The 229359-nt window shown below is 58.5% G+C and carries 199 protein-coding genes, 7 tRNA genes and 2 pseudogenes; 154 read left to right on the top strand and 54 right to left on the bottom strand.

Features of this window, described 5'->3' with window-relative positions:
• The first annotated feature begins 643 nt into the window (after positions 1–643).
• Both H6B15_RS01045 and H6B15_RS01040 read left to right on the top strand, forming a co-directional pair.
• Positions 644–9358, top strand: coding sequence for an InlB B-repeat-containing protein (locus H6B15_RS01045; RefSeq protein ID WP_204645169.1), 8715 nt, complete (start codon positions 644–646; stop codon positions 9356–9358).
• 673 nt (positions 9359–10031) lie between these two features.
• Positions 10032–11588: a recombinase family protein gene (locus tag H6B15_RS01040; RefSeq protein ID WP_204645168.1), complete on the top strand. Its 1557-nt coding sequence runs from the start codon at positions 10032–10034 to the stop codon at positions 11586–11588.
• A 155-nt stretch (positions 11589–11743) separates the two neighbouring features.
• On the opposite strand, the gene H6B15_RS01035 is transcribed toward H6B15_RS01040, so the two are convergent.
• Complete coding sequence (locus tag H6B15_RS01035) at positions 11744–12364, bottom strand: class I SAM-dependent methyltransferase (protein WP_204645167.1); 621 nt, start codon at positions 12362–12364, stop codon at positions 11744–11746.
• Positions 12365–12397: 33 nt separating this feature from the next.
• Entirely contained in the window at positions 12398–13105 is a 708-nt protein-coding gene (locus tag H6B15_RS01030) for a FadR/GntR family transcriptional regulator (RefSeq protein ID WP_204645165.1), read from the bottom strand.
• Between the two features lie 230 nt (positions 13106–13335).
• Between H6B15_RS01030 and hypB the strand changes: the two genes are divergently transcribed.
• The 7 genes from hypB to H6B15_RS00995 all read left to right on the top strand — a co-directional run bounded on the left by hypB (position 13336) and on the right by H6B15_RS00995 (position 20286).
• On the top strand, positions 13336–14016 hold the full coding sequence (gene hypB, locus H6B15_RS01025; RefSeq protein WP_204645187.1) for a hydrogenase nickel incorporation protein HypB: 681 nt from the start codon (positions 13336–13338) through the stop codon (positions 14014–14016).
• 30 nt (positions 14017–14046) lie between these two features.
• Positions 14047–16815, top strand: a complete 2769-nt coding sequence (locus H6B15_RS01020) for an FAD-dependent oxidoreductase (protein ID WP_204645163.1) — start codon at positions 14047–14049, stop codon at positions 16813–16815.
• Position 16816: 1 nt separating this feature from the next.
• Complete coding sequence (locus tag H6B15_RS01015; protein ID WP_204645161.1) at positions 16817–17209, top strand: hydrogenase maturation nickel metallochaperone HypA; 393 nt, start codon at positions 16817–16819, stop codon at positions 17207–17209.
• A 29-nt stretch (positions 17210–17238) separates the two neighbouring features.
• Positions 17239–18276 (top strand): DUF5692 family protein, encoded by a 1038-nt coding sequence (locus H6B15_RS01010; protein ID WP_204645159.1) that lies wholly within the window; start codon positions 17239–17241, stop codon positions 18274–18276.
• Between the two features lie 128 nt (positions 18277–18404).
• Positions 18405–18614: a 4Fe-4S dicluster domain-containing protein gene (locus tag H6B15_RS01005; protein WP_204645157.1), complete on the top strand. Its 210-nt coding sequence runs from the start codon at positions 18405–18407 to the stop codon at positions 18612–18614.
• Positions 18611–19189: a 4Fe-4S binding protein gene (locus H6B15_RS01000; protein ID WP_204645155.1), complete on the top strand. Its 579-nt coding sequence runs from the start codon at positions 18611–18613 to the stop codon at positions 19187–19189. Before H6B15_RS01005 ends, H6B15_RS01000 begins: the two co-directional genes overlap by 4 nt.
• 356 nt (positions 19190–19545) lie before the next feature.
• Positions 19546–20286: a penicillin-binding transpeptidase domain-containing protein gene (locus H6B15_RS00995; protein WP_204645153.1), complete on the top strand. Its 741-nt coding sequence runs from the start codon at positions 19546–19548 to the stop codon at positions 20284–20286.
• Positions 20287–20330: 44 nt separating this feature from the next.
• Here H6B15_RS00995 and H6B15_RS00990 read toward each other — a convergent pair whose 3' ends face one another.
• Positions 20331–21212 (bottom strand): LysR family transcriptional regulator, encoded by an 882-nt coding sequence (locus H6B15_RS00990; protein WP_204645151.1) that lies wholly within the window; start codon positions 21210–21212, stop codon positions 20331–20333.
• A gap of 184 nt (positions 21213–21396) precedes the next feature.
• Between H6B15_RS00990 and H6B15_RS00985 the strand changes: the two genes are divergently transcribed.
• From H6B15_RS00985 to H6B15_RS00890, 19 genes are all read left to right on the top strand, one after another.
• Positions 21397–21651, top strand: a complete 255-nt coding sequence (locus H6B15_RS00985; RefSeq protein WP_204645149.1) for a hypothetical protein — start codon at positions 21397–21399, stop codon at positions 21649–21651.
• Between the two features lie 7 nt (positions 21652–21658).
• Positions 21659–22525 carry a DUF3737 family protein gene (locus H6B15_RS00980; RefSeq protein WP_204645141.1) on the top strand — a complete coding sequence of 289 codons (867 nt, stop codon included), beginning with the start codon at positions 21659–21661 and terminating at the stop codon, positions 22523–22525.
• Between the two features lie 28 nt (positions 22526–22553).
• Positions 22554–23720, top strand: coding sequence for an iron-containing alcohol dehydrogenase (locus H6B15_RS00975; protein ID WP_204645139.1), 1167 nt, complete (start codon positions 22554–22556; stop codon positions 23718–23720).
• Between the two features lie 20 nt (positions 23721–23740).
• Positions 23741–24247: a cyclophilin-like fold protein gene (locus tag H6B15_RS00970; protein ID WP_204645137.1), complete on the top strand. Its 507-nt coding sequence runs from the start codon at positions 23741–23743 to the stop codon at positions 24245–24247.
• A gap of 226 nt (positions 24248–24473) precedes the next feature.
• Positions 24474–25361, top strand: coding sequence for a DUF368 domain-containing protein (locus tag H6B15_RS00965; RefSeq protein WP_204645134.1), 888 nt, complete (start codon positions 24474–24476; stop codon positions 25359–25361).
• Positions 25362–25556: 195 nt separating this feature from the next.
• Positions 25557–26267, top strand: coding sequence for an ABC transporter ATP-binding protein (locus tag H6B15_RS00960; protein ID WP_204645132.1), 711 nt, complete (start codon positions 25557–25559; stop codon positions 26265–26267).
• Positions 26268–26303: 36 nt separating this feature from the next.
• A complete protein-coding gene (locus H6B15_RS00955; protein ID WP_204645130.1) occupies positions 26304–30260 on the top strand; it encodes an FtsX-like permease family protein in 3957 nt (1318 codons plus the stop codon).
• 261 nt (positions 30261–30521) lie between these two features.
• Positions 30522–30980: a MarR family winged helix-turn-helix transcriptional regulator gene (locus H6B15_RS00950; protein WP_204645128.1), complete on the top strand. Its 459-nt coding sequence runs from the start codon at positions 30522–30524 to the stop codon at positions 30978–30980.
• A gap of 28 nt (positions 30981–31008) precedes the next feature.
• Positions 31009–32766, top strand: coding sequence for an ABC transporter ATP-binding protein (locus H6B15_RS00945; protein ID WP_204645126.1), 1758 nt, complete (start codon positions 31009–31011; stop codon positions 32764–32766).
• Positions 32766–34694 carry an ABC transporter ATP-binding protein gene (locus tag H6B15_RS00940; protein ID WP_204645124.1) on the top strand — a complete coding sequence of 643 codons (1929 nt, stop codon included), beginning with the start codon at positions 32766–32768 and terminating at the stop codon, positions 34692–34694. Before H6B15_RS00945 ends, H6B15_RS00940 begins: the two co-directional genes overlap by 1 nt.
• A 244-nt stretch (positions 34695–34938) precedes the next feature.
• A complete protein-coding gene (locus H6B15_RS00935) occupies positions 34939–35691 on the top strand; it encodes an RICIN domain-containing protein (protein ID WP_204645122.1) in 753 nt (250 codons plus the stop codon).
• A gap of 146 nt (positions 35692–35837) precedes the next feature.
• Positions 35838–36659, top strand: coding sequence for a Cof-type HAD-IIB family hydrolase (locus H6B15_RS00930; protein ID WP_204645120.1), 822 nt, complete (start codon positions 35838–35840; stop codon positions 36657–36659).
• 2 nt (positions 36660–36661) lie between these two features.
• On the top strand, positions 36662–37645 hold the full coding sequence (locus H6B15_RS00925; RefSeq protein ID WP_204645118.1) for an exonuclease domain-containing protein: 984 nt from the start codon (positions 36662–36664) through the stop codon (positions 37643–37645).
• Between the two features lie 15 nt (positions 37646–37660).
• Entirely contained in the window at positions 37661–39274 is a 1614-nt protein-coding gene (locus H6B15_RS15375) for a response regulator (RefSeq protein WP_243424210.1), read from the top strand.
• Positions 39271–40986 carry a sensor histidine kinase gene (locus tag H6B15_RS00910; RefSeq protein WP_204645117.1) on the top strand — a complete coding sequence of 572 codons (1716 nt, stop codon included), beginning with the start codon at positions 39271–39273 and terminating at the stop codon, positions 40984–40986. Before H6B15_RS15375 ends, H6B15_RS00910 begins: the two co-directional genes overlap by 4 nt.
• Complete coding sequence (locus H6B15_RS00905) at positions 40973–41959, top strand: substrate-binding domain-containing protein (protein ID WP_243424209.1); 987 nt, start codon at positions 40973–40975, stop codon at positions 41957–41959. The genes H6B15_RS00910 and H6B15_RS00905 overlap by 14 nt, the downstream gene beginning before the upstream one ends.
• A 221-nt stretch (positions 41960–42180) precedes the next feature.
• On the top strand, positions 42181–43497 hold the full coding sequence (locus tag H6B15_RS00900) for a substrate-binding domain-containing protein (RefSeq protein ID WP_204645116.1): 1317 nt from the start codon (positions 42181–42183) through the stop codon (positions 43495–43497).
• 167 nt (positions 43498–43664) lie between these two features.
• Positions 43665–45173 (top strand): sugar ABC transporter ATP-binding protein, encoded by a 1509-nt coding sequence (locus H6B15_RS00895; protein ID WP_204645115.1) that lies wholly within the window; start codon positions 43665–43667, stop codon positions 45171–45173.
• A 16-nt stretch (positions 45174–45189) separates the two neighbouring features.
• Positions 45190–46845, top strand: a complete 1656-nt coding sequence (locus H6B15_RS00890; RefSeq protein WP_204645114.1) for an ABC transporter permease subunit — start codon at positions 45190–45192, stop codon at positions 46843–46845.
• A gap of 146 nt (positions 46846–46991) precedes the next feature.
• Here H6B15_RS00890 and H6B15_RS00885 read toward each other — a convergent pair whose 3' ends face one another.
• From H6B15_RS00885 to H6B15_RS00875, 3 genes are read right to left on the bottom strand one after another with little or no spacing between them, the layout of a single operon-like run.
• Positions 46992–47567 (bottom strand): flavin reductase family protein, encoded by a 576-nt coding sequence (locus H6B15_RS00885; RefSeq protein ID WP_204645112.1) that lies wholly within the window; start codon positions 47565–47567, stop codon positions 46992–46994.
• The gene (locus H6B15_RS00880) at positions 47564–48538 is read right to left on the bottom strand and encodes a glycosyltransferase family 2 protein (RefSeq protein ID WP_204645110.1); all 975 of its coding nucleotides are present in this window, start codon (positions 48536–48538) and stop codon (positions 47564–47566) included. Before H6B15_RS00880 ends, H6B15_RS00885 begins: the two co-directional genes overlap by 4 nt.
• Before the next feature lie 7 nt (positions 48539–48545).
• Entirely contained in the window at positions 48546–49319 is a 774-nt protein-coding gene (locus H6B15_RS00875) for a Crp/Fnr family transcriptional regulator (RefSeq protein WP_204645108.1), read from the bottom strand.
• A gap of 105 nt (positions 49320–49424) precedes the next feature.
• On the opposite strand from H6B15_RS00875, the gene H6B15_RS00870 reads away from it, so the two are divergent.
• Genes H6B15_RS00870 through H6B15_RS00860 form a run of 3 tightly spaced genes read left to right on the top strand, consistent with a single transcriptional unit; the run spans position 49425 to position 51833 of the window.
• On the top strand, positions 49425–50486 hold the full coding sequence (locus tag H6B15_RS00870) for an MqnA/MqnD/SBP family protein (RefSeq protein WP_204645106.1): 1062 nt from the start codon (positions 49425–49427) through the stop codon (positions 50484–50486).
• Positions 50476–51264, top strand: coding sequence for an ABC transporter permease (locus H6B15_RS00865; protein ID WP_204645103.1), 789 nt, complete (start codon positions 50476–50478; stop codon positions 51262–51264). Before H6B15_RS00870 ends, H6B15_RS00865 begins: the two co-directional genes overlap by 11 nt.
• Positions 51261–51833, top strand: coding sequence for an ATP-binding cassette domain-containing protein (locus H6B15_RS00860; protein ID WP_204645101.1), 573 nt, complete (start codon positions 51261–51263; stop codon positions 51831–51833). The genes H6B15_RS00865 and H6B15_RS00860 overlap by 4 nt, the downstream gene beginning before the upstream one ends.
• 45 nt (positions 51834–51878) lie before the next feature.
• On the opposite strand, the gene hemW is transcribed toward H6B15_RS00860, so the two are convergent.
• Complete coding sequence (hemW, locus tag H6B15_RS00855; protein WP_204645099.1) at positions 51879–52958, bottom strand: radical SAM family heme chaperone HemW; 1080 nt, start codon at positions 52956–52958, stop codon at positions 51879–51881.
• 113 nt (positions 52959–53071) lie between these two features.
• On the opposite strand from hemW, the gene H6B15_RS00850 reads away from it, so the two are divergent.
• Positions 53072–53791 (top strand): Bax inhibitor-1/YccA family protein, encoded by a 720-nt coding sequence (locus H6B15_RS00850; protein ID WP_204645090.1) that lies wholly within the window; start codon positions 53072–53074, stop codon positions 53789–53791.
• 17 nt (positions 53792–53808) lie between these two features.
• Positions 53809–54360 (top strand): hypothetical protein, encoded by a 552-nt coding sequence (locus H6B15_RS00845; protein WP_204645089.1) that lies wholly within the window; start codon positions 53809–53811, stop codon positions 54358–54360.
• An 83-nt stretch (positions 54361–54443) separates the two neighbouring features.
• Here H6B15_RS00845 and H6B15_RS00840 read toward each other — a convergent pair whose 3' ends face one another.
• From H6B15_RS00840 to H6B15_RS00825, 4 genes are read right to left on the bottom strand one after another with little or no spacing between them, the layout of a single operon-like run.
• Positions 54444–54656, bottom strand: coding sequence for a zinc ribbon domain-containing protein (locus tag H6B15_RS00840; protein ID WP_204645087.1), 213 nt, complete (start codon positions 54654–54656; stop codon positions 54444–54446).
• Positions 54657–54673: 17 nt separating this feature from the next.
• Positions 54674–55492: a hypothetical protein gene (locus H6B15_RS00835; RefSeq protein WP_204645085.1), complete on the bottom strand. Its 819-nt coding sequence runs from the start codon at positions 55490–55492 to the stop codon at positions 54674–54676.
• Positions 55493–55518: 26 nt separating this feature from the next.
• On the bottom strand, positions 55519–56217 hold the full coding sequence (locus tag H6B15_RS00830; RefSeq protein WP_204645183.1) for an ABC transporter ATP-binding protein: 699 nt from the start codon (positions 56215–56217) through the stop codon (positions 55519–55521).
• On the bottom strand, positions 56217–56588 hold the full coding sequence (locus H6B15_RS00825; RefSeq protein WP_204645084.1) for a GntR family transcriptional regulator: 372 nt from the start codon (positions 56586–56588) through the stop codon (positions 56217–56219). The genes H6B15_RS00830 and H6B15_RS00825 overlap by 1 nt, the downstream gene beginning before the upstream one ends.
• 137 nt (positions 56589–56725) lie before the next feature.
• On the opposite strand from H6B15_RS00825, the gene H6B15_RS00820 reads away from it, so the two are divergent.
• The 11 genes from H6B15_RS00820 to H6B15_RS00770 all read left to right on the top strand — a co-directional run bounded on the left by H6B15_RS00820 (position 56726) and on the right by H6B15_RS00770 (position 67215).
• Positions 56726–57394, top strand: a complete 669-nt coding sequence (locus tag H6B15_RS00820) for a response regulator transcription factor (protein WP_204645083.1) — start codon at positions 56726–56728, stop codon at positions 57392–57394.
• 91 nt (positions 57395–57485) lie between these two features.
• Positions 57486–58400, top strand: a complete 915-nt coding sequence (locus H6B15_RS00815; RefSeq protein WP_204645081.1) for an ABC transporter ATP-binding protein — start codon at positions 57486–57488, stop codon at positions 58398–58400.
• A complete protein-coding gene (locus H6B15_RS00810) occupies positions 58393–59202 on the top strand; it encodes a hypothetical protein (RefSeq protein WP_204645080.1) in 810 nt (269 codons plus the stop codon). Before H6B15_RS00815 ends, H6B15_RS00810 begins: the two co-directional genes overlap by 8 nt.
• 29 nt (positions 59203–59231) lie before the next feature.
• Positions 59232–60128, top strand: coding sequence for a sensor histidine kinase (locus H6B15_RS00805; RefSeq protein WP_204645078.1), 897 nt, complete (start codon positions 59232–59234; stop codon positions 60126–60128).
• A 337-nt stretch (positions 60129–60465) separates the two neighbouring features.
• Positions 60466–61512, top strand: a complete 1047-nt coding sequence (gene potA, locus H6B15_RS00800) for a spermidine/putrescine ABC transporter ATP-binding protein (protein WP_204645076.1) — start codon at positions 60466–60468, stop codon at positions 61510–61512.
• Positions 61513–61518: 6 nt separating this feature from the next.
• Positions 61519–62340: an ABC transporter permease gene (locus tag H6B15_RS00795; protein ID WP_204645074.1), complete on the top strand. Its 822-nt coding sequence runs from the start codon at positions 61519–61521 to the stop codon at positions 62338–62340.
• On the top strand, positions 62340–63182 hold the full coding sequence (locus H6B15_RS00790; RefSeq protein ID WP_204645072.1) for an ABC transporter permease: 843 nt from the start codon (positions 62340–62342) through the stop codon (positions 63180–63182). Before H6B15_RS00795 ends, H6B15_RS00790 begins: the two co-directional genes overlap by 1 nt.
• A 14-nt stretch (positions 63183–63196) precedes the next feature.
• A complete protein-coding gene (locus tag H6B15_RS00785; RefSeq protein WP_204645071.1) occupies positions 63197–64438 on the top strand; it encodes an ABC transporter substrate-binding protein in 1242 nt (413 codons plus the stop codon).
• Between the two features lie 148 nt (positions 64439–64586).
• Positions 64587–65327, top strand: a complete 741-nt coding sequence (locus H6B15_RS00780) for an acyl-[acyl-carrier-protein] thioesterase (RefSeq protein ID WP_204645070.1) — start codon at positions 64587–64589, stop codon at positions 65325–65327.
• A 320-nt stretch (positions 65328–65647) separates the two neighbouring features.
• A complete protein-coding gene (locus tag H6B15_RS00775; protein ID WP_204645069.1) occupies positions 65648–65968 on the top strand; it encodes a PadR family transcriptional regulator in 321 nt (106 codons plus the stop codon).
• Positions 65965–67215 carry an HAAS signaling domain-containing protein gene (locus H6B15_RS00770; RefSeq protein WP_204645068.1) on the top strand — a complete coding sequence of 417 codons (1251 nt, stop codon included), beginning with the start codon at positions 65965–65967 and terminating at the stop codon, positions 67213–67215. Before H6B15_RS00775 ends, H6B15_RS00770 begins: the two co-directional genes overlap by 4 nt.
• Before the next feature lie 79 nt (positions 67216–67294).
• On the opposite strand, the gene H6B15_RS00765 is transcribed toward H6B15_RS00770, so the two are convergent.
• Positions 67295–68797: an IMP dehydrogenase gene (locus H6B15_RS00765; protein WP_204645067.1), complete on the bottom strand. Its 1503-nt coding sequence runs from the start codon at positions 68795–68797 to the stop codon at positions 67295–67297.
• 300 nt (positions 68798–69097) lie between these two features.
• On the opposite strand from H6B15_RS00765, the pseudogene trxA reads away from it, so the two are divergent.
• Positions 69098–69415: pseudogene (trxA, locus tag H6B15_RS00760) on the top strand (thioredoxin); the annotation flags it as partial.
• Between the two features lie 51 nt (positions 69416–69466).
• On the opposite strand, the gene H6B15_RS00755 reads toward trxA, so the two are convergent.
• Entirely contained in the window at positions 69467–70129 is a 663-nt protein-coding gene (locus H6B15_RS00755; RefSeq protein WP_204645065.1) for a Crp/Fnr family transcriptional regulator, read from the bottom strand.
• An 84-nt stretch (positions 70130–70213) separates the two neighbouring features.
• Between H6B15_RS00755 and H6B15_RS00750 the strand changes: the two genes are divergently transcribed.
• The 8 genes from H6B15_RS00750 to H6B15_RS00715 all read left to right on the top strand — a co-directional run bounded on the left by H6B15_RS00750 (position 70214) and on the right by H6B15_RS00715 (position 78877).
• Positions 70214–70876: a cytochrome c biogenesis CcdA family protein gene (locus H6B15_RS00750; RefSeq protein WP_204645063.1), complete on the top strand. Its 663-nt coding sequence runs from the start codon at positions 70214–70216 to the stop codon at positions 70874–70876.
• 13 nt (positions 70877–70889) lie between these two features.
• A complete protein-coding gene (locus H6B15_RS00745; protein ID WP_243424208.1) occupies positions 70890–71522 on the top strand; it encodes a TlpA family protein disulfide reductase in 633 nt (210 codons plus the stop codon).
• A 375-nt stretch (positions 71523–71897) separates the two neighbouring features.
• A complete protein-coding gene (locus H6B15_RS00740) occupies positions 71898–73850 on the top strand; it encodes a peptide ABC transporter substrate-binding protein (protein WP_204645059.1) in 1953 nt (650 codons plus the stop codon).
• A gap of 173 nt (positions 73851–74023) precedes the next feature.
• Complete coding sequence (locus H6B15_RS00735) at positions 74024–74962, top strand: ABC transporter permease (RefSeq protein WP_345941901.1); 939 nt, start codon at positions 74024–74026, stop codon at positions 74960–74962.
• Positions 74962–75990, top strand: a complete 1029-nt coding sequence (locus H6B15_RS00730; protein ID WP_204645056.1) for an ABC transporter permease — start codon at positions 74962–74964, stop codon at positions 75988–75990. Before H6B15_RS00735 ends, H6B15_RS00730 begins: the two co-directional genes overlap by 1 nt.
• A gap of 13 nt (positions 75991–76003) precedes the next feature.
• Complete coding sequence (locus H6B15_RS00725; protein WP_204645055.1) at positions 76004–77077, top strand: ABC transporter ATP-binding protein; 1074 nt, start codon at positions 76004–76006, stop codon at positions 77075–77077.
• Positions 77070–78014 (top strand): ATP-binding cassette domain-containing protein, encoded by a 945-nt coding sequence (locus tag H6B15_RS00720; protein WP_204645054.1) that lies wholly within the window; start codon positions 77070–77072, stop codon positions 78012–78014. Before H6B15_RS00725 ends, H6B15_RS00720 begins: the two co-directional genes overlap by 8 nt.
• Before the next feature lie 23 nt (positions 78015–78037).
• Positions 78038–78877, top strand: coding sequence for an SH3 domain-containing C40 family peptidase (locus H6B15_RS00715; RefSeq protein WP_204645049.1), 840 nt, complete (start codon positions 78038–78040; stop codon positions 78875–78877).
• Between the two features lie 105 nt (positions 78878–78982).
• Here the strand turns inward: H6B15_RS00715 and H6B15_RS00710 are convergent, their stop codons facing one another.
• The 5 genes from H6B15_RS00710 to H6B15_RS00690 all read right to left on the bottom strand — a co-directional run bounded on the left by H6B15_RS00710 (position 78983) and on the right by H6B15_RS00690 (position 84830).
• Positions 78983–81130, bottom strand: coding sequence for a polyribonucleotide nucleotidyltransferase (locus H6B15_RS00710; protein WP_204645048.1), 2148 nt, complete (start codon positions 81128–81130; stop codon positions 78983–78985).
• Between the two features lie 201 nt (positions 81131–81331).
• On the bottom strand, positions 81332–81604 hold the full coding sequence (gene rpsO / locus H6B15_RS00705; protein WP_113998887.1) for a 30S ribosomal protein S15: 273 nt from the start codon (positions 81602–81604) through the stop codon (positions 81332–81334).
• A 175-nt stretch (positions 81605–81779) separates the two neighbouring features.
• Entirely contained in the window at positions 81780–82577 is a 798-nt protein-coding gene (locus tag H6B15_RS00700) for a glycosyltransferase (protein ID WP_204645046.1), read from the bottom strand.
• Positions 82574–83521, bottom strand: a complete 948-nt coding sequence (gene metA, locus H6B15_RS00695) for a homoserine O-acetyltransferase MetA (protein WP_204645044.1) — start codon at positions 83519–83521, stop codon at positions 82574–82576. Before metA ends, H6B15_RS00700 begins: the two co-directional genes overlap by 4 nt.
• Before the next feature lie 19 nt (positions 83522–83540).
• The gene (locus H6B15_RS00690; RefSeq protein WP_204645042.1) at positions 83541–84830 is read right to left on the bottom strand and encodes an O-acetylhomoserine aminocarboxypropyltransferase/cysteine synthase family protein; all 1290 of its coding nucleotides are present in this window, start codon (positions 84828–84830) and stop codon (positions 83541–83543) included.
• A gap of 351 nt (positions 84831–85181) precedes the next feature.
• On the opposite strand from H6B15_RS00690, the gene clpB reads away from it, so the two are divergent.
• Complete coding sequence (gene clpB, locus H6B15_RS00685) at positions 85182–87791, top strand: ATP-dependent chaperone ClpB (protein ID WP_204645040.1); 2610 nt, start codon at positions 85182–85184, stop codon at positions 87789–87791.
• Between the two features lie 80 nt (positions 87792–87871).
• Here the strand turns inward: clpB and H6B15_RS00680 are convergent, their stop codons facing one another.
• The 5 genes from H6B15_RS00680 to H6B15_RS00660 form a co-directional block, all read right to left on the bottom strand.
• Entirely contained in the window at positions 87872–89470 is a 1599-nt protein-coding gene (locus tag H6B15_RS00680) for a hypothetical protein (RefSeq protein WP_204645038.1), read from the bottom strand.
• The gene (locus H6B15_RS00675; RefSeq protein WP_204645036.1) at positions 89424–90176 is read right to left on the bottom strand and encodes an ABC transporter ATP-binding protein; all 753 of its coding nucleotides are present in this window, start codon (positions 90174–90176) and stop codon (positions 89424–89426) included. The genes H6B15_RS00680 and H6B15_RS00675 overlap by 47 nt, the downstream gene beginning before the upstream one ends.
• Before the next feature lie 10 nt (positions 90177–90186).
• Positions 90187–90852, bottom strand: coding sequence for an SdpI family protein (locus H6B15_RS00670; RefSeq protein WP_204645034.1), 666 nt, complete (start codon positions 90850–90852; stop codon positions 90187–90189).
• Positions 90839–91123, bottom strand: a complete 285-nt coding sequence (locus H6B15_RS00665) for an autorepressor SdpR family transcription factor (RefSeq protein ID WP_204645026.1) — start codon at positions 91121–91123, stop codon at positions 90839–90841. Before H6B15_RS00665 ends, H6B15_RS00670 begins: the two co-directional genes overlap by 14 nt.
• Before the next feature lie 160 nt (positions 91124–91283).
• Positions 91284–92450, bottom strand: coding sequence for a trigger factor (locus H6B15_RS00660; protein WP_204645024.1), 1167 nt, complete (start codon positions 92448–92450; stop codon positions 91284–91286).
• Positions 92451–92598: 148 nt separating this feature from the next.
• Between H6B15_RS00660 and H6B15_RS00655 the strand changes: the two genes are divergently transcribed.
• From H6B15_RS00655 to H6B15_RS00615, 9 genes are all read left to right on the top strand, one after another.
• Positions 92599–92823 carry a DUF896 domain-containing protein gene (locus H6B15_RS00655; protein ID WP_204645022.1) on the top strand — a complete coding sequence of 75 codons (225 nt, stop codon included), beginning with the start codon at positions 92599–92601 and terminating at the stop codon, positions 92821–92823.
• Positions 92810–94483 (top strand): hypothetical protein, encoded by a 1674-nt coding sequence (locus tag H6B15_RS00650; RefSeq protein ID WP_204645020.1) that lies wholly within the window; start codon positions 92810–92812, stop codon positions 94481–94483. The genes H6B15_RS00655 and H6B15_RS00650 overlap by 14 nt, the downstream gene beginning before the upstream one ends.
• A gap of 176 nt (positions 94484–94659) precedes the next feature.
• Complete coding sequence (locus H6B15_RS00645; protein ID WP_204645019.1) at positions 94660–95952, top strand: adenylosuccinate synthase; 1293 nt, start codon at positions 94660–94662, stop codon at positions 95950–95952.
• Between the two features lie 146 nt (positions 95953–96098).
• The gene (locus H6B15_RS00640; protein WP_204645018.1) at positions 96099–97310 is read left to right on the top strand and encodes a cation diffusion facilitator family transporter; all 1212 of its coding nucleotides are present in this window, start codon (positions 96099–96101) and stop codon (positions 97308–97310) included.
• A 55-nt stretch (positions 97311–97365) separates the two neighbouring features.
• A complete protein-coding gene (locus H6B15_RS00635) occupies positions 97366–98541 on the top strand; it encodes an NAD(P)-dependent malic enzyme (protein ID WP_204645017.1) in 1176 nt (391 codons plus the stop codon).
• A 2-nt stretch (positions 98542–98543) separates the two neighbouring features.
• Positions 98544–99386, top strand: a complete 843-nt coding sequence (locus tag H6B15_RS00630) for a fumarate hydratase (protein WP_204645181.1) — start codon at positions 98544–98546, stop codon at positions 99384–99386.
• A gap of 28 nt (positions 99387–99414) precedes the next feature.
• The gene (locus H6B15_RS00625; RefSeq protein ID WP_204645016.1) at positions 99415–99615 is read left to right on the top strand and encodes a hypothetical protein; all 201 of its coding nucleotides are present in this window, start codon (positions 99415–99417) and stop codon (positions 99613–99615) included.
• Positions 99616–99620: 5 nt separating this feature from the next.
• Positions 99621–100184, top strand: coding sequence for a Fe-S-containing hydro-lyase (locus H6B15_RS00620; RefSeq protein WP_204645015.1), 564 nt, complete (start codon positions 99621–99623; stop codon positions 100182–100184).
• A 37-nt stretch (positions 100185–100221) separates the two neighbouring features.
• Positions 100222–100305 (top strand) — tRNA-Leu (locus tag H6B15_RS00615).
• Between the two features lie 46 nt (positions 100306–100351).
• Here H6B15_RS00615 and H6B15_RS00610 read toward each other — a convergent pair.
• Positions 100352–101707 carry an MATE family efflux transporter gene (locus tag H6B15_RS00610; RefSeq protein ID WP_204645013.1) on the bottom strand — a complete coding sequence of 452 codons (1356 nt, stop codon included), beginning with the start codon at positions 101705–101707 and terminating at the stop codon, positions 100352–100354.
• Positions 101708–101816: 109 nt separating this feature from the next.
• Positions 101817–101900: transfer RNA gene (locus tag H6B15_RS00605), tRNA-Leu, on the bottom strand.
• A gap of 276 nt (positions 101901–102176) precedes the next feature.
• On the opposite strand from H6B15_RS00605, the gene trkA reads away from it, so the two are divergent.
• The 32 genes from trkA (at position 102177) to H6B15_RS00445 (ending at position 134468) form a co-directional block, all read left to right on the top strand.
• A complete protein-coding gene (gene trkA, locus H6B15_RS00600; protein WP_204645006.1) occupies positions 102177–103538 on the top strand; it encodes a Trk system potassium transporter TrkA in 1362 nt (453 codons plus the stop codon).
• Between the two features lie 12 nt (positions 103539–103550).
• A complete protein-coding gene (locus tag H6B15_RS00595) occupies positions 103551–105023 on the top strand; it encodes a TrkH family potassium uptake protein (RefSeq protein WP_204645004.1) in 1473 nt (490 codons plus the stop codon).
• 108 nt (positions 105024–105131) lie between these two features.
• A complete protein-coding gene (locus H6B15_RS00590) occupies positions 105132–105926 on the top strand; it encodes a polysaccharide deacetylase family protein (protein ID WP_243424207.1) in 795 nt (264 codons plus the stop codon).
• 90 nt (positions 105927–106016) lie between these two features.
• Positions 106017–106553 (top strand): hypothetical protein, encoded by a 537-nt coding sequence (locus H6B15_RS00585; RefSeq protein WP_204645002.1) that lies wholly within the window; start codon positions 106017–106019, stop codon positions 106551–106553.
• 35 nt (positions 106554–106588) lie between these two features.
• A complete protein-coding gene (locus tag H6B15_RS00580; protein WP_204645001.1) occupies positions 106589–107896 on the top strand; it encodes an alpha-amylase family glycosyl hydrolase in 1308 nt (435 codons plus the stop codon).
• Between the two features lie 56 nt (positions 107897–107952).
• Positions 107953–108813, top strand: a complete 861-nt coding sequence (locus H6B15_RS00575) for an EamA family transporter (RefSeq protein ID WP_204645000.1) — start codon at positions 107953–107955, stop codon at positions 108811–108813.
• A gap of 100 nt (positions 108814–108913) precedes the next feature.
• Positions 108914–110158, top strand: a complete 1245-nt coding sequence (gene spoIVB / locus H6B15_RS00570; protein ID WP_243424206.1) for a SpoIVB peptidase — start codon at positions 108914–108916, stop codon at positions 110156–110158.
• An 80-nt stretch (positions 110159–110238) separates the two neighbouring features.
• Positions 110239–110661, top strand: coding sequence for a hypothetical protein (locus tag H6B15_RS00565; RefSeq protein ID WP_204644998.1), 423 nt, complete (start codon positions 110239–110241; stop codon positions 110659–110661).
• A 278-nt stretch (positions 110662–110939) separates the two neighbouring features.
• Positions 110940–111698, top strand: a complete 759-nt coding sequence (gene spo0A / locus H6B15_RS00560; RefSeq protein ID WP_204644997.1) for a sporulation transcription factor Spo0A — start codon at positions 110940–110942, stop codon at positions 111696–111698.
• Between the two features lie 194 nt (positions 111699–111892).
• Positions 111893–113020 carry a 2-C-methyl-D-erythritol 2,4-cyclodiphosphate synthase gene (gene ispF, locus H6B15_RS15640; protein ID WP_204644995.1) on the top strand — a complete coding sequence of 376 codons (1128 nt, stop codon included), beginning with the start codon at positions 111893–111895 and terminating at the stop codon, positions 113018–113020.
• A gap of 97 nt (positions 113021–113117) precedes the next feature.
• Positions 113118–114023, top strand: a complete 906-nt coding sequence (cdaA, locus tag H6B15_RS00550; RefSeq protein ID WP_204644994.1) for a diadenylate cyclase CdaA — start codon at positions 113118–113120, stop codon at positions 114021–114023.
• Complete coding sequence (locus H6B15_RS00545) at positions 113998–115317, top strand: CdaR family protein (protein ID WP_204644993.1); 1320 nt, start codon at positions 113998–114000, stop codon at positions 115315–115317. The genes cdaA and H6B15_RS00545 overlap by 26 nt, the downstream gene beginning before the upstream one ends.
• A 25-nt stretch (positions 115318–115342) precedes the next feature.
• A complete protein-coding gene (locus H6B15_RS00540) occupies positions 115343–116947 on the top strand; it encodes an FAD-dependent protein (RefSeq protein WP_204644992.1) in 1605 nt (534 codons plus the stop codon).
• Between the two features lie 28 nt (positions 116948–116975).
• On the top strand, positions 116976–118148 hold the full coding sequence (locus H6B15_RS00535) for a hypothetical protein (RefSeq protein ID WP_204644991.1): 1173 nt from the start codon (positions 116976–116978) through the stop codon (positions 118146–118148).
• Positions 118149–118168: 20 nt separating this feature from the next.
• Complete coding sequence (gene recJ / locus H6B15_RS00530) at positions 118169–120211, top strand: single-stranded-DNA-specific exonuclease RecJ (protein WP_204644990.1); 2043 nt, start codon at positions 118169–118171, stop codon at positions 120209–120211.
• Positions 120212–120267: 56 nt separating this feature from the next.
• Positions 120268–122436: a RelA/SpoT family protein gene (locus H6B15_RS00525; RefSeq protein ID WP_204644989.1), complete on the top strand. Its 2169-nt coding sequence runs from the start codon at positions 120268–120270 to the stop codon at positions 122434–122436.
• A gap of 35 nt (positions 122437–122471) precedes the next feature.
• Positions 122472–124169 carry a DUF6311 domain-containing protein gene (locus H6B15_RS00520; RefSeq protein ID WP_204644988.1) on the top strand — a complete coding sequence of 566 codons (1698 nt, stop codon included), beginning with the start codon at positions 122472–122474 and terminating at the stop codon, positions 124167–124169.
• Between the two features lie 25 nt (positions 124170–124194).
• Complete coding sequence (dtd, locus tag H6B15_RS00515; RefSeq protein ID WP_204644987.1) at positions 124195–124650, top strand: D-aminoacyl-tRNA deacylase; 456 nt, start codon at positions 124195–124197, stop codon at positions 124648–124650.
• 10 nt (positions 124651–124660) lie between these two features.
• On the top strand, positions 124661–125266 hold the full coding sequence (locus H6B15_RS00510; RefSeq protein ID WP_204644986.1) for an MBL fold metallo-hydrolase: 606 nt from the start codon (positions 124661–124663) through the stop codon (positions 125264–125266).
• A gap of 17 nt (positions 125267–125283) precedes the next feature.
• The gene (hemZ, locus tag H6B15_RS00505) at positions 125284–126777 is read left to right on the top strand and encodes a coproporphyrinogen dehydrogenase HemZ (RefSeq protein WP_204644985.1); all 1494 of its coding nucleotides are present in this window, start codon (positions 125284–125286) and stop codon (positions 126775–126777) included.
• Positions 126728–127657: a uridine kinase family protein gene (locus tag H6B15_RS00500; RefSeq protein WP_204644984.1), complete on the top strand. Its 930-nt coding sequence runs from the start codon at positions 126728–126730 to the stop codon at positions 127655–127657. The genes hemZ and H6B15_RS00500 overlap by 50 nt, the downstream gene beginning before the upstream one ends.
• A 161-nt stretch (positions 127658–127818) precedes the next feature.
• Entirely contained in the window at positions 127819–128298 is a 480-nt protein-coding gene (locus H6B15_RS00495) for a zinc ribbon domain-containing protein (RefSeq protein WP_204644983.1), read from the top strand.
• Positions 128299–128369: 71 nt separating this feature from the next.
• On the top strand, positions 128370–129056 hold the full coding sequence (gene mazG / locus H6B15_RS00490) for a nucleoside triphosphate pyrophosphohydrolase (RefSeq protein ID WP_204644982.1): 687 nt from the start codon (positions 128370–128372) through the stop codon (positions 129054–129056).
• 48 nt (positions 129057–129104) lie between these two features.
• Complete coding sequence (locus H6B15_RS00485) at positions 129105–129392, top strand: HU family DNA-binding protein (protein ID WP_275950942.1); 288 nt, start codon at positions 129105–129107, stop codon at positions 129390–129392.
• 87 nt (positions 129393–129479) lie between these two features.
• Positions 129480–129725, top strand: coding sequence for an RNA-binding S4 domain-containing protein (locus tag H6B15_RS00480; RefSeq protein ID WP_204644980.1), 246 nt, complete (start codon positions 129480–129482; stop codon positions 129723–129725).
• Positions 129726–129814: 89 nt separating this feature from the next.
• Positions 129815–130126, top strand: a complete 312-nt coding sequence (locus tag H6B15_RS00475) for a YabP/YqfC family sporulation protein (protein ID WP_243424205.1) — start codon at positions 129815–129817, stop codon at positions 130124–130126.
• Positions 130126–130611 (top strand): hypothetical protein, encoded by a 486-nt coding sequence (locus H6B15_RS00470; protein ID WP_204644978.1) that lies wholly within the window; start codon positions 130126–130128, stop codon positions 130609–130611. The genes H6B15_RS00475 and H6B15_RS00470 overlap by 1 nt, the downstream gene beginning before the upstream one ends.
• A 50-nt stretch (positions 130612–130661) precedes the next feature.
• Positions 130662–130943, top strand: a complete 282-nt coding sequence (locus tag H6B15_RS00465) for an FtsB family cell division protein (RefSeq protein ID WP_204644977.1) — start codon at positions 130662–130664, stop codon at positions 130941–130943.
• A gap of 93 nt (positions 130944–131036) precedes the next feature.
• Positions 131037–131504 (top strand): S1 RNA-binding domain-containing protein, encoded by a 468-nt coding sequence (locus tag H6B15_RS00460; protein WP_204644976.1) that lies wholly within the window; start codon positions 131037–131039, stop codon positions 131502–131504.
• Positions 131505–131636: 132 nt separating this feature from the next.
• Positions 131637–132764 (top strand): THUMP domain-containing class I SAM-dependent RNA methyltransferase, encoded by a 1128-nt coding sequence (locus H6B15_RS00455; RefSeq protein ID WP_204644975.1) that lies wholly within the window; start codon positions 131637–131639, stop codon positions 132762–132764.
• A 12-nt stretch (positions 132765–132776) separates the two neighbouring features.
• On the top strand, positions 132777–133634 hold the full coding sequence (locus H6B15_RS00450; RefSeq protein WP_204644974.1) for an NYN domain-containing protein: 858 nt from the start codon (positions 132777–132779) through the stop codon (positions 133632–133634).
• 39 nt (positions 133635–133673) lie between these two features.
• Complete coding sequence (locus H6B15_RS00445) at positions 133674–134468, top strand: GNAT family N-acetyltransferase (protein ID WP_204644973.1); 795 nt, start codon at positions 133674–133676, stop codon at positions 134466–134468.
• A 47-nt stretch (positions 134469–134515) separates the two neighbouring features.
• Here H6B15_RS00445 and H6B15_RS00440 read toward each other — a convergent pair whose 3' ends face one another.
• Positions 134516–136399, bottom strand: a complete 1884-nt coding sequence (locus tag H6B15_RS00440) for a hypothetical protein (RefSeq protein WP_204644971.1) — start codon at positions 136397–136399, stop codon at positions 134516–134518.
• A complete protein-coding gene (locus H6B15_RS00435) occupies positions 136399–137316 on the bottom strand; it encodes a radical SAM protein (RefSeq protein ID WP_204644969.1) in 918 nt (305 codons plus the stop codon). Before H6B15_RS00435 ends, H6B15_RS00440 begins: the two co-directional genes overlap by 1 nt.
• 148 nt (positions 137317–137464) lie before the next feature.
• On the opposite strand from H6B15_RS00435, the gene deoD reads away from it, so the two are divergent.
• From deoD to H6B15_RS00395, 8 genes are all read left to right on the top strand, one after another.
• Complete coding sequence (gene deoD / locus H6B15_RS00430; protein WP_204644961.1) at positions 137465–138184, top strand: purine-nucleoside phosphorylase; 720 nt, start codon at positions 137465–137467, stop codon at positions 138182–138184.
• Entirely contained in the window at positions 138181–138624 is a 444-nt protein-coding gene (locus H6B15_RS00425; RefSeq protein ID WP_204644959.1) for a cytidine deaminase, read from the top strand. The genes deoD and H6B15_RS00425 overlap by 4 nt, the downstream gene beginning before the upstream one ends.
• A gap of 18 nt (positions 138625–138642) precedes the next feature.
• Positions 138643–139830, top strand: coding sequence for a BMP family lipoprotein (locus tag H6B15_RS00420; protein WP_204644957.1), 1188 nt, complete (start codon positions 138643–138645; stop codon positions 139828–139830).
• 166 nt (positions 139831–139996) lie between these two features.
• Positions 139997–141166, top strand: coding sequence for a BMP family lipoprotein (locus H6B15_RS00415; RefSeq protein ID WP_243424204.1), 1170 nt, complete (start codon positions 139997–139999; stop codon positions 141164–141166).
• A gap of 209 nt (positions 141167–141375) precedes the next feature.
• A complete protein-coding gene (locus H6B15_RS00410; RefSeq protein WP_204645173.1) occupies positions 141376–142890 on the top strand; it encodes an ABC transporter ATP-binding protein in 1515 nt (504 codons plus the stop codon).
• Between the two features lie 3 nt (positions 142891–142893).
• Positions 142894–144048: an ABC transporter permease gene (locus H6B15_RS00405; RefSeq protein ID WP_243424203.1), complete on the top strand. Its 1155-nt coding sequence runs from the start codon at positions 142894–142896 to the stop codon at positions 144046–144048.
• 1 nt (position 144049) lies between these two features.
• Positions 144050–144967: an ABC transporter permease gene (locus tag H6B15_RS00400; RefSeq protein ID WP_204644950.1), complete on the top strand. Its 918-nt coding sequence runs from the start codon at positions 144050–144052 to the stop codon at positions 144965–144967.
• Between the two features lie 88 nt (positions 144968–145055).
• Positions 145056–146378 carry a pyrimidine-nucleoside phosphorylase gene (locus H6B15_RS00395; protein WP_204644949.1) on the top strand — a complete coding sequence of 441 codons (1323 nt, stop codon included), beginning with the start codon at positions 145056–145058 and terminating at the stop codon, positions 146376–146378.
• 76 nt (positions 146379–146454) lie between these two features.
• Here H6B15_RS00395 and H6B15_RS00390 read toward each other — a convergent pair whose 3' ends face one another.
• The 6 genes from H6B15_RS00390 to H6B15_RS00365 form a co-directional block, all read right to left on the bottom strand.
• Positions 146455–147144 (bottom strand): zf-HC2 domain-containing protein, encoded by a 690-nt coding sequence (locus tag H6B15_RS00390; protein WP_204644946.1) that lies wholly within the window; start codon positions 147142–147144, stop codon positions 146455–146457.
• Positions 147141–147638 (bottom strand): sigma-70 family RNA polymerase sigma factor, encoded by a 498-nt coding sequence (locus H6B15_RS00385; protein ID WP_204644945.1) that lies wholly within the window; start codon positions 147636–147638, stop codon positions 147141–147143. Before H6B15_RS00385 ends, H6B15_RS00390 begins: the two co-directional genes overlap by 4 nt.
• A gap of 125 nt (positions 147639–147763) precedes the next feature.
• The gene (locus tag H6B15_RS00380; protein ID WP_204644944.1) at positions 147764–148156 is read right to left on the bottom strand and encodes a hypothetical protein; all 393 of its coding nucleotides are present in this window, start codon (positions 148154–148156) and stop codon (positions 147764–147766) included.
• Positions 148157–148228: 72 nt separating this feature from the next.
• Positions 148229–148966 (bottom strand): ABC transporter permease, encoded by a 738-nt coding sequence (locus H6B15_RS00375; RefSeq protein ID WP_204644943.1) that lies wholly within the window; start codon positions 148964–148966, stop codon positions 148229–148231.
• 3 nt (positions 148967–148969) lie between these two features.
• Positions 148970–149716 (bottom strand): ABC transporter permease, encoded by a 747-nt coding sequence (locus tag H6B15_RS00370; RefSeq protein WP_204644942.1) that lies wholly within the window; start codon positions 149714–149716, stop codon positions 148970–148972.
• Positions 149717–150640, bottom strand: coding sequence for an ABC transporter ATP-binding protein (locus H6B15_RS00365; RefSeq protein ID WP_204644941.1), 924 nt, complete (start codon positions 150638–150640; stop codon positions 149717–149719).
• Between the two features lie 190 nt (positions 150641–150830).
• On the opposite strand from H6B15_RS00365, the gene H6B15_RS00360 reads away from it, so the two are divergent.
• The gene (locus H6B15_RS00360; protein ID WP_204644939.1) at positions 150831–151544 is read left to right on the top strand and encodes a response regulator transcription factor; all 714 of its coding nucleotides are present in this window, start codon (positions 150831–150833) and stop codon (positions 151542–151544) included.
• Positions 151545–151546: 2 nt separating this feature from the next.
• On the top strand, positions 151547–152926 hold the full coding sequence (locus H6B15_RS00355; RefSeq protein ID WP_204644937.1) for a sensor histidine kinase: 1380 nt from the start codon (positions 151547–151549) through the stop codon (positions 152924–152926).
• A 91-nt stretch (positions 152927–153017) separates the two neighbouring features.
• On the opposite strand, the gene htpG is transcribed toward H6B15_RS00355, so the two are convergent.
• Positions 153018–154922 carry a molecular chaperone HtpG gene (gene htpG, locus H6B15_RS00350; RefSeq protein ID WP_204644934.1) on the bottom strand — a complete coding sequence of 635 codons (1905 nt, stop codon included), beginning with the start codon at positions 154920–154922 and terminating at the stop codon, positions 153018–153020.
• Positions 154923–155165: 243 nt separating this feature from the next.
• Here htpG and H6B15_RS00345 point away from each other — a divergent pair, with 243 nt between their 5' ends.
• Genes H6B15_RS00345 through H6B15_RS00330 form a run of 4 tightly spaced genes read left to right on the top strand, consistent with a single transcriptional unit; the run spans position 155166 to position 158151 of the window.
• Complete coding sequence (locus H6B15_RS00345; RefSeq protein WP_204644932.1) at positions 155166–155630, top strand: C-GCAxxG-C-C family protein; 465 nt, start codon at positions 155166–155168, stop codon at positions 155628–155630.
• 17 nt (positions 155631–155647) lie between these two features.
• Positions 155648–156454, top strand: a complete 807-nt coding sequence (locus H6B15_RS00340) for an alpha/beta hydrolase (RefSeq protein WP_204644930.1) — start codon at positions 155648–155650, stop codon at positions 156452–156454.
• Between the two features lie 18 nt (positions 156455–156472).
• Entirely contained in the window at positions 156473–157459 is a 987-nt protein-coding gene (locus H6B15_RS00335) for a D-isomer specific 2-hydroxyacid dehydrogenase family protein (protein WP_204644928.1), read from the top strand.
• The gene (locus tag H6B15_RS00330; protein WP_204644926.1) at positions 157456–158151 is read left to right on the top strand and encodes a YkgJ family cysteine cluster protein; all 696 of its coding nucleotides are present in this window, start codon (positions 157456–157458) and stop codon (positions 158149–158151) included. Before H6B15_RS00335 ends, H6B15_RS00330 begins: the two co-directional genes overlap by 4 nt.
• Positions 158152–158217: 66 nt before the next feature.
• Here the strand turns inward: H6B15_RS00330 and H6B15_RS00325 are convergent, their stop codons facing one another.
• From H6B15_RS00325 to H6B15_RS00305, 5 genes are all read right to left on the bottom strand, one after another.
• On the bottom strand, positions 158218–158943 hold the full coding sequence (locus H6B15_RS00325) for a J domain-containing protein (protein ID WP_204644925.1): 726 nt from the start codon (positions 158941–158943) through the stop codon (positions 158218–158220).
• Complete coding sequence (locus H6B15_RS00320) at positions 158940–159818, bottom strand: DUF5685 family protein (RefSeq protein ID WP_204644917.1); 879 nt, start codon at positions 159816–159818, stop codon at positions 158940–158942. Before H6B15_RS00320 ends, H6B15_RS00325 begins: the two co-directional genes overlap by 4 nt.
• A gap of 31 nt (positions 159819–159849) precedes the next feature.
• Positions 159850–160254 carry a hypothetical protein gene (locus tag H6B15_RS00315; protein WP_204644915.1) on the bottom strand — a complete coding sequence of 135 codons (405 nt, stop codon included), beginning with the start codon at positions 160252–160254 and terminating at the stop codon, positions 159850–159852.
• A gap of 136 nt (positions 160255–160390) precedes the next feature.
• On the bottom strand, positions 160391–161776 hold the full coding sequence (rlmD, locus tag H6B15_RS00310) for a 23S rRNA (uracil(1939)-C(5))-methyltransferase RlmD (protein WP_207751450.1): 1386 nt from the start codon (positions 161774–161776) through the stop codon (positions 160391–160393).
• An 84-nt stretch (positions 161777–161860) separates the two neighbouring features.
• Entirely contained in the window at positions 161861–162706 is an 846-nt protein-coding gene (locus H6B15_RS00305; protein WP_204644913.1) for an AraC family transcriptional regulator, read from the bottom strand.
• A 226-nt stretch (positions 162707–162932) separates the two neighbouring features.
• Here H6B15_RS00305 and H6B15_RS00300 point away from each other — a divergent pair, with 226 nt between their 5' ends.
• Entirely contained in the window at positions 162933–164240 is a 1308-nt protein-coding gene (locus H6B15_RS00300; protein WP_204644911.1) for a galactokinase, read from the top strand.
• A 104-nt stretch (positions 164241–164344) separates the two neighbouring features.
• On the opposite strand, the gene H6B15_RS00295 is transcribed toward H6B15_RS00300, so the two are convergent.
• Positions 164345–164938, bottom strand: a complete 594-nt coding sequence (locus H6B15_RS00295) for a sugar O-acetyltransferase (protein WP_204644903.1) — start codon at positions 164936–164938, stop codon at positions 164345–164347.
• A 62-nt stretch (positions 164939–165000) separates the two neighbouring features.
• Positions 165001–165076, bottom strand: a tRNA-Ala gene (locus H6B15_RS00290).
• Between the two features lie 470 nt (positions 165077–165546).
• On the opposite strand from H6B15_RS00290, the gene H6B15_RS00285 reads away from it, so the two are divergent.
• The 18 genes from H6B15_RS00285 to H6B15_RS00200 all read left to right on the top strand — a co-directional run bounded on the left by H6B15_RS00285 (position 165547) and on the right by H6B15_RS00200 (position 186421).
• Positions 165547–165825: a hypothetical protein gene (locus H6B15_RS00285; RefSeq protein WP_204644902.1), complete on the top strand. Its 279-nt coding sequence runs from the start codon at positions 165547–165549 to the stop codon at positions 165823–165825.
• 47 nt (positions 165826–165872) lie between these two features.
• The gene (locus H6B15_RS00280; protein WP_204644901.1) at positions 165873–166637 is read left to right on the top strand and encodes a response regulator; all 765 of its coding nucleotides are present in this window, start codon (positions 165873–165875) and stop codon (positions 166635–166637) included.
• 41 nt (positions 166638–166678) lie between these two features.
• Positions 166679–167503, top strand: coding sequence for an ATP-binding protein (locus tag H6B15_RS00275; RefSeq protein ID WP_204644900.1), 825 nt, complete (start codon positions 166679–166681; stop codon positions 167501–167503).
• A gap of 136 nt (positions 167504–167639) precedes the next feature.
• Positions 167640–168347 carry a UMP kinase gene (gene pyrH, locus H6B15_RS00270; protein WP_204644895.1) on the top strand — a complete coding sequence of 236 codons (708 nt, stop codon included), beginning with the start codon at positions 167640–167642 and terminating at the stop codon, positions 168345–168347.
• A 63-nt stretch (positions 168348–168410) separates the two neighbouring features.
• Positions 168411–168965, top strand: a complete 555-nt coding sequence (gene frr, locus H6B15_RS00265) for a ribosome recycling factor (RefSeq protein WP_204644893.1) — start codon at positions 168411–168413, stop codon at positions 168963–168965.
• Positions 168966–169104: 139 nt separating this feature from the next.
• Positions 169105–169971, top strand: coding sequence for a phosphatidate cytidylyltransferase (locus tag H6B15_RS00260; RefSeq protein ID WP_204644891.1), 867 nt, complete (start codon positions 169105–169107; stop codon positions 169969–169971).
• A 19-nt stretch (positions 169972–169990) separates the two neighbouring features.
• Positions 169991–171142: a 1-deoxy-D-xylulose-5-phosphate reductoisomerase gene (locus H6B15_RS00255; protein WP_204644883.1), complete on the top strand. Its 1152-nt coding sequence runs from the start codon at positions 169991–169993 to the stop codon at positions 171140–171142.
• A gap of 58 nt (positions 171143–171200) precedes the next feature.
• Positions 171201–172322, top strand: coding sequence for a M50 family metallopeptidase (locus tag H6B15_RS00250; protein WP_204644881.1), 1122 nt, complete (start codon positions 171201–171203; stop codon positions 172320–172322).
• A 13-nt stretch (positions 172323–172335) separates the two neighbouring features.
• Positions 172336–173385 (top strand): flavodoxin-dependent (E)-4-hydroxy-3-methylbut-2-enyl-diphosphate synthase, encoded by a 1050-nt coding sequence (gene ispG, locus H6B15_RS00245; protein WP_204644879.1) that lies wholly within the window; start codon positions 172336–172338, stop codon positions 173383–173385.
• A gap of 24 nt (positions 173386–173409) precedes the next feature.
• Positions 173410–173652 (top strand): hypothetical protein, encoded by a 243-nt coding sequence (locus H6B15_RS00240; protein ID WP_204644876.1) that lies wholly within the window; start codon positions 173410–173412, stop codon positions 173650–173652.
• Between the two features lie 264 nt (positions 173653–173916).
• Positions 173917–178011, top strand: a complete 4095-nt coding sequence (locus H6B15_RS00235; protein ID WP_430661819.1) for a PolC-type DNA polymerase III — start codon at positions 173917–173919, stop codon at positions 178009–178011.
• A 163-nt stretch (positions 178012–178174) separates the two neighbouring features.
• Positions 178175–178384, top strand: coding sequence for a helix-turn-helix transcriptional regulator (locus H6B15_RS00230; RefSeq protein ID WP_204645171.1), 210 nt, complete (start codon positions 178175–178177; stop codon positions 178382–178384).
• 16 nt (positions 178385–178400) lie between these two features.
• Entirely contained in the window at positions 178401–178826 is a 426-nt protein-coding gene (locus H6B15_RS00225; protein WP_204644866.1) for a hypothetical protein, read from the top strand.
• A 135-nt stretch (positions 178827–178961) separates the two neighbouring features.
• Complete coding sequence (locus H6B15_RS00220) at positions 178962–179357, top strand: hypothetical protein (RefSeq protein ID WP_204644865.1); 396 nt, start codon at positions 178962–178964, stop codon at positions 179355–179357.
• Between the two features lie 196 nt (positions 179358–179553).
• Complete coding sequence (locus H6B15_RS00215; protein ID WP_204644864.1) at positions 179554–181530, top strand: DNA gyrase/topoisomerase IV subunit B; 1977 nt, start codon at positions 179554–179556, stop codon at positions 181528–181530.
• 14 nt (positions 181531–181544) lie between these two features.
• Positions 181545–183800, top strand: coding sequence for a DNA gyrase/topoisomerase IV subunit A (locus H6B15_RS00210; protein ID WP_204644863.1), 2256 nt, complete (start codon positions 181545–181547; stop codon positions 183798–183800).
• A 107-nt stretch (positions 183801–183907) separates the two neighbouring features.
• Entirely contained in the window at positions 183908–184153 is a 246-nt protein-coding gene (gene secG / locus H6B15_RS00205; protein WP_204644862.1) for a preprotein translocase subunit SecG, read from the top strand.
• A 144-nt stretch (positions 184154–184297) separates the two neighbouring features.
• The gene (locus tag H6B15_RS00200; RefSeq protein WP_204644857.1) at positions 184298–186421 is read left to right on the top strand and encodes a ribonuclease R family protein; all 2124 of its coding nucleotides are present in this window, start codon (positions 184298–184300) and stop codon (positions 186419–186421) included.
• A 116-nt stretch (positions 186422–186537) separates the two neighbouring features.
• On the opposite strand, the gene H6B15_RS00195 is transcribed toward H6B15_RS00200, so the two are convergent.
• Together H6B15_RS00195 and H6B15_RS00190 are read right to left on the bottom strand one after the other, a co-directional pair.
• Positions 186538–186629: transfer RNA gene (locus H6B15_RS00195), tRNA-Ser, on the bottom strand.
• Between the two features lie 91 nt (positions 186630–186720).
• Positions 186721–187425 (bottom strand): DUF975 family protein, encoded by a 705-nt coding sequence (locus H6B15_RS00190; RefSeq protein ID WP_204644855.1) that lies wholly within the window; start codon positions 187423–187425, stop codon positions 186721–186723.
• 319 nt (positions 187426–187744) lie between these two features.
• Here H6B15_RS00190 and H6B15_RS00185 point away from each other — a divergent pair.
• The 3 genes from H6B15_RS00185 to H6B15_RS00175 all read left to right on the top strand — a co-directional run bounded on the left by H6B15_RS00185 (position 187745) and on the right by H6B15_RS00175 (position 188892).
• Positions 187745–187831, top strand: a tRNA-Leu gene (locus H6B15_RS00185).
• 156 nt (positions 187832–187987) lie between these two features.
• Positions 187988–188074 (top strand) — tRNA-Leu (locus H6B15_RS00180).
• Positions 188075–188214: 140 nt separating this feature from the next.
• Positions 188215–188892, top strand: coding sequence for a hypothetical protein (locus H6B15_RS00175; protein ID WP_204644853.1), 678 nt, complete (start codon positions 188215–188217; stop codon positions 188890–188892).
• 63 nt (positions 188893–188955) lie between these two features.
• On the opposite strand, the gene H6B15_RS00170 is transcribed toward H6B15_RS00175, so the two are convergent.
• Positions 188956–190389 (bottom strand): DUF3329 domain-containing protein, encoded by a 1434-nt coding sequence (locus tag H6B15_RS00170; protein ID WP_204644851.1) that lies wholly within the window; start codon positions 190387–190389, stop codon positions 188956–188958.
• Here H6B15_RS00170 and H6B15_RS00165 point away from each other — a divergent pair.
• Positions 190388–190810, top strand: a complete 423-nt coding sequence (locus tag H6B15_RS00165) for a hypothetical protein (RefSeq protein WP_204644849.1) — start codon at positions 190388–190390, stop codon at positions 190808–190810. The two genes, H6B15_RS00170 and H6B15_RS00165, sit on opposite strands and share 2 nt — an antisense overlap.
• Before the next feature lie 211 nt (positions 190811–191021).
• Here the strand turns inward: H6B15_RS00165 and H6B15_RS00160 are convergent, their stop codons facing one another.
• The 6 genes from H6B15_RS00160 to H6B15_RS00135 form a co-directional block, all read right to left on the bottom strand.
• Positions 191022–191267 (bottom strand): DUF3795 domain-containing protein, encoded by a 246-nt coding sequence (locus H6B15_RS00160; RefSeq protein ID WP_345941900.1) that lies wholly within the window; start codon positions 191265–191267, stop codon positions 191022–191024.
• A 381-nt stretch (positions 191268–191648) separates the two neighbouring features.
• Positions 191649–191722: transfer RNA gene (locus H6B15_RS00155), tRNA-Arg, on the bottom strand.
• A gap of 289 nt (positions 191723–192011) precedes the next feature.
• On the bottom strand, positions 192012–192947 hold the full coding sequence (locus tag H6B15_RS00150) for a glycoside hydrolase family 25 protein (protein ID WP_204644846.1): 936 nt from the start codon (positions 192945–192947) through the stop codon (positions 192012–192014).
• Positions 192948–192999: 52 nt separating this feature from the next.
• On the bottom strand, positions 193000–193755 hold the full coding sequence (gene ymfI, locus H6B15_RS00145) for an elongation factor P 5-aminopentanone reductase (RefSeq protein WP_204644844.1): 756 nt from the start codon (positions 193753–193755) through the stop codon (positions 193000–193002).
• The gene (locus tag H6B15_RS00140; protein ID WP_204644842.1) at positions 193739–194245 is read right to left on the bottom strand and encodes a nucleoside deaminase; all 507 of its coding nucleotides are present in this window, start codon (positions 194243–194245) and stop codon (positions 193739–193741) included. Before H6B15_RS00140 ends, ymfI begins: the two co-directional genes overlap by 17 nt.
• A gap of 6 nt (positions 194246–194251) precedes the next feature.
• Positions 194252–195178: a CPBP family intramembrane glutamic endopeptidase gene (locus tag H6B15_RS00135; protein WP_204644840.1), complete on the bottom strand. Its 927-nt coding sequence runs from the start codon at positions 195176–195178 to the stop codon at positions 194252–194254.
• A 317-nt stretch (positions 195179–195495) separates the two neighbouring features.
• On the opposite strand from H6B15_RS00135, the gene H6B15_RS00130 reads away from it, so the two are divergent.
• The 14 genes from H6B15_RS00130 (at position 195496) to guaA (ending at position 218009) form a co-directional block, all read left to right on the top strand.
• Complete coding sequence (locus H6B15_RS00130; RefSeq protein WP_204644838.1) at positions 195496–196377, top strand: LysR family transcriptional regulator; 882 nt, start codon at positions 195496–195498, stop codon at positions 196375–196377.
• 180 nt (positions 196378–196557) lie between these two features.
• On the top strand, positions 196558–196764 hold the full coding sequence (gene rpmE, locus H6B15_RS00125) for a 50S ribosomal protein L31 (protein ID WP_204644836.1): 207 nt from the start codon (positions 196558–196560) through the stop codon (positions 196762–196764).
• 51 nt (positions 196765–196815) lie between these two features.
• Complete coding sequence (locus tag H6B15_RS00120; RefSeq protein ID WP_243424202.1) at positions 196816–197460, top strand: IMPACT family protein; 645 nt, start codon at positions 196816–196818, stop codon at positions 197458–197460.
• A gap of 138 nt (positions 197461–197598) precedes the next feature.
• The gene (locus H6B15_RS00115) at positions 197599–198600 is read left to right on the top strand and encodes a deoxyguanosinetriphosphate triphosphohydrolase (RefSeq protein WP_204644834.1); all 1002 of its coding nucleotides are present in this window, start codon (positions 197599–197601) and stop codon (positions 198598–198600) included.
• Positions 198601–198640: 40 nt separating this feature from the next.
• Positions 198641–200425 (top strand): DNA primase, encoded by a 1785-nt coding sequence (gene dnaG, locus H6B15_RS00110; RefSeq protein ID WP_204644826.1) that lies wholly within the window; start codon positions 198641–198643, stop codon positions 200423–200425.
• A 107-nt stretch (positions 200426–200532) separates the two neighbouring features.
• Positions 200533–201630, top strand: a complete 1098-nt coding sequence (gene rpoD, locus H6B15_RS00105) for an RNA polymerase sigma factor RpoD (protein ID WP_204644824.1) — start codon at positions 200533–200535, stop codon at positions 201628–201630.
• A gap of 467 nt (positions 201631–202097) precedes the next feature.
• On the top strand, positions 202098–205928 hold the full coding sequence (rpoB, locus tag H6B15_RS00100; RefSeq protein WP_204644823.1) for a DNA-directed RNA polymerase subunit beta: 3831 nt from the start codon (positions 202098–202100) through the stop codon (positions 205926–205928).
• A gap of 57 nt (positions 205929–205985) precedes the next feature.
• Positions 205986–209558 (top strand): DNA-directed RNA polymerase subunit beta', encoded by a 3573-nt coding sequence (gene rpoC, locus H6B15_RS00095; protein ID WP_204644821.1) that lies wholly within the window; start codon positions 205986–205988, stop codon positions 209556–209558.
• Positions 209559–209738: 180 nt separating this feature from the next.
• Positions 209739–211544, top strand: coding sequence for an oligoendopeptidase F (gene pepF, locus H6B15_RS00090; protein ID WP_204644819.1), 1806 nt, complete (start codon positions 209739–209741; stop codon positions 211542–211544).
• A 154-nt stretch (positions 211545–211698) separates the two neighbouring features.
• Positions 211699–212124 carry a 30S ribosomal protein S12 gene (rpsL, locus tag H6B15_RS00085; RefSeq protein ID WP_204644816.1) on the top strand — a complete coding sequence of 142 codons (426 nt, stop codon included), beginning with the start codon at positions 211699–211701 and terminating at the stop codon, positions 212122–212124.
• 109 nt (positions 212125–212233) lie between these two features.
• Positions 212234–212704, top strand: coding sequence for a 30S ribosomal protein S7 (gene rpsG, locus H6B15_RS00080; protein ID WP_204644814.1), 471 nt, complete (start codon positions 212234–212236; stop codon positions 212702–212704).
• Positions 212705–212735: 31 nt separating this feature from the next.
• Positions 212736–214862, top strand: coding sequence for an elongation factor G (gene fusA / locus H6B15_RS00075; RefSeq protein WP_204644807.1), 2127 nt, complete (start codon positions 212736–212738; stop codon positions 214860–214862).
• Between the two features lie 115 nt (positions 214863–214977).
• Positions 214978–216183 carry an elongation factor Tu gene (gene tuf, locus H6B15_RS00070; protein WP_204644805.1) on the top strand — a complete coding sequence of 402 codons (1206 nt, stop codon included), beginning with the start codon at positions 214978–214980 and terminating at the stop codon, positions 216181–216183.
• A gap of 281 nt (positions 216184–216464) precedes the next feature.
• Complete coding sequence (guaA, locus tag H6B15_RS00065; protein WP_204644803.1) at positions 216465–218009, top strand: glutamine-hydrolyzing GMP synthase; 1545 nt, start codon at positions 216465–216467, stop codon at positions 218007–218009.
• Positions 218010–218205: 196 nt separating this feature from the next.
• Here the strand turns inward: guaA and H6B15_RS00060 are convergent, their stop codons facing one another.
• A complete protein-coding gene (locus tag H6B15_RS00060) occupies positions 218206–218694 on the bottom strand; it encodes a helix-turn-helix domain-containing protein (protein ID WP_204644800.1) in 489 nt (162 codons plus the stop codon).
• 247 nt (positions 218695–218941) lie between these two features.
• Between H6B15_RS00060 and H6B15_RS00055 the strand changes: the two are divergent.
• The 3 genes and pseudogenes from H6B15_RS00055 to rhaM all read left to right on the top strand — a co-directional run.
• Positions 218942–219431, top strand: a pseudogene (locus H6B15_RS00055) (SDR family oxidoreductase); the annotation flags it as partial.
• 88 nt (positions 219432–219519) lie between these two features.
• A complete protein-coding gene (locus H6B15_RS00050; RefSeq protein ID WP_204644798.1) occupies positions 219520–220344 on the top strand; it encodes a sugar phosphate isomerase/epimerase family protein in 825 nt (274 codons plus the stop codon).
• 42 nt (positions 220345–220386) lie between these two features.
• Entirely contained in the window at positions 220387–220701 is a 315-nt protein-coding gene (gene rhaM, locus H6B15_RS00045; RefSeq protein ID WP_204644796.1) for an L-rhamnose mutarotase, read from the top strand.
• A gap of 75 nt (positions 220702–220776) precedes the next feature.
• On the opposite strand, the gene H6B15_RS00040 is transcribed toward rhaM, so the two are convergent.
• Together H6B15_RS00040 and H6B15_RS00035 are read right to left on the bottom strand one after the other, a co-directional pair.
• The gene (locus tag H6B15_RS00040; protein WP_204644793.1) at positions 220777–223125 is read right to left on the bottom strand and encodes a glycosyl hydrolase family 95 catalytic domain-containing protein; all 2349 of its coding nucleotides are present in this window, start codon (positions 223123–223125) and stop codon (positions 220777–220779) included.
• A gap of 217 nt (positions 223126–223342) precedes the next feature.
• Entirely contained in the window at positions 223343–224200 is an 858-nt protein-coding gene (locus H6B15_RS00035; protein ID WP_204644791.1) for an AraC family transcriptional regulator, read from the bottom strand.
• Between the two features lie 238 nt (positions 224201–224438).
• Between H6B15_RS00035 and H6B15_RS00030 the strand changes: the two genes are divergently transcribed.
• The 4 genes from H6B15_RS00030 to H6B15_RS00015 all read left to right on the top strand — a co-directional run bounded on the left by H6B15_RS00030 (position 224439) and on the right by H6B15_RS00015 (position 227319).
• On the top strand, positions 224439–224876 hold the full coding sequence (locus tag H6B15_RS00030) for a hypothetical protein (protein WP_204644789.1): 438 nt from the start codon (positions 224439–224441) through the stop codon (positions 224874–224876).
• 249 nt (positions 224877–225125) lie between these two features.
• On the top strand, positions 225126–225806 hold the full coding sequence (locus H6B15_RS00025) for a response regulator transcription factor (RefSeq protein ID WP_204644787.1): 681 nt from the start codon (positions 225126–225128) through the stop codon (positions 225804–225806).
• Entirely contained in the window at positions 225806–226657 is an 852-nt protein-coding gene (locus H6B15_RS00020) for a sensor histidine kinase (protein WP_204644785.1), read from the top strand. The genes H6B15_RS00025 and H6B15_RS00020 overlap by 1 nt, the downstream gene beginning before the upstream one ends.
• Positions 226642–227319, top strand: a complete 678-nt coding sequence (locus H6B15_RS00015; RefSeq protein WP_204644783.1) for a hypothetical protein — start codon at positions 226642–226644, stop codon at positions 227317–227319. The genes H6B15_RS00020 and H6B15_RS00015 overlap by 16 nt, the downstream gene beginning before the upstream one ends.
• A 154-nt stretch (positions 227320–227473) precedes the next feature.
• Here H6B15_RS00015 and H6B15_RS00010 read toward each other — a convergent pair whose 3' ends face one another.
• Positions 227474–228652, bottom strand: coding sequence for an MFS transporter (locus H6B15_RS00010; protein ID WP_204644781.1), 1179 nt, complete (start codon positions 228650–228652; stop codon positions 227474–227476).
• Between the two features lie 141 nt (positions 228653–228793).
• Here H6B15_RS00010 and H6B15_RS00005 point away from each other — a divergent pair, with 141 nt between their 5' ends.
• A complete protein-coding gene (locus tag H6B15_RS00005; RefSeq protein ID WP_204644779.1) occupies positions 228794–229228 on the top strand; it encodes a MarR family winged helix-turn-helix transcriptional regulator in 435 nt (144 codons plus the stop codon).
• Positions 229229–229359 lie beyond the last annotated feature (131 nt).

Below are 229359 nucleotides of genomic sequence, written 5' to 3'. Positions count from 1 at the left end.
CAGGGGAGAACGCAAAGAAGGCATAAAAAATGCCCCCGAGTAGGGGGCGGCCCGTGGTAAAAGTGTGGTTGCCAGACTTTTCGGGGCCCCCTTTAGGGAGCGACCACAGGAGATAGGCCCTTATAGGGTCTGTTCAAACCACCCGTTCAACGGGTGGTTTGATTGGCGCCGAATAGTCATCATCAAGATCCGGAAAATTCCAGATGGAACCGTAAAGAAACGTCCCGTCTTCTTTTTCCTCCTGCCGACATATTTTTGGCCGTCTTTTCGACTGTATAGAGCAAGCTAAAAAATTGTAACTTTAAAAGACGAGAATGTTGTACGTGCTGGTTTTAACACTTGATTGGATACAGATTAAGATACTTTATAATCCCAATACATTTTATTTACACCAGTGTATAAGCAAACATGAATTGAAGACTTATAAAAGGGATTGAGTGCAGGGGAAAATGTAAAATATAAAGATTAAATGTAAAACCTTGATGGGATTATCACAATTGTGTGAAAAAATGCAGGAAAAACTTGGAAATTTGCATGTTGATGAAAAATGGCATTTTCTATAATAATTTTGTGTCGTTGGCTCAATTTTGGTTCAAGTTGAAAAATTGGGCAAAAAAAGCACAAGGAAGGAGAATGTTTCAAGATGAGAAAAGCCAAGCCATCCGGTAAGCGGATCCTGGCGTCCATTCTGGCTGTCGGTATGATAGCCGGTCTGGTGCCCGGCAGCGCTCTGGCCGACGACGCGGCGCCGACTTCGACACAACAGTCGGCAGTCGTCCAAAGCGAGGAACAGGAAACGCCGACGGAGGACGAGGGCACAGTGTCCGATCCGGCACAGGAAGCGACCCCCGCTCCCACCGCCGAATCGGAGCCCGAGCCCACCCCGACGGCCACGACGGAAGGGGAGGAGGGCACCTCTGATCAGCAGGAGGCCTCCACCGATTCCGCCACCCCGGTACCCGCCCCGCAGCCGGAAGAAACCCCCGCCGAGCAGGCGCCGGCCAATGAGGTGGCCACACTGGCAAACCAGACCACCCACATTGCCACCTATGCGGGCCAGGTGCCCGCGGGCATTACCTGGGCCGACGGTGTGACCGGCGAGACCTTTGCCACGGCCTATGAGACTGTCACCGCCCAGGCAGCCGACGGTACCACCTACACCGTGGAAGTGGTGCCCGAAAACCTGGTCTACTTTGTGGACACCACGGCAGCCAATGGCAATCCCGACATCAACTCTGTGGGTAGCACCGAACCTTACGATGCCGTCAAGGCTCTGGTGGGGGATGCCCTTCTGAACGGCACCTACGACCGCTTCTCCCCGGACGAAAATTCCTGGGGCCTGGTGGACAACGGTGTCTCCACCAAGGGCTTCAGCGCCACCAACGATAAATACGTGACCGGCGTGTACGGCAGCGGTTATACCGGCACGGTGGAATACCGCTTTACCCTGGAACCCGGCGTCTACACCATCACTTCCGGCCATCATGACTGGTGGGATAACCAGAACCGTTCCATGAAGGCAACGGTCACGGTGGACGGCAAGACCCTGGATGCCGGCACCATCGCGGCGCTGGCCAAGAACCAGTCCGCCAGCCACAGCTATTCCTTCACCGTCAAGACGGCCCAGACCGTCACCTACACCCTGACCCCCACCGGCTCCAATGCGGCGGCCGTCTGCTGGGTGGGTGTGGAGCGCACCGGCGATGCGCCCCAGGATCCGGACACCCAGCCGACCAAGCCCACCTTGCCGGAGGGCTTCGGCGGTGCTCTGGAGGAAAACGGCGGCCTGACCTACGCCACCGGCGCGGTGACCAAGAAGGTTTCCGGCATGGATACCGTCTTCACCAACAACGTCCAGTGGAACAACGCCAATTCCTACCATGCTTCCGTCAGCGATGTGAGCGCGCTGAAATCCACCGCGTTCACCGTCCTGTTTGACGTGATGCCCACCTCTCCCAGCGGAGACACCAACGTGTCCACCCAGCGCACCGCCTTCACGGTGGGCGATGGCTCCAACAGCCTGCATGTGCTGACCTGGGACGGCAAGTTCGGCTACGGCCCGGACAACGGCGGCATCAACACCAACAGCATCCAGCTGACCGGCGCGGTCCAGAACGACTGGAACTCGGTGGCGTTTGTCTACCATGAGGATAACGGCGCCAACGGTGCGGTGGAAATCTACATCAACGGTGCCCTGGCCGGCAGCGTGGCCGATGTGGGCTTCAAGCTCAGCACCATGGATGACCTGTCCGCCATGCTGGCCCGCAGCTTCAACACCAACTACCTGATGGAAGGCTCCTTCGACAACATCGTCATCGGCAGTGTGGCGCTGGATTCCGCCACTGCCATGGCCGAGACTGCCTATCGCGCCTACCAGAAGGACCACCTGCCCACGGTGAACACCGCCGAGCTGGAAGCCGCCGTTGCCAAGGCCAAGGCCCTGGTGGAAGGCGGCCTGACCAGCGATCGCCTGGAAGCGGCCCTGGCAGCCGGCGAGGAACTGCTGGCCAATGACCAGCTCACTGCCGACGACCAGACCCGCATCGACGAGGCGGCGGCCGAACTGAACGCAGCCATCTCCGAAGTCAACCCCACCGAGGTCACCCTGACCAAGGAAGCGGTGGACGAAGCCGCCGCCAACGAGAACGGCCTGACCTGGAAGGGCTGGGGCATGCTCAACGGCAACTCCACCAGCAACCTGCTGCTGGACTACAAGGCCGAAGACCCCGAAGCCTACTGGGAAATGATGGAATACCTCTTCGGTGGCAAGTATCCGCTGTTCACCCATATCAAGATGGAGATGGGCAACGACGGCAACAACTCCACCGGCGCCGAAGCCTGCACCATGCGGTATGAGGATGAGGAAGCCGACGCTTCCCGCTCTCCCGGCTTTGTCATGGCGGCCGACGCCAAGAAGATCAACCCCGAAGTCAAGGTCAGCATCCTGCGTTGGGGCATGCCGGACTGGGTAGCCCAGAAGTGGAACGGTTCCAACAAGACCACCGAAGGCTATGAAGCCATGTACAAGTGGTACAGCGAGACCATCTTTGACGCCTACGAAAAGTTCGGCTATGTCATCGACATGATCGACCCGGATACCAACGAAACCAGCAACCCCGATGAAGATTTCATCAAGTGGTTCGCCAACCGGATCGAGACCGAGACCAACTTCCCCGAATACTTTGACCAGGCGGCCATCGACGCCTATCACAGCATCCGCATCATCGCTTCGGACGAGAACAAGGGTCTGCAGATCGTTCCTTCCATGCGGGCGGATGAGGACCTGTACAATGCGGTGGACGTCATCGGCTTCCACTACCGCACCAACGCCACCGACGACTATGTGACCATGGCCGACGTGGACGACAAGGAAGTGTGGTACAGCGAAGGCTGCGCCACCTTCGGCTACACCGAACTGCAGGAAAACAAGAACAGCGAATACGGCTATGAGAGCATCGGCGGCTACCAGAGCCCCCTGGCCCTGATGGACAGCATCCCCAACGCCTTCATGGCTTCCCGCCGTTCTCACTACGTGTTCCAGCCGGCCATCGGCAGCTTCTATGAAGGCATCCAGTATGGCCACAAGGAACTTCTCAGTGCCCGCGATCCCTGGAGCGGCTACATCCACTACGATCCCGCTCTGCAGATGCTGGCCCACTTCTCCCGCTTTGCCGTCACCGGCTGGGAGAACAGCGATCCCACCCAGAACGAAATCTGGCGCATGATCTCCAGCGCCAGCCACGGCTCCTTCGGCGGCAGTGACAACGAGCACCAGACCGCCGGCATCGACGGCGATGCCAGCTATCTGACTCTGGCTGCCCCCAACGGGGAAGACTTCTCGGTGGTGTTCGTCAACAACACCCAGAACGCCAAGACCTTCATGGTCAATGTGGAAGACCTGCCTGCGGCTGCTGCCAAGGACCTGCAGGTCTGGACCACCGAGACAGACAGCTACCTCAAGCACACCGGCACGGTGAAGGCTTCCGACGGCAGCTGGATCATCAGCGTTCCCGCCTACAGCATTGTGACCGCCACCACCCTGAACGACAGCTCCGAAGAGGAACTGGCCATGCCGTCCGAGGGCATCAACACCCCGGACCGCACCGTGCTGGATACCGATTCCACCGGCCGCAACGCTGACACCACCGATACCTACCTCTATGCGGACGACTTCACCTATGACGAAGAGCCCGACATGGAGCAGTACAACGTTCTCACCGGCACCACCACCGTGGATTACATGACAGCCCGCGGCGACGAACCGCGCTACATGCTGGATACCCACGGTGCTTGGATCGTGGAGGACGGTCGCCTGACCCAGGAACTGAGCACCAGCGTCAGCCAGTGGAACGGCGGCGACCCCGCCACCATCGTGGGTGACTTCCGCTGGATGAACTACATGGCCAGCGTGGATGTCCAGATTCCCGACGCCGCTTCCGGCGTGTGGACCGGACTGGGCGTGCGTTCCCAGACCGGCATGAACTGGAACCAGGATGGCTATACCCTGCGCATCTACGGCAACGGCGCCTGGGAATTCTACCGCGGCGGCAGCAAGCTGGGCAGCGGCAGCGTCACGGCCAGCGCCGACGGCAGCTACAAGCTGCAGGTGGCCGCCAACGGCAGCACCATCACCGCCCTCATCGACGGCAATGTGGTGTACAGCTACGAAGATTCCAACCCCATGGATGCGGGCCGCGTCAAGCTCAGCTCCTCCTGGAACAAGGTCTACTTCGACAACCTGGAAATCACCACCATCCCCGGTACCATCCCCTACGCCACCAGCATGGTGGACGGCCAGGATGACTCGGTCAGCTACGAAGGCAGCTGGGATATCTCCCAGCCCGGCGGCGGCAGTGCCGATAACTGGTACCGTACCCTGAGCACCAGCCAGGCAGCCGGCAGCAGCTTCTCCTTCACCTTCGCGGTGGAAGGCACCGGCTTTGCCATCGTCGGACCCAACGACGGCGGTGCGGACCTGTCCATCTACGTGGACGGCGCCCAGGAAGCCATCCAGGGCACCACCACGGCCAGCGGCACCCGCTTTGAAACCTACACCCTCACCGGCCTGGATTACGCCAAGCATACTGTCAAAGTTGTGGTGAACAGCGGCACGCTGAAGATCGACGCCCTGTACACCCTGGGCCAGGCCCTGGAAGCGGAGAAGGACGTCCTTGTCTCCGTGGAAACCGACCTGCCCGACCTGCTGGCGGTGAAAGCCGGCCAGACCGTTGAAAACCTGCCCGAAACGGTGGAGGTGAAGACCGGCAGCGGGGAAGTGAAGACCCTGCCCATCACCTGGAACAACACTGCCGACCGCTTCACCGAAGCCTACGGCACCGGCAGCGTGACCGGCACCGTGGAAGGCGGCACCACCGCCATCGGTGTCCCGCTCACCGTCACCATCCCGGTGGAGATCGTCCCCGCCAACACCGTCTACTACATCGACGTGGTGGAAGCCGACCCCGCCAAGCTCACTTCCACCGAACCCTATGACGCGGTCAAGGCCCTGCTGGGCAGCCAGCTGCTCAACCAGAGCTATGACCAGATCATCGGCAACGGCACCTGGGGCCGCGTGGATACCGACGCGGGCGCCAAGGGCTACTCCTCCACCACCGACAAGACCGATACCGGCATCTACGGCCATGACAACGCCGCGGGCGAGACCCTGACCTATCAGCTCACCCTGCCGGCCGGTACCTACGTTCTCACTTCCGCCCACCGCGAATGGTGGAACATGACCCGTCCCATGGATGTCACCCTGACGGCGGAGGACGGCACCATGCTGGCTTCCGGCAGCATCAGCCTGAGCAGCAGCAACCTGAACGCCGTCAACACCTTCTCCTTCACCCTGGACCAGAAGCAGAAGGTCAGCTACACCATCACCGCCACCGGCACCCAGGCTCCCGTCATCAGCTGGCTGGCTGTGGAAGAAAAGACCGCCGATGATCTGAAGGCGGAACTGCAGGCTCTGGTGGAAACCATCCAGACCAACGTGGCCAACGACCAGGCCAACGGCGTGGTGTATGCCGAAACGGCTCTGGAAGCCTGGCAGTACACCGGCTCCGGCGCCACCGCACAGAAGGACAGCCTGTCCGACCTGCAGAGCGCCTATGACCTGGCTGCCCAGCTCATTGCGGATGACGCCGCCACCACCGGCGACCTGTCTGCCTGCATGAACGAGCTGCAGTCCATCTACGACAACCTGCGCACCGTGGCCGAAACCTACTCCAGCATCCCCGGCACCACCGGTTCTGTGATCAAGGCCGACACCGGTCTGGATATGCAGGCCCATGGCGGCTCGGTGCTGACCATGGTGGAAGGCACCTCCGAGGGCTGCGTCAACTATGACCTGGACGGCGACGGCGAAGTCACCGAGGGCAAGACCGTTTACCTGTGGTACGGCGAGGACAAGACCAACGACACCCGTCCCGTGGACGGCGTGCGCTGCTATGTCTCCACCGACCTGTACAACTGGTCCGACCGCGGCACCGTGCTGTACACCCAGGATTCCATCCTGCCCGTGGAGGATTCCGGCAAAGCGGCTGTGACCTCCAACGTGGGCTCCGACGGCGAGGGCACCACCCAGAACTACAACGCCATGCAGGTCTCTCTGAGTAACCTGGATACGCTGAAGGAAGTGGGCACCTGGTCCGAACCCCAGAACGGCATGTCCGAATCCGATTTCATCGAGATCAAGAACTTCCTGCGCGCCTACGTCGCCGAATTTGAGGTGGCTCCCACCGACGATCACGACGTAAGCTGGGTGGCCAAGTCCTACGATGAGACCGAAATCACCGCTTCCAGCTTCCTGTATCCCGACAGCCAGACCGAAGGCACCCAGACGACCACCTCTTTGCAGCTGGCCTTTGAGGGTCTGTACGGCGGCTACTGCATCACCGAACGTCCCAAGGTCGTGTACAACGAAACCAGCGGCCAGTATGTCATGGTCTTCCATGCCGACGGCCCGCTGTACAACAGTGCCGACCTGAACAGCTGGGTGGCCGGCGGCTGCCAGGGCGATTGCCCGGCCAGCCGTTACAGCCGCGCCATGGTGGGCTTCGCCGTCAGCGATACCCCCTTCGGCCCCTTCAAGCTGGTCAACATCACCCGCATGAACTACGACCTCGACCTGAACAGCGACCGTCTGGGCGAAGCCCGTGACATGACCGTGTTCGTGGACAAGGGCGTGGACAGCAACGGCGACGGCGTGGATGATGCCTACGTCATCTACTCCAGCGAGATGAACTCCAAGCTGTATGTCTCGCTGCTCAACGCCGACTACACCGGCCCCGTGGCCGAAGGCGATACCGCCGAAGCCGGCACCCAGTATGCTTCCCGCATCCTCAGCGACGACAACCGCGAAGCCCCGGCCATGTTCAAGTATGACGGCTGGTATTACCTCATCACCAGCGGCACCGACGGCTGGAACAGCACCGAGCATGTCTACTATCGCAGCCAGAACATCCTCTCCGGCTGGGAAAAGGTGGGCAACCCGGCGGTGAACGACACCGGCAAGTGCTTCAATACCCAGGTCACCTACGTGATCCCGGTGGATGCCGAAAACGGCAAGTTCATCTTCATGGCCGACCGCTGGAACGGCAATGACCTCAGCGACAGCCGCACCGTCTGGCTGCCCCTGCAGGTCAACGACGACCACACCATCGGCGTTCTGAACGAGACCAACTGGGTCACCGCACGTCTGGACCAGCTGGCGCCCGTCATCATCAATTCCGAACTGCCCGCGGTGGTTTACGCCGACGGCAGCAACCTGCCTGATGCCCTCAACGTGACCTGGCAGGGCAAGACGCTGGACACCCGCGTCACCTGGTCCGGTTACGACAACATGGGCTACACCACCCTGACCGCCACCCTGGAAGATTGTGAAGGCGTCACCAAGCGGGTCACCGCGCTGGTTATGCCGGAAGATCTGCTCTACTTCGCCAACCCCACCAGCGGTGAGGTCAGCGCCGACTACACCGCCATCGTGGAAGCCAGCGCCGACACCCTCAAGCAGGATCCCACCGTCAACGACGGTGCCTACAGCGAGGAATCCGGCTTCGGTTACACCGGCGACGGCTACTCGGTGCGGGAAAACACCACCGACATCTACCAGAGCCTGCGTTACGGCAACAGCAAGACCGCGTCCATCAACTACCGCTTTGACCTGCCCGAAGGGGAATACGAGGTCTATGTGGGCATGTATGACCCGGCAAGCTGGTCCAACTGGAGCCCGAAGCGTAGCGCCGACATCCAGATCAACGGTACCGTTGTGGAGGAAGGCTATTCCTACTACAACAACTGCAACAACACCAACGATACCCTGCACTATCAGGCAACGGTGGGTGAGGACGGTCAGCTCAATGTGACCGTGGCCCCCAACGCCTCCACCGACTCTGCCATCCAGGTGAGCTTCATCATGGTGGCCGGCAAACCGGCGGAAAAGGCAACCGTCCGCTTTGAATCCAACGGCGGCAACATGATCGCATCCCAGAACGTGGTGATCGGTCAGACTGCCACCCAGCCCGCCGATCCCACCCGGGATCTGTACCAGTTCACCGGCTGGTATACCGATGAAGCCCTGACCGCGCTGTATGATTTCAGCACCCCGGTCACCGGCAACATCACCTTGTATGCTGGCTGGAAGCAGGTCATGGTGCAGGATATCGAAGATTTGACCGAGGTTCCCGCCGATCTGCAGAACACCTACGCCACCGTGGACGAGATGAAGCAGGCCATGCTCCTGAAGGCCGAGGCGTCTCTCCAGATGAATGCGGAAGGCAGCGCTTACTATGATGTGAAGCTGTACTACGTGGACGACGCGGGCAACAAGACCCCCGTGGAGGACGGCAAGTTCCCCGCGGAAGGTGTCAACGTGACCTTCGCCTATCCCGACGGCACCAACCGTGACGACTATGTGTTCTCCATCGTGCATCAGTGCCTGAACGGCGACCTGGAGACCTTCTCCGAGTCCGACATCACCTTCACCGATGCGGGTCTGACGGTCCACGTGAACTCCCTGTCTCCCTTCGTGGTGGCATGGCGTGAACGTTCCGCCGAGCCCACTCCCGAAAATCCGGATGAAGGCGGAACCACCCCGCCCACTCAGGGCGGCTCCGGCAACCAGAGCGGTTCCGGCAGCCAGAGCGGCAGCACCGGCGGTTCTTCCGACCAGGGCAGCAGCTCCACCGCCTCTTCCGATCAGAACAGCTCTTCCCAGACCTCCGGCAACACCGTCCTGAGCGGCATCCTGCCCCAGACCGGTGACCCGGCCGCCCTGGGCGTGCTGGCTGTCATCGTGGTGCTGGCCGCAGCCGCCATTGTGGTGCTGCAGATCCTGCGCCGCCGCAAAGGCAAGTAATCCCTATACACGCTTCGGGCCAGGGGGCTGACCCCGCCTGAATCCAACAAGTGAGCCCGCAAGGGTTGTGCCCTGTACCGTTAAAAACGGACAAATAGAGCAAATACCCCCTGATGTAGGAAAATGTAAGTACTACATCAGGGGGTATTGCTATATAGTCCTATGGGTAAATTGACATCAGAGATCAAGACAATGTAGACAGCGGAAAATCGTGGGCCTTTTCTGGTGGTGCGTTTAAGCGGTGAAATCCGAAATTCTGTATACAATATCGCCTGATTCTTCTGTGGGCTGGCTGTAGCAAAACAGGGTGAGATGGGAGGAAAGAAAAATCAAAAACAAGAGCCTGCAGATTGCTGGGAGGTTACACAATTTCAAATTACTCCGCGCAGGATGAAGGTTCTGTGGACAATTGCTTGGAAATTACAGGCGCCCGCCAACAGGTACCGGCAATTACCCGTGTACCCGCGGCAAACCAAAATATGTGGGATGCAGGCTGCATATGATTTCCTAAGCAAAAACAAAGCGCTGCGATGCCCTGTGTAAGGAGGTCCCTGTATGGCAACCTATTCTGTAACCTATCGCTTTTCTACAGAGGAAAACGCACAGACGCTAACAAAATGTCTGGAGCAGCTTGTGCGCAATCTGAGCCTGGAGCCAGAGGAGGAAGCCTGAGATGCAAAAACGTTCCGGTTCCGATTCTCTTCAAGCTAGTACAGAAGCAGCTATTTACCTGCGGTTGTCTGCTGCCGACGGTCCAGCAGCAGAGTCGGATTCCATCCAAAACCAAAGAGCCTACCTGACCAACTGGGCGCAGGACAACGGGATCGTTATCACGCAGGAATTTGTGGATGATGGACACACGGGTACGGACTTTGATCGGCCTGGATTTCAGAAATTGAACGCCTGTCTGATGGATGGTAGCGTGCGCTGCGTCATCGTCAAGGATCTGTCCCGCTTAGGTCGCAACTATGCCGAGACCGGCCGCTATCTGGAACAGATATTTCCCCGTTTGGGGGTTCGTTTCGTGGCGGTCAACGATCAGTACGACTCGGCCTGCAACACAGACACCGTACAGCAGATAGCCGTGTTCAAAAATGTCTTTAACGATTTCTACGCGGCGGATGCCAGTTCAAAGGTGCGGACATCCCTAGGAATCCTCAAGCGGCAAGGTAAGTTTTTGGGTCGCCAGGCCCCCTACGGATACCGCATCGACCCTAAAGACAAATACCACCTGCTTCCTGATGAAGAAACCGCCCCCGTGGTGCAGCGCATCTTTGCACTGTTCCTGGGCGGAAGCAGCCGGGGTTCCATCGCCAAAATGCTGAACCGAGAGAAAGTCCCTTCCCCAGCGGTGCAGAAAGGCATGACTGACAAAAGCCGGACCTTTACCGGACTGTGGAACGCCGAAACCGTTCGCCGGCTTTTATCACATCCGGTGTACCAGGGAGACATGGCCCAGCAGTTTACCCGGACCATCAATTACAAGGTACATAAACGCCGACGGATGGAACCGAAAGACTGGGTGGTGGTACCTGATACCCATGAACCGCTGGTCAGCCAGGACGACTTTGCACTGGCCCAGCAGATGCTGCGTGTGCGTACTTACGAAACCACCGACCACGTCCATCTGCTCTCGGGGATCGTGTACTGTGCCGATTGCGGCAGTCCTATGTATGCTAAAAAGCGGGGAAAATACTGGTACCTGAACTGTTACGGGTATTATCGTGATCCAACTGCTCATCAGTGTACCTCCCACAGCATACGGGAAGATTTGGTACTGCAAACGGTGCTTGACGCGTTGCAAAATCTGGCCAGAGGAAGAATCGACCCCAAAGCAGAGGCCGGCCGACGACTGGAGAGCCGGTCCTATGCTTCTGATACGGGAACCCGCTGCCGCAAGCTGGAAAAGCAGATGGAAACTGCCCGGCGCGCCCGGCTGAACGCCTACAAGGACAAAGCCGCCGGGACCTTGAATGAAGAAGAATTTGCCTATATTTCTCATGAGTTGCGCCGGGAGGAAGAACGCTGTATCAGTTGGCTCCATCAACTGCAGCAGAAGAAAGAGGTACCAGAGGAGCGATCAAGACTAGAGGAAAAAATCAAGAATTTTATGCAGTTTCGCACTCTGAATAAAGTACAACTGCGTTCTCTGGTGTGCCGCGTGGAGGTGGACAATCAAAAGAACATTACGGTGGAATTTACCTTTAAAGAACCCACAGAGTTTGAGTAAGACTTATAGGAGAGGGCATAGACTATATTTTTCTGTGCCGTGAAGTAATAACAAATGAAGGCGTAAAGGTAAAAGAGCAGAATTTATAAAAGTTTACTATCATTGAGAATAATCCATTGCAACTGCAAGATGATGCCTTTTATAAACAGCGTCTTTTACCCCTTCTTCCTCCCCGAAACAATATACTTCCCCTCATCCGAAACCACCGTGTCCACCTCAAACCACTGCCCGAAAGTCTCGGCCAGATCCTCCGCAGGCAGCATCCCTAGGGACACTTTGGCGGCACGACCAGAATGATGCCGGTTCAGCTGTTCCAGGCTCATGCTGTGGGCTACGGTCAGCCGACCGTCCGGCTTGAGCCAGGCCGCCAGATGCTGCACCAGCCCCGCCGGGTCAGGAAAATGGGGGAGGGCGTTGTACACCACACAGCAGTCAAAGTCGCCAGTGCCGGACATGGACTCAATATCGCCGCAGACCACCCGGACAGGGGAGGGGACTTTCCCGGCGGCGATCTTCACCATTTCCGGCGAGATGTCCACCGCCAGCACTTCCTTTACCTGCCGCCGGGCATAAAAGGGAAACAACACCCCGGTCCCGCAGGCCACATCCAGCACACGCACACCGGGTTTGACCCCGGCGGCATCCAGAATCCCGTTGATTTTGTCCTCATCCACCACCAGGTCCTGGTCCCAGCCGGAAGCCAGCGCATCAAAAAATTCCACCACATTCTTTTTGTCAATGCCCGCACAGTGGTGGTCAAGACATTGGATATTCATTGGAGTCTCCCTCTTTCTGTTCATATCCCGACTTCATTCGGTATAAATCTGCTGGTCGCCCGAGATGGCCTGTCCCAGATACTCGTCAATCCACCGGGAGGCGCCTTCCCGGTCCCGGGCCCGGATGAAATCATACAATTTCTCGGTGTTCCGGCACAGCGCCCCAATGCCGTACAGCCGGCAGAACCGTGTCCACAGGGTAATGACCGGCGGCTTGAAGGAATAGTAAATCAACGGCAAAATGCTGTTGCCGCTCACCAGGGCCAGTTCGTGCTGGTATAACCAGGCCGCTTCGGCCGCCTGGGCGGGAGTATCGCATTCCGCAATGGCGGCCAGCAATCTGCCCAGCCGGTCCAGGTCTTCGTCCGAGGCCCGGTCAATGGCGTTGCTCACCGCCAGATGCTCCAGTGCCAGGCGTACCTCCAGGATGGACTGTACTTCCTCCTTGCCCAGGATACCGCCCTGGTATTCCATGATGGCGATGAGGGTGCTCAGGTTGCCCCGGCGCCGGTAGTCCGCCACCACCGCGCCCTGGCGGGGCCGCACCTCCACAAAGCCCTGCTTGGCCAGCTCGGCCATGCCGCCGTTGACCACCGCACGGCTTACCTGCATCTGTTGAGCCAGCTCCCGCTCAGGGGGCAGCTGGGTACCCACGGCCAACTCGCCGGACAAGATCATCCGCTGCAACTGCTGGATGAACAGATCTTTCAGACTGGGGGCGGAAAGTTTCTCAAACTCCATACCGGCACTCCTTTCTGGGCTGTGGCTATACCACATACCATACCACGATTTTATCATACATTTTGCCAAATAAAAAGCCTTGCTTTCTATCTATTTACTGAAATAATCCGGCCTGGTTGACCAATCTTTCAAAGGGCGTTAAACTATTCACAAAAGGAAATATTTCGCAATACCCGCCGTGGTACCGGCGTGTGGCATAACCACAAAGCAGGGGAGAAAGGATGATCACCATGGACAATGTCAAGATTCTGGAAATCAAGCAGAGCGTGTTTGCTTCCAATGACCGGGAGGCCGACGAGGTGCGGCAGCAGCTGAAAGAAAAAGGGGTGTTTCTGCTCAACCTCATGTCTTCTCCGGGGTCGGGCAAAACCACCACTCTGCGCCGCACCATCGAGGCGCTGAAGGATGAGATGCGCATCGGCGTCATGGAGGCGGACATCGACTCCGACGTGGACGCCAAGGCCATTGCCGAGACCGGCGCCAAGGCCATCCAGCTGCACACCGGCGGCATGTGCCATCTGGATGCCGGCATGACCCGCCAGGGTCTGGAAGGGCTGGGGCTGGAAGATGTGGACTTGGCCATTCTGGAAAACGTAGGCAATCTGGTCTGCCCAGCGGAGTTCGACACCGGTGCCGTGAAGAACGCCATGATTCTCTCGGTGCCGGAAGGCCACGACAAGCCGCTGAAGTATCCGCTGATGTTCACCGTCTGCGATGTGGTGCTGGTGAACAAGATCGACGTGATGCCCTACTTTGATTTCGATATGGAAAAATGCAAGGAATACATCCGCATGCGCAACCCCAATGCCCAGGTCATTCCCATCTGCGCCCGCACCGGCGAGGGTATTGACCAGTGGGCCGACTGGCTGCGCACCCAGGTAGCCGCCTGGAAAAATCCGGACAAGCAGTAAGATGCCACACCATACAGAAAGGAACCGACCATGAGCCAGACCCATTTTCCTCTGGACGAGAGCAAACTTCCCTTCAAGATTCCCAAGGACGAAAAGCCCCGGGAAAAGATTCTGAAACTGGGCCAGAAGATCACTGACCGCATCCCGGCCAAACTGCGTCCCCTCACCGCCGAAGACCCGGAATACTGGGGCCTGGCGGGGCTGATTACCGACGAGATGGCGGATGTGGCCCTGAAGATGAAGGTCCGCAAACCCATGACCCTGCCGGAACTGGTCAAGGTCACCGGCAAATCTGCCGAGGAGCTGGAACCCCTTCTGTACCAGATGAGCTATGTGGGATTGTTGGAATACAACTGGGAGAACGAGCGGCACGAGAAGCAGTATGTGCTGCCCATGTTCGTGCCGGGCAGTGCCGAGTTCTTCAACATGCAGAAGAGCCAGATCGAGAACAACCCGGAAGTCACCGCCTTCTTTGAGCGGATGACCTTCCTGCCGCTGGAACACATCACCGCCATGGTGCCTCCCGGAGGCGCCGGCATCGGCATGCATGTCATCCCGGTGGAAAAGGCCATCGAGACCGAGAACCAGTCGGTGGACATTGAGCACATCTCCCACTGGCTGAAAAAGTACGACGGCAAGTACGCCGCCAGCCCCTGCTCCTGCCGTATGTCCCGGGCCCGCATGGGCGAAGGCTGCGGCGACGACCCGGAAGACTGGTGCATCGGCGTGGGCGATATGGCCGACTACCTGGTGGAGACCAAGAAGGGCCACTATGTGGACTATGACGAGGTCATGCGCATCCTGAAACGGGCCGAGGACAACGGCTTCGTGCACCAGATCACCAACATCGACGGCGAAAACAAGATTTTCGCCATCTGCAACTGCAACGTGAACATCTGCAACGCCCTGCGTACCAGCCAGCTGTTCAACACCCCCAACATGAGCCGTTCCGCCTATGTGGCCCACGTCACGCCGGAAAACTGCGTGGCCTGCGGCCGCTGTGTGGAGTATTGCCCCGCCGGTGCGGTCAAGCTGGGCCAGAAGCTCTGCACCAGCCACGGCCCGGTGGAGTATCCCCGCCAGGAACTGCCCGACAATGTGAAGTGGGGCCCGGAAAAGTGGGACATCGACTACCGGGACAAGAACCGCATCAACTGCTATGACACCGGCACCGCTCCCTGCAAGACGGCCTGCCCCGCCCACATTGCGGTGCAGGGCTACCTGAAGATGGCCGCCCAGGGCCGGTACACCGAAGCCCTGGCCCTGATCAAGCGGGAAAATCCCTTCCCGGCGGTGTGCGGCCGCGTCTGCAACCGCCGCTGCGAGGACGCCTGCACCCGCGGCACCGTGGACCAGGCCGTGGCCATTGATGAAGTGAAGAAGTTCATTGCCCAGAAGGACCTGGAAGCGGAAACCCGGTACATTCCGCCCATCAATCCGCCCTCCAACCGGGGCGGCTTCAGCGAGAAGGTGGCCATCATCGGCGCCGGTCCGGCGGGCCTTTCCTGCGCCTACTACCTGGCGGAAAAGGGCTATCACCCCACCGTGTTTGAGAAGAACCAGAAGCCCGGTGGTATGCTGACCTACGGCATCCCGTCCTACAAGCTGGAGAAGGACGTGGTGGAAGCCGAGATCGACGTCATCCGCCAGATGGGCGTGGAGATCCGCTGCGGTGTGGAAGTGGGCAAGGATGTGACCCTGGACGAACTGCGTGCCCAGGGCTACAAGGCCTTCTATCTGGCCATCGGCTGCCAGGGCGGACGTATGGCCGGCATTCCCGGCGAGGACGCCTCCAACGTGACCACCGCCGTGGATTTCCTGCACCGTGTGAACGAAGGGGAGAAGATCAACCTCAACGGCCGCATTGTGGTGGTCGGCGGCGGCAACGTGGCCATCGACGTGGTGCGTTCCGGCCTGCGCTGCGGCGCCACCGGTGCGGACATGTTCTGCTTGGAAGCCCGCGACCAGATGCCCGCCACCCCCGGCGAGATCGCCGAGGCGGAGGAGGAGGGAGCCAAGGTCCATTGCGGCTGGGGCCCCAAGGAAATCCTCACCGAGAACGGCAAGGCGGTGGCCGTGGTGTTCAAGCGCTGCGTGTCGGTGTTTGACGCCGAAGGCCGCTTCAATCCCACCTATGACGAGAACGACACCGTCACGGTGGAATGTGACCATGTGTTCATGAGCATCGGCCAGAGCATCCAGTGGGGCGGCCTGCTGGAAGGCTCCCGGGTGGAGCTGGGCCGCGGCGGCCGTGCCGTGGCCGACACCCTGACCTACCAGACCGCCCAGCCCGATGTGTTTGTAGGCGGCGACGTGTACACCGGTCCCAAGTTTGCCATCGACGCCATCGCCGCGGGCAAGGAGGGCGCCGTCTCCATCCACCGGTTTGTGCAGCCCAACACCAGCATGACCATCGGCCGCAACCGCCGGGACTTCATCGAGCTGGACAAGACCGACCTGGCGCTGGAAAGCTACGACACCACTGCCCGTCAGGTGGCAGGCATGGCCCAGGATATCGACTACCACCATTCCTTCCGGGACGGCCACAAGACCTTCTCCGAAGAGCAGGTGAAGAAGGAAACCGCCCGTTGCCTGGGCTGCGGTGCCTCGGTGGTGGACCCCAACAAGTGCATCGGCTGCGGCGTCTGCACCACCAAGTGCGAGTTCGACGCCATCCATCTGTACCGCGAACGTCCCGAATGCAGCACCATGGTCCGCAGCGAGGACAAGTTCAAGGCCACCCTGCCCTACATGATCAAGCGGGAAATCAAAATCCGGTTCGGCAAGAAGGAAGACTGAGATGCACGAACTGGGAATTGTCTTTCACATCATCCGCAGCGTGGAGGATGTGGCCCGCCAGAACAACGTCCGGCGTGTGACTGCGGTGACGCTGGAGCTGGGCGAAGTCTCCGGTGTGCTGGAGGATTACCTTCAGGATTGCTGGAACTGGGCGGTGTCCAAATCGGACCTGATGCGGGGGGCCAGACTGCAGGTGGCGGTGATCCCTGCCAAAACCCTGTGCGAGGATTGCGGCATGGTGTATCCCACCGTGGCCCACGGACGTACCTGCCCCGGATGCGGCAGCGGACACACGCATCTGATTCAGGGCAACGAAACCATGATCCGGGATATTACGGTGCCCCAGGAGGAAGAGCCGGAACCGACGGACTCTTCCGCCCCGGGCGAACCGTAACAAGCATAAAGTAAACGGAGGAATTTTGTATGTTGTTTCAAATCTACGGCGAAAACGCCGGCTGGCAACTGTTCGGTTGGTTGCTGGTATTCGTTGGGCTGATTCTGGTCAATGAGCTGGCCCGCCGCACCAAGCAGGGAGGCATCTTCTGCTTCCTGATTCTGCCCGCAGGCCTGACGGTCTACTTCATCGCGGTGGCTGTGGGGGCTTCCATGGGCGCAGAATGGGCGCTGAACAACCCCACCTACCTGTACATGAACAGCTGGTTCCATTACGCCAAGCTGTATGCGGCCACCATCGGCTGCATCGGCTTCATGATGCTCAAATACAAGTGGGGCATCGGCAAGACCCACTGGTTCAAGGCCTTCCCCTTTGTGATCGTGGGCATCAACATCCTAATCGCCGTGGCCAGCGACTTCGAGTCCGGCATCCGCGGCGCCATGGCCCTGGCCGAAACCGGCAGCCGCTGGTGGCTGTCCAGCGAGAACGTCTGGGTCTACGGCGGCTGGTGGAACTGGGTCAACGGCATTGCAGGTATCCTGAACATCCTGTGTATGACCGGCTGGTGGGGCATTTACTCCTCCAAGAAGCAGCAGGACATGCTGTGGCCGGATATGACCATCTTCTACATCGTGGCTTACGACCTGTGGAACTTTGAATACACCTACAACAACCTGCCCACCCATGCTTGGTACTGCGGCCTGGCCCTGCTGCTGGCACCCACCTTTGCCAATGCCTTCTGGAACAAGGGCGGCTGGATTCAGAACCGCGCCAACACCCTGGCTCTGTGGTGCATGTTTGCCCAGGTCTTCCCGCTGTTCCAGGATCAGGGTGTCTTTGCCACCATCCCCGTGCTGTATGTGGACGGCGTGATGGATGCCGCCACCCATCCCACGGCGGCCGATCCCACCATGCAGGGTGTCATCGCCTTGGCAGCGCTGGCGGCCAACGTCATTGTGCTGGCCATCATCATCAAGCGGTCGGTGGAACAGAAGAAGAACCCCTACACCAACGAGATCTTCACCGATACCAAGGACTTCCAGCTGGCCATGGCCCGCGCGGAGTAACAAACCCAAACAAAAGGACCGGCTGCCCGTCAAAAGGCAGCCGGCCTTTTTTCATTCGTGACCTCATCACGGAAGAATAACCCCTCTTTGCGGTATACTGGGCCCACTGAAATGCGGGAGGGGTTATCATGAAAACCGGAATCAAACGCCGCAAGGCCCAGGTGGACCGGGCCGACTGTGTGGCCTGCGGCTGCTGTGTGAAGGTCTGCCCGGTGCAGGCCATCGAGATCGTCCGGGGCGTCACGGCCCGGGTCAACCAGGACAAGTGCGTGGGCTGCGGCAGATGTGCCGCCGAATGCCCGGCCAGCGTCATCCAGATTCGGGAGGTGGGCGCATGAAAAAGAAGTGGTATGATTATCTTTGGATTGCCTCGCTCCTTTACCTGATACTGGGCTTTTTCAACATCCTGTTTGCCTGGCTGGGACTGCTCTGCTTCTGCATCCCGCTGCTTTTTGCGGTGGTGGGCGGCAACAAAGGCTACTGTAACCGCTACTGCGGCCGGGGCCAGCTGTTCGGCATGCTGGGCGGCCGGTTCGGCCTGTCCCGCAAAAAGGACATTCCCAACTGGATGAAGAGCAAGGTTTTCCGGTACGGATTCCTGACCTTCTTCTTCGCCATGTTCTTCCTGATGCTCTGGAACACCTGGCTGGTCTTTGCCGGGGCCCGGGACCTCAAACAGGTGGTCACCCTGCTGTGGACCTTCAAGCTGCCCTGGAACTGGGCCTACCACGGTACCCTGTTCCACCCCGGCGTGGCCCAGTTTGCCTTCGGCTTTTACAGCGTGATGCTCACCTCCACCGTGCTGGGCCTGATCACCATGGTGCTCTTCAAGCCCCGCAGCTGGTGCGTCTACTGCCCCATGGGCACCATGACCCAGCTGATCTGCAAGGCCAAAAACGGCCGGAACGTATAAAATATCATAGGGAACAACACCCGTGCAGCTGTGATGCCGCACGGGTGTTTTGTGTGTTGCCGAATAGGCATGATAAAATCCCCCAGTTCAACTGGGGGCAATAAAAATGCTTTATTAAATGGAATAAGTTCCAGCATCAGCTGGAACCTAAAGTAAAGAAATATAACTTTGAATAATGCGAAGATTGTTTAATGTAGCCCCGTGTAAGGGGCTTGTAGTGCAAAAAAGTGTGATTGAAAAATGGTTCAGTGCCCTCTTTAGAGGGCTACCAAAAGAGATAAGCTCTTATAGGGCCTGCTCAAACCATCCGTTGAACGGGTTGTTTTGATTTGGTGTCTTTTCCATGGTCCAAAATCATGTACCGGACGGGGCCGGTGGAACTGGCCAGCTGTTCCTTCGGGCAAAGCAGCAAGGTCAGTTATCTGCAGATGATCACCGCAGTAGCGGCCATTGTCAACGGGGGCAAACTCATGCAGCCCTATGTGGTGCAGACCATCACCGACGCAGACGGCCAGGTCATTCATGAAACCGAACCCACTGTCAAACGGCAGGTAATTTCGGAAGAAACCTCAGCCACCATGCGTACCCTGATGGAAGGCGTCGTCACCGACGGCACCGGCAAAAACGGGGCGGTAACGGGGTATCGGGTGGGCGGCAAGACCGGTACCAGCCAGAAACTGGACAGCGAGGACTCTTCGGCCCGCATTGCCAGTTTTGTGGCGGTGGCACCCATCGACGACCCCAAAATTGCGGTGCTGGTCTGCCTGGACGAACCCCACAGCTGGACCACCAGCGGTGGTGCCTTATCCGGGCCGGTGTGTGCCGAGGTGCTGGAGCAGGCGCTGCCCTATCTGGGGGTGGAACCGAGCTATACCGAGGAGGAGCTGGAAAAATATTTTACGACCGTACCGGATGTGTCCGGATGGAGGGCGACCGCCGCCCGGCAGAAGCTGGCCGAATATGGTCTGGAAGCCGCCGTTGTGGGAGATGGCGAACGGGTGACCGGTTTGTATCCGGAAGCAGGCACCTCGGCCCGGCGGGGATCTACCATTACGCTGGATACCACCGGGAGCTACGATGCGGCAGCCGATGCCTGAAAAACAAAACAAAGCGGGAAAGCCTGACTGTGCCTTGTGCGCCGTCAGGCTTCTTCTGTGTCCCGCAGAATCTCCAGAAACCGTTCCGCTGCCCGGGAAAAAATCTGATACTTTTTCCACACAATGCACATGCCGGCTTCCTGCCGGGGGGCCAGTGGGCGAAAACAAAGGGAGCTGGACTCGCTTACGTTGATGATGTTGTCCAGGCAGATGGCGTACCCCATCCCATCTTCCACCATCAGTGAGCCGTTGTATACCAGGCTGTAAGTACCGTTGATCTGCAACTGTCCGGCAGCTTCCCCGAACCATTCCTGCAGACGGTTGTTTTTCAGCACTTGACGGGACAAAATCAAGGGCTTGCCCACAAGGTCAGCGAAGGACACGGTTTCTTTGGCAGCCATAGGGCTGTCCTGGCGCATCAGCACACCCCAGGTATCCCGGTAAGAAAGGGGAATGACGTTATATTTCGTCATGTCGATGGGGGCGAAAAGTAACCCGAAATCAATCAGCCCTTTGTCCAGTTCCTCCCGCACATCGGTGGCATCTCCGCTGGAAATATGGAAATGGACCTGCGGATATTGCTCCTGCAGGCGATGGGCGGCGCGGGTAAGATAGTGTACTCCCATCGTCTCTCCGGCACCGATATACACCTCTCCGGAAAGTTGTTCCTCTGTCTGGGCGAATTCCTGTTCGGTCTTCTGTACCAGGTCGATGATCTCCTCGGCGCGTTTGCGCAGCAGCATTCCTTCCGGCGTCAGGGTCACGCTGTGGCTGTTGCGCACAAAAAGAGGCTGCCCCAGCTCCTCCTCCAGATCACGGATCTGACGGGACAGTGTGGGCTGTGTGACATGCAAGGCGTTGGCTGCGTTGGTGATGCTGCCTTCCCGGGCGATGGTCAGAAAGTAGCGCAAGACACGAAGTTCCATCAGGCATTCCTCCCGAAACCAAGTTTTTCTTTTATGGTACCAGAAAAACAAGATGCTTACAAGGCATATCATATTATAAAATATAAGTATTTGCTATTTGATTGCGAAAGGGCTACACTGAAATCAGTCGGTGTGGACGGCAGCCAATTGGCCGTCCGCAGCGGTAGAACGGAGGCAAGATGGAATGAAGGACCAGGAATTGTCAAGGGAAGATGTGTGCCAGAATCTGCGGGATGCAGGCTTTGCGCCGGAAGCGGTTGCCGGTTTCCTGGATTGCTGGTCCAGGGGCAAGCGATGCGAACAGATGCGTATTCTGTCCAGACAGCGGCAGTACCTGTTGGATCGTATCCATTGCCGGGAAAAGCAGATCAGCTGTCTGGATTATCTGTCCTACCAACTCAGCCGACAGGAAGAAATCAAAAAAGATAACGGGAGATGACCAAGGTATGAAATTCATTTCCGACCAGACTTTTGACCAGGAACGTGCCCTGTACGGGCAGAAGGATATCTGCGTGACAAACTGCCGTTTTGACGGCCCGGCGGATGGGGAAAGCGCCTTCAAGGAGGGTACAAACATCACAGCGGAAGATTGCTTTTTCAATCTGCGGTATCCGTTCTGGCATGACACCGGCCTGACCATCCGCAACGGCGAGATGACCGAACTGTGCCGGGCGGCGCTGTGGTATTCCCGCAACGTGACCATCACCGATACCAAGCTTCACGGCATCAAGGCACTGCGGGAATGTGACAACGTGACCATGCATGGCTGTGACATCCGGTCCCCGGAGTTCGGCTGGTCGGTCCGGGGAATCACCATGGAAGACTGCACCGCCGAAAGCGAATATTTCATGATGCGGTCGGATCACCTGCACTTTACCAATGTGACGCTGAAGGGCAAGTATTCCTTCCAGTACATCCAGGACGCCACCTTCGAAAACTGCCGTTTTGACACCAAGGATGCCTTCTGGCATGCCAAACATGTGATGGTGCGGAACTGTGTGGTCAAAGGGGAATATCTGGCCTGGTACTGTGAAAATGTGACGTTTGAAAACTGCAAGATCATCGGCACCCAGCCGCTGTGCTACTGCAAAGGGCTGCGCCTGATCAACTGTGAGATGATCGACACCGACCTGTCCTTCGAAAAGAGCGAGGTTCATGCCACCCTCACCACCCCGGTGCTCAGCATCAAGAATCCCCGTTCCGGTCGCATCGAACTGCCCTCGGTGGGAGAGGTGATCCGGGACGATCCGGAAGCCCGGGGCGAAGTAATCTGCACCCGCGTGTCCGACAGAAAAGCCGGCGGCTGCGCCTGATTGATTTCTTCAGGAAGGAGACTGTTTTATGTTAGGCAATTTTACCTACTGCAATCCCACCCGCGTCCACTTTGGTCAGGATGCCCTGGACAAACTGGGTGGTGAACTGGCAAACTATGGCAGCAAGGTGCTGCTGACCTATGGAGGCGGTTCGATCAAGCGTTCCGGACTGTATGATCAGATCGTGGCCATCCTGCAGGACTGCGGCAAGCAGGTGTTTGAAATGCCCGGGGTCATGCCCAATCCCACGGTGGAAAAACTGTACGAAGGCTGCAAGGTGGCCAGAGAGCAGAATGTGGACCTGATTTTGGCCGTGGGCGGCGGTTCTGTCTGCGATTACGCCAAAGCGGTGTCCGTCTCCGCCTGGTGCGAGGAGGATCCCTGGGAAAAATACTACCTGCGGATGGAAGAGGTGGACAACCCCATCATTCCCGTGGGCTGTGTGCTGACCATGGTGGGCACCGGTTCCGAGATGAATGGCGGGTCGGTCATCACCAACCATACCCAGAAGCGGAAAATCGGCCATGTGTTCGGCAGCAACGTTATGCCCCGGTTTACCATCCTGAACCCCACCTATACCTACACCGTGCCCATGCGGCAGATGGTGGCCGGCATTTACGATGCCTTCAACCATATCTGTGAGCAGTATTTTTCCGGCACCGACGACAACACCACCGACTACATTGCCGAAGGGCTGATGAAATCATTGGTGCACAGCTCCCGCGAAGCGCTGGCGGATCCGCACAACTACGAGGCACGCAGCAACATCATGTGGGCCGCTACCTGGGCGCTGAACACTTTGCTGGCCATGGGCAAGACCACCGACTGGGAGGTCCACATGATCGGACAGTCCATCGGCGCGTACACCGACGCCACCCACGGCATGACCCTGTCGGCAGTGTCCCTGGCCTATTACCGGTTCATCATGCCCTACGGTCTGGCCAAGTTTGCCCGCTTTGCCACCAACGTCTGGGGCATTGACCCGGCGGGCAAGACCGAGAAAGAACTGGCGGAAGCCGGTCTGGACGCCATGGAAGCCTGGATGAAGGAACTGGGTGTGGCCATGAACATCCGGGAGCTGGGTGTGACCGAAGACATGATCGAAGGCATTGCCGACGGTACCTTCCTGATGACTGGCGGGTATAAGGTACTCACCCGGGAGGATGTCATCGCCATCCTGCGGGCCAGCCTGTGAGCGGCCCGAAAACGGTGCGGATGGTTGCCTGCATTGCAGCACTGGCGGTTCTGGCTGTCTTGCCCGGCTGCCGTGGTGCAGCCAGGGAGCCTGCCGCCACACCGCAGCCCACAACCGTACCGTCAGCAACGGCTGCCCCGGCCACGCCGGAGCAGGCGCAACAGACCAAGGAGGAAACCATGCTGTATATCCAGATCGGCGATACCACATTGACGGCAACACCTGCCCAGAATGAGGCGGGGGACGCTCTGCTGCGGATGTTGGAGGACGGCCCCCTGACCGTTCAAGTAGAAAATTTCGGTGGATTCGAGAAGGTGGGCAGTTTGCCCCAAAACCTGCCCCAACAGGACACCCGCATCACCACCCAACCAGGGGATATCATGCTGTATCAGGGCAATTCCATCGCCTTTTTCTACGGTTCCAACACCTGGGCATACACCAGGCTGGGCACCATTCAGAATGCCACACAGGAAGAGCTGGAAAAGGCTTTCGGCGGTTCCGAAACCACGCTCCTGCTGACAAAATAACCTGTACCAGGCGGCCGCATTTCTGCGGCCGCCTTTCTTGATTGCCGCCGAACGGGGAAATGTAGGTCAGAAAAGGACAAAATCTCACCGTCAAACAGGGAAAAATTACGGTTTTCCCCTTGCGCCAAATGGCCGGATGCGCTATTATAAAACACTATGAGTCCGCATGTGTGGCGGGCGCTATCTACGAGAAGGAACAAGACAATCGCAGAGAAAGGAACATAGAATGAACGCTGTACTGAATATCCTGCGCGGTATCGTCATCGGTATCGCCAACGTCATTCCCGGCGTATCCGGCGGCACAATGGCCGTTTCCATGGGCATTTACGACAAACTGATCAGCGCCGTCACCGGCCTGTTCAAGCATTTCAAAAAGAGCATGAAACTGCTGATCCCCCTGGGTGTGGGCATGGTCATCGGCATTGTGGGCTTCGGCTTTTTGCTGGAGTATCTGCTCAACAATTTTGTGCTGGCCACCTGCCTGACCTTCGTGGGCCTGATTCTGGGCGGTCTGCCCATCCTGTGGATGAACCTGCGCAAGAACATCGAAAAGAAACCGTCCGGTCGTATCGGCGCCGGCGAAGTTGTCAGCTTTCTGGTGCTGCTGGCCATCGGCGTGGGCCTGCCCCTGGTGCAGGGGGCCGAGGGCGCCATCAAGACCCTGACCCTTGATCCCGTCACCATTGTGATTCTCTTCCTGCTGGGCCTGATCGCCAGCGCCACCATGGTGATTCCCGGCGTGTCCGGCAGTATGGTGCTCATGGTTCTGGGGTACTACAGCACCATCCTTTCCCTGGTTACCGGCACCGTGACCATGCTCAAGGACGGCGACCTTGGCGGCGTGATCCATAACTGCCTGCTGCTGGTTCCCTTCGGCATCGGGGTGGTGCTGGGCATCTTCCTCATCGCCAAGATCATCGAATACCTGTTCCGGCGTTTCCCCAGCCAGACCTTTGCGGCCATTATCGGCCTGATTCTTTCTTCCCCCTTCGCCATCTTGTATTCCGCCGATGCCTTCGGCGCCTTCTCGGTGGTGGAACTGCTCGTCGGCCTGGTGCTGGCGGCCCTGGGTGCTTGGGTGACCTGGCTCATGGGCAATAAGGAAGAAGCCTGATTGATTCCTGTTTCAGCAAGAGCCCGCCTCCGTGTTAAGGATGCGGGCTCTTTGCGTATCCGAAAAAGCGGACACAATCAACTTTTTTGTGCAAATTACAACCTTTTTTCAATCTTTGTTTATTGTTTGTTTGCAATTTCATGCTATACTAAACACATGTTCAGATCGTATGCAATGCAGACAAAGGAGCCGTTTATGGCAAAGCAGGCATTTGTTCAGTTCAAGGATGTTTGTAAATATTATCAGATGGGGGATACCCGTATCGCAGCGGCCGATCACGTGACCTTCGAGATTGAAAAAGGGGAGTTCTGTGTCATTCTGGGGCCTTCCGGCGCCGGCAAGACCACCGTGCTGAACATGCTGGGCGGCATGGACACCTGCGACGAAGGCACCATCATACTGGACGGCGAGACGGTCAGCTCTTTTGACCAGAAACGGCTGACCCGGTATCGCCGCTATGACGTGGGGTTCGTGTTCCAGTTTTATAACCTGGTGCAGAACCTGACCGCCCGGGAAAATGTGGAGCTGGCCTCCGAAATCTGCCGGGATCCTTTGGATGCGGACCTGGTCCTGGAAGAAGTGGGGCTTTTGCAGCGGCGCAACAATTTTCCGGCCCAGCTTTCGGGCGGGGAACAGCAGCGTGTGTCCATCGCCAGGGCCCTGGCCAAAAATCCCAAGATTCTTCTGTGTGACGAACCCACCGGTGCGCTGGACTACAAAACCGGCAAGCAGGTCTTGGCTCTTTTGCAGGCCACCTGCCGGCAGAAAGGCCGGACTGTCATCGTTATCACCCACAACAGTGCATTGGCAGCTATGGCGGACCGTGTTATCCGCATCAACAGCGGCCGTGTGATCGATATGCAGTGCAACCCGGCGCCGACCCCGGTCGAAAGGATCGAGTGGTAAATGAACAGGACGTATCGAAAAAATATACGCCGCACGTTGGCCAGCACCCGCAGCCGGTTTCTGGCCATTTTTTCCATTGTGGCATTGGGGGTCGGCTTTCTGGCCGGTCTTGTATCCACCACGCCCGATATGCGGGATTCGGTGGAGCAATACCTGGACGATGCCAATTTGTATGACCTGCGGGTCATAGGCACCCTTGGCCTGACCGATGCCGATGTGCAGGCGCTGGAAGCGGTGGAAGGCGTGCAGGAGGTCCGGGGCGCCTGGTCGGCGGATGTCCTGGTCAAGACCCCCGCTTCGGACCAGGCAGTGGCCCGGGTACACAGTCTGCCCACTGACACCGACGGCAACCCGGAAGGGGCCGATGTAATCAACCGTCTGGTGCTGGAACAGGGCCGTTGGCCCGAAACTTCCGGCGAATGCGTGGTGGAAGCCGGGTCGGGTGACCTGGCGAGCCGTGGGGTCAACATCGGGGATACCATCCAGGTGCCCGCCGATGACAACGAGGACCTGGAAGACACCCTGGCCACCACCCAATATACCGTGGTGGGTGTGGTGCACGACGCCACCTACTTCTCCTTTGAGCGGGAGCCCGCCAGCGTGGGCAGCGGCGCGGTGGAAACCATCTTTTACATACTGCCCCAGGATTTCGCCTATGATACCTACACAGAAATCTATCTGACCGTGGACGGTGGGCTGTCCATGAACAGCATGGGCGATGCCTACGACGATGCGGTGCAGACGGTGAGTGACCGGGTGGAGAGTATCTCCGACGCCCGCTGTGAGGCTCGTCTGACCGAGGTCAAGGCGGATGCCCAGCAGGAAATCGATGATGCCTGGGACGAGTACAACGACGCCGCCGCCGAAGCAGACCAGGAATTGTCCGACGCGGCGCAGGAACTGCAGGACGGCCGGGATGCTTTGGCCGACGGTGAGCGGGAAGTGGCCGACGGCGAGCGGGACTATCAGGATGGTCTGGCCGAACTGGCCGACTACGAACAGCAGCTGAAGGACGGCGAAGCCGCCCTGAATGCGGGCCGGGACGAACTGATTGCCGGGGAAGCCCAGTGGAAGGAAAACTGGCAGAAGGTACTGGACGGCGAGACGGCCCTGTCTGAAGGCAAACAGCAGCTGGAAGAAGCCCAGCGCCTGTATGAGGAGGGCAAGGCTGCCTATGATGCGGCCCTGGCACAGATTGAAGCCGGCGAACAGGAACTGGCCGCCAGCAAGGCCACGCTGGAAACCGCTCAGGCGCAGTATGACCAGCTGGTGGAATTCAGCGAGGGGAAAACCCAGTATGCGGAGGGACTGACCCAGTTCACCGCCGGCGTAAACCAGGCGCTGCAGATGTTCCCGGGCACGGGAATGACGCTGACCGAAGCCCAGGCAGAAAGGTTGCTGGATGAGCTGGCCCAGTTGCCCCAGGACCAGCGCCCGTCCGATGATACCACCCTTTTGCTGTGGATGGTCCGGCAGATGATGACGCCGCCGGACCCCGGCCAGGGAGGCATCCAGACCCCGGAGACGGCCGCAGCGCTCCCGGCGGAACCGGAGACACAAAACGACAATCCGACAGGGGAGCAAGCCCTGTCCGACGCAGCGCAGGCGGAAGAGCCGGTAGAACAGACGGCCGAACCCGAGATAGCCACCGCAGAAACCGCCCGCAGTGGCAAAGCCAATCCCACACCCGCCCAGACCAGCACCCAGCTGTGCAAAGGCGCGGAAGAGCTGATTGCCGCAAAACAGAAGATCGAAGAGGGAACAAAGCAGCTCATAGCCGCCTATGCGGCCATGGGGCAGACCCTGACCGAAGAACAGGTGGACCAGATGCTCACCCAGGAGTATCTGGATGGCCTGAAAGCCCAGCTGGAGGAAGGTTGGGATCTGTATGAAGCCGGTGCGGCCCAGCTGGCCGACGGCCGTGCCCAGCTGGAAGCCAACGAGCAGACCCTCCTCGACGGCAAGGCGCAGCTGGATGCGGGATGGGCGCAGTATGAAGCCCAGGGCACCGAGCTGTATGACGGCAAGAACCAGCTGCAGTCTGCCAGGACCACCCTGGACGAGAGCTGGGACCTGCTGGTGGACAAGCAGCTGGAACTGGACGATGCCCGCAAGGAGATTGAGGACGCCCGGGTTCAGCTGGCTGACGCGGCCGCCGAGCTGGAGGACGCCCGCCGGACCATCGCCGAAAAGACCCAGGAACTGCGGGACGGCGAAATCGAATACGCCGACGCCAAGGCGGAGGCTGACAAGGAGCTGGCCGATGCCCGCCAGGAAATTGAGGACGCCGAAGCCAAACTCAATGACATTGAGGAAGGCGAGTGGTACGTCTGGGACCGCGGACGCAACGTCAGCTTTGCCTCCTTTGATTCCAACTCCACCAAACTGGCTGCGCTGGCCAAGGTGTTCCCGGTGTTCTTCTTCCTGGTGGCGGCGCTGGTGGTGTCCACCACCATGACCCGCATGGTGGAAGAGGAGCGCTTGCAGATCGGCACCATGAAAGCCCTGGGCTATACCCCCGGTGCCATCATGCAGAAGTACCTGCTGTATGCCTTGTCGGCCGCAGCGGCCGGTGCGGTGTTCGGGCTGGTGCTCGGATTCTTTGTGTTCCCGCGGGTGATCTGGACCGCCTACCAGATGATGTATTACACCCCGGTCTTTCTGTCCCCCTGGCGCTGGGACGTGGGGCTGCTGGCCGGCGGTTCCCTCATCGCCATCGCCATGGCCGCTACCTGGTCCGCCTGCCGCACCACCCTGCACGAATATCCCGCCGCCCTCATGCGGCCCCGGGCGCCCAAGGCGGGCAAACGTATCCTGCTGGAGCGGGTCACCTTCCTGTGGCGCCGCCTGCCTTTTACCTATAAAGTGACCTGCCGGAATCTGCTGCGGTATAAAAAGCGGTTCTGGATGACGGTCATCGGGGTGGCGGGCTGTACCGCCCTGCTGGTCACCGGTTTCGGCATTTCGGATTCCCTGAACAGCATCGTCACCAAGCAGTTCGGAGAAATTTACCATTACGATCTTCTCACCGCCGTGACCAGTGCCGAGGATACCCGGGAGGGCCCGGCCCATGACTACTTGTACAACAGTGATGTCTTCACCAGTTCCCTCACCGTCTTCACCCAGCAGGTGGAGCAGGAGCTGGAGGACGGCAGCACGGTGGACTACTATTACATGATTCCCGAAGATGTGGACGCCTTTGCCGGGTTTGCCGACCTGCATAACCGCCAGACCGGCGAGCCCACCCCCCTGGAGCAGGAAGGGGTTGTGCTGACCGAAAAGCTGGCCAGCACCCTGAACGTGAAGCCGGGGGACACCGTGACCCTGGAGGATGCGGACGGAAACGAAGCTCAATTCACCGTGACCGGCGTGTGCGAACACTACGTATATAATTATGTATATATGAGCGCCGCCAGCTATGCCGTAGGCTTCGGCCAGGAGCCGGACTGGAACGCGGTCATGAGCCAGATGGCGGACAATTCCCAGCAGGGGAGAGACACCGTATCCGCCGAGCTGCTGGCCATGGATGAGGTTGCCAGCCTCAACTTCACCGCCGACAGCATGGCCATGGTGCTGAACATGCTGGAATCCATCGACGCCGTGGTGGTGCTGATCATCGTCTGTGCGGCCTGCCTGGCTTTTGTGGTTCTGTACAACCTGACCAACATCAACATCGCCGAGCGAGTCAAGGAGATCGCCACCATCAAGGTGCTGGGCTTCTATGACCGGGAGGTGGATGCCTACGTGAACCGGGAAAGCGTCATTCTCACCCTGATCGGTGCCCTCTTCGGCCTGGCGGGCGGCGTGGCGCTGCACAAGTTCGTCATCCTCACCGTAGAGGTGGATGCGGTCATGTTTGGCCGGGATATCCAGCCTATGAGTTTTGTCTACGCCCTGGCCCTGACCTTCCTGTTCAGCCTGTTTGTCAACCTGTTCATGGGGCGCAAGCTCAAACAGATTTCCATGGTGGAAAGCATGAAAGCCCCCGAATAAAACATCCTCAGAAAATTGCCGCCGGGCATCGCAGCCCGGCGGATTTTCTATGTTCGTCCGCCATCCGGGTACACTCAAAGTTTTTTTGTGCAGAAAATGTGATTTTTGATTTTGAGCCATTGACAGGCCCACTGTTTTTGTTTATAATTACGAACTGTACGTAATCAAACAGTTAGAACATGAACAATTAATTTGCGGCACGCGTTGCGGCCGCCAAGTGAGGTGATTTCCACGCAGGAAAATCAGACCGCAAACCCTGATATGCGGCGGGTTGGCCGGGCGCTGACCCACACATCCCACCAGATCAACCGGGCTTTGGACGCCTGCATCGGTGAGACGGTCAGCCAGGAACTGACCGGTATGCGGGGCATGGTTCTGGGTTACATCGTGCGTACCACCCGGTCGGGCCGACCGGTGTACCAGCGGGACCTGGAACACTGTTTCCGTGTGCAGCGCTCCAGCATCACCACCCTGCTCAAGGGCATCGAAAGCGCCGGCTTCATCACCCGCACGGCCGTAGAGCAGGACGCCCGCCTGAAAAGCCTGACCGCCACCGAAAAGGGCCTGGCCTGTTACGACCAGCTGGAACACTGCATCAGCGCTTTTGAGGCGCGGCTGCAGCAGGGCGTGACCGAAGAGGAGCTGGCCGGGCTGGAAACCGTGCTGGACAAACTGCTGCAGAACGCCAAGGCTGTGCAGAGCGACCCGCATATCGAATAAGAAAGGAATAGGAGAAAGTACACACACTATGTTCAAGACACTGTACAAAGAGATCGACGGCTTCAAGCTGGTCTCGTTGCTCACACCGGTGTGCATGATCGGCGAAGTTGTCATGGAAATGATCGTGCCGCGTCTGATGGCCTCCATCATTGACGATGGTGTCACCGCCGGCAACATGCAGCACATCTACCGTGTGGGCGGCTGGATGATCGTGGCCGCCATCATCGGTCTGGTGTTCGGTGTGCTGGGTGCCGTCTTCGGCTCCCGCGCCGCCACCGGCTTTGCCCGCAACCTGCGCCGGTCCATGTACCGCAACATCCAGACCTTCAGCTTTTCCAACATCGACAAGTACTCCACCGCCGGTCTGGTCACCCGTATGACCACCGACGTCACCAACATCCAGAACGCTTACCAGATGATTCTGCGTATGTTTGTGCGTGCCCCGGCCAGCATGGTCATCGCCATGGTCATGTCCTTCTCCATCAACCGGGAACTGGCCAGCGTGTACCTGGTGGCGGTCATCCTGCTGGGCGCCGCCCTGGTGTTCATCATGACCCGCGCCACCCGCTATTTCGGCGAAGCTTTCCGCAAGTACGACGACCTGAACGAGAGCGTGCAGGAAAACGTCTCGGCCATCCGCGTGGTCAAGGCCTATGTGCGTGAGAAGTTCGAGGGCGAAAAGTTCCAGAAAGCCAGCGGCAACGTGCAGAAGCTGCTGCTGCGCGCCGAAATGATCCTGTCCTGGAACGCCCCGCTGATGCAGCTCACCGTGTACACCTGCATCCTGCTCATTTCCTGGCTGGGCGCCCGGATGATCGTGTCCAGCGGTGCCACCGCCCTGACCACCGGCGAACTCATGAGCATGCTGACCTACTGCATGAACATCCTCATGAGTCTGATGATGCTGTCCATGGTTTTCGTCATGATCACCATGTCTGCCGCTTCCGCCCGCCGTGTGTCTGAAGTGCTGAACGAAAAGTCCGACCTGACCAACCCTGAAAACCCGGTCATGGAAGTGAAGAACGGTTCCGTCCAGTTCGAGCATGTGGCCTTCCGCTACAAGCGTGACGGCCGCGAAGTGCTCTCCGACATCGACCTGAACATCCGTTCCGGTGAGACTGTGGGCATCATCGGCGGCACCGGCAGCGCCAAAACCAGCCTGGTGCAGCTGCTGCCCCGTCTGTATGATGTCAGCGCCGGCACCGTGCGCGTGGGCGGCGTGGACGTGCGGAAGTACGACCTGGAAACCCTGCGTGACAGCGTGGCCATGGTTCTGCAGAAGAACGAGCTGTTCTCCGGCACCATCGCCGAAAACCTGCGCTGGGGCAATGCCAACGCCACCGACGAGGAGATCGCCGAAGCCTGCCGCCAGGCCTGCGCCGACGAATTCATCGAACGGTTCCCCGATAAGTACGAAACCCACATCGAGCAGGGCGGCACCAACGTGTCCGGCGGCCAGAAGCAGCGTCTGTGCATTGCCCGCGCGCTGCTGAAGAAGCCTAAGATCCTGATTCTGGACGACTCCACCTCCGCCGTGGACACTGCTACCGATGCCAAGATCCGCCACAGCTTCGCGGAGAAGATCCCCGGCACCACCGTGTTCATCATTGCCCAGCGTATCTCCAGCATTGAGCATGCCGACCATGTCCTGGTTCTGGACGGCGGCCGCATCCAGGGCTGGGGCACCCCGCAGGAACTGCTGGAAACCAACAAGATCTACCAGGAAGTCTACCGCAGCCAGACCAAGGGTGGCGGCGACTTTGACGAGAAGGGAGGCGACGAATAATGGCACAGCAAGAGCGCGTGAAAGAGGTGCGGGCCGGCCGTGGTCCCCATGGTCCCCGTCCCAAGGTTCAGAACCCCGGCAAGATCCTCAAGCGGATCATGGGCTATGTGCTGCACGTTTACCGTGTGCCGTATCTCATCGCCATTGCCTGCATCGTGGTTTCGGTGCTGGCCAACATCCAGGGAACTCTGTTCATGCAGACCCTGATCGACTCCTACATTCTGCCCCTGCTCACCGAAAAGAGCAACGACTTCACCGGTCTGCTCTTTGCCATCCTGCGCACCGGTCTGTTCTACGCCATTGGCGTGGCGGCCACCTTTACCCAGACCCGACTGATGGCCATCATCACCCAGGGCACTCTGAAAAAGCTGCGTGACGAACTGTTCACCCACATGCAGACCCTGCCCATCAAGTACTTCGACACCCATGCCCACGGCGACATCATGTCGGTGTACACCAACGATATCGATACCCTGCGCCAGATGATCAGCCAGAGCATTCCACAGATGCTCAACAGCGGCATCACCATCATCGGCGTGCTCTTCTCCATGATCTTCCTCAGCATCCCCCTGACCCTGGTCACCCTGGTCATGGTGGGCGTCATGCTTCTGGTCACCCGCTACCTCACCGGCAATTCCGGCCGCTACTTTGTGGCGCAGCAGCGGGAACTGGGCAAGGTCAACGGCTTCATCGAAGAGATGATGAACGGCCAGAAGGTCGTCAAGGTCTTCTGCCATGAGGAAAAGGCCATTGAGGACTTCAACATCCTCAACGACGAACTGTTCGAAAGCGCCAACAAGGCCAACACCTACTCTCTGGTGGCCATGCCCTTCAACGGTCAGCTGGGCAACCTGAGCTACGTTCTGTGCGCCATCATCGGCGGCGCCCTGGCTCTGTCCGGTGCCACCGGCCTGACCCTGGGCAAGCTGGCCAGCTTCCTGACCTTCAACCGCAGCTTCAACATGCCCATCAACCAGGTGTCCATGCAGTTCAACTCCATCGTCATGGCTCTGGCCGGCGGTCAGCGTATCTTTGACCTGCTGGACGAACCCTCCGAGGTGGACGAAGGCCACATCACCCTGGTCAACGCCAAGCGTCTGGCCGATGATTCGGTCACCGAAGCCCAGACCCGCACCGGTCTGTGGGCCTGGAAGGTTCCTCAGGCTGACGGCACCAACAAGTATGTGGAACTCAAGGGCGATATTGTCTTTAAGGACGTGGACTTCGGCTATGTGCCCGAGAAGATCGTCCTGCATGACATCAACCTCTACGGCCGTCCGGGCCAGAAGATCGCCTTCGTTGGTTCCACCGGCGCCGGCAAGACCACCATCACCAACCTGATCAACCGCTTCTACGACATCCAGAAGGGCCAGATCCTCTATGATGGTCTGGATATCACCTCCATCAAAAAGGATGACCTGCGCTCCTCCCTGGGCATCGTGCTGCAGGATACCCACCTGTTCACCGGCACCGTCATGGAGAACATCCGTTACGGCCGGCTGGATGCCACCGATGAGGAATGCCGTGCCGCGGCCCGCCTGGCCAACGCCGAGCTCTTCATCCGTCATCTGCCCAACGGTTTCGACACCATGCTGACCGGCGACGGTACCAACCTGAGCCAGGGCCAGCGTCAGCTGCTGGCCATTGCCCGCGCCGCTGTGGCCGACCCGCCGGTGCTGATCCTGGACGAAGCCACTTCCTCCATCGATACCCGCACCGAAACCCTGGTACAGCAGGGCATGGACGGCCTGATGTATGGCCGCACCACCTTCGTCATTGCCCACCGTCTGTCCACCGTGCGCAACTCCGACTGCATCATGGTTCTGGAGCAGGGCCGCATCATCGAACGTGGTACCCACGACGAACTGATTGCCCAGAAGGGCCGTTATTATCGGCTTTACACCGGTAATTTCGCGGAAAATTCGTAAGAAAAACCGAAAAAATGCCGGGATGTCGCTGGACATTCCGGCATTTTTTGTACAACTTGCCGTTAGAACGCCAAAAACTTGACTCGCTGGAAAAGTTTGGCTATAATAATCACATAGGAACGGCGTTTGCCGTTTTGTTGTCGCTGCCGGAGGGAAAGAAAGCGCACTGATTTTGCGCGGGCGGCGGCCTGCCAAAGAACAGAATGATCAAGAATACAACAAACCTTATAGGAGGGGTATCAACATGGCAGTCAGCAAGAAGGTCGAACAGACCGTGATCAAAGAGGATAAGTTCTACACCATCAGCGCCGCCAACGGCAAGGTTGTGGAAGTCGCCGATTACAACACCGACAACGGCGCCCGCATCCAGCTGTGGGACAATGCCAACGCCGAATGGCAGCAGTGGAGCTTTGAGCGTGTGGGCGAAGGCGTCTACCGTATCAAGAACCGTTTCACCCAGAAGGTGCTGGACCTGTACCAGGGTGGTGTCGGCGACGGCACTGCCGTGCATCAGTGGGAAAATGCCTTCGCCAGCAGCCAGCTGTGGGTGGTGGATCCCGGCAATGACGGCCGCGTCAAGATCAAGTCCAGCGTTTCCGGCAAGTGCCTGGACGTGGTGGGCATGAGCACCGAAAACGGCGCCGGCCTGCAGATCTGGGCCGATGTGAACGGCGACAACCAGCGCTGGGTCATTACCGAGGTCACCCGCAAGCCCAAGGCTGCCAAAGCGGCTGCCAAGGCCAAGGTGGAGACCGAGCCCAAGGCTGCGGAGGAAGTGAAGCCCGCTGCCAAGAAGGCTCCCGCTGCCAAGAAAGCCCCGGCCAAGAAGGCCGAGCCCAAGACTGAGGCGAAGACCGAGGTCAAGGCCGCTGCCGAGACCAAGCCTGTGGCCGAAAAGAAGGCTCCCGCTGCCAAGGCTGCCGAAAAGCCTGCCGCGAAGAAGGCGCCTGCTGCCAAGAAGACCGCTGCCAAGAAGACCACCAAGGCCGCCAAGTAAGTATCACAATCATCTGCACTGCCCCGACCGCCCAGCCCGGCCGGGGCAGTTTTTGTTTTGATTGGGGGGGCCGGGGCCCGCCCTTGCGCAATATCGGGCTTTGGGGTACAATGTAAAAGAATAATAACCGGCAAGGAGCAGCAAACATGACGCAGTATAAAGTTTTGGCCCTGGATCTGGACGGTACGCTGACCAACAGCGAAAAGGTGGTCACGCCGCGTACCGCGGCCGCCTTGCGGCAAGCCGCAGAGCAGGGAGTCCGTATCGTACTGGCCAGTGGCCGTCCCACGGCGGGAATTCGCGCGCTGGCCAGGGAACTGGGGCTGGAACAAAACGGCGGGTATATCCTCAGTTACAACGGCGGCAAGATCATCGACTGTGCCACGGGGGAAGAACTGGTACAGCACCCCTTCCCGGCGGACCTTATTCCCACCGTGTGCACCTTTGCACGCTACTGGAACGTGGTGCCCCTGACCTATGACAACGAGGGCATTGTCACCGAGGTCCCCGACCATCCGTATGTGCTGGAGGAAGCCCGCATCAACAAACTTCCGGTGCGCCAGGTCCCGGACCTGCCCGCCGAAGTGACCTATCCCATCAACAAGCTGTTGCTGGTGGGGGATCCGGTGGATATGCCCCACGTGGAAGAGCTGATGCAGCAGGAATTTGCGGGCAAACTGTCCATCTATCGTTCGGCGCCCTTTTTCATTGAGACCATGCCTTTGGGGGTGGAGAAAGCCGCTTCCCTGGGAATGCTGCTGGAACGGCTGGGCCTGACCCCCGCCGAGCTCATGGCCTGCGGTGACGGCTGGAACGACCTGCCCATGATCCGGTTTGCCGGCCTGGGGGTGGCCATGGGCAACGCGGTGCCGCCGGTGAAGGCTGCGGCCGGTTTTGTCAGCGCCGATAACGACCACGACGGCGTGGGCGTGGCGGTGGAACGCTTTATTCTGGGCCGGGAGGTATAAACGTGGGCAGAAATCTGATTGTATTTGACCTGGAATGGAACATCGGCTATCAGCCCAAGACCTTCCGCTACCATGATACCGAACTCACCCTGCGGGGGGAGATCATCCAGATCGGCGCTGTGCGCATCAGCGAAACCGCCGAAGTTCTGGATACCTTTGAGATCACCCTGCGGCCGCGGATCTTCCGCAAGCTGCAGCGCCATATTGCCAAGGTCACCGGCATGAGCCAGGGCGACCTGGACGCCGGGGTGCCCATCGCCGAAGGCCTGGCGCGCTTTGTGGAGTGGGCCGGTCCGGACGCCGAATTTGCCGAGTGGGGCCTGGATGACGTACCGGTGCTCAAACAGAACCTGTTCCTGTGCGGCCTGGACGAAAGCTGGCCGGCCCGCTGGTATGATCTGCAGCGCATCTTCCTGCAGGCCTATCCCCGCAAGGAAGGGGAGGGCATGACCCTGGAAAGCGTGGTGGACCGCCTGGGCATCGAAAAGCAGGACCCCTTCCACAACGCGCTGGATGATGCCCTGTACACCGTCAAGGTCTGCCGCAAGCTGCCTCTGGCGGCGGGCCTGGCCGCCTACCCCGACGAGGAGGCCCAGCTGCGGGAAGCACTGCTCACCGATCCGGAAGCGGAATACCGGGATGTGCAGACCTGGTTCGGCCTGATGGAGCACGATGCCTACAAGACCGACCCGGCATTGTGCCGGGTGGCATGCCCGGAATGCGGCGAACCCCTGGCTTTGGGAGACATCTGGCTCAAGCGCGGCAACACCGGCTATTATACCGAGGCCACCTGCCCCCGGCACGGGTCTTGGTTTGTGCGGTTCAAGCTGTCTCGCCGGGACGGCCTGCACTGGAATTTTGCCCGCTGCACCGAGGTTGTTCGACCCGACACCTACGCCCGCTGGAAACGGCAGGAGGCTGCCCAGCGGGAACGGATGCGCCGCAAGGCGGAAAAAGCCCAGGCCGAAGCCGAGGGCGACCGGTAAAGGAGAGGAATCCCCATGGCTGACCAAACCATATATACCGTCGTGGTAGCGGACGATGAGGATGAACTGCGCCAGGCCGTTTGTACCATGATTCCGTGGGAGGATCTGGGCTTTCGCCTGGTGGGGGATGCCAGCAATGGGCTGGACGCCCTGGAACTGGTTGAAAAGCTGGAACCCGACCTGCTTTTGACCGATATCCGCATGCCGTTCATCTCGGGCATCGAACTGGCCCGGCAGGTGCGGGAAATCCGCCCGGCCATGCACATTGCCTTCCTGAGTGGATACGATGATTTTGAGTACGCCAAGCAGGCGATTCAATACAACATCATCAGCTATATGCTCAAACCCCTGACCATGGACGGTCTGGCGGCGGAACTGCGGGGCATCCATGAAAAGATTGACCGTCAGTTCGCCGCCTTCCAGCAGCAGCTCAATGCGGCGGCGGCCCAGACAGGTCGGGACGAATTTCTGGTCCCGCTGGTGCTGGACAGTCACGCCGAGCTGCCGCCCCATGATACGGAATTCCGCCTGCGGACCGACGCCTGCCGCTGCGGGCTGCTGCGCGGTGCCGATGACCGTCCGCTGTACGTGGTCATCACCACGGCTCTGTATGACGATCAGGGGGACAACTGTACCCCGCCCACTTTTGTCCACGTGATCGAAACCCTGGCCGGCAAGTATCTGCGCCATGCGGTGTTCTGCACCCCGGGCAAGGTGGTGGCGGTGCTCATGGGCAATGCCTCGGATTTTGAGGAGTATCTGCACATTCTGGCGGAAGAAATCCTGCAAACGGCCCACCGCGTGCTGGGCCGGCGGGGCAGTGTGGGGGTCAGCCGCCGCACCGATCGCCTGAGCGGCCTGCACGCCGCATACCGGGAAGCGGCGGAAGCTGCCAGCCTTACCCCGTCGGAGGAAGGCGGGGTCCAGTACATCACCGACGTGCGCCGGGGGACTCCTGCCGCAGTGGAGGAAGTGACCGCCTGCCTGGAAGAGGTGAAGACGGCATTCCGCGCCGGTGACCGGGATGCGGTATGTGCGGGTCTGGCCCGTATGTGCAGCCAGCAGCCCGGTGAGAACTGCGGTCCTTGGCTGGATGCGGTGGCGGTGCAGTTGATGGCGGAGGTCTACCGTCTGCTGGAAGCCGGCGCCGGACCGGAAGCCCTGGAGGAACTGGACCGGCGGGGCCTTTTGCCCGACTTGTCTCTGCGGTACCGCAACACCCATGAACTGCGTCAGGCGCTGCAGGATCTCTGCCTGGGGGCGATGGACCAGCTCAGCACCCAGCAGAAGAAGGGCGGCAGCCTGCTTTGTCAGAAAGCTTTGGCCGCCATTGACGAGCATTACATGGACAAGGATCTGTCCCTTGTCTCCCTCAGCGCCATGCTGGACGTCAGCCCCAACCATCTCAGCGCCTGCATCAAGAAATATGCGGGGGAGACCTTCATCAATATCCTCATCGGCAAGCGCATGGCCGCGGCGCGGGAACTGCTCATGACCACCCCGCTCAAAATCCAGCAGATTGCCGCGCGCTGCGGATATACCGATCAGCATTATTTCAGCTATTGCTTCAAAAAATATTGCGGTACTTCGCCCAATGCGCTGCGCCGGCAGCAGGGAGCCAAATCATGAGCCCCGCCCGCCGTCGGCGCTTGCCCCGCCTTTGGGTCATGCTGGTGGGCATGGTGGCCGGGGTAACCGCTGTGGTCCTGTTTGCCGTCAGCACCTTTTTCATCGCACAGTACCGGGCGGGCATGATCCAGAGCGCCCGCACCGCCAGCGCCCAGGCCTGCAACCAGGTGGCGGTCACGGTGGCGCGGTATGTGCGGGATATGAACGAGGTCATGGATCTGGTTCAGACTTCCATGGAATACGAAGGGGCCGACCGGGATGAGTTCCTGCGGGATCTGCTCCGGGTGCGTTCGGATGTGGTGGCGGTAACTACCTACACCGAAAACGGCGACCTGGTGGACTGCTGGTCTCTGGACCACGAACCCAGAGACCAGATCTTGCAGAATCTTTCCTTTGATGCCGAGAGTGCGGCTTCCGCCGACAGCTATGTGACCCCGCCACACGTGGAAACCATCTTTGAAAGCTACTATCCCTGGGTGGTGACCATGGCCAACCGGCTGCCGGGAAAGGAAACAGCCGCCTGGGTCTCGCTGGACCTGAGCTTTTCCACCATCTCGGAGTACATTTCCAACGTGGGCATCGGCGCCCACGGGTATTGCTTTTTGATGGACCGGGACGGCAACGTGGTCTATCATCCCCAGCAACAGCTGATCTACTCCGGCCTGAAAAGTGAGGACACCGCCCATCTGGCCGAACTGCCGGACGGCGTCTGGACCGAAAAAACCGTCATTTATTCCATCACCGGCATTGAGGACAGCACCTGGCGGGTGGTGGGCGTCAGTTATGTGGATGAGCTGGTGGACCTCAGCGTCAAGGCCATGCTGCGTATCTGCCTGGGGGTGGCGGCCACGGTGCTGGCCGCGGCCCTGGGCACCGGGTGGGTGCTGTCCCGCATTCTGTCCCGCCCGCTGGCGGCATTGGCCTCCGCCATGGAACGCTTTGAGCAGGACGCCGACCACTTTGCCTATGAGCCGGTGTCCGGTACCCGGGAGGTGGAGGAACTTTCCGATTCTTTCGGACATATGGTGCATCGCATCCAGCATCTGATGGCCACCGTCCGGGAGGAGGAAGTCAACCTGCGCAAAACCGAACTGAAGGCGCTGCAGGCCCAGATCAACCCCCATTTCCTGTACAACACCCTGGATTCTATTGCCTGGATGTGTGAACAGGGACGCAACGCCGACGCCGTCAACATGGTGCATGCGCTGGCCCGGCTGTTCCGCATCAGCATCAGCAAAGGCCACGAACTGATCCCCATCCGCAAGGAGCTGGAACACGCCGAAAGCTATCTGCAGATCCAGAAATACCGTTACAAGAACCAATTCACCTATGATTTCAAGGTGGACGAGAGCTGCCTGGATTGTCTGTGCAACAAGATCACCCTGCAGCCCATCCTGGAAAACGCCATCGCCCATGGTCTGGACCTGATGGTGGAACCGGGCCATATTGATGTGGAAGTCTGCCGGGACGGCAAGGATATCCTGTTCCGGGTGCAGGACGACGGTGTGGGTATGGATGAAGAGCAGGTGCGGCACATTCTGCACAGCGAGCCGGGGGACCGCACCGGCATCGGCATCAAGAATGTCAATGATCGGCTGCGCATTTATTTCGGCGAGGGCTACGGTCTGCGCATCGAGAGCGAACCGGATGAAGGTACCTGTGTGGAGATTCGCATGCCCCAGGTACGGGAGGGTGAGTATGAAACAAAATAACACCCGAACGCGCATGGCTGCGGTGTTGCTGGGCGCGGTCCTGGCCGGCAGTCTGCTGCTCACCGGCTGCATGGCGCCCACCACCGCCGGCAGTCCCCATAAGGTGGCCCTGGTGGTCAAATCCAGCGAAACTCAGTTTTTCCTGTCCATGTTTGCGGGAGCAGAAGCTGCAGCAACGGAATACAACATCGACCTGACCATCACGGCCCCCGACTCGGAGGAGGATTATGAGGCCCAGAACCTTCTGGTGGAACAGGCGGTCAGCGATGGCGCCGAGGTCATCGTCTTTTCGGCCACCGACTACGAGAACACCGCTTCGGCCATCGATGCGGCGGCACAGAAGGGAATCGGGATTATTGCCATCGACTCGGATGTGGATTCCAAAGAGGTGGCCACCTATATCGGCACGGACAACTATGCCGCAGGCTGTATGGCCGCCCAGGCTGCGCTGGAACGGGCGCAGGGCCAGCTGAACGTGGGGATCATCAACTATGGCCTGAACAGTGCCAACGGGCAGGAGCGGGAACGCGGCGCCCGGGATACGCTGGAGCAGAGCGGGCGCGCCCAGGTGGTGCAGGTGGTCCATACCAAGGCAGAGGCCCAGGCCGCCAAGGCAGATACCCTCGCTTTATTGCAGGAACATCCCGAAATCAATGTACTGCTGGCATTCAATGAGCCTACCAGCGTGGGCGCGGCGGAAGCCGTGCGGGAACTGGATGCGGCGGACACGGTATTTCTGGTGGGATTCGACACCAACGTGGAAACGGTGGACGATCTGCAGACCGGAGAGGTGGACGCGCTGATTGTGCAGAATCCCTATGCCATGGGGTATCTGGGGGTGGAAAGTGCCTATAAATGGCTTACGGGACGCGCCGGGGAACTGGAGCCTACCGTGGATACGGCCACCCGCATTGTGGATCGGGAAAATCTTTTCGCAATGGACAGTCAAAAGGCCCTTTTTGCGTTCAATTAACGGAATAAAATTCCGTTATTTCCTGTCGAAATATGCAAAACGAACAAAAAAACTCGGTAAAAGGGATGCAAATCAGCCAAATAGAATAAAAAAACACCCTGTATTTCGGTGAAATTTCACCTTGAAAACAGGGTGTTTTTCCTTTACCATAAATATTGTCAGGCGGGACTGCGAGAGGAACTGTCCCGCAAAAAAATATCATAGTTAGAAGGAGAAATACTATGAAAAAAGCGCTTGCATTGACCCTGGCAGCCGCCATGGCACTGAGCCTGGCAGCCTGCTCCGGCGGCGACACCACCACTTCCGAATCCACTGCTTCCACCGGCACTTCTGAGGCTGCGACCAGCGACGCGGCTGCCACCACCACTTCCGGCGAAGTTGCCAACAAGGACAAGCCCCTCGTGTGGTTTAACCGTCAGCCCTCCAACAGCTCCACCGGTGAGCTGGACAAGGCTGCTTTGACCTTCAACGAGAATACTTACTACGTCGGTTTCGACGCCAACCAGGGCGCCGAACTGCAGGGCCAGATGGTTCTGGATTACATCACCGCGAATATCGATACCATCGATCAGAACGGCGACGGCATCATCGGCTACGTTCTGGCCATCGGCGATATCGGCCACAATGACTCTATCGCCCGTACCCGCGGCGTCCGTTCCGCTCTGGGCACCGCCGTTGAGGTTGACGGCGCCATCAACAGCGATCCTGTCGGCACCAACACCGACGGCACCGCCACTGCCGTTCAGGATGGCACTCTGGAAGTCAACGGCAAGAGCTACGTCGTCCGTGAGCTGGCTTCTCAGGAAATGAAGAACTCCGCCGGCGCCACTTGGGACGCTGCCACCGCCGGTAACGCCATCGGCACCTGGGCCGCTTCTTTCGGTGACTCCATCGACGTGGTCGTTTCCAACAACGACGGCATGGGCATGTCCATGTTCAACGCCTGGTCCAAGGAGAAGGGCATCCCCACCTTCGGTTACGACGCCAACGCTGACGCCGTTGCTGCTATCGGCGAAGGCTACGGCGGCACCATCAGCCAGCACGCCGACGTTCAGGCTTACCTGACCCTGCGCGTGATCCGCAACGCTCTGGACGGCGTGGATATCGACACCGGTATCGGCACTGCCGATGAAGCCGGCAACGTGCTGAGCGACGACGTTTACAAGTATGTGGAAGACGAGCGCTCCTACTACGCTCTGAACGTGGCTGTCACCAAGGACAACTATCAGGACTTCATGGACTCCACCAAGGTTTACGAGCCCGTTTCCAACCAGCTGGACGCCACCACCCATCCCACCAAGAAGGTTTGGCTGGACATCTACAACTCCGCCGATAACTTCCTGGGCTCCACCTATCAGCCCCTGCTGCAGAACTATGACGATCTGCTGAACCTGGAAGTCGAATACATCGCCGGCGACGGCCAGACCGAGGCCAACATCACCAACCGTCTGAGCAACCCCAGCCAGTATGATGCCTTCGCCATCAACATGGTTAAGACGGACAACGGCGCTTCCTACACGGCTCTGCTGAGCCAGTGATTCCCACCGCGTGTGCGGTGAACCGATTGATTAACAGGTAACACCCACTTGCTATTAGGGAGTTGATATGCGAAGCAGCTTCTCCCTAATAGCGTTTTTTGATGAAACTACGGCAAAAACGGCCTTTGGCCGCAGATGCTGAATTTGCAGATACGGGAGTAACTAGAATGGCAGATGCGAAAGACGATATCGTCTTGTCAATTCGTGGTATGTGCAAGTCCTTCGGCCGCAACCGGGTTCTTGACCATATCAACCTCGACGTGAAGCGCGGAACTGTCATGGGGCTTATGGGCGAAAACGGCGCCGGTAAGTCCACGATGATGAAGTGCCTGTTCGGCACCTACCAGAAGGACGAAGGCAAGATCTACCTCAACGGCAAGGAAATCAACTTTTCCGGCCCGAAGGATGCCCTGGAAAACGGCATTGCCATGGTCCACCAGGAACTGAACCAGTGCCTGGAACGCAACGTCATCGATAACCTGTTCCTTGGCCGGTATCCGGTCAATTCCGTCGGTGTTGTTGACGAGACGCGAATGAAAAAGAAGGCCTCCGAGCTGTTCCGCAAGCTCGGCATGACCGTGAACCTGACCCAACCCATGCGGAACATGTCCGTTTCCCAGCGTCAGATGTGCGAGATCGCGAAAGCCATCTCCTACAATTCTCAGGTCATTGTTCTGGACGAGCCCACTTCCTCACTGACCGTGCAGGAGGTCGACAAGCTCTTCGAGATGATGCGCATGCTGAAGGCACAGGGAATCTCTCTGATTTACATCTCTCACAAGATGGACGAAATCTTCGAGATCTGCGACCAGATCTCGGTGTTGCGTGACGGCAACCTGGTCATGACCAAGGACACCGCCGACACCAACATGAACGAACTGATCTCCGCCATGGTCGGCCGTTCGTTGGAAAGCCGCTTCCCGCCGGTGGACAACACCCCCGGCGAACCGATCCTCTCGGTGCAGCATCTTTCCACCAAGTACGCGCCGCACCTGCAGGATATCTCCTTTGATGTGCGGGAAGGCGAAATCTTCGGCCTGTACGGTCTGGTGGGTGCCGGGCGTACCGAACTGCTGGAAACCATCTTCGGCGTTCGGACCCGCGCAGCCGGGCGTGTGTACTTCAAAGGCCGCATGATGAACTTCAACAACGCCAAGGAAGCCATCGAGCACGGGTTTGCCATGATTACCGAGGAACGCAAGGCCAACGGCCTGTTCCTCAAGTGTGACCTGACCTTCAACACCACCATTGCCAACCTGAACCAATACAAGGCCGGCGTGGCGCTGTCCAACCCCAAGATGGTCAAGGCCACCAACAAGGAAATCAAGATCATGCACACCAAGTGCATGGGCCCGGATGATATGATCACAAGCCTTTCCGGCGGCAACCAGCAGAAAGTCATCTTCGGCAAGTGGCTCGAACGCGAACCGCAGGTCTTCATGATGGACGAGCCGACCCGCGGTATCGACGTCGGCGCCAAGTACGAGATTTATGAGCTGATCATCAACATGGCAAAACAGGGAAAGACAATCATCGTCGTTTCCTCCGAAATGCCTGAGATTCTGGGCATCACAAACCGTATCGGCGTCATGTCCAACGGTCACCTTTCCGGCATCGTGAATACCAAGGAGACCAACCAGGAAGAGCTGCTGAGACTCAGTGCGAAATACCTGTAAGTGGGGGATATTACTTATGGTGACAGAAAAAACAAAAGTCCTGACGGCTGAACAGGAAGCGGCCCTTCTCCAGCCCATCGACGAACACGTCGGTGCCATTCAGGAAAAGATCAATGCCCTGCGTGTGGACGGTACCGACCGGGTCATTGATATTCAGAACAACATTGACAACCTCAAGCGCGACCGCATTTATACCGAAGCGGAAAAGCAGACCAAGATCACCCAGCAGAAAGCGGCCCTGGAAAAAGCCAAGGCTGTGGAAGCCAAGAACAAGGACGCTGTGGCCAAGCTGATTGCGGAAGCCGAAAGCTACCTGAAAGCCCACTATGACAGCGAATACTACCAGGCTGTGGTGGCCAGCTGCAAAGTGGAAAAGGAAATGGCCCAGGAAAAGTACAAGGCGGCCGTGGCCCAGCTGGAGAAGGAGCACCAGGCAACCCTGGCCAAGCTCAGCGACGCCCACGAGATCAAGGACGAAAAGTACGTTCATAAGAACCGTCTGTTCGACGCCAAGATGCAGCTGGACAAGGACCTGCAGGCTGTCAAGGACCGCCAGCATGCCGCCTTCGACTACAAGTACCACCTGATCGACATGCTGCGCATGTCCAAGTTCACGGTAGGGGAGTCCCTGACCCAGAAATGGGAAAACTACAAGTACACCTTCAACCGTCGTGACTTCCTGCTGCGCAACGGTCTGTACATCGCCATTATCGTGATCTTCATCGCCCTGTGCATCATCACGCCCATCGTCAAGAACGTGCAGCTGCTCACCGTCAACAACGTGCTGAACATCCTGCAGCAGGCTTCGCCCCGTATGTTCCTGGCTTTGGGTGTTGCGGGCCTGATCCTGCTGGCCGGCACTGACCTGTCCATCGGCCGTATGGTCGGTATGGGCATGACCGCCGCCACCATCGTGATGCACTCCGGCCCCAACACCGGCTCCGTGTTCGGTCATGTCTTTGACTTCACCGGCCTGCCGGTCATCGCCCGCGTGCTGCTGGCTCTGGTGGTCTGCATCGTGCTGTGCACCATCTTTACCACCATCGCCGGTTTCTTCACGGCCAAGTTCAAGATGCATCCCTTCATCTCCACCATGGCCAACATGCTGGTCATCTTCGGTCTGGTTACCTACTCCACCAAGGGTGTGTCCTTCGGTGCCATCGAATCCAACATTCCCAGCATGATCATCCCCAAGATCAACGGCTTCCCCACCATCATCCTGTGGGCTGTGGCAGCCGTGATCATCGTCTGGTTCATCTGGAACAAGACCACCTTCGGCAAGAATCTGTTCGCTGTTGGCGGCAACCCCGAAGCGGCTTCCGTTTCCGGTATCTCCGTCTTCGGCGTCACCGTGGGCGCTTTCATCCTGGCCGGCATCCTGTACGGTTTCGGCTCCTGGCTTGAATGCATCCGCATGGTGGGTTCCGGCTCCGCCGCTTACGGCCAGGGCTGGGAAATGGACGCCATCGCGGCCTGCGTTGTGGGCGGCATCTCTTTCACCGGCGGTATCGGTAAGATTTCCGGCGTTGTGGTCGGCGTCTTCATCTTCACCGCGCTGACCTACTCCCTGACGACTCTGGGCATCGACACCAACCTGCAGTTCGTCTTCTCCGGCATCATCATTCTGGTTGCCGTTATGCTCGACTGCCTGAAGTACGTCCAGAAAAAGTAATTCGCCTTTCGCATCAACCTTTTTTGCGGCCCGCCGCACGGGAAAACCGTTCCCCGTGCGGCGGGTTCCTTTTTTACGTCGGACAGGTTTCATACAAAAAAGCCGGAGGCCTAAAACCGCCTCCGGCGTTGCTCTTTTTCCAATTGTTATTTACGGCGCCCGGCCTTCTTGCGCACACTGTACCCGAAGGTCCCCAGCCGACGCCCCAGAGCCAGATATTCTCCGTGGGAATAGACGATCAGCTTGGCTTTTTCCAGGCACAACTTTCCGTTTTCGTCCAGCAGGCTTTCGTCCACGTCCACCGCCACCACCTCGGCCAGGAAAAGATCGTGGCTGCCCAACGGAATGCGCTGGGTGACCTTGCATTCCAGGTTCAGGGGGCTTTCCTCCAACAGCACGGTGCCCACCTTGGCCGCCGGGGCCGCATGCAATCCCATGGCGGCAAACTTGTCCACATCCCGACCGCTCTTCACACCGCACCAGTCCACCGCCCGGGTCAGGCGTTCGGTGGGCAGATTCACCACAAATTCACCGCTGTCCTTGATCAGATCGTAGCTGTACCGCTCGGGTCGCACGCTGATGGACAGCATGGACGGCTGGGTGCAGATGGTGCCGCACCAGCCCACCGTGATCAGGTTGGGCTTTTCGGGGCTGCCGCAGCTGACCAGCACCGGCGGTTCGGGATTGAGCAGGGTAGAACCCTTCCATACTTGGCGGCTCATTCGTCGTCCTCCTTGTCCCAGGTACGTTCGCTGATGATATACCGCGGCCGCGCCTTGGTTTCCATGTAGATTTTTCCGATATACTCACCGATCACACCCAGGCAGATCAGCTGTACACCGGACACAAAGCAGATGATACAGGTGGTGGAAGCCCAGCCGGATACGGTGGCTCCCATGGCGGCTTCCGCCATGGCCCAGATCACGCCGATAAAGGAGATCAGTGCCACCAGCACACCGAAGCCGGTAATAAACCGGATGGGTTTGACCGAAAGGCTGGTGATGCCGTCAAAGGCCAGACTGAGCATCTTGGACAGGGGATAGTGGCTTTCCCCCGCAATGCGCTCGTGGCGCTCGTAGGTGACGGCGGTGCTCTTGAAGCCCACCAGAGGGACCATCCCCCGCAGGAAAAGATTCACTTCCTTGAAATTGGCGAATTCCTGCAGCACCCGGGCGCTCATCAGACGGTAATCGGCGTGGTTGAACACTACCTCGGCGCCCATGGCATTGAGCAATTTGTAGAAGCTTTCGGCGGTAAAACGCTTGAAGAAGGTGTCGGTGTCCCGCTTGGAACGCACCCCGTACACCACCTCGCAGCCGTCGTGATAGGCGTCCACCATGTCATCCATGGCATTGATGTCGTCCTGGCCGTCACAGTCGATGGAAATGGTGATGTCGCAGCGGTCCTTGGCCTCCATCAGACCGGCCAGTACGGCATTCTGGTGGCCGCGGTTGCGGCTCTGGCAGATGCCCAGATAGTGCGGGTCACCGGCGGCCAGATCACGGATGATCTGCCAGGTGTTGTCCTTGGAACCGTCGTTGACGAACAACACCCGGCTGTCCGGACTGATCTTGCCTGCGGCGGCCAGGTCGTTGATCTTCTGCAGGAACAGGGGCGCCGTGATGGGCAGCACTTCCTGCTCGTTGTAGCAGGGGATGACAATGTACAAAACAGGGGTCTGACGGTGGCTCATGATTACCTCATTCCTGGCACTGGTGACGCAGGCCTTCTTTGTCCAAAATCTTGAAGCTTCCGCGGAAAGTCTCAATCAATCCTTCCCGCTGCATGCGGCCCAGCTCCCGGCTCAGAGCACTGCGGTCGCAGTTCAGGTACTCGGCCAGACCGGCGCGGGTCAGGGGCACCGCAAAGGTGTCCTGACCGGCTTCGTCCGCCTGTTCCAGCAACCACAGACTGATACGGACCCGCAGACTTTTGCAGATCAGCAGTTCCACCCGGCGGTCCAGGGCAAAGTACTTGTTGGAAATGGTCAGCACCAGATTTTGCAACAGCTGCAGGTGGCTTTCATGCAGGTGGGCACAAGGGTGAATAATCTTCTCATAAGGAAGGTAAACGGCCAGGCAATCGGTCTGCGCCATGACGCTGACCGGACTTTTGGTGCTGGAACCGGAAAGTACATCCCCGAACAGCCCGCCGGTGCTCATCTCGGTAATGGCCACGCTGCTGCCGTCCGGTGTGTTTTTCAGGGCGGTGATGGACCCTTCCAGCAGAATGCCGACCTCGTTGGTCTCATAGCCGGCCAGCATCAGGAATTCTCCTTTTTGGTAGCGGCGCACGCGCGGGGCAAAGCAATCCAGCATCTTGTCCAGCTCATCATCACGCATACCGCGCAGCAGGGAAGTGCTGCGCAAAACAGGATAATACGGCCGCAGGTTCATCGCAAAGGTCCTTTCATGCAGAAATCGGCGGCGCCTCGTCCTGGTCAGGAAAGACACCGCAAAATGTTGCCCGGGCAAAACTGTTGCACCGGCAATCGACATTCTTGCTTTATTATAGTATAGTAATGCGGCAAAAGCAAATGGAATTCTGGCCGCGAACAGCGGCAATGGGAGGAAATCATTGTGAAATTCAAACGCGTTCTCGCTGCTTTCAGCGCGCTGGCCCTGGCTGTATCCCTGGCGGCCTGCGGTGCGCCGTCCTCGGCCTCCACCCAGGAAACTGCGGCTCCTGCGGCAACCGCTGCCCCCACCGCGACCCCCGCGGCCGAAACTCCGGAAACCGCCGAAGCCACCGGCTTCCGCGTGGCCGGTTTGAAGGGCCCCACCACCATGGGCCTGGTAAACCTGGTGGATGATGTGGACAAGGGCGAAAGCGACCTGGACCTTGATTTCACCATGTACGGCGCGGCGGACGAGATTGTCCCGCTGCTGGTCAAGGGCGATCTGGATGCAGCGGCCATTCCCGCCAACCTGGCAGCCACCCTGTACCAGAAGACCAACGGCGCCGTGGAAGTGGCGGCCATCAACACCCTGGGTGTGCTGTACATCGTGGAAAACTCCGATGCCCAGTATACCGGCATTGCGGACCTGAAGGGCAAGACCATCCTGACCACCGGCAAGGGCACAACCCCCGAGTATGTGCTGCGCTACGTGCTCAGCGAAAACGGCCTGGACCCCGACAAGGATGTGACCATCGAATATTTCAGCGAATCCACCGAAGTGGTGGCCCAGATGACCGCCCGCGGTGAGGGCACTATTGCCATGCTGCCCCAGCCTTTCGTGACCAGCGCCCTGTCCCAGGTGGAAGGCCTGAGCGTCAAGTTTGATATGAGCGAAGAGTGGGAGAAGGTGGCCGGTTCCCAGTTGGTTACCGGTGTTCTGGTGGCCCGCAAGGATGCCGTGGAAGCCGATCCCGAAGCCTTTGATGCGTTCCTGAGCGCCTACCAGGCCAGCACTGAGGCGGCCAACACCGATCTGGAAGGCACTGCCGCCCTGTGCGAAAGCTACGGCATCGTGGCCAAGGCTGCTCTGGCTCAGAAGGCCCTGCCCGAGTGCAACATCGTTTTCATCACCGGCGAGGAGATGCGCACCGCCCTGGAAACCTACTTCCAGGTGCTGTACGACGCCGATCCCACCAGCGTGGGCGGCCAGCTGCCGGCTGACGACTTCTACTATGGCGTCTGATTCCTGCCCGGCGGTCCATCGTGACCGCTGGCACACCGCTGCGGCGGTGGTCTTTTGGGTCATTGTGTGGCAGTTGGTCGCCATGGCCCTGGGGCATGGCGGGTTGTTCCTGTCCACCCCACTGCAGACGCTGCGGGCATTGGCCGTACAGCTGCCGACCCTGGATTTCTGGCACCGCATCGGATTCAGTACCCTGCGCATTCTGACCGGCTTTTTGCTGGCCGTGGTCTGCGGTGTGGTGCTGGGGGCGGCAGGGGCGCGCTGGCACACAGTGCGGGTGCTGCTGGGACCGCCCATGCAGCTGATCCGTGCCATGCCGGTGGCCAGCTTTGTAATTCTGGCTCTTTTGTGGGTCAGCAGCGCCAACCTTTCGGTGGTGGTCAGCTTCACCCATGTGCTGCCGGTGATTTACGCCGGCGTCATGGGCGGCATTGCCGACACCGATGCCCAGCTGCTGGAAATGGCCCGCGTCTATCGGCTGCCTCTGGTCAAGCGGCTGCGGTATATCTGGCTGCCGGGCGTCTTTCCGTCTTTGAGCGAAAGCTGCATTGCCGCTATGGGCATGTGCTGGAAAAGCGGTGTCTCCGCCGAGGTCATCGGTCTGCCTGATAACTGCGTGGGAGATGCTCTCTACCGTGCGAAAATCACCCTGTCCACCCCGGACGTCTTCGCCTGGACCCTGGTCATTGTGCTGCTGTCCGCCTTGCTTTCGGCGGTGGCGGCCCGGGGCCTGCGCCGGCTCAAAGCCCGGCTTTGCGGGGAGGTGAGGGCGGTATGAGCATTGCGGTGGAACACCTGGAAAAGCGGTTCGGGACCCGCACGGTGCTCCGGGATTTTACCCTGCACACCTCCGGCCCGCTGGTGCTGATGGGGCCTTCCGGCTGCGGAAAAACGACCCTGCTGCGGATTCTTATGGGCCTGGAAACGCCGGACAAAGGCACCATAACGGGCATCGGCCGGGTGGGCGCGGTGTTTCAGGAAAACCGCCTGTGCCCACAGCTTACCGCCGTGGGCAACATTGTACTCACCGGCGGAGCGCCGGACGCAGCGGAACGGGAGTTGCGCACCCTGGGCTTTGTGGATAAGGATCTGGCCCTTCCCAGTGAACGGCTTTCCGGGGGACAAAAACGCCGGACGGCCCTGCTGCGGGCGCTGCTGTGTCCCCAGGCGCAGACACTGCTTCTGGACGAGCCCTTTACCGGCATGGACGCCGAGCTGGTGGCCCAGGCGGCGGCTTCGGTCTGTCGCCTGGCGGCGGGACGGGATACGATTCTCGTCACCCACGACGCTGCCGCGGCGGCCCTGCTGGGCTGGCCGGTGGTGCAGATGCACCCCCACAGCGACTGACACAAACACAAAAGGCAAGGTTCCCAAAAAGGAACCTTGCCTTTTTTACATCAGTTCTTCCAGTATGGCGTTCTGTACCACCATCCCCGCAGGGGTCAGGCGAAGGGTCCGGCCGTCAAACTCCGCATAGCCGTGGCCCACACACTGGCGGAGAAAAGCCTTCCGCCGGGCATCCAACGGGGTGCCGCCCCGGTGTACGTATTCGTCCCAGTCCAGCCCGGCGGTCAGGCGCAGCTGCATGAGCAGAAAATCTTCGGCATCGCAGATGCCTTCCTCCTGCTCTGTCAGGGTACCCGCCACAAAGGCGTCGGTATCATCCGGCCAGAACCGGCGTACATTGCCCAGACAGCTGTGGGCTGAGGGGCCCACCCCCCAGTAATCCCGGCAGTTCCAGTACAGCAGATTGTGCCGCCCTTCGTGACCGGGCCGGGCAAAGTTGCTGATCTCATACTGGCGGTATCCGGCGGCTTCCAGCTGCTTCACAGCGTAGAGGTAAAAGTCTGCCGCGGCGTCCGGGTCGGGCAGATTGGCCGGGCGATGCCGGGCAAAGGCAGTGCCCGGTTCAATCTTGAGCAGATAGGCCGAAATGTGGGTGCAGCCGCCGGTTTGCAAAAGGTCCAGGGTGGCGTCGAATTCAGCGTTGGTGTAGTTCGGCAAAGCCAGCATGATGTCACCGCACAGGTCGTCGAACCCGGCCTGCCGTGCCCAGGCCAGAGCCAGGGCGGCACCGTCGGCGGTGTGGGTGCGGCCCAGGGTGCGCAGCTGGGGGTCCGAAGCGCTCTGCACCCCAAAGCTCAGCCGGTTCACTCCCGCTTCCCGGAACCCTGCCAGGGATTGTTGGCTGACCACGTCCGGGTTGGCCTCCAGGGTGATTTCGGCCCCGGGCAGCGGCGCGGCGGCCTCAATCAGGCTGCGCACCTGTGTAGGGGAGAGCAGCGCCGGGGTGCCGCCGCCGAAGTACAAGGTATCCGGCCGGCGGTGGTTGTTGCGCAGTTCCCGCAGCAGAGCATCCACGAAAGGCTGGGGCACCTCCCGGGTACCGGGGGCGGAATAAAAGTCACAATACCGGCATTTGGCGCGGCAGAAGGGAATATGCAGATAAATCCCGAAACGGTCCTGGACCAAAGATTTCACCTCTTAACAAAAAAATATCCAATGATTCATATATCGTTTACACATTTTCCGACAGATAGAGTATATAATAGGGATACGTAAAAAGAAAGGGGTCCTAGTGAACTATGGACGAAAAATATTATACCATTTCGTATGCCGAAAGTCCGTTCGGTACCCTCAATCAATATATGACCCGCACCTTTGTCTGGATGTTTGCCGGCCTGCTTGTCACCTTTGCGGTGGGCATTGGCACTCTGTACAGCCCGCTGGCTTATCTTTTGTTCAACAGCGGCCTGTATCTGATCCTGTGCATTGCGGAACTGGCCATGGTGGTGGTTTTGTCCGCCCGCATCGATAAGCTGCGCCCGTCCACAGCCACCAGTTTGTTCTTCGGGTACGCGGTGCTCAACGGCATCAATCTCAGCATTGTCTTTGCGGCTTACGCGTTCAGCACCCTGGTGCTGGCCTTCCTGGTCGGCGCGCTGTACTTCGGCATCATGGCCCTGTACGGTGCCCGCACTCAGCGAGACCTGAGTTCCTGGGGAACGCTGCTTTCCGGTGCGCTGATCACCCTGATTGTGGTGGGGCTGCTGGGCGGCCTGCTCATGTTCTTCATCCCGGGTGCCTTCAGCACCTTTGACCTGATTCTGTGCGCAGTCAGCCTGGTGGTCTTCATGGCCTTCACCGCTTACGACGTGCAGAAACTGAAATACTATTACTCCTACTTTGGCGGCGACGCAGCCATGCTGCACAAGTCTTCCATCATCGGTGCGCTGAGCCTGTACCTGGATTATATCAACATCTTCCTGTACGTGCTGCGCATCCTGGGCCGTCATCGTGACTGATCAAGGTGGTACCTGTTATGACCAAACTTCAGGAATTTGTTTCGCTCCTGTCGGGCGAATTTGACAACGCGGCCCAGCATGCCGAACTGACGGCGGCAGGCCAGGCGGATTTTCCCTTTGCCGAACACCGCAACACCCCCTGCAACGATAAAATCCGGGGATTGCCTTCCGATTTTGCCGGAGTCTTTCTGGTGGAGGAAAGCTACTACACGGTGGCCGGACGCACCCATGCGTCACCCCATCTGTTCCTGTTCACCCAGGAAGGGGACAATATCCGGCTGACCTCCTACGACACGCCGGAAGGATACGACAAGAACAGCTTCACCGCAGCCCAGCTGAAAGATGTGGAATATGCATCCCTTCGGCCCTCCCAAAAGTTTACCCCTGCGCTGTACACCTGCAAGGACGGTGTGTGGGAAGGCGGCAGCGTCAGCATGTTTACCCCGGTGCTCAAGTTCACCCTGTTTGAGCGGTTCTCTTCCGATTGCCTGGAGGTGACCGAACAGATGGAGATGAATGGCAAGCGCACCTTCGGCTACGATGTGCCGATCCTTTACAAACGCAAATAAGCGGCGCTCGACCAGGCACCGCAGCAAAAAGGGACGAACCCCCACGGGGTTCGTCCCTTTTGTCATGTTTCGGGTGGAAAAAATCAGTTGCCGATGAGGAAGTCCAGCACATCCCAGCCGTCGCCGCCCACTTCCCGGTACAGCTCGGTGTAGCCGCATTGGCAGCAACTGACAGTGGTAAACTTTTTGTTCTGGATATCAAACAGCTTGGCAAAATTGCCGCCGGTGGCCTGAAGCCGGTCGGCCACATATTCCTGGCAGCCGCACTTCGGGCAGACATATTGGTGTTTTTCCATAAGATGCCTCCTTTGAGTCAGGGAAGGTTCAAGTTTTTGCTGATCAGACGATGGGTTACTGCCCACAGAATACCATCTGCCAGCGCAAAAAGCAAGAGCACGCTGCCGGCCATGATGCCGGCGACCATCTCGCCGTGAAGGCTCATTTCCAGAAAGAAGCGGGTCCAACCATCCAATACGGATTGCGGCAGATGGGTCATTGCGATGGCGGCCAATGCAAACAGCAGCACAAACGCCATCTGAAGGGCAAAGCCCAGCACAAAATAGGTGACAATGCTGGCCAGCATCCTCTGCTGGGGCCAGCGGGAGCCGATGGCCATGCACAGATACAGGTACAGATAGGCGGAGATCATGGCCAGCACCATCTGCACGACCAGAAACACCGTGCCTATGCTGCTTTGCAGGGAAAACTGCTGCGAAACCGTCTGGGCGGCTTCCGCCTCGCCGTCTGCGTTGGCCATCCAGGTACAGCCAATGCAGATTAGAATGGAAGCAATGGTGGAGCCGCAGGCACACAGCAGCTTGGCGGCCATGTGCTGCCAGGGCGCCGCGGGCAGACTGAACATCAGATATCCCTGGTCACCCAGCAATTTGTAGAAGCGCTGAATGTTCAGCACCACACAGGCGGCAATGGTGGCAAAGAGAAACAGGGCGGTGAGAATCTGAAAAAAAGATTCCAGAACGGCCGACACCGGTGTTCCCACCGTTCCGGATAAGACGCTGTCCAACCGCCCGATCATCGCGGCCAGCAAGGCGAATACCGCCGTGCCGGCCCAGATGGGCACCAGAATCCGTCCCACGGCCAGACATTCATATTTCAAAAGCTTGTTCATCATGGCAAAATCCCTCTTTTCCCTTCAGATCAGACGCGGAAGGTTGTGCGGAAATATTCGTCCAGGCTCATGCCGCTTTCCTCCCGCAGTTCGTCCACGGGGCGGTGGGTCAGCAGTTGCCCTTCTTTCAGAATCAGCACTTCATCCAGCATTCGCTCCACATCCTCCACCAGATGGGTGGAGATGACCACGGCAGCGTCCTCGTTGTAGTTGCGCAGGATGGTATTCAGGATGTACTCCCGGGCTGCCGGATCCACGCCGCCCAAAGGTTCATCCAGCAAATACAACTTGGCGGCCCGGCTCATGGCCAGGCAGAGCTCCATCTTTTCCTGGGTGCCTTTGCTCATGGTGCCGATGCGCTGCCGCGGATCCAGTTTCAGATCGGCCAGCATCCGGGACGCCTTCGGCATGTCAAAGTCCGCATAGAAATCCGCGAACAGGGCAACCACATCGTCCACCCGCATTTCCACCGGCAGGGCCATGCGATCGGGCAGGTAGGAGGTGATGGCTTTGGTGGCCACCCCGGGAACCTGGCCGCCGATGAGTATCTGCCCGGCATTGGGGCTCAATAGTCCGGCGGAAAGTTTCAGCAAGGTGGTTTTGCCGCTGCCGTTGGGGCCCAGCAACCCCACCAGGCGTCCGGGAAGAATTTCAAAGTTCACATTATCCAGGGCCGTTTTGTGGCCATAGCGTTTGCACAGCCCCTTGGCCTGATAGATTACTTGCATCATATCGTCTCCTTTTCGGCAGCCGCGCACAGTAGCGCGGCGGTTTCTTCGGCATTGATGCCCAGCGCCTGCATCTGTTTCCAGAACTCCTCAGCCAGGGCCTTGGCCCGCTGGCGACGGATTTCGTCCAGCTGTTCGGTTCCGGCAGATACGGTGCGCCCGGCGGTGCGATGGGTTTGCATCAGCCCTCGGCTTTCCAGTTCCTGCAACGCCCTCTGCATGGTGTTGGGGTTGACCCCCGCCTGGGCTGCCAGTTCCCGCACCGGCGGCACCTTGGACCCGGCAGGCATGGCGCCGGTCACGATGGCCAGCTCCAGCTGTTCAACCAGCTGCAGGTACACCGGTCGGCCGGATTCGATGTTCCATTCCATCGCGGCACCTCCTTTGTATTATTGTATTAACCATCTAATACAATAATACATCGGGCCCGGAAATTGTCAACCCCTTTGCAGAAGAATCTTTTTGCGGTATGATAACAGCAGTACCGCTGCATACAGGGGGAGATACCATGCCGCATATCCTGATCATTGAGGATGATACCGATATCAACAACGCTGTGACCGAATACATTGCCGCCCGCGGCTGCCGCTGTACCCAGGCATTTTCCGGCACCGAAGGCCGACTGTACTGGCAGCAGGGCGGGGTGGACCTGATCATCGCCGACCTGATGCTGCCGGGCCTGACCGGGCAGCAGCTTCTGGCCGAAATCCGCGCCAAAAGCAGCGTGCCGGTCATTGTGCTGTCCGCCCGCACGGCCTTGCAGGACAAGGTGGAGTTGCTGGAACTGGGGGCCGACGATTACCTCACCAAGCCCTTTTCCTTGCAGGAACTGTGGCTGCGGGTGGGGGTACAGCTGCGCCATGCGGGAGCAGCGCCCCAATCTTCCGTATTGGAATATAAGGAATGGCGCATCGACCCGGAAGCCCGCACCCTGACAGTGCAGGGCAACCAGATTCCCCTGACCCTGCACGAATACGAGATTGTGGCCCTGTTGGCGGCCCGCCCCAAAAAAGTTTTCACCCGGCAGGAAATATACGAGGCTGTCTGGCAGGAACAGGCCTTTGTGGAAGACAAGACCATCAACGTGCACATCTCCAACATTCGGGCCAAGCTGCGCCCCACCGGTACCGATACCTATATCAAGACGGTGTGGGGCATCGGGTTCCGGCTGGAATAAGGCAAACTTTATTCTTTCTTTATATTTCCTTTGCGATTGTTTGGCCTTTGCCCGGTACAATGAAGGCATACCAAACAAAGGAGAGGGTCAAATGCAAATCGCTGTTCGTACCCGGGGACTCTGTAAGCGGTATCATGGCAAAGCTGCCGCGGACCATCTGGATATGCAGGTCCCCCAGGGGGAAATCTATGGCTTTATCGGCGCCAACGGGGCCGGCAAGTCCACCACCTTCAAACTGCTGGCAGGGTTGGCCAACCCGACGGCCGGACAGATTGAAATTTTCGGGCAGCCGCTGCACCAAGGCGGCTGTGGCCGTCGGGTGGGCATCCTCATTGAGGACGCCGGTCTGTACGGATCGCTGTCTGCAGCAGACAACTGCCTTCTGCAGGCCAAACTTCTGGGCCTGGATGATGAAAAGACTGCAGTCGGTCGGGTGCTGGCCCAGACCGGTCTGGAACATATGGGCAGAAAAGCGGCCAAACACTTTTCCATGGGTCAGCGTCGACGCCTGGGACTGGCCCTGGCCCTGCTGGGCAGCCCCGACCTGTTGCTGCTGGACGAACCCACCAACGGTCTGGACCCGGAGGGCATCCGGGACGTGCGCCTGCTGTTGCAGCAGCTGCAAGCCGAGCATGGTGTGACCATTGTGGTCAGCAGCCACATTCTGGGCGAGCTGGAAAAATTCGCCACCTGCTACGGCATCATCCGGGACGGCCGGATGGTGCAGGAAATCACGGCGGCGGAGCTTTCCAGCCGGTGCCGGGCGTATATCGCCCTGCAAACTCCGGACCCCCACCGTGCAGCAGCCTTGCTGGAAGACAAGCTCCACCTGCACGACTACACCGTGCGCCCGGAAGGGGAGCTGCGTATCTATGATCCAGCCGACCCGGCCCGCATCAACGCTGTCCTGCTGGACGGCGGGGTGGCGGTGCAGTCCATCGGTACCCACCGCCAGGAACTGGAAGATTACTTTTTGCAGATGATGGGGGTGGAAAATCATGTTTGAAGTGCTTCGGATGGACTGGTACCGGCTGCGTCGTCAGAAATACCTGCTGACCGGGCTTCTTTTGGGGCTGGGAATGATCGCTTTGTCCTATGCGTTTATCACTCTGCTTTCGGACCCGGAAACCGTCAATGCTATGCAGGCCCAGGGGGCCGAGATCACGGCCGAGGATATAGCCGATGGTGCGGCGCTGGCGGGATATACTCTGCAGAGGTACATGCACCAGATGCTGTTTGAAGGCGGATTCTGGATTTCCCTGATTGCGGTGTTCACCGGCGTTTACTGCGCGGAGGACTATACGGGAGGGGCCGTCAAGAATATTTTTCCTGCCCTGGGGTGCCGCTGGCCCTATGTGGTGGGGCGGGCCCTGTGTCTGCTGGTATACAATGCGGTGCTTATGGCAGCCTACTTGCTGGTACCGCTGGCCTTGTACCCGCTGCTGGTGTTCGGCGCGGTGGGCGGCACCTGGCTGGACTGGCTGCAGATGTACCTGGCGGCCTGCCTGGTGGGCTGGGCCATTTCTATGTGTGCCTTTTTCCTGTCCACGCTGATCCGCCGGGAAGGCTGGATGGCGCTGGTCGCCCTATGCGTGGGGACAGGGCTGCCGGCTTTGGTGCTGGGCTTTGCTTGTCAGATACTGCACCTGCCGGATTTGACCCGGTTTACCATTTGTATCTGTGGCCGGATGATTACGCCTGACTTCCGGTCTGAACAGTACCTGCACATCGCGGTAACATGCCTGGCCTGGGTGGTGGTGTATGGCCTTCTCACCGACCTGTCTTTGCGCAGGCGGGACCAGGCCTGAAAATTTCGGACAGGAAAGAGGTGTTTTGTATGCTTGCTGCCGTGCTTGTGCTTGGCTGCGCGGTTGTGGCGCTGGTTGTGCTGGTCCTGCGCTTGCTGCATCAGTTTTCCGCCTGGGCCAGCTGGCTGGAGAACACCCCGCCGGATTCCAACACAAGCCTGCCGGTGTCGGTGCGGCTGGGCCCGGTGGTGCGTGCGGCCCGGGCCATCAACGGTCGGCTGGACCGGACCCGGCAGCAGACCCTGGAGGCGAAAAAGGCCGGACAGGAGCTGCAAAATACCATGGCGGCCCTCAGCCACGATATCCGCACACCTTTGGCAGCCGCCTGCGGGCATCTGGAATTGCTGCGCACCGAAACCGATCCGGGAATCCGGGCCCGGCGGCTGGATACGGTGGAGCAGCGCCTGCAGGACCTGGAAGGATTGCTGGACGAAATGTTTCTGTATACCCGCCTGCAAGCGGGGGAAACTATGCCCATGGACCTGCACCCGGTGGCGTTGTGGCCGGCGGTGTGTGAATCCCTGGCTGCCCTGGTCCCCCAGCTGGAATCCGCTGGGCTGGAGCCACAGCTGGATTTCCCTGATCAGGCAGCCACGGTTCTGGCCGATACCGAAGCACTGGACCGTGTGCTGCGCAATCTCGTCACCAACGGCATCCACCATGCCGCCGGCAGATTTTCCATAGCCCAGACGCCGGAAGGCCTTGTCTTTTCCAACCCGGTGGCCGACCCGGCGGCCATCGACCCGGAACATCTCTTCGACCGGTTCTGGCGGGCAGATACCGCCCGACGCAGCGGTCACGGCGGGGCGGGGCTGGGCCTGTCCATTGTCCGGCAGCTGACCGAGGCCATGGGCGGACGGGTGAACGCAGCGCTGGAAGGCGATGTGCTGCGCATCTGTCTCTGGCTGCCGCCCGCCAAAATGTAACCGTACAGCCCGTGCCGGAGTCCGGTGCGGGCTGTTTTCGCATGGGGACAGACACTTGAACATTTCGACGTAAAATGTCACTTTGCACGCTTTTTCCCTATATTTATACAAAAATTGATTGACAGCCCCCGGGAACACGGTATAATGAAACTTGTGTTTTGCATCTATTGAACACAGAACAAGCGTTGTATGTGCCACTGTAGCCGCGGTCCGAACCCAACCGAACCGACGGTGTAACAAACCTTTTGCGGGGTGGTATCATGGGCGCTGACCGGCAGGTATCCGCATGGAGCCGGAGCCGCCGGCACAGATTCCGCAAAGGGGGATGCAGTATAAAATGAATGATTCGCTGATCGTATCGCTCAAGAACATTGTTGTTGACTTTGACGGGGAAAAGGTTTTGAACGGCCTTTCGCTGGACATTCACGACAAAGAGTTCGTCACCTTTCTGGGCCCTTCGGGCTGCGGCAAGACGACCACTCTGCGCGTGATTGCCGGTTTTATCACCCCGCAGTCCGGCAATGTTCTTTTTGATGGCAAGGACATCACCGGCCTGCCGCCCTACAAGCGTCAGGTCAACACGGTGTTCCAGAAGTATGCACTGTTCCCGCATCTCAATGTGTTTGAGAATGTGGCCTTCGGTCTGCGTCTGAAAAAGATGCCCGAAGAACAGCTGCGGCCGAAGGTGCTGGAAATGCTGGAGATCGTGGGCCTGAAAGGCTTCGAGCGCCGCAGCATCCACCAGCTGTCCGGCGGCCAGCAGCAGCGCGTGGCCATTGCCCGCAGCCTGGTCAACCAGCCCCGGGTTCTGCTTTTGGACGAGCCTCTGGGTGCATTGGACCTGAAACTGCGCAAGGAGATGCAGCTGGAACTCAAGCGTCTGCAGCGGGAGATGAACATCACCTTCGTGTATGTTACCCACGACCAGGAAGAAGCCCTGACCATGTCCGACACGGTGGTGGTCATGAACAAGGGCAACATCCAGCAGATCGGCAGCCCCCAGGATATCTACAACGAACCCCAGAACGCCTTTATCGCCAACTTCATCGGCGATTCCAATATTGTGGAAGGCATCATGCTCAAGGACTTCCTGGTCAGCTTCTGCGGCCATGATTTCTCCTGCGTGGACCGCGGCTTCGGCGTCAACGAGCCGGTGCAGGTGGTGGTCCGCCCCGAGGACGTGGCCATTGTGCCCCCGTCCACCGGTATGCTCACCGGCCTGGTGAAGGAAGTCATCTTCAAGGGCGTGCATTTTGAGATGCATGTGGATGTGGAAGGCAAGGAATGGCTGATTCATTCCACCCAGGCCAGCCAGCCCGGCGAGATCATCGGCATGAACATCGGCCCGGACGAGATTCACATCATGTCGCGGGAAGGGGTGTGACGCCGCATGCTTCGTTCCAAAGCTTCCCGTTGGGCAGCGGCACCTTATCTGTTGTGGATGTCCATCTTCATCGTGGTGCCCCTGTTCATTGTTATCTGGTATGCGCTGACCGATTCCGCAGGCACCTTCACCCTGCAGAACCTTTCCGAAATCGGCCGGTATTCCTCGGTGTTCGCCCGCAGCCTGCTGCTGGCGGCCGAAGCCACCATCATCTGCCTGGTGCTGGCCTTCCCGGTGGGGTATTTTCTGTCCCGCCTGCGGGCCAACAAGCAGCACATCATGCTCATGCTGATCATGCTGCCCATGTGGATGAACTTTTTGCTGCGCACCTACGCCTGGATGACCCTGCTGGAGAAAAACGGTCTGATCAACAAGCTGCTGGGCCTGGTGGGCCTGGGCCCGCTGAACATGATCAACACTTCCGGTGCGGTGGTGCTGGGCATGGTGTACAACTACCTGCCCTATATGATTCTGCCGCTGTACACCGCCATGACCAAGATTGATGATTCCATCATCGAGGCGGCCCAGGACCTGGGGTGCAACACCTTCCAGACCCTGCTGCGGGTGCTGATTCCCTTGTCCAAGCCGGGCATTGCCACCGGCATCACCATGGTGTTTGTGCCGGCGGTGTCCACCTTTATCATCAGCCGCATGCTGGGCGGCGGTTCCAACCTGCTCATCGGCGACCTGATCGAACTGCAGTTCCTGGGCAACTCCTACAACCTGAACCTGGGTTCTGCCATGAGCCTGGCCCTGATGGTCATTGTGCTTTTGTGCATGAGCTTCACATCCAGCTTTGACGAAGAGGAAATGGAGGGGGTCATGTAATGAAAACACAACACAAACGCCTGCTCCAGCGCGCCTACATCGTGATGATCTTCGGGTTCATGTACCTGCCCATTGCGGTGCTCATCGCCTACAGCTTCAATGAAAACAAGAGCCGTACCGTCTTTTCCGGCTTTACCCTGGACTGGTACCGCAGCCTGTTCCACAACGAGATGATCCTGTCCGCTCTGGGGTTGTCGGTTGTGCTGGCTTTGGTGTCTTCGGTGCTGGCCACCGTGCTGGGCACCCTGGCCACCATCGGCATCAATTCCATGTCCCGCCGCACCCAGCTGATTGTCAACAACATCAGCTATGTGCCGGTGGTCAACCCCGAAATCATCACCGGTGTTTCCCTCATGCTGCTCTTTGTGCTGCTTCAGCAGGCAGGCATCGGGGGAGAGGGCGGCATCTTCGGCTGGGCAACCCTGCTCATCGCCCACATCACCTTCAACGTGCCCTACGTGATCTTCAACGTGGGTCCCAAACTGCGCCAGCTGGACCCCAGCCTGTACAATGCGGCGCTGGACCTGGGCTGTACGCCGCGGCAGGCTTTCTTCAAGGTCATTCTGCCCCAGCTTACCCCGGCCATCCTGTCGGCGTTCCTGATCTGCCTGACCTACTCCATTGATGATTTCATGATCTCCTACTTCAACTGCGGCACCATGCAGACCTTGCCCATCGCCATCTACAGCATGACCCGCAAGAAGGTCAGCCCCGAGATCAACGCTCTGTCGGCCATCATCTTCCTGGTCATTCTGGCCATCATCCTGATTTCCAACCATATGGATTCCCGCGCCTACCGCCGCAACCAGGCGGCCATCCGCAAGGGCGCGGCCGAAGTGTGAAGGGGAGGGGCAAGATGAAGCTGAAACGTTTTTGCGCTTTGGGCGCTGCCCTGATGCTGCTGCTGCCCGCCGTTGCCACCCCCGCCTTTGCCGCGGAAGAAATCGTGATCAACGAGGACATCTCGGTTTCCGGGGATTACGACTGGACCCGCTTTGCCGACGACAACATCACCCTGAATGTCTACAACTGGGGCCTGTATATCTCCGACGGCTCGGACGACAGCGTGGACGTGGTCTCCGCCTTTGAGGAACTCACCGGCATCAAGGTCAACTACACCACCTTTGATTCCAACGAGAGCCTGTATGCCAAGATGAAGTCCGGCGGCGCCAGCTATGATGTGATTTTTCCCTCCGACTACATGGTGGGCAAACTCATCGCCGAAGGAATGCTGGCTCCCCTGGACTACGACAACATTCCCAACATTGCCGCCATCGGGGACGAATACCTGGGCTGGGATTTTGACCCGGACAACGCCTACAGCGTGCCCTACATGTGGGGTACCACCGGCCTGATCTACAACACCACCATGGTGGACGAGGCCCCCACCAGCTGGTCCGCTTTGTGGGACGTGCAGTATGCCGGCAACGTGCTCATGTTCAACAACTCCCGGGATGCCTACGCCATTGCGGCCAAGCGGGCGGGTCTGTCCCTGAACCCTTCCTCGGTGGAGGAGGTGAATCAGGTCATGAAAGACCTGCAGGACCAGAAATCCATCGTGCAGGCCTATGTCATGGACGAGATCTTCGATAAGATGGAGGGCGGCGAGGCCGCCATGGCCCCGTATTATGCGGGCGACGCCCTGACCATGATCGAGGACAACCCCGACCTGGCCTTTGTCCACCCGGAAGAGGGCGTGAACTTCTTTGTGGACAGCATGTGCATTCCGGCCACCAGCAAGAACAAGGAAGCCGCCGAAATGTTCATCAACTATATGTGTGAAACGTCGGTGGGCTACGCCAACTGCGACTACATTGGCTATTCCACCCCCATCACGGCGGTGTGGGAGATGCTGGACGATGACCTGAAGTACAGCCCCATCGCCTATCCCGGGGAGGACGTTATGTCCAAGGCGGAGGTGTTCGTCACCCTGCCGGATGAGATCAACGCCGAGATGGACAGCCAGTGGAGCCAGATGAAGAGCTACGACGAGAGCGGCGGCAGCTGGATGGTGGTCATCTTCCTGCTGGGCGCGGTGGCCCTGTCCGGCTTCAATATCTGGCGCAAACTGTGCAAGAAGATGCGGGACAATTACTGATTGCAAAATGCCCTTTCCGGCCCACGGAAAGGGTGTTTTTGTTGGGCAAAGCGGGTATTTTGTCCCGGAAATGCTGGCGCGGCAGCCTGCACCGTGCTATAATAAACAAATCGAATCAGAAAAGGAGATGCCGCCCATGTCTTTGGACATGACAGAATATACCGAATCCTTCCAGGTGTACCGCCACGACGGTGACTGTTTTGGTTATGTGCAGCCGGCGTCGGTGCTGCGCTATGCCCAGCAGATCGCCGGGGAACACGCCATCGCCCTGGGCCTGACCGACGAAGTCTACGCCAAGACCCACACCGCCTACGTGCTTGCCAAACAGGCGCTGCACTTTGACCGTGTTCCCCATGTGGATGAGCACCTGACCCTGATCACCAAGCCGGAAGCTATGAAGCGGGCGGTGAACAAGCGCATCACTGTGGTGCAGGACGCCGAAGGCAAACCGGTGGCGCTGGTGGACAGCCGCTGGGTGGTGATCGACACCGACCGCCGCATGATTCTGCGCAAGCATCCGGAAGAATTCACCACCGCCCACTGGGCCGTGGAGGTGCCGGAAGAACTGCCCATGAAGATGCACAAGGCTTCGCTGGAAGACTGCGAGATTGTGGGCAGACACGTGGCCGCCTACAGCCAGTGTGATATGAACGGGCATATGAACAACGCCCGGTATGTGGATGTGATCTGTGACGCACTGCCCATGGAGACATTGGAATCCAACTTTGTGCAGGATCTGATCATCTATTACCATAAGGAAGTGCGCCGTGGCGGGGCTTTCACGCTGTACCGTCATCAGATGGAAAACGGTAAATGGTATTTTGCCGGAATTCTGCCGGATGGCAAATCCAGTTTTGAAGCCACCATGACCCTGGCCCCCCGCGGCTGAAACGAACAAACAAGGGGAGAACACCCGAAAAGGTAACAAAAGAATGAAAATAGTTACAAAACCTTAACAAATAGGCATTGACAATTGGTTGCAAAAGGGTTACAATTTACTTGCAAGCAAAGCTAAAACAAACTTTTTCATGTGTTCTTCTCCTCCTTTCTTTTGGACCCCCGCCTTTCCCTCAGGCGGGGGTTTCCTTTTTGTCTGCCGCGGAATTTTTCCGCGGCAAATTTTTTTTGCACACAGGGGGATAAAGCTATTGCATTGTACTATATTATATGATATATAATATATAAAGACATATAAGAAGGGAGAATACCATGACCTTTGTATCCAGTGCGGCCTTGTTGGACGCCGTTGTGCTGGCCGTGGTTTCCCAGCAGGAGGACGGTTCCTACGGATACCGCATCACCCAGCAGATCAAAGAGGTGCTGGACGTGTCGGAATCTTCTTTGTATCCGGTGCTGCGCCGCCTGCAAAAGGACCAGTGCCTGACCGTACACGACGAAACCGCCAACGGCCGCAACCGACGCTATTATCGCATCACTGACCTGGGGCGTGTTCGCCTGCAGGGCTATCAGGGCGAATGGCGAACCTACACACAAAAAATCGACACATTGTTTTGGGGGGAAACACCATGACCAAGTATGAATATCTTGCCAAGTTGGAGCAGCTTCTGGCCGCCATGCCGCCGCAGGAGCGCCGGGATGCGCTGGACTATTATTCCGAATACTTTGATGCAGCCGGGCCCGATCATGAGGCCGAGACCGCCGAGAAACTGGGTGACCCCGAAACGGTGGCCCGCAAAATTCTGGAAGGGGCGGGCCTGAACGGGGCAGGAGAGGCGGACCAAACCGTCCAGGCGCCGCAACCCGCCTCCGGCAATCCCTACAAAGAAAACCCCGCCGCCGAACCCATCACCCGCACAGGTCTGCACGGCCCGGGACTGCTGGTTCTCTTTATTGTGATTCTGCTGTTGGTGGCGCTGGCCCTGGTGATGTCCGCCGCTGCCACCGGATTCCGCGGCTTTGGCCGTGACAGCGCCACGTCGGTGGTTGCGCAAACACCGATCATGGCCGAAAAGTCCTCTTCCACAGCTGCTCAGTTACCGGATGCAGCTACCCCGGCACCGGCCGATTCGGCGGCGCCGGCGGCCACTTCTGCGGATTCGGCGGCCAACACCCAGGCCGCGTCCGACTGGGAGACCACCTATTCCATGAACCTCACCGAGGTGGATCTGGAGCTGTCTCAGGTCAACCTGACGGTTATGGTGGATGAGTCTGTCAGCGCCGTCATCCTGCGGGGCAGCGGTGTGGGCAACGACGCACTGGTGGTGGACCAGAAAGAGCTGGACCGGGATGCCAAGCTGGATGCCCGGCTTTCCGCCAACGGAGCCGCCAATGCCAGCCTGACCCTGGTGCTGCCTGTCGACAACCAGCCCCGTCGTATGGAATTCAAGCTTACCGGCGGCAGTGCGGTCTTGCCGGACCTGACTCTGGACGAACTGGAAGTGGATTCTATGGGCGCCCAGGTTACGGTGGGCAACATCACCGCCCGCAAGGTGGATCTGACGGAAGAAGCAGACGGCGCTGTGTCGGCAGCCACCCTCACGGCCGACGAGATCTCTCTGGATGCGGCCCGCGGTGCGGTTTCGTCCACGCAGGTTGTCGTCAGCCGCCAGCTGGATGTGGAAGCGGAGAGCGGCCGTGTGTCCGCCACCCTGCAGGGCCAGGCTGCTGACTACCGCCTGGAAGCCGAGAACAAGGGCGGTACCCTGACCGTGAACGGGGAGCAGATCAACGGGGAAGTCCATCGTCAGGGGAACACGAACGTTTCCATCGAAGCGGAATGCCGTTCCGGCAGCATTGAATTGGGCTTTGCCGGCTGACAAAAATACAAGAACAAAAAGGGAGCCCCGCTCCGGTCATCGACCGGAGCGGGGCTCCTCTTTGTCAGAATGGGGAAGATCAGTTGTTGGGGCTGTTCTTCAGGATGACGTCGTGGCTGCCGCCTTCCACAATGGAAGTGGAGGAAACCACGGTCAGACGGGCCTTCTGCTGCAGCTCGTGGATGTTCAGGGCGCCGCAGTTGCACATGGTGGAGCGCACCTTGTACAGGGTGGTCTGCACGCCGTCGGCCAGGGGACCGGCGTAGGGAACGTAGCTGTCCACGCCTTCCTCAAAGTTCAGCTTCTGGGCGCCGCCCAGATCGTAGCGCTGCCAGTTGCGGGCGCGGTTGGAACCTTCGCCCCAGTACTCCTTGACGTAGTTGCCGTTGATGCGCAGGCGGTTCGTCGGGCTTTCATCAAAGCGGGCGAAGTAACGGCCCAGCATGACGAAGTCAGCGCCCATGGCCAGAGCCAGGGTGATGTGGTAGTCGTGGACAATGCCGCCGTCAGAGCAGATGGGAATGTAGATGCCGGTCTGCTCATAGTATTCGTCGCGGGCCTTGGCAACCTCGATGACAGCGGTAGCCTGACCGCGGCCGATGCCCTTGGTCTCACGGGTGATGCAGATGGAACCGCCGCCGATGCCGATCTTGACGAAGTCAGCGCCCGCCTTGGCCAGGAACAGGAAGCCGTCGCGGTCCACCACGTTGCCGGCGCCCACCTTGACGCTGTCGCCGTAGTGCTCACGGATCCAGGTGATGGTGCGGGACTGCCATTCGCTGAAGCCCTCGGACGAGTCGATGCACAGCACGTCCACACCGGCGTCGATCAGAGCGGGAACACGTTCGGCGTAGTCGCGGGTGTTGATACCGGCGCCCACCACATAGCTCTTGTTCTTGTCCAGCAGCTCGTTGACGTTTTCCTTGTGGCTGTCGTAATCCTTGCGGAAAACCATGTACTGCAGATGGCCTTCCTCGTCGATCAGGGGCAGGGAATTGATCTTGTTGTCCCAGATGATGTCGTTGCAGTCATGCAGGCTGGTGGTGGCGGGGGCGGTGACCAGCTTTTCCAGCGGGGTCATGAATTCGGTGACCTTCAGGTCGGTGGACATGCGGGACAGGCGATAGTCGCGGGAAGCTACAATGCCCAGCAGCTTGCCGTGGGGGGTGCCGTCCGCGGTGATGGCCACGGTGGAATGGCCGGTGCGGACCTTCAGGTCCAGCACATCGGCCAGGGTGGCCTCGGGAGGCAGGTTGGAATCGCTGGTCACAAAGCCCTTCTTGTAGGCCTTTACGCGGCGGACCATGTCGGCCTCTTCCTTAATGGTCTGAGAACCGTAGATGAAGGAAACGCCGCCCTGCTTGGCCAGCGCGATGGCCAGCTTTTCGCCGGAGACAGACTGCATGATGGCGGACACCATCGGGATGTTCATTTCCAGCGGGCACTCTTCCTGACCCTTGCGGTATTTGACCAGCGGGGTACGCAGACTTACCGCGTCGGGCACACATTCAGAAGAGGAATACCCCGGCACCAGCAGATATTCACCAAATGTGCGGGACGGTTCAGAAAAATAGTACGCCATAAACACTCTCCTTACAGTTCACAAAACCAATATACTTTCTGTCCGGAATTCGCACCGACAGGCGCGGCACCGGGCGGTTCTATGCTTATTTTTGATTGTACCATATCCGTGGACAAAATACAAAATTTTGCCACAAAAATCTTTTTGGGTGCCCCGGTAAAAAACTTGTGAAATTTGCCGGGGAAACAACGGGCAAGGTATGACTTTTTCCTTTGGTGACATAGTTACGGAAGAATTGCAAAAAAGCGGGTATAGTAGTACCATACTCAAAGGGGAAACCCAAAACCAAACAACAAACGGAGGTTATCGACCATGTCTGTTCTTCATATTACGACCGCTACTTTTGAAAACGAAGTGCTTCACAGCGACAAGCCCGTTCTGCTGGACTTCTGGGCCAGCTGGTGCGGTCCCTGCCGTATGGTGGGCCCCATCCTGGATGAGATTGCTGCCGAGTGCAGCGACATCAAGGTCTGCAAGATCAATGTGGACGAACAGCCGGCCCTGGCCACGCAGTTCGGCGTTATGAGCATTCCCACCCTGGTGGTCATCAAGAACGGCCAGGAAGTGAACCGCTCGGTGGGCGCCCTGCCCAAGGCCCGCATCCTCGCCCTGCTGTAACAGAGCCCGCAAAAGCACGTTCCGCTTCGGCGGGGCGTGCTTTCTGCGTTTTCAGTCGTCCCCGCGAAGGGCCCGCAGTTTGTCAGGGGCGGTCAGTTCCACCGTCCCACGGGACAGCTTGACCATCCCTTCGCTCTGGAAATACCGTAGCATCCGGGTCACCACCTCCCGGGCGGTGCCCAGGTGGTTGGCAATCTTTTCGTGGGTGAGCTTGAGCACGGTGGTACCGTCCAGCTCACTTTCCTCCAGCAGAAACCCGGCCAGCCGCCGGTCAAAGCTGCGGAACATCACCTGTTCCATCAGCCACATCACGTCCGAAAGCCGGGTGCTCATGACCTCGTTGGTGTAGTTGGCCACGGCGGCCGACTCCTTCATCACCGATTTATACACGTCCGGGGGGACGATGTACATTTCGCTGTCCTTCTCCGCTTCGATGGTCACATCGAACTGGATGCTGGGCATCATGCAGGAAGCCGCCAACAGGCAGGCATCCCGCTCAAACAGGCGGTACAGGGTGATCTCCCGCCCTTCTTCCGAAAGATAATACGCCCGCAGCTGTCCGCTGCGCACCAGCAGATACCCCAGGCAATCCGCCGATCCGTCATGCACGATGGTGCCCTGGGGCACCTTGCGCAGCACGGCGGAATTCCGCAGCGTCTGCTGCTGGGCGGGCGTCAGCTGGTCCCATACGGGAAACAAGGTTTCAAACGGCAAGGCCGTCACCTCCTTATACCGCCAGTATAGCCAAAAACCATCGCCCCGTCAAATCCCACCCGACCGCAGAAAGGAACTCTTCTCATGCAGTATCTGATCTCCTTCCTGGAAGGTATCATCACCTTCGTTTCGCCCTGCCTTTTGCCCATGCTGCCCATCTACGTGTCCTACTTCGCCGGGGGTCAGCGCAGCATGCGCAAGACTCTTACCGGCGCTTTGGGTTTTGTCCTCGGTTTCACCCTGGTCTTTGTGGCCATGGGTGCTCTGGCCGGCACGGTGGGCGGCTTCCTCAAATCCCACCAGACCGTGGTCAACCTGGTTTCCGGCGTGGTGGTTATCCTCTTCGGCCTCAACTTTCTGGGGGTGCTGCGGGTGCAGCTGTTCCGCGGCGGCATGGCCGGCGGCACCGCCGTGCGCACGCCGGGGTTCTTCTCCTCGTTGCTGTTCGGGCTGATCTTCTCCCTGGGCTGGACCCCCTGCGTGGGTGCCTTCCTGGGCTCGGCCCTCTTGCTGGCTTCCCAACAGGGGAGCGTCTGGACCGGTGTCTGGATGCTGCTGGCCTATTCCCTGGGCCTGGGCGTGCCCTTTGTGGCCAGCGCCCTGCTTATCGATGAACTCAAGTCCGCCTTTGACTGGATCAAACGCCACTATACCGTGATCAACCGCATCAGCGGCGGCTTCCTTGTGCTGGTGGGCGTGCTGATGGCCACCGGACTTCTGGGCCGTTGGCTGACCTTGCTGAGCTGAAAGGAGAAAGATGATGAACAAAAAGATTGTATTGCTGGCGGGTGTGGCGGCCTTTGCGCTTCTGATCACCGGTGCTTCGATGTTGTATAAAGACCTAAGTGCAGGTCGCACGCCCGACGATTTGCAGGTCAGCCAGGCCACCCCGGCACCGGAAACCACCCCGGCAGCCGGCGAGGAACAGGCGGCCGATGGGGGCGGGGAAGAAACATCTGCCCAGGCGGCTCCGGATTTCACCGTCTATGACGCCGACGGCAATGCTGTGAAGCTTTCTGACTTTACAGGCAAGGCGGTGGTGGTCAACTTCTGGGCCAGCTGGTGCGGTCCCTGCCAGAGCGAAATGGCGGATTTCCAGCAGGCGTATGAGGAGCTGGGAGAAGATGTGCAGTTCCTGATGGTCAACATGACCGACGGGGCCCGGGAAACCTTGAGCGATGCCCAGGAATTTGTGGCCGAGAAAGGCTATACATTCCCGGTGTATTTTGACACAGACCAGGATGCCGCCCTGACCTATTCGGTCTACTCGCTGCCCTCCACCTATTTCATCGACCCGGAGGGCAATGCCGTGGCCCGGGCGGTGGGAGCCATTGACCGGGACACCCTGCAGACCGGGATTGACATGATCTTCCCCCAGGGGACTGACGAATAACATAAAGATGCCCGGAAGCCCGGCGGCGTCCTGCCGTCCGGTTTCCGGGCATTTGTCTGCAGACGGCAGAAAAGGCCCAGGGGAAGGGGATGTACAGAACCGGAAATGCTGTGTATTTTTATGCAAAATATACGGCGGCAAGCGGGACGGAAGGTTGACATTCGGCTACCTTTTTGGTATACTGGGACCAATCAATTTTCCGCAAAGACGCGCCGAGGGTCGACGGGCCCGAGGCTTTTTTCAAGGGCAAACAGTGTCCACATGGGTGTGGGCTTGTTTGCTTTTTGTCTTTTTTGGGGAAAATCAGGCACAAAACCCTGTGCGCCGGTTATTACGGCCCTTCGGGACCGAGAGAAGGAAAGTGAGTGAGTCCAAATGAACACGACGAAAAAGCTGATCAGCCTGGCGCTTTCCGGTGCCATGTGTGTATCGCTGGCGGCCTGCGGCGCCGGCAGTGAAAGCACCACCGCCGAGGGGGCGACCGTTTACCGGACGCTGTACTCCAGCGAAGTGACCACACTGAACTACCTGACCACCAGCCTGACCAATGAATACGCCATCGGCGCCAACGTGGTGGACTGCCTGGTGGAGTACGACTCCTACGGCAACATCATCCCGTCCCTGGCCGAAAGCTGGGAGAGCAACGACGACATGACCGAGTGGACCTTCCACATCCGCCAGGGCGTCAAGTGGGTGGACAAGGACGGCAACGAGGTGGCCGATGTGACCGCCAATGACTGGGTATCCACCGCACAGTATGTCAACGATGCCCGCAATGCCGCCGACAACCAGTATATGTACTCCACCGGCGCTGTGGTGAAAAACGCCCAGGCCTACTACGATTACACCGCCTATCTGCTGACCCTGGAAACCCTGGGCCTGGCCACCGGCGAGAACGCCGTGGATGATGCCGGCGATCCCATCGAGGTTGTGGACCCGGTGGATGCCGACAGCATCGGCGTCAAGGCCGTGGATGACTACACCTTGGTGTATACCCTGGACCAGCCCTGCCCCTTCTTCCTCAGCGTGCTGTCCTACACCTCCTACATGCCGGTGTACGGCCCCTTCCTGGAGGAGTGCGGCGACCAGTTTGGCCTGGACAACGAAAACCTGCTGTACAACGGCGCCTACATCCTGTCCAGCTACCTGCCCCAGCAGGAGCGCGTGCTGACCAAGAACCAGTCTTACTGGGATAAGGACAACGTCTTCATCGACGAGATCCGCCAGACCTACAACGCCGAAGCCACCAACGTCAGCGTTTCCATGTATCAGTCGGATGAGGTCGATTACGCGGCCGTGCCTTCCGACCTGCTGGACGCCATGCTGGCGGATGAAAGCACCGCCAACCTGGTTCACGGTTCCCGTCCGGACGTCTCCTTCAGCTATTTCTACAGCTTCAACTTCGACCCGCAGTTCGACGAACAGTATGAACCGGAAAACTGGAAGCTGGCCGTCAACAACGAAAACTTCCGCAAAGCCATCATGGCGGCTCTGGACCGCGTCAAGGCCCTGACCGTCAGCGAGCCCTACAATCCCTCCGACCTGCTGAACAACACCATCACCCCGGCCAACTTCGCCGTGGGCGGCGGCAAGGATTATACCCAGTATGACGCGCTGCTGTCCTATACCCAGGGAGACAGCTTCGATGAGGCCAAGGCCATCGAATACCGGGATGCCGCCAAGGCAGAGCTGACCGCCGAGGGGGCCACCTTCCCCGTCAAGGTGCTCATGCCCTACAACCCCAGCACCACCAACTGGGACAAGGAATGCCAGGTCGTGGAACAGCAGATCGAAGGCCTGCTGGGCTCCGACTTCATCGACATCATTGTGCAGGCCGGTCCCGAAACCGGTTTCCTGTCTGCGGTGCGCCGCGGCGGCGACTACGCCCTGATGAAGTGCAACTGGGGCGCCGACTACGCCGACCCGCAGACCTGGACCGAGCCTTTCGTGGCCGACAACAGCTACGGCTTCTGGGATCTGAGCGAAGACCCCGAGACCCAGGCTCTGTTTGCAGAGTACAGCGCCAAGGTGGACGAGGCGAAAGCCATCTACGATGACGATGCCGCCCGCTACACCGCCTTTGCCGAGGCCGAGGCCATGATCATCGAACATGCCATTGCCATTCCCTTCAGCGTTTCCGCCGGTGATGGGTACATCATCAGTGACCTGAACCCCATGGAAGGGGAGTACGCGCCTTATGGCGTGGCCCTGCAGCGCTACAAGTACCAGCATCTGTCTGATACTTCCGTGAGCATGGAAGAATTCGAGACCGCTTACAAAGAGTGGGAAGAAGCCCGTGCCCAGGCCATTGCCTCCACGGAAGAATAAACCATAGTTTCAAAACCGCCATATCCGCCGCGCCGGCACGTTTTGTGCCGGCGCGGCGTGTGCGGTTTTGCGGCGGGGCCCGTGTCCAGCCACGGACCCCGCCGCAAGGCCGTAAAAAGCCGGGTTATAAGGATATCAAAAAGGGAAAGGGGAAGGACCCATTGGCCAAGTACATGCTCAAACGTGTGCTGCACGCGCTGGTGACCTTGTGTATTGTCATTGTCATCGTGTTTGTGCTGCTGCGTCAGATGCCGATTGAGGGCTACTTCAACAATTTTGACAAACTCAGCGACGCGCAGATCAAAGCCGGTCTGCAGCAGCTGGGCTTGACCCAACCGCTGCCCAAGCAGGTGCTGAACTACTTTGTCCAGATCCTGCACGGGGACCTGGGGGTCTCCAACAAATACCGGGAAGGCTATTCCATCGCCAAGATCATTGCCCAGAAAGCCCCCATCTCCATCGAGATCGGCCTGATCAGCTTTGTGGTATCGCTGGTGATCGGTATGCCGCTGGGCATCCTCATGGCCCGGTCCACCCGCACCCGTCTGAAGGTGTGGGATAAGCTGGGCACCGTGCTCATCGTCATTGTGCAGGCCGTCCCTTCCGCCGTGTACCACCTGCTGATCCAATTGTACGGCAGCGAACTGCTGGGCGTTTCCATGCTGTTCAACATGCGCAGTCTGGAAACCTGGATTCTGCCCATCTTCTCCCTTTCCATCGGCAACATTGCCTACTACGCCATGTGGCTGCGCCGCTACATGGTGGACGAGGCCAACAAGGACTATATCCGCCTGGCCCGGGCCAAGGGCGTGCCGGCGGCCCGGATCAGCCGCAACCATGTGTTCCGCAACGCGGTGGTGCCGCTGGTGCAGTACATACCCAACTCCATCCTGTTCACCCTCATGGGGTCTTTGTATGTGGAAAGCCTGTACTCCATCCCGGGCATGGGTGGTCTGCTGGTGCAGGTCATCAAACTGCAGGACAACACCATGGTCCAGGCGCTGGTTCTGATTTACGCCGCCGTGTCGGTATTGGGTCTGCTCTTCGGTGATATTCTTATGGCCCTGGTTGACCCGCGGATCAGTTTCACCGGAAAGGAGGGAGCACGCTGATGACATTCCGCAGAATGAAAGCCGAGCAGCTGGAAACGGCGCTGAACAAGGACCTGCAAAAGCAGGCCGATCCCACCGTCGCCTACGCAGACCTGCCGGAAGATGAGCTGTTTACCCTCGCCGATTTCGATCATTCCCGCGCCGAGCGCGGCGGCTACTCCAATTACTCCTACTGGGGAGCCACCCTGCGCGCCTTCTTCAAGAACAAGGTGGCGGTGTTCTTCCTCTGCGTCATTGCGGTGGTGCTTCTGTTTACCTTCATCCAGCCGCTGCTGCCCAACCAGCACGACCCCAAGACCATCAACAACGACCCCGCCACCGGCGTGCAGATCATCAACCGCGCCCCGGACTCGGAATTCTGGTTCGGCACCAACTCCATCGGGCAGGACCTGTGGGCCCGTACCTGGGCCGGTACCCGCACGTCTCTGGGCATTGGTCTGGCCGTGGCCTGTTTCGAAGCGCTCTTCGGCACCCTCATCGGTGTGTTGTGGGGCTATGTGCGCAAACTGGATACCTTCTTTACGGAACTCTACAACATCTTTGACAACATACCCCAGACCCTGGTGCTGATTCTGGTCTCCTACATCATGAACCCCGGCGTGGGCACCATCATCTTTGCGCTGTGCCTCACCGGCTGGCTGGACATGGCCCGGTTCATCCGCAACCAGATCGTCATCATCCGTGACCGGGATTACAACCTGGCCTCCCGCTGCCTGGGCACCACCACCGGCCGCATCGTCACCAAAAACCTGCTGCCTTACCTGGTGTCGGTCATTGCCTTGCGCATGTCCCTGGCCATTCCCTCGGCCATCGGCAACGAGGTCTTTGTCACCTACATCGGTATCGGCCTGCCCACCGACATCCCCTCCCTGGGCAACCTGGTCCAGGCCGGCCGCCTGCTGATGAGCCAGGCCAGTTTGCGGTATCAGCTGCTGTTCCCCACGGCGGTGCTGGCCATCATCACCATCAGCCTGTATGTGGTGGGCAACGCCTTTGCCGACGCCGCCGACCCCAAAAACCATGTGTAAGGAGGAGACGCTCATGCAGAAAAATGATTCGGCCCTCCTCTCCATTCAGGACCTGAATTTCAAATTCACCCTGCGGGGACAGGTGCTGCACGCCATCCGGGGCATCTCGCTGGATGTGTACAAGGGCGAAAGCCTGGCCATCGTGGGCGAGTCCGGTTCCGGCAAGAGCGTTCTGGTCAAGACCCTCATGGGCCTGAACGACCAGAACGGGTATATTGAGAGCGGTCATATCCTGTATAACGGCCAGGATCTGGCAACCTTTACCGACGACAAACAGTGGCAGACCATCCGCGGCCGGGAGATCGCCATGGTGCTGCAGGACCCCATGACCAGCCTGAATCCGCTGAAGACCATCGGCTGGCAGATCAAGGAAGCTCTGGAACTGCACCAGAATCTGCGTGGCGCCGCTGCGGACGCCGCCGTGAATGAGCTGCTGGCCGAGGTGGGCATCCCCGACCCCCAGCGCCGGGCCAAGCAGTATCCCCATGAATTTTCCGGTGGTATGCGCCAGCGGGTGGTCATTGCCATCGCCATGGCCTGCCGCCCCAAAATCCTCATCTGTGACGAGCCTACTACGGCTCTGGACGTGACCATCCAGGCCCAGATTCTGGGACTGATCAAGCAGATGCAGAAGAAATACGACCTGACCACCATCTACATCACCCACGACCTGGGCGTGGTGGCCAACGTGGCCGACCGTATCGCCGTCATGTACGCCGGCGACATCGTGGAGGTGGGCAGCTGCGCCGAGGTCTTCTATGATCCCCGTCACCCCTATACCTGGGCGCTTCTTTCCAGCCTGCCCCAGCTGGGAGTGAAGGGCGAACCCCTCTATTCCATCGAGGGCACTCCGCCCAACCTCTTCCACGAGGTGCATGGCGATGCCTTTGCCCCTCGCAATCCCCGGGCGCTCAAGATCGACTTCGTCAAGCGCCCGCCCATGTTTGCGGTCAGCCCCACCCACTCGGCCCGCACCTGGCTGTTGGACCCCCGGGCACCCAAGGTGGACCCGCCGGAGCACATCCGGGTCCTGCGGGAAAAGGGCCGCGCATTGAAACTGACCGGGGAGGGGACCGCCAATGGCTGATACACGGAAAAAACTGCTGGAACTGGACCACGTGCGGGTGCAGTTCGGCAAAAAGCGCCGCCCTTTTGTGGCGGTAAAGGATGTTTCCTTTGATATTTATCAGGGCGAAACCTTCGGCCTGGTGGGGGAATCCGGTTCCGGCAAAACCACCATCGGCCGGGCTATCATCCGGGCCAATCCGGTGGCGGCGGGGGAAATCCGCTTTGACGGGCACCGGATTTCCGGCAAACTGACGCCCCAGGAGGACCGCCAGGTCACCCGGGATATCCAGATGATCTTCCAGGACCCCATGAGCTCGCTGAACGAGCGCGCCAAGGTGGGCTATATCGTGGCTGAAGGTCTGTACGCTCCCGGCCATCACCTCACCGAGGACCAGCGCCGGGAAAAGGTGGCCAAAGCTCTTTCGGATGTGGGACTGCTGCCGGAGTTTGCCTCCCGCTTTCCTCACGAATTCTCCGGCGGTCAGCGCCAGCGCATCGGCATTGCCCGGGCGCTGATCATGGAACCCCGGTTCATTGTGGCCGACGAGCCCATCTCCGCTCTGGACGTGTCCATCCGTGCCCAGGTGCTGAACCTGCTGTCCGCTTTGCAGAAGGAGCGGGGGCTGACCTATCTGTTCATCGCCCACGATCTTTCGGTGGTGCGGTTTATCTGCGATCGCATCGCCGTCATCCACAAGGGGGATATTGTGGAGCTGGCCGAGAGCGAACAGCTCTTTGCCCATCCGCTGCACCCGTACACCCGGGCCCTGTTGTCGGCCATTCCCCAGCCGGACCCTATTGCGGAGCGCAGCAAGAAACTGTTGGTATATGACCCGGCTTGTCATGACTATACCCAGGACAAGCCGGTTTGGTGTGAGATTGAACCCGGCCATTTCGTGCTGGGCAACCAAAAGGAACTGGACGGCTACCGGGAAACCCTGGCCAAGGCCGACTGAAGCTCGCAGACAAGGAGTGTGCCATGCAAGCCATTATCAATCGTTCTATCTGCCCTCTGTATGAGGAGGCGGACACCTGCGCCGCCACCCCCCAGGAAGCCTGTGTCACCGACGAAGCCCTGCTGGGCATGCCGGTGGAGATCACCGGGGATGCGGACGCCCTGGGCCGCCTGCCCGTCAAAACCTTTTACGGTTATACCGGCCGGGTGGAGGCGGAAGCCCTGGTACAGGGGGATGCCGCCCGGGCGTTTATGGAACTGCCCCAGAAGATTGTGCTGCACAAGAACTTTGTGGATGTGCTGTCCCAACCCAAGGTCCAGGGTGCCTATGTGATGACCGGCGTGCCCCGGGGCGGCCGGCTGGCCGTCTGCGGGAAACCCGAGGACGGCTGGCAGAAGGTCCAGCTGCCCGACAGCCGCCAGGGATATGTCTGCGCCAGCGCTCTGGACACCCTGTGGCAGACGCCCTGTGCCCAGACCCATCGGGAACTGCGCAAGGCCCTGACCGCTGCTGCCCGCTTGTATGCGGGCACCCAGTACCGCTGGGGCGGCAAGACGCCCATGGGCATTGATTGCTCGGGCCTTTGCAGCATGGCGTATCTGCTGTGCGGCATCGTCATCTGGCGGGACGCCCAGATCAAGGAAGGATATCCCATCCACGAGATTCCCCTTTCCGAAATCCGGGCAGGGGACCTGCTCTATTTCCCGGGACATGTGGCCATGTATCTGGGCGGCGGTGAGTACATCCACTCCACCGGTCGGGCAGGGGACAACGGGGTGACCATCAACAGCCTGTATCCCGAAGCCCCCAACTACCGGGCCGATCTGCCCGGACAGATCACCGCTGTGGGCAGCTATTTCTGAAATCACGACTTTTCCTGACCTGCAAACATAGAAAAACGCACTCCCGCGCAGCACATCGCTGTACGGGGGTGCGTTTTGTTTTGTCAGAAGGGGTTTACAGCAAAATTACTGCTGCTTCTGCTGCTCGGCACGCTTCTTGGCAATGGCAGCCACGGCGTCCTTGCGGGACAGGTTGATGCGGCCCTGCTGGTCGATGTCGGTGACCATGACGTAGATGGGATCACCCACGGCCACAACGTCCTCCACGTGTTCCACGCGGTGGTCGTCCAGCTTGGAGATGTGGACCAGACCTTCCTTGCCCGGGGCGATCTCAACGAAAGCGCCGAAATTCATCAGACGGGTCACGCGGCCCTTGTAGATAGCGCCCACTTCGGGATCTTCCACAATGGTCTTGATGGTGGAGATGGCGCGCTTGGCGTCGTCCAGATCCACGGCGGAGATGAAGACGTGGCCGTCCTCCTCAATGTCGATCTTGCAGTTGAAGTTGGCGCACATTTCCTGAATGACCTTGCCGCCCTTGCCGATGACGTCCTTGATCTTGTCCACGGGAATCTGCATGCTGAACATCTTGGGAGCGTACTTGGACAGCTCCTTGCGGGGTTCGGCAATGCAGGGCTTGATGATCTCGTCCAGAATATACAGACGGCCCTTGCGGCACTTCTCCAGAGCCTCTTCCACGATTTCGTAGGTCAGACCGTCGATCTTGATGTCCATCTGGATGGCGGTGATGCCGCGGCGGGTGCCGCCCACCTTGAAGTCCATGTCGCCGTGGAAGTCTTCCACGCCCTGAATGTCCAGCATGGTCATCCAGCGGTCGCCCTCGGTGATCAGGCCGCAGGAGATGCCGGCCACAGGGGCCTTGATGGGCACGCCGGCGTCCATCAGGGCCAGGGTGGAACCGCAGATGGAAGCCTGGGAGGTGGAACCGTTGGAGGACATAATCTCGGACACGCAGCGGATGGTGTAAGGGAACTCCTCCATAGAGGGCAGAACGGGGATCAGAGCGCGTTCCGCCAGAGCGCCGTGGCCGATCTCGCGGCGGCCGGGGCTGCGGGGAGCGCGGGCCTCACCGGTGGAGTACGGCGGCATGTTGTAGTGATGGATGTAGCGCTTGGTGGGGGTGTCACCCAGGTCGTCCATGGTCTGGGCGTCGCGGGTGGAACCCAGGGTGCAGATGGTCAGGCTCTGGGTCTGGCCGCGGGTGAACAGGCCGGAACCATGCACACGGGGCAGAATGCCCACTTCGGCGGCCAGGGGACGGATCTCGTTGATGCCGCGGCCGTCCACGCGCTTGCCTTCGTCCAGCAGCCAGCGACGCACCACGTACTTCTGCATCTTGTAGCTGATCAGGTCCAGGGTGGAGGTGTCCAGATCGGGATGCTCCTCGGCAATCTTGTCCATGATGGGCAGCAGGGCGGCGTCGCGGACGTTCTTGTCGTCGGTGTCCATGGCGGCCTTGAACTCGTCCAGATGGGCGGCGCTGATCTCCTTCAGCAGGTCGTAGTCCAGCTCCACGGGGGTGAACTCGATCTTCGGCTTGCCGATTTCAGCCACAATGCTGTTGATGAAGGTCAGCATCTTCTTGATTTCGGCATGGCCGGTCTTGATGGCTTCCATCATGGTGGCTTCGTCCACCTCGTTGGCGCCGGCTTCGATCATGACGATCTTGTCCATGCTGGCGGCCAGGGTCAGGGACAGGTCGCTGACCTCACGCTGGGCCTTGGTGGGGTTGAGCACGATCTGGCCGTCCACCAGACCCACGGCTACGCCGGCGATGGGGCCCTTCCAGGGAATGTCGGACATGGCGATGGCCAGGGAAGCACCGTTCATGCCGGCAATCTCGGCGGAGTTGTCGGGATCCAGGCTCATGACGGTCATGGTCACGCAGACGTCGTTGCGCATCTCCTTGGGGAACAGGGGACGGATGGGGCGGTCCACCACGCGGCTGGACAGGATGGCGTGCTCGCCGGGACGGCCCTCACGGCGCATGAAGCTGCCGGGGATGCGGCCGGCGGCGTACAGCTTCTCCTCAAACTCCACGCTCAGGGGGAAAAAGTCGATGCCGTCACGGGGCTTTTCGCTCATGGTGACATTGCACAGCACGCAGGTTTCGCCGTAGCGGATCATGGCGCTGCCGTTGGCCAGGCCGCACAGCTTGCCGGTTTCGACCACGAACGGGCGTCCCGCAAAAGTGGTCTCAAACTTGCGGTAGTTGGGGAAGGTCTCTTTGCGGGAAGAAAATTCCAATGCCATAGTGTTTTCTCCTTCATGGATATATTTCCAAGGCGCCTGTGCTTTGAGCAATAAATCCAGTGTCGCGCCGGTGGGGCGCGGCGTTCGATTTACTGCACAAACCACGGTGTGCCCAAGTCCTGGGGAAACGAAAAGGGAAGGAACCAGAGAATAAAAAAAGGCAAGGCGCATCGAAATGCGCCCTGCCCGTTTTGCCAAGAATTACTTGCGCAGGCCCAGTTCAGCGATCAGGGCGCGGTAACGGTTGATGTCCTTCTTCTGCAGATAGGCCAGCAGGTTACGGCGGCGGCCGACCATCTTGAACAGACCACGACGGCTGTGATTGTCGTTCTTGTTGGTCTTCAGGTGCTCAGTCAGGTGGTTGATGCGCGCGGTCAGCAGCGCGACCTGAACTTCCGGAGAACCGGTGTCACCCTCGTGGATGGCGGCTTTGGCGATGATGGGCTGCTTTTCAATGGCAGACTTCTGGCTCATGGGAAAATACCTCTCTTTCAATAATTGGCCGTCGGCACAGCAGCGGGCAACAAGGCGTCCCCGAATACGGGGCATACACCCGGAACCGAACCGCGGTAACGTTAGTAATTATACCATACGGTGCCAACCTTGGCAAGCGCTTTTTGGGCTGCTCCACGGCAAAAGAAAAAATCTTTCACACCTTGCCCCGGCCGCAGCCCCATTTGCGGAAATACCGGCCCATGCTCACCAGCTGCATCTTGAACTTGCCCGCGTCCCGCATGGGGGCCCGGTGCCAGGCGTGGATCGCCTTGAATTGGGGCAGCAGGTAGACTTGCCCGCATTGCAGAGCTTTCTGGGTCAGGTCGGCGTCCTCCACATACATAAAGTATTCGGGGTCAAAACCGCCGATTTTTTTGAACACATCGGTGCGCATGGCGGAAAAGCTGCCGGTGCAGAACTCAATAGGGCGGGGAACGCTCAGATCCTCATCCTGCATGGTATAGTGCTTGTCCGCCTTGGCAAAGGGACTGTCCGGCATCCGGTCGGCCAGCTGGCGGGCCAGCAGCAGCCAGGGAGTGGGCTTGCGCCGGGGCAGATGCTGGATGCGCCCGTCCGGAAAATACAGCTGCGGGGTAGCCATGACCACCCCGGGGTGGTCCAGCAGCCAGGCGGCCATGCCGGTGAGCACATCCTCCTGCAGCAGCACATCCGGGTTCAGGATAAAATGCACATCGCTGTCCAGTTCCTCCATCACCGAATTATGCCCCCGGCCAAACCCCACGTTTTCCGGCAGACAGCGAACGGCCACCCGGCTATCGCCGAAATCTTCGGCGGCCAGACGCTGGCCGCAGCCGTCGGGGCTGGCGTTGTCCACCACAAACAACCGGAGATCCGGGGCAGGGGTGTGGGCAAGAACGCTGCGCACGGCGGCACACACTTCTTCATAGTCGCAGTACGCCACAATGCAGGCGCTGATTCTGGGCGCGCTCATGCATGGTCCGCCCGGCAGTCGCCCAGCGCCTCCAGATTGCCCAGGTCATAGGGGGTGTTCTGGTATACGTAGTAGTTCAGCCAGTTGGTGTACAGAAGATACCCATGGGCCCGCCAGCGGAAGATGGGGTCACGGCTGGGGTCATCGTCGGGATAGTAATTCACCGGCACATGAATCTTGCGTCCGGCGGCCACGTCCCGGCGATACTCGGCGTCCAGGGTGTACTTGTCATATTCCGGATGGCCGATCACGAAGATCTGCCGTCCCGATTCGGTGGAAAGGAGCATGGGACCGGCCACGTCGCTTTCGGCCAGGATGCGCAGATCGGGGCAGGCGTCGATGTCCTCCCGGTTCAGCCCGGCCCAGCGGCTGTGCGGGGCATAAAACACCTCGTCAAAGCCGCGCACCAGCGGATTGGAAGGCCGGGTCACGTGATGCTCGAACACGCCGAACATCTTTTCCGGCAGATGTACCTTGCGCACGCCGAAATGGTAGTACAGTCCGGCCAGCGCCCCCCAACACAGGTGCACCGTGGAAAAGACGTTTTCCTTGCTGTAGTCCATGATCTGGCACAGCTCGTCCCAGTAATCCACCTGGGTATAGTCCATGTCCTCCAGAGGCGCACCGGTGATGATCAGCCCGTCAAAGCGCTGATCCCGGATCTCGTCAAAGGTCTTGTAAAAGGCCTGCATGTGCTCCTGGGGGGTGTGGGTGGTGTTGTGGGTGGCCGTCTGCAAGAAGGTCAGCTGCACCTGCAGGGGGCTGTTGGCCAGCAGACGGGCCAGCTGGGTTTCGGTGACGATCTTGGTGGGCATCAGGTTCAGGATCAGGATGCGCAAAGGCCGGATATCCTGCCCGCGGGCGCGTTCCTTGTGCATCACAAAGACGTTCTCTTTGGACAATTCTGCGTAGGCGGGCAGATCCTGTGGAATGATAAGCGGCATGGGGCCAAACTCCCTTTACTCAGATTTTGTCCAGGGCCTGGGCAATGTCGGCGATCAGATCGGCCTTGTCCTCCAGGCCGCAGCTCATGCGCACCAGGTCGGGACGCACGCCGGCGGCGGCCAGCTGCTCGTCGTTCATCTGGCGGTGGGTGGTGCTCGCGGGGTGCAGGCAGCAGGTGCGGGCGTCGGCCACGTGGGTTTCGATGGCGGCGATCTTCAGATGGCCCATGAAGGCCGCGGCGGCGTCACGGCCGCCCTTGATGCCGAAGCTGACCACGCCGCAGGAACCGTTGGGCAGGTACTTCTGGGCGCGCTCGTAGTACTTGTTGCCGGGCAGGCCGCAGTAATCCACATAGGCCACCTTCGGATGGTTGGCCAGGAACTCGGCCACAGCCTGGCCGTTTTCGCAGTGGCGGGCAATGCGCACATGCAGGCTCTCCAGCCCCAGGTTCAGCATGTAGGCGTTGATGGGGCTCTGCACACAGCCGAAGTCACGCATGAGCTGGGCGGTGGCCTTGGTGATGAAGGCACCCTCCTTGCCGAAGCGCTCGGCATAGGTGATGCCGTGATAGCTCTCATCGGGGGTGGTCAGACCGGGGAACTTGTCGGCATGGGCCATCCAGTCGAACTTGCCGCTGTCCACCACGGCGCCGCCCACGCAGCCGCCGTGGCCGTCCATGTACTTGGTGGTGGAGTGGGTCACGATGTCGGCACCCCACTCGATGGGACGGCAGTTGATGGGGGTGGGGAAGGTGTTGTCCACAATCAGGGGCACGCCGTGGGCGTGGGCCGCCTTGGCGAAGCGCTCAATGTCCAGCACGGTCAGGGCGGGGTTGGCGATGGTCTCGCCAAAGACTGCCTTGGTGTTGGGGCGGAAGGCGGCTTCCAGCTCTTCATTGGTGCAGTCCGGGTCCACGAAGGTGGCCTCAATGCCCATCTTGGCCATGGTGACCGAGATCAGGTTGAAGGTGCCGCCGTAGATGGAGCTGGAAGCCACGATGTGGTCGCCGGCGTTGCAGATGTTGAACAGCGCAAAGAAGTTGGCGGCCTGGCCGGAGCTGGTCAGCATGGCGGCGGTGCCGCCCTCCAGCTCGGCAATCTTGGCGGCCACATGGTCGCAGGTGGGGTTCTGCAAACGGGAATAGAAGTAGCCGCTGGCCTCCAGGTCGAACAGCTTGCCCATCTCATCCGAAGTATCATACTTGAAGGTTGTGCTCTGGATGATGGGGATCTGGCGGGGTTCGCCGTTGCCCGGCGTGTAACCGCCCTGAACGCAGATGGTATTGATGGAACGTTTTTCCTTTTCCATAATATAAGGTAGCCTCCCTCTATGCCGGCGCTGTTGGCGCTGTGCAAATTCTTTGCTTTTTATTGTACCGTGTTGTGCCCGGTTTTGCAAGGTTTGTACCCCCTTATGCCGGGGTGATGTTCACAAATAATTTTCAATTTACCCCGTTGACATTACGACAGGATGTGCTACAATATTAGCAGTCGATAGGCGAGAGTGCTAATCCAACCCCGAAACCCAGCTGCCCGGCTCATTCCAAAGGGGAAAGTAGAGGGAAAAACAAACCGTAGCCCGGTCGGACTGGTTCGGACAGCACTCAAAGCTGTCGTTTGCTAATATAGATACACGCAAGCTGTGAAGGAGGTTTGCCGTATGAACATTAACCAATGTACCCAAAAGACCGTTCAGGCCATCCAGGCCGCGCAGCGTCTGGCGGTGGAATATCAGAACCAGGCCATCGAGCAGGAACATCTGCTGGTTGCGCTGTGCCAGCAGGACGACGGCCTGATCCCTCAGCTGCTGACCAAGATGGGGGTGGAGCCGGGCAATTTCCTGGCTGCCGCCACCGAGAAGGTCGCCGCCCTGCCCCATGTGACCGGCAGCGGCCGTGACCCCGAAAAGGTATATATCTCCAATGACCTGGACCGTGCCTTCAACGCGGCCGAGGATCAGGCCAAGCAGATGAAGGATGAATATATCAGCGTGGAGCATATCTTCTTGGGTATCCTCCAGCGCCCGGGGCGTGCCGCGTCGGACCTGTTCCGGCAGTTCGGCATCACCCAGGAAAAGTTTATGACCCAGCTGTCCACCGTGCGCGGCAACCAGCGGGTCACCAGTGATGACCCCGAATCCACCTACAACGCCCTGCAGAAATACGGCCAGGACCTGGTGGATATGGCCCGCAAGAACAAGCTGGACCCGGTCATCGGCCGTGATACCGAAATCCGCAACGTCATCCGGATTCTGTCCCGTAAGCGCAAGAATAACCCTGTGCTGATCGGTGAAGCCGGCGTGGGCAAGACCGCTATCGCCGAAGGTCTGGCCCAGCGTATCGTGCGGGGGGATGTGCCCGAAAACCTGAAGGACCGCACCATCTTCAGCCTGGACATGGGCGCTCTGGTGGCCGGTGCCAAGTACCGCGGCGAGTTTGAGGAACGTCTGAAGAGCGTTCTGAACGAAGTCAAGAAATCCGAAGGCAAGATCATCCTGTTCATCGATGAGCTGCACACCATCGTGGGTGCCGGCAAGACCGACGGCGCCATGGATGCGGGCAACCTGCTCAAGCCCATGCTGGCCCGGGGCGAGCTGCACTGCATCGGCGCCACAACGCTGGATGAATACCGGGAATATATCGAGAAGGACCCCGCCCTGGAACGTCGTTTCCAGCCTGTCATGGTGGAAGAACCCACGGTGGAGGACACCATCTCCATCCTGCGTGGCCTGAAGGAACGGTACGAAGTGTACCACGGCGTCAAGATTCAGGACGCCGCCCTCATCGCCGCCGCCACCCTGTCCGACCGGTATATCAGCGACCGTTTCCTGCCCGATAAGGCCATCGACCTGGTGGATGAAGCCTGCGCCATGGTCAAGACCGAGCTGGATTCCATGCCGGCGGAGCTGGATGATCTGCAGCACCATATTACCCAGCTGCAGATCGAGGAGGCCAGCCTGAAGAAGGAGACCGACGACCTGTCCCGCCAGCGGCTGGAAAACCTGGAAAAGGAGCTGGCCGAACTGCGTGACAGCTTCAATTCCAAGAAAGCCCAGTGGGAGAACGAGAAGAACGCCATCAACAAGGTGCAGAGCCTGCGTGCCGAGGTGGAGTCGGTGAAAGCCGACATCGAGAAGGCCACCCGCCAGGGCGACTACGCCAAGGCCGGCGAACTGCAGTATGGCAAGCTGCCGCAGCTGCAGCGTGACCTGGAAAGCGAAGAAAAGATTGCCGCCGAGAAGAAGGAACAGAGCCTGCTGCGGGACCGTGTCACCGATGAGGAGATTGCCCGTATTGTGGCCCGCTGGACCGGTATCCCGGTGGAAAAACTGGTGGAAGGCGAGCGGGAGAAGCTGCTTCGCCTGCCCGAAGTGCTCCATCAGCGGGTCATTGGCCAGGACGAAGCGGTGCAGAAGGTGTCGGACGCTATCCTGCGTTCCCGTGCCGGCATCGCCAACCCGGGCCGTCCCATCGGCAGCTTCCTCTTCCTGGGTCCCACGGGCGTCGGCAAGACCGAGCTGGCCAAGGCGCTGGCCCAGGCCTTGTTTGACGATGAGAAAAACCTCATCCGTATCGACATGACCGAATATATGGAGAAGTTCAGCGTATCCCGCCTGATCGGCGCTCCTCCGGGATACGTGGGCTATGAGGAAGGCGGTCAGCTGACCGAGGCCGTCCGCCGTCATCCCTACAGCGTGGTGCTGTTCGATGAGGTGGAAAAGGCCCACCCGGATGTGTTCAACATCCTGCTGCAGGTGCTGGATGACGGCCGTATCACCGACAGCCAGGGCCGCACCGTGGACTTCAAGAACACCATCCTGATTCTGACCTCCAACCTGGGCTCCGATATCATTCTGGAAGACCTGGAACAGGGCCGTGCCCAGGGCCGCAACGAAATTTCCGCCGAAGCCCGGGAGAAGATCGACGCCCTGCTCAAGCGGCAGTTCCGCCCCGAATTCCTCAACCGGCTGGACGATACGGTCATCTACAAGAGCCTGACCAAGCAGGAAATCGGCGGCATCGTGGACCTGATGTTGAACGACCTGCGCAAGCGTCTGGCCGACAAACAGCTGAACCTGAAGGTCACCGATGCGGCCAAGGATGCCATCATCGACGGCGGCTACGACCCGATTTACGGTGCCCGTCCGCTGAAACGGTATATCCAGTCCCATGTGGAGACCATGCTGGCCAAGCAGATCATCGGCGGTGCCAATCAGGCCGGCGATACCATCACCGTGGATGCCGAGAACGGCAACCTGGTGCTGCGCTGATCCCAGCCTGACGGGTCAGGCCCGATACAAATATCAGACCCCCGACTTGCCGTACACGGCAGGCCGGGGGCCTTTTTGCTTTATTGGATTTTCTGTAAGTCCACGCGCAGGCATCCGCGCCACAGCAGCAGGGTGAGGGTAACCAGCAAGCAGGAGAGAACCGCGTACACGATGGTTTCCGGAAAAAACAGCAGACATAGCCCGGGGATACCGGCGGCGGCAAACCCGGCCAGCATGGCCAGCAGAGAGGAAGTACTTTGTTTGACCACCTGGGTTTCGGTCTGCCAGTGCAGCCGGGGAAAGGCCAGATTGATGCGCAAAGCTGCCACCGCGCCGAACAGGCAGTACAGCCCCGGTACCAGAAACAGCCACAGAGCTGCCGTACCCCGGGGCCATACCGCCAGCAATCCCCCCACAGCGGCCACGGCCCAGCAGGGCAGGGCAACGGTCAGGTTCAGCAGAATTTTGGCCAGCAACAGATTCCGGTTGCTCACCGGCAAGGTGCGCACCAGCGGCCACTGGGAACCTTCCAGAGAAACGGAACAGGCGGTCACCGGCATGAGCACCGCCAGCAGGCCCAGAATCACCGGAAGATACCGCCCGGCCGCTTCGGGGGTCAGTTCCAGGCTTTCCATGACCCGGCTGCCGCCGAACAGAAGCAGCAGGGGGAAGGCGGCCATCAACAGATACCCCACCACCGTGTTGGCCAGCCAGCTGGCACAGGCGGTGTACCGCCGGGCTTCCCGCAGATACAACGCTGTCAGGGGAGAATGCACGCCTGCCTCCCGGGCGGCACGGCGCCGCCCGGCGGGGGAATGCAGGGCGGCACATAAGGACGTATAGTTTGCCGTCACCACACCTGCCGCCAAAACGGCAGGCAGCAGGGAAACCAGGCTCAGCCATCCCAGTGCCGCCAGACTGCCGGGGCCGCCGGACAACATCCGCCCGAACCAGTGCGCGGGAGGATAGCCGGATGCAGCGGCAGTCAGAGCGGGTCTGAGCATGGCCATCAGGTCGGCACCGTCGGTGTCGGCGGGCAGGGTGGTCAGGCTCATGGACCAGGCCAGCACCGCCATGGTAAAGGCCACCAGCAGCAACCCGGAAATCAGATTTTTGTGCCGCATTCCCCGCACCAGAAAGGCAGTCATGGCACCCAGCAGACAGGCCAGCGCCATAGGAAGCAGTGGCGCCAGAAGCAGACCCCACAGCGCCGTGGCCCAGTATCCGGTGCCAACGTCGGTGTGGGCCATGGAATAGATCACCAGCCCCGGGCCAAGCAGCAGCGCACACAGCGCCAGATCACACAGATACAGTTCCAGCAACCGGCTCAGGGGCAGGGCGGCTGAGGGCATCGGCAGGGGAGCGGTCCCGTCCCGGAAGTCGGCACTGAACAGAAAGGTCCCAGCCCGTAGAGTCTCAAAAACCAGCAGGGCCACCGCGGCACCGGTGTACAGGCAGCCGGGCAGAAGATCCGCCAACCCATAAGCGGCCATGCCCATGGCCATCATGACCAGGTAAAAGACTGCCATGGCCAGCAAAAACAACCACAAAAAGGCCAGGCCCAACCAGCGCCGGCGTGTTTTGGGGTCCCGGCTGTGGACAAACTCGTTCCACCCGCCCAGACGGTGCAGGTCAAGTTTCAGCAGCCGGGTTATGGCCCGCAGGGTCTGCTTCGCCATGATGCACCACCTCCATAAAGGTCTCCTCCAGGGTTTTGCCGCCGGTCAGTGCGGCAGTCTCACCGGCAGCCACCAGCCGGCCCTGCCGGATGATGGCCACCTTGCGGCACAACCGTTCGGCCACGTCCAGTACATGGGTGGAAAAGAAAACCGCGCCGCCCCGGCGGCATAACTCTCCCATGATCCCTTTTAAGGCCACCACCGCTTCCGGGTCCAGCCCCACAAAGGGCTCGTCCAGAATCAGCAGCCGCGGGGCATGGATCAACGCGCCCAGAATGGCCAGTTTCTGCTTCATCCCGTGGGAGTAGGAGGAAGTCAGGTCACCCAGAGCGTCGTTGAGCCCGAAGGTTTGGGCCAACTCTTCGGTGCGCCGGGTGCGGTCCGCGCGGGAAACCTCAAACACATCCGCCATAAAATCCAGATATTGCTGCCCGGTCAGATAAGGGTACAGCAGGGGATCGTCGGGGATGTAGGCAAACATCCGTTTGCAGGCCAGCGGGTCTTCCCGGATGGAGATGCCCCCGATGCGGATATCTCCCGCCTCAAAGGGCAAAAGCCCCACCGCCGCCATGATGGTGGTGGTTTTGCCTGCGCCGTTGTGGCCGATGAATCCGTAGATGTCCCCGGACTCCACATGCAGGCTCAGGTCCCGTACGGCGGTCTTGCCGCCGGGATAGGTCTTGGTCAGATGTTCGATGGTCAGCATGGCAGGTTCCTCACTTCATCAGTCCCTTGAATACCAGAAAGGAATACAGATAGATCCACACACAGCCCAGCAGGGTGGTACCCATCAGCACAAAGAGTGTGCCGGAAAATCCCAGAGCCCCCGCAAACACCCCGGAAATCAGGCAGGCAGTCCCGATGACGATAAAGATGAACCCGCCCATGCGCTGGGTGCGGTTCCAGTTGTGTTCATCCGCCAGGGCCCAGGGTGTACGGCACCCAAAGGTATAGTTCTGCTTGATGCGGGGCATGTAATTGCCCAGCAAGATGAACAAAATGCCCAGTCCGCCGCCCACCAGCAGCCCGGAAGCGCCGCTGCCGTCCTTGACGACACCGAAAACGGCCAGCTCGCTCAGCCAGCCGACGGCGCAGCCAAACAGGACCATGGCCAGGACAACCCCGTTCCAGATGGGACGGAACTTGGCAAAATTCTCTCCCTTGGGGTCGATGCGCGGCAGCGCCATGGCCAGCAGGAGCAGCCCCACCGGCAGCAACCCCAGGGCCAGGGAACTCCATTTTGGCCCGAACCCATCGGCCACACCGGCCCAGTTCCAGTGAATAGGCACCTGATCCGGCATCATGGGCAGGCACAGGGCGTGGCCCAGCAGGTTCACCAGGCACACGCCTCCCAGTATCCAATATAGTTTATTGCTCTTCATGTTCGGACTCTCCCTTCATGAATCCAAAGTCGTAAAACCACTTTACCACTTCCTGAAACACCGTCAGGTTCAGGCAGTATACAATGTTTTGCCCGTGCCGCTCGTCGGTGACCAGCCCGGCGGCCTTCAGGATGTTCAGATGATGGCTGACCGATGGCTTGGCCATGTCGAAATGGGCCGCAATCTCTCCGGCGGTCATCTCTCCCTGAGAAAGCAGTTCCAGAATCTTGCGTCTGGTGGGGTCGGCCAACGCCTTGAAGGCATCTCCCATCCTAGGCACCTCCTTTTTTGCAATAAGATATTTAGAAAAACATCTAATAGTCGCCTTTGGGCACAGTATAGCACCCTGCATGCAGGCTGTCAATAGGGCCTGCGCACAAAAGAAAAAGCCCCCGGCGCGGGTGCGTCGGAGGCGTTGTTGCGGGGTAAGATCAGGCGTTGACTTCCTCCACCAGGTGTTCCATCACCAGGTCGTTGAGGATGCTCATCTTCAGATAGTTTTCGCCGTAGTAGTTCACATAGCTGGAAGTATCGGCGCTGCCGAAGTACTGCTGGAACTGGTCTTCCAGGGTTTCGGTGGTACAGGTGATGCCGTACTTTTCGGCCAGAGCCTGCAGAATCAGGGTCTGCTGAATGGCGCCGTCGATGTAGGTGCGGGAGCTTTCCAGGTAGGCGGCGGCACTGTCGTAGCCGTTGGCCTGCATGAATTCATCCAGGCTGACGCCGTACATCTGGGCATACAGGTAGGGGCTTTCCAGATAGTAATCCTCGAAATACTTGGTCAGCTCGGCGGGAACTTCGCCCTGCACGCTCAGGGTGTCGCTCAGCTGGCTGTACAGTTCGTTGGTCTGCTGGCTGAACAGCAGCATGTCGGAAATGTAGGCGTTCAGCGAAGCCACATCGCTCAGACCCAGGCTTTCGTTCAGGTTCTCCTTCACGAAGTCGTCGGTCAGCTCGGGAGTCACCGTCTCGGAAATGTAGTTCAGAGTGGTGGAGAACACGGCATCCTTGCCGGCCAGATCGGTGGCCGGGTAATCCTCGGGGAAGGTGACGTTGACATCGAAGGTTTCGCCGGGCATGTGGCCCACGATCTGCTCTTCAAAGCCGTCGATGAAGGTGCCGCTGCCCAGGGTCAGGTCATATCCTTCGGAGGAGCCGCCGTCAAATTCTTCTCCGTCCACGGAACCCACAAAGTCGATGTTCACCGAGTCACCGTCGGCGGCAGCGCGGTCGGTCACCTGGTTGGTCTCGGTGTAGTTCACCAGAATGTTGTTGTTGATGTAGTCGCTGATGTCCGCGTCGGAGACGGTGTTGGCCTTATCCGACAGGGTCAGACCCAGGTCGTCCGGCAGGGTGATGTAATCCGAAGCGGTCACGCCGGACACATATCCGTTCTCATCAAAGATGGAGCTGTAATCAAAGTCGGCCAGATAGGCGTAAGGATCGGCGGCGGTTTCCTCGGTGGAAGCGGTCTCCGGGGAAGCAGTCTCGGCAGAGCTGGCGGCTTCGGCTTCCTGTTTGCCGCAGCCGGCCAGGCCCAGGGTCAGCGCGGCGGCGGTCAGAACAGCCACCGGGCGGGTCATGTTGGTCAGTTTCATGGGATTTCTCCTGTCTTTTGTAAAGTGATGCTTTTCCATTATACATCATTTTCGCAAAATGTACAGTACAACATTCCAATTTTCCTCCGGACATGGTATACTGAACAGGAATCTTACCGGCCGTGCCGGAACTTTATGGGGGAAGACCATGCAGAAACATGAAATTGACCGTATCAACGAACTGGCCCACAAGGCTAAAACCGTCGGCCTGACCGAGGCGGAAATCGCCGAGCGGGCGGAGCTGCGCCGGAGGTATGTGGCGGACGTGCGGGCGGCCTTGCAGGACCAGCTGAATCATACCGTGGTGCAGGAACCCGACGGGACCCGCCATCCGCTTCTGAAGCAGAAGGAATCCCACCGTGTCCGCAGTTAAAACGAAGCCCGGAATCCGGCGGCGGATCGGCGCGGTGCTGCCGTGGGTCTGGCTGGCGGGAGCCTGGCTGTTCGGTGTCCTGTTCATGCGCCTGTACGGGCGTTCCCTGCTGGACAGCGACATGGCCTCCGAGATGGTACTGGCCGCCCAGCTCAACCGGGAAGGCTCGCTTCTTTCCGCCAACTGGTACTACTCCACCGAGCTGCGCGTTTTCTGCGAACAGCTGCTTTTCAAACTGGGGCTGGCGGTTTTCCCGCAGGACTGGCACGCCGCCCGTACCCTGGCCCAGGGCCTTCTGTCGGCCCTGGTGGCGGTGTCGGCGCTGTACTTTGCCTATGGCGCCCGCCTGCGCAAAAGTGCGCCCTGGATCGCGGGGGCGCTGCTGTGTCCCTTCGGGTTCTGGCAGCTGTTCCATGGGGTGTTCGGCGGCTTCTATTATGTACATATGGTGTTCGTCATGCTCAGCATGGGGCTGGTGCTCCGCCTGGCCGGCCGGAAAGCCTCGGTCCGCCGCACGGTTCTGCGGGCGGCTGTTCTGGCGGCGCTGGCCTTTGCCGCGGGACTCAACGGCGTGCGCATCCTGATGAACCTGTACGCGCCCTTGCTGGCGGCATCTCTGGTTCTGCTGGCCGTGCGGTGGAACCGCAATCGCCCGACCCAGCCTCTGGCACTTCCGCAGCTTCGCCTGACCCTGGCGGCTCTGGGCACGGTTCTGTGCTCGGCGGTGGGATACGCCGTCAATGCCAAGGTGCTGGCGGCGGAGTATACTTTTTCCGATCAGGGGCAGCGCGGCTGGACAGCGCTGGATCTGAGCAAACTTCTCACCGCCTGGGGCGACTTCCTGGCGCTGTTCGGGTATCCGGGGGACCGCGGCGTCCTGGATTACAGCGACCCTGTGCCTCTGTTCAGCGTGGCGGGACTGCTGGGGGCGGTCAGTCTCCTGATTGCGGGGGCGATGGTGGTGTCGGCAGTACACCTTGTGCTGCGCCGCCGGGAACTCTGCTTTGAGCACCGGGCTCTTCTGGCGGTGTTTCTCTCCTGCCTTCTCGTCGACGGCATGGTGTTTGCCTTCCTCAACGATATGATCGGCATCAACGGCAGCTACTGGCTGCCCGTGGTACCGCTGGCCTTCGGGGTGCTGGCGGCGGAAGGACAGACCCTCCCGCTGCGGGAAGGCATTTCCCGGGCCTGGCTGGCGGCTGCCTTTGCGGCGGCGCTGGTCTGCGTCAGCGTTTCCACCACCCTGCATTTTGTGCAGGACCCGCCCCGGGGCGATGCCCACCTGGAATCCGTCAGCGACTGGCTGGTGGAAAACGGCTACACCCGGGGGTATGCCACCTTCTGGTATGCCAACGTGCTCACCGAGCTGTCCGACGGCGCCCTGGATGTGTGGACCGTGGACGACATGACCCGGATGAACCTGCACGAATGGCTGCAGAGCATGGATCACCGGCAGGCACCTGAAGGGAAGGTCTTTCTTCTCATCGACCCCACCGTGGCCCGGGAAAACCTGGCCTACACAAAGGCGCCCCAGGTGGTGTATGAGGACGATTACGGATACATGATTCTGGAAGCCCCGGACGCAGTTTCTCAGGTGGAGGCGTCCCAGGCGGCGGAACAGGCCCGCATTGCCCAACGGAATGACGAAGACAATCCATAATGAAGTGAATTCGCGCCCCGCAAGTTTTGTAGGAACCTGCGGGGCGTGCCTTGTATTTTGGGTCAATCTCTGGTATAATCATATCCGGCGGCGTATCCCGGTTTGAACAAATCGGCCCCCTAGGGGACCGGGCGGAAAAGGCTGTACATTGAACCAAAAAAGAGAGGTTGCAAAACATGCTTACTGCAATTACCGGCATCAACTGGGGCGATGAGGGGAAAGGCCGTATGGTCGACCTTCTCAGCCAGGATTACGACATCGTCGCACGGTACCAGGGCGGTGACAACGCCGGCCATACCGTCAAGAACGAGCGCGGCAAGTTCGTGCTGAACCTGATTCCCTCCGGCATTCTGCGTCCCAACGTGGTCTGCGTCATGGGCGGCGGCATGGTCATCGACCCTGTCCACCTGGAAAAGGAAATTGCCGCACTGCGGGAACAGGGTATCGAGATCAGTCCCGCCAACCTGAAGATTTCCGACCGTGCCACCATCACCATGCCCTTCCATGTGGACCAGGACGGTCTGGAAGAGGCCCGTCTGTCCAAGACCGGCGCCCAGTTCGGTTCCACCAAGCGCGGCATCGCCTACACCTACGGCGACAAGTTCATGAAGAAGACCCTGCGCATGGGCGATCTGGTGCATATGGATGCGGGTGTGCGCAAGCGCCTGGAAACCATCGTGGATTCCAAGAACCTGACCATGGTCAGCATCTATGACCAGAAGCCGGTGAGCGTGGAGGATATGTGGGCCTGGTGCGAACATTACTCCGCTGCTTTCAAGGACTATATCTGCGACGTGGGCGAATATCTGGCCCAGGCCGACGACGCCGGCAAGAAGATCATGTTCGAGGCTCAGCTGGGTGCTCTGCGTGACATCGACTACGGCATCTATCCTTACACTTCCAGTTCCAACACCATCAGCGCCTACGCGCCCATCGGCGCCGGCATTCCGGGCCGCAAGCTGAACCTGTCCGTGGGCATCATGAAGGCCTATTCTTCCTGCGTGGGCGAAGGACCCTTCACCGCCGAGCTGGCCATGACCGAGGACGAGAAGAATGTCCTGCGTGAGCATGGTCACGAGTACGGCGCTGCTACCGGCCGTCCCCGCCGCGTGGGTCCCTTCGACGTGGTTGCCAGCCGCTACGGCGTGCAGTGCCAGGGCTGTGACGAACTGGCCCTGACCCTGCTGGACGTACTGGACTACATGGATACCATCCCCGTGGTGGAATCCTACCGTCTGTCCGACGGCACCGTCACCGGCCGTTTCCCCAGCGGCAAGACCCTGGACGACGCCCAGCCGGTCATCAAGGAGATGAAGGGTTGGCACTGCGACATCACCGGCGTGCGCAAGTACGAAGATCTGCCCGCCGAGGCCCGTGCCTATGTGGAATACCTGGAACAGGCCGTGGGCTGCCGCATCAAGTACATCTCCGTCGGCCCCGAGCGTGACGCCTGCATCGTGCGTGACTGATTGAGATAAACCCGCCCTGTCTTCCGGCAGACAGAGCATAAACCGAAGACACTTTACACAGCGGACCCGCCTTGTGCGGCTCCGCTGCTTTTTCAGCCGGAATGATTTTGTGGTTTCATTCAAAAAAAGAAAGGGGAGACCGGGTTGTGACCCGTTGGCTCATCCGTCTGTTCGTCAAAAACAGTGACGATACTTCCAACCCATCCGTGCGTTCCGCGTACGGCAATCTGGCCTGTGTGGCCGGTATTTTCTGCAACCTGCTATTGTTTGCGGGCAAGTTTACCGTGGGCACCCTGTTCGGCAGCGTGGCCATTGCCGCCGATGGCGTGAACAACCTGTCCGATGCCGGCTCCAGCGTGGTCAGTCTGGTGGGCTTTCGCCTGGGGGCCCGCCCGGCGGACGACAAACATCCTTTCGGCCATGCCCGGTACGAATACCTGGCCGGTCTGGCCGTGTCGGTGATGATTCTGGTCATCGGCATTGAGCTGCTCAAAGAGAGTGTGACCAAACTGATTCACCCCAATGCGGTGGAGTTCGGTCTGCTCACCGGTGTGGTTCTGGTGGCATCCATCCTGCTCAAGGTGTGGATCTCCCTCTTCAACCGCAAGATCGGTACCCTCATCGGGTCCGAAACCCTCATTGCCACCGCCGCCGATGCCCGCAATGATGTGGTTTCCACCTCGGCAGTCCTGGTGGCCAGCCTGGCAGCGTCCATCACTGGCATTGATCGGCTGGACGGTCTGGCGGGCCTGGCTGTGGCCGCGTTTATCTTGTACAGCGGGTTTGGCCTGGTGCAGGATACCCTGGACCCCATCCTGGGTGCAGCGCCCGACCCGGCGCTGATCCGCCACATCGAAGAGAAGGTCATGTCCTATCCCGGGGTACTGGGCATCCATGATCTGATGCTGCACGACTACGGCCCCGGCAACCGCCTGGTCAGTTTTCATGTGGAAATGTCCGCTGCTGCCGATGTGCTGGCCAGCCATGATATCATCGACAATATCGAGCGGGACCTGGCCAAGGACGATGGCCTGACCGCCACCATCCACTATGATCCTGTGGTGGTGGATGATCCCCACGCCAAGGAACTGCGGGAATTTGTCCGCAACAAGGCGGCCGAGCTGGAACCCTCCGCCGCCATTCATGACCTGCGCATCGTGCCCGGCAACAGCCACACCAATGTGGTGTTTGACTGTGCCGTGCCGCCGGAATATCTTTCCGCCCGCGACCATCGCGGCACCAAACTGACCGCTGCTTTGCGGGATGCTGTCCGGGAACGCTGGCCCGACCATTTTTGTGTCATTCGCCTGGAATCCAACTACGGTGCCGCCCAGCTGGAACCCAACCGCCAACATTGATCTGCGCCCCGCAACTTCGGCGGGGAAGATGCCATCACAGAAAGGAAGTCGACCCATGGATTACAATGCCGCCGCTCTTGCCATGCACAAGGCCCATCGTGGCAAACTGACCGTCAACAGTCTGGTGGAAGTGCGGGACAAGGATGCCCTGTCCACCGCCTACACCCCCGGTGTAGCCGAGCCCTGCCGCAAAATCAAGGAAAACCCCGACGACGTTTACACCTACACCCTCAAGGGCCGCACGGTGGCTGTGGTCACCAACGGTACCGCTGTGCTGGGCCTGGGCAATATCGGACCTGAAGCCGGCCTGCCGGTCATGGAAGGCAAGTGCGTGCTGTTCAAGGAATTCGGCGGGGTGGATGCTTTCCCCATCTGCCTGAACGCCACCACCAAGGAAGAGGTTGTGGCGGCGGTCAAGGCCATTGCGCCCACCTTCGGCGGCATCAACCTGGAGGACATCCGCAGCCCCGAATGCTTTGAGATTGAGGCGGAACTGGAGCGGGACCTGGATATTCCCGTTTTCCATGATGACCAGCACGGCACCGCCATCATTGTGCTGGCCGGTGTGCTCAACGCCCTCAAGGTGGTGGGCAAGCGTCTGGAAGACATCCGAATTGTGCAGAACGGCCCCGGCGCTGCCGGCACTGCCATCATCAAGATGCTGCAGACTGCCGGTGCCAGGGACATCATCGCCGTGGATGAGCACGGCATCCTGGTGCCCGGTCGTCCCGCCGGTTTTGTGGGCCATAAAGCGGCTCTGGCCGAATCCACCAACCCCCGCCGGGTCACCGGCGGTCTGGCGGAAGCCATCCGCGGGGCCGACCTGTTCATCGGCACGTCCATCGCCGGGGCACTGACGCCCGAAATGGCTGCCACCATGGCTCCGGACGCCATCGTCTTTGCCATGGCCAACCCCACTCCGGAAATCATGCCCGACGCTGCCAAGGCCGCCGGTGTGCGTGTGGTGGGTACCGGCCGCAGCGACTTCCCCAACCAGGTCAACAATGTGCTGGCCTTCCCCGGCATCTTCAAGGGGGCCCTGTCCGTGCGTGCCCGGGACATCAATGCGCCCATGAAGCTGGCCGCCGCCCGGGCCATCGCCTCCCTGATCCCCGACGAGGAACTCAACGAAGAAAACATTCTGCCCAAGGCCTTTGACCCCCGTGTGGCACAGGCCGTGGCCGACGCTGTGGCGCAAGCCGCGCGGGAAAGCGGTGTGGCCCGGACATGAGCATCCGCGAAATTCAGGCCGCCGCCATCACCGAGGCGGTGGAACAGCTGTGCATTCAGGCCAACCGCTTTCTGCCGGAGGATATCCGTACGGCGGAAGAGCAGGCCATCCAGGCCGAGCCCTGGCCTCTGGCCCGCACCACCCTGGAACTGCTGCGCTCCAATCTGGACGCCGCCGCCGAAAAGGAACTGCCCATCTGCCAGGACACCGGCATGGCCTGCGTGTTTGTGGAACTGGGACAGGACGCCCACATCACCGGCGGAACCCTGCGGGAAGCGGTGGACGAAGGGGTGCGCCGGGGCTACACCAAGGGCTACCTGCGCAAGAGCATCACCGGCGACCCGCTGAAGCGGCAGAACACCGAGGACAACGCCCCGGCGTTCCTGACCGTGGAGCTGGTTCCCGGGGACGGCTGCCGCATCACGGTGGCCCCCAAGGGGGCCGGCAGTGAGAACATGAGCCGCCTGGCCATGCTCAAACCCGCCGACGGGGTGCAGGGTGTGAAAGATTTTGTGCTGGAGACCGTCCGCCTGGCCGGTTCCAATCCCTGCCCGCCCATCATTCTTGGCGTGGGTGTGGGCGGCAGCTTCGACAAGTGTGCTCTGCTGGCCAAGCACGCCTTGCTGCGCCCGCTGGACTGTCCCAACCCGGATCCCTACTATGCGTCCCTGGAAAAAGAGCTGTGCGAGGCCATCAACGCCATGGGCATCGGGCCGCAGGGATTCGGCGGCGCCACCACCTGCCTGGGGGTGGCCATCGAACAGGCACCCACCCATGTAGCCTGCCTGCCGGTGGCAGTCAACATCGGCTGCCATGTCACCCGCCGCGCCACCGCCGAACTGTAAATACGCCATCAGGAAGTGAGAAAGAGTTATGCCCGCAAAACGTCAATCCGATATTGATATCTCCCTGGAAGGTGTGGGCCGCCGCGAAACCCGCACTTCCGGCATTGATATTCCGCTTTCCTCCTCCCGGCCCGGGGTGGGAATCGCGGACCCCAAGCTGGAAGACATGGTCAACCGCCATCATGAGGAGATCAAGGAACTGCACCGCCGTGCACGGCAGGGGAGGTGACCGCCATGCAGTATGAACTCCACACACCGCTGACCCGCGAAGCCCTGTCTGTTCTGCAGGCGGGAGATACAGTGCTGCTTTCCGGTACCGTGTACACCGCCCGGGATGCGGCCCACGGCCGTATGATGGAACTGCTGGATGCCGGCAAACCGCTGCCTTTCGACATCCGCGGCGCTGCTATCTACTATGTGGGACCGACCCCCGAACGTCCCGGTCAGGTGATCGGGGCGGCGGGCCCCACCACTGCCGGACGCATGGATAAGTTCACCCCGCGCCTTCTGGATCTGGGCCTTGCCTGTATGATCGGCAAAGGTAAACGGGATGCCGCCGTCAAGGCCGCAGTGGTCAAGAATGGGGCGGTGTACCTGGCCGCGCTGGGGGGCGCCGGTGCCCTGATGGCCGCCAGCATCCGCAGCTGTGAAGTCATTGCCTGGCCCGATCTGGGCTGCGAGGCCGTGCGCCGCCTGACCGTGCAGGACATGCCGCTGACCGTCCTGCTGGACGCCCACGGCGGCGATCTGTACGAGAGCGGCCCGGCCGCCTATCTGCAAAGTCTGTCCGCCGATTGACAAATTGGCCGCCGCTTGGTACACTGGTGTGTGTTGAGCGGATATGGCGGAACTGGCAGACGCGCTGGTTTTAGGGTCCAGTGTCCATGACGTGCAGGTTCGATTCCTGTTATCCGCACCAAAAACGCCCCGGCTGATGTCAGCCGGGGCGTTTTGTGTTGTTCATGTTATGGTTCCGGCAGCAGGGCCGCACGGTGGCGGAAGTAGTACACAGCCCCCACCAGGTCGGCCAGCGCCCAGCCGATGGGCACCGAAATCCAGATGCCCCACACCCCCACCCGGGGTGCCAGAGCATAGGCCAGGGCCACGCGGGTGCCCAGGGAAAAGACGGTCAGTACCACCGACATGGCCGGGCGGCGCACGGCGCGGTAGAACCCGTACAGCAAGAACAGAATGCCGATACCGCAGTAGCAGGCCCCCTCAATCCACAGATATCGGACGCCCACCGCGGTGATCTCTTCCACGGCCGGGTCGGAGGGATCCACAAAAATGCCCATGAGCGGGGCGGCAAACAGACAGACAACGGCGCTCACGATCACGCAGAAGACCGCCGCGCTCACCACCGCACTGCGGGTGCCTTTGCGGATGCGTTCCCGGCTGTGGGCGCCGTAATTCTGGGCGATGAAGGTGGAAAAGGCGTTGCCGAAATCCTGCACCGGCATATAGGCAAAGGAATCAATCTTGACCGCAGCGGCAAAGGCGGCCATGACCACCTCGCCGAAACTGTTGACCAGTCCCTGTACCATCAGGATACCGAAGTTCATGATGCTTTGCTGCACGCAGGTCAGCAGGGAAAAGGAGACAATCTCGCTCAGCACGCTGCGGTTCCAGCAGCAATCCTCCTTGCCCGGCACCAGGGAGGGCAGACACAGCAGGGTATAAACCCCAATGCCGATGCCGGATACATACTGGGCGATGACCGTTGCAATGGCGGCCCCGGCCACACCCCAACCGCATACCAGCACGAAGGTCAGGTCCAGCAGGATATTCAGCACCGCCGAAATCCCCAAAAAGATCAAGGGCACCATGGAGTTGCCCACCGCCCGCAGCAGGGCGGCAAAATAATTGTACAGGAACACAGCCGGAATTCCCCAGAAGATGCACCATAGATAGGTGCGCATCAGCGGGATGATGGCCCGGGGAACCTGCAGCAGGACCAGAATGGGGTCCAGAAAGACGAACACTGCCACATTCAGCACCACCGCCACGGCGGCTATGAAAAGGAAGGAATGAAAGATTCCGCTTTTCAGTGCGGCCCGGTCGTCTTCGCCCCAGCGGATGGAAAAAAGCGCGCCGCTGCCCATGCACAGACCCAGCAGGATGGAGGTGAGAAAGGTCATCAGAGTATAGGAGGAACCAACGGCTGCCAGGGTGTCGGCCCCCAGAAACCGCCCCACGATGATGGTGTCGGCCACGTTGTACAGCTGTTGCAGCAGATTCCCGGCCATCATGGGCAGGGCAAACAGAATCAGACTTTTTGTGATCGGCCCTTTGGTCAGGGCGGTATCATGGGTGGTTGCCATACAAGGCCTCCTTGGCGGTGTACAATTGCAGCCCGGTGCCGGCAGAATAGGGCAAAAGAAAAGCCCCGGCATCAAGCCGGGGCTTCGGGCGGGAATGAACCCGCTGCATTGGTGCGGAAGATGGGACTTGAACCCACACGTCATGGACACACGCACCTCAAACGTGCCTGTCTGCCGATTCCAGCACTTCCGCATAACACCGGACGAACCACCGGCGCTGCAATGGCTATTTTAGCATACCCGCAGTCAAAATGCAAGACCTTTTTTGCATAGGTGTCTTTGCATGGCACAGCCGCAAAAAATCAACCTCTTGCAGCAAAGAAGCGGTAAAGAATCGGCCTGGTAAACTAAGACACAGCAAAGAAACAGTTGAATTTTGTCGTAGCCTCTCGTATAATAGCCAAAGATAAAATGGAAAAATACGCAAAACAGCATGTGTTTGCGCAGGTACTATGTGCAGAGGTGCAGTATGAAAATCGTGATCGTCGGCCTTGGCAAAGTGGGCCGTGCTCTGACCGAGCAGTTGACGGCAGAAGGGCACGACATTGTGGGAATCGATATCAACCCCGACCGCGTGGAAAGCATTGTGAATATTTTTGACGTGCGCGGCGTGCCGGGCAACGGCGGGTGCTACGATATCCAGAGCCAGGCCTTCGAAACGGGAGCCGACCTGCTGGTGGCCACCACATCCAGTGATGAAATCAACATTCTGGCATGCCTGGTTGCCAAAAAGATCGGTACACGGCACACCATTGCCCGTATCCGCAACCCGGAATACGAAAAACAGCTGCGGTTCATGCGTCAGGAACTGGGCCTTTCCATGTTCGTCAACCCGGAAAAGGCCACCGCCCGCGAAATCTCCCGGGTGCTGCGCTTTCCCAACGCCATCAAGCTGGAACAGTTCTGCCGCGGCCGGTTTGAACTGATCGAATATCGCCTGAACCATGGCAACCCTCTGTGCGGGCTGCAGCTGTCGGATCTGTACAGCAACATGCACGTCAAACTGTTGGTGTGCGCGGTGGTGCGGGGACGGGATATCAGCATTCCGGACGGCAATTTCGTGCTGGAAGAAGGGGACAAGGTCTACCTGACCGCTACCCCCCAGGAGCTGGAGCACTTCTTCCGGCGTCTGGGGCTGTTCAAGGGCCGTGCCTCCAATGTGATGGTGATCGGTGCCAGCCGCATGGCCTATTACCTGCTCAAAGAGCTGCGGGACATGCACATGCACATTACGGTGATCGACAACAATCCTGCCCGCTGCCGGGATATCAGCGAGCGTCTGCCGGGCATTCTGGTCATCAACGGCGATGCCGCCGACAGTGAACTGCTGAAAGAGGAGGGCCTGGCCGAGATGGATGCCTTTGTGGCCCTGACCGGCATGGACGAGACCAACATCATCCTTTCCATGTATGCGGCGCAGCTCAACTCCTGCAAGGTGGTGGCCAAGATCAACCGCAGTTCCTTCGCGGATCTGGCCACGGCCAACGGCATGGTGGACAGCGTGGTTTCCACCGGAGATGTGACCGCTGAGACCATTTTGCAGTATGTGCGCGGCATGCAGAACTCTTTCGGCTCCAACATCCGCACCCTGCACCGGGCATTCGGCGGCCGGGTGGAGATGCTGGAATTCAATGTGGGGCCGGACGTTCCCTTTGTGGGGGTTCCCCTGCGGGACCTGACCCTGAAAAAGGACATGCTGATTGCGGGCATTGTGCGCGCCAACGGGCAGACCATCATTGCGTCCGGTTCCGATTGCCTGCGCCAGGGGGATGACGTGGTGGTTGTAACCACCGGCACGCCCATTAACGACCTGCGAGAGATTGTACGGTAAGGGGCGCGCCAGATGAATTATCGAATGATTGCTTTTGTTCTGGGCCGCATTTTCATGGCAGAAGCGGCCTTGCTGGTGCTGCCGTTGGTTTGCGCCCTGCTGTACGGCGAGAATACACTGTTTGCTTTCCTGGTTCCCATTCTGCTGCTGGTGGTGCTGGGCTGCGTGCTTGGTCTGCGCAAACCAAAGGATACTGTAATTTATGCCCGGGACGGCCTGGTGGTGGTAGCATTGGCCTGGGTGCTGATGAGTGCCTTCGGCGCGCTGCCGTTCCTGCTTTCCGGGGATATCCCCGACTACACCGATGCCTTCTTTGAGATGGTGTCCGGTTTCACCACCACGGGGTCCAGCATCCTGACTGATGTGGAGGCCATGAGCCGCGGGTGCCTGTTCTGGCGCAGCCTGTCCCACTGGGTGGGCGGCATGGGCGTCCTGGTTTTTGTCATGGCCGTGGTGCCTATGACCGACGGCCGTGCCATGCACCTGATGCGGGCCGAAGTGCCCGGACCTACCGTGGGCAAGCTGTCCAGCAAACTGCAGGACACCGCCAAAATCCTTTACCGCATCTATCTGGTGATGACAGCGGCGGAAGTGGTGCTGCTCCTGGCCGGGGGCATGCCGCTGTACGACGCCCTCATCCATTCCTTCGGCACGGCCGGTACCGGCGGTTTCAGCTGCAAGGCTCTCAGCGTGGGTGCCTACAACAGCGCTTATATCGAGATGGTCATCGCGGTGTTCATGCTGCTGTTCGGCATCAACTTCAACCTGTATTATTACATTCTGCTGCGGCATTTCCGCCAGGCCTTCCTTTCCGAGGAACTGCTGACCTACCTGGGGGTGGTGGCGGCGTCCACCCTCGCCATTGCCGTCAACCTGAGCCAGATGTGCAGCAACTTTGCCCAGGCGCTGCGTCTGTCCTTCTTCCAGGTGTCTTCCATTGTCACCACCACCGGGTACGCCACCACCGATTTCAATGCCTGGCCCTCTTTCAGCCGTACCATCCTGGTCATGCTCATGTTCCTGGGGGCTTGCGCCGGGTCCACGGCCGGCGGCCTGAAGGTCTCCCGCGTGATCATCCTGGTCAAGTCCAGCGTGCGGGAGGTCCAGCACATGCTGCATCCCCATGCGGTCACCACCATCCGGTTTGAAGGCCGTCCCCTGGACGACAAGACTGTCCGCGGTGCCAGCGTGTATCTCAGTGTGTATCTGTCTTTGTTTGTCCTCTCCATTCTGCTTGTCTCGCTGGATGGATTTGATTTGATCACCAGTTTCACCGCCGTGGCCACCTGTATCAACAACGTTGGCCCCGGCCTGGAAATTGTGGGCCCCATGGGCTCCTTTGCGGATTTCTCCCCTTGGTGCAAATGGCTGTTCAGCTTCGATATGCTGGCCGGCCGTCTGGAACTATTCCCCATGCTGGCGCTGTTCGCGCCGTCCACCTGGCGCCGCCGCCGTCGCGGTGGCCGCGTGGCCCTGCGCTTCTGACGTTTGTTGGCAGCACGCCCCGGAACCATCGGTTCCGGGGCGTTTTTGTATGCCGGAAGCCGCCGGCGCATACAGATGGAACGACACCATACAAAGGGGGAAGGTTCCATGCGCGTATCCGGCAAAGCCGTTTTGTGCAGCCTGGTAGCCCTGCTTCTTCTCTGCGGGCTGGTGGGAATCCTGGCCGGACAAAGGTTCCGTAACCGGCAGGAGGAAACCGCAATCCCGGATGACCGGGTTGCGGTGGAGGCTGCCGCCGTGCTGGAAGGAAAATATGCCTGCCTGACCTTTGATGACGGCCCCTCCGAAAACACCGCCGCCATTCTGGAGATTCTGGCACGGTATCAGGCGCCGGCCACCTTTTTTGTCACGGCCCAGCCCATCAATGAGCCCTACTTGGATCAGTTGCCCCTGATTGCGGCCGGCGGCCACCAGATCGGGCTGCACAGTGCCAGCCACCGGTATGCGGAAATCTACCGCAGTACCACCGACTTCTGGCTGGACATCAAACAGCTGCGGCAGACCCTGTCCGCCTATGTGGATGTGGAGCAGATTCATTGGCTGCGTTTTCCCGGCGGCAGTACCAACACAGTCAGCCACCGTTACGGTGGCAGTGATATCATGAAAGACCTTGTGGCCCAGGCGGAAGAGAAAGGGTATCATTGGATTGACTGGAACGTCTGCGGAGAAGACGCCACTTCCGCACACCCAGATGCCGCCGCCATCCTGCGCAACGTGAAAGAGGGGGCCGAAGGCCGGGATGTCTGCGTTGTGCTGCTTCACGATACCGCGGCCACCAGACAGACGGTGCAGGCGCTGCCGGAAATACTGGACTGGTTTGCAGACCAGGAATATGAATTTTGTACGGTGGAACAGATGTATGCCCTGACAAAAGAAAATTGATGGGCAAAAGGAATTGCAAAGACACTGTACACCATGTATAATAAGAACAAAACCAAGGCGCGCTGCGTCGAGATTCTAGGAAGTTTGCACATGAAAAATACCCAAAGCCGCCGCATCGCGCTCTGCGGCGTGCTGGCTGCCCTGACGGTGGTCATTCTGCTGGTGGGCACGGCACTGGGCATCGGTACCTATGCCGCGCCCATGCTGGCCTCCTTTTTGCTGATCCCGCCGCTGGTGGAATATGGTCCCCGTGCTGCCCTGACCCAGTATGCGGCCGCGGCGGTGCTGGGACTTCTGCTTGTGCCGGACCCGGAACTGTCCTTTTTCTATGCGCTGGTGCTGGGCCCTTATCCTGTGTGGAAGACGGTGCTGGACCACTTGCACCCTGCAGCACTGCGCTGGGCGGCCAAACTGGCGGTATTCAATCTGTCGGCAGGCATTATGTATGCGCTGCTCTTGCTGGTGTTTCTGCCCGGTCTGGCCGAAACCATGCCCGCCACCCTGGCCTTGTGGGTGCCGCTGGTTCTGTTGTGTAATCTGGCATTTGTTCTGTGTGACCGTGCCGTGACCGCGCTGACCCTGGTTTATCGCCTTCGTCTGCGCCGATACTGGAAAAAACGCTTTTGAGCTTGGTGACTAAGCTCAGGAAAGGAAGATCGACCATGTGGTATCAAAATGCTGTCATCTACCAGATCTACCCGCTGGGACTGTGCGGGGCGCCCTTGCAGAATGACGGGGTGCCCGAACACCGTATTCTGCGGGTGCTGGACTGGGTGGACCATATCCGGGAACTGGGCGCCACCTGCGTGCTGTTCAACCCCCTGTTTGAGAGCGACGCCCACGGCTACGACACCCGGGATTACCGGAAGGTGGATGTGCGCCTGGGCACCAACGAGGATCTGCGCCGCGTCTGCAAAGCGCTGCACGATGCCGGGCTCAAGGTGATGTTTGACGGCGTGTTCAATCATGTGGGCCGTGGGTTCTGGGCTTTCCGGGACGTACAGGAAAAGCGCTGGGACAGCCCGTACAAGAATTGGTTCAACATTCACTTTGACGGCAACACCAACTACAACGATGGTTTCTGGTACGAAAGCTGGGAAGGCTGCAACGAGCTGGTCAAGCTGAATCTGCACAACCCGGCGGTGCGGGAACATCTGTTTGACGCCATCTCTTCCTGGGTGCGGGATTATGACATTGACGGTCTGCGCCTGGACGTGGCCTACTGCCTGGACCTGGATTTTCTGGGGGCGCTGCGGCAGTACACTTCCTCCCTCAAGGAGGACTTTGTGCTGGTGGGCGAGACCCTGCACGGGGACTACAACCGCTGGATGAACGACCATGCCTGCCATTCGGTGACCAACTACGAATGCTACAAGGGACTGTATTCCAGCTTCAACACCGGCAATATGCATGAGATCTCCTACAGCCTGAACCGGCAGTTCGGCTCCGAGCCCTGGTGCCTGTACACCGGCCGGCAGCTGCTGAGCTTTGCGGACAACCACGATGTCACCCGCGTGGCCAGCATTCTGGCCGACAAGAAGGAGCTGGAGCCGCTGTACGGTCTGCTGTTCGGCATGCCGGGCACCCCTGCTATCTACTACGGCAGTGAATGGGGCATCACCGGGGAGAAGAAGGACGGTGACCCCGCCCTGCGCCCGGCCATCGAAAAGCCGGAACACAACGAACTGACCGACTGGATCACCGCATTGGCCGGGGCCCGTGCCGCCAGCCCGGCGCTGTGCCACGGCAGTTACCGCAACATTCTGGTGCAGCCCAAACAGCTGATTTTTGAGCGCCGCAGTGGGGAAGACCGGGTTCTGGTGGCCATCAACGCCGACAGCCAGCCCTACCACGCCGATTTCAACGCCGAGGCGGGCTGTGCGGTGGATCTGATCACCGGCAAGCCTCACGATTTCGGCGGCGGCAGTGATCTGCCCGCCTACTCCTGCGCTTTCTGGAAAACCGAATAATACGGAATATCCAAATTTATAATCTGTTGCCTGAACAGGAAAAGAGGGACCTTTTTATGTGGCTGCTGTTTGCCGCTGCATCCGCGTTTTTTGCCGGTATCACCGCCATTCTGGCCAAGTGTGGTATCCGGCAGACCGATTCCACCGTGGCCACGGCGCTGCGCACCTGTGTGGTGCTGGTCATGGCCTGGGTCATGGTGCCAGTGTCCGGCCAATGGTCCGGCATACAGGACATCACCGACAGGGCCATGGTGTTTCTGGTGCTGTCCGGTTTGTGCACCGGCGCATCCTGGCTCTGCTACTTCAAAGCCCTGCAGATCGGGGATATCAACCGGGTGGTACCGGTGGATAAAACCAGCACGGTGCTGACCATCCTGCTGGCGCTGCTCTTTCTGGGCGAGGGGGTCACCCCTGTCAAGACGGTGGCCATGGTGCTGATTCTGGCCGGAACCTGGCTCATGATCGAAAAGAAATCCGGCACGTCCTCCACTTCTTCCTCCAAGGGATGGTTCTGGTACGCGGCAGGGTCGGCCATCTTTGCCAGCCTGACCTCCATTCTGGGGAAGGTGGGCGTCAGCGATATCGGCTCCAACCTGGGCACGGCCATTCGCACCAGTGTGGTGCTGGTCATGGCCTGGGTCATGGTGTTTGTGACAGGCAAGCAGAAAGAGGTATCCAAGGTTCCCCGGCGGGAGCTGGGCTTTCTGGGGCTGTCCGGCCTTGCCACCGGGGCGTCCTGGCTGTGCTACTACCGCGCCTTGCAGGATGGTCCCGCCAGCGTGGTGGCGCCGGTGGACAAGCTCAGCATTCTGGTTACCGTGGCCTTCTCGGCCATCGTCTTTGGCGAAAAACTCAGCCGAAAAGCAGCCCTTGGCCTGGCCTTGAATGTGGCCGGCACCCTGCTTATGCTGGTGTAAAAACAGATCCGTCGTGCGGGTTTTCCGTGCGGCGGATTTTTTTCTGCAATATTTCGACCCTCCCTGCACATACTGAGGTATGGAAAAGGAGGGGATACCATTGCCCGGTTATTCCGCAAGGCGCCTTGTGCGCCGCCTGCTGGGAGCGTTGGCATTGCTTGCGGCTTTGTCTGCTGCTGTTGTGCTGGGGCTTCGCGCCGCACTTCCGGATACTTTTTATGTGGCGCCCGGGGAATCCCTGGCGCTGGCATCCATGCCGTTTTTGCAGGCGGGGAAACCGTCGCGCGGGCACACTGCCGCCGTCAGCGGCACCACGGATACCGGCAGCTGCAACCAGACCCTGCGTCTGTTCGGGGTAGTGCCGGTCAAAACGGTGCGCACGGTGGAATCCGCCACCCGCACGGTCACTGTGTCCGGGGCGCCTTTCGGCGTCAAGATGTTTGCCGACGGTGCCCTGGTGGTGGCCTTCTCCGACCAGCTTACCGTTCTCGGCAGCGAAAACCCGGCCAAGGAGGCAGGGCTTCGCCTGGGAGATGTGATCGTTTCGGCGGGGGGCAGCCCGGTGCACGGCAATGAGGAATTGTCCGCGGCTATCACGGCGGCAGGAGGAAACGCGGTGAACATTGTGTATGTGCGGGATGGGGTGCAGCATACCTGCAGCGTGACCCCCGTGCAGGACCGGGACAGCGGTGTGTGGCGTGCCGGGGTGTGGGTACGGGATTCCTCGGCGGGGATCGGCACCCTGACCTTTGTGGATACAGAGAAAGGGACTTTTGCGGGCCTGGGCCATGCGGTGAGTGACAGCGACACCGGCGCCGACTTTCCGCTGCTGTCCGGGGAGATTGTACCCGTGACCATCATCGGGGTGCAAAAAGGCACGGCCGGCGCGCCGGGAGAGCTGAAAGGCGAATTTTCCGGCGGCGCGGCCCTGGGCAGCGTCACCGCCAACGACACCGCCGGTGTGTACGGCACACTGAGCGAAGGCGCTCCGGCGGTGTCCGGGCAGAGTATGCCGGTGGCCAACATCCAGCAGGTGGCAACCGGGCCGGCCCAGATCCTCACCACCATCAACGGCACCCAGCCGCAACTGTACGACGTGACCATCGAGCGGGTGAACATGACAGCGGGGGACCCTAACCGCAACCTGCTGGTCCGGGTGACCGATGAACGGCTGCTTTCCGCCACCGGGGGCATTGTGCAGGGTATGAGCGGCAGCCCTATCCTGCAGGACGGCCGCCTGGTAGGAGCTGTGACCCACGTGCTGGTCAATGATCCCACCAGGGGGTATGGCATCTTCGCGGAAAATATGCTCAAGACGGCGGATGCGCTGGTAACTTCCCAATGAGAAAAAGCTTTCGGGCAGAGGTGACAAGCCTCTGCCTGTTTTGCTATACTGGAGCCAAACAACAGGAAAGGGGCATTCACATGAATGTGATCTACCATTTTCAACCCACCGCGCCATACAGCCTCCACGACATGCGGGTGAACCGGATTGAACGGACAGGGGAAAATCTTCGGTTCTGTTTTGAAACGGGGTATGTAGAACTGAAGGGAGAAAACCGGCAGGTGTCGGGTGATCTGCTGATCGAACGGGTCAGCATGGCCTTTTCGGATGTTTATTTCCTGAGCGAAAACGGTGCCTACGGAACATTCCAAGGCCAGCGCATGGAGCTGGAGTCGTTTCTGGACCGCTACCGGGACATCTCCTTTGAAATTCTGGATGAGGCATACGGCTACCACACGGTTACATACCGCGGTTACCTGTCGCTGCCGGATCGGGAACCTCTGATGGAGGTCATGCTTTCCCTGTATTATACCGGCAACATTGTCTACGAGGTGCAGGAATAACCCGTGTGGCAGGCATAGGCAAGCTGTGCTGGTAATATTCCCATCGTCTTTCCAGTGACATGCGGGTCCAAAATGGTGGGGAACACGGCAAAAGGAAGGCATACAAAGGGCGAAACAAGAGATACCGTGCCGGGTTTTGTCGCAAAAAGAGACAAAAAGCGAAAGAACCCCGAAAATTTCCTATTGCCAGAATTGGTAAAATATGGTAATATTTCCATTGTCGAGAGAAACCTGCGCGGCCGGGCGGCTGGCCGCTGATGAATGAGGAGTGTATCACAATGGACAAGATCAAGTTTTTGATGACCGATACCGGCGCGCAGACCACGGCGCTGTGCCGCCAGGCGCTGGAGGACAAAGGCGTTTCGGTGACGGTGTGCGAGAAAAACGGCAGCAAAGCCCTGAAAGCGCTGCTGGACACCCATCCCCAGGCGGTTCTGCTGGATACCTTCATGCCGGACCTGGATGCCATCACGGTCAAGCAGCGGTACGAAGCCCAGGATACCTCCGGCACCCACACCACCTTTTTTGTGACCGGGGCTTTCCAGAGTGAGGAGATCGAACAGGAACTGCTGGACAACGGCTTTTCCTTCTTTTTTGTCAAACCTTTTGACGAGTCGGTCCTGGTCAGCCGGGTGCTCAAGGCGGCGGGTACACCCGCACGCCCGCAGGCCTTCTCTCAGGACAGTGACGAGCTGACCGTCACCGAAATTCTGCACCAGGTGGGGGTTCCGGCCCACATCAAGGGATATCAGTTTTTGCGGGATGCCATCTTGCTGGCGGTGGAAGACCACGAGTACATCAACGCCGTGACCAAGCGTCTGTACCCCGAAATCGCCAAGCGCAACGGCACCACCGCTTCCCGGGTGGAGCGGGCCATCCGCCACGCCATCGAGGTGGCCTGGGACCGGGGCGATGTGGATACCCTCAACGGGTATTTCGGCTACACCATCCACAGCCTGCGGGGCAAGCCCACCAACTCGGAATTTATTGCCATGATTGCGGACAAAATCCGCCTGGACAAGCGTCGTCGCGCTTGATTTGTCAAAAGTATACTTGTGCGTTTTACCTCCCGCTGCGGCCGGGAGGCTTTTTTATTTCAAAACTTTTTGAATCCGCCCCAAAGCGGTAGATTTTTCCGTTGGATGCTTGTATAATGATAGCATGGTCAAACTGGGGTGTGTATACGCTGTGTGCCCCGGTCCGTAGTTTCAACCGAAAGGGGGCGCCAGCCATGGCGCAAACCGTAACCGCAATCCTGGTGGCGGCGGGAGCCTCCCGCCGTATGGGATTCGATAAACTCAGCCACCGTCTGCCCGGCGGGCTGACCGTGCTGCAGACAAGCCTGCGTGCCTTTGAAAATCATCCACGCATCACCCAGATTGTGCTGGTGGCCGGCGCCAACCTGGAAACCTGCCGTCAGCTGGCCGCGGCTTGCACCAAGCCGTGCACGGCGGTGCCGGGCGGGGCCACGCGGGCGCAAAGCGTCTGCGCCGGTCTGGCTGCGGCCACCGGCGAGATGGTGGCCATTCATGATGCGGCCAGACCCTTCGTCAGTGAAGAGGTCATCACCGCCGCCATCGATGCCGCCGAACAGACCGGTGCTGCGGCGCCGGCCGTTGCGGTGAAGGATACGGTCAAGGTGGCCGCTGCCGACGGCCGGGTGCTGAACACCCCCGACCGCAGCACCCTGTTTGCGGTCCAGACGCCCCAGTGCTTCCGGCGGGAACTGTATCTGCGGGCACTGGATGCCGTGTCGGAAGACAAGGCCGACCTTGTCACCGACGACTGCAGTCTGTTTGAACTGGCCGGTCTGCCGGTGGTATTGACGCCGGGAGACTATGCCAACCTGAAAATCACCACAAAAGAGGATCTGAAAGGGGAAAGCACCATGCGCATCGGACATGGTTATGACGTGCACCGCCTGGTGGAAGGCCGGCGGCTGATTCTGGGCGGGGTGGACATCCCCTACGAAAAGGGACTGTTGGGTCACTCCGACGCCGACGTGCTGCTGCATGCCGTTTCGGATGCTCTGTTGGGCGCTGCTGCGCTGGGGGACATCGGCAAGCATTTTCCGGACACAGACCCCCGGTATGAAGGTGCTGATTCCCTGCGGCTTTTGCAGGAAGTGGGCAATCTGGTGCGGCAGGCCGGTTACACGGTGGGCAACGTGGATGCCACCGTTCTGTGTCAGGCTCCCAAGCTGGCGCCCCATATCCAGACCATGCGGGCCAACATTGCCCGGGCGCTGGATGTGCCGGTGGAGTGCATCAGCGTGAAGGCCACCACCGAGGAACACCTGGGCTTTACCGGCCAGGGACAGGGGATTGCGGCCCACGCCGTGGCCCTTCTGGAGTCCTGAACCGGCAACTTTCCACCGGTCTTGCGGTGTGTTATACTGAGAAGAAGAGAACCGTGCCCGCCCTTTGCCCGGCGGCTGTTAGGAGGCTGTGACCGGCATGCTCGGCATTTACGACTTTTTCGGCGGTGTGATCAGCAACCTGCGCACCTTTGGCGTGCGAGACCTGGTTGATATTCTGGTCATTTCCGTCGCCTTTTATGAACTGTTTCTGTTTGCGCGCAAATCCCGCGCGGGTCAGCTGGTCCGCGGCATGGTGCTTGCGCTGGCCTGCTTTGCGCTGGCCTATCTGTTTGAGCTGCGCACCGTGCGCTGGCTGTTGAACAACTTTTTGCAGGTGGGCTTCATTGCGGCCGTGGTGCTGTTCCAGCCGGAACTGCGTCGCACCCTGGAACGTCTGGGCCAGAGCGCCAACTGGACCGGCCGGCTGTTCAGCATCCGGCGCAGCGACCCGTCCCTGCGGGCGGTGTGGCAGAGCGCCGTGGTGGCCATCTGTGATGCGGCAGAACAGCTTTCGGATACCCGCACCGGCGCCCTGATGGTGCTGGAACGCAACAACAACCTGGAAGAGATCATCCGCACCGGCACGCCTCTGTCGGCCAATGTGATTCCGGAAATGCTGGGCACCATCTTCTATGAAGGTACGCCCCTGCATGACGGCGCCGTCATCATCCGGGACGGACGGATCGTGGCGGCCGGGTGCGTTCTGCCTTTGTCCAATAACCTGGAAATGGGCAAGGATATGGGCACGCGCCACCGCGCCGGTCTGGGCATGAGCGAAAATTCCGATGCCGTGGTCATCGTGGTCAGCGAGGAGACCGGCATCATCTCTTTGGCGAAAAACGGCGTGCTGATCCGCCGCCTGGACCGCCAGAACCTGTTCAATCTGCTGCAGGAAGAAATCATCCCGCCCGAGTCTCCGGAAGAACAGAAAGTACCCGTGTGGGCTCGTTTGTTTGGCAAAGGAGGTGCCCAGAAGCATGGCACTGAACAAAAAGAAAAGTGAACAGCCTGCGGTGGCACCCAAAGCGCGGGAAAAACGTACGATCTGGGATTACCCGGCCGTGCTCTGGTGCGCGGCAGTGGCCTGTGCGGTGCTTGCCTGGCTCATTGTCACCATGTATTTTGACCAGGAAAGCGATAAGACTGTCACCATCAACACCATCACCTATACCTACCAGTCCAGCACCTACACAAGCCTTGGTCTGGACATTGTGGAAACGCCCGACGTCTCCAACGTGACCGTGCGCATCAAAGGCAGCGGCACCATCATCGGCGGCATCCGGGAAAGCGACATTATGGTTTACCCCAAGTATTCCACCGTGCGCGGCGCGGGTACCGTGACCCTGGAACTGGGGGCCCGGTTCATTACGTCGGATTACGACAACCTGGGCATCGAACTGACGGTGGAAAACCCCGCCACCGTGACCGTTGTCTTCGACAATGTGAGCGAAAAGACGGTGCGGGTCACCGCCGATACGTCCCAGATCGCCATTGCGGACGGGTTCATTCTGAACAGTGTGTCCAGCATCCCGGCGGAAGTTACCCTCACCGGCCCCACCAGCGAGCTGGAACAGATCGACTCGGTGGTGGCCACGGTGGCCTCGGAAGACAAGCTGGATGATTCCATCACCCTGGAATCCGCCCTGGAAATGCGGGACGCCAACGGCAACGCCGTCACCCCGCAGTATACCACCATGGACAGCGATACCGCCGCCGTTACCCTGAACGTGCTGCAGGTGCGGGAACTGCCGCTGACGGTGGACTTCATCGGCCTGCCCACCGGATTTGACGTTTCCAGCCTGAAATATTCCCTGGACCGCGAAACCCTGCGCGTGGCCGGACCCGCCCGCACCATCAGTAAACTGAACGAGCTGAGCGTGGCCAGTCTGGACCTGGGACAGAGCTTTGCCTTTGACCGGGATTATCAGCTTTCGGTGGAACTGCCGGACGGCATTGTCTCTCAGGATGGCATCACCACCGTCACCCTGACCTTCGATACCACCAACATGGCCAGCACTACCCTGAATGTGGCCAACACCAACATCCGGGTCATCAACATTCCCAGTGACGTGGATGTGGATGTGCTGACCAGCCGCATCAGCGGTGTGACATTGTACGGCCCGGCGGATGAGATCGAAGAACTTTCCGCCGACAGCGTTCTGGCACAGGTGGACTGCCAGAGTATCTCGGTGACGGCCGGCCAGCAGACCCTGCCGGTCAACATCCAGGTGCCTTCGTCCAGCCGCATCTTTGCGGTGGGCAGCTATACGGTGCAGTGCGCCATTACCACCAAGTAAAACGATAAGGAGACCGTATCTCACAGTGTTTTTGGTTCGCAACATCCGCCTGCCGCTGGCCTGCTCCGATCCCGGGGCCGAGGCCGTGCGCCGGGCGCGCAAGACGCTGGGACTTTCCGCCGGGTATCCGGCGGAAACCGGCATCGCAAAACTTTCGGTGGATGCCCGGCACGGTACGCCCGTGCTGGTATACACCGTAGCCATCACGCTCAAGGACGAGGGTGAGGAATCGGCTTTGGCCGGGGCCTCGCCCTGCGTCTGTTTCACCCGTCGGCCGGAATTTCACTTTTCCCAGGGCCAGACCCCGCTGGCCCACCGGCCGGTGGTGGTGGGCCTGGGGCCTGCCGGATTGTTTGCGGCGCTGCTGCTGGCCCGGCACGGGTATCGCCCGCTGGTGCTGGAACGGGGCCCGGCCCTGGAACAGCGGATCGCTGCCGTGCAGGCCTTTGAGGCCGGCGGCGCGCTGAACCCCGACGCCAACATCCAGTTCGGAGAAGGGGGCGCCGGGACCTTCTCAGACGGAAAACTGACCACCCGTACCGGGGATGCCCTGTGCGCCTATGTCACCCAGACCTTTCTGGAACACGGCGCACCCCGGGACATTGCCTGGCGGCAGAAACCCCATGTGGGCACCGATTTGCTGCGCGGAGTCATTACCGGTATCCGGGCCGAGATCGAATCTCTGGGCGGCACCGTGCTGTTCAACACCAGGCTGACCGGTCTGGAAATGCGCGGCGGCGTGCTGTGCGGCGTGAAGACCACAGGCGGCGACTTTGCCTGCGATCGGATGATTCTGGCGGTGGGCCACAGTGCCCGGGATACCTTTTCCATGCTGCACACGCTGGGCTTGCCGCTGGAGTGCAAACCCTTCTCGGTGGGCTTCCGTGCGGAACACCTGCAATCCGAGATCGAGCGCAGCCTCTACCATGGGGCGGCCGGGCATCCGGCCCTGCCCAGGGGCGAATACCAGCTCAGCCAGCATGTGGACGGCGGACGCTGCGTGTACACCTTCTGCATGTGCCCCGGCGGCAGCGTCTGCGCCGCCGCCAGCGAGGAAGGCGGCGTGGTCACCAACGGCATGAGCCTGCATGCCCGGGACGGCCGCAACGCCAACGCGGCGGTGGTGGTCAGCGTGGACGGCCGCGACTTTGACAATGATCCCGCCCGGGCTGTGGCCTTCCAGCGGCAGCTGGAACAGGCGGCCTTCCGGGCCGGCGGATCCAACTACGCCGCCCCGGCGGAAACGGTGGGCAGCTTCCTGCAAGGCAGGGGACGCCTGGAACTGGGAGCGGTGCAGCCCACCTATCCCCGGGGCGTGGAACCCTGCGATCTGGGCAGTTTGCTCCCGCAGGAACTCTCCGCCGCCCTGCGCCAGGGACTGACTGCCTTTGGCCGCAAGATGGCGGCATACCGGGCACCGGATGCGGTGCTTACCGGCCTGGAAACCAGAACTTCCAGCCCCCTGCGCCTGCTGCGCGGGCAGGACCTGCAATGCGTGGCCTTGCCGGGGCTGTATCCCTGCGGTGAGGGCGCCGGTTACGCCGGCGGCATTATGACCGCCGCGGTGGATGGGCTGCGCTGTGCCGCTGCCCTGATGGAACAGAGTGCGCCGCCCCGCACAGACGCCTGAATTTGATGCATAGGAAAGGAAAAGGAATATGCCGTCCAACAACCCCTACCGGGAAGACAAGCAATCCCGCCCGGCGGAAGAATATACCGGCATCCCCGATGTGGATGAGGCTGTCAACGAGATCGTACAGGCCGGCGCCGAAATCGGTTCCGGTTTGCTGGACGGTCTGGCCGGGGTGGTCCGGTCAGTGGGGGATGCACTGAACAGCCGCAGCCTGGACAACAAGGATGTGCCTTTTCCCACCTGGATCCGCCGGATGGACCGCCAGCTGAAAAATAAAGAGCAGGACGGCTATCTGGGCATGTCGGTGGGCGGCTGGATTTTTGCCGCCGGCTTCGGCATTGCGGCGCTGGTCATGTTCGTTCTGGCCATGGTCAGCCCCCAGGCGCTGGGCATGACGCCGGACGAACACGTTGTGTTTCCCATTCTGGCGGCTTGTTTTGCCCCCATTGCGGCGGGCTTTTCGGTCATGGGGGTCATCGGGGTCCGGCTGTGGGGACGTTACAACCGGCTGCGCAGTTATCTGCGCGGCGCCCGGGACTGGGTCTGTGATATTCCCACCTTGGCCCGGACCGTCATGCAGCCTGAAACCCGGGTGCGGGAAGAATTACAGAGAGCCATTGCCCGCGGGGAGATTCCCGGGGCGCTTGTCTCTGCGGATGGGCGGACGCTGTACCTGGATGATTCCCTGTACACCCCGTCCCGGACGGAAGAAACAGCTGCCCCGTCTGCCGCACCCGCCCCGGATGCGGCGGAGCAGCTGCGCAAAGAGGGCGTAGAGTTCCTCAATTATCTGCGGGTCTGCCGGGGCCGGCTGGGGGAGAGCGCCGACGAGGAACTGGCCACCATGCAGAAAACCTGCGGCGCCATTCTGGGCTTTGCCCACAACCACCCGGAACAGGTGCCCCGGCTGCGCCGTTTCCGGGAATACTATCTGCCCACCACCCGCAAACTGCTGGACACCGCCATGGGGCTGGGGGATACCGATGCGGCTGCCGCCGACAAGATCCGCGGCGAGATCACCGGCATTCTGCACACCCTGAATATGGCCTACGGCAAACTGTATGAAACCCTGCTGCTGGATGTGAGTCTGGATGTTTCCACCGAGATCGATACGCTGGAAACCATGCTGCGGCAGGACGGTCTGACCCATGATTTCCGGCAGGATTTCGGTGCCGGAACCCGGAATGTGGAATTGTAAATTGTAAGGAGCGTACCGCTATGAATTACCGTGCCTGGCAGCTGAATCCTTCTGCCGAACAGGATGCCGAAGCCCTTCAAGCCGAAGGCTTCGGTGTTCTGCTCAGCCGTGTGCTGGCTGCGCGGGGGATTCATACGCCTGAAGCGGCCCGGCACCTTCTGGACGGGCGGGACGAACTCAGCGACCCCTTCCTGATCAAGGACATGGACAAGGCCGTGTCCAGGATTCAGCGGGCCGTGGAGGAAGGGGAACCCATCGTCATCTTCGGCGACTATGATGTGGACGGGGTTTCGGCCACCGCCATCCTGTTTGAATGCCTGTCCAACCAGGGGGCCCAGGTGCGGTGCAAGCTGCCCAGCCGGGACGGCGGCGGGTACGGCCTGAACAAGGAAATCCTCAAGGGTCTGGCCGACAAAGGCTACACCCTGGTGGTTACGGTGGACAACGGCATTGCCGCTGTGGAGGAAGCCGACTATGCCAGGGAGCTGGGCATTGATCTGGTCATCACCGATCATCATCTGCCCGGTGAGAAGCTGCCCGATGCCGTGGCCGTGGTGGACCCCAACCGTGCCGACGACGAAAGCCCGTTCAAGTTTTTGTGCGGGGCCGGGGTAGCTTTCAAACTCTGTGCCGCCCTGGAAGGCTGTGACCCCGCCGAGCTGCTGGACATGTTCGGTGAGCTGGCGGCCCTGGGCACCATCGCCGATGTGATGCCCCTCACGGGGGAAAACCGCACCCTGGTGCGGGAGGGCCTGGCGGTTCTGCAGGAGACCATGCGTCCCGGCTTGCAGGCCTTGTTGGAAAACGCGGGCTACGCGGGCAAACCGGTCACCGCCGAAACCGTCAGCTATGGGCTGGCGCCCCGGCTGAACGCGGCGGGGCGCATGGATACCGCGGCGGTGGCCCTCAAGCTGCTGCTGTGTGAAAACGAGGAACAGGCGGCGGGCATCGCCGCCCGCCTGGGCGAGATCAACGCCGAGCGCCAGCAGACCGAACAGCAGATTCTGGCTGCCGCCCTGCAGACCATCCAGGCGGACCCGGCCCGGGCCCACGACCGGGTGCTGGTGGTGGCGGGGGAGGGCTGGCATCCCGGTGTCATCGGCATCGTAGCCAGCCGCCTGATGGAGCGCTACGGCCGCCCCGCTATTGTGATCTCCACCGAAAACGGGGAAGGCCGCGGCAGTGGCCGCGCACCGTCAGGCTTCAACCTGCACGGGGCGCTGGCCGCCTGCTCCTCCTGCCTGATCCGCAGCGGCGGACATGCCGCGGCGGCGGGACTGCTGGTGGAGGAAGAGAAGATCGGGGCTTTCCGCGCTGCCATCAATGCCTGGGCGGTGCGGGAATACCCGGTGCCGGAACCCGGCACCCTCAAGCTGGACGCCGCCGTCCGGCTCGGCGAACTGGACCTGGCCTCGGTGCGGCAGCTGTCCCGGCTGGCACCCTTTGGCAGCGGCAACCCGGTTCCGCTGCTGCTGGTGCAGAACGCCGTGGTGGATGGGCTCTGGCCCCTGGGCAGCGAAGGCCGCCACACCCGGGTGCGGCTGCGCCAGGGGGATTCCACCTGCTTTGTGTCGGTGTTCGGCACCTCCCCGCAGGAACTGCCCTACCAGCCGGGGACGGCGGTGGATGCGGCCATCGAGGTCAGCGTCTTCCAGGGCCGCAGCGGGCCGATGGTATCGGCCCATTGCAAGGCCATGCGTCCGGCGGGGCTGGGCAACGAACCGGCCCGACAGGCAGCGGCTTTCGATGCCGTCTGCGCCGGAACGGTCCTGCCGCCCGACCGGGCGCAGGCGTTTTTGCCGGACCGCAATGATACCGCCAACCTGTACCGCCGCATCCGGGCAGGCGGCGTCTGTGCCGAAGATCTGCAGCCGGTGTTTGCGGCATCCGGCGCGGAAAACACCGGCAAAACGCTGGCCAGCCTGCAGGCTCTGTGCGAACTGGGGCTGGTGGAACAGCAAAACGGACGCTGGATGCCCGCGGCCGTCACCGGGAAAAAGAATCTGGATGATGCGCCCATTCTGCAAAAACTGCGTGCCATGGCGGCGGGGCAGGGGGAATGACCCCGCCAATGCCGGACATTGCGGATGAATACCAAAAATCAGGGGGAGGAACCACCATGGAGAACGATGTGAAAATGCCCATTACCTATGAGCAGCTTAAACAGGATATGATCGACAGCGGCCGTCCGTACGACTTTGCTATGGTGGACCGCGCCTATGCGCTGGCTGAATCGGCACACAGCGGACAGCGGCGCCGCAGTGGCGAACCGTATATCTGCCATCCGCTGTCGGTGGCCCGGATCCTGGTGGAACTGGGCATGGACAGCGAAAGCATTGCGGCGGCGCTGATGCACGACGTGGCCGAGGACACCGCTGTCAGTGTGGACGAAATCCGCAGCAAGTTCGGCAACGAAGTGGCTTTGCTGGTGGATGGCGTCACCAAGCTGACCCAGATCAAGTTTTCCAATGTGGAGGACCGCCAGGCCGAAAACCTGCGCAAGATGCTGCTGGCCATGAGCCAGGACGTACGGGTCATGATCATCAAACTGTGCGACCGTCTGCACAACATGCGCACCGGTGATGCCTGGCCCGAGCAGAAGCGCCGGGACAAGGCCCTGGAAACCATGGAGGTCTATGCTCCCATCGCCCACCGTCTGGGCATCTCCAACATCAAGGAGGAGCTGGAGGACCGCAGCCTGCACTACCTGGACCCTGTGGGCTATGAGACCATCCGGTCCTTGCTGAACAAGCACGGCGACGCTTTCCTGGAAGGAGTCTGCCAGACCATCCGCACCCATTTGGAGGACAACGGCATCGAGAACGCGGCCATCCGCCATCGCGTGAAGAGCATCTACGGCATCTACCGCAAGATGTATATGCAGAACAAGGACTTCGAGGAAATTTACGATGTCTATGCCGTGCGGATCATCATCAATTCGGTGGCCGAATGCTACACCGCCCTGGGCCTGATCCACGATATGTATCATCCGCTGCCCAACCGGTTCAAGGATTACATCTCCACCCCCAAGCCCAACGGCTACCAGAGCCTGCATACCACCGTCATCGGCCGGGAAGCCATCCCCTTTGAAGTGCAGATCCGCACCTGGGACATGGACCGCATGGCGGAATACGGCATTGCCGCCCACTGGAAGTACAAGGCGGGCATTTCCACCAGCAACGAAAAGCTGGAAGAGCGCCTGGCCTGGGTGCGGCAATTGCTGGAAAGTCAGCGCTCCAGCGTGGATGCCACCGACCTGCTCAGCGATATCAAGTCCGACCTTCTGCCTGAAGAAGTCTTTGCCTTTACCCCCCGGGGCGATGTGATCAACCTGCCGGCGGGGGCCACCGTCATCGACTTTGCCTATGCCATCCATTCGGCGGTGGGCAACCGGATGATCGGCGCCAAGGTGAACAACCGCATTGTGCCCATCGATCACCAGGTGGCCACCGGCGAGATCATCGAGATCATCACCGGGCCGGAAAACCGCGGTCCCTCCCGCGACTGGCTCAATATCGTCAAGACCAGCGAAGCCAAGAACAAGATCCGCAACTGGTTCAAGAAAGAACGCCGGGAAGAAAATATTGTGGAAGGCAAGGAAGCCCTGGAACGGGAGATGCGCCGCAATCTGATGACCGTTCCGGCGGACCAGTACGACAACTTTATGGCCGCTTTGGCCAAGCGCAACCACTGCAACACGGTGGAGGAAATGTATGCCACCATCGGATACGGCGGTCTGCAGATGGCCCGGGTCCTGCCCAAGCTGAAGGACGAGTACAACCGCCTGAAAGCCTCCGAGCCCAAGCCGGTCACCGTGGATGTGAAAAAGGTCCACTCCACCGCTGGCGTGGTGGTGGAAGGCATCGACAACTGCCCCATCAAGTTTGCCAAGTGCTGCTCGCCGCTGCCCGGGGATGAGATCATCGGTTTTGTTACCCGCGGTTTCGGTGTGTCCATCCACAAAAAGGATTGCGGCAACGTGCGGGAGAGCATGAAGTCCCCCGAAAATGCCGGCCGCTGGGTGCGTGCCTACTGGGCCGACAATGTGCGGGAAGACTACAAGGCCACCCTGGAACTGGTCTGCATGGACCGTGCCAATCTGGTTTCGGATGTGGCGCTGGCGCTGGGAGATATGCGCGTGCCCATCTATTCGCTGGATGCCCGCGCCGCTGACCAGGGACGTGCCCGCATGTCCCTGACCATCGGCATCAACAATACCGAACATCTGAACAATGTGGTGCTGCGCCTGCAGAAGGTGCGGGACGTGATGTCGGTGACCCGTATCTGATATCTATGAAGAATCCACTTCAAAAATCTTCGGTTGTGCTGCGTTTGTTGCCCGCAATGCTGGGCGCCGCGGCGGGGGTGGCCGTGTTCCTGTGGGTGTACGGCACCGCGCCGCTGCATGTGAGCTGGGACAACTGGATCCTGGGCGGCTACGATGAGTTGGACGTCCAGCAGCATTATGCGGGCTGGCTGTTGTTCCGCAATTCCCACTGGACCTTCCCCCTGGGCGTGGCCGATACCCTGGCTGCACCGGACGGCACCGCCGTTTCCTACACCGACAGCCTGCCCTGGGTCAGCATTTTTCTCAAACTGCTGCGGGGCTTTCTGCCCGCTACGTTCCAGTGGTTCGGGCTGTACGTGCTGGGGTGTTTTGCTTTGCAGGGAGCGGCGGGCGGTCTGCTTTGTGCCCGCGGCCTGACCGGCAGAGTACAGGCGGCCGTTACCGGCCTGCTGGGCGGAGCTTTGTTCGCCTGTCTGCCCACCCTGTGGGAACGGGCTTTCCGCCATACGGCGCTGGCCTCCCAGTGGCTGTTCCTGTTTGCCCTGTATGTCTACCTGGAAAGCAGGGAAGCCCTGCGCCGGACCGGGCGTGCCCCAAAACGGCGCTGGTGGCTGGTGATCCTGGCCTTTGCCGCCGTGGGTATCCATCCGTATTTTCTGCCGCCGGTCATGATCTGTGCGCTCCTTTGGAGCGTGGATCGCGTGCGTCTGAAGGGCGGTATGCCCGGCGCCGTCCTGGATTTCCTGGCAGCGTTGGCTGCCGCCCTGGTGGGCGGTGTGGTCTGCGGTGCCATCGGCACGGAAAGTTCCTTGAGCCGGGACGGGTACGGGGAGTTCTCCATGAACCTGAACGCCCTGTTCAATCCCTCTTCCCGGGGCGGATACACCTGGTCCCGCCTTTTGCCGGTGCTGACCCAGCAGCCCGGCCAGTATGATGGTTTCAACTATCTGGGTCTGGGCGTGCTGGTCTTGCTGGCCCTGGCTCTGCTTGTATCCGCTGCGGCGGTGTTCCGCCGCCCGCAATCGGTCAGGGCCTGGTGGGGCCGAAACTGGACGGTGGCTGTTGCCTGCGGTCTGCTGACGGTATTTGCGGTGAGCAACCATGTGTATTGGGGCAACACCGGCTTCACCCTGCCTTTGCCGGCATGGCTGTTGAACCTGTGCGGCATTTTCCGCGCCAGCGGCCGCATGTTCTATCTGCCCGCCGCCTGCCTGGTGGTTTGGGGTGTGTATACTCTGCGCCGTGCCTGCGGCCGGTTGCCTTACCCGGCGGTGTGCGCCAGTGTGCTTTTGGCTTTGCTGCTGATTGTGCAGGTGTGGGATTTATCCGCCGTGGCGGCTGAAAAGCGAAACTACTTTACAGACTGCATGGCCCATCCGGTGGAGAACGTGGCCAGCCATCCCATGACGGCGGGAATCGGCGCGGGACGCACCGCCCTGTTGGCTGCCGGGGATGTGCGGGAGGACCGTCTGCGTCTGCTGGCCATTCTGGCCGGGCGGGAAGGTCTGACCACCAACCTGGACATTGCGGTGTCCGGCAGTCACGAGGCCGCTGCCCAAAGCCGTGCCGATACCGCGGCCGGGCTGCTGCGTGGGGAATACGATCCTTCTGCCGTCTATGTGACCACGGACGAATCGGTGTGGAACCAATGGCAGCGGATCTATGCCGAGGATCCCGCTCCCACCTTCTTTGTGGCGGATTCCTGCTATTTCATGCTGTGCCTGCAACCCTGATTTTCATTATAAGGAGAACATTTTCATGCGCGCTGTCATTCAACGTGTGTCCCAGGCATCGGTGGTAGTCAACGGCGGCGAGCCCCGCACCATCGGCCCCGGTCTGGTCATTCTGCTGGGGGTCTGCGATGGGGAAGATGCCGCCATCGTTCCCAAGCTGGCCACCAAATGTGCCAACCTGCGCATCTTTACCGATGAGCAGGGCAAACTCAACCGCAGTGCCACCGAATTGGGCCTGTCCGTTCTGGTGGTCTCCAACTTTACCCTGTACGGCGATACTTCCCGGGGCAACCGTCCCAGTTTTATCCGGGCGGCCAAAGGGGAAGCCGCCGAAACCTTGTACGAAGCGTTTCTGGCCGAACTGCGCAAACAGCCCCTGAAGGCGTTGCAGCACGGTGAGTTCGGCGCCGATATGCAGGTTACCCTGACCAACGATGGTCCCGTGACCATCATGATCGATACCGACGAATGGAAAAAGTGAGGATATTCCCATGAAACTGCTGCACATCTCCGGCCCCTGGCCTCTTTGCACCAACACCTTCCTGATCATCACCCAGGCGGGCCACGGCATTGCCGTTGACCCGGCGGCGGACGCTGCCCGTTATCTGGATCCGCTGAAGGAAGCCGGCGCCACCCTGACCCATATCTTCCTCACCCACGGCCATTATGACCATGTGGGGACCGTGGCTGCCCTGAAACAGCAGACCGGCGCCAAGGTGATGATGGACCCTGCCGATGCCCAGGGCAGCCAGATGTTCCCTCTGACCCGGGACATCATCGACGAAGCCTGGCCGGAAAACGGCACCGTCACGGTGGATGAACTGACCTTCCGGGTCTGGCACACCCCCGGCCACAGCCAGGGCAGTGTCTGCCTGGCCTGTGACGGCTGCCTGTTCAGCGGAGATACCCTGTTTGCCTCCTCCTGCGGCCGGGTGGACCTTCCCGGCGGCAGCCCCCAGCAGATGCGCACCAGCCTTTCGCTGGTGGCCAATCTTCCTCTGCCGGACGAAACCAAAGTCCTGCCCGGACACGAAAGCTTTTCCACCCTTGGCCAGGAGCGCCGCAGCAATCCCTATCTGCTGGGCGAATGGTACTGATGGCAGGAGGTCTCCCCATGCAAATCGTTTTGCGCGGTCCCGCGGCCGGCTATGAAGCCGAACATGTAGCCCGAATGTTTTTCCCGGATGCGGTGCTGGCCGGTGCGGACTGCCCGCTGGAGGATCCCGCCGCCGATGTTGTGGCGGCCATTGATCACAGCGTGGCACAGCTTGTCTATCTGCGCCGGGGCGGGGATCTGTTCTGGCATATGGAAACGGTGGACCGGGATATGCCCGCCAAACAGCGGGAGTATGCCCTTTGCCGGATGCTGTACACCCTGGCGCGGGAACACACGGGCATGCGTCCGCCCTGGGGCATGATGACCGGCGTGCGTCCGGTGCGCATCATTCATGATATGCGGGACGCCGGCGCCACCGAAGAACAGATCAGGGACCGCTTCCTGCAGGAATACGACTGCACCCCCGAACGGTTTGCCACCGCCCTGGCCATTGCCGACCTGCAGCACCCGGTGCTGGAGGCATCCCGGCCCATGGACTGCAGTGTCTATGCGGGCATTCCTTTCTGCCCCAGCCGGTGCAGCTATTGCAGCTTTGTCTCCCGCACGGTGGGGGACAAGTCTACCCGAGCCCTGGTGGACCCCTATGTGGACTGTTTGTGCCGGGAGCTCACCGCCACCCGGCAAGCGGTGGACGAATGCGGCCTGCGGGTGCGCACCTTGTATATCGGCGGCGGCACCCCTACCAGCCTGACGGCGCCCCAGCTGCGCCGGCTGATGGAGCGCATGGCGCAGGAGTTTCCGCTGTCCGAAATCCAGGAATACACGGTGGAGGCGGGGCGTCCCGACTGCACCGATGAGGAAAAGCTGCGCATCCTGAAAGAATACGGAGCCACCCGTATATCCATCAATCCCCAGACCTTCTCGGACGAAGTGCTGCGCAACATCGGGCGCAAGCATACGGCCCGGGATATTCTGGACTGTTACCGCACCGCCCGCGCCGTGGGACACGACAACATCAATATGGATCTGATTGCCGGTCTGCCCGGGGATACGGTGGAAGGCTTCCGTCATAGTCTGGAAACCGCCATCTCCCTGGACCCCGAGAACATTACGGTGCATACCCTGACCCTGAAACGCGCTTCCAACCTGGTGGTGGAACACCGGGCTGCCGCATATGCTGATGTGGCAGCCATGCTGCAAAGCTGTGATCTCTTGTATCAGGTCGGGTACCGTCCCTATTATCTGTATCGCCAGAAAGGCACCCTGCAGAACCTGGAAAACATCGGCTGGAGCAAACCCGGCCGGGAATGCCTGTACAACATCTACATCATGGAAGAGGTGCACACCATCCTGTCGGCAGGGGCGGGCGGTTCCACTAAGCTGGTCATGCCGGGGCAGCGCCGCGGCAAGATCGAACGCATCTTCAACTTCAAGTACCCGACTGAATACATTGATCGCTTCGATACGGTCCTGGACCGCAAGAAGGGAGTGAAACGTTTTTATGACGCTTGTTTCCAAACGGACACCGCCCAAACGTCTGGTGGAGTGTGAACTGATCAATCTGGCGGCGGCAGATCAAACACGGTTTGTGCAGGTGTGCGAACAGCGCTACCATGACCGGCTGGAAGCTGCCGCCCTCGCCGCCCTGGAAAGCGGCGCCCAGATCGTGATGCTCACCGGTCCTTCGGCGGCGGGCAAAACCACCACCGCCCGCAAACTGTCCGCATTGATTGCGGAATCCGGCCGCCGCAGCGCGGTGATCAGCCTGGATGATTTCTTTGTGGGGGAGGGGCGGTACCCCAAACAGGCCGACGGGTCGGACGACTATGAGTGTGTGGAAGCCCTGGACCTGCCGGTGCTGCGTCAGTGTCTGCAAGACCTGGCCGGAACCGGCGTGTGTGAAACCCCCATCTTTGATTTCCTGACCCAGCGTCCCACCGGCACCACCCGGCACATCGATGGCCGGGGCGGCGTGGTGGTGATCGAGGGGCTGCACGCCTTCAATCCCGCACTGGGGGTTGACAGTCTTCCCAAGGGCACGGCCATCCATATGTATGCCGGTCTGCGGGAGGAGTACGCGGCGGCAGACGGTTCCCGCACGTTGGCCACCCGGGATATCCGGCTGGCCCGCCGCCTGACCCGGGACTATCTTTTCCGGGGTCATGATGCGGATTTCACTCTGCGGCTGTGGCCCCATGTCTGCCAGTCGGAGGACCGGTACATCAAGGCGTTCAAGAGCCGGGCGGACCTGGTGTTGGATACCTCTTTCAGCTATGAAGTCTGCCTGTGGGGGCATTACACCCCCAAGATGACGGCGCATGAATACGCCGATCGCCTGCAAAATCTGTGCAGCCGGTTTGAGGCCTTTGAACCCATGCCCGGAACCGTGGTGCCTACCGACAGTATGCTGCGGGAATTTATCGGACAATAAACAAGAGTGTGTACTAAAACCGGTAAATATTAACGAAAACGTAACATTTTGGCGCCATTTCAGATTGAAATGCGCGCTGCAATCGGCTATAATGCAGATAGCAGCGGGTCGTGTCCGGCACGGCCCGCGTCAGTATCATATGAATGTGAGGTGCATTCCCCATGACGTTTGAACTCGATTTTGACAAGATCAAGGAACAGAGCATGCAGTTTGTGGAAGTGGCCAAGAAGACCGCGATGGATCTGGCGGATAAGGGCAAGAATCAGCTTGATCTGGTCAACCAGCAGACCCAGCTTTCCAAGGCACAGCGTCAGCTTGGCGCTCTGGTGTATACGCTGCATAAGTCCGGCGAAGAGAACCAGCCCCTGGTGGATAAATATATTGAGCATATCGCTTCCATCGAAGCCGCCATTGAGGAAATCAAGGGCCGTATGACCGCGGACGAAGCCGCCCAGGCGGAGGAAACCGCAGCCCAGGCCACCGATATGGCCGATACCGCCGAGGCTGCCGCTCCGGAGGAGGAATCCTACGAGGACGAGGAAGAAATCACCCCGAGCCACCTCACCAAGACCTGCCCGGTGTGCAACGCCAAGGTGGATGTGGACGCGCTGTTCTGCAATCATTGCGGCGCCCAGCTGTAAAAAGTGCTTGACGAATCCGATTTCTGTTGTACAATAAGAGTCCGGCGCGCTGTGCCGACACAGGGAACATCATGACCGAGTATCCGAAAAAAGACCGCTATACAGCCGACGATCTGGTGGCGATCATCGCCATTCTGCGTGATCCGGAAAATGGCTGTCCGTGGGACAAGGTGCAAACCCATGAATCCATCCGCATGAACTTCCTGGAGGAAGCCTACGAAGCGGTGGATGCCATCGATCTTAAGGACCCCGAACTTTTGTGCGAGGAACTGGGCGATGTGCTGATGCAGGTTGTGTTTCATGCCCGTATTGAGGAAGAAACCGGCCGCGGCGGTTGGGGGCAGATCTGTGATGAGGTCTGCCGCAAACTGATCTGGCGGCATCCCCATATTTTTGGTGCCCAAAGCGGTTCCGAAGGCATAAAAGACTGGGATACGCTCAAGAATATGGAAAAGGGCCGCACCACCCTGGCCAAAGACCTGGCCAGCGTACCCCGGGCCCTGCCGGCGCTCATGCGCGCGGCCAAGCTGCAAAAGCGTGCCGCCAAACATGAGGCCGCCGTACCGGTCCCGTCACCGGAGGACATGACCCGGCTGGCACAGACCTGTGCCGCAGGTGGTCCCGAAGCCGAGCAGGCTGTGGGGCAGCTGCTGTTTCAGGCGGTGGCCCTGGCCCGTGCTGTCGGCGTGGATCCGGAACAGGCGCTTTCCCGTCGGAATGATGCATTTGAAAAAAGCGCAACCGAACAAACCGTCTAAAGGCGGAACTTTCCGTAAAGTGTGACCCGCTTTTGGCATATAAATCACTTGGAGGTAAAAACAATGACCAAAGTTGAACTGATCGCCGCCGTCGCTACCAATGCCGGCCTGACCAAGAAGGACGCCGAGAAGGCTGTCAGCGCCACGCTGGATGTGATCACCGAAGCTCTGAAGAACGGCGAGAAGGTATCCCTGGTCGGCTTCGGCACCTTTGAAGTGCGTGAACGCAAGGAGCGCCAGGGCCGCAACCCCCAGACCCGTGAGCCCATGACCATCCCCGCGTCCAAACTGCCCGCTTTCAGCGCCGGCAAGGCTCTGAAAGACGCCGTCAAGTAATCAAGCGCTTTTGCAGCGCATTGCCTGCCGCCGGCTCGTCTGGCCCGGCAGGCATCTTTTTTATGGTTTTGTGTGAAAGGAAGCTTTATGCGTCTGGATAAATATCTCAAGGTCAGCCGCCTGATCAAGCGCCGTACCCTGGCCAACGAAGTGGCTGACGCCGGCCGGATCCTGGTGGGGGGCAAACCGGCCAAAGCCAGCTATGCGGTCAAGGTGGGCGATGTGATCGAAATCACCTTTGGCAACCGCCCGGTCAAGGTTCGGGTCCTCTCGGTGGAGGAACCCAAGGGCAAGGATGTTGCCCGCGAACTGTACGAAGTGCTGGAAGGCTGAATTTTTTACGGCCTGCCCCCCGTAAAGGGGCATAATCAAGCTCCCCGGTGCATATGTATTACCATACCGCACCAAGGGGGCTTTTTCTTATGCCAGAACAAACCAGCCAGTCCGTCATTCTGCCGTCCGCCGAAGTTCCGGCGCCCAAGGCCCATACCCTGCAACTGGAGGACAGGTCCCGGCTGACCGTCACCGGGGTGACCCGCATCATCAGCTGTGACGAGAGCGGAGCGTTGCTCAAGACGGCCCAGGGGGATCTGACCATCGGCGGACAGGAAATCCAGATCGGGGAACTGTCGGTGCGCACCGGCCAGGTACACATCACCGGCAAGATTGAGTTCCTGCAATACACCGAGAACCGGGAAAGCGGCGGCGGGCTGCTGAACCGGCTGCTGCGCTGATGGCGGCCGCGCCGGCCCTGTGGGCCGTGGGGCGGGACCTTCTGTGGTGCCTGGGTCTCGGGCTGCTGCTGGGAATGTTCCGCAGCTTTGCGGGGCTGCTGCTGGGCAATGGCCGCATTTTGTGTTTTGTGTGGGATTTGCTGTCATTTGTGGCCGCCGCCGTGCTGCTGTGCGGATTTGCGGCCTCGGCCTCCACGGGCGGCGGCACGCGCTGGTATATGGCAGCCGGGGCGGGGGCCGGGGCGCTGGCCTGGCGGTGGGCGGTGTCCCGCACGCTGTACCGGCTGGCAGCGGGTGGGGCAGCACTGGTCACCGGCGCTGCCCTGCGCCTGCAAGGAGTTTTTCTGGCACCTTTTGTACATCTGAAACGGCATTTTGCGGCAAGAAAACAAACAAAAACGGCTGCCAAAGCGAAAAAAAGAGCGGAAAAAGTAACAAAGAAGAAAAAACAGTTGCAAAAACCCAGGAAAATATTATATAATTGATTCTGCATAAATCTGCTATATCCGACATGGTAAAGGAGGGGGAGCAGACCATGACCCGAAAAAACGGTATATTGCGGCGTTTGCTCCCGTTATTTATCCTGGTCCTGTGCGCATCGCTGGTATACAGCCTGGTACGCTGCCAGATGTCCATCAGTGCCAAGCAGCAGGAACTGGTCGGCGTGCAGGCCCAGCTGAATGACCAGCTGGCCCAGAACGAAGAACTGCAGCGCACGCTGGACGACGGCGAAGATGCCATTATCGAGCGCATTGCCCGTGACGAGGGCTATTCCAAGCCCAATGAACGCATCTGGATCGATATCAGCGGCAAGTGATCATTTCATCGAACAGCGAAGGGCGTTCCGCTCTTTTCTGAAATAAAAACAGGCGGGGTCTGTGCACCTTGCCGGAAAAAGGGGTATCATAGTTTGGCATTTCAGGTTGGGGATATCGTCGAAGGCAAAGTCACCGGTATCAAGCCGTTTGGCGCTTTCGTTTCTTTGCCGGAAGGCAAGAACGGCCTTGTCCACATTTCCGAAGTTTCGTACGAGTATGTGCAGGATCTGTCTGCCGTTTTGAGCGACGGCCAGACCGTCAAGGTCAAGATTCTGTCCATTGCGCCGGACGGCAAGATTGCACTTTCCATCAAGCGCACGCAGCCCGCGCCCGAGCGTGGGGCACGGCAGGGTGGCTCCCAGCAGCGGCAGCAGGGGTCTGCGCCTCGTGCCAAGCGTGAAGCACCGCCCCGTGTGTGGCAGCCCAAGCCCACACAGCCGCAGGGAAATCTCAGCTTTGAAGATATGATGGCTCGTTATAAGTCTCAGAGCGAAGAAAAGATCGCTGACCTCAAGCGCGTGACCGAAAATCGTCGCGGCGGCTATTCCCGTCGGCGCTGAGCCCAAAAACAAGAACCGCACACAGCGGCAGGCCCTGTACAGCCTGGTCCAACCGGCCGGGCAATGCGGCCTGCCTTTTTTGCATAACGCGGGTTTTCCCACGTTCCGGACCATTCAACGAAAGGATGTCTCATGCCCACCAACTACACTCTGGTAGCCCCTTGCTTTTTCGGCACCGAATCCACCCTGGCCTTTGAGGTGCGCCGCATCGGCGCGCAGAACGTGCAGGTCACCGACGGCCGTGTGGCTTTTGAGGGGGATGCTTCCGTTATTGCCGCCGCCAACCTGAACCTGCGCACCGCCGAACGCGTGCTGTTGCTGCTCAAGACCTGGCAGGCCACCACCTTCGACGAACTGTTTGACGGTGTGTATTCCATTCCCTGGGAGGAGATCATCCCCGCCGACGCCCAGTTCCCGGTCAAGGGGTCCAGCCTGTCCAGCCAGCTTTCCAGCGTTCCCGCCTGCCAGAGCATTGTCAAAAAGGCGGTGGTCAAGCGGCTGATGGCCGGCCACCATACCAACACCCTGCCCGAAACGGGTAAGGTGTACAAGCTGCGGTTTGCGTTGCGCAAGAATACCGTGGAGATGATGCTGGACACTTCCGGCGACGGTCTGCACAAGCGGGGCTACCGCCGCAATGCCACCCTGGCGCCCATCAAGGAGACCCTGGCGGCTGCCATTGCCGACCTGGGCCGCGTGCGGCGGGATACCCTGGTGCAGGACCCCTTCTGCGGCTCCGGCACCCTGGTCATTGAGGCAGCCCAGAAAGCCCTGAACATCGCCCCGGGTCTGCGCCGCCGCTTTGCCGCCGAACAGTTCGATTTTGTCCCCGCCCAGGTATGGCGGGCCGAGCGCGCCAAGGCCATCGAGCAGGCCAAACCGGACGCCGCCTTTGAAGGCTTCGGCTATGACATTGACCCCGCCGCCGTGGCCCTGGCCACCGCCAACGCCAAGCTGGCCGGGGTGGGGGACCGCTGCCATTTTGAGGTGGCGGATGTGAAGGATTTTGTGCCCAAAGCCGGGGCCACCGTGCTGACCAATCCGCCATACGGGGAACGCCTGGGCGATGCCGCCGAGGCTGCCGCCCTGGCCGCCGCTCTGGGCCGTGCCTGGCATGCCAACCCCGGTGCCGGACTGTATGCCATCACCGCCGACGCCGATTTTGAAGCCCATTTCGGCGGAAAAGCCACCAAGCGCCGCAAAATCTACAACGGTATGATCCCGTGCCAGGTGTATATGTATTTTGACCGAAAGAAGTAAGGAGGAAACCGGATGGAAGATCTGAAACTGGCCATCCTCATCGACGCCGACAACATCTCGCCCAAATACGTCAAGGTCATTCTGGACGAAGCCGCATCCTTCGGCGTGGCGGCAGCCAAGCGCATCTATGGCGACTGGAGCGATCCGCGCCTGAAAAGCTGGAAGGATGCCTTGCTGAACAACTCCATCATCCCCATGCAGCAATACAGCTATACCACCGGCAAAAATGCCACCGATTCGGCGATGATCATCGACGCCATGGACCTGTTGTATTCCGGCAATCTGGATGGTTTCTGCATTGTGTCCTCGGACAGTGACTTTACCCGCCTGGCCGCCCGCTTGCGGGAAGCCGGCAAACTGGTCATCGGCATGGGGGAGAGCAAGACTCTTGGTCCCTTTGTCAAGGCTTGCGACCAGTTCAAATATCTGGACCTGATTCTGGACCACAGCGACCAGAACGAGCCGGCCACCCCCGCCAACAGTCATACTGTGACGGATGCCGCCGAAGCCGCCGCCCGCGCAGCGGCCGGGGACGACACCGCCATTAACCGGGACTCGGTGTACAAGCTGGTCCGCGGCATGATCGACGAGATGGACGACGGCACCGGTTGGGTGCGCACCTCCCGGGTGGGCGATCAGCTCATCAAGCGTTATCCCGACTTCGACGTGCGCAACTTCGGCTCCAAGAGCCTCAACCGATTCCTGGCTTCCTTCCCGGAGCTGGAAGTGGAAGAACGGATTCTGGCCAACGGCAACCCCATCCAGTTTGTGCGCATCCGTCCCCAGCCCAAACCGGCCACCAAGAAAGGCGCGCCCCGCAAGGCACCGTCCCGCGCGGCGTCCAAAAAACGGACATCCCATAAAAAGTAAATTGCCTGTCCCCGTGATCCGAAAAGGAGGAAGCATGTCATGTTGCGCTGTACCCAAGCGGATCGCAAGAATATTCTTGCCTATATTGATGCGGAGCCGGAAATCAATCTTTTCATCTATGGTGATGTGGAAACAGTCGGGGTGGATACGCCTCCTGTCCAGGTGTGGGCCAACCCCGGTCGGGAAGGCTGGGATTGCCTGATTCTGCAATATTTTGACAGCTATATCCTGTATAGCCAAAACCCGAAGTATGACGCGGCTGCCGCTGCCGAATTTCTGCGTGGCCGTAAGGTGCAGGGAATCAGCGGCAAAAAAGACCTGATGGAACGCCTGGCACCGTACTTCCCGGAGAAAAAGTACCAAGTAACGTATATGAGCCGTTGCAATACAGTAGATCCCTCTTTTGTAACGCAAACACCGGACGGCGTTGCGGTGCGGGAGCTTGGCATCGAGGATTTGGACCAGGCTCTGGATCTGTTGCGTGGAATCGAAGAATTTTCCGATTCTTATCATGGAGAGCAACAGGAACGGGAAGAACTGGCCCAGTGCTGGAAATGCGGCGGTATGATGATAGGGGCTTTCAAGGACGGCCGTCTCGTTTCCACCGCTCAGACCACCGCGGCCAGCAGTCGCAGTGCCATGGTTGTGGGGGTGGCCACCCGCCCCGAGGAACGTGGGCACGGCTATGCCAGCGCTGTGGTTGCGGAACTCTGTCGCCGCAGCTTTGCGCAGGGACGAGAATTCCTCTGCCTGTTCTACGACAACCCCGCTGCCGGGCGCATCTACCACCGTATTGGATTTTCCGAGGTGGGTGGATGGACCATGCTCAATTGAATCACCTGAAAAGGGGAGACCTGCCGCCAAGGCAAGCCTCCCCTTTTTTAGGTAATCTTGTAAATGCGGTACTCGTCATCGCTGTACCACAGTTCATACCGCTGCCGGTACCAGTCCTCATCAGCTTGAAAGCGAGCATATACCGCGCCGTCAAACAGCACGTAATCCACGCCCCATGCCTGTAAAGTGACCTCGTCCGGCATTTCGTACAGGCTGACCATGGCGCTGTACTCGTCGGAGTAGTCCATACCGTGGTAATACACAAAGCTTGCCGAGCCACAGACAATCTGCCGTCCCGCCAGAGAAAACACCGGTGTCAGATGGTCGTCACTGGTCAGGAACAGGGCATCCGCTTCGGCGTGTTCGTCCACATAGTCGGCCATCCGGATGGCCGCGACACTCCATTGCTGGTAATCGCTCACGGCCTCCCGTCCCAGGGTCAGTACGCTGCCGAACATCCCGAAGAAACACACGGCAGCCAAACCTGCAGCGCTGAGCCAACGGGCCCGCAGCTGGCCGAACCAATCGCACAGCAAGCCCGCCACCAGGATGCATCCCAGCCCGTGCCACACAAACAGCAGCTTGTTGTTGTCATAGGTGTTGGGCTGGAACACCACCATTTCTGCCAGGGCCCAGATCACCACCCCGCCGCCGTAAAACCAGCGCTGGCGGCGGTCGGCGTGGAAAAAGGCGGGAATCAGCAGCAGATACACCACCCCGATGTTCTTGATGTAGAACCAGAAATAATTGTCTTTCAGACCGCTGCCGGTGTTGTTCACCCAATTCAGGTGCAGGCGCAGCATGTGCTGCCCGTCCACCGACTGGGCAAAGACGGTGCCCCACATCTGGGCGGCCCAGGCGACACCGCAGACCAACGCCAGCCACAGCCAGGGCAGCAGTACCGTACGCACCCGCGGGCGGTGCACCAGGGTATACACTCCGCAGACCAGACAGCACAGCACCAAGGCCAGGGCGGAGTGGGTCTGCATCAGAGGCAAGGGCAGAACCAGCACCGCCAGGGGCAGCCACAGCCGCGGACGGTTTTCCATGCAGAATCGCCAGAGCAGGTAGAGCGCGGCAAACAGCAGACACCACCCGAACAGGGTGGCCCGCTGGGGAATCAGCAGATCGGCCAACGGGTTCACCCAGATTACATTATGGGCAGTGTCGTTGGTGGGGGTGGTGTAAAACCCGGTAAAGATGGAAAGAAAAGTGTCCTTGTCTTTCAGAAAATACACGAACCCGAAACCGCTGCCCATAAAGAAGAGCCAGAAAGCCAGGCAGGCTTTCCCGACGGACCCCAGCACATGGCGGGCCAGCTGCCAGAACATCAGATACACCGCTACAAAGGCAGGCAGCATGGGCAGGATGTAGGCGAAGCGGAGGCTCCCTCCCAACACCAGGAACACGCTGGATACGCATTCGCACAGGAAGGGATAGCCAAACCGGTTTTCTCCGGCCAGAAGGGGATACAGCGGCGGAAACTGCCCCGTGACCGCAATGTTCTTGATGAACCCCAGATGCATGGCCATGTCACCATAGCAGCTTTGCCCGGTGTGGTAGGCGCCATCCACCAGATGCAGTACGTGGGTGTGGAGCAGATAGGCGGTGATAGCCAGCATGGGCAGGGCGCAGGCCCACATGGCGGCATCCGTGCGGTCGGCACGCAAAGGTGGAAGGGGTCCGCCGGCAAGCAGCAATCCCAGCACCGCCAGAAAAGCCACCGCGCCGGCACAGGCCGCCGCCGCGACGCCGAAGCCCAGCGCAAGAGCAAAACAGGCAGGGAGAACGGCCAGATAACTGACTCCGAAAGCACAACCCAATCCGACGGCTGCCCCGGCGGAGGCCCCCGGCAAGGCCCGACGGGCGGTCAGGAACCCGGCCAGCAAAAACAAGGCCAGATACCCGCAGCCCAACAATGTCCCCAACATCAGACACCCTCCAGATCAAAAGGCGGGGTATACTCTTCCCGGGCACTGCTCTTTTCCTGCATGTATCCCTCGGTCAGCCCCAGTGCGATGGCTTCTTCCACCACCTTGCGATACTCGTAGGTGGTGATGCGCCGCCCCAGTCCGTGCTCTTCGGCATGGTAGAAAGGTGTGAACTGGCTCATCAGACTGGTCAGGAAGGGGATGCCGGTTTCTTTGCGGATCTGGGCCAGACGCCGCAGTACCGCCAGGCTGTCGTTCACATGGCCCGGCAGAGCCAGATGCCGCACAATCACTCCGCGTCGCAGATAGCCGTCGTCCCCGAACACCGGCGCCCCGGTCTGCCGCAGCATCCGGCAAAGGGCTGCATCCGCCACGGCGGGGTAATCCCGGGCCCGGGACAGTTCTTGGGCCAGGGCAGGGGAGGCATACTTGTAGTCGGTGAGCCAGATGTCCACATAGGACTTCAGCGCTTCTACCGTCTCAAGTGTTTCGTACCCGCCAGTGTTGTAGATAACCGGAAGTCGAAGCCCTCGGCGGCGGGCTTCATCCAGGGCGGCTGTTACCCAGGGCAGCCACTGGGTGGCAGTCACAAGGTTGATGTTCTGGGCGCCTTTTTCCTGCAATTCCAGAAAGATTTCCGCCAGTCGGTTCTCGTCGATTGCCTTCCCCAGTCCTTGCTGGCTGATGGCGTAATTCTGGCAGTAACAACACCCCAGGGCACAGCCGGTAAAAAACACGGTGCCGCTTCCGGTGGTGGCGTTGGGGTCACCGCTCAGGCATGGTTCCTCCCAGTGGTGCAAAGCGGCGCGGGCCACCAGCAACTGGTCGGCAGCGCCGCACACGCCGCGCTTGCCCGCGGCACGGTCGGCGCCGCAGGTCCGGGGGCACAAGGTACAGTGATCGGGTAGTGGGAGCATGGACGATTCTCCTTTGTGAAAAACTGCGTCTTTTGGTAAACAGTTTAGCACAAAACGCCAAAATGTGGTATACTAATAAGAACAAAGCGGTGGGACAGGTTGTCCTGTGAAGAAAACCGCATACAAACGTACAAAAAGGAGATCCGCTATGTCTACCCCTCATAACCGCGCCGAAAAGGGCGATTTCGCCCGCACCGTCCTGATGCCCGGCGATCCGCTGCGCGCCAAATTCATTGCCGAGACCTTCCTGGAAAATCCCCGTCTGGTCACCGATGTCCGGGGTATGCTGGGGTATACCGGTACCTACCAGGGCCGACCTGTCAGCGTTATGGGCAGCGGTATGGGAATGCCGTCCATCGGCATCTATTCCTATGAGCTGTACACCCAGTACGGGGTGGAAAACATCATTCGCATCGGTTCCGCCGGCTCGTATACCGAAAAGGCCAAGCTTTTCGATGTGCTGCTGTCCACCGGTGCCTATTCCGAAAGCAACTATGCCGTGACCCAGTCCGGCGATACCGATGAAATCCAGCGCCCCAGCCAGGCGCTCAACGAGGCCCTGCGCCGCAGCGCCGCCGCCCAGAACATTCCCCTCATTGAGGGCGTCATCCATTCCGCCGACGTCTTCTACCGGGAGCCCTCGGACGAAAAGCCAGCCTACTGGGAGCGCCTGCGGGACGAAAAGGGCTGCCTGGCGGTGGAGATGGAGAGCTTTGCCCTGTTCCACAACGCCAAGGTGCTGGGCAAGAACGCCGCCTGCCTGCTGACCATCTCGGACAGCTTTGTTTCCCCGGAAATCACCACCGCCGAACAGCGGCAGACCAGCTTCACCGCCATGATGAAGGTGGCCCTGGGGGCGGAACTGTGAGCGCGGAACTGTCGGCCGAAACCCGCGCCGAACTCATCCGCGCGGCCTTTGCGGCCAGACGGTTTGCCTATGTGCCGTACTCCCACTTCCGGGTGGGGGCGGCCCTGCTGAGCAAGGACGGGCGCGTCTTTACCGGCTGCAACATTGAAAATGCGGGCTACACGCCCACCAACTGTGCCGAACGAACGGCATTGTTCAAGGCGGTCAGCGAGGGCGTGACCCGCTTTGCGGCCATTGCCATTGTGGGCAGCCTGGAAGGCAAGACCAACGATCTTGTCACGGGACCCTGCGGCGTCTGCCGCCAGGCACTGTACGAATTCGGCGGTCCGTCTCTTGTCGTGATCATGGCCAAGAGCGAACAGGATTATATCCAGACCACCTTGGGTGAACTGCTGCCCTATGGGTTCGGCCCGCAAAATCTTGAGATCGACCCCGAATAAAAGGAGTTTTCTGCACTTATGGATCAGAACCAGCGTTTTCACACTCTCCGTCATTCCTGGAAGGCTGCTCTCTGCGGCCTGCTTGCTGTTTCGATGTGTGCCTGTTCGGCACCGTCCTCCGCCTCGTCCGGCATTCCGCAGGTGGAAGACTCCCCTTTGGTGGATGACAGCCTGTATGTGCTGCACGAAGAGAATACGGATACCCCCCTGAACGGGCAGGGCGCGGCGGTGGCATTTGTGGCGGATACCGACGGTACCGACACCGGGCCGGACGCGGCGCTGTGGCGCGGTGTGCAGGCGTTTGCCGATACCTTCAGTTACACGGCGCAGCTGTACCAGACCGAGGAAGCCAGCCTGGAATCCCGGGAAAATGCACTGCGCTCCGCGGCAGAAAGCGGAGCCGCCATGGTGGTGTGCCGCGGCGAGGATATGGCGGCGGCGCTGTACAACATCCAGAACAACTACCCCTCGGTGGCGTATCTGTGTCTGGACGCCGAACCTCACGCCGAGGATTACACCTCCTATCAGACGGCGGTCAACACCCACTGCGTGCTCTTCAATGAGGAGCAGGCTGCCTACCTGGCCGGATATGCCACCGTGATGGATGGCCGCACCAAGCTGGGCTTCGTGGGTTCGGAATCCATGCCGGGAATTGTGCGGTGCTGCACCGGCTTTCTGCAGGGCGTGGACGCCGCGGCCCAGAGCCAGGGTGTGCAGGCCAGTGTGGAAGTGTGGTATGTGGGCAGTGAGGACGCTTACGACGTTGTGACCCAGCGCATGTCCGAATGGTACGGCGACGGCATAGAAGCGGTGATGGCGGCCGGTGACGGCACCCTGCAGGGCTGCATTGATGCGGCACAGGGTACCGGGGCCGTGGTCATCGGCACCGACTGGGACAGTACCGGCAACGATTCCGTTGTGCTGACCAGCGCCATGAAGAATTACTCTCTTACCGTGCAGCACAAGCTGTATGAGTATTTCAGCGCCGGCGGCTGGGGCCAGGGCGGAGGCACCACCGATCGCGTGGGGGCTTCGGAATATGCCGTGGGGCTGCCGCAGGTCAACTGGCGCATGGCCTATTTCGGTCAGAGAGAGTATGAAAAGCTGTATCAGAACCTGCACGACAGTGTCATCAAGGTGGAGAAGCTTTCGGATGTATCCTCCTTGCCGGAAACGCCCAATGTGGCTGTCAACATTTTGGGATAACGGGCGTTTTGTTATGTTTTTGTAATGTGATTTCGTTGTTTTTTCCATTGAAAAAAACAAAAAAATCCAGTATACTGAAGCTGTCAGGCGGGCGCTGTGGAGTGTTATGCACGCAGGCGTCCGCCCTTTATTTTACCTTTTCCCAATGAAAAAGGAGAGTACCGAGATGAAAAAGATTCTTTCGCTGAGCATGGCAGCCGTCATGGCGCTGTCCCTGGCCGCCTGCGGCGGCAGCGGTGATACCGCTGCCACTTCCGGCAGCACCGCCACCAACGCCACTGCCGAAGGCGCCTCCTCCTCCGAGATCACCGGCATCGCCCAGGTCTGCGACGTCGGCACCATCGACGACGAGAGCTTCAACCAGGGCTGCTGGACCGCTGTGGAGGCCTTTGGCGAAGCCAACGGCATTCAGGTGGACTACTACCTGCCGCCGAGCGAAGACGCCAACGATGAGGACCGCGAAACCCTGATCCGCAATGCAGTCAACGACGGCGCCAACACCATTGTCTGCGTCGGCTATCTGTACGGACCTTCCCTGGCCTGGGCTGCCACCGAATACCCGGACGTCCACTTCATTGCCGTGGACGTGACTGTGGCTGACATCGGCACCGAGACCATCCCCGCCAACGTTTACTGCATCACCTACAAAGAAGAGCAGGCCGGCTACCTGGCCGGTTACGCCGCCGTGAAGGATGGCTTCACCGAGCTGGGCTTCCTGGGTGGTATGGCTGTCCCCGCCGTTATCCGCTTCGGTTACGGCTATGTGCAGGGCGCTGACGCCGCTGCGCAGGAACTGGGCACCAATGTCAACATCAAGTACTGGTACGGCGGCGCCTTCTCCGGCGATGCCAACATCACCGCCAAGATGGAGAGCTGGTACTCTGCCGGCACGCAGGTCGTCTTTGCCTGCGGCGGCGGCATCTACACCAGCGCCCTGGAAGCGGCTGTCAAGTATGACGGCAAGGTCATCGGCGTTGACGTTGACCAGAACTACATCGGCGAGCAGGGTGTGGAAGACGGCAAGTACAGCTACAACCCGTTCGTGACCTCCGCCATGAAGGGCCTGAGCGAGGGCGTTACCGACGCCCTGGATCACGTGGCTGCCGGCACCTGGGATACCATCGCCGGTACCAACTTCGTCTACGGTCTGCAGGAAGGCGATTACGTCGGTCTGCCCACCGCCGAAGACAGCTGGAACTTCTCCACCTTCACCGTGGAAGAGTATGAGGCCGTGAAGGAAAAGATCCGCAGCGGTGAGATCATCGTCGACAACAACTCCGACGATGCCACCAAGCCCACCACCAGCGACTTTGTCACGGTGGATTACCAGGTCTGATCCTTGCATCGGGAAATCTGACAAACATGTAAGCGGCGGACACCGGAAAGTGGTGCCCGCCGCTTTTTTTCGTTAAGTCAAAAAACGCGATTTTTGGCAAAAAAGTAGATCAAATAACTTGTGAAGATTTACAAATAATTGTATAATGAGCACAAGAAATATATTTCGAAAGGAGCGTGAGCAGATTGGCAGAGGATTTCGTAATCGAAATGCTTCACATCACCAAGGAATTTCCCGGCATCAAGGCCAATGATGATGTGACCCTGCAGCTGCGCCGGGGCGAAGTGCATGCCCTTCTGGGCGAAAACGGCGCGGGAAAATCCACGCTGATGAGCGTATTGTTTGGTCTGTACCAGCCTGAACAGGGCGTCATCAAAAAGAACGGCAAAGAGGTAAACATCAAGGACCCCAATGTGGCCAACGACCTGGGAATCGGCATGGTGCACCAGCACTTCAAGCTGGTGGAATGCTTCAGCGTTCTGGACAATATCATGCTGGGCGTGGAACCCTGCAAGGCCGGTTTTCTGCAGAAGGAAGTTGCCCGGAAAAAGGTTGTGGAACTTTCCGAAAAATACGGCCTGCGTGTGGACCCGGATGCCCTCATCAGCGATATCTCGGTGGGCATGCAGCAGCGTGTGGAAATTCTGAAGATGCTGTACCGGGACAACGAAATCCTGATCTTTGACGAGCCCACGGCGGTGCTGACGCCCCAGGAAATCGATGAACTCATAGAGATCATGAAGGGCTTCAAGAAGGAAGGCAAGAGCATCCTGTTCATCACCCACAAGCTCAACGAGATCATGGAGGTGGCGGACCGCTGCACCGTTCTGCGCAAGGGCAAGGGCATCGGCACCGTGAATATCGCCGAGACCACCAAGGAAGAGCTTTCCCGCATGATGGTGGGCCGCGATGTGCAGTTCGCGGTGGAAAAAGCCCCCGCCAAGGTGGGAGATGTGGTGTTGTCGGTGCGGGATATGACCGTGCCCGGCCGCGTGCACAAGAAGGATGCCGTGCGCGGCGTGTCCTTTGACGTGCGCGGCGGCGAGATCGTCTGCCTGGCCGGTATCGAAGGCAACGGCCAGACCGAACTGGTATACGGCCTCACCGGTCTGGAAAAGGTCACCCATGGCACCCTGACCCTGGACGGCAAGGATATCACCCATGCCAGCATCCGCCAGCGCTCCAAGGACGGCATGAGCCATATCCCCGAAGACCGCCACAAATACGGTCTGGTGCTGGATTACTCCCTGGAAAACAACATGGTCCTGCAGCGGTACTGGGAACCCCAGTTCCAGAAGGGCGGCTTCATCAACAAGGCCGCTGTGCGGGAATATTCCGACCGCCTGATCAAGCAGTACGACGTGCGCAGCGGGCAGGGGAGTGTGACCATCGCCCGCAGCATGTCCGGCGGCAACCAGCAGAAAGCCATCATTGCCCGGGAAATCGATAAGGACCCCAAACTGCTGGTGGCGGTTCAGCCCACCCGCGGCCTGGACGTGGGCGCCATCGAATATATCCACAAACAGATCGTGGCCGAACGGGACAAGGGCAAAGCGGTGCTGCTGGTCAGCCTGGAACTGGATGAGGTCATGAACCTGTCCGACCGCATCCTGGTCATGTACGAAGGCGAGATTGTGGGCGAATTTGATCCCAAAACCACCACGGTGCAGGAACTGGGCCTGTATATGGCCGGTGCCAAAAAGCAGGGAAAGGAGGCACAGTAAGCCATGAGCCGTAACAAAAGCAATCTGGGCGCAGGCATGCTGCAGCGCAGCAGCAGTGTGCTGGCCGCTCTTCTGTGCATCCTGATCGGCCTGGTGGTCGGCCTGGTGGCACTCTTCATCATCAATCCCGGCCATGCCTGGGACCAGGGGTTCCTGCGCATCATCCAGGGCGGTTTTTATGACTTCCCCTACGGTGTGGGCAAGACCCTGACCAACTCCGCCCCCCTGATCATGACCGGTCTTTCGGTGGCCTTTGCCTTCAAAACCGGCCTGTTCAACATCGGCGCAGCCGGACAGTATACCCTGGGGGCCTTCGGCGCGCTGTACTGCGCCCTGATCCTCAACCTGCCCTGGTATGTCTGCCTGCTGGCCTCCGCCCTGTTCGGCGCGGTCTGGGGCGCCATTCCCGGCATCTTCAAGGCATATCTGAACATCAACGAGGTCATCACCTCCATCATGTTCAACTGGATCGGGCTGTATATGGTCAACGAGATCATCTACGCCCGCGGTACCGGCGCCATGTACGACGCCAACAACACCCGCACCTGGAAACTGGCGGACCGTGCGCCCGGCGCGCTGATTCCGTCCTGCGGTTTGTCCGACCTCTTCCATACGTCCAGCACCACCATCGCCATCTTCCTGGCCATCGCGGCGGCTGTTGTGGTGTGGGTGATTCTGGAAAAAACCACCTTCGGCTATGAACTCAAGGCGGTGGGCCTGAACAAGAATGCGGCCCGGTACGCCGGTATCAACGAAAAGAAAAATGTCATCCTGTCCATGACCATCGCGGGGGCGCTGGCCGGTTTTGGCGCCGGACTGCTGTACCTGTCCGCCGGTGCCGAATGGAACCCCCTGAACAGCACCAGCCTGCCGGCCATGGGCTTCAACGGAATCGCCACCGCGTTGCTGGCGTCCTCCAACCCCATCGGCACGATTTTCTCCTCGCTGTTCATCTCGCACATCACGGTGGGCGGCAGCTTCCTGCCTACCCGCTATTTCCCCACCGAGATCGCCGACCTGATTTCCGGTATCATCATCTATCTGTGTGCCTTCGCCATGCTGTTCCGCGGCGTCATCGCCAAGAAACTCCATGCGGACAAGGATGCCCCGGACGCCAATGCCGAACCGGCCGCACAGACCAAGAAGGAGGGCAAATGACATGCTGCTGCTGATCAAGTATACCCTGTTGTATGGCATTGTCCTGATGCTGGTGGCGCTGGGCGGCATGTTCAGCGAACATTCCGGCATCATCAACATCGCGCTGGAAGGCATCATGGTCATCGGTGGCCTGGGCGGCGTTCTGGCGGTGGCCATGCTGCCCAACTCGCTGCCGGCCTTCGTCATCGTGGCGGTGTCCATTCTGGTGGCGGCATTGTCCGGTATGGTCTTCTCCTTACTGCTGGCCTTTGCCTCCATACACCTGAAAGCCGACCAAACCATCGGCGGTACAGCCTTGAATATGCTGGCCACCGCCATTGCCATCATCCTGGCCAAGAACTTCAACGGTTCCACCTCCGCCAAGATCGATTACACCAACAATGCGTTTCTGTTCAAGATCGGTGGTCTGGAACTCAGCGTTTTCGTGCCGCTGGGCATCGTGCTGCTTGTCATCAGCTATATCGTGATGTACAAGACCCGGTTCGGCCTGCGCCTGCGCGCCTGCGGCGAGCATCCTCAGGCTGCGGACTCGGTGGGCATCAATGTCTACAAGATGCGCTACAGCGGCGTGCTGATTTCCGGCCTGCTGGGCGGCATCGGCGGCCTGGCGTATATCATTCCCAGCGTGCAGACCTGGAACTTTGAGGTCGGCGTGGCCGGCACCGGTTTCCTGGCACTGGCGGTCATGATCTTCGGCCAGTGGAAGCCCGTGCACATCTTCGGTGCGGCCATGTTCTTTGCCGTGTTCAAGAGCCTGGCCAATATTGCGGATGCCACCATCCTGTCCCAGTTGGGCTGGTCGTCCAACATCTACAATATGATGCCCTTCATTGCCTCCATGGTCATCCTGGCCTTCACCAGCAAGAACAGCATGGCCCCCAAGGCCGAAGGCATCCCCTACGACAAGGGCAGCCGCTGATTCATCCAAACCCACGAAATGCCGTCTGCGGGCGGCATTTCTCTGTTTTTGCCGCTGCGCGGCGGCGCTCCGAAAGGGGGACCACAACATGCGCATGTACGACATCATTGCCAGCAAGCGGGACGGCAACGTCCTTTCCGACGAAGAAATCGCCTTTGCCGTCAACGGCTATGTGGCGGGCACCATCCCCGATTATCAGATGAGTGCGCTGCTTATGGCGATCTATCTCAAAGGGATGACCGATGCCGAGACCGCCATCCTCACCGAAGTCATGGCCCATTCCGGGGATATGGTGGATCTTTCTCCCATTCCCGGCATCAAGGTGGACAAGCACTCCACCGGCGGGGTAGGGGACAAGACCACCCTGGTGGTGGCGCCCATTGTGGCGGCCTGCGGTGTGCCGGTGGCCAAGATGAGCGGCCGGGGGTTGGGGCATACCGGCGGCACCATCGACAAGATGGAAGCGGTGCCCGGCACCCGTACGTCTCTCACCCAGGAAGAATTCTTTGCCCAGGTGCGGCGCATCGGGCTGTCGGTCATCGGCCAGAGCGGTGAGATTGCCGTGGCCGATAAAAAGCTGTATGCCCTGCGGGATGTGACGGCCACGGTGGGCTGTATTCCGCTGATTGCTTCCTCCATCATGTCCAAAAAGCTGGCTGCCGGTTCGGACGCCATTCTGCTGGATGTGACCATGGGCACCGGCGCTTTCATGCAGAACCTGGACGATGCCATTGAACTGGCCCGTCTGATGGTCTCCATCGGCACGGCCCATGGGCGCAAGATGGCAGCACTCATCACCGATATGGACCGGCCGCTGGGCCATAACATCGGCAACGCCCTGGAAGTACAGGAGAGCATGGCCGTGCTGCAGGGCAAAGGCCCCGCAGACCTCACCGAGGTCTGCCTGCAGCTGGCCACCAACATGTTGCTGCTGGCCGGCAAGGGGGACTTCAAGACCTGCCGGGCGCTGGCAGAATCGGTGCTCAACAATGGCACCGCCTTTGCCAAATGCTGCCAGATGTTTGAAGCCCAGGGCGGGGACACGTCGGTGCTGAAAGACCCGTCCAGATTCCCCAAAGCCCGCTATTCGTATGATATTTCCGCCCGGGCCGACGGTTATATCACCGCCCACAATGTGGAGGACATCGGCGTTGCCAGCGTACTGCTGGGGGCTGGGCGGCAAACCAAGGAAGATACCATCGATTTTGCCGCGGGCATTGTCCTGCACAAAAAACTGGGGGATGCGGTGCACAGCGGGCAGGCCATTGCCACCCTGTACGCCGATGATCCCGCGCTGTTCCGCGGTGCGGAGGCAACCTTCTGCCGCAGCCTGACCATCGGGGCGCAAAAGCCGGCGGAACCGCCGCTGATCTATGCCCGGGTTACCCCCCAGGGTGTGGAACGGTTCTGAAATACATAAAAACCTCCCGGTAGCCGTATCCAGACGGTGGCCGGGAGGTTTTTTGCTGTGTTTTTTGGGTGGGGCCTCAGCCATTCGTTCCGGCCTGCCACATGAGCACGGCATCGGGGGGCAGAGCCGTCAGTTCCGAATTCTCGGTGAGAAACACGGCCGATTCCGGATCGGAACGGTCAAACACGGACAGATAGTCCCGGTAGGGCAGGTAGTAGGCCTTTTTCACCTCACCGTTGCGCACCAGGTTCAGCCCGCCGGCGGGCAAACCGCTGCCGAACCAGCTGTCCCACACACTGCCGTATACACTGAATACTACCACAGTGTCGCCGCCGTATTCGCATACGGTGGCGCTCATGCGGTTGGCTTTCACGCCGGAACCGGACGCCAGATACAGAACATCATTTTCCCGGCTGACCTGAAGCGCTGCCGGGTCGGCATCCAGATACCGGGTGGAAAAATAAGCATGGGTGAAATAGGCCCCCGCAACCAGAAGCAGAAGAACCGCCAGCGCGGAAACAAGCACCGTAAGGACCCGGCTGCGGAGCAGCCTGCGGTGCAGCAGTTGCAGAGCCTGCGCCCGCTGCAGATCCTCTTCTTCATACGTGGGAGAAGCGCCGTCGGGCATGTCCAGGGCTTGCAGGGCGGTGCGGCAGCTTTCGCAGGTTTCCAGGTGCTTGCTCACATCCTTTGCGGTGTCCGGCGCACACAGGTTGTCGTGGTACAGCGGCAGCAGGTCCCGGACCAGATAGCAGGGAAGAGTCATGTCAAGGCCTCCTTCAGTTTGGTGCGGGCACGGTAAAAGGTCACCCGTGCCCAGGTCTCGGTTTTCTGAAACAGCGCAGCAATGTCTGCAAAAGAAAGTTCTCCGTATACCCGCAGCCAGAATACTTCCCGATACGGTTCCGGCAGGGCGTGCAGCGCGCGGTGCAGATCCAGCTTCTGTTCGGCGGCCTCCACCCCCACAGCCGGGGAAGGCTGCGCGGAGGCGGGTGAATCCTGGGCAAGAAGCGGTTCTTCCATCGGCATTTCCCGCCGATGCCGCCGCCAATGGCTGACCAGGGTGTTTTTGGCTATGCCGCACAGCCACACATTCAGGGAGGATTCTCCGCGAAACTGTCCGATGCTTTTCAGCGCCTTGAAGAAGGTTTCCTGGGTCAGGTCGGCGGCCAGAGACTCGTCTGCGCAGCGGGTCAGCAGAAAAGCGTACACGGGCTTGTAGTATTCTAGATAAATCTGCTCAAAGTCTTTCCGGTTCACAGGCATCACCTCCTTGCTTTGGATTGGGAACGTTCCTGTAAATTAGACGCCGGAAATATGAATTCGTTACACACCCAAAAAGAAAAAACCGGGTGTCCCGTGAAGGAATACCCGGTTTTTGCAGATCAGCGATGGGTCTGTCGAAGCAAAAATACTTTGAATCGGCTGTAGCCGTTCATCTTGTCGGTGTCAAACTCTTCGGTCATCACATACCGTTTACGGGCGCAGTCAAACTGCAGGGCGGTGCCGTCTTCCTGCACATCGGTCAGCACCCGGGGCAGGGCCTTCTGGTCGGTTTCGAACTCGGGCTCCTTGTCCCAACGGATCCGGCCGTCTTCATCAAAACCGTGGGCCCACACACTGAACACCAGACAGGCGGCTTCACCGTAACAGTACCGTTCAAACTTGATGCGCCCGTCCAGATAAAACAACAGGCAATCCCGAAAATGCGTTTCCAGTTCCTTTTCGTACCGGCGTCCGCAGGTTGGCCCGGAAAAATCGGCAGCGTTGGCAGTCATCGGCCAAGGTCCCTCCTCCAACAAGGTTTACCGGCCCATTATACCGCAAAATCCTTCAAAAAGCCAGAAAAATTATTCCGCGCGTACATCCCGTGCCCGCAGCAATAACGCTGCCACGGCCAGAAAAATTCCCGCCCACACCAGGCAGGCCAGAACAAAGGGCAGATGCTGCCCGCCCAGCATATCCTCCTTGCGGTTGGCGTTCATCCCGGCCTGCATCAGGGCAAAGGGCCACAGCAGGGACAATCCTTTGCTGACGGCCAGCATCCCGCTTACACCGCCGGCAAGGCCCACCAGAACAGGTACGGCAAAACTGCGGATGACCATGGCCAGCAACAGTTCAAAGGCAATCACGCCCAGACTGCCCAATACCCCGCGCAGCAGCCACAGAATGATCTGGGCAGGCGGCCAGCCCGGCAGCCGGGCCCACAGTTTGCCGGCCGCCAGATACAGAAGAAATACCCACCCTTGGGTCAGCAGGGTCATCTTGGCCACCACCAGGAATTTGGCCACAAACAGATAGGAACGATGTACCGGAGCGGACATGATCAGGTTCCAGTTGTGGCCCAGGTGTTCCAGCCGCCACAGGTAGGCGGCGTACACCCCTACCATGGGGGCGAAGAAAAAGAGAGTGTAGAACAGGGTGTGCTGGGTCCATAGATTGTACCAGTCGAAGTCCAGCAGTTCCAGGTTCTGCAAAAAATTGAAGGTCCCGTACAAAGCCGACAGCATCGGCACAATCAGAAACACCAGCCAGATGGCCGCACCGTGCAGTTTGCGGTTTTCGGCCAGAATACAGCGCAGCAGCATAGCTTATACCTCCTTGTTCCGGATTGCCCGGCGGCACAGCAAGGCCAGCGCTGCCGCCAGAATCACTGTGCCCGCCAGCAAAGGCAGACACAGCGGACGCACAAAAAATTCCGCAATGCGGGTATCGGAATCCCAGTTCATCCCCACAGGGCTCAAAGGTACATAGTAACCGAAGGGAACCAGATAGGAAAACCAACGGGGCATAAAGGCAGCAAACAGCCCGATCAGGGCACCGCAAAATCCCACCGCCAAAGCTGCCACCTGATTTTCCACCCGGATGCTGAGCAGGAAGGAAAGAAAATACAGCATGCCGTTCACGCAGAAGGTACACAGTACCAGCCATACACAGAGTCCGGCGTTTACGGATTCGGTAAAACCCCGGAATGCTCCCAGCAGGGGCAGAGCCAGACATTCCAGAGCACAGACCAGCAGATTCTCCAGCATGCCCAGAGCAACTTTGGCGGCAAACAGGCTGTCCCGGCTTTGCAGGGTGAACAGCAGTTTGCAGGTCTGGCCCTTGGTCTCGGCGTCCCAGATGCGGCTGGCCAGGGCCGCCATCCCCACCGGCATGACCACCGCATTCATGATAGGCAGGGTGTACAGCAGCCCGCTGTATCCGGTGGCCAATTCGTCGGCGGTGGTGGGGGAACTGGCGGAAGCCCACAACACCACAATCAGCGCAACGCCCACCGCTACAGGCAGATCATGGCGGCGATGGGCTTTCTGGATCTCGGCCCAAAAGACTTTCATTCAGCCCACCTCCTCGCCGTGTTCGGTCAGACTCAGGAAGATTTCTTCCAGCGTCTTGGTACGCCGTGTCACCCCCACCACACCGGCGCCCTGGTCGGCCAGTCGCCGCACCAGTTCGGCCAGAGGTGCATCGGTCAGGGCGGGCAGTATCAGGCACTGGGGAGAATTGCCGTCGCGGACGCGAACCCGGTTGGCGAGAAGCACCTGACGGGCCCGGTCCGGGTCCAGGGTTTCCAGCAGGATATCTCCCCGGCTGTGCCGGCGCAGCTGGTCCAGCGGCCCTTGAAACAGCAGTCGGCCGTTGTTGATGACGCCCACCCGGTCCACAATCATCTCCAGTTCGCTGAGCAGGTGACTGGAAATCAGCACCGTGGCACCGCAACTGGAGGGCATCTCGGCAATCAGGCTGCGCATCTCCTGGATCCCGGCAGGGTCCAGGCCGTTGGTGGGCTCATCCAGTATCAGAAGTTCCGGGCTGCCCAGCAGCGCCTGGGCAATGCCCAGGCGCTGACGCATGCCCAGAGAATACTGCCCGACCTTACGCCGCCGGTATTCCCGCAGATGGACGATCTCCAGCACCCGGTCAATATCCTTGCGGGGAACCTGCTTCAGATCCGCCACTATCTGCAGATTCTCCTGGGCGGTCAGATGGGCGTACCCGGCGGGTGATTCGATCAGGCTGCCGGTATGGCGCAGAATGGAAAGACGGTTGCGGTCGTTCATCGGCTGCCCCAGCAGTTGCACGGTGCCTTGGGTGGGATGGATCAGTCCCAGCAGCATTTTCATGGTGGTGCTTTTACCCGCACCGTTCGGCCCGATAAAGCCGTACACGCTCCCCTGTGGTACCACCAGGTCCAGATGTTCCACCGCGGCGTGGCTGCCGTAGATCTTGCACAGATCATGGGTCTCTATGATATTGGTCATGGCATGTTTTCTCCTTTCGCATGGCGAGGGTTGCTTGGCAACCTCTCTGTTCACAGCATACAAGGCCGGCCTTAATCCGGGGTGATGCCGGGCTTAATTTTGCCTTAAATTTTGCCCGGGAAGATGGCCATGCCGTGACAGGGAGCGTATAATATAAGCGTTCCATACAAAGGGAAGAGAGGATATAAGCATGCAGCGTATTCAGGATGTGGAGATCCTGCTGATAGATGACAACCGGGAATTGCTGGACCTTTTGTGCCAGACGCTGCGCGGGGCCGGGTATACCCGGCTGCGCACGGCGGAAACCTGCGCCCAGGCCAGACAGGTTTTTGCCAAGGCCCGCCCCGGCTTGATGGTGCTGGACATCAACCTGCCGGACGGGGACGGTTTTTCCCTGTTCCGGGAACTGAACGGGGAAGGGGAGATTCCCGTTTTGTTCCTGTCGGCCCGGGATGCCGACGCCGACCGTCTGTTTGGCCTGGGACTGGGGGCGGACGATTATCTGACCAAGCCCTTTCTCACCCAGGAACTGCTTTTGCGCATTCAACTGATTCTGCGCCGGGTCTGGGGACAGCGCGGACAAAGGGGACGGACGGATGTGCTGCACCTGGCGGCCTGTAGGGTGGAACTGGGGGATGCTTCGGTGCAGCGTGAAGACGGAACGCTGCTGACCCTGACCGGTACCGAGCGGGCCATTCTGCAAAAGCTGGCGGACAACCGGGGACACATCGTCACCTACGACGCGGTGTGCCAGTCGGTGTGGGGACAGGGGTATTACGGTTATGAAAACAGCCTGAACGTGCACATCCGGCATCTGCGGGAAAAGGTGGAAGCCGACCCTTCCCATCCGCAAAGCCTGATAACGGCCCGGGGGCTGGGATACAAACTGATCACGGAGGAATAAGGATGATACGCACCTTCGGCCGGATGCTGCGCCGCTACGCCCTGGCGGTGGCGGCGGGCGTGCTGGCGTTGATGATTGCCATACTGGCTGCGTTTGGGGGCATTGTGGCTTATTACGCCGATAAATACCAGGAAAACGTCCGGTACAGCGCGGAGCAGATTGCCCGGGCCTTGGTCCGGGGTGAGGATGGGTACCATCTGGATGGGGAAAACACCCAGGAGGAATGGCTGTACGGGTATGAGTGGGCCATGCTGTTGGATGAGCAGGGAAATGTGGTGTGGCGGTACGACCTGCCGCCCCAACTGGACCGCACCTACACCGTCACCGACGTGGCCTCCTTCACCCGCTGGTACCTGGATGACTATCCGGTGTTCTGCTGGATCACCGAAAACGGTTTGCTGGTGCTGGGCAGAACGCCAGGTACCATGTTCCGGTACAGCTTTTACTCCTACACCGAACTGTTCCGGGGAATTTATCGGGGCATTGTGCCCACGCTGCTGGCCGTTGTGGCTTTGATTGTGGCCGGGTGTATGGTGTTCAGCTGGCGAGGCGCCAAGGCGTTGACCAGTGTGGCCAATGGGCTGGATACGTTGGCAGCCGGCGGGGCGGTACAGCTGCCTGCTACCGGCTTTACCGCCGAGGTAGCTCGCAAACTGAACCAGACCAGCGCCCTTCTGCAGCGTCAGAATACCATCATCGCCCGGAGGGACGCTGCCCGAACCGACTGGATTGCCGGGGTCAGCCATGATATCCGCACGCCGTTGTCCCTGATTTTCGGGTATGCCGAACAGCTGGAACACGACCCGGCGGTGCCGGCGGCCCAGCAGGCCAAGGCGGGGGCCATCCGGGTCCAGGGGCAAACCATTCGCCGCCTGATTGAAGACCTGAACCTGACCAGCAAGCTGCAATATAACGCCCAGCCCCTGCGCCTGAAGACGGTACGGGCGGGAGAATTGCTGCGCAGGGCGGTCACCGATTTCTGCAATTCCGGTTATGGGGAAGCCTGTTCTCTGGATTTTGACCTGGCCCCCGATGCGGAAGCACTGACTCTGCGCGCGGATGAAGGACTTCTGGGCCGGGCTTTTTCCAACCTGCTGGGCAACAGTGCCCGGCACAATCCGGGGTGCGAAATTGCCGTCCACGCCCGGCGGGAAGCATCGGAACTGGTCGTCATCGTTACGGACAACGGCAGCGGCTACCCGCCTGCGGTGCTGTCGGTTCTGGAAGGCAATCCGCAGCCGGATCCCGCGCCGCACGTGCTGGGCCTTCACATTGTGGTGCAGATCATACAGGCCCACGGCGGCCGGGTAGAATTCGGAAACAACGAACCCCATGGTGCCCGCACCGTCATCCGTCTTCCCCTGGAAGCCGAGGAAAGCTGAACAGATAAAAAAGGCGCCCCGCCAACCCGTTCCGCACAAAGCGGAGCGGGGGCGGGGCGCCTTCTGTTTGTCAATTTGAATGATGGAGAAATTACTTCATCAGTTCGCAGACCAGCTGGGCATACGCCACGGGGTCTTCAATGGGCAGACCCTCGATGAGCAGTGCCTGGTCATACAGCAGCTCGCTGTACTTGTTGATCTTGTCGGTGTCGCCGGCAGCCTGGGCAGCCTGCAGCGCCGCAAAAACGGGATGGGTGGTGTTCAGCTCCAGCACCTTGGTGCTTTCCATGCCTTCACCGTTGCCGGGCATCTTGCGCAGGACCTTCTCCATCTCCATGGAAAGTCCGCCTTCGCTGGACAGGCTCACCGGGTGATCCTTCAAGGTCGGGTTGGCCTTTACTTCCTTGATCTTGCCGTTCAGCGCGGTCTTGATGGCTTCGAACAGATCCTTGTTCTCATTGGCGGCCTCCTCGGCGGCCTTCTTCTCCTCGTCAGTGGCCAGGCCCAGATCGCCGGAGTTGATGTTCTTGAACTCCTTTTCCTTGTAGTTGTGCATGATCTGCAGGCAGAATTCATCCACATCCTCGGTGCACAGCAGCAGGTCGTAGCCCTTGCTCAGCACCAGCTGGGCGTTGGGCAGCTTGCTCAGGCGGGAAGCATCGTCACCGGCAGCGTAGTAGATGCACTTCTGGTCTTCCGGCATCTTTTCGATGTACTCGTCCAGGGTGACGAACTTCTGCTCCTTGGCGGAGAAGAACATCAGCAGGTCGGCCAGCAGATCCTTGTGCATGCCGTAGTCGCCGTAGATGCCGAATTTGATCTGACGGCCGAAGGACTTCCAGAAGGTCTCGTACTTTTCACGGTCGTTGACCAGCATGGCATGCAGCTCGTTCTTGATCTTCTTTTCCAGGCTGTTGCGCATCAGACGCAGCTGGCTGTCCTTCTGCAGGGTTTCACGGCTGATGTTCAGGCTCAGGTCCTCACTGTCCACAACGCCCTTGACGAAGCTGAAATAATCGGGCAGCAGGTCGGCGCACTTTTCCATGATCAGCACGCCGGACGCATACAGGGCCAGGCCCTTCTCGTATTCTTTGGTGTAGTAGTCATACGGCGTGCGGCCGGGCACAAACAGCAAAGCGGTGTAGGTGGCAGTGCCTTCGGTGCGGGAGGTAATCACGCGCAGAGGGTCGGTGTAATCGTTGAAACGGTTCTTGTAGAACTCGTTGTAATCCTCGTCCTTCAGGTCCTTCTTGTCCCGCTTCCAGATAGGCACCATGCTGTTCAGGGTTTCCAGCTCGGTGTAGGTTTCCCATTCCGGCTTGTAGTCGTCGCCGGCATCTTCCGGTTTCGGCTTCTGGCGGCTCTTTTCCCGGTACATGGTGATGGGATAGTGCACATAGTCGCTGTACTTCTTGACCAGATCAGCCAGGGTGTACTCTTCCAGGAATTGGCTGTAATCCTCGTTGTCGGCGTCCTCTTTCAGCACCATGATCACATCGGTGCCCACTTCGTCCTTCTCGGCGGGGGAGAGGGTGTATCCTTCCACACCCTTGGACTCCCACTTCCAGGCCTCGTCGGAACCCAGGGCACGGGAGATGACCGTCACCTTGGAGGCCACCATGAAGGCGGAGTAGAAACCGACACCGAACTGACCGATGATATCGATGTTCTCGTTCTGGTTTTCCTGCTTGAAATCCAGGCTGCCGGACTTGGCGATGGTGCCCAGGTTCTTTTCCAGCTCGTCCTTGGTCATGCCGATGCCGTTATCGCTCACGGTCAGGGTACGGGTATCCTTGTCGGCGGCAATGTGAATCTTCAGGTCCGCTTTGTTCACGCCGATGCTGGTATCGGTCAGGGATTTGAAATACAGCTTGTCGCACGCATCCGAAGCGTTGGAAATCAGCTCACGCAGAAAAATTTCCTTGTTGGTGTAAATGGAATTGATCATCAGGTCCAAAAGCTTTTTGCTCTCGGCCTTGAACTGACGCATAGCCATACTGCAATCGACCTCTTCTTTATCGTAAATTTTCATTCAGTACAAATTTAGCACTCTTGACAATCAAGTGCTAATGATAGTGTAGCACTCTGACACACAAAGTGCAAGGGGCTGGCGGCCTTTTTACAAAAAATTCAAAAACGTGTGAATTCCTCTTTTCAAAAAGAAAAGTTTGCGCTATTCTATTGGATGAATGGTTGAACCAAAACAGGAATTTTACCAATAAATAAAGGAAGTGTACCAATGTCCATTCATGGCGACAAGGCATACAACAACTTTATGAAAGGCTATAACTGCGCACAGTCGGTGGCGCTGGCCTTTGCAGACGAGATGAACCTTACCCCGGAGCAGGCCCTGACCATGTCCGCCGGATTCGGCGGTGGGGTGGGCCGTCTGCGGGAAGTCTGCGGTGCGTTTTCCGGCATTGTGCTGGTTCTGGGGGCACTGTACGGCAGCCCCGATCCATCCCAGAAAACCGCTCTGTATACCGAGGTGCAGGCTCTTGCCGCACGGTACGGCGAGGAAAACGGCCGCGGCAGCATCGTCTGCCGGGAACTGCTGGGCCTGGCCAAAGCGGAAGGCAGCCCGGTGGCCAGCCCCCGCACGCCCGAATACTACAAAAAACGTCCTTGCCCGGAGCTGGTCCGTTTGGCGGCCAACATCTTGGACGAATATATCGCAGCCCACCCGCTGCCGGAAAAGAAATAAAACAGGAGGCTTATCTTATGCGCGTGTACGAATATACCCTGCCCAGTGGGGCGCAGCTGACCGGATACCTGCGCCAGCCGTCCGAAACCATGCCCGGATATGAGGTGCGTCCGGGCATCCTGATCCTGCCTGGCGGCGGTTACGCCTACTGCAGCCCCCGGGAAGCCGATCCGGTGGCCATGCAGTTTTTGCAGGCCGGATACCAGGTGTTCATCCTGGAATACACCACCACATCCCGTCAGGCGGCGCCGCTGCGGTACGCACCGCTGACCGATGCGTCGGGCGCCATCCTGCACCTGCGCCGTAACGCCGAAACCCTGTTCCTGGACCCTGACAGGCTGGCCATCTGCGGCTTTTCCGCCGGCGGCCATCTGGCAGCCTCCGCTGCGCTGCTGACAGACTGCGAGCCGGTGTGCAAGGCCCTGCAGGCCGAGCCCGCCCAGCTGATGCCCAACGCAGTGATTTTGGGATATCCCGTGATCACGTCCGGTGAATTCGCTCACGAGGGTTCCATCGAAAACCTTGCAGGCACGGATCAGGAGCTGAAAGAGTATTTCGGCCTGGAAAATCAGGTCAAGCCCGGTCTGCCGCCGTTCTTTGTGTGGCACACCGTGGCGGACCAGTCGGTGCCCGTGCAGAATTCCATGCTGCTGGCCCAGGCCCTGGAAAAATGTGATGTGGACTATGAGCTGCACCTGTTCACCCACGGCGCCCACGGCAGCAGCACCTGCAGCCGGGAAGTGGGCTCTCCCAGCACCCATAATGCGGCCTGGCTGCCGCTGTGCATCGACTGGCTGGCTGATGTGTTTGATTTTCGCCTGTAAAAGGGAGGCGCTTTTGCCATGAAGATCTTTTTCTACACCCTGCGGGAGTTTGATGAGCTGCCGTATTGCGAAACCTTCAAAGAAAAGTACGGTATCGATTATGCCTGGACTTCCGAAGCACCGAACCCTGGCAATCTGCATCTGGCGGAAGGCTGCGATGCGGTCAGCACCAACCCTTGTGAAATCCGCCCGGAATATCTGCGTACTTTTGCTGAAATGGGAATCCGTTACCTGCCGTGCCGCAGTATAGGATATGATCATATCCCTTTGGACACGGCCAAGGAATTGGGGCTGCGGGTTTCCCACAGTCATTATCCGCCCGAGGGTGTGGCCAACTACACCATCATGCTCATGCTGATGGCCACCCGCAAGATGAACCAGATCATGCTGCGCGCCGCTGCCCAGGATTACTCCCTGCCCGGCAAGATGGGCAAGGATCTGTCCAGCTGCACCATCGGTGTGATCGGCACCGGCAAGATCGGCCGCACGGTCATCCGGCATCTGTCCGGATTCGGCTGCCGGATTCTGGCTTATGACCTGTACCCCAACGACGAGGTCTGCAATGTGGCCGAGTATGTGGACCTGGATACTCTGTATGCCGAGAGTGATGTCATCACCCTGCATCTGAATGCCACGCCGGAAAATCATTATCTGATCAACCGGGCAGCCATCGAAAAAATGAATCCGGGCGTCATCCTCATCAACACCGCCCGCGGCACCCTGATTGAGCCGAAAGCCCTGGTGGAAGGGCTGGAAAGCGGCAAGATCGGTGGCGCCGGCCTGGATGTGGTGGAGGATGAAAACGGCATCTGCTACTACAACCGCACCGGCGAAGCCCTGGCCAACCGGGAACTGGCTCTGCTGCGCAGCTTCCCCAACGTGGTGGTCAGCCCGCACACCGCTTTTTATACCGATGTGAATGTAGCCAGCATGGTCCAGAGCGCCTTTGAGGCGGTCAGCAACTTTGCCGCCGGCCGTCCCGAACCCAACGAGGTGCATCTGTGAGCCTGGAACCCGGCCGTGCCGGGGAACCGGAGCTGACCACGTCACTGGCGGATTGCCCGCGTTTGGAAAATGCGGATTTGTTTGAGTTTGCCTGTGCGGGCTGCGGAGATTGCTGCCGCAACCGTCGTGATCTGGTGCTGTCGGGGTTGGATTTGTACCGCCTGGCCCGCTGGATGCATCTGCCTCCCCGGGTGGTGGCAGATGCCTTTTGCCGCCGGGAGATCGGGCAGTCCACCTGCCTTCCGGTGCTGGTGCTTCGTCCTTCGGCCCGCACGGGGGATTGTCCCTTCCTGGAAGGAGACGGCTGTGCCGTGCATCCGGCCCGGCCGTTGGCCTGTGCCCTGTACCCCCTGGGGCAGTCCATTGACCCGGACACAGCCCGGATGGAATACTACGCACAGCTGCCCTTGTGCGGAACCGAAGCCCCCGGTCGGACCCTGACAGACTATCTGCAGGGGGCCGGTGTGACCGAGCGGGCGGGTACGGATGCGTCCTGGGCGGTGGAATGCACCCGCCTTTCGGACTTGCTGCGGCAGGCAGGGGGCAGGGAACACCCCCGGTTCCTGCCGGCGGTTCGCCGTGTGGAGCGGGCGCTGTATTACGATTACTCCACCCAGGATGAGTTCTATCCTCAGTTCCGGGAAAACCTGGAAACGCTGTATCACGTGCTGCAAACCTTGCTGAAAACCTGATACAAAAAGAACCCCTGTCCCATGTGCATCAAGCCACGGGGACAGGGGTGTTTTCGTATGGGCAGGTCAGCAGCAGAAGAATCCGCCGCGGCCGCAGCAGCACAGGCTGCACAGATTGCACATCATCAGATACAGCCAGGCCTGCAGGCAGAAGTTGCCCTGCTGCATGCGGGAACCGGGCTGGGTATACGCCTGCTGATAGGATGTGTAGGTGCGGCCGGGATTCTGCAGCCGGTCCAGTAGACGCTGGTACTCAAAATTGTTGGGTTCCAGGTTCACGGCGGTGCGGGCCTCGTTCTGAGCGTTGATGTTGTTGCCCAGGCCGGAATTGGCCAGCGCCGCATAGTAGTGCCAGCGGGCGGTCCGCTCGGACACAGGCACGCTGTTCAGCACATGCAGTGCTTCGGTGTAGTAGCCGTTGCGGATGTAGTTGTTGGCGGCCTGCATTTCGGGGGATTCCCGCCCGGTGTTGCTTCGGGTTTCGTATCCGCCGAACCCAAAAGGATCAAACCCGAATCCGAAGGGATCCTGGTATCCGGTGTTCTGGCGGCCGTACCCGCTGTATCCGCCGCTTTGGTTGTAGCTGCTCTGAGATTGCTGACGCCCGCCGCCCGAGCGCAGGCGCATGATTTCGCTGTATGCGGCCTGCACTTCCTTGAATTTGTCCTCACAGGTGGGGTCGTCCGGGTGCAGGTCGGGATGGTATTGCTTGCACTTCTGGCGGTATGCCTTCTTGATGGTTTCCTCGTCTGCCCCCGGCTGGATGCCCAATACGCTGTACGGATCGGTCATTCGTCTTGCGTCCCCTTCCTTGGTTTGCCGGATTTGGTGCGCATGGCTTTCACCAGAGCATATTTGCTCCAGACCCCGGCGTAAATCGTGTTGTGCAGCAGCTGTCCTTCCGGTGTGTCTTTCAGGATAGGCAGCAGCTGAAAATTCTGGGCACACAGGCCCATCTGCTGTGTCAAAAGTTCATGGCAGCGCTGCTCAAAGCCATCCTTGTTGCTGCCGTACTCGTCGGCCGTAGCGGCCAGAGCGTTGAAACTGCCGTGACGCTTGTCTTTCTTCAGGTCGTCGTAAGCGTCCATCAGGTAGATAAAGCCGCCCAGCCCGCGCCCCAGTCCGTCCAGAACGGGAGACCACATGTCTTCCTGATAACAGAAGACGGCACCCAGCAGTGCTCCGAAACAGTTGCACAGGGCATCCAGATCGGTACTGCCGACCCCTTCCAGTTGGTTCAGCTCGGCCAGACGCTTCTCTATGGCGCCGCACTGCCGGGGCCACCGGCGACGAATCTGTGCCAGAGGCGCTTCCAGACGGCGGGCGGCCAGCAGACCGGCACGGCTGTGGTCATCCCGCCAGTTGTCCAGGTAGTTGTAGTAGGCCAGCGCCACCGTCATGTCGGCGGCATATTCCAGATATGGATTTGCCGCCCGGGGCCGTGCTTTCAGCGGATGTGGTACACAACGCCCGGAGGAAAACACCGTGTTCGGTTCATACAAAGCGCTGAGCAGCAAAGCCGCAAAGGTCATATCATAGGAAAGAGCCATCCGCGCCGCAGTGCCGTGGCGGGCCAGGGACTGACACAGGCCGCAGTAATAGGCCTGATAGCAGTCCATGGCAGCTTTGTCCAGTCCTTTTCGATAGATCGTAACATATCCGAACACGCAGCGTCAACCTTTCCGGCTGTAGAGTGGATCAGCTCTTTTTGATAAAGCTGGTGCCGCACTTGGGGCAGGTGATGGAGATGCGGCCCCGGCCCCGCGGCACCCGCAGCTGCTGGTGGCAGCGCGGGCAACGATAGTAATGGTAAGTCTTGCGCAGCGAAAAGCGGGTTTTGACGCCGCCGAACCAGCTCATCACGGCGTTGCGCTTTTCCCAATACCAGCGGTTTTCGGCAATGCGCTGGGCATGGTTGCGGCTGAACATGCGGATGTACGAATAAATCAGCATGGCAAAACCGATGGTGTAGAACAGTACGCCGAACAACCCGGGCAAAAACAGCCCCAACACCAGAAAGACCAGAGAGGCAATTGCCAGAAACCGGTTGAACTGGTCGCCGCCGTACCGTCCCGACATAAAACGCTGAAACCATGCTTTCATTTTGAACACGCATCCTTCTTGTAAACATTGTAAAATCAGGTTCGGGCATTATTATGCCATGAATTTGTGGTCAAATCGTGAACAGGAAGGAAACAGAATATAAACAACCGCCCCCAAAAGACCGTACAGAAGGCAATCAGCTGCCGGAACGCCGGAGCAGAACGATGGTCTCGCAGTGCTTTGTGCGGGGAAACAGGTCCACCGGTTGGATGGTTTCGGGGCAATATCCCGCATCCGTCAGTGCCCGGGTATCCCGGGCGGCGGTGGCAGGGTTACAGCTGACCATGACGATGGTCCGGGGGGCCATGTCCACCAGCGCATTCAAGGTGGCTTCATCGCAGCCCTTGCGGGGTGGGTCCACCACAATCACATCAGGTCGGGCGCCCTCTGCGGCAAAGCGGGCGGCGGCGGTGCCGGCATCCATGCAGAAAAAGTCCGCCCGCTTCTCATCCAGGCCCAGCCGTGCAGCGGTCTCCTTGGCGGCATCCACCGCCTGGGGCACTACCTCCACCCCCACCAGCCGACGGCAGTCGGGCAGCATGGAAAGGCCGATGGTGCCCATACCGCAGTACAGGTCCAGCAAAAAATCTTCCGGGCGCAGGGCCGCATACCGCCGTGCCGTGGCATACAGCAGCTCGGCGGCCGGGGTATTCACCTGGTAAAACTCGTGAACGCCCATACGCAGCGGAACCCCGGCCAGGGTGTCCTCAATCACGCCGGGGCCCAGTACGGTCCGGGTGTTTTGCCCCAAAATCACATTGGTGCGGGCGGTGTTGCGGTTGACCAGCACGGTGGTCAGCCCGAACTCCTGCTGCAAGGCGTTGCAGATTTCCGGTTCGTGGGGCAGACCGTTTCCGTTGACCACAAAACAGAGCAGCCGCTGCCCGCTGTGCCAGCCCTGGCGCATGTACAGATGACGGATGCGCCCCTTTCCGGTTTCTTCGTCATAGGGCTCCACGCCGTACTGCTCAAACAGTGCACAGGCACGGGCGGCCAGCTCATTCATCCAGACAGGCTGCAGGCGGCAGTCGGGGGTGCGGATGATCCGGTGGCTGCGCCCGGCGTAGAATCCGGTCACGATGTGTCCGTCGCTGTCACGCCCCACCGGCAGCTGGACCTTGTTGCGGTAGCGCTCTTCCAGAGGAGAGGGCAGTACCTCTTCCACGGGGGTGTCCAGGCCGCCCAGCCGGGCGAAAGCGTCGCGCACAAACCCGGTTTTGGCTTTGCACTCGGCTTCATAAGTGATGTGCCGCAGGCTGCATCCGCCGCAGGGGCCGCACACCGGACAATCCGGCTCGCAGCGCCCCGGGCCGGGGGCCAGCAGCTGTTCCATGCGGGCAAACGCATAGGTTTTCAGCACCTTGGTCACCCGTGCCAGAATGCGATCGCCCGGGGCGGTGCCAGGCACAAAAATGGCCAGCCCCTGCCAGCGGCCCACACCGCTGCCGTCGTTGGAGAGGGAATGGATGTCCAGCTCAATGGTCTGGTTTTTCTTCAATGGAATGGAGGTCAGGTTCGGCATAATACTCCTTCTTGGCTTCAATTGAGGATGATACACACAAAATAGGCCCAAAACGCTGCCCTTTGCGGCGCTTTGGGTCGGAACTTACAGCTGCGGGTCCTTTTCCAGCGCGGCCAGATATTTGCTGGGGGGCACACCCTTGACCTTTTTGAAAACGCGGGAAAAATAGAACTGGTCAAAGAACCCCACCGAAACGGCAATCTCTGCAATGGAAAGGTGGCTGTTTTTCAGCAGGGAACAGGCCTCACTGATCCGGTAACCGGTGAGGTAGTCGATGGGACTTTGTCCCACATTGGCCATAAACACACGGTACAGATGGCTGCGGCTCACCCCCACAGCTTTGGCAATGTCGTCCACCGAAATGTCGTGGGAATAATTGAACTGGATATACTTGATGGCCGCCAGCACATACTGGCTGCTGGAACTGCCGGGGTTGGGCATGGTGTCCCGGGCTTCCTTCATCAGCTGCGCCATGAACAGGTACAGATATCCGGTCATCAGCGCTTCGCACTGAGGTTCCGGCCCGCGGGACAGGTAAATGTTGTACAGGGCTTCCCGCACGCTCTGGGGATCCTTGCAGTGATGCAGGGGATGCTGGTCGGTAAACGGGGTCTGCTGTACCAGCTTGTTGGCACAGGCACCGTTGAAGCCCACCCAATAGTATTCCCAGGGCTCGGCTTCGTCCGCGGCGTAGGTGATCAGCTGATTGGGTTTTGCCAGAAACAGATCGCCTTCCTGCAGATTAAAGGCGGCACCGCCCACCTGGTACACACCCTTGCCGGCCACCACCAGATGAATCAGGTAATGATCCCGGACACCGGGGCCCCAGGTGTGGCCCGGCTGGCAGCATTCGTGACCGCAGTTGAAGATGGAAAGCTCCACGTTGTCGGTATAGCTTTGCTTATAGGATTGTTTGAGCAGATTTGCCATGTTTTGCCCCCAAAAGGATGTTGCGGCACGCGCCGCGGGATTTCTTTTATTATAGCAAGCTATTCATCAAAAGTCCATAATCTCGTAGAAAAAAACTGTTTACTTAACGGTAAAATTTGTTATACTGAGTATAGATACAGCCTCTTTGAGAAGAGACTGCCAAAATCACACGCGGCTTTTTGTGCATGTTGCCAAAGCCCCACAGGAACGGAAAGGTGTTACGATCATGGCTATTTCCAGCGTACTGAAAAAGCAGATTCAAGACGGCGCCTATGATGCCGCTTTCGCCAAGCTGTATGCGTCCGACCCGGCGGTCATTGCCGCACAGCGTGCGCGTTACATCAAAACCATTGAAAGCTTCGAAAAGGAATTTGGCGCCGATCGTGATGTGCGGCTGTACTCTGCCCCCGGCCGTACCGAAATCGGCGGCAACCACACCGACCATAACAATGGTATTGTGATGGCGGCCGCCGTAAATCTGGACATCATTGCGGCTGTGGCCAAGAACAATGACAACACCGTGCGCTTCATCTCTGAAGGTTTCGGCAAGATCGACGATATTGATTTGTCTGTTCTGACCCCGCAGAAGCCCGAGGCGGAACACAGCGCCTCCCTGATTCGCGGTGTGGCAGCCGGTATTGTGAAAGAAGGCGGCAAGGTGGGCGGCTTTGATGCCTTCTCCACCAGCGATGTGCTCCGCGGTTCCGGTCTGTCCAGCTCGGCTGCCTTTGAGGTGTGCGTGGGCGCCATCTTCCGCGGCGAGTATAACGACAACGACATGGAGCGCCTGAACCAGGTGGAGATCGCCAAGATTGGCCAGTATGCCGAAAACGTTTTCTTCGGCAAGCCCTCCGGACTGATGGACCAGACCGCCTGCGCCGTGGGCAGTGCCATCACCATCGACTTCAAGGACCCCACCGCGCCCATCGTCAACAAGGTGGACTTTGACCTGGCCGGCAAGGGCTTTGCGCTGTGCATCAGCGACACCAAGGGCAGCCATGCGGACCTGACCGATGACTATGCAGCCATCCGCCGTGAGATGGAATCGGTGGCGGCCTGCTTCGGCAAGAAGGTTCTGCGCGACGTGGATGAAGATACCTTCATCGCCGCCATCCCCGACGTGCGCAAGAAGGTGGGAGACCGCGCCGTGGTGCGTGCCATCCATTTCTATAACGATTGCCGCCGCGCCACCCAGCTGTGCGAGGCGGTCAAAGCCGATGATTTTGACCGTTTCCTGGAACTGATTCTGGAAGGCGGGCATTCCAGCTTTGAATACAACCAGAATGCCTACAGCATCAAGAATGTGAAGGAACAGGGTGTGCCTCTGGCTCTGGCCATCAGCCAGCGTGTGCTGCAGGGCCGCGGTGCATGGCGTCTGCAGGGCGGCGGTTTTGCCGGTACCATTCAGGCGTTTGTGCCGCTGGATCTGCTGGACCAGTACCGTGCAGCCATCGACGCCGTGTTCGGCAAGGGCAGCTGCCATGTGCTCAGCGTGCGTAACTACGGCGCTGTGCCGGTGGAAGAAAATATGTAACCCTTACATAAGGCAAAAAAGAGGGCGGACTTCCTCCCGCGCCGTGCAGGCGCGGAGCGGGGAAGTCCGCCCTTTTGCGATATCCGGCATGAAGGTGGACTGCATCAAAATGCCAGCTGATCGGGGGCGATTTTGTCCGCCTCGGTCACAGGACGGATCGGCCGGCAGGGGACACCGGCCGCCACCATCCCGGCGGGGATGTCGTGGGTGACCACGCTGCCGGCCCCGATGACCGCCCCTTTGCCGATGGTCACGCCCCCGCAAATCACCGCGTTGGCACCGATCCATACGTTCTCTTCCAGGGTGATGGGCCTGGAGGTGCCAATGCCCTCGGAGCGCTGTCCGGCATCGATGGAATGCCCCGCACAGCTCAGACAGACGCCGGGGGCAATGAAGGCCCCGGCACCGATGTGCACAGGGGAAGTATCCAGAATCACACAATTATAGTTGATGACGGTAAGTCCGTAGGTGTGAATGTTGAACCCGTAATCGCAGTGAAAATCCGGCTCGATGAAGGTCAGCGGATGGCAGGTGCCCAGAAGTTGGGTGAGAATGCTCCGCCGCACGTCCGGCTCGTCGGGAGCGGAACGGTTGTACTCCCAGCACAGTTTCTGCGCCGTGGCTTTCAGCGCGGAAGGAATGTTGCGATTCTGCGCAGCGTATCCGGCGGGGGATTTGAGCATGTCCAGTATATCCATGGGAAGCTCCTTTCCGGAAAATAACAAAAACAAAACCGGCTTGCTGAAGCAAGCCGGTTTCCTGGTGGACCTGGAGGGATTCGAACCCTTGACCTCTCGGATGCGAACCGAACGCTCTCCCAACTGAGCTACAGGCCCAAATTTACCTGACCAAATTACTATACCGTATCCGTCATAAAATGTCAAGGGCTGTGCGGGAAAAATATGGAGCGTGTGCAGGAACAGGATATAGGGGAATGCCACAAAACAATAATGCATATCATTAATAGCAGATTGCCTTATGACCTCGTTTTTGCACTGTGAAAACATGGAAACGATATTGTTCAAAAAAGAGTCTATAAAACGTCATAAAGAAAGATGTCGTGCAATTTTTGCGCAGGACGTATAAAATCGTAAATTGTGTTTTTGCCCATGACCATTGATTTTGTTTGGATAAATCGGTATGATTATTTATCAAGAAGATCCAAACCGGTTGCGGTATACGGCAAGGATCTTTTGCAGAGTGTGTTCGCCGTTTGCGGACCCGGAACAAAAGGCGTTACCCACCCGGACGAATATCTTAATGTGGGGGAGACAAGAGGAAGATGAATCCGGCACAGACAGAATTGTTGGAATCGTATGCGCGGGACTTTTCGGAAATCAAAGGCTTGCAGGCGGCTCACCGTATTGGGTATGCGCTGTATGACAAGGCAGGGCAGCTGGGGGTGGTTGTCTGTCGGGAAGCCGGACAGAGCTGTACGCGGGCTGTGCACTGTACTTTGGCCGAGGCGGATCTGGAATTCGGACGGGGACTGCTGCGGTTTCTGTATGAAAATGCAATTCCGCCGGAAAACGCCTGCGATGTGATCCGCGATATCTGTACCGTGGCGGAAGAATGTGCCGGATGAACGGTCGGGCGTAAGGATGTGCACCGGAAAAGGCCGAAAGCAAAGGGATGAAGAAGATGCGCAATGGGGACAAGCAGGAATGGGTCAGCGCGCTGTTTGCGGACAGTGACCGTGGGCAGTGCAGTGCGATCAAACTGTACGGCGCTGCGCAGCAATCGGTGGAAGTGTGTGCGGCCGTCACATCGGGACTGCAGGTATTGGAAATACTGGAAAAGGGGCTCAGTCCGCAGGTCCTGGTGCTGGATACACTGCTGCAAGGTCCCGGCCTGGGAGAGCTGCTTTGGCAGATCGGTCGGCTGGATCTTGCATCCCGCCCATGCATTCTGGTCACCGCTATGCCCTGTACCCAGAAAACGGCATCCCGTTTCTTGACAATGGGGGCCGATTGTATTATCTTTAAGCCATATACAATGGCGGAGCTGTTTGCGGCGGTATATCGCTGCGGCGGCAGCGACAGCGCCTGGAATTCGTACCGTGTGCGGGAATATCTGCACGATATGCTTTGTGAGATGCATTATAACCGGCGGCTGGGCGGCTGGAACTATCTGGAACGGATCCTGCTTCGCACCGTTCTGGAATCGGACGATTATATTGCCAAAGAGTTGTACCAGTATGCGGCGGATGGCCAGCACATTCAGCCGGGAACCGTCTGTTCTGCATTGCAGCGCATCAATGAATCCCTGCGCCGTACCGGACCGGAAGGCTATGACCGCCTGTGCCGGGCGGTGAACAAGCCCGCGGGGAGCCGGTTGAGCAATCTGGAACTGATCCGCAGCCTGACCGAATTGATTCGTCGTGCCATGGGGCGCTGAGCCAACTGCCTGCCCGTCCGGATAAAGAGGAGACTCTTGCGATGAACACAGACAATCTGACCGACCGGGTCTGGCCGGAAAAAATGGATTCCCTTCGCGGCGGTCTGAAAGGCCGGCTGGCGGAGGATTTTTGTGTTTTGCAGGGGGCAGTGGACGCCCTGACACGGTATCTGGACCAGCAGGCGCCGGAACCGGTGCGCAGTACGGGGCTGGATTCTTTGCGGGAGATGAATCGCCGGATCCGGCGTCTGGAACGCCTGGCGGATAACGCGGCGGATCTGGCATTGGGCGCCCAGCTGCGCAGACTGCGCGCGCCGCTGCCCATGGAACTGACCGGGCATTTGCGCGCTCTGTGCGCCTGCGCGTCGGAGGAACTGGCAGCCTGCGACCATCCGCTGCAGGTAATCTTTCGCGACAGGACCCAGGGCGGATTGTGGCTGGAAGCGGATGACAATCTGATCAACAGCCTTCTGGCCAACCTGCTTTCCAATTCGGCACGGGCGGGAGCAGACAGGGTGGAGCTGACCTGCACGGCGGACCGTCGGCTGTTGTACCGGGACAACGGTTCCGGCGCCGATGCGGCCGCCCTTGCGCTGCTGACCCAGGGCAAAGCGGAAGAACCCTTTTTGGCCCGGGGCGGCACCGGGCTTTTGCTGGTGCGGGAATATGCAGCGGCGCTGGAATGGAAGTGCTGCCCGGCACAGCAGCCGGAAAAAGGGTTTGCGGTGGACTTTGTGCTGCCCGCTCATTGCCCGGATCCCTCCCAGCTGGTGCTGGCGGATGGCGCCAAACAGATGGAGTGCCGTCATGCCGCGTGCCGCCGGTGTATGCAGCAGGAATTTGCGGCTACCCTGTGGCGGGAATAACAGAACAACGCTTTACAGATTCACACGGCTGGCAACGGCGGTGTGAATTTTTTATGCCTTTTTCCGAACGCTTATTTACTTTGTGGGCAATCTATTGTAAAATAACTACATATGACAACATCAGGTGGTGCTTACTATGGAGAACCGTTACAATCGTATTTTGCTTAAAATCAGCGGTGAGGCGCTGGCCGGCAGCAAGGGCTCCGGCTTTGATGAGGCGACCATTTCGTCGATCTGCGCAGGTGTGCGCGAAGCCCATGATCTGGGTGTCCAGATCGGCATTGTTGTGGGCGGGGGCAACTTCTGGCGCGGCCGTTCCAGCGGAAAAATGGACCGCATGGATGCCGATAAAATCGGTATGCTGGCCACGGTGATGAACGCTCTGGCTGTCAAGGATGCCCTGCGTCAGCAGGGGGTGCCCGCTGTGGTCATGACCAGTGCGGTCATGCCTCAGGTGGCCGAAACCTTCACCAGCGACAAAGCCATCGCGGCTCTGAACGAAGGCAAAGTGGTGGTGTTCGGCGGCGGTACCGGCAACCCCATCTTCTCCACCGATACCGCTTCGGCTCTGCGTGCGCTGGAAATCGGTGCCGATGCCATGCTCAAGGCCACCATGGTGGATGGCGTGTATGACAAGGACCCGCATAAGTACCCCGATGCGGTGCGGTATGATACCCTGACCTTCACCCGTGTGCTGGACGAGCGCCTGGCCGTGATGGACTCCACCGCCGCCAGCCTCTGCCGCGACAATGCTCTGCCCATTCTGGTGTTTGATCTGGGCGACGGTTCCAACATTGCCCGGGCTGTCCGCGGTGAGAAAATCGGTACACTTGTCTGCGAATGATTCCGGACCCAACACAAAAAAACACGGCCGTGCAAGGCCGTTTGAACAAAAGGAGACACATGTATGAGCAGCACGACCAAGATCTATGAAGAAAAAATGACCAACTGCGTCAGCCACCTTTCCCGTGAGCTGGCCACCATCCGTGCCGGCCGTGCCAACCCTGCCATTCTGGACAAGGTGGCAGTTGACTATTACGGCGCCCCCACCCCCGTCAACCAGATTGCGGCCGTGGCCGTGGCTGAAGCCCGCATCCTGACCATCACCCCCTGGGACCCCAAGATGGTCAAGGAAATTTCCAAGGCCATCCAGACCAGCGATATCGGCATCAACCCCATCGATGACGGCCATACCATCCGCCTGATCTTCCCGGCGCCCACCGAAGAGCGCCGCAAGCAGCTGACCAAGGATGTGCAGAAGCAGGGCGAGGAAGCCAAGGTTGCCGTGCGCAACGTGCGCCGGGATGCCATGGACAAGTTCAAGGCCATGAAGAAGGCCGGGGAACTGACCGAGGACGACCAGAAGAATCTGGAAGAAGAGATTCAGAAGCTGACCGACAAGTTCGTCAAGAAGATTGACGAGACCTGCGCCGCCAAAAATCAGGAGATCATGGAAGTCTGATTTGCAGGCTTTCTGCTGCGTGTGCCGCGCTCTGCGCGGCATACGTCATATCTGGCAAAGTCCGGCAGGTATGTGCATATACTGAAACCATCCCCGTCGATGGGGCACACACCTGTCTCCGAAAGGAACTTCTTCCCATATGAAAACAAGAATCATAACAGCTGTTGTGGGTTTATGCCTTCTGGCCGTTGTTCTGGCTTTTTTTGACACCGTCTTTTTTGATCTGGTCCTGGCCGTGATCTGCCTGATCGGTATGCACGAAGTGTATTCCGCCATGGGGTTCGGCCGCCGCCAGTGGTATCTGTTCGCAGTGGCTGTCCCATACACATTGCTGATCATGCTGTCCAGCAGCGCGGCGGTGCGCGCCGTGATCCTGCCTGTCAGCTTCCTGGTGGTGTTGTATTACAATATCTGCCTCATCGCCAACCACGGCACATTGGATTTCGGGCGTCTGGCGGGATTCGTCTATTTTGGCGGCGTTATTCTGTTCTGCTTCTATTCCCTGATTTACCTCAAGCGACAGCTGCCCGTTGACCAGTACGGGTACGACGCCGTGTATTTCATCCTCCTGATCCTCTGCTTTGCCTGGGGCGGGGACACCTCGGCCTATTTCGCCGGCCGCGCCTTCGGACGGCACAAGCTGGCCCCCATCGTCAGCCCCCACAAAACCGTGGAAGGTGCCGTAGGCGGCGTGATCGGCAGTATGGTGGCCGGGCTGCTGGTTACCTTTGTGTACAGCTTGCTTTCGGGACGACTGCAGGTCTTTACCGTGAATATCAACCCCCATCATTACCTGGTCATTCTCGGCCTGGGGGCGATCGCCTCGGTGCTGGGAATTCTGGGGGATTTGTTTGCTTCGGCCGTCAAGCGGCAGGTGGGCATCAAGGATTACGGAACCATCTTCCCCGGCCACGGCGGCATTCTGGACCGCTTTGACAGCGTGATGTTCATTGCGCCCTTTGTGTCCATTGCGGTGCGCCATTTCTTTTATCTTTCCGCTTTTTGATTGAACAGGAAGTGAATGTATGAGTAAAACCATCACCCTGCTGGGCTCTACCGGTTCCATCGGTACCCAGAGCCTGGATGTGGCCCGCATGCACGGGTACACCGTTTTTGGTCTGGCAGCGCACTCCCGCGTGGAACTTCTTCTCAAGCAGATTCAGGAATTCCATCCCCGCTATGTGGCGGTGGTGGACGAAACCGCCTGTGATCGGCTGGAAGGGGAGCTGGCCGGCATGCCGGATGCCCCCCGCCTGCTGAAAGGCGCGCAAGGACTGCGTACCCTGGCCGCCATGGATGGCCCGGACGTGGTGCTCAATGCGGTGGTCGGCATTGCGGGACTGCCCGCATCTCTGGCGGCCATTGAAAGCGGGCATGATCTGGCGCTGGCCAACAAGGAGAGTCTTGTCACCGGCGGGCATCTGGTCACCGATGCGGTGCGCCGCAAAGGCGTGCGCCTGCTGCCGGTGGACAGCGAACATTCTGCTATTTTCCAGTGCCTGCAGGACCAGCATTCGGCCAAGCGGCTGACCAAGATTCTGCTCACCGCCTCCGGCGGACCCTTCTTCGGCATGAAGCGGGACCAGCTGGCCGGTAAAAAGAAGGAGGATGCCCTCAAGCATCCCAACTGGAACATGGGGGCCAAGATCACCATTGATTCCGCCACTCTCATGAACAAGGGGCTGGAACTCATCGAGGCGGTCTGGCTGTTCGGTTTGCCCGAAGACAAAATCCAGATCGTGGTTCAGCGAGAGAGCATCATCCATTCGGCGGTGCAGTTTGCCGACAACTCGGTCATTGCCCAGATGGGCGTGCCCGATATGCGTATTCCCATCCAGTACGCCCTGACCTGGCCTGACCGGTTGCCCAGCCCGGTGCCGGAACTGGATTTTGCGGCGCTCAAATCCCTGAGCTTCGATGTGGCCGACGAGGAGACCTTCCGCTGCCTGGCTGCCTGCAAAAAGGCCATCCGCAAAGGCGGGCTGGCCCCCTGTGCCGCCAACGGCGCCAACGAGGAGGCTGTGGCCCTGTTCCTGCAGGACAAGATCGGCTTTTTGGATATCGGCCGTCTGGTGGAAGGCGTGGTGGACAGCGAAGCATTCGGCGGCGACTATACGCTGCAGGATGTGTACGACTGTGACGCCATGGCCCGTGCCTACGTCCGAGCCCATCTGTAATTTTTTGCCGCAGCCGGGCCGGAAGGTCTGCTGCGGTTTCCATTGATTGAGGTGTTTCATGACAATCGCCCTTCTCACCACCATTGTGGCAATCGTGATTTTCGGTTTGGTTGTTTTGGTGCATGAAGCCGGCCACTTTCTGGCGGCCCGGCGCGTGGGAATGTGGGTGGAGGAATTTTCCATCGGCTTTGGTCCAGCCCTCTGGTCCCGGGTAAAAAACGGCACCCGGTACAGTCTGCGCCTGTTCCCGCTGGGCGGGTACAATCTTCTGCCCGGGGAAAATCCGGCCGAAGAGGACCAGGAAACGGAAGAGATGCCGGAACATCTTTCCCGGCCTCATGATACCTACGACCGTCGTCGGCCGGTTCTGCCCGCTGCGGTCAAGGGAAAGTTCTTTGACGAAGCGCCGCCCTCCCATCGCTTTTTTGTCATCCTGTGCGGCGCCATGATGAACTTTGTGCTGGGATATTTCCTGTTGGTGGTTCTGCTTTGCGGGCAGGACGCCATCACCAGCTGCATGATCTATGATTTTCTGGGGGATGCCCCCGCCAGTCAGGCCAGCGGCCTGCAGGCAGGGGACGAGATCCTGGCCGTGAACGGGCATGCCTGCTTTGTGGCCGAGGATATTGTGTATGAACTGCAGCGTACCCCGGATTACACAGCGTCCATGACCGTGCTGCGCGGCAAGGATGTGATCGAACTGCCCGCCGTGCATTTTGATTCCACCACGGCGGAGGACGGCACCACCACTATGGTGCTGGACTTCCAGGTGTATGGTATTCCCAAAACGCCGCGCACGGTGGCCAGCTGGGCGGGCCGGTATTTTCTGTACTATGCGCGGGCCATCCTGCGCGGGTTTATTGATATGTTCACCGGCCGTGTCAGCATCAACCAGCTCTCCGGTCCGGTGGGGCTGGTCAGCGCGGTGAGCCAGGCGGTGCGCTACGGCTGGAAAGACGTGGTCAGCCTGGCCGCTCTCATCACGGTCAACCTGGGCATCTTCAATCTGCTGCCCATTCCCGGCCTGGACGGATTCAAGCTGGTGTTTCTGGCTGTGGAATGTGTTTCCGGCAAAACTGTCCCGGCAAAGGTGCAGGCAGCGCTCAACGCCGCAGGCATTGTGGCATTGCTGACCCTGGTGATTTTGGTTACTTTCCAGGATATCACGAAATTTATGTAAGGAGTGTCTTTGTATGCGCCAGCTCAAACGAACCGTCAGGATCGGCAATGTGACCATCGGCGGCACCAACCCCATTGCGGTGCAGACGATGCTGAATGTGCCGGTGGAGGACATTGCCGGCAATGTGGCCCAGGCCCGCCGTGTGGCCGAAGCCGGCTGCCAGATCGTGCGCGTCACGGTTCCCACCCCCAAGGACGCCGCGGTGGTTTCCGCCATCAAGGAAGCGGTGGACATTCCGGTGGTGGCCGATATCCATTTCGACTACAAGGCCGCGCTGGCCGCCCTGGATGCGGGGGCCGACAAGATTCGCATCAATCCCGGCAACATCGGGGATGACGACCGCGTCAAGGCGGTGGCGGATGCCTGCAACGCCAAAAACGTGCCCATCCGCATCGGCGTCAACGGCGGCAGCCTGGAAAAACATATTCTGGCCAAGTACGGCGCTCCGGTGCCCGAAGCCATGGTGGAAAGTGCCATGTACCATGTGCGCTTGCTGGAAAAGCACGACTTTGACAACATTGTCATCTCCATCAAGTCGTCCAACGTGCCCCGCATGATGGCGGCCTATCGCATGCTCAGTGCCCGGACCGATTATCCGCTGCATGTGGGGGTGACCGAGGCGGGCGGTAACCGCATGGGCCTGATCAAATCCGGCATGGGCATCGGCGGGCTGCTGATGGAAGGTATCGGCGATACCCTGCGTGTTTCCCTGACCGACGAGCCGGAAAACGAAGTGCTGGCCGGATATGATATTCTGCGGGCGGTGGGCTACGCCGTGGCAGGGCCTGAAATCATCAGCTGTCCCACCTGCGGGCGTACCCAGTATCCCATGATGGACATTGCCCGGCAGGTGGAGGAACGCCTGCGGGCCGACGGGTTCAAAAAGCCCATCAAGATCGCCATCATGGGTTGCATCGTCAACGGTCCCGGTGAAGCATCCGACGCCGATATCGGCATCGCCGGCGGCAAGGACTGCGCCCTGCTGTTTATCCGGGGCGAAAAGGTGCGTATGCTGAAAGATAATATTGTGGACCAGTTTGTGGACGAGATCTATAAACTGTAAACAGACACGCGGAGGAAAGACCCCATGGACCTGCTGCAACTTGTTGTTGATCTGCTGGTGGCCACTTGTCCGCGCTTTACCGCAGTGCTGCTGGTGTTGGCCACAGCACTGTTCGGCTTTTGTGCCTATGTTTTCTTTGATACGGCACAGTGGACGGGCTTCATCATCTTTCTGGTGCTTGCCGTGGCTACGGCGGCGCTGTTCTTTCGGCTGCTTCGCAATGGAGAGTTCCGCCGTGATATCCACAGAAAACGCCCCGGCCGCTGACCGCCCGATTTTTACCTTTCCAACATACCTGGAAAATAAAAAGGAGAAGCCTTGAAACCTTTTGTCACTCAGGTCTGGCCGCAGTTTACGGCCGACGCCCAGTTCAACGCCTGCTTCGGCGGCGTGGTGGTGGAAAAAGTGGAACTGTTCCGCACCTCCCGCAAGGTGGTCATCAGCCTGCGCAGTGCCGAGCCCCTGGATAAGGATCTCTGCGCCCGGCTGATGGCCTCTTTGGAACCGGTGTTTGCCGGGTACGAACTGGCCATGCGCAACTACTTCAATTACAATGCCATCACGCCGGATTCTGTGGCGCTGCTCATTGAGGAGCTGAAGCAGCAGGGGATGCCGGTCAACGGATTCCTGGACAAGAACCAGCCGGTGGCCTTTGAACCGGACGGCCTGACCGTGCGGGTCAATGCCGGGCGCACCATCCTGGAAAGTGTGGAGCTGCCCCGCCGTCTGGCGGAACTCATCCAGGAGCGCACAGGCTCTCTGCCGGTGGTGCGGTTGAAGGATGTGGCTGCCCAGCTCAACGCCGAGGACCTGGAGCGCCGTGTGGCCGAAAAGACCCCCGCCGTACAGTTCAAGGCCAAGGAAGAGGTGGCCCCCTTCACCATCGACGGGCTGAATCTGGCTCCCAAAGCGCCCAAACTTTTCCATGGCAAGCCATTCAAACCCGCCGACCTGCGTCCCCTCAACGACCTGGGCGACGGCGGCAAGGTTACGGTGTGGGGCGATGTCTTTGCCACCGAGGTCAAAGGCAACCGCCGCAAGATCTATTTCACCTCCATCACCGACTACAACGGCTCCATCAACCTCAAAGTTCTGGGGGACGACGGGGAAGACATGTCCAAGTGGGAGGGCCTCAAGCCCGGCACCACCCTCATTGTGCGGGGCAACTATACCTACGATAAATATGAGCGGGACTACGTTCTGCTGCCTTACGACGTGCTGCAGGTGGAGCGGGAACCCCGCCAGGACACCGCCCCCGAAGGCCACAAGCGGGTGGAGCTGCACCTGCACACCAAGTCCAGCTCTATGGATGGCTTCTGCGACCCCGGCAAGGTGGTGCGTCTGGCCCATCGCATGGGCCACCGTGCCATTGCCATCACCGACCACGGCGTCTGCCAGGGCTACCCGGAAGCCATGCTGGCTGCGGACGATATCCACGGTTCCGACCCCAATTTCAAGCTGATTTACGGGTGCGAAGCCTACTTTGTGGATGACATGGTGCCCACGGTGTACGGCAAGGTTCAGATGCCCCTGACCGGCAGTTTTGTGGTGTTCGATACCGAGACCACCGGCCTGGACACCAACAATGATGTCATGACCGAGATCGGCGCCGTCTTTGTGGAGAACGGCAAGATCAACGAAGAAAAGAGTTTTTCCACCTTTGTCAATCCGGGACGGCCCATCCCGGCCCGGGTGGTGGAGCTGACCGGTATCAACGATGCCATGGTGGCCGACGCGCCCACCCCGGACGAGGCTATCCGCCGTTTCAAGGAATTCTGCGGGGACCACATTGTCATTGCCCACAATGCCAGTGGCTTTGATATGCTGATTCTGCACAAGGCCGCCGAGCGGGCGGGCATCACCTTCAATAACCCCTATATCGATACCATTCCCATGGCCCAGGCGTTGTTCCCGGGGCTGCGCAACTATAAGCTGGACACCATCAACAAGCACCTGGAAATTCCGCCCTTCAACCATCACCGGGCGGTGGACGATGCCATGGCCCTGGCCCGCATCTTTGAGAAGATGCTGGAAGACCTCAATGAAAAAGAGATCTACAACGTGGAGGAGATTAACACCGGCCTGGGCGGCAACAAAGAGGTGCTGAAAAAGAAGTACTACCACCTGATCATCTGGGTCAAAAACCAGACCGGCCTGAAAAACCTGTACCGCATTGTCAGTGCGGCCCACACCAAGTATTTCTTCAAGAAGCCCCGTGTGCCCCGCAGCCTCCTCAACCAGTACCGGGAAGGCCTGATCCTTTCTTCGGCCTGCGAGGCGGGGGAGCTGTACCGTGCCATTGTGGCCGGCCGCAGCCACGAAGACCTGCTGCGCATTGCCGACTACTACGACGTGCTGGAAATCCAGCCCCTGGGCAACAATGAATTCATGGTCCGCAACGGCCAGGTGGATTCCATTGAGGTGGTCAAGAACTTCAACCGCACCGTCATTGCCCTGGCGGAGGAACTGCACAAGCCGGTGGTGGCCACGGGCGACGTGCATTTCCAGGAACCGGAGGATGCGGCTTACCGCGCCATTTTGCAGGCGGGCAACGGCTTCAAGGATGCGGACAACCAGGCCCCGCTGTTCTACCGCACCACCCAGGATATGCTGGAGGAATTCAGTTACCTGGGCCAGGACAAAGCCTATGAAGTGGTGGTCACCAACCCCAACAAGATTGCCGCCACCATCGACGGCAACTTGCGTGCCATTCCCAAAGGCACCTACCCGCCTTCCATCAAGGGGGCCGAGGAGCAGCTGCGCTCCGGTACCTGGGAGCATGCCCGGAAGGACTACGGCAGCCCTCTGCCCGATATTCTGCAAAAGCGCCTGAAGAAGGAGCTGGATTCCATCTGCGGCCATGGTTACGCCGTTCTGTATGTCATTGCCGTCAAGCTGGTGGCCTTCTCCAATGCGGGCGGCTACCAGGTGGGCAGCCGTGGTTCCGTCGGCTCTTCCGCTGTGGCTCACTTTGCAGGCATTTCGGAAGTCAACAGCATGCCGCCCCATTACCTGTGCCCGGAGTGTCAGCACAGCGAATGGATTGATGACGGCCATACCATGGACGGCTTCGACCTGCCGGACAAAAAGTGCCCTGTCTGCGGCACTTCCATGATCATGGAAGGTCACGACATTCCCTTCGAAACCTTCCTGGGCTTCTACGGTGACAAGGAACCGGATATCGACCTGAACTTCTCCGGTATGTACCAGTCCAACGTGCACCGCTATACCGAGGAACTCTTCGGCAAGGAAAACGTGTTCAAGGCGGGCACCGTCTCCGGTCTGCAGGACAAGACTGCCTACGGCTATGTGAAAAAGTACCTGGAAGAGCGGGGCCGCACCGTCAACCGTGCGGAGGAAAACCGCCTGTGCATCGGTTGTACGGGTGTCAAACGCACCACCGGCCAGCACCCCGGCGGCATGGTCGTTGTGCCCGATACCTTTGATATCTACGACTTCTGCGCCATCCAGCACCCGGCGGACGATGTGAAGGGCGGCCTGCTGACCACCCATTTCGAATTCAAATACCTGCACGATACCCTGCTCAAGCTGGACGAGCTGGGCCACGATGTGCCCACCTTCTATAAGTATTTCGAGGAGTATTCCGGCATCCCCATCAACTCGGTACCCATGAACGACCCCAAGGTGTACAGCCTGCTCACCTCCACCGAGGCCCTGGGCGTGACGCCGGAACAAATTGGAAGCCAGACCGGCACTTTCGGCATTCCGGAAATGGGCACCAACTTCGTGCGCCAAATGCTGCTGGACGCCCAGCCCAAGAACTTCTCGGAACTGATTCAGATTTCCGGTTTGTCCCACGGCACCGACGTCTGGACCAACAACGCCGACGAGCTCATCCGCTCCAAGACCTGCACCATCGCCGAGGTGATCGGCTGCCGTGACAGCATTATGCTGTACCTGCTGCGCAAGGGCCTGGAACCCAAGATGTCCTTTGACATCATGGAGGCTGTGCGTAAAGGCAAGGTGGCCAAGGGCGGATTCAAGCCCGGCTGGGAGGAAGCCATGCGGGAACACGATGTGCCCGACTGGTATATCGAATCCTGCCGCAAGATCAAGTATATGTTCCCCAAGGCCCACGCCGTGGCCTATCTCATGGCCGCCATCCGTCTGATGTGGTTCAAGGTCTATCATCCGGCCATCTTCTATGCGGTTTACTTTACCGTCCGCGGCGCCGATATCGACTACGAGGCCGCTGTGGGCGGTGTCCGGGTGGCCAAGGAACATCTGCGGGACAACGAGCGTATCCCCAAGGATGAGCGTACTGCCAAGGACGACGATGCCCTGGTCAGTCTGCAGCTGGTCAATGAGATGCTGCAGCGGGGCTGCCAGTTCCTGCCCATTGAGCTGGGCAAGAGCTACGCCAGCAAGTATATTGTGGAGGATGGTAAGGTCCGTCTGCCGTTCACGGCCCTGAAGGGCCTGGGCGAAAGCGCCGCCATTGCCCTGGAACAGGCCACCATCCACGGGCAGGAGTATATCTCCATCGAAGAACTGCAGCAGGCTTCCGGCGTGGCCCAGTCCATTCTGGATAAGCTGCGGGATGTGGGGGCTCTTGGCAAGCTGCCCGAGACCAGCCAGGTAGACTTCTTCAGCATGATGGGCTGATCGCCCCTTCGTTTTGCAAAATTCATAGAGCCTTTCCACGCACTTGTGGAGGGGCTCTTTTTTTGCAGCAAAATGGAAAGTCTACTTGACATTCTGCCAGACTGTGTTATACTGAAATTACAGAAATGGAAAGCGAACTTTCCAAAACGAGGAGGTGACAGTGCTGAAAAACCGACTGGAAGAGCTGCGAAAACAGCGAGGAATCCGGCAGGAGGAACTGGCCGAAGCGTTGGAGGTATCCCGCCAGACCATCGGTTCACTGGAAAACGGGCGGTATAATCCGTCGATTCTGTTGGCCTTCAAAATTTCCCGCTATTTTGGCCTGCCCATTGAGGAAATTTTCCTGTATGAAGAAGAATCTGAACAGAACTGAAAAGGAGGCCTTTTCGATGAAATCCAAGTCAAAAGAAATTGTGTTTGTTGTGGTTGGCTTGCTCCTTGTAGCAGTGGGGTTCCTCATGCTGCGAGGAATGCCGGAAGCCTGGGGCGGCCCGTTGCCCTACCTCTGTCTGGGGATCGGGGCCGGTGCCTTTGGATGGGGAAGCGGGGAACTGCTGAAGCAGCGGGCGCTGAAGGGGGATCCGAAACTGGAAAAACAGTTGGAGGTTGCGGCTTTGGATGAGCGCAATGTAGCCCTGGCCAACCGGGCCAAGGCCCGCGCGTTCGATTGTATGCTGTATATTTTTGGCGCACTGATGCTGGCCTTTGCCCTCATGAAGGCGGATCTGGTTTTCATTCTTCTTCTGGTGGGAGCCTACCTGTTGGTGGTGGGAATCAGCGTATATTATTACATCCGGTACGACAAGGAGATGTAAACAAACTTTTACGGTTGTATCGTGGAAAACTGCCTTGTAAGGCGGCAGGAAACATGGTATTCTAAAAACAGGAAGGCTTTCTTGTGCCGAAGATGCCAAAAACAACAACGCCTCAGCAAAGGAGAGAACGAACCGATGAAACACCGTATCGTATTCCGCTTGGCCGCCCTTTTCCTGGCCGCCGGTCTGGCTCTGGGCCTGTTCGGCTGTGCCCCCGCGGAGGATGCCCAGACTGCCTCCGACCCGGCTGCCGCCATGGAAACCCAGACGCCGGAGGCTTCCTCTGATGACACGGCCCAGGAGCCTTCGTCATCTGCTTCTCAGCCGGTTGCACAGGAAGAAAATGCCGAGCCAGCGGAAAAAGAGAAACAAGAACTGAAGGAACAGCTGGCGGATATCCAGGAGCAGGCGGCGCAGCTGGAGGCAAGCAGTGCCGGCGATGGCAGTTCCGAGGCCCAGGAAGTGCTGAATGAAGCGGCGGATCAGCTGGATGCCTACCTGAAAGAAGAGGTAGAAGGCAGCGGCAACTGACCTGACCCGTCTGCCGTTTCAGTGCAAAATACCGCCGGAGCAGTATGCCCCGGCGGTTCTTTTGTCTTGCAATACAACCATGAGTTGTGATACAATGAGGATGTTATTTGACAAACCCTTCCATTTCATGGTTAAATAATAAATACGCGCAAAATACACAGTGACTTGGCACAACGCAATTGCAGGGGGAAGCCGCATGGCAAAAAAACAGGTTTACGGCAACGAAAGCATCAAAAGTCTGAAGGGCGCGGACCGTGTCCGCAAACGTCCTGCCGTTATTTTTGGCTCCGACGGTGTGGAAGGCTGTGCCCATTCCATTTTTGAGATCGTCTCCAACTCCATTGACGAAGCCCGGGACGGCTACGGCGACAAAATCAACGTTACCCTTTACCCGGACCACAGTGTAGAGGTAGAGGACTTCGGCCGCGGCATTCCGGTGGATTACAACAAGGCCGAGCAGCGCTGGAACTGGGATCTGGTTTTCTGTGAACTGTATGCCGGCGGCAAATACGGCGAAGGCGGCGGCACCTACGATTTCTCCCTGGGCCTCAACGGTCTGGGCCTGTGTGCCACCCAGTATGCCAGTGCCTGGATGACCGCCGATATCTACCGCGACGGTTTCCACTATCATCTGGACTTCAAAAAAGGTGAGAACGTGGGGGGCCTGAAAAAGGAACCCTTCAACGGCCGCCGTACCGGGTCGGTTATCCGCTGGATGCCGGATACCGATGTTTTCACCGACATCGCCGTGGCCCCCGAAACCTTCCGGGATATGCTCAAGCGCCAGGCGGTGGTCAACGCTGGGGTAACCCTGGTGTTCAATGACCGCTCTGGCGAACGCCCGGAAAAGATTTCCTACTACTATAAAAACGGCATTGTGGACCATGCCGCCGAACTGGCAGGGGACAACGCCCTGACCCCGGTACATGCCTGCTCCGGTTCTGCCGTGGGCCGCGACCGGGAGGACCAGCCCGAATACCAGGTCAAGATGAATGTGGCTTTCTGCTTCTCCAACCAGACCCAGGCCCTGGAATACTACCACAACTCCAGCTGGCTGGAACACGGCGGCAGCCCCGACCGTGCGGTGCGCCTGGCCTTCGTCAATCAGATCAACAACTGGCTGAAAAACAAGGGCCTGTACAAAAAGAATGAGAGCGCCATCACCTTCGCCGACGTACAGGACTGCCTGATTTTGGTGTCTTCCAGCTTCTCCACCCGCACCAGCTACGAGAACCAGACCAAGAAGGCCATCACCAACAAATTTGTGGCCCAGGCCATGACCGACTTCCTCAAACATCAGCTGGAAGTCTACTTCATCGAAAACCCTGACGAGGCCGAAAAAGCCTGCAAGCAGGTGCTTATCAACAAGCAGAGCCGGGAACACGCCGAAAAGGCCCGCATCTCCATCAAGAAAAACATCACCCAGCAGATGGACATTGCCAACCGGGTGCAGAAGTTTGTGGACTGCCGCACTAAGGATGCCTCCCGCCGGGAACTGTATATCGTGGAGGGCGATTCCGCCATGGGCGCGGTCAAACAGAGCCGCGACTCCGAATTCCAGGCTATCATGCCCATCCGCGGCAAGATCCTGAACTGTCTGAAGGCAGATTACGCCCGCATCTTCAAGTCGGAGGTCATCACCGACCTGATTCGGGTCATGGGCTGTGGCGTGGAACTGGGCGGGTCCCACAACAAGGATCTGGCTACCTTCAACCTGGACAACCTGCGGTTCAACAAAATCGTCATCTGTACCGACGCCGACGTGGACGGCTATCAGATCCGCACCCTGGTGCTGACCATGCTCTACCGTCTCACGCCCACCCTCATCAACAAGGGCTACGTCTATATCGCCGAAAGCCCGCTGTATGAGATCAACACCAAGACAAAAACCTACTTTGCGTACACCGAGCCGGAAAAGGCGGACATCCTGCGCCGCATTGAAGGCCAGAAGTACACCATTCAGCGCTCCAAAGGTCTGGGCGAAAACGACCCGGAAATGATGTGGCTGACCACCATGAGCCCGGAAAGCCGCCGTCTGATCAAGGTGCTGCCCACCGACGCCAAGCAGACTTCCGAAGTGTTCGACCTGCTGCTGGGGGATAACCTGGCGGGCCGGAAAGAGCATATTGCGGAACACGGCGCCGAGTATCTGGATGATCTGGATGTGTCCTGACAAGGGGAGGAACCATGGCAAAGAAACGTGAAAAGAAACAGGCGCCTGCCCGCCCGCAGCTGGGAGATAACGTAGAAATTCTCTCGGCAGGCGAGGTGATCGAAAGCCCCATCACCCAGACGCTGGAAACCAACTATATGCCCTATGCGATGAGCGTCATCGTCTCCCGCGCTCTGCCGGAGATCGACGGCTTCAAGCCGGCCCACCGCAAACTGCTGTACACCATGTATGGGATGGGGCTGCTCAAGGGGGCCCGCACCAAGAGCGCCAACATCGTGGGCAGCACCATGCACCTGAACCCCCACGGCGATGCCGCCATCTATGACACCATGGTGCGTATGGGCCGCTCCAACGAAAGCCTGCTGGTGCCCTTTGTGGATTCCAAGGGAAACTTCGGTAAGGCCTACAGCCGTGATATGGCCTACGCTGCTGCCCGTTACACCGAAGCCAAGCTGGAACCGGTGTGCGAGGAACTGTTCCGGGACATCGACAAGGATACAGTGGATTTTGTGCCCAACTACGACGGCACTACCACCGAACCCACCCTGCTGCCGGTGACGTTCCCCACCATTCTGGCCAACAACACCCTGGGCATCGCCGTCGGTATGGCGTCCAACATCTGCTCCTTCAACCTGACCGAGCTGTGCAACGCCACCATCGCCCTGATGAAGGACGAAAACGCCGACCTCATGCAGCTGTTGCCCGCTCCCGATTTTGTGGGCGGCGGCAATATCCTGTATGACGCCGCCGAGATGCGCAACGTGCTGGAAAACGGCCGGGGCAGCATCCGGGTGCGGGCGGTCTGGGCCTACGACAAGGAAAACAACTGCATTGACATCACCCGCATTCCGCCCACCACCACGGTGGAAGCCATCATGGACAAGATCACCGAGCTGGTCAAGGCGGGCAAAATCCGGGAAATCAATGATATGCGCGACGAGACCGACCTGAACGGCCTCAAGCTGACCATCGACCTCAAGCGCGGCCAGGAACCGGACAAACTCATGGCCCGGCTGTTCAAGGCCACCCCGCTGGAAGATTCCTTCGCCTGTAACTTCAACCTGCTCATCGGCGGCCAGCCCCGGGTGCTGGGTGTGCGGGGCATTCTGCTGGAGTGGGCGGCCTTCCGCGCCGAGTGTGTGCGCCGCCGCACCTACTATGACCTGCAGGGCAAGCAGAAACGCCTGCACCTGCTGCGTGGTCTGGCGGCCATCCTGCTGGATATCGACAAAGCCATTCGTATCGTGCGGGAGACTGCCGAGGAAAGCGAAGTCGTCCCCAACCTGATGATCGGGTTCGGCATTGACGAAGTACAGGCCGAGTACGTGGCCGAGATCAAGCTGCGCCACCTGAACCGGGAGTACATCCTCAAGCGCACCGAGGAGATTGAGGAGCTGGAAAAGGAGATTGCCGATCTGGAAGACATCCTCAAGCGCCCGGCCCGCATCAACAAGATCATCATGACCGAACTTTCCGATGTGGCCAAGAAATACGGCAAGCCCCGCCGGTGTGAGATCCTCTACGATCTGCCCGAGGAATCCGTCGAGGAAGAGCAGCAGGAAATTCCGGATTATCCGGTGCATCTCTTCTTTACCCGGGAAGGCTACTTCAAGAAGATCACCCCCCAGAGCCTGCGTATGTCGGGGGATCAGAAGCTGAAAGACGGGGACGAGATCGCGTTCACCTGCGAGTCCACCAACAGTGTGGAGCTGCTCTTCTTCACCAACCACGCCCAGGTCTACAAGACCCGTGCGGCGGACTTTGCCGACTCCAAAGCCAGCGTGCTGGGAGATTACGTTGCCTCCACCCTGGGCATGGACGACGGGGAAGTGCCCATCTTCATGGCGGTGACCGCCGACTACAGCGGTCACATGTTCTTCTTCTTCCAGAACGGCAAGTGCGCCAAGGTGCCGCTGACCAGCTACCAAACCAAGCAGAACCGCCGCAAGCTGCTCAAAGCCTACAGCGACAAGGCGGAGTTGGCCGGTATTCTGCATCTGACCGAGGAACAGGAACTGGCCATCTTCGTCAACGCGGGCCCGGCCACCACCCGTCTGCTGCTGGCCGGCAGTGCCCTGATTCCGGAAAAAACCACCCGCGATACCGCCGGTGTCAACGTGGTCAATCTGAAAAAGAACTCCCGCATTATCCGGGTGCGTCCGGCGGCCGGACTGGAACTGGCCGACCCGCACCGGTATCGGGTTCGCACCTTGCCGGCGGCCGGTGCTTTGCTCAAGGAAGCCGACAGTATGGAACAGATGACCCTGTAAAAGGGCAACAACCATATTTTTGCAGAAACCACGCCAAAATTTGCTTGCAATTCGGGGTATGATGTGGTATAGTATATCCTGCATGAGACTTTGAAGGAGTGCTACAAATGGGAATCTATGAAATCGTGTTCGGCGTGATCCTGATCATTGCCTGCCTGTTGATCGTTGTGTTCACTCTGGCGCAGGAGCAGAAGGGCCGCGGCCTTTCCAGCGCTATCATGGGCGACAACACCTTCATGGCAGCCGGCCGTGAGCGTGGTCTGGATGCCAAGCTGGCAAAGTTCACCAAGATCCTGGGCGCTGTGTTCCTGATTGCCGCGCTGGTGGTCAGCGTTGTCAACGCCCGCCTGTAATTCATTCGACAAAAAACGGCCCGCCGGAACCCGCGGGCCGTTTTTTATGGGAAAGTCAATACAAACGAAAGGTCTTGCGGGCCCGGCCCGCACGGAAGGGCCCCGCCGGCCGGCGGGGCGACGTCAGGGAGGAGTAAAAACCAGATGACACCATTGCAAAAGAATATCCTGAACGCCGTCAAGCGGCGTCCCCATACCCTGCGGGAACTGCAGAACAACCTGCAGGTGGACAATACCCGCTTGCGCAGCACCGTGTCCGGCATGGTGGCCACCGGCCTTCTGACCGTGCGGGACGGCCAGTATGCCCCGGGCCTTGCCACCATGGAAAATGCCGCTGCCCCCACGGGCATTCCCTGCACCCTGGTCAAACTGGCGGCCCGGTTCGGCTTTGCCGCCCGGGACGACGGCACCGGCGATATCTTCATTCCCGGCCGTGCTTTGCACGGTGCCATGCCCCATGATAAAATCCTGGTCAAGCTGTTTGAGCGTCCCCGCGTGGAGGGCAGTGCCGAGGGTGAAGTGATCGAGGTCACCGAGCCTCACAACAGCTTTGCGGGTACCATCACCATGACCGATGATGGCCGCATGGCGGTGGAGCCCGACGGCTGCCGGGATGTGCGGATCATTCTGGACAAGAAAGGGCTGAACGGGGCCCAGCTGGGAGATAAGGTGGGCGCCGTGCTCACCGGCCGCGGCGGCCGTCATATGGACCACCGTGCCTCCGTGACCGAGCGGTTCGGCTCTTCCGACTATGCCTGCGAGTGTGCCAAGGCCATCCTGTACGGTCGTGACGTGCGCCAGGAATTCCCCGAGGAGGTCATGCAGGAGGCATCCGCCTACGACAATGCCCAGATCGATCCTGCCGAAGCGGCTCATCGCATGGATCTGCGCGGCCTGCCCATCTTCACCATTGACAGCGCTGAGACCAAGGACATTGACGACGCCATCAGCCTGATGCGCCTGCAGACCGGCGGTTATGAGCTGGGCGTGCATATCGCCGATGTGAGCCATTATGTCCGTCCGGACACCGCGCTGGACAAGGAGGCTTTTGAGCGCGCCACCAGCATCTATTATGCGGACAAGGTGATTCCCATGCTGCCCCAGCAGCTGTCCAACGGCATCTGCAGCCTGAACGAAGGGGAAGACCGGCTGGCCTTCTCCTGCCTGATGCGGCTGGATGAGAAGGGGAACATCCACAGTTACCAGTTTGTCAAAACGGTCATCCGCAGCCGGGTGAAGGGTGTATACAAGGAGATCAACGCCCTGCTGGACGGCACGGCAGGGGAGGACCTGCAGACCAAGTACAGCGAGGTGCTGGCCCAGCTGCCGGTGATGAATGAACTGTACGAAAAGCGTCTGGCCCTGCGCCGGGAACGGGGCAGCATGGAGATCGAATCCGATGAAGCCAAGCTGGTCATCGACCCCGAGACCGGGCGCTGTGTGGACATCGTCAAGCGTGGCCGGGGGGTGTCTGAATGCATGATCGAGGAGTTCATGCTGCTGGCCAACCAGTGTGCCGCCAACGCCGGCCGCACCCATCGCGTCCCCTTTGTCTATCGTATTCACGAAGCGCCCGACGCCGAAAAGATGGAAAAGCTGCGGGCGACCCTCAAGGCGTGCGGTCTGAACCCTGTGTTCAAGAGTGAAATCCCCACCCAGCTGGAACTGTCCGCGCTGCTGGACGAAACCCGGGACACGTCGGTGCGGATTCCTGTTCACACCGGGATTCTGCGCAGTATGCAGAAAGCTCGGTACAGTCCGGAACCGCTGGGACATTTCGGTCTGGTGCTCAAGGATTACGCCCACTTCACCAGCCCCATCCGCCGGTATCCCGACCTGGCCATTCACCGCATTCTGACCGATATGCTGGTGGGCGCTCCCCATGAACGGCTGGTCAAGAGCTATACCGAATTTGCCACCCATGCCAGCGAGCAGTCCAGCCGCAAGGAAGTGGACGCCGTGCGGATTGAGCGTGACGTGGAAGACCTCTACAAGGCCGAATATATGCACGAACACCTGGGTGAGGTATATGACGGCACCATCTCTGGCATCACGGCACGGGGCGTCTTTGTGGCCCTGGAGAACACCGTGGAAGGCTTTGTACCCGCTGCACAGTTGTGCAAGGGCGAGGCTGCTGTTACCGAGGGTGTTTCGTTGACCGATCCTTTGACCGGGCGTACCTGGATGTTGGGCAGCCCCATCAAGATCAAGGTGGCCGGTGCCGATGTGCCGCTGGGCCGCATCGATTTTGAATTCATTCCGCAGTGATCAAAATAAAAAAGGCAGCCTTCCGCTGAAAGGACGGCTGCCTTTTTTATTTGAGATAATCCAGAAAGAAAATGCAGAAAAAGAAAAAACCTTTCGGTATAACCGAAAGGTTTTTCTGGCGGAAAGAGAGGGATTCGAACCCTCGAGGGCTTTCAGGGCCCTACACGATTTCCAGTCGTGCGCCTTAGACCAGCTCAGCCATCTTTCCATAGCAGCTCGGCAGCGCCGAACTGCAAGAGCTATTATAGCAAAGCAACCTGTATCTGTCAAGGCTTTTTTTGACTTTTTTCTTTTATTTTTCAATGACGGACAAAACCGCCCAGTTCGCTGGCGTCGGTCAGGTTCATGGCAAAGGCTTTGCTGCGCAGGGCGGCGTACAATTCCGCCATGGTGGCCTGGTAGTACGGCTCCAGGAAGAAAAGACCGATGCCAAAGGTGAAGGAACACAGAATTAACCAGCCGATAAAGGACAGCTGCAGCACAAAGGCATGCCACTTTTCGCCCATCATCATTTCCCGGCTCAGTTCCATGGCCCGTACAGTGCTCATATAGGGATTTTCTGCCAACAGGTAGGGAACCATCTTATAGCAATAGGCCCAGTAAATGCCGGGAATGAGGAACAGGATACAACCCAACAGAATCTTGAGCGATACCAAAAAACTGACCTTGACCAGATTCAGGTACGGGTAACGGAATACAGTGGTGGTGGTGCCCAGGGGAGCGGGGCTCTGGCGGTTCTCCATTAAATACCGGTTACGCCCGATGGTCAGGGGCGCGGTGATAAATGCGTTCCAGCAAAGCCCGATCAGCAGAGCCACCAACATAACCGCAAAAATCACGTACCAAACAATGGCGGGCAAGGACAGATACTCTTGCATGAGAGCAGCCTGTTGTGTCTCACCGGTCCAAACCTTGCCGTGAATCATGGTGTTCATCCGTTCAATGCCGCTTTCCAGCTGGTAAACGGCGCTGGCCGAATAATTGCCTACACCAACAACAGTCAACAGAATACAAAGGGCGAACGTGCGCCAGTATGTGCCGGCCAGTGCCAATCGCGCGTTCCTCTTCAGAAGTGAGCATGTCCACATAAGAAATAGTCCTCCCGGGATAGCCCTAGACAGGGCAAAATTTTCTTTATTATAGCATGCAAACGTGCCTTGGCCAACCCCGTACCTGTTGTTGTTTTTAAAAAAGATCGATAAAACGAAACAAAAGCGCGAATGTAAAATGTGCGACTTTTTTTGAGAAAAGTGTTGACAAATTGCCCCGGTATGTGTATAATAATACTCGTCGCTCGGGTCGACCGGTCGACAAACCAAATATGCGGATGTGGCGGAACTGGCAGACGCGCTAGATTCAGGTTCTAGTTCCCTTAAAAGAGTGTGGGTTCAAATCCCTTCATCCGCACCAAAATCCGAACGCTTATGCGTTCGGATTTTTTGTTGTGTGATACAAACTTTTTCATAAAAATATATGAAGAAATAGGGCAGGAAAGTGTTGACAAAACAGGGAAGAATGTGTATAATAATACACGTCGCCCGGGAAGACCGGCGGCAAACAAGATATGCGGATGTGGCGGAACTGGCAGACGCGCTAGATTCAGGTTCTAGTTCCCTTAAAAGAGTGTGGGTTCAAATCCCTTCATCCGCACCAAAATCCCGAACGCTTTTGCGTTCGGGATTTTTTTTCAAACAGGAAACAATGACAGAAAGAGGGCCATCATGTCCAGGACCAGAAAAATTTATGTGGCACGCTTGATCGGCAGATGCCTGATTTTTATCCTTTGTATGGGGATGTGTTTTGCATACCGGGAAGGTTTTGCCATACTGGACGGCTGGAATTTCTTCAAGAAACTTTCGCCGCTGCATCTTTTGTGGCTTGTCTGGGTGCTGGATATGATTCTCCAGATTTTTCCCATCAAGAACAAAGTGCCGCTGGGGTCTCAGAAATTGTTTGCCAACCGGTTCCGGCCCATCCGGGATAAGATCAATTACGAAGCGCTGAAAAACTATATTGTGTCCATTACCAAGGCGGCGTATAAAGTGTTTCTGATCTGGTGTGCGCTTATTGCGGCCATCGGAGTGCTGTATTATACCTCCGTCATTGACAAGATTCAGCTCTTCATGATTTCGGTATTTTTCTATGTGTGTGATCTGATCTGTGTGTTGGTCTGGTGTCCCTTTCGTCTGATCATGAAAAATCGCTGCTGTACCACCTGCCGGATCTTCAACTGGGACCATCTGATGATGTTCTCTCCGCTGATTTTTATGGGCGGCTTTTTCGCCACCTCACTGGTGGTGATGTCTGCCGCGGCCTGGCTGGTGTGGGAACTGTGTGTGATGATGTATCCGGAACGCTTCTGGGATCACTCCAATGCGGCGCTGCAGTGTTCCCAGTGCACCGATAAACTGTGTACCCAGTATTGCCGCAAACTGCGCCCCAATAACGGTGCGGAAGCAAAAATCCATTGATAGAAGTTACCCCCAATACGACAAGCCCGGAACAGTTTCGTTTCTGTTCCGGGCTGTTTGATTTTATTCGGTTCCGCTTTCAGCGGCAGCTTCTCCCGCGGCATAGGCATCGTTCATGTGGCCGGGGAAGGGGTAGGTGTGGGCTTCCGTGGCTGTGATCCCGCCGACGCCGTACCAGCGGGCACGGCAAAGACCGATGGAATCGCCGCTGTCTTCCCGGATATCGGGCAGGCCATAGGCAGCACACCAGTGGGTATAGGGTTCGATGGCGTAGCTGACAAGCTCGGCGCTGGAAGCGGCATCCCCCAGCGAGGTCACTTCCGAACGCAGCAGGCTGTCCCGGGTTCGGTACATGACATAATAGCTGGCAATGTCGTATCCGGCCTCTGCGGCGTGTATAGTGCAGAGCAGCATCACGCAGGCGGCACAGCAGGTCAAAATCTTGCGCAGAAGCACACCGCTCAGCTGGACTGCACAGGCGGCACAGGCGGCGGTCAGAAAACAGAAAGGACCGTGCGTGGAGCGCTCGTAATAATCGGGACTCAGGATCATGGCAAAATTGGCGGCCAGCCCGCCCACCAACAGGATAAGGGGCCACACAAGAGGTGACAACCCACCGCCGCGGGCGTTGCGTTGATAGCAGAGAAGCACAAATAGAACCGCAAAGGTCAGCAACAGCGGCATGGCATACTCCTTCAGCATGTTCAGGCATTGAAAGAAGCGGACCGCATAGCGGGTGAGAAAAGATTCGTAGTCCCCATACACGGACGCCCGGTTGTAGTTGCCCCGCGCCAGAATCAAAATGGCAAACCCGGCCAGGGAGCCACCCAGACCCGTCCACATCCAGACAGGAATAATCCGGCGGTCAATCCGCAGTGCGGCCAGACAAAGGACCAGACAGACAAGCATGCCGGCGCTGGTGTTTTCACTCAGCCATCCTGCCAACAGACCGGCAATCGCCATGCCGATATTCCAACGCCAGCTGCCGGCAAAGCTTTTTTGCAGGTAATACCGCCACGGCAGAAGGAAGGTCAGGCACCCCAGGCTGGCCCACAGATAGTTGCAGGCACCGCACATCCAAAGGTTGGTCTGCCCGAACGCGGGGCTGATTTCCCAAAGAGCTGCCAGGATCAGAACGAAGATGACCAGGTCATATCGACCGGTGCGTCGTCCCCGGGCCAGGCGATAGATCACCAGAGCCAGTGCAACATAGGCACCCGCGTTGCAAAGATTGAAGAGGATTTTGGGGAACATGGTGAACCCCTGGGCAAAGAATTTTACGACCACACGGCCACTCCACTCATAATAGTGGTAGGCCAGGCTTTTCAGCAGTTGGGGCAGACTGTGCAGGCGCAAACCGGTGTCGAAAGCATAAGCAAAGGTAAAGTCATCGGCAATGTACGGCGTCAGACAGTTGAGCACCAGCATCCATCCAAAGACGAGGATGGCGACGGCAAAAAAGAGCCTTTTGCGCAGAACAGGGGCAGTGTCGTGCATGGGCAGCGTCCTCCCGGAGTTGGAATTGAAAATACCGGCAAAAAAGAAAGACCATTGCCGGGCAGCAATGATCCTGCAGATAGACCGCAGCAGCGGCCGGCCGCCCGGCCTGGCGCGGTGTTGCCGTGTATTTGTATCTTACTACATCCATGATTTTTTTTCAAGGCAAGTGGTTTCCTCCTTCTCATCAGACAAAGGACTTGACAACATGGAGATCGAAACAAGACGCTTAAAAATATTAGCGCTTACACCGGAACAGCTTGACATGCTGGCAAACAATCTTTCTGGATTTGAGGATGAATTGGCGTGCGCCTATCAAGGTAAAGGGGGTGAAGGCTGCTTCAAGAATATTCCGAATGCAAAAGGTGAAGTGGAAGTTGTCTATGGGGGGAAAGTCTTCATCAACGTCATGGCTATATGACAGAAGGCATTGAAGCAATTTGCATGTGGGAAAAAGTGAAGAAGAAGCAAAACATATCCTTGCAGAAACAGAGATGGGGGATTTCTCTTCGCAACGAGTTTTACGAAAATTTGGGTTCAACGAATACTATAAAGATAAAACACTTTGGTGGTGATTATAAAATTTTCTGTACCTATTTCTTGTTGAGCCTGCCCATATCTATCCACAGGATTTACCTGTGTCCTGTTTTTATAAACTCTATAAGAGCTTCCACGTCGTCAAAATCGTCATAATCGCCGTTTACGCCTTCGCGGTGATAAACCACCCCACTTTGCTCGTTCCGTTCCAGACAATCTAAAAGTTTTTCTTCCCCGTATCTTCTGATAAATTCAGTGAACCCATAGGGTTTACACTTAGCCAATAGCCCCTTCCTGCATTTTTCATCGCACTCATAACAATGCGTGATTTTCTTGGACATTGAGCATCGCCTATTTTCGCACCGGTTTTTATCCGGGCATTTACCTGAATCACAGCCGGTGCAGGTCGTATTCTCGGAACATAAGCAACAGGCAAGCCCGCATCGTGCAATTCCCAATTCACGTTTCATAAGAACACCGTCCTATTTCGATTGAATAACTCTATGGTCCATTTTAATCCAATTGGTCACATCTTGAAATAGAAAAGTTTTTAGATCTGGTTTTCTAATACTCAATCATCCGCTTTTTTTGATGAGCGACCTGTATCCGGTGGCTTTGTCTCCGCGGGCTGTCTCACGACGGGCAGCCTTATGCGCTGCCCGGAAATCTTTAGAAAAAATCGCGGAAGATTCGATGAAAAATCTTCCGCGATTGTAAGATCATGTCCCCGCCCGGGCTCGAACCGGGGGCCTCGGGCTTAGGAGGCTCGCGCTCTATCCAACTGAGCTACGGAGACGTATATGACTTTTCCTTGATTTTGCGCTCTTTTGCCTGTTTCGGTAAATTTTGTGACGTTTGCTCGAAATTGTTGCATCTCTCTGGCGTTAGGAAACCGTAAAAATGCTGATGACGTTCGAACCAGTGTTCGGATTCAAAAATGCCGATTCACCCATGCCAAGAAACTTCTGAGGAAGGGCTTGTTATATCCCATTCAACTATAAGAGGCATTTGTGCCACGGACCGTGGAACCGCGGCCCGTGGCCTTTGCCTATTATACCGGTTTTTTGCTTCAAAATCAAGCGGCTTCATTCCAGCGCTGCCTTAGCTGCGTCAATCTTGGCCTTGGCTTCGGAAAGCTGTACTTCGCATGAATTCAAGGTTTCCAGGCGGTTGCGGTCGCCCAGAATAGCGGTCCAGTATTCACCGTCGCGATACCGGAAGATAACCCACTCGTATCCGTTGTATTTGTCTTTGCTCTTCTGAACCACCGGATAGGTGCCCACCGGCAGATACCCCACCACATCATTGAAGTTGGCCGTATAAAAGTATTCGGTCTGTGCGCCGAACACCACCAGCTGTATGCCGTCCACCGTTTCCATATCGGGGCCGGAAGTGCCGTATCCATTGTAGTTGCCAGCTTTCAGCAGAGGCAGAAAATCGGTGTAACTGTAATTCAGGTCACAGGCGCCGGTGATACCGCTCACGCTTCCGGTGGAGGAGTACTGCCACATGGCATGGTTGCCGGTGTACCCTGGCTGGCTTCGATAATCGGCCAGCCAGAGGGGATAGCCGGAGAGCTGGGACGGGTTTAGATAATTGTTGATGAAGTTGGTGTAGCTGTACCATCCGGCATACCAGTTGCGCTGATACAGGATGTCCATAGCGTATTGGACCAACCCGGTCAGTTGGGTACGTCCCAAAGCGGCCAGTTTGTTGTCCTCCACATCCACAAAAACCGGATATTCCAGCTGCAATCCTTCCAGCACATTCAAAAACAGGCTCAGCTCGTTGATCACAGCGCTTTCGCTGGTGGCATAGGTATAGTAATAAGCCCCGACACGCAACCCGGCGGCGTGGGCGCCGTTCACGTTCTGCAAAAAGTAAGGGTCCACATACAGACCGCTGGTGTTGCTGGAACCAAGGCGTACGATGGCAAACTGCTTGCCGGCGGCGGCCACGTTGTTCCAGTTGATGCTGCCCTGATACCGGGAAACGTCAATGCCATTCTGAAAGAGATTCATAAAAAATCCCCCTTCCTGCCATAGGATATGCAGAAAGGGGGGAAGTGGTGTTTCAGATGACCAGGCCGCCGTTCTGGCCAATGACCTGTCCGGTGATGTAGCCGGCTTCGGGAGAGGCCAGAAAGACCAATGTGCGTGCAATCTCGTCAGCGGTGCCGAGGCGCCCCACAGGCGTTTCTTCCGCCAGGGCAGCTCGATCTTCCTCCGAAAAAGACGCCATCATATCGGTGTCGATGACGCCGGGAGCCACGCAGTTGACCGTGATGCCGGAAGGCCCTTCTTCTTTTGCCAAAGCACGGCACATGCCGATCACGCCGGCCTTGGCGGCGGAATAATGAACTTCGCAGCTGCCGCCGGTCTGCCCCCACATACTGCTCACGCAAAGAATGCGGCCATATTTTTCCCGGATCATTCCGGGCAGGACGGCACGGCAGGCGTAGAACACGCCATCCAGATCCACGCTCATCATACGGTGCCAATCCTCGTCGGTGAGGTCAGTGAAAAGTTTTTGCTGGGCAATGCCCGCATTGCATACCAGAATCTGCGGACCGCCCAGAACGCGAGCTGTTTGTTCCACGGCGGCCTGCACCGCTGCGGAATCGGCGGAATCTGCCATGATAGCCAGGCAAGGTGCTTCCGGCGTCATTTCGCGCACGGTGTCCACCACACGGCGCGCTGCGTCCGGACGGCTGTGCCAGGTAAAGGCAACTCGGTATCCGGCTTTGGCGAAAGCCAGAACCGCAGCGGCGCCAATGCCGCGGCTGCCGCCGGTGATCAAGACGGTCTGCTGATTATGACTGGGAATCATCCGTTGTCTCCTTTTGCTTCTTCAGGGCTTTTGCTTCCAGACGCTTTTGCCGCAAAGAAGAGAAAAATTGTTGTAAGAGCTGCTGTGCTTCCGATTCCATCAAGCCGTGTTCGATGATAGGATGGTGGTTGAATGGGAGTGCGAAGAGATCGGTCAAAGAGCCGCAGCACCCGGCTTTCGGGTCGGAGGCCGCATACACAATCCGCTTCAGTCGGCTGTTGATAATGGCTCCGCTGCACATGGGGCAGGGCTCCAGCGTGACAAACAGCTCGCATTGCCACAAACGCCATCCGCCCAGCGCCTGACAGGCTTTGTCGATGGCCATCAGTTCGGCATGGTACAAAGCATTTTTTCCGGTTTCCCGCAGATTGTGGGCACGGGCGACGATCTCGCCGTCCTTGGCAATGACGGCACCCACCGGAACTTCGCCGGCTTCAAAAGCAAGTCGCGCCTCTTCCAGCGCGGTCTGCATCAGTTCTTGATCAGTCATATTGGATCACCCGATCTGGTTGGAGTAAACACTGAAAAAGGCGAGGAACACAACGGCCACCGTGTAGGCGGGGCTGGAAAATACGTCCCAGGCGTCCACCCCGGGGCGCAGTCCGGCGGAAAAGCGGAATCCCTGCCGCATGGCATGCCAGATCATCCACAAAGCCACCAGCGGGAAGAAAAGCAGCACGAACAGTTCGGCGCAAAGGGCGGTGGAATCCGCCGCATACAACTGCAGATAGGCGATGATAAACGCGATGGTGTTGTTGACAAAGTGCAGCAGCATACCCGGCAAAATACTGCCAGTGCGCTCGGTAAGCCAACCCAGGAACACCCCGCACACAAAGGCGGTGATACCTTGGGCCAGGTCCATGTGCAGCAGAGCGAACAGCAGGGCGGGGGCAAAAATGGCGGCGGCGCTGCCGCAGGGGCGCATCAGACCTTGCAGGGCGCCGCGGAAAAACAATTCTTCCAGAATGGCGGGGACCACGCACAGCCCCAGGAAATTGACCACCAGCGCGCTGCCGCCGGCAGGCAGAGAAGTGGTGTTGCCTTCGGTGCCCAGCAGATGCCCTAGCAGCCCGCCGAACAGGTTGGCGGCGTTGGCGACCCCCAGAAAAACAGGCAGACAGAAAGCCGGGCTCCAGGGGGCGGGGATCAGCAGCCGCAGATCCTCGGACCGCAGGCGGGTCAGGCGTAAAAGGAGAAAAACGGGCAACAGGATTCCGCCGATGGCGGCAACCATGGACAGGATGCCCGCTTCGGTCTGGGAAAAGCCGGTGGGGCTGGCCAGAGTGGCGCCCGGCACACGCAGACTCATGCACAATGAAACCAGCGCTTCCAACAAATAGCGCGCAGTCAGATATCCCACGGCGGCCAGAGCACACCAGGAGGCGGCTCCCTTTACACCGCGGGTTTTGGCGAATTTTTGCAAAATAAACTTCCTCGTTTCAGGTGCACCGATAGAGTTGGTGCACAGACTCAATCTTTTTTACTATACAGTTAGTGTACCACAAGGCAATCTTCCATACAAGAAGGGGATACGGGGGAAAAAGGCAATAAAAAAACAGCCTCGTCGGTTGTGCGGACCGAAGAGGCTATTAAGAGGAAGGAAAATGAATCGTGTCAGCCGAGGGCGTGTGCGGCACCCTTGACTTTCTTAACTAATCATAGTACAGTATGCGTGATAAGTAAAATTCATTTTTTTCACATAAACCATGAATTCCGTTCACCTCAAGAAGGAGGCGCCGCATGACCCTGCTCGGATGTCTGATTTTTTCCACCATTGCCCAGGAAGGTACCTTTGCCCGTGCGGCGGAACAGCTGCATCTCACGCCTTCGGCCATCAGCCATGCGGTGGCCGGGATGGAATCCGAATGCGGGTTTCCCTTATTTACTCGCACCAAGGCCGGTGTGACCATGACCGCGGCGGCGGAAAGCCTGATGCCCGCCGTGCGCCGGGTGCTGGCCAGCAGCGAATCCCTGGACCAGTCCATTGCCCAGGTCAACGGCCTTCACAAGGGCGTGCTGCGCGTGGGGGTGTTCAACAGCGCCTGCGTGGTCTGGCTGCCGCGTCTGGTGCCGTCCTTTGAGAAGGACTATCCCGGCATCAAGGTAGAGGTGTACCAGGGCAGCTACGCCGATATCGCGGCCTGGCTCAAGAATGGAACGGCAGAACTGGGATTTCTGTCCGACTCCTGCTCCCAGGATCTGGATTTCGAGCCCATGTATACAGACCCGCTGGTCTGTATCGCTCCCAAGGATTTTGTGCCCAAACGGGCCGGACGGGTCAGCGCCGACGAGCTGCGCGGCGTACCCTTTGTCAGCCAGCGGGCGGACACGGATGCGGATATCCAGAGTTTTCTTAAGCGCAATGATCTGCGGGTACACACGGCCTGCTATGTGATTGACGACGAATCCATGGTGGGCATGGTGGCCTGCGGGCAGGGGGTGGCCATCATGCCGCAGCTTCTTTTGACCCGGCCCAGTCAGGAAACCGGCGTGCAGGTACTGGCTCTGGAGCCGGCGGCGGGGCGCAGCATCGGCCTGGCCTGCCTGGATAAAAACGCCCTTTCTCCGGCAGCCCGTGAATTTACCCGGCGGGTGCGGGCGTTTGCCAAGACACTTTCCTGATGAGAAAATCAGGGCTTGACAAATGGAAAGGACTTTGGTATACTTTTACGGCAATCGTTTGAAAGGCTGCTCCGTTCGCACAGGATGGCGTATGCTGGTAGCCGATAAGTCAAGATTGTGATGAGCACATATATTAAGTATGGCTCCCGTTAGTCATGATCGAGAAAGAGGTGAATCGCAATGAAGGAAGGCATCCATCCGAAGTATATGGATTGCACCATCACCTGCGCCTGCGGCAACGTTATCCAGACTCGTTCCACCCGTCCGGAGATCCGCGTCGAAGTTTGCAGCAAGTGCCATCCGTTCTACACCGGCAAGCAGAAGCTGGTTGACACCGGCGGACGCGTCGAGCGCTTCAAGCGCCGTTACGCCAAGGTTGGCAAGTAATCATGTTTCGTTTTACCCCAGATGGCAACATCTGGGGTATTTTTTGCTTGTATGACCCACACAGCAAAGGAGCAGCCCATGCCCGATTATCAGACCATCCGCGGTGTTGCGCGGTTCGAATACGAGGAAAAACGCAGCCGGTTTATCGGTGCGGCGTCCTTTGTGGACACCGAGGAAGCCGCCCAGGCTTTTCTGGAATCGGTGCGGGCCGCCAACCGTACGGCGCGCCACAACGTCTATGCCTATGTGCTGCACAATGGCCGCATGCGGTATTCCGACGACGGCGAACCGGCCAAGACCGCAGGCACACCGGTGCTGGAGTGCATCCAGCACGCCGGTCTTTCGGATGTGATCGTGGTGGTCACCCGGTATTTCGGCGGAATATTGCTGGGAACCGGCGGTTTGGTGCGGGCCTATACGGCGGCGGCATCCGGTGCGCTGCAGGCAGCTGAACCGGTCAGCATGCGCAGCGTGGTGGACTGTACCCTGCGTGTGCCGTATCCCTTGTTTGAGACGGCCAAGCGGATGATTGAGCAGGCGGATACCAGGCTGGAAGAACCGGTCTTTGACGACGCCGTCACCCTTTGCTGGCGCATGCCGGCGGGGGAGGAAGGCCCTCTGTGCGAGGCTCTGTGCGAGCTGACCCGGGGCACCGCACGGCCTGTGGTGGGACAAGCGCGCTATGCGGCCTACTGAGACCGGCACGGCGCAACAAAATACATGAAAAATTCACAATTTCAAGAAGCGTTTGGCGCTTTTTTATCGTATTTATAATATAGAAAGCAATTTTATCGGCCAAACTGCCGCAGGGAAGATGGAAAAGGGGGAAGAGACATGAATGTCCGCGAACAGACGCAGACCATTGAACGGTTGACGCTCAGCCGGTATGCGGCATTGAGCGAAAACTCCCGCGGACGTTCCCGTCCCGAGCCGGAAGATCCCATGCGGCCCTGTTACCAGCGGGACAGGGACCGGATTCTGCACTGCAAGGCGTTCCGCCGTCTGAAACAGAAAACCCAGGTGTTTCTTTCTCCGGAAGGGGACCACTACCGCACCCGTCTGACCCACACTCTGGAAGTCAGCCAGATTGCCCGCACCATTGCCCGGGCCCTGCGCCTGAACGAGGACCTGACCGAGGCCATTGCCCTGGGACACGATCTGGGACATACCCCTTTCGGCCACGCGGGAGAGCGGGCACTGAACCGCCTGTGTCCCGGGGGATTCACCCATTACCGGCAGAGTTTGCGGGTGGTGGAATACCTGGAAAAAGACGGCAAAGGCCTGAACCTGACCTGGGAGGTGCGCAATGGCATCGTGACCCACACCACGGGGGAATGGGCCCGCACCCTGGAGGGGCAGACTGTGCGGTATGCCGACCACATCGCCTTCCTCAACCATGATATTGAGGATGCATTGTCGGCGGGGGTCCTTTCCAACGATGCGCTGCCGCCGGATGCGGTGCGGGTGCTGGGCAAAACCAAAAGCCAGCGGATCACTACCATGATCACCGATCTTGTGGCCAACAGTGCCGACGGAGAAATGCACTTTTCGCCGAACGTGGAGGATGCCTACCATCTTTTGAAGGATTTCATGTACTCCACCGTCTATGTGGACAAGCAGGCCAAGCGGGAAGAAAAAAAGGTGGACAAGGTGGTGGAGGAACTGTACGCGCGCCTGTGCGACGATCCTTCCCTGATGCCCAACTTTTATATGCAGATTGCCTATAAAGAGGGGATTGACCGCGCGGTGGTGGATTACATTTCCGGCATGAGCGATCATTTTGCCATCCGTCTGTTTGAGGACTGGCTGGTTCCCCAGAAATGGCATGTGCTGTGATCCAAGGAACACATTTGTTTTGTAAGGAGGTGTACCCGCGATGATTCCGCAGGAATATGTACAGGAAGTGGCCCGCCGCAACGATATTGAGGAGCTCATCGGTCAGTATGTGCAGCTGCGCCGCCGCGGCCGCACCCTGACGGGCCTGTGTCCCTTCCATAATGAGAAGACCCCTTCCTTCACCGTCTATCCGGACACCCAGAGCTTCTACTGCTTCGGCTGCGGAGCGGCGGGGGATGCCATCACCTTTGTGCGCAAGATCAACAACCTCGGGTATGTGGAAGCGGTCAAGCAGTTGGCCGCCCGGGCCGGAATGCCCATGCCGGAGGAGGACGACAAGGAAAGCCGCCAGCGCAGCCGGATGCTGGAAATGAACCGCTGCGCTGCCCGGTACTTTTACGAACAGCTTAACGCCAAAACGCCCCAGGCGGCCGAGGCGCGCCGCTACTGGAAAGAAAAACGCGGCCTGTCCGATGCCGCCATCCGGCGCTTCGGGCTGGGATATGCGCCGGATGAGTTCGGCGGATTGCTGCATTACCTGCGCCGCCGCGGCTTCTCCGAAAGCGAGATCGAGGATGCGGGGCTGGCCAAGCGCAGCGCCAAGGGGAATCTGTATGACCTGTTCCGTCACCGGGTGATGGTGCCCATCATCGATGTGCGGGGCAATATCATCGCCTTTGGTGGCCGTGTGATGGATGATTCCAAGCCCAAATACATCAACAGCCCCGAAACGCTGGTCTATAAAAAGTCCCGCACCCTGTTTGCGCTGAATCTGGCCAAGAAATCGGCCTCCAAACGGTTCATTCTCTGCGAAGGGTACATGGACGTGATCAGCATGCACGAGGCCGGGTTTGACACTGCCGTGTGCGCCTGCGGTACCGCCCTGACGCCCGAGCAGGTCAAGCTGCTCAGCGAATACGCCGAGGAAGCCGTGCTCAGCTACGACTCCGACGAGGCGGGCCAGAAAGCCACGGCCCGCAGTCTGTCGCTGTTTTCCAACACGCCGGTGAAGGTGTCGGTGCTGTCCATTCCAGGGGCCAAGGACCCGGACGAGTTCATCCGCCACTATGGCAAGGAACGGTTTGAGATGATCCTGGACGGCGCCGCCAATCCCACCGAGTTCCGCCTGAGCAAGGTAAAGCAGAAGTATGACCTGCGTACCGATGACGGACGGCTGGAATACATTCGGGAAGCCATTGACATCCTGGCTTCCGGGGCGGTTTCGCCCACGGCCCGGGATGTGTATGCCGGGCGGATTGCGGGGGAGACGGGCGTGTCCAAACAGGCCATTCTTTCCCAGATGGAAGGAGCGCTGAAGGGGGCTGCCCGCCGCGCACATCGCAAAGAGCAGCATGATATGGTGGCCCAGGGCAACGGTGCCGATATCCGGGTTCCCTATGAGCGGGGCGGCCAGGAGGCCATGGGGGCGGCTGCGGCGGCCCGCCAGCTGGTGGCGGCCATGCTGCAGGACCCGGACGAGATCGGGTATGTGCGCCAGCATCTGGATCTGGAGGAAGTCCCGGAGCCGGAAATCCAGGCGGCCATCCGCGCCATCTATGATTGCACGGACAAGAAGATTCCTGTCAACGCCACGTCGCTGGCCTCCTGTCTGGAAGACGCTGCGTATACGCTAGTCATGAAAGTCCAGGCACAGAACAGCGGTCAGCGGCTGGTGCGCCGGGACATTGACATGTTTCTCGAACGTCTGCGTCACGCCACGCCGAAAAGCAAACAGGCCGCACAGACCAGTGACGAAGATTTCCGGAAGTTGTTTGCATCTATTACCAAGGAAAAAGTCCACGACCCGCCGCCGGACGCAACCTGAACTGCGTTTGCGGCAGATGACTTTTGAATAAATTCCGCCTTTTGCGGGCAGAAGAAAACAGGCCGCACCGTGTGATCGGGCGGGCCGGCTAAAAAGGAGATTTACTTATGGCAGAAAAGAAAGATCCCATCCGCGCATTGATCGAACAGGGCCGTCGTGCGGGCAAGCTGACCAACAGCGAGATCGGGGATGCAATGGAGGAGAGCGGCCACGGCCTGGACGTGGAGCAGATGGAAAAGCTCTACGAAGAGTTGGAGAGCCATGGCATCGAGGTTGTGGACGATGACCCGGTGGCGGATGCCGCTGATTCCGCATTGACCGAAGACAATGTGGACGATTTCGAGGACGCTCTGGCCACCGAAGGCGTTGCTATCGACGACCCCGTCAAGGTCTATCTGAAAGAGATCGGCCGTGTTCCTCTGCTGACCCCCGACGAGGAAGTGCAGCTGGCTCTGGCCATCCAGAACGGCGGCAAGGAAGGGGAGCGCGCCAAGCAGCGTCTGAGCGAAGCAAACCTGCGTCTGGTGGTTTCCATTGCCAAGCGGTATGTGGGCCGCGGCATGCAGTTCCTGGACTTGATCCAGGAAGGAAACCTGGGTCTGATCAAGGCTGTGGAGAAGTTTGACCACACCAAGGGCTTCAAGTTCTCTACCTACGCTACCTGGTGGATCCGTCAGGCTATCACCCGCGCCATCGCCGACCAGGCCCGCACCATCCGCATCCCGGTGCACATGGTGGAGACCATCAACAAGGTGAAGAAGGTTTCCAGCCAGCTGCTGCATGAAAACGGCCATGAGCCCAGCGCCGAGGAAATCGCCGAGCGTCTGGACATGCCGGTGGACAAGGTCCGCGAGATCATGCGCGTGGCTCAGGAGCCCGTCAGCCTGGAAACTCCCATCGGTGAGGAGGAAGACAGCCATCTGGGCGACTTCATCCCCGACGATGACGCTCCCGTTCCGGCGGAGGCTGCCAGCCAGACCTTGCTGAAGGAACAGCTGGCCGATGTGCTCAAAACCCTGACCCCCCGGGAAGAAAAGGTCCTGCGCCTGCGTTTCGGTCTGGAAGACGGCCGTCCCCGCACCTTGGAAGAGGTGGGCAAGGAATTCAACGTGACCCGTGAACGTATCCGCCAGATCGAAGCCAAGGCTCTGCGCAAGCTGCGCCATCCCAGCCGCAGCAAGAAACTGCGGGATTTCCTGGACTGATTCTTTATCATATTTCCAAAAGCCCGCGGGCATCTGCCTGCGGGCTTTTCTGCTGCCCAAAGGCGATGTGTCAAGAGCCAGGATATACAAATCCGCTCCGATAGGAATGGTCAAAATGACGGGGAAGCAGGCGGGCTTCGGTTTGTCAAGCGGCAAAAGGGTGTGGAAAAACAGCAAATTGACGAAATTACATACACGGACCCGGGCGTTCGATAATTTGAAGCGAATCATCGTGGAAATGTAAAAAATGCGCAGGAACGGCCACAATTTCCAGAAAATGCTTGACAAATTACCCTGTATCTTATATACTGAATCAGTATCACAAAAATGGAATAGAGCGCCCTAAAGGAACCGCGCTGTTCGGGTCGAAACGAAAACTTTGTTAAAAATGACGAAGATGACCCATGAGCGAGCCCTTTGCGTGGTCAGCTTTGTCTAATTCAACGGAATAGGAGTGGTCGCATTTTATGGTAAAGGTCAAGCCCGTACAAAATGGCCGCACGACCAGAATGAGCTTTTCCCGCATCAATGAAGTGATCGGGATGCCCAATCTGATCGAAATCCAGAAAAACTCGTACAACTGGTTCCTGGAAGAGGGCCTGCACGAGGTCTTCCACGACATTGCCGCCATTGAGGATTATACCGGCAACCTGGTCCTGGAATTCATCGATTACCGTCTGGATAAACACCCCAAATATTCTATTAAAGAATGCAAGGAGCGCGACGCCACCTATGCCGCGCCCCTGTACGTCACTGCCCGTCTGATCAACAAGCAGACCGGCGAAGTGCAGGATCAGGAGATTTTCATGGGCGATTTCCCGCTCATGACCGATTCCGGCACCTTCATTTCCAACGGCGCCGAGCGCGTTATCGTTTCTCAGCTCGTGCGTTCTCCCGGTGTGTTCTATTCCTCCTCCAAAGACCGTGCCGGCAAAGACCTTTTCACCGCTACCATGAACCCCAACCGCGGTGCCTGGCTGGAATACGAGACCGATTCTTCCGATGTGTTCTACGTCCGTATCGATAAGAACCGCAAGCTGCCCATCACCACCTTCCTGCGTGCCCTGGGCCTGGGCAGCGACGACCAGATCCGCCAGTTCTTCGGCGAAGGCGAACCCAAGATTGTGGCCACCCTGGAAAAGGATACCACCCACAACACCGAAGAAGGCCTGCTGGAATGCTACCGCAAGCTGCGTCCCGGCGAGCCCCCGACGGTGGAAAACTCCCGCAGCCACATCAATGCGCTGTTCTTTGATCCCCGCCGCTATGACCTGGCTCGCTTCGGCCGCTTCAAGATGAACAAAAAGCTGGCTCTGGCCCGCCGCATTGCCGGTTACCGTGCCGCCGAGGACATCATCGCCCCCCTGACCGGCGAACTGCTGGCTGCCAAGGGCGAGAAGATCACCAACGAGAAGGCCGCTGAGATCGACGCCGCCGGTGTTACCCGCGCCACCGTCTGGGTGGAGCGCAAGAACGAGGATCCCATCCCGGTCATCGTCATTTCCAACGGCTGCGTGGATGCACAGCCCTTCTTCAGCTTCAACGTGGAGGAGTGCGGCATCAACGAGCGCGCCTCCTTCGCCGAAATCCGCAAGATTCTGGATGCCACTTCCGATCCGGAAGAGCAGAAGGAACTGCTGCGCCGCAACCATGACGTGCTGATCAGCCGCACCGTCACCGTGGACGATATCTTTGCTTCGGTCAGCTACCTGATCGGCCTGGATCACGGCATCGGCACCACCGACGAAATCGACCACCTGGGCAACCGTCGTGTGCGCAGCGTGGGCGAACTGCTGCAGAACCAGTTCCGCATCGGCTTTGCCCGTATGGAGCGTGTTGTGCGTGAGCGCATGACCCTGCAGAACCAGGAATCCGTGGACAAGATCACCCCCCAGAGCCTGGTCAACATCCGCCCTGTGGTTTCCGCCATCCGTGAGTTCATCGGCTCCAGCCCGCTGTCTCAGTTCATGGACCAGAACAACCCTCTGGCCGAACTGACCCACAAGCGTCGTCTGTCCGCTCTGGGCCCCGGCGGTCTGTCCCGTGACCGCGCAGGCTTCGAAGTCCGCGACGTTCATTACACCCACTACGGCCGTCTGTGCCCCATTGAGACGCCCGAAGGTTCCAACATCGGTCTGATCTCCTATCTGGCTTCTTTCGCCAAGATCAACAAGTACGGCTTCATCGAGGCGCCCTACCGCAAGGTGGACAAGGGCACCGGCCATGTCACCGACGAAGTGGTTTATATGCCCGCCGACGTGGAGGACGAGTACATCGTCGCCCAGGCCAACGAAAAGCTGGACGAGAACGGCTGCTTTGTGCGTTCCCGCGTCTCCTGCCGTCACCGCAACGACATCCAGGAATTCCCCCGCGAACTGGTCGACTTCATGGATGTTTCTCCCCGGATGATGGTTTCCGTGGCTACCGCCTCCATTCCGTTCCTGGAAAACGACGACTGTAACCGTGCGCTGATGGGCTCCAACATGCAGCGGCAGGCCGTGCCTCTGATGGTGACCCAGCAGCCCATCGTGGCCACCGGTATGGAATACAAGGCAGCCACCGACTCCGGCGTCTGCGTCCTGGCAGCCCATGCCGGCACCGTGGAAGCCGTGGATGCCGACAAGATCGTGGTCCGCTGCGACGACGGCACCACCGACACCTATGAACTGATCAAGTTCATGCGTTCCAACCAGGGCACCTGCGTCAACCAGCGTCCCATCGTGGAGCTGGGCGACCACATCGAAGCCGGCGAGGTCATCGCCGACGGCCCCGCCACCAAGAACGGTGAAATCAGCCTGGGCAAGAACGCCCTGGTCGGCTTCATGACCTGGGAAGGTTACAACTACGAGGACGCCGTCCTGCTGAACGAAAAGCTGGTTCGCGAGGACGTGTACACCTCCATCCACATTGAAGAATACGAATCCGAAGCCCGTGAGACCAAGCTCGGACCCGAAGAGATCACCCGTGACATCCCCAACGTGGGCGATGATTCCCTGAAAGATCTGGACGAGCGCGGCATCATCCGCATCGGCGCCGAAGTCAAGACCGGCGATATCCTGGTCGGCAAGGTCACCCCGAAGGGCGAGACCGAGCTGACCGCCGAAGAGCGCCTGCTGCGCGCCATCTTCGGTGAGAAGGCCCGCGAAGTCCGCGACACCTCTCTGCGCGTGCCTCACGGCGAGTACGGCATTGTCGTTGACGTCAAGGTCTTCACCCCCGAAAACAGCGACGAGCTGCAGCCCGGCGTGCGCCAGTGCGTGCGCTGCTACATCGCCCAGAAGCGCAAGATCAGCGTGGGCGACAAGATGGCCGGCCGTCACGGCAACAAGGGCGTTGTGTCCCGCATTCTGCCGCAGGAGGATATGCCCTTCCTGCCCGACGGCACCCCGCTGGACATCGTGCTGAACCCCCTGGGCGTTCCTTCCCGTATGAACATCGGGCAGGTGCTGGAAGTCAACCTGGGATACGTGGCCAAGGCTCTGGGCTGGAAGGTCCAGACCCCCGTCTTCGACGGCGCCCACGAAAGCGACCTGCGTGACTGCTTCGCCGAAGCCCGCGAAAAGTGGCATGGCGAGAACGCCCCCGAGTATCCCACCAAGCTGGACCGCCTGATGGGCACCAAGGGCCACATCATCGACTTCAGCAAGATCGATCTGACCGACGACGGCAAGACCACCGTGTACGATGGCCGTACCGGTGAAAAGTTCCCCTCCAAGGTCACCGTCGGCTATATGTACTACCTCAAGCTGCATCACCTGGTCGACGACAAGATCCACGCCCGTTCCACCGGCCCGTACAGCCTGGTCACCCAGCAGCCCCTGGGCGGCAAGGCCCAGTTCGGTGGCCAGCGTTTCGGCGAAATGGAAGTCTGGGCGCTGGAAGCTTACGGCGCCGCCTACACCCTGCAGGAAATCCTGACCGTCAAGTCCGACGACGTGGTGGGCCGTGTCAAGACCTACGAAGCCATCGTCAAGGGCGAGGATGTGCCGAAGCCCGGTATTCCCGAAAGCTTCCGCGTCATGCTCAAGGAACTGCAGAGCCTGGGCCTGAACATTGTGGTTCAGGACGTCGACGGCAACGAAGTGGACATCCGTCAGGAATATGACGACGATGAAGCCGGCTTCGAAGGCGGCGATCTGCCCCTGGGCGAGAATGTTCTGCTGGAGAGCGAATTGCAGGACGAATACAGCGTGAAGGACGCTGACGAAGGCTTTGACAATGACCTGGACGAAGACCAGGAGCCCAATGCCGAAGACCTGGCCAGCATCGAGAGCGAAGACCTGTTTGACGGCGAATAATGCCGGATCTGTGTCCTGACCGCCTGCCACACCTGAGTGAATGAGAGGGTTCGCTGAATGGAAAATAAAGAGTTCGATTCTATTAAGATCGGCCTTGCGTCTCCGGATCAGATCCGTGCCTGGAGCTACGGCGAGGTCAAGAAGCCTGAAACCATCAACTACCGCACCCTGAAGCCGGAGCGCGACGGCTTGTTCTGCGAGCGCATTTTTGGACCCACCAAGGACTGGGAATGCCACTGCGGCAAGTACAAGCGCATCCGCTATAAGGGCAAGATCTGCGACAAGTGCGGCGTCGAAGTGACCCGCGCCAAGGTCCGCCGCGAGCGTATGGGCCACATTGAGCTGGCCGCGCCCGTTTCCCACATCTGGTACTTCAAGGGCATCCCCAGCCGCATCGGCCTGATGCTGGACATCGGCCCCCGTCAGCTGGACAAGGTGCTGTATTTCGCCAACTACATCGTGACCGATCCCGGCTTCACTCCGCTGGAGAAGAAGCAGCTGCTGACCGAGCGCGAGTACAAGGAAATGCGCGAAAAGTACGAGGATACCTTCGAGGCCGGCATGGGTGCTGAAGCCATCCAGAAGCTGCTGGCTGAGATCGACCTGGACAAACTGTCCAACGAGCTGCACGAGGAACTGGAAAAGGCCAACGGCCAGAAGCGTGTGCGTCTGCTCAAGCGTCTGGAGTGCGTGGATGCCTTCCGTCTGTCCGGCCAGCGTCCGGAATGGATGATCCTCAACGTGGTGCCGGTTATCCCGCCGGATATCCGCCCCATGGTTCAGCTGGACGGCGGCCGTTTCGCCACCTCCGACCTGAACGATCTGTACCGCCGCGTCATCAACCGTAACAACCGTCTGAAGCGCCTGCTGGAGCTGGGGGCTCCCGACATCATCGTGCGCAACGAAAAGCGCATGCTGCAGGAAGCGGTGGATGCCCTGATCGATAACGGCCGTCGCGGCCGTCCGGTCACCGGCCCCAACAACCGCGCTTTGAAGAGCTTGTCTGATATGCTGAAGGGCAAGCAGGGCCGCTTCCGCCAGAACCTGCTGGGCAAGCGTGTCGACTACTCCGGCCGTTCGGTTATCGTCGTCGGCCCCGAACTGAAGATGTATCAGTGCGGCCTTCCCAAGGAGATGGCCCTGGAACTGTTCAAGCCCTTCGTCATGAAGGACCTGGTGGAAAAGGGCATTGCCTCCAACATCAAGGCTGCCCGCAAGAAGGTGGAGCGTTCCTCTCCCGAGGTCTGGGACTCTCTGGAAACCGTTATCAAGGGCCATCCGGTTCTGCTGAACCGCGCCCCGACCCTGCACCGTCTGGGCATCCAGGCTTTCGAGCCTGTCCTGGTCGAAGGCCGCGCCATCAAGCTGCACCCCCTGGTCTGTACCCCCTTCAACGCCGACTTTGACGGCGACCAGATGGCCGTGCACCTGCCTCTGTCCACCGAAGCCCGCCGCGAAGCCAAGATGCTGATGCTGGCTTCCGGCAACCTGCTGAAGCCCTCCGACGGCGAACCCGTCACCGTGCCCACGCAGGATATGATTCTGGGCTCCTACTACCTGACCATGGTCAACCCCGAGGATCCCGGCCATGATAAGGTCTTCCGCGATGAGAACGAAGCTCTCATGGCGTACGCCGAACATGTGGTCACTCTGCAGGCACCCATCAAGGTGCGCCGCACCATGACCTTCGACGGCGTGGAAGAGAGTGCTCTGGTCACCACCACCGTAGGCAAGATCATCTTCAACACCCCGATTCCGCAGGACCTGGGCTATGTGGACCGCACTGATCCGGAACACAAGTTCGACTACGAAGTTGACTTCCAGGTCACCAAGAAGAAACTGCCCGACATCATCAGCCGCTGCCTGACCAAGCATGGCACCAAGCGCTGCGCCATCATGCTGGACGCCATCAAGGCCCAGGGTTACAAGTACTCCACTCTGTCGGCCATCACCGTTGCCGTGCCCGACGCCATCATCCCCGATGAGAAGGCGGACATCCTGGCCGCGGCCGACAAGAAGATTGAGAAGGTCATGAAGAACTTCAACCGTGGTCTTATCTCCGACGAGGAGCGCTACAAGAAGACCGTTGAAGTCTGGCAGCAGGCCACGGAGGAAGTCTCCACCGCCCTGTCCACCAACCTGAAGACCCACCACCAGCGCAACCCCATCTATATGATGTCCGACTCCGGTGCCCGTGGTTCTATGGACCAGATCAAGCAGCTGGCTGGCATGCGCGGTCTGCTGGCCAACACCGCCGGTAAGACCCTGGAAATGCCCATTCGCGCCAACTACCGTGAAGGTCTGAACATCTTGGAATACTTCATCTCTTCTCGAGGCGCTCGTAAGGGCCTGACCGATACCGCTCTGCGTACGGCCGACTCCGGTTACCTGACCCGCCGTCTGGTGGACGTTTCTCAGGAAGTCATCATCCGCGAGGAAGACTGCCACGCCACCGAAGGCATCCTGGTCAGCGAGATCAGCGAGGGCAACGCTTCCATCGAATCCTTTGCCGAACGTCTGATCGGCCGTTATGCGCTGCATGATGTGCTGGATCCCAAGACTGGCGAGGTCATCGTGTCCAAGGACAAGATGATGGATATGTTCGACGCGGAGAAGATCGAGAAGGCCGGCATCACCGAGCTGGAAATCCGCAGCGTCATGACCTGCCGCGCCCATGTGGGTGTGTGCGCCCGCTGCTACGGCTCCAACATGTCCAACGGCCAGCGCGTCAAGGTGGGCGAATCCGTCGGTATCATCGCCGCACAGTCCATCGGCGAACCCGGCACCCAGCTGACCATGCGTACCTTCCATACCGGCGGTATCGCATCGGCCGAAGATATCACCCAGGGTCTTCCTCGTGTTGAGGAACTGTTCGAAAGCCGCCGTCCCAAGGCCATGGCCATCATGTCCGAGATCGCCGGCACCGTCCACATCGACGATACCAAGAAGACCCGCCACGTGGAAGTGCTGGGCCAGGACGACAACGGCGCCCCGGTCACCAAGAGCTACATCATTCCCTTCGGCCAGCGCCTGAAGGTGATGGAAGGCGATGTCATCGCCAAGGGTGCTCTGCTCACCGAAGGCCATGCCTATCCCCAGGATATCCTGGCGGTCAAGGGCCGTATCGCCACCCAGAACTACCTGATCAGCGAAGTCCAGAAGGTCTATCGTCTGCAGGGCGTGGAAATCAACGATAAGCACATCGAAGTCATCGTCCGTCAGATGATGCGTAAGGTCCGCATCGAGGATGCCGGCTCCAGCGACTTTATCGTGGGCAGCGTGGTCAACCGCCGCGATGTCATGATCGAAAACGAGAACATTCAGGCCCGCATCGATGCCGGTGAAACCGATCTGAAGCTGGTTCAGGCCAGCCAGGTGCTGCTGGGTATCACCAAGTCCAGCTTGGCCACCGATAGCTTCCTTTCCGCCGCCTCCTTCCAGGAGACCACCCGCGTTCTGACCGAAGCCGCCATCAAGGGCAAGGTTGACCCGCTGGCCGGTCTGAAGGAGAACGTTATCATCGGTAAACTGATCCCCGCAGGCACCGGTCTGCCGGAGGTCGAGGCTGAACTGGTCCGCGCCGAAGCGGAACGGGATGCCGAGAACGCCGCCTATGACGACGTGGAGTAATTCCCAATCGTAACTGAAATAACCCCGCTGCAAGTTTTTGTGGCGGGGTTATTTGTATGTTGGGAGCTGGGCGTGTATAATAAAGAAGGCCCCGCCTTGCCTATATGGAAAAAATTCGCGGGGATGAATACGGGCGGCTGTGATCGCCCACACTATCAGGAAGACCAAGGAGGGAAATCCATGCCCGATACATTGAAAGAACGCAGCGAGATCGACCCGCAATACCAGTGGGACCTGACCCGCCTGTACAAGGACGACGCCGCCTGGGAGCAGACGCTGGCCGTTCTGGACAAGCAGGTACAGGCTGTGGCAGCCTTTGCCGGCAGATTGAAGGATGCCCGAACCATCCGGGATTATCTGGATGCATCCGTCACCTTGTCCCGCACCCTGTCCAACCTGTACTGTTACGCCTCCATGCGCCGCAGCGAGGACACCCGGGCCGAAGCGGCTCAGAGCATGTACGCCCGCATCTCGGCGGCCTATGCTGGGGCGGTGGCGGCGCTGTCCTTTGCGGAACCGGAAATTCTGGCCCTGCCGGAGGAAACCCTGCAGGAAATCCAGAAGGCCGATTGTCTGAAAGAATACCGCTTTGTGCTGGAAAATCTGATCCGTCAGAAGCCCCACACCCTTTCCGCACCGGAAGAAAAACTGCTGGCTTCCCTCAGCGAAGTGATGGGAGCACCGGCCGACATCGCCGACAGCCTGCAGGACGCCGACCTGGCGTTTGACAGCGTAAAGGACGAAGCGGGGGAGGAACATCAGGTTACCGGCTCCAACTATATTCTGTTGCAGACCTCCTCTGACCGTACCCTGCGGGAAAACTCTTTCCGCAGCTTTTACAAGACCTACCGCGGCCACATCAACACCTTTGCCGCCACCTATGCGGGGGCGGTCAAGGCGGCCACCGCCGAAGCGGCCGCCCGGCATTATGAATCCTCCCGGGCCATGTCCATGGCGGGGGAGAACATCCCTGTTGAGGTGTACGACAACCTGGTGGCTGCCGTGCGGGCCCATCTGTCGCTGATGTACCGGTATGTGTCCCTGCGCAAACGGCTGCTGGGCATCAAAGAGCTGCATTACTATGATGTGTATGCGCCTCTTACCGGAGAGTCCAACGCCCGTTACACCTATGAACAGGCCAAACAGATGGTGCTGGACGCCGTGGCGCCTTTGGGAGAAGAATACTGTGCCGAAGTCCGGCGCGGCTTTGACGCCCGCTGGGTGGATGTGTACCCCAACAAGGGCAAGAGCGGCGGTGCCTACTCCACCGGCACCTACGATTCCGAACCCTATATCATGACCAATTTTACCGGCACGTTGGACAGCGTTTCCACCCTGGCCCACGAGATGGGCCACAGCATGCACAGCCTGCTGTCCCGCCGCCACCAGCCGGCCCAATATGCCGACTATACCCTGTTTGTGGCTGAGGTGGCGTCTACCGTCAATGAAAACCTCATGATTGAGCAGCTGCTGAAGACCGAAGAGCGTCCCGATGTGCGGTTGTTCCTGCTGAACCAGTATCTGGAGAATTTCAAGGGGACGGTTTTCCGCCAGACCATGTTTGCGGAGTTCGAGCGGGAAGCCCACGCCATGCGGGAAAGGGGAGAGGCCCTGAGCCCCGCGGCTCTCAACAAGCTGTATGGCAGCCTGGTAAAGGATTATTTTGGCCCCGAACTGGTCATGGATGAGGAAGTACAGCTGGAATGGGCCCGCATTCCGCATTTCTACCGTCCTTTCTATGTATATAAGTACGCCACGGGCTACTCTACCGCCGTGGCACTGTCCGAAGGCATCCTGAAAGAAGGGGAACCGGCCCGCAAGCGGTATCTGGAATTCCTTTCCATGGGCGGCAGCGCCTGGCCGCTGGACGAACTGCGTCACGCCGGAGTGGATCTGACCACGCCCGCACCGGTGAACGCGGCTCTGGAAAAATTTGGCCGTCTGCTGGACGATGCCGAAACCTGCGCCGCCAAGCTGGGAAAATGACCGCTTTTGGATTTTTTTGAGAATTCTCTTGACAACCCGTTGTTTATGCCTTAAAATAACAAATGCGTGATGTCCTAAAGGGGTCAGTGCGGCCTTTTGGCGGCAGATGATCCGGGACAAGCCACGCAGAATAACGAAAGAAAGGAGAAAAGAAATGCCTACTTTTAACCAGCTCGTGCGCAAAGGTCGTGAGGTCCTGGTTCAGAAGAGCACCGCGCCTGCCCTTCAGAAGAGCTACAACTCCCAGAAGAAGCAGTACACCAACCTGAACAGCCCCCAGAAGCGCGGCGTCTGCACTGCTGTGCGTACCATGACCCCCAAGAAGCCGAACTCTGCTCTGCGTAAAGTTGCTCGTGTCCGCCTCACGAATGGTATCGAGGTCACCTCCTACATTCCTGGTATCGGCCATAACCTGCAAGAGCATAGCGTCGTCCTGATCCGCGGCGGTCGTGTTAAGGACCTGCCCGGTGTGCGTTACCACATCATCCGTGGTACCCTGGATACCCAGGGCGTTGCGAACCGTAACCAGGCTCGCAGCAAGTACGGCGCGAAGCGCCCCAAGGCCGGTGCCAAGAAGTAAGGAAACATCTTTTCGCCATAAAATGGTCAGCTGACCCTTTTGTGGCATGACGGGAGTTTCTATACTTTCGAGTACCGATGATATCATTTATGTGAAGGAGGGAAGAAAGATGCCCAGAAGAGGTAATGTCGCTAAACGCGAAGTTCTGGCTGATCCTATCTACAATTCCAAGATCGTCACCCGCCTGGTCAACTCGATCATGCTGGATGGCAAGAAGGGCGTTGCTCAGAAGATCGTTTACGATGCTTTCGACATCGTGAAGGAAAAGACCGGCAATGATCCTCTCGAAATGTTCGAGAAGGCTATGGAAAACATCATGCCCAGCCTCGAAGTTAAGGCTCGCCGTGTCGGCGGCTCCACCTACCAGGTCCCCCTGGAAGTCAGCCCCGCTCGTCGTGAGACCCTCGGTCTGCGCTGGCTGACTCTGTACAGCCGCAGCCGTGGTGAAAAGACCATGTCCCAGCGTCTGGCTGCCGAGATCATCGACGCCACCAACAACGTCGGCGGCGCGGTCAAGAAGCGCGAAGATACCCACAAGATGGCTGAGGCCAACAAGGCTTTCGCGCACTACCGTTATTGATTCTTTTTGCAAGACCTAGGAGGTTAAAGCCATGGCAACGCCGAGAGACGTTTCTCTGCAAATGACCAGAAATATCGGTATCATGGCCCACATCGACGCAGGCAAGACCACCACCACCGAGCGTATCCTGTACTACACCGGCATCAATCACAAGATTGGTGAGGTGCACGACGGCGCCGCCACGATGGACTGGATGGAGCAGGAGCAGGAGCGTGGTATCACCATCACCTCCGCCGCTACCACCTGCTACTGGAGCCATACCGAGACCCAGAAAGATCCCGTAGCTTTCAAAAAGAACCGCCATCGCATCAACATCATCGACACCCCGGGCCACGTCGACTTCACCGTCGAAGTGCAGCGCTCTCTGCGCGTCCTGGACGGTTCTGTGACCGTTCTGGCTGCGAAGGGCGGTGTTGAGCCTCAGTCTGAGACCGTTTGGCGTCAGGCTGACGAATACAAGGTTCCCCGCATGGTCTACGTCAACAAGATGGATACCATGGGTGCCGATTTCTTCCGCTGCGTGCAGATGCTGCATGACCGTCTGCATGCCAACGGTGTGCCCATCCAGCTGCCCATCGGCCAGGAAGATACCTTCAAGGGTATCATCGACCTGATCGATATGAAGGCTGACGTTTACTACGACGACATGGGCAACGATGTCCGCGTAGAAGAGATTCCCGACGACATGAAGGAGCAGGCTCAGGAATATCACGACAAGCTGATCGAGGCTGTTGCCGAGACCGATGAAGACCTGATGATGAAGTACCTGGAAGGCGAAGAGCTGACCAAGGACGAAATCAAGGCTGCTCTGCGCAAGGCTACTATCTCCAACGAGATCGTTCCTGTCGTTTGCGGTTCTTCTTACCGTAACAAGGGTGTCCAGAAGCTGCTCGACGCCATCGTCGACTATATGCCGGCTCCTACCGACGTTGAGAACATCAAGGGCACCAATCCCGAGACCGGCGAAGAGGAGCATCGCGAATCCAGCGATGACGCTCCGTTCGCTGCTCTGGCGTTCAAGATCATGACCGACCCGTACGTCGGCAAGCTGTGCTTCTTCCGTGTCTACTCCGGCACCGTCGAAGCCGGCACCACCGTGTACAACTCGGTCAAGGATCAGGATGAGCGTATCGGCCGTATCCTGCAGATGCACGCCAATAACCGTAAGGATATTGACATCTGCTACGCCGGTGATATCGCTGCTGCCGTTGGCCTGAAGAACACCACCACCGGTGATACTCTGTGCGACGAAAAGCACCCGATCATTCTGGAAAGCATGAACTTCCCCGAACCGGTTATCCGCGTGGCCATCGAGCCCAAGACCAAGGCCGGTTCCGAGAAGATGGGTATTGCTCTGTCCAAGCTGGCTGAGGAAGACCCCACTTTCCGTACCTGGACCGACGAAGAGACCGGTCAGACCATCATCGCCGGCATGGGCGAACTCCATCTGGAGATCATCGTCGACCGTCTGCTGCGTGAATTCAAGGTCGAAGCCAACGTTGGTGCTCCTCAGGTTGCGTACCGCGAAACCATTCGCAAGTCCGCCAACCAGGAAACCAAGTACGCTCGTCAGTCCGGCGGTAAGGGCCAGTACGGTCACGTCAAGATCAAGCTGGAGCCCAACCCCGGCAAGGGTTACGAGTTCGTCAATGGCATTGTTGGCGGCGCGATTCCCAAAGAATTTATTCCCGCTGTTGACAGCGGTATCCAGGGCGCTATGAAAGCTGGCGTTCTGGCCGGTTACCCGGTTGTCGACTGCAAGGTCACTCTGTGGGACGGCTCCTACCATGAAGTCGACTCCTCCGAAATGGCCTTCTCCATCGCCGGCTCCATGGCTTTCAAGGAAGCCATGAAGAAGTGCGATCCGGTCATCATGGAACCCATTATGAAGGTTGCGGTTATCGTGCCTGATGAATACATGGGCGATGTTATTGGCGACCTGAACTCCCGTCGTGGCCAGATTCAGGGCATGGAAGCTATGGCTGGCACCCAGCGTATCAACGCGATGGTTCCTTTGTCCGAGATGTTCGGCTACGCCACCGACCTGCGTTCCAAAACCCAGGGCCGTGGCCAGTATTCCATGGAGCCTGCCGATTATCAGCAGGTCCCGAAGAATATTGCGGACAAGATCATGACCGAACGTGCGAAGAACAACTGATTCTGCGTGTAAACCGGAAAAATTCATGCAAAATTGCTTGATTTTTCTCAAACAATTTAGTATGATAGCCTTATAACAGGCATCTATTTGTCTTAAACAAAGGAGGATACTTCCAATGGCTGAAAAGGAAAAATTTGACCGCTCTTTGGAGCACGTCAACATTGGCACCATCGGTCACGTCGACCACGGCAAGACCACTCTGACCGCTGCCATCACCAAGGTTCTGGCTCTGAAGGGCGATGCGGACTTCATGGATTACTCCAGCATCGACAAGGCTCCCGAAGAGAAGGCTCGTGGTATCACGATCAACACTGCTCACGTTGAGTATCACACCGAGAAGCGTCACTACGCTCACGTTGACTGCCCGGGCCACGCCGACTATATCAAGAACATGATCACCGGTGCTGCTCAGATGGATGGCGCTATCCTGGTTGTCGCTGCTACCGACGGCCCGATGCCCCAGACCCGTGAGCACATCCTGCTGGCTCGTCAGGTTGGCGTGCCCAAGATCGTTGTGTTCATGAACAAGTGCGACATGGTCGACGACGAAGAGCTGCTCGACCTGGTCGAGATGGAAATCCGTGAGCTGCTGAGCAGCCAGGACTTCGACGGCGACAACGCCCCGATCATCCGTGGCTCCGCTCTGAAGGCTCTGGAGAGCACCTCCACCGATCCCAACGCTCCCGAGTACAAGTGCATTTGGGAACTGATGGACGCTGTCGACAGCTACATCCCCACTCCGGACCGTGCTGCTGACAAGCCCTTCCTGATGCCCGTTGAGGACGTTATGACCATTTCCGGCCGTGGCACCGTTGCCACCGGTCGTGTTGAGCGTGGTACCGCTCATGTCGGCGACCAGATGGAAATCGTCGGCCTGAAGGAAGAGAAGCTCACCACCACCATCACTGGTCTGGAAATGTTCCGCAAGAGCCTGGAGTATGCTCAGGCCGGCGACAACATCGGCGCTCTGCTGCGTGGTATTGACCGCGATCAGATCGAGCGTGGCCAGGTTCTGGCTGTTCCCGGTTCTGTTCATCCCCACACCGTGTTCGATGGCCACGTCTACATCCTGAAGAAGGAAGAAGGCGGCCGTCACACCCCGTTCTTCAACAACTATCGTCCTCAGTTCTACTTCCGCACCACCGACGTTACCGGCATCATCACTCTGCCCGAAGGCACCGAGATGTGCATGCCCGGCGACAACGTCGATATGCATGTTGAGCTGATCACCCCCGTAGCCATGGAAGAAGGCATGCGCTTCGCTATCCGTGAAGGCGGCCACACCGTTGGTTCCGGCGTTGTTTCCAAGATCGAGAAGTAATTTCTCTTTCCTGTGAACGGGTTCACTGTTGCCGATCCGGCACAGTATGATTCGCTTATAAACAGAGGCAGATGTCAAAGTCTGCCTCTGTTTTTGTTTGTGAACAAGGCAGACGCCAATTTTCAAATTGGTTTTCTGATCATTGAAGACAAATTTGTTCAATTGTATTCCGGATGTTTGCGTCTACTGTGGGAAAGAAGCAAGGAAACCTTGTGAAAGTACATGCAGTATGGTATAATCACAGAATAGGATTTAGAAGTGAAAGGGGAAAGGAGCAGTATATGCAGCAGGAAACAGTCATTGTCCTGGACTTTGGCGGTCAGTATAACCAGTTGATTGCCCGCCGCGTTCGCGAATGTAATGTTTATTGCGAAATTTATTCCTACCGTACCGATCTCGCCACCATCAAGGCCAAGAATCCCAAGGGAATTATTTTTACCGGTGGTCCCAACAGCGCTTATCTTCCGGATTCGCCGACCATCGACCCGGAAATCTATAGCTGGGGCGTGCCGATTCTTGGTATCTGCTATGGCAGCCAGTTGATGATGCACAGCTTGGGTGGTGTCGTCTGCAAGGCGCCGGAGCGGGAATACGGTAAGACTGTGGTGGACCTGGATACCACCAGCCCCTTGTTTGCTGGTTTGCCGGACCAGAATGTCTGCTGGATGAGCCATAACGACTATATCAAAGAAGCGGCTCCCGGCTTCTCCATTGTGGCGCACACCCCCAATTGCCCTGTGGCGGCCGCACAGGATACCAGCCGTGGCCTGTATTGTGTCCAGTTCCATCCGGAGGTACTGCATACCGAAAACGGTACCCAGATTCTGCACAACTTTGTGTACAAGGTTTGCGGTTGCGCCGGAACCTGGAAGATGGACTCCTTTGTGGAGCATGCCGTGCAGGAACTCCGCGCTGAAATCGGCAACGGCAAGGTACTGTGTGCTTTGTCCGGCGGTGTGGACTCCAGCGTTTGCGCGGCCATGCTGGCCAAGGCGGTTGGCAAGCAGCTTACTTGTGTGTTTGTAGACCATGGTCTGCTGCGCAAGAATGAGCGGGAAGAGGTCTGCCAGGTTTTTGGCGAAGGCGGCGCCTTTGATATCAACTTCATCTGTGTGGATGCCCGCAAGCGGTTTTATGACAAGCTGGCAGGCAAGACAGAACCCGAAGCCAAGCGCAAGATCATTGGCGAGGAATTCATCCGTGTGTTTGAGGATGAGGCCAAAAAGATCGGTGCGGTCGATTTCCTGGCACAGGGCACCATCTATCCCGACGTTGTGGAAAGCGGCCTGGGCGGCGAATCTGCCGTGATCAAGAGCCATCACAATGTAGGCGGCTTGCCTGATACCGTGGATTTTAAGGAATTGGTGGAGCCGCTGCGCAACCTGTTCAAGGATGAAGTCCGTCAGGCCGGGCGAGAACTGGGACTGCCCGAATATCTGGTTTCCCGTCAGCCTTTCCCGGGGCCGGGCCTTGCCATCCGTATTATTGGTGAGGTTACCCCCGAGAAGATTGCCATTGTGCAGGACGCCGACGCCATCTGGCGCGAGGAAGTGGACAAGCTGCCTATGGAACAGCGGCCCAGCCAGTATTTTGCGGCGCTGACCAATATGCAGAGTGTGGGTGTTATGGGTGATGAGCGTACCTATGATTATGCCATTGCTTTGCGTGCCGTTACCACCACCGACTTCATGACGGCAGAGGTTACCCTGCTGCCTACCGAAACCCTGACCACCGCGGCCAACCGTATTGTCAACGAGGTCAAACATGTCAACCGTGTTATGTTTGACTACACCACCAAGCCGCCGGCCACTATCGAGTTCGAATAATTTCAAAGCCTTGAAAAACCGCATAGTTAAGCGATTCCTTGGCTTTTGAAAAGGCTCATGGCAACGATTTGGCAACACTTTTTCATTATTCATAAAAAGAGAGCTAACTGATTTTGATTAGTCAGTTAGCTCTCTTTTTCTTTTTATTATTATTTTATGCAACAAACGGCCTTTCCCGTGGCCTACAAGTGAGGGGTCAAAAGAGGTCCTGGGGCGGCACTTTCACATAGCTCTGGGCTTTGTCAAACTCCGGGTAGCGGTAGCGCCACTTGTCGTAATCCTCTTTGGAGATCTCGCCAGCCTCCAACATGGCAGCAGTCTGCTGCCAGGAGCAGAGCATTTCATGCAGTCGGGCGGGGTCCTTATTCTTCCGCACATCGACCTTCAAGCAGACTTCTCCATCCGTCTCGCTGATCTTAAGCCCGTAGTTGTCCTCCAGGGTAAACAGGGTGTGCATGAGCCCCACATAGGAGTCTATGTCCGGGACAGAGAGGGCATGGGGTGAGACATCCAGTACCTGTGCTAGGGCAGCGGTAAGGTCCGCCTTAGGGGTTCTTGATCCTGTTTCATACTGAGCAAGGCGCACATCGGCAGACTTCTCCGGGAAACCCAGCGCCATGCCGAGATATTTCTGAGTCATCCCCCGCAGGAGACGGAAAAAGTGAATCCGTTCGCCAATCGCCATATCGTCCACTCCAATCGTTGGTTGTCTTTAGGAAAAGCGTAGCAGAAATGCTTAGTAAAGCCAAGAGAATCCTAAACAATTTTATTTAATTTGTTTTGCCTGCTCCGATTGACACAAGCTATTTTGCTTAGTATAACGACAATGAACTAAGCATAATAGCTTAGACTCAATGAATAAAAAAGAACTGCCGCAAGCCCTGGTTATACATCCGGGAAAAAAGTGGCGGACGAAAGTGAGGAGGCATTTGAGAAAACCGATGCTTGAGATGGAGGCAAATGAATTCCGCAAAGTCATCGATGTAGACCTGAACGCACCGTTCATCGTTTCCAAGGCGGTTATCCCGGGAATGATTGAGAAAGGTCACGGAAAGATCATCAACATCTGCTCCATGATGAGCGAGCTCGGACGCGAGACTGTATCCGCATACGCGGCTGCCAAGGGCGGACTGAAGATGCTTACAAGAAACATCTGCTCCGAGTACGGCGAGTACAACATCCAGTGCAACGGCATCGGACCCGGATACATCGCTACACCGCAGACAGCTCCGCTGCGTGAGCGTCAGGCTGACGGAAGCAGACATCCGTTCGACCAGTTCATCGTGTCCAAGACACCGGCTGCAAGATGGGGCAACCCGGAAGACCTTCAGGGACCGGCAGTATTCCTTGCTTCCGACGCTTCTGACTTCGTGAACGGATGTAGACGGCGGCATCCTTGCCTACATCGGCAAACAGCCGTAATATGTCCGGGGACAACAGGATCTAAATACATAGTTTCACATCAGGGGCGCGCATTTACTGCACGCCCCTGTGCAGTAGGAGGAACAATATGCTGATCGCAGCAAGAACCCATGATTATGGGAAACAACCGATAGACCGTCTGGCGGGACATTTAAAAGGGGAGGGGATCGACGCCGCGCAGCTGGTGCTGCCGAAAGGATTTACGGAGATCAGTTCCTATGATGATGTAACGCCTGAGATCATAGAAAGGATCCGGTCTGATTTTGAAAGAGAAGGGATAAAGATCCACATTCTCGGCTGTTATATGGATCTGGGAAATCCGGATGACGATGTGAGAAAAAACGCTGTAGACACATTTAAGAAATGCCTTGCGTTCAATAAAATGCTCGGCGCGTCCATCGTCGGATCCGAGACCGCATATCCGCATCTGACAGATGAGGAAAAGAAGATCTGGCATCCGTATATGATGGACAGCATCGCGCGTCTGGTGGAAGAGGCAGAGCGCCTGGGAGTCGACATGGCCGTTGAACCGGTGTACTGGCACCCGCTCAAAGACCTGGAGACGACGGCGATGGTCTTCGATAAGATGAACAGTTCCCGTCTCAGGATGATATTTGATCCGGCCAATGTGCTGGAACATCCGGAGATCGACCAGGACGCATACTGGGATGAATGGCTGTCTGAGCTTGGAGATAAGATAGAAGCGGTCCATATGAAAGATTTCGTCCTCGGCGAAAACGGGGAATATATCCCGGTATGTCTGGGCGAGGGCGTGATCCGCTATGACAGGATCATCAGATGGCTGAAGACGAATAAGCCGGATATCGTGATCGTGAGAGAGGAACTGCAGATGGAGACAGCGCAGCAGGATCTGAAATATATGAGAGAATTGTGGGAAAACACAGTGATATAAAACCTGCTTTAATGAATATCAGAGATAGGAGAGAAAACCATTATGATCAGAAAAGGATTTAAAATGAAACTGTATCCGGGAATGGAAGCAGAATATGAAAAACGCCATAATGAACTGTGGCCGGAGATGCAGGACATGATCCACGAGTACGGCGGAAGAAACTATACGATCTTCCTTGACAGGGAGACGCTGGTCCTTTACGGATATATCGAGATTGAAGACGCCGGAAAATGGGATGAGAGCGCAGATACGGCGATTAACCGTAAATGGTGGGATTTCATGGCGGATATCATGGAGACAAATCCGGATAACAGCCCGGTGTCTGTGGATCTTAAGGAAGTATTTCATCTGGATTAAGCAGCGGGCAGCAGTTTTAAAATCAGAATAAAGGTGCTGTCGCCATTGATGCCGTCAGCACCTTGAAAAAACAGTTTATTTTTGATTTTGACCTTTCATGATATCGCCTTTTTGCCTGAATGAAATTTCATAGATACCGGTAGTAATTTTCCGGACGTTACTGTTTCCCCAGATAAAGGAATCTGCATATGCCGGAAGAACAATACGGATCGTATGGGCACGGGCAGCCTGCATTTCGATGTCAAGTCTGTATTCTGACCGGTTCCAATTAATGGATATTTCCCCGTCGGGATAACAGAAATGCTGAACTTTACCGGCGTTCATTCTTTTGGGAAGTGCCGGGAGGATTTTCAGCAAATCCTTGGAAGCATAGAGTATCATTTCCTGTATCGCGTCTACGTATCCGAGCGCGGCATCCAATTGAACCGGGGCAGAGTCGATGTCGAGTGTGATACTCATGCCTCTCCAGTCATTGTGAAGCGTAAAAAAGTTGGGGAGCAGGCATGATTTTGCCATGTTATCCAGACACTGCGCTGCAGTTTCCCCCTCGTCAAAACGAGCATATATTATAGCCATATGAGCCATGGACCATCCGGTCTGGGCATCTATTTTTCGAAGCGCGACAGCTTTTTTGTATTTTTTAATTTCCTGAGGCTGATCAACAGTGTTGACCTCGTTGCCCGGAAACACCGGATAAATATGTGACAGATGACGATGGTCATAACGGTCTTCAAACTGTTCATCCTGCCATTCTCTGATAGCCCCGAGTTCATTGGTTTTGTAAGGCGGGATTGACCGGAGAATTTTTTCCCATCCTGCCCTGCGTTCATGGAAACAGTTGTATTTTTCGCTGATATGGATCAGATTCGTGAAAAATTCTTTTATGATCGCAAGGTCAATTGTGGAATTGATTGTCGTCGGCATTGGGTGTGCGATCATTTCCGAAAGGGGCGGCATAAAGTTCTGCGGTGTATTTTCCGGGGAAACACTGGGATAGACTTTAATGCTGCCATCCTGTTTGTATTGAATAAAATCTTCGTAAAAAGCAGCCACTTCTTCAAGATATGGTAATATCTCGGTTTTTATATAATCTTCGTCTTCCGGGCGGTAACATACATAAGTGCTGTAATGCTGCGCTATCCATCCGGCGGCTCCGACCCAATTGATAATAACAGGAACAACCTGAGTGGGTTCGGATACTCCCGGCGTTGTTCCGGCGGTCATATAGATTCCGCGACAGCCAAACAGTTTCTGTGCGTTTTCACGGAATGTTTCCATTTTGGAATTATAGTACCGGAATAATGAGCGGTGGAAATCTGCAAGATTCCCGACGAAACTGTGCCAGTAGATCATCTGAGTATTTTCATTTGCCATATTGTGCGCCCAGATAGGCTGGTAATTTCCGTTCCAGATTCCGTAGAGTGCAAATGGAGCATCATTTTCCGATGTACCGCTGATGAAAAGATACCTGCCGAATTTCCACATCTTTTCCATTAGTTCGGGTGACTGCTCGGAAGTAAACGCCTGATGGAGCAAAGATTCATTGCTTTTTTCATTATATCCGTCCAGTTCCAGTTCGGCACTGTGGTATAGTTTTGCATGTAACGGAATATGCGATGCAAGCATGTCGTCATAGCTTTTGCTGTGTGACAAAATCCAATCTTTCGCTTTTGGCAAACCTCTTTTAGAGGTTTCTTTAATAAACGGACGTATCATAACAGTAATTTCATCAGCGCTTTCTACAAAAATCCGTCCAAACTGAGCTTTTTGAGTCCCGTTGGAGATGATATGTATTGCCATTCCAAAATAGCGGTCATCAAGATTGGAAGATTCATATAAGATCCAGTCATCCGTTACCTCGATATGTTTTTGGACCGCGATTTTCTGATAACTTTCCGGAATTTCAAGCCCGGGAACTGTATGGATATCTGCCATGAAATTTGCGCAGATTACAGGGCTGGAGGCCTGGATCCGATATAGGATCATATCATCAGCTCTGGAGACAAAACCATCGCACCGATAACGGACGTCCTGATCCTGCCACTGGCAGGATGCTTCACCGGTATCCATCTGGAGTACCCTCAGATAATCGTGAAATGTCCCATGAGGAATAATTTGTATTTTCAGATCGCCGACAGGAAGAGGAGATTCCAGTTTTGAATTATAACCTTGTCGTTTTAATTCATTAACAAGCTCCCAGCTGGCTTCTTTAAACATTCCCTGATCCATTTTGCTGCGCATCCGTTCGAGCGCATGGTGAACATCCGGAAGCCTGTTCGCTTCTCCGCCATACCATAGACCGCCATCTGTGACCATGAGTGTCTGTTCTTTTGTCCCGCCGTAAAAACTGGCTCCGGTATGCCCGTTCCCACTGACTAAAGCTTCTCTCCATGTTTCTCTCCACCATGAAGACGGATACTGCATATAGATACTGTCACGTGTGAGTATAATTGGTTTCCACATTTTTTCCTCCTCTGCTCTTGTGTGTGATGGATAACCGGGAGCAATATTCCGGTTTACACAAGAATCATATTATCTACAGTATAAATATACTATGTCGGATTTTTCAGAGAAAATCATGACAAACTATATAAAAACATGTCGCTTTTTTACAGGAAAGGGACAGAATGCTCTCTAATAGTTATGTCTGGCGTCTGCGATACTCCTGCGGGGACAGTTTATAATATTTCCGAAAGGAGGATGAAAAATATTCTACAGATGAAAATCCGAGCTTTTCTGAAATGGAAGTGATGCTTTCCTGTGATGAGGAAAGAAGCTGGAGTGCAGCTGCCATTTTACTTTCACGTTTTTTCTGGCTGAAAGTTTTCCCGTAATGTTCCCTTAGAAAACGTTGGGTTTGACGTGGAGAAAGACCGATGCGGTTGGCAAGGCTTTCAAGCGAAAGTGTGGCATATTCGTAAATAAAGTATTGTTCTATAAGAAGAGAACGTCTTTCCGACAGAGTGGTTTGCGCGGATAGAGTGGGAAAATTGACGGTTTGTTTGTAATTGCGCAGAAGAGCGATAATAAACTGGCATAATAAAGCTCTGATTTGATCGAGGTATCCCAATTCTTGAGCTGTTAATTCATGGAAAATTTGATTGAGTACAGGCAGTACGTTTTGATTATCCTGTCCGTACCAGAAAACCTGATTCAGAAAGAAATGTGCCAGAGGACTCTTTTTAGAATCCGGTATATTTTTCGTATCTAGAGACAAGTATATACAATATTCGGTCAGGGGATCCTCTTTGTCAGGGGTCTGTGAATGTATGACATGTGGGCCGGTGACATAGAGAGTATTAGGCAAAACGGAATAAAACGAATTGTCAATAACGGCGCTCCCTTTGCCGGAAAAAATATAATGAATTTCATAATTCCCATGTCCGTGGCTGTGCTCCGGCATGCTTTCTTCTAAAATTCCGCGACTGATGCTTTCAACCCGAAACAGTGCGTGATTAAAGCGAAAAGTTACCTCAATAGAAAAAGTTTCTACGCCCATGTCATTTCTCCAATCTTCTGTTATTTTATTCTGAGTTTAATAAAAAAGATGTCCATGGTCAATAACTATCATGTCGTAAAATTATAGATAAAATATGACAGATTACTCCCCGAAATGTCGCATTATTATCTTACATGAGAAAGGCGGATGAATATATACTGATTATACAAAATAAACAAAAAACAAGCGCTTATTGATTGTTTGATGCACAAAATGGAGAGATGAAAGGTAAGAAAGGATGGCTGAGATGAGAAAAAAAGCAGCGAGGAGTGCGGCGGTTGTTCTGGCAGCGGCAATGGTGGTTGGTACATTGGCCGGATGCGGAGCCAAAGATCAGGGGAGTGAAGCAACATCTAACCGTACAGAAGATGGAACCGGTTTTAAAGACTATTCGGAAGGGTTCCCAGAAGAAGTTACGATTCAGATTCCGGTATATGACAGGGCATATGAAGGTTGGGATCCTACGGATAATTATTATACAAATTGGGTGCAGACAGAATTTGGTGATAAATACAACATAAATGTAGAGTATGTGGCAATCGGACGTACGACGGAAGTGCAGGATTATATGCAAATGATCGCAGCGCAGACAGCGCCTGATATAATCATGAGCTATGACATGCCGCAGGCGGTTAATTACTATAATAAGGGAAGCAACGAATTGTTCCAGCCTTGACCAAAGGGGGACGGCGTTTTGGCGTACCCTCTCGAAGCGTTCGAAGAACGCGCAGCCACAGAGTGAAATTCTGTGTTCAAGAGGGGATTGGAGGCACTGCCCTCAACAAGCATTGCTTGCTACATGACGTTTCCCGGAATGTGTTTTCAAAAAATGCTCATGCTGCTATAATCTAAGAAATGGTTTTCATGCTTTGAAGGGGAAAAGCGCACGGCCATTGTACTTTCTGATCCCAAGGGGTATCACTAGATGGAAAAAATCTTTCTTTTGGAGGATGACGCTACGTTGAGCCGTGGCATCAGTATGGCGCTAAGTGGACCAGAATGCGCGGTTATCCTGGCAGATTGTCTTACCCAGGCTCAGGAAAAACTGGCAGGTCCCTCTTATGATCTTCTGATTCTTGACATCAATCTCCCGGATGGCAGTGGCCTTGATTTGCTGCGCAAGCTGCGCGACCAAGGAAACGAAACGCCCACGATTCTTCTGACTGCCAACGATCTGGAACTGGACGAGGTAACCGGGCTGGAAGCGGGAGCGGATGACTATATTACCAAACCATTTTCACTGGCGGTGCTGCGGGCAAGAGTCCATGCACAGCTTCGCCGCGGCAGCCGTCCCGCCTCTGCCAAACTGGAAGTCGGACCTTTTGTCTTTGATTTTGACAAAATGCTGTATCGCAGGGATGATCTTGAAATCGATCTTTCCAAAACGGAACAGAAATTGTTGCGGGTATTGGTGGAGAATCGGGGCCATGTGGTGTCCAGATCCACACTGGTGGACCGGGTATGGACGGACGGTGCTGAATTTGTAGAGGAGAACGCTCTCTCGGTCACTGTAAAACGGTTGCGCGGCAAGCTGGAAAAGGACCCTGCGAAGCCAGAATATCTGAAAACTGTATACGGTATAGGGTACACCTGGGCGGTGAAGTGATGGACATTTATATTTTTATCGGATTGGTAGTGGTAGCGGCAGTGGCTGTGTTGTTATTGGAGCGTTGGCAAACTATTAACACTATAAAGCAGCTGGACAAGATGCTGGAAACCGCTATAGACGGCAACTTTGCGGAAGAAACTTTCGATGAAAGCCGGCTTTCGGCCCTGGAAAGCCGGCTGGCCCGTTACCTGAGAGCCAGCTCACTTTCCGCACGAAAGGTGAAAGAGCAGAAGAATCAGATCAGTTCTCTGATTTCCGATATCTCCCACCAGACCAAGACGCCGGTGGCCAATCTGCAGCTTTATACCCAGTTGCTGGCTGAGCAACCGCTGACACCGCAAGGGACCGAGTGCGTCCAAGCGATTTCGGCACAGGCGAACAAGCTCCAGGCTCTGATGGAAGCTCTGGTGAAGACTTCCCGTCTGGAAAACGGAATTTTAGAATTGCACCCTGAAGCCTTCGAAATTGCGCCCGTGGTAGAACAGGCGGTTGCACAGTATGTACCGAAGGCATCCCAAAAGGGAATCTCCTTGACGGCAGAACCGCCAGAGGAAACCGCTGTATTGGACCCCAAGTGGACGGAAGAAGCTCTTTGCAACTTGCTGGACAACGCTGTGAAATACACCCCTTCAGGCGGGAAGATTACGGTGGATGTGAAGCAGTATGAACTGTTCTCGGCCATCCGGGTTACCGATACAGGCCCCGGCATTTCAGAAACAGACCAGGCGAAGATTTTCGGACGCTTTTACCGTGGCTCCGGGAACTACCAGACGGAGGGGGTGGGTACGAAGCCATTTCGGCGGGGCTATCTGCTCTTTGGCGAGAGACATGGGTGTTTTTTGATGTAGCGGATGTAGATGCCAGTTATCCATTTGCAAAGGCTCTTTATAATGAGATTGTGGACCGCTCCGGCGATGAAGTGATGCAGCTGGATGTCTATGAACTGGTGTCCGAGCTGCTGGCAGAAGAGGCTGGTAAGCCCTATGAGTTTGACCGGGAGAATGTGGCAGCCTATGATTTTCCGGTGATGGACCGGGAGGACCGGGACAGCACAGAGTTCCGCAACTACTGGCTCTATATGCCCCAGTTCCGGGTATTGGATCAAAACGATTTTGTTACCACGATGGCTGTATTTCTTATGCTTTTCATCTTTATCGCTCTGATTTGCTTTGCGGCAGTCATTGTAATTGCCTTCACCCGCTGTATGACGATTGCGCTTACCAATGTGCATGTGTACGACGATCTTCGGCATCTCGGAGCCCCGAAGTCTTACCTTTTCCGCTCCGTTAAAGGACAGGTTTCCAAGGTGTTCCTGGTGCCTGCTATTGTTGGTACTCTGATTATTGCAGCCTTCTATACCATGATCATGTATTTTAATGACAATCGTTTTACTCCTGGTGAGTTGGCGGGCATGGGGGCCTGTGCTGCCGTGGTTGCGGTACTGTCGTTGATGCTCTACGGCGTGTACCGCTTTACCAGAAAGAGTGTATGCCGCAGTCTTGGAATTTGACAAAGCACATCCGAGATTGGTGGCAGGGGATAGGGATAGCTCCCAATAAGCGGCGAAGAGCTCTGCCAGGGTTTTGTGAAGCCGTTTCAATGTCTATCAAAAAAGCCAGCCGGAAAAACAATGCCGGCTGGCTCTTTATTGCGATGTTGCTGTATCAATTGTGTTCGGCAGATGCCTTCAGCCGCTGATAATATCCGTCCACATAGGAGATGTACACAATGCCGCCGATGACATAAGCGATGGCGGTAATTGCAAAGCCGAAGGGCAGACCGGTGGTTTCCTGCAGAAATCCCATCAGCAGAGAGCCGATGCCGATGCCCACATCGTAGGAGAGCATATAGGTGGCATTGGCCACACCCCTCTTGGGCGCAGGAGTGGACCCGGTTACAAAGGATTGGAACAGGGGCTGCAAAATTCCGTACCCGAGGCCGAAGAAAAATCCGGCCGCAAGCAGGTGTACGCCGGAGTCCATAAACAGATAACTGACCATGGTCACGATCAGAAGAATAAGACTGATATACACCAGGATGCGGTGGCGACCGGCGTCAATCATCTTTTGGGTGGACAACTTGGAAACCAGCATTCCGGCGACCAGGAAAATGTAAAAGTACGGCAGAAATGCGCTCAATCCTTTTTCCTGGGCGAAGATGGAGGAGTAGGCAATCACGGCGCCATATGGAATCATAAGAAACATCATGTTGAACATAAAAGGAAGTGCCGGTCCGTGAATGGTATCGCGCAGCGAAAACTTTTTCCGGGTGGTTTTGGGGTAGCGGATGCGGCAGCAGGAAACGCAGATCAGCGCCGCCACCGTGATCCCAAAGATGGTCATAAAGGAAGCCTGGCTGTTCATATGGCTCTGAACCTGTAACCCCACATAAGGACCCACGGCCATGCCGATGGAGACGGTAAAGGCGAAGCGATTGATTCCCTCGGTGATCTTGGCAACGGGCAACACATCCCCGGCCAGCGTCATGGTGGCAGAACCGCAGACCGAGTATACGGCCCCCATATACAGTCGGATGACAATCAGGATGCCGAACACCGGAAACAGAATGAACGCAGGGAAGGAAAGGCAAAACAGGGCAAGGAACAACAGGTACACATGATATCGGTTGAAGTTATCCAGCAGATACCCGGCCACGGGACGAAAAAGAATGGTGGCCACCGACATGGCAGTCAGTACGATGCCAATTTTGGAACCGGTAATCCCAATTTCCTGACAATAGATGGGAATGATGGGAATAGAAGCATAAAAGGCGGCCAGCACAAGCAAATTGGTGATGAAAAGCAAAATGAATTTACGATTCCAGATTTTTTCACTTTTTTCCATGCAAAAACTCCTTTACAAAAAAATATGGTGGCAATTGCCACCATATTGGTGTAACACGTCCCTCTTGCGTCGTCAATATCCGGTTGCAATTGCCACTAAATAAGCTATAATTAAGAAAGAAGAGAAAGGGGAGGCATTCAGATGAGCTACAGCACAGACAGCCCGTTCAAAGACATTTCCATCCTGTACCGAAAGGCACACATCTGGCTGAACAACGGATGTGCGGCACAGGATCTTACCGCGGCGCAAGCGGTGGTGATTCTGATTGTATGTGATTTCAAAATGCTGACACAGGATGAAATCACCAAGAGACTTTCTTTGGATAAGAGCGTAATCGCAAAGACGGTCACGAAATTGGAAGAATTGGGATTCCTGAAGCGGAGCACGAACGCCAAGGACAAGCGAACCTATGATATCTGCCCGACACCCAAGGCATGGGCTGTTTATCCGATTATCAAAGAACAGGTGGAAGGCTGTTTCCGAAGGATGACCCAAGGAATGTCGGATGAAGAACGGGAGATATTCCGGCGTCTGTTGTCCAGGGCTGCACAGTCAGCATTGAAACAGGAAGAATAGAAGGTAAAAAGCCGTGGATACCGAATGGTATCCACGGCTTTTTGATGGCGCCGAATAGGCATGATAAAATCCCCCAGTTCAACTGGGGGTGGATAAAAAATACTTTAGTGAAGAGAAAGAACCTCCTGTGC

Origin of the sequence: Gemmiger formicilis (genome assembly GCF_016900095.1) — a bacterium.
GTDB classification, from domain to species: Bacteria; Bacillota; Clostridia; order Oscillospirales; family Ruminococcaceae; genus Gemmiger; species Gemmiger formicilis_A.
This window is presented reverse-complemented; position numbering and strand designations above follow the sequence as displayed.

Coding starts and splice junctions, on each gene's coding strand:
- H6B15_RS00935 (WP_204645122.1), top strand. CDS start 34,939: ATGGCAGTCAGCAAGAAGGTCGAACAGACCGTGATCAAAGAGGATAAG.
- rpoC (WP_204644821.1), top strand. CDS start 205,986: ATGGAAAATAAAGAGTTCGATTCTATTAAGATCGGCCTTGCGTCTCCG.
- H6B15_RS00050 (WP_204644798.1), top strand. CDS start 219,520: ATGCTGATCGCAGCAAGAACCCATGATTATGGGAAACAACCGATAGAC.
- H6B15_RS00590 (WP_243424207.1), top strand. CDS start 105,132: ATGCGCGTATCCGGCAAAGCCGTTTTGTGCAGCCTGGTAGCCCTGCTT.
- H6B15_RS00645 (WP_204645019.1), top strand. CDS start 94,660: ATGCTTACTGCAATTACCGGCATCAACTGGGGCGATGAGGGGAAAGGC.
- H6B15_RS00445 (WP_204644973.1), top strand. CDS start 133,674: ATGTTGCGCTGTACCCAAGCGGATCGCAAGAATATTCTTGCCTATATT.
- H6B15_RS00400 (WP_204644950.1), top strand. CDS start 144,050: ATGCTGCTGCTGATCAAGTATACCCTGTTGTATGGCATTGTCCTGATG.
- tuf (WP_204644805.1), top strand. CDS start 214,978: ATGGCTGAAAAGGAAAAATTTGACCGCTCTTTGGAGCACGTCAACATT.
- H6B15_RS00595 (WP_204645004.1), top strand. CDS start 103,551: ATGAATTATCGAATGATTGCTTTTGTTCTGGGCCGCATTTTCATGGCA.
- H6B15_RS01035 (WP_204645167.1), bottom strand. CDS start 12,364: ATGAATATCCAATGTCTTGACCACCACTGTGCGGGCATTGACAAAAAG.
- H6B15_RS00675 (WP_204645036.1), bottom strand. CDS start 90,176: ATGCTGACCATCGAACATCTGACCAAGACCTATCCCGGCGGCAAGACC.
- H6B15_RS00880 (WP_204645110.1), bottom strand. CDS start 48,538: ATGAGCCACCGTCAGACCCCTGTTTTGTACATTGTCATCCCCTGCTAC.
- H6B15_RS00825 (WP_204645084.1), bottom strand. CDS start 56,588: ATGGAATGGAACATCGAATCCGGCCGACCGGTGTACCTGCAGCTGGTT.
- H6B15_RS00765 (WP_204645067.1), bottom strand. CDS start 68,797: ATGGCGTACTATTTTTCTGAACCGTCCCGCACATTTGGTGAATATCTG.
- H6B15_RS00455 (WP_204644975.1), top strand. CDS start 131,637: ATGCCCACCAACTACACTCTGGTAGCCCCTTGCTTTTTCGGCACCGAA.
- H6B15_RS00900 (WP_204645116.1), top strand. CDS start 42,181: ATGAAAAAAGCGCTTGCATTGACCCTGGCAGCCGCCATGGCACTGAGC.
- htpG (WP_204644934.1), bottom strand. CDS start 154,922: ATGGCTATGCGTCAGTTCAAGGCCGAGAGCAAAAAGCTTTTGGACCTG.
- H6B15_RS00380 (WP_204644944.1), bottom strand. CDS start 148,156: ATGACTGCCAACGCTGCCGATTTTTCCGGGCCAACCTGCGGACGCCGG.
- H6B15_RS00850 (WP_204645090.1), top strand. CDS start 53,072: ATGGACGAAAAATATTATACCATTTCGTATGCCGAAAGTCCGTTCGGT.
- H6B15_RS00775 (WP_204645069.1), top strand. CDS start 65,648: ATGACCTTTGTATCCAGTGCGGCCTTGTTGGACGCCGTTGTGCTGGCC.
- H6B15_RS00220 (WP_204644865.1), top strand. CDS start 178,962: ATGAAACACCGTATCGTATTCCGCTTGGCCGCCCTTTTCCTGGCCGCC.
- H6B15_RS00415 (WP_243424204.1), top strand. CDS start 139,997: ATGAAAAAGATTCTTTCGCTGAGCATGGCAGCCGTCATGGCGCTGTCC.
- H6B15_RS01040 (WP_204645168.1), top strand. CDS start 10,032: ATGCAAAAACGTTCCGGTTCCGATTCTCTTCAAGCTAGTACAGAAGCA.
- H6B15_RS00970 (WP_204645137.1), top strand. CDS start 23,741: ATGGTTGCCTGCATTGCAGCACTGGCGGTTCTGGCTGTCTTGCCCGGC.
- spo0A (WP_204644997.1), top strand. CDS start 110,940: ATGGACAAGATCAAGTTTTTGATGACCGATACCGGCGCGCAGACCACG.
- H6B15_RS01045 (WP_204645169.1), top strand. CDS start 644: ATGAGAAAAGCCAAGCCATCCGGTAAGCGGATCCTGGCGTCCATTCTG.
- H6B15_RS00945 (WP_204645126.1), top strand. CDS start 31,009: ATGTTCAAGACACTGTACAAAGAGATCGACGGCTTCAAGCTGGTCTCG.
- H6B15_RS00820 (WP_204645083.1), top strand. CDS start 56,726: ATGCCGCATATCCTGATCATTGAGGATGATACCGATATCAACAACGCT.
- H6B15_RS00805 (WP_204645078.1), top strand. CDS start 59,232: ATGCTTGCTGCCGTGCTTGTGCTTGGCTGCGCGGTTGTGGCGCTGGTT.
- H6B15_RS00835 (WP_204645085.1), bottom strand. CDS start 55,492: ATGATGAACAAGCTTTTGAAATATGAATGTCTGGCCGTGGGACGGATT.
- H6B15_RS00060 (WP_204644800.1), bottom strand. CDS start 218,694: ATGGCGATTGGCGAACGGATTCACTTTTTCCGTCTCCTGCGGGGGATG.
- cdaA (WP_204644994.1), top strand. CDS start 113,118: ATGCTCGGCATTTACGACTTTTTCGGCGGTGTGATCAGCAACCTGCGC.
- H6B15_RS00770 (WP_204645068.1), top strand. CDS start 65,965: ATGACCAAGTATGAATATCTTGCCAAGTTGGAGCAGCTTCTGGCCGCC.
- pepF (WP_204644819.1), top strand. CDS start 209,739: ATGCCCGATACATTGAAAGAACGCAGCGAGATCGACCCGCAATACCAG.
- ispF (WP_204644995.1), top strand. CDS start 111,893: ATGGCGCAAACCGTAACCGCAATCCTGGTGGCGGCGGGAGCCTCCCGC.
- H6B15_RS00670 (WP_204645034.1), bottom strand. CDS start 90,852: ATGAAGAGCAATAAACTATATTGGATACTGGGAGGCGTGTGCCTGGTG.
- H6B15_RS00700 (WP_204645046.1), bottom strand. CDS start 82,577: ATGAGCGCGCCCAGAATCAGCGCCTGCATTGTGGCGTACTGCGACTAT.
- H6B15_RS00500 (WP_204644984.1), top strand. CDS start 126,728: ATGACGCTTGTTTCCAAACGGACACCGCCCAAACGTCTGGTGGAGTGT.
- H6B15_RS00975 (WP_204645139.1), top strand. CDS start 22,554: ATGTTAGGCAATTTTACCTACTGCAATCCCACCCGCGTCCACTTTGGT.
- H6B15_RS00780 (WP_204645070.1), top strand. CDS start 64,587: ATGACAGAATATACCGAATCCTTCCAGGTGTACCGCCACGACGGTGAC.
- H6B15_RS00730 (WP_204645056.1), top strand. CDS start 74,962: ATGACATTCCGCAGAATGAAAGCCGAGCAGCTGGAAACGGCGCTGAAC.
- H6B15_RS00365 (WP_204644941.1), bottom strand. CDS start 150,640: ATGACCAATATCATAGAGACCCATGATCTGTGCAAGATCTACGGCAGC.
- H6B15_RS00120 (WP_243424202.1), top strand. CDS start 196,816: ATGACCCACACAGCAAAGGAGCAGCCCATGCCCGATTATCAGACCATC.
- H6B15_RS00240 (WP_204644876.1), top strand. CDS start 173,410: ATGGACCTGCTGCAACTTGTTGTTGATCTGCTGGTGGCCACTTGTCCG.
- mazG (WP_204644982.1), top strand. CDS start 128,370: ATGACCGAGTATCCGAAAAAAGACCGCTATACAGCCGACGATCTGGTG.
- H6B15_RS00140 (WP_204644842.1), bottom strand. CDS start 194,245: ATGACTGATCAAGAACTGATGCAGACCGCGCTGGAAGAGGCGCGACTT.
- H6B15_RS00005 (WP_204644779.1), top strand. CDS start 228,794: ATGAGCTACAGCACAGACAGCCCGTTCAAAGACATTTCCATCCTGTAC.
- H6B15_RS00470 (WP_204644978.1), top strand. CDS start 130,126: ATGGCGGCCGCGCCGGCCCTGTGGGCCGTGGGGCGGGACCTTCTGTGG.
- H6B15_RS00235 (WP_430661819.1), top strand. CDS start 173,917: ATGCGCAACTACTTCAATTACAATGCCATCACGCCGGATTCTGTGGCG.
- H6B15_RS00300 (WP_204644911.1), top strand. CDS start 162,933: ATGGCTATTTCCAGCGTACTGAAAAAGCAGATTCAAGACGGCGCCTAT.
- H6B15_RS15375 (WP_243424210.1), top strand. CDS start 37,661: ATGGCTGACCAAACCATATATACCGTCGTGGTAGCGGACGATGAGGAT.
- H6B15_RS00275 (WP_204644900.1), top strand. CDS start 166,679: ATGAACACAGACAATCTGACCGACCGGGTCTGGCCGGAAAAAATGGAT.
- H6B15_RS00905 (WP_243424209.1), top strand. CDS start 40,973: ATGAAACAAAATAACACCCGAACGCGCATGGCTGCGGTGTTGCTGGGC.
- dtd (WP_204644987.1), top strand. CDS start 124,195: ATGCGCGCTGTCATTCAACGTGTGTCCCAGGCATCGGTGGTAGTCAAC.
- H6B15_RS00545 (WP_204644993.1), top strand. CDS start 113,998: ATGGCACTGAACAAAAAGAAAAGTGAACAGCCTGCGGTGGCACCCAAA.
- H6B15_RS00340 (WP_204644930.1), top strand. CDS start 155,648: ATGCGCGTGTACGAATATACCCTGCCCAGTGGGGCGCAGCTGACCGGA.
- H6B15_RS00930 (WP_204645120.1), top strand. CDS start 35,838: ATGACGCAGTATAAAGTTTTGGCCCTGGATCTGGACGGTACGCTGACC.
- H6B15_RS00815 (WP_204645081.1), top strand. CDS start 57,486: ATGCAAATCGCTGTTCGTACCCGGGGACTCTGTAAGCGGTATCATGGC.
- H6B15_RS00740 (WP_204645059.1), top strand. CDS start 71,898: ATGAACACGACGAAAAAGCTGATCAGCCTGGCGCTTTCCGGTGCCATG.
- H6B15_RS00655 (WP_204645022.1), top strand. CDS start 92,599: ATGCAGAAACATGAAATTGACCGTATCAACGAACTGGCCCACAAGGCT.
- rpmE (WP_204644836.1), top strand. CDS start 196,558: ATGAAGGAAGGCATCCATCCGAAGTATATGGATTGCACCATCACCTGC.
- H6B15_RS00020 (WP_204644785.1), top strand. CDS start 225,806: ATGGACATTTATATTTTTATCGGATTGGTAGTGGTAGCGGCAGTGGCT.
- H6B15_RS01030 (WP_204645165.1), bottom strand. CDS start 13,105: ATGGAGTTTGAGAAACTTTCCGCCCCCAGTCTGAAAGATCTGTTCATC.
- H6B15_RS00610 (WP_204645013.1), bottom strand. CDS start 101,707: ATGGCAACCACCCATGATACCGCCCTGACCAAAGGGCCGATCACAAAA.
- potA (WP_204645076.1), top strand. CDS start 60,466: ATGAATGATTCGCTGATCGTATCGCTCAAGAACATTGTTGTTGACTTT.
- H6B15_RS00950 (WP_204645128.1), top strand. CDS start 30,522: ATGCGGCGGGTTGGCCGGGCGCTGACCCACACATCCCACCAGATCAAC.
- rhaM (WP_204644796.1), top strand. CDS start 220,387: ATGATCAGAAAAGGATTTAAAATGAAACTGTATCCGGGAATGGAAGCA.
- H6B15_RS00890 (WP_204645114.1), top strand. CDS start 45,190: ATGGTGACAGAAAAAACAAAAGTCCTGACGGCTGAACAGGAAGCGGCC.
- H6B15_RS00255 (WP_204644883.1), top strand. CDS start 169,991: ATGAGTAAAACCATCACCCTGCTGGGCTCTACCGGTTCCATCGGTACC.
- H6B15_RS00725 (WP_204645055.1), top strand. CDS start 76,004: ATGCAGAAAAATGATTCGGCCCTCCTCTCCATTCAGGACCTGAATTTC.
- H6B15_RS00635 (WP_204645017.1), top strand. CDS start 97,366: ATGGATTACAATGCCGCCGCTCTTGCCATGCACAAGGCCCATCGTGGC.
- deoD (WP_204644961.1), top strand. CDS start 137,465: ATGTCTACCCCTCATAACCGCGCCGAAAAGGGCGATTTCGCCCGCACC.
- hemZ (WP_204644985.1), top strand. CDS start 125,284: ATGCAAATCGTTTTGCGCGGTCCCGCGGCCGGCTATGAAGCCGAACAT.
- clpB (WP_204645040.1), top strand. CDS start 85,182: ATGAACATTAACCAATGTACCCAAAAGACCGTTCAGGCCATCCAGGCC.
- H6B15_RS00895 (WP_204645115.1), top strand. CDS start 43,665: ATGGCAGATGCGAAAGACGATATCGTCTTGTCAATTCGTGGTATGTGC.
- H6B15_RS00790 (WP_204645072.1), top strand. CDS start 62,340: ATGAAAACACAACACAAACGCCTGCTCCAGCGCGCCTACATCGTGATG.
- H6B15_RS00475 (WP_243424205.1), top strand. CDS start 129,815: ATGCCAGAACAAACCAGCCAGTCCGTCATTCTGCCGTCCGCCGAAGTT.
- H6B15_RS00395 (WP_204644949.1), top strand. CDS start 145,056: ATGCGCATGTACGACATCATTGCCAGCAAGCGGGACGGCAACGTCCTT.
- H6B15_RS00250 (WP_204644881.1), top strand. CDS start 171,201: ATGACAATCGCCCTTCTCACCACCATTGTGGCAATCGTGATTTTCGGT.
- H6B15_RS00885 (WP_204645112.1), bottom strand. CDS start 47,567: ATGAGCCGCCAAGTATGGAAGGGTTCTACCCTGCTCAATCCCGAACCG.
- H6B15_RS00210 (WP_204644863.1), top strand. CDS start 181,545: ATGGCAAAGAAACGTGAAAAGAAACAGGCGCCTGCCCGCCCGCAGCTG.
- H6B15_RS00025 (WP_204644787.1), top strand. CDS start 225,126: ATGGAAAAAATCTTTCTTTTGGAGGATGACGCTACGTTGAGCCGTGGC.
- H6B15_RS00150 (WP_204644846.1), bottom strand. CDS start 192,947: ATGAATCTCTTTCAGAATGGCATTGACGTTTCCCGGTATCAGGGCAGC.
- H6B15_RS00575 (WP_204645000.1), top strand. CDS start 107,953: ATGTGGCTGCTGTTTGCCGCTGCATCCGCGTTTTTTGCCGGTATCACC.
- H6B15_RS00115 (WP_204644834.1), top strand. CDS start 197,599: ATGAATGTCCGCGAACAGACGCAGACCATTGAACGGTTGACGCTCAGC.
- H6B15_RS00260 (WP_204644891.1), top strand. CDS start 169,105: ATGAAAACAAGAATCATAACAGCTGTTGTGGGTTTATGCCTTCTGGCC.
- H6B15_RS00335 (WP_204644928.1), top strand. CDS start 156,473: ATGAAGATCTTTTTCTACACCCTGCGGGAGTTTGATGAGCTGCCGTAT.
- recJ (WP_204644990.1), top strand. CDS start 118,169: ATGAATTACCGTGCCTGGCAGCTGAATCCTTCTGCCGAACAGGATGCC.
- H6B15_RS00035 (WP_204644791.1), bottom strand. CDS start 224,200: ATGGGCGTAGAAACTTTTTCTATTGAGGTAACTTTTCGCTTTAATCAC.
- H6B15_RS00465 (WP_204644977.1), top strand. CDS start 130,662: ATGACCCGAAAAAACGGTATATTGCGGCGTTTGCTCCCGTTATTTATC.
- H6B15_RS01005 (WP_204645157.1), top strand. CDS start 18,405: ATGAAAACCGGAATCAAACGCCGCAAGGCCCAGGTGGACCGGGCCGAC.
- H6B15_RS00990 (WP_204645151.1), bottom strand. CDS start 21,212: ATGGAACTTCGTGTCTTGCGCTACTTTCTGACCATCGCCCGGGAAGGC.
- H6B15_RS00980 (WP_204645141.1), top strand. CDS start 21,659: ATGAAATTCATTTCCGACCAGACTTTTGACCAGGAACGTGCCCTGTAC.
- H6B15_RS00510 (WP_204644986.1), top strand. CDS start 124,661: ATGAAACTGCTGCACATCTCCGGCCCCTGGCCTCTTTGCACCAACACC.
- H6B15_RS00375 (WP_204644943.1), bottom strand. CDS start 148,966: ATGCTGCTGCGCTGTATTCTGGCCGAAAACCGCAAACTGCACGGTGCG.
- H6B15_RS00345 (WP_204644932.1), top strand. CDS start 155,166: ATGTCCATTCATGGCGACAAGGCATACAACAACTTTATGAAAGGCTAT.
- rpsL (WP_204644816.1), top strand. CDS start 211,699: ATGCCTACTTTTAACCAGCTCGTGCGCAAAGGTCGTGAGGTCCTGGTT.
- H6B15_RS00160 (WP_345941900.1), bottom strand. CDS start 191,267: ATGTCCAAGAAAATCACGCATTGTTATGAGTGCGATGAAAAATGCAGG.
- H6B15_RS00010 (WP_204644781.1), bottom strand. CDS start 228,652: ATGGAAAAAAGTGAAAAAATCTGGAATCGTAAATTCATTTTGCTTTTC.
- H6B15_RS00170 (WP_204644851.1), bottom strand. CDS start 190,389: ATGCACGACACTGCCCCTGTTCTGCGCAAAAGGCTCTTTTTTGCCGTC.
- H6B15_RS00405 (WP_243424203.1), top strand. CDS start 142,894: ATGAGCCGTAACAAAAGCAATCTGGGCGCAGGCATGCTGCAGCGCAGC.
- H6B15_RS00625 (WP_204645016.1), top strand. CDS start 99,415: ATGCCCGCAAAACGTCAATCCGATATTGATATCTCCCTGGAAGGTGTG.
- H6B15_RS00745 (WP_243424208.1), top strand. CDS start 70,890: ATGAACAAAAAGATTGTATTGCTGGCGGGTGTGGCGGCCTTTGCGCTT.
- H6B15_RS00995 (WP_204645153.1), top strand. CDS start 19,546: ATGTACCGGACGGGGCCGGTGGAACTGGCCAGCTGTTCCTTCGGGCAA.
- H6B15_RS00525 (WP_204644989.1), top strand. CDS start 120,268: ATGGAGAACGATGTGAAAATGCCCATTACCTATGAGCAGCTTAAACAG.
- H6B15_RS00410 (WP_204645173.1), top strand. CDS start 141,376: ATGCTTCACATCACCAAGGAATTTCCCGGCATCAAGGCCAATGATGAT.
- H6B15_RS00295 (WP_204644903.1), bottom strand. CDS start 164,938: ATGGATATACTGGACATGCTCAAATCCCCCGCCGGATACGCTGCGCAG.
- rlmD (WP_207751450.1), bottom strand. CDS start 161,776: ATGCCGAACCTGACCTCCATTCCATTGAAGAAAAACCAGACCATTGAG.
- H6B15_RS00830 (WP_204645183.1), bottom strand. CDS start 56,217: ATGCAAGTAATCTATCAGGCCAAGGGGCTGTGCAAACGCTATGGCCAC.
- metA (WP_204645044.1), bottom strand. CDS start 83,521: ATGCCGCTTATCATTCCACAGGATCTGCCCGCCTACGCAGAATTGTCC.
- H6B15_RS00030 (WP_204644789.1), top strand. CDS start 224,439: ATGGCTGAGATGAGAAAAAAAGCAGCGAGGAGTGCGGCGGTTGTTCTG.
- H6B15_RS01020 (WP_204645163.1), top strand. CDS start 14,047: ATGAGCCAGACCCATTTTCCTCTGGACGAGAGCAAACTTCCCTTCAAG.
- H6B15_RS00965 (WP_204645134.1), top strand. CDS start 24,474: ATGAACGCTGTACTGAATATCCTGCGCGGTATCGTCATCGGTATCGCC.
- H6B15_RS00810 (WP_204645080.1), top strand. CDS start 58,393: ATGTTTGAAGTGCTTCGGATGGACTGGTACCGGCTGCGTCGTCAGAAA.
- H6B15_RS00620 (WP_204645015.1), top strand. CDS start 99,621: ATGCAGTATGAACTCCACACACCGCTGACCCGCGAAGCCCTGTCTGTT.
- H6B15_RS00355 (WP_204644937.1), top strand. CDS start 151,547: ATGATACGCACCTTCGGCCGGATGCTGCGCCGCTACGCCCTGGCGGTG.
- H6B15_RS00040 (WP_204644793.1), bottom strand. CDS start 223,125: ATGCAGTATCCGTCTTCATGGTGGAGAGAAACATGGAGAGAAGCTTTA.
- H6B15_RS00720 (WP_204645054.1), top strand. CDS start 77,070: ATGGCTGATACACGGAAAAAACTGCTGGAACTGGACCACGTGCGGGTG.
- H6B15_RS00860 (WP_204645101.1), top strand. CDS start 51,261: ATGAGCATTGCGGTGGAACACCTGGAAAAGCGGTTCGGGACCCGCACG.
- H6B15_RS00325 (WP_204644925.1), bottom strand. CDS start 158,943: ATGACCGATCCGTACAGCGTATTGGGCATCCAGCCGGGGGCAGACGAG.
- H6B15_RS00360 (WP_204644939.1), top strand. CDS start 150,831: ATGCAGCGTATTCAGGATGTGGAGATCCTGCTGATAGATGACAACCGG.
- H6B15_RS00865 (WP_204645103.1), top strand. CDS start 50,476: ATGGCGTCTGATTCCTGCCCGGCGGTCCATCGTGACCGCTGGCACACC.
- H6B15_RS00130 (WP_204644838.1), top strand. CDS start 195,496: ATGACCCTGCTCGGATGTCTGATTTTTTCCACCATTGCCCAGGAAGGT.
- H6B15_RS00795 (WP_204645074.1), top strand. CDS start 61,519: ATGCTTCGTTCCAAAGCTTCCCGTTGGGCAGCGGCACCTTATCTGTTG.
- H6B15_RS00585 (WP_204645002.1), top strand. CDS start 106,017: ATGAAAAATACCCAAAGCCGCCGCATCGCGCTCTGCGGCGTGCTGGCT.
- H6B15_RS00435 (WP_204644969.1), bottom strand. CDS start 137,316: ATGCTCCCACTACCCGATCACTGTACCTTGTGCCCCCGGACCTGCGGC.
- H6B15_RS00305 (WP_204644913.1), bottom strand. CDS start 162,706: ATGGCAAATCTGCTCAAACAATCCTATAAGCAAAGCTATACCGACAAC.
- H6B15_RS00440 (WP_204644971.1), bottom strand. CDS start 136,399: ATGTTGGGGACATTGTTGGGCTGCGGGTATCTGGCCTTGTTTTTGCTG.
- H6B15_RS00845 (WP_204645089.1), top strand. CDS start 53,809: ATGACCAAACTTCAGGAATTTGTTTCGCTCCTGTCGGGCGAATTTGAC.
- H6B15_RS00200 (WP_204644857.1), top strand. CDS start 184,298: ATGACACCATTGCAAAAGAATATCCTGAACGCCGTCAAGCGGCGTCCC.
- H6B15_RS00785 (WP_204645071.1), top strand. CDS start 63,197: ATGAAGCTGAAACGTTTTTGCGCTTTGGGCGCTGCCCTGATGCTGCTG.
- H6B15_RS00420 (WP_204644957.1), top strand. CDS start 138,643: ATGGATCAGAACCAGCGTTTTCACACTCTCCGTCATTCCTGGAAGGCT.
- H6B15_RS00480 (WP_204644980.1), top strand. CDS start 129,480: ATGCGTCTGGATAAATATCTCAAGGTCAGCCGCCTGATCAAGCGCCGT.
- H6B15_RS00735 (WP_345941901.1), top strand. CDS start 74,024: ATGCTCAAACGTGTGCTGCACGCGCTGGTGACCTTGTGTATTGTCATT.
- secG (WP_204644862.1), top strand. CDS start 183,908: ATGGGAATCTATGAAATCGTGTTCGGCGTGATCCTGATCATTGCCTGC.
- H6B15_RS00370 (WP_204644942.1), bottom strand. CDS start 149,716: ATGAAAGTCTTTTGGGCCGAGATCCAGAAAGCCCATCGCCGCCATGAT.
- H6B15_RS00690 (WP_204645042.1), bottom strand. CDS start 84,830: ATGGAAAAGGAAAAACGTTCCATCAATACCATCTGCGTTCAGGGCGGT.
- H6B15_RS00940 (WP_204645124.1), top strand. CDS start 32,766: ATGGCACAGCAAGAGCGCGTGAAAGAGGTGCGGGCCGGCCGTGGTCCC.
- H6B15_RS00565 (WP_204644998.1), top strand. CDS start 110,239: ATGAATGTGATCTACCATTTTCAACCCACCGCGCCATACAGCCTCCAC.
- H6B15_RS00165 (WP_204644849.1), top strand. CDS start 190,388: ATGGGCAGCGTCCTCCCGGAGTTGGAATTGAAAATACCGGCAAAAAAG.
- guaA (WP_204644803.1), top strand. CDS start 216,465: ATGCAGCAGGAAACAGTCATTGTCCTGGACTTTGGCGGTCAGTATAAC.
- H6B15_RS00495 (WP_204644983.1), top strand. CDS start 127,819: ATGACGTTTGAACTCGATTTTGACAAGATCAAGGAACAGAGCATGCAG.
- H6B15_RS00715 (WP_204645049.1), top strand. CDS start 78,038: ATGCAAGCCATTATCAATCGTTCTATCTGCCCTCTGTATGAGGAGGCG.
- H6B15_RS00215 (WP_204644864.1), top strand. CDS start 179,554: ATGGCAAAAAAACAGGTTTACGGCAACGAAAGCATCAAAAGTCTGAAG.
- ispG (WP_204644879.1), top strand. CDS start 172,336: ATGCGCCAGCTCAAACGAACCGTCAGGATCGGCAATGTGACCATCGGC.
- H6B15_RS00450 (WP_204644974.1), top strand. CDS start 132,777: ATGGAAGATCTGAAACTGGCCATCCTCATCGACGCCGACAACATCTCG.
- rpoB (WP_204644823.1), top strand. CDS start 202,098: ATGGTAAAGGTCAAGCCCGTACAAAATGGCCGCACGACCAGAATGAGC.
- H6B15_RS00580 (WP_204645001.1), top strand. CDS start 106,589: ATGTGGTATCAAAATGCTGTCATCTACCAGATCTACCCGCTGGGACTG.
- H6B15_RS00175 (WP_204644853.1), top strand. CDS start 188,215: ATGTGTTTTGCATACCGGGAAGGTTTTGCCATACTGGACGGCTGGAAT.
- H6B15_RS01010 (WP_204645159.1), top strand. CDS start 17,239: ATGTTGTTTCAAATCTACGGCGAAAACGCCGGCTGGCAACTGTTCGGT.
- H6B15_RS00535 (WP_204644991.1), top strand. CDS start 116,976: ATGCCGTCCAACAACCCCTACCGGGAAGACAAGCAATCCCGCCCGGCG.
- H6B15_RS00390 (WP_204644946.1), bottom strand. CDS start 147,144: ATGACTCTTCCCTGCTATCTGGTCCGGGACCTGCTGCCGCTGTACCAC.
- fusA (WP_204644807.1), top strand. CDS start 212,736: ATGGCAACGCCGAGAGACGTTTCTCTGCAAATGACCAGAAATATCGGT.
- H6B15_RS01015 (WP_204645161.1), top strand. CDS start 16,817: ATGCACGAACTGGGAATTGTCTTTCACATCATCCGCAGCGTGGAGGAT.
- H6B15_RS01000 (WP_204645155.1), top strand. CDS start 18,611: ATGAAAAAGAAGTGGTATGATTATCTTTGGATTGCCTCGCTCCTTTAC.
- H6B15_RS00660 (WP_204645024.1), bottom strand. CDS start 92,450: ATGAAACTGACCAACATGACCCGCCCGGTGGCTGTTCTGACCGCCGCC.
- H6B15_RS00750 (WP_204645063.1), top strand. CDS start 70,214: ATGCAGTATCTGATCTCCTTCCTGGAAGGTATCATCACCTTCGTTTCG.
- H6B15_RS00910 (WP_204645117.1), top strand. CDS start 39,271: ATGAGCCCCGCCCGCCGTCGGCGCTTGCCCCGCCTTTGGGTCATGCTG.
- H6B15_RS00960 (WP_204645132.1), top strand. CDS start 25,557: ATGGCAAAGCAGGCATTTGTTCAGTTCAAGGATGTTTGTAAATATTAT.
- H6B15_RS00985 (WP_204645149.1), top strand. CDS start 21,397: ATGAAGGACCAGGAATTGTCAAGGGAAGATGTGTGCCAGAATCTGCGG.
- H6B15_RS00710 (WP_204645048.1), bottom strand. CDS start 81,130: ATGGCATTGGAATTTTCTTCCCGCAAAGAGACCTTCCCCAACTACCGC.
- rpsO (WP_113998887.1), bottom strand. CDS start 81,604: ATGAGCCAGAAGTCTGCCATTGAAAAGCAGCCCATCATCGCCAAAGCC.
- H6B15_RS00315 (WP_204644915.1), bottom strand. CDS start 160,254: ATGAAAGCATGGTTTCAGCGTTTTATGTCGGGACGGTACGGCGGCGAC.
- rpoD (WP_204644824.1), top strand. CDS start 200,533: ATGGCAGAAAAGAAAGATCCCATCCGCGCATTGATCGAACAGGGCCGT.
- ymfI (WP_204644844.1), bottom strand. CDS start 193,755: ATGATTCCCAGTCATAATCAGCAGACCGTCTTGATCACCGGCGGCAGC.
- H6B15_RS00680 (WP_204645038.1), bottom strand. CDS start 89,470: ATGGCGAAGCAGACCCTGCGGGCCATAACCCGGCTGCTGAAACTTGAC.
- H6B15_RS00280 (WP_204644901.1), top strand. CDS start 165,873: ATGAAGAAGATGCGCAATGGGGACAAGCAGGAATGGGTCAGCGCGCTG.
- pyrH (WP_204644895.1), top strand. CDS start 167,640: ATGGAGAACCGTTACAATCGTATTTTGCTTAAAATCAGCGGTGAGGCG.
- hypB (WP_204645187.1), top strand. CDS start 13,336: ATGGACAATGTCAAGATTCTGGAAATCAAGCAGAGCGTGTTTGCTTCC.
- H6B15_RS00665 (WP_204645026.1), bottom strand. CDS start 91,123: ATGGGAGATGCCTTCAAGGCGTTGGCCGACCCCACCAGACGCAAGATT.
- rpsG (WP_204644814.1), top strand. CDS start 212,234: ATGCCCAGAAGAGGTAATGTCGCTAAACGCGAAGTTCTGGCTGATCCT.
- trkA (WP_204645006.1), top strand. CDS start 102,177: ATGAAAATCGTGATCGTCGGCCTTGGCAAAGTGGGCCGTGCTCTGACC.
- H6B15_RS00840 (WP_204645087.1), bottom strand. CDS start 54,656: ATGGAAAAACACCAATATGTCTGCCCGAAGTGCGGCTGCCAGGAATAT.
- frr (WP_204644893.1), top strand. CDS start 168,411: ATGAGCAGCACGACCAAGATCTATGAAGAAAAAATGACCAACTGCGTC.
- H6B15_RS00225 (WP_204644866.1), top strand. CDS start 178,401: ATGAAATCCAAGTCAAAAGAAATTGTGTTTGTTGTGGTTGGCTTGCTC.
- dnaG (WP_204644826.1), top strand. CDS start 198,641: ATGATTCCGCAGGAATATGTACAGGAAGTGGCCCGCCGCAACGATATT.